199 protein-coding genes and 1 pseudogene (2 of these 200 running past the window's edge) are annotated in these 230,686 nt (G+C 65.6%); 56 read left to right on the forward strand and 144 right to left on the reverse strand.

Features of this window, described 5'->3' with window-relative positions; translation table 11 throughout:
* On the reverse strand, nucleotides 1-876 hold the 5' portion of the coding sequence (gene recA, locus IEX78_RS05700; protein WP_188827721.1) for a recombinase RecA. It extends 162 nt beyond the left edge of the window; 876 of the gene's 1,038 nt are visible here — the first part of the coding sequence; it begins with the start codon at nucleotides 874-876; its stop codon lies off the left edge, out of view.
* A 177-nt stretch (nucleotides 877-1,053) separates the two neighbouring features.
* The gene (locus IEX78_RS05705) at nucleotides 1,054-1,503 is read right to left on the reverse strand and encodes a nuclear transport factor 2 family protein (RefSeq protein WP_188827722.1); all 450 of its coding nucleotides are present in this window, start codon (nucleotides 1,501-1,503) and stop codon (nucleotides 1,054-1,056) included.
* 123 nt (nucleotides 1,504-1,626) lie between these two features.
* Here IEX78_RS05705 and IEX78_RS05710 point away from each other — a divergent pair, with 123 nt between their 5' ends.
* Nucleotides 1,627-2,169 (forward strand): CGNR zinc finger domain-containing protein, encoded by a 543-nt coding sequence (locus IEX78_RS05710; protein WP_188827723.1) that lies wholly within the window; start codon nucleotides 1,627-1,629, stop codon nucleotides 2,167-2,169.
* On the opposite strand, the gene IEX78_RS05715 is transcribed toward IEX78_RS05710, so the two are convergent.
* From IEX78_RS05715 to pgsA, 9 genes are all read right to left on the reverse strand, one after another.
* Nucleotides 2,142-3,335, reverse strand: a complete 1,194-nt coding sequence (locus IEX78_RS05715; protein ID WP_229683728.1) for a tetratricopeptide repeat protein — start codon at nucleotides 3,333-3,335, stop codon at nucleotides 2,142-2,144. The two genes, IEX78_RS05710 and IEX78_RS05715, sit on opposite strands and share 28 nt — an antisense overlap.
* A 4-nt stretch (nucleotides 3,336-3,339) precedes the next feature.
* Entirely contained in the window at nucleotides 3,340-3,531 is a 192-nt protein-coding gene (locus tag IEX78_RS05720) for a DUF3046 domain-containing protein (RefSeq protein WP_188827724.1), read from the reverse strand.
* Between the two features lie 41 nt (nucleotides 3,532-3,572).
* Nucleotides 3,573-4,724: a glycosyltransferase gene (locus IEX78_RS05725; RefSeq protein WP_188827725.1), complete on the reverse strand. Its 1,152-nt coding sequence runs from the start codon at nucleotides 4,722-4,724 to the stop codon at nucleotides 3,573-3,575.
* Between the two features lie 27 nt (nucleotides 4,725-4,751).
* Nucleotides 4,752-4,928: a hypothetical protein gene (locus tag IEX78_RS05730; RefSeq protein ID WP_188827726.1), complete on the reverse strand. Its 177-nt coding sequence runs from the start codon at nucleotides 4,926-4,928 to the stop codon at nucleotides 4,752-4,754.
* A gap of 124 nt (nucleotides 4,929-5,052) precedes the next feature.
* Complete coding sequence (pspM, locus tag IEX78_RS05735; RefSeq protein WP_229683729.1) at nucleotides 5,053-5,898, reverse strand: phage shock envelope stress response protein PspM; 846 nt, start codon at nucleotides 5,896-5,898, stop codon at nucleotides 5,053-5,055.
* Between the two features lie 101 nt (nucleotides 5,899-5,999).
* Nucleotides 6,000-6,824, reverse strand: a complete 825-nt coding sequence (gene pspA / locus IEX78_RS05740) for a phage shock protein PspA (RefSeq protein ID WP_188827727.1) — start codon at nucleotides 6,822-6,824, stop codon at nucleotides 6,000-6,002.
* 136 nt (nucleotides 6,825-6,960) lie between these two features.
* Nucleotides 6,961-7,401 carry a helix-turn-helix domain-containing protein gene (locus IEX78_RS05745; RefSeq protein ID WP_188827728.1) on the reverse strand — a complete coding sequence of 147 codons (441 nt, stop codon included), beginning with the start codon at nucleotides 7,399-7,401 and terminating at the stop codon, nucleotides 6,961-6,963.
* A 90-nt stretch (nucleotides 7,402-7,491) separates the two neighbouring features.
* On the reverse strand, nucleotides 7,492-7,995 hold the full coding sequence (locus tag IEX78_RS05750; RefSeq protein ID WP_188827729.1) for a CinA family protein: 504 nt from the start codon (nucleotides 7,993-7,995) through the stop codon (nucleotides 7,492-7,494).
* Entirely contained in the window at nucleotides 7,992-8,627 is a 636-nt protein-coding gene (pgsA, locus tag IEX78_RS05755; RefSeq protein ID WP_188827730.1) for a CDP-diacylglycerol--glycerol-3-phosphate 3-phosphatidyltransferase, read from the reverse strand. The genes IEX78_RS05750 and pgsA overlap by 4 nt, the downstream gene beginning before the upstream one ends.
* Before the next feature lie 260 nt (nucleotides 8,628-8,887).
* Here pgsA and IEX78_RS05760 point away from each other — a divergent pair, with 260 nt between their 5' ends.
* Together IEX78_RS05760 and IEX78_RS05765 are read left to right on the forward strand one after the other, a co-directional pair.
* On the forward strand, nucleotides 8,888-9,385 hold the full coding sequence (locus tag IEX78_RS05760; protein WP_229683730.1) for an amino-acid N-acetyltransferase: 498 nt from the start codon (nucleotides 8,888-8,890) through the stop codon (nucleotides 9,383-9,385).
* A 16-nt stretch (nucleotides 9,386-9,401) separates the two neighbouring features.
* The gene (locus IEX78_RS05765) at nucleotides 9,402-9,692 is read left to right on the forward strand and encodes a YciI family protein (protein ID WP_188827732.1); all 291 of its coding nucleotides are present in this window, start codon (nucleotides 9,402-9,404) and stop codon (nucleotides 9,690-9,692) included.
* Nucleotides 9,693-9,746: 54 nt separating this feature from the next.
* Here IEX78_RS05765 and IEX78_RS05770 read toward each other — a convergent pair whose 3' ends face one another.
* Nucleotides 9,747-10,724 (reverse strand): TerC family protein, encoded by a 978-nt coding sequence (locus IEX78_RS05770; RefSeq protein ID WP_188827733.1) that lies wholly within the window; start codon nucleotides 10,722-10,724, stop codon nucleotides 9,747-9,749.
* Nucleotides 10,725-10,751: 27 nt separating this feature from the next.
* Complete coding sequence (locus IEX78_RS05775; RefSeq protein WP_188827734.1) at nucleotides 10,752-13,325, reverse strand: DNA translocase FtsK; 2,574 nt, start codon at nucleotides 13,323-13,325, stop codon at nucleotides 10,752-10,754.
* A gap of 266 nt (nucleotides 13,326-13,591) precedes the next feature.
* On the opposite strand from IEX78_RS05775, the gene IEX78_RS05780 reads away from it, so the two are divergent.
* Nucleotides 13,592-13,981, forward strand: coding sequence for a DUF4189 domain-containing protein (locus tag IEX78_RS05780; RefSeq protein ID WP_229683795.1), 390 nt, complete (start codon nucleotides 13,592-13,594; stop codon nucleotides 13,979-13,981).
* Between the two features lie 29 nt (nucleotides 13,982-14,010).
* Nucleotides 14,011-14,562, forward strand: a complete 552-nt coding sequence (locus IEX78_RS05785; protein ID WP_188827736.1) for a WKL family lipoprotein — start codon at nucleotides 14,011-14,013, stop codon at nucleotides 14,560-14,562.
* 57 nt (nucleotides 14,563-14,619) lie between these two features.
* Here the strand turns inward: IEX78_RS05785 and IEX78_RS05790 are convergent, their stop codons facing one another.
* Both IEX78_RS05790 and dapA read right to left on the reverse strand, forming a co-directional pair.
* Nucleotides 14,620-16,734, reverse strand: a complete 2,115-nt coding sequence (locus IEX78_RS05790) for a ribonuclease J (protein ID WP_188827737.1) — start codon at nucleotides 16,732-16,734, stop codon at nucleotides 14,620-14,622.
* Nucleotides 16,731-17,639 carry a 4-hydroxy-tetrahydrodipicolinate synthase gene (dapA, locus tag IEX78_RS05795; protein WP_188827738.1) on the reverse strand — a complete coding sequence of 303 codons (909 nt, stop codon included), beginning with the start codon at nucleotides 17,637-17,639 and terminating at the stop codon, nucleotides 16,731-16,733. Before dapA ends, IEX78_RS05790 begins: the two co-directional genes overlap by 4 nt.
* Nucleotides 17,640-17,789: 150 nt before the next feature.
* On the opposite strand from dapA, the gene IEX78_RS05800 reads away from it, so the two are divergent.
* The gene (locus IEX78_RS05800) at nucleotides 17,790-18,254 is read left to right on the forward strand and encodes a hypothetical protein (RefSeq protein WP_188827739.1); all 465 of its coding nucleotides are present in this window, start codon (nucleotides 17,790-17,792) and stop codon (nucleotides 18,252-18,254) included.
* Nucleotides 18,255-18,277: 23 nt separating this feature from the next.
* Here the strand turns inward: IEX78_RS05800 and IEX78_RS05805 are convergent, their stop codons facing one another.
* From IEX78_RS05805 to IEX78_RS05825, 5 genes are all read right to left on the reverse strand, one after another.
* The gene (locus IEX78_RS05805; RefSeq protein ID WP_188828261.1) at nucleotides 18,278-19,477 is read right to left on the reverse strand and encodes a winged helix-turn-helix domain-containing protein; all 1,200 of its coding nucleotides are present in this window, start codon (nucleotides 19,475-19,477) and stop codon (nucleotides 18,278-18,280) included.
* Nucleotides 19,478-19,513: 36 nt separating this feature from the next.
* Nucleotides 19,514-20,536, reverse strand: coding sequence for a DUF8320 family protein (locus IEX78_RS05810; protein ID WP_188827740.1), 1,023 nt, complete (start codon nucleotides 20,534-20,536; stop codon nucleotides 19,514-19,516).
* On the reverse strand, nucleotides 20,529-21,695 hold the full coding sequence (locus tag IEX78_RS05815; RefSeq protein ID WP_188827741.1) for an ATP-binding protein: 1,167 nt from the start codon (nucleotides 21,693-21,695) through the stop codon (nucleotides 20,529-20,531). Before IEX78_RS05815 ends, IEX78_RS05810 begins: the two co-directional genes overlap by 8 nt.
* Entirely contained in the window at nucleotides 21,692-22,369 is a 678-nt protein-coding gene (locus tag IEX78_RS05820; RefSeq protein ID WP_188827742.1) for a DNA-binding response regulator, read from the reverse strand. The genes IEX78_RS05815 and IEX78_RS05820 overlap by 4 nt, the downstream gene beginning before the upstream one ends.
* A gap of 94 nt (nucleotides 22,370-22,463) precedes the next feature.
* Nucleotides 22,464-22,796, reverse strand: a complete 333-nt coding sequence (locus IEX78_RS05825) for an ArsR/SmtB family transcription factor (RefSeq protein WP_188827743.1) — start codon at nucleotides 22,794-22,796, stop codon at nucleotides 22,464-22,466.
* 91 nt (nucleotides 22,797-22,887) lie between these two features.
* On the opposite strand from IEX78_RS05825, the gene IEX78_RS05830 reads away from it, so the two are divergent.
* Nucleotides 22,888-24,096 carry an MFS transporter gene (locus IEX78_RS05830; protein WP_229683731.1) on the forward strand — a complete coding sequence of 403 codons (1,209 nt, stop codon included), beginning with the start codon at nucleotides 22,888-22,890 and terminating at the stop codon, nucleotides 24,094-24,096.
* A gap of 74 nt (nucleotides 24,097-24,170) precedes the next feature.
* On the opposite strand, the gene IEX78_RS05835 is transcribed toward IEX78_RS05830, so the two are convergent.
* Complete coding sequence (locus IEX78_RS05835) at nucleotides 24,171-24,566, reverse strand: VOC family protein (RefSeq protein WP_188828262.1); 396 nt, start codon at nucleotides 24,564-24,566, stop codon at nucleotides 24,171-24,173.
* 134 nt (nucleotides 24,567-24,700) lie between these two features.
* On the opposite strand from IEX78_RS05835, the gene IEX78_RS05840 reads away from it, so the two are divergent.
* The 4 genes from IEX78_RS05840 to IEX78_RS05855 are packed head-to-tail and all read left to right on the forward strand — an operon-like array spanning nucleotide 24,701 to nucleotide 27,542.
* Nucleotides 24,701-25,807 carry an alcohol dehydrogenase catalytic domain-containing protein gene (locus IEX78_RS05840; protein WP_188827745.1) on the forward strand — a complete coding sequence of 369 codons (1,107 nt, stop codon included), beginning with the start codon at nucleotides 24,701-24,703 and terminating at the stop codon, nucleotides 25,805-25,807.
* 42 nt (nucleotides 25,808-25,849) lie between these two features.
* Entirely contained in the window at nucleotides 25,850-26,596 is a 747-nt protein-coding gene (gene dapB, locus IEX78_RS05845) for a 4-hydroxy-tetrahydrodipicolinate reductase (protein WP_188827746.1), read from the forward strand.
* Nucleotides 26,593-27,084 carry a DUF805 domain-containing protein gene (locus IEX78_RS05850; RefSeq protein WP_188827747.1) on the forward strand — a complete coding sequence of 164 codons (492 nt, stop codon included), beginning with the start codon at nucleotides 26,593-26,595 and terminating at the stop codon, nucleotides 27,082-27,084. Before dapB ends, IEX78_RS05850 begins: the two co-directional genes overlap by 4 nt.
* 8 nt (nucleotides 27,085-27,092) lie before the next feature.
* A complete protein-coding gene (locus IEX78_RS05855; RefSeq protein WP_188827748.1) occupies nucleotides 27,093-27,542 on the forward strand; it encodes a flavodoxin family protein in 450 nt (149 codons plus the stop codon).
* Nucleotide 27,543: 1 nt separating this feature from the next.
* On the opposite strand, the gene IEX78_RS05860 is transcribed toward IEX78_RS05855, so the two are convergent.
* The 5 genes from IEX78_RS05860 to IEX78_RS05880 form a co-directional block, all read right to left on the reverse strand.
* Nucleotides 27,544-28,881 carry a M16 family metallopeptidase gene (locus IEX78_RS05860; protein WP_188827749.1) on the reverse strand — a complete coding sequence of 446 codons (1,338 nt, stop codon included), beginning with the start codon at nucleotides 28,879-28,881 and terminating at the stop codon, nucleotides 27,544-27,546.
* Nucleotides 28,882-28,990: 109 nt separating this feature from the next.
* Nucleotides 28,991-51,436: a non-ribosomal peptide synthetase gene (locus IEX78_RS05865; RefSeq protein ID WP_188827750.1), complete on the reverse strand. Its 22,446-nt coding sequence runs from the start codon at nucleotides 51,434-51,436 to the stop codon at nucleotides 28,991-28,993.
* Nucleotides 51,437-51,944: 508 nt separating this feature from the next.
* Complete coding sequence (locus tag IEX78_RS05870) at nucleotides 51,945-54,227, reverse strand: polyribonucleotide nucleotidyltransferase (RefSeq protein ID WP_188827751.1); 2,283 nt, start codon at nucleotides 54,225-54,227, stop codon at nucleotides 51,945-51,947.
* Between the two features lie 394 nt (nucleotides 54,228-54,621).
* Entirely contained in the window at nucleotides 54,622-54,891 is a 270-nt protein-coding gene (rpsO, locus tag IEX78_RS05875) for a 30S ribosomal protein S15 (RefSeq protein ID WP_188827752.1), read from the reverse strand.
* Nucleotides 54,892-55,024: 133 nt separating this feature from the next.
* Nucleotides 55,025-56,008, reverse strand: a complete 984-nt coding sequence (locus IEX78_RS05880; RefSeq protein WP_188827753.1) for a bifunctional riboflavin kinase/FAD synthetase — start codon at nucleotides 56,006-56,008, stop codon at nucleotides 55,025-55,027.
* A gap of 236 nt (nucleotides 56,009-56,244) precedes the next feature.
* Between IEX78_RS05880 and IEX78_RS05885 the strand changes: the two genes are divergently transcribed.
* Complete coding sequence (locus IEX78_RS05885) at nucleotides 56,245-56,901, forward strand: metal-dependent transcriptional regulator (protein ID WP_188828263.1); 657 nt, start codon at nucleotides 56,245-56,247, stop codon at nucleotides 56,899-56,901.
* Here IEX78_RS05885 and IEX78_RS05890 read toward each other — a convergent pair.
* From IEX78_RS05890 to IEX78_RS05950, 13 genes and pseudogenes are all read right to left on the reverse strand, one after another.
* Nucleotides 56,898-57,752 carry a hypothetical protein gene (locus IEX78_RS05890; protein ID WP_188827754.1) on the reverse strand — a complete coding sequence of 285 codons (855 nt, stop codon included), beginning with the start codon at nucleotides 57,750-57,752 and terminating at the stop codon, nucleotides 56,898-56,900. The genes IEX78_RS05885 and IEX78_RS05890 overlap by 4 nt on opposite strands.
* Before the next feature lie 87 nt (nucleotides 57,753-57,839).
* On the reverse strand, nucleotides 57,840-58,298 hold the full coding sequence (locus IEX78_RS24600; protein WP_308426521.1) for a hypothetical protein: 459 nt from the start codon (nucleotides 58,296-58,298) through the stop codon (nucleotides 57,840-57,842).
* A gap of 78 nt (nucleotides 58,299-58,376) precedes the next feature.
* Nucleotides 58,377-59,063 (reverse strand): annotated as a pseudogene (truB, locus tag IEX78_RS24605) (tRNA pseudouridine(55) synthase TruB); the annotation flags it as partial.
* Nucleotides 59,063-59,779 carry a 4'-phosphopantetheinyl transferase Npt gene (gene npt / locus IEX78_RS05905; RefSeq protein ID WP_188827755.1) on the reverse strand — a complete coding sequence of 239 codons (717 nt, stop codon included), beginning with the start codon at nucleotides 59,777-59,779 and terminating at the stop codon, nucleotides 59,063-59,065. The gene npt and the pseudogene truB, both read right to left, overlap by 1 nt.
* 44 nt (nucleotides 59,780-59,823) lie before the next feature.
* A complete protein-coding gene (locus IEX78_RS05910; RefSeq protein WP_373291539.1) occupies nucleotides 59,824-60,762 on the reverse strand; it encodes a metallophosphoesterase family protein in 939 nt (312 codons plus the stop codon).
* Between the two features lie 52 nt (nucleotides 60,763-60,814).
* On the reverse strand, nucleotides 60,815-61,774 hold the full coding sequence (locus IEX78_RS05915; protein WP_188828264.1) for a TIGR03557 family F420-dependent LLM class oxidoreductase: 960 nt from the start codon (nucleotides 61,772-61,774) through the stop codon (nucleotides 60,815-60,817).
* 514 nt (nucleotides 61,775-62,288) lie between these two features.
* Nucleotides 62,289-63,272 carry a DUF4862 family protein gene (locus IEX78_RS05920; RefSeq protein ID WP_188827757.1) on the reverse strand — a complete coding sequence of 328 codons (984 nt, stop codon included), beginning with the start codon at nucleotides 63,270-63,272 and terminating at the stop codon, nucleotides 62,289-62,291.
* The gene (locus IEX78_RS05925; protein ID WP_188827758.1) at nucleotides 63,269-63,997 is read right to left on the reverse strand and encodes a fumarylacetoacetate hydrolase family protein; all 729 of its coding nucleotides are present in this window, start codon (nucleotides 63,995-63,997) and stop codon (nucleotides 63,269-63,271) included. The genes IEX78_RS05920 and IEX78_RS05925 overlap by 4 nt, the downstream gene beginning before the upstream one ends.
* A 2-nt stretch (nucleotides 63,998-63,999) precedes the next feature.
* Nucleotides 64,000-64,749: an amino acid ABC transporter ATP-binding protein gene (locus IEX78_RS05930; protein WP_188827759.1), complete on the reverse strand. Its 750-nt coding sequence runs from the start codon at nucleotides 64,747-64,749 to the stop codon at nucleotides 64,000-64,002.
* Nucleotides 64,746-65,444, reverse strand: a complete 699-nt coding sequence (locus tag IEX78_RS05935; RefSeq protein WP_188827760.1) for an amino acid ABC transporter permease — start codon at nucleotides 65,442-65,444, stop codon at nucleotides 64,746-64,748. Before IEX78_RS05935 ends, IEX78_RS05930 begins: the two co-directional genes overlap by 4 nt.
* 4 nt (nucleotides 65,445-65,448) lie before the next feature.
* The gene (locus IEX78_RS05940; protein ID WP_188827761.1) at nucleotides 65,449-66,243 is read right to left on the reverse strand and encodes a transporter substrate-binding domain-containing protein; all 795 of its coding nucleotides are present in this window, start codon (nucleotides 66,241-66,243) and stop codon (nucleotides 65,449-65,451) included.
* A 129-nt stretch (nucleotides 66,244-66,372) separates the two neighbouring features.
* Nucleotides 66,373-67,743, reverse strand: a complete 1,371-nt coding sequence (locus IEX78_RS05945; protein ID WP_188827762.1) for an amidase — start codon at nucleotides 67,741-67,743, stop codon at nucleotides 66,373-66,375.
* Nucleotides 67,740-68,384: a GntR family transcriptional regulator gene (locus tag IEX78_RS05950; RefSeq protein WP_188827763.1), complete on the reverse strand. Its 645-nt coding sequence runs from the start codon at nucleotides 68,382-68,384 to the stop codon at nucleotides 67,740-67,742. Before IEX78_RS05950 ends, IEX78_RS05945 begins: the two co-directional genes overlap by 4 nt.
* Before the next feature lie 136 nt (nucleotides 68,385-68,520).
* Between IEX78_RS05950 and IEX78_RS05955 the strand changes: the two genes are divergently transcribed.
* Entirely contained in the window at nucleotides 68,521-69,495 is a 975-nt protein-coding gene (locus tag IEX78_RS05955) for a bile acid:sodium symporter family protein (protein ID WP_188827764.1), read from the forward strand.
* A gap of 146 nt (nucleotides 69,496-69,641) precedes the next feature.
* Here the strand turns inward: IEX78_RS05955 and IEX78_RS05960 are convergent, their stop codons facing one another.
* The gene (locus tag IEX78_RS05960; protein WP_188828265.1) at nucleotides 69,642-70,922 is read right to left on the reverse strand and encodes an MATE family efflux transporter; all 1,281 of its coding nucleotides are present in this window, start codon (nucleotides 70,920-70,922) and stop codon (nucleotides 69,642-69,644) included.
* A 363-nt stretch (nucleotides 70,923-71,285) separates the two neighbouring features.
* Here IEX78_RS05960 and IEX78_RS05965 point away from each other — a divergent pair, with 363 nt between their 5' ends.
* Nucleotides 71,286-72,755, forward strand: coding sequence for an MFS transporter (locus IEX78_RS05965; protein WP_188827765.1), 1,470 nt, complete (start codon nucleotides 71,286-71,288; stop codon nucleotides 72,753-72,755).
* Between the two features lie 201 nt (nucleotides 72,756-72,956).
* Here the strand turns inward: IEX78_RS05965 and IEX78_RS05970 are convergent, their stop codons facing one another.
* From IEX78_RS05970 to rimP, 7 genes are all read right to left on the reverse strand, one after another.
* Nucleotides 72,957-73,961 carry a DHH family phosphoesterase gene (locus tag IEX78_RS05970; RefSeq protein WP_188827766.1) on the reverse strand — a complete coding sequence of 335 codons (1,005 nt, stop codon included), beginning with the start codon at nucleotides 73,959-73,961 and terminating at the stop codon, nucleotides 72,957-72,959.
* An 8-nt stretch (nucleotides 73,962-73,969) separates the two neighbouring features.
* Nucleotides 73,970-74,422 carry a 30S ribosome-binding factor RbfA gene (gene rbfA / locus IEX78_RS05975; protein WP_188827767.1) on the reverse strand — a complete coding sequence of 151 codons (453 nt, stop codon included), beginning with the start codon at nucleotides 74,420-74,422 and terminating at the stop codon, nucleotides 73,970-73,972.
* Nucleotides 74,423-74,439: 17 nt separating this feature from the next.
* Complete coding sequence (locus tag IEX78_RS05980; protein WP_188828266.1) at nucleotides 74,440-74,733, reverse strand: DUF503 domain-containing protein; 294 nt, start codon at nucleotides 74,731-74,733, stop codon at nucleotides 74,440-74,442.
* Between the two features lie 93 nt (nucleotides 74,734-74,826).
* The gene (gene infB / locus IEX78_RS05985; RefSeq protein WP_188827768.1) at nucleotides 74,827-77,898 is read right to left on the reverse strand and encodes a translation initiation factor IF-2; all 3,072 of its coding nucleotides are present in this window, start codon (nucleotides 77,896-77,898) and stop codon (nucleotides 74,827-74,829) included.
* Between the two features lie 108 nt (nucleotides 77,899-78,006).
* Nucleotides 78,007-78,306 (reverse strand): YlxR family protein, encoded by a 300-nt coding sequence (locus IEX78_RS05990; RefSeq protein ID WP_188827769.1) that lies wholly within the window; start codon nucleotides 78,304-78,306, stop codon nucleotides 78,007-78,009.
* 37 nt (nucleotides 78,307-78,343) lie between these two features.
* Nucleotides 78,344-79,369, reverse strand: a complete 1,026-nt coding sequence (nusA, locus tag IEX78_RS05995) for a transcription termination factor NusA (protein ID WP_188827770.1) — start codon at nucleotides 79,367-79,369, stop codon at nucleotides 78,344-78,346.
* Nucleotides 79,366-79,995 carry a ribosome maturation factor RimP gene (rimP, locus tag IEX78_RS06000; protein WP_188827771.1) on the reverse strand — a complete coding sequence of 210 codons (630 nt, stop codon included), beginning with the start codon at nucleotides 79,993-79,995 and terminating at the stop codon, nucleotides 79,366-79,368. Before rimP ends, nusA begins: the two co-directional genes overlap by 4 nt.
* Before the next feature lie 123 nt (nucleotides 79,996-80,118).
* On the opposite strand from rimP, the gene IEX78_RS06005 reads away from it, so the two are divergent.
* Both IEX78_RS06005 and IEX78_RS06010 read left to right on the forward strand, forming a co-directional pair.
* Complete coding sequence (locus tag IEX78_RS06005) at nucleotides 80,119-80,781, forward strand: hypothetical protein (protein ID WP_229683733.1); 663 nt, start codon at nucleotides 80,119-80,121, stop codon at nucleotides 80,779-80,781.
* Complete coding sequence (locus IEX78_RS06010) at nucleotides 80,778-81,209, forward strand: ferritin-like domain-containing protein (protein ID WP_188827772.1); 432 nt, start codon at nucleotides 80,778-80,780, stop codon at nucleotides 81,207-81,209. Before IEX78_RS06005 ends, IEX78_RS06010 begins: the two co-directional genes overlap by 4 nt.
* Before the next feature lie 47 nt (nucleotides 81,210-81,256).
* Here IEX78_RS06010 and IEX78_RS06015 read toward each other — a convergent pair whose 3' ends face one another.
* Together IEX78_RS06015 and IEX78_RS06020 are read right to left on the reverse strand one after the other, a co-directional pair.
* A complete protein-coding gene (locus IEX78_RS06015; protein WP_188827773.1) occupies nucleotides 81,257-83,011 on the reverse strand; it encodes an acyl-CoA dehydrogenase family protein in 1,755 nt (584 codons plus the stop codon).
* A 166-nt stretch (nucleotides 83,012-83,177) separates the two neighbouring features.
* Nucleotides 83,178-84,926 carry a proline--tRNA ligase gene (locus IEX78_RS06020; RefSeq protein WP_188827774.1) on the reverse strand — a complete coding sequence of 583 codons (1,749 nt, stop codon included), beginning with the start codon at nucleotides 84,924-84,926 and terminating at the stop codon, nucleotides 83,178-83,180.
* A gap of 59 nt (nucleotides 84,927-84,985) precedes the next feature.
* Here IEX78_RS06020 and yaaA point away from each other — a divergent pair, with 59 nt between their 5' ends.
* Nucleotides 84,986-85,729: a peroxide stress protein YaaA gene (gene yaaA / locus IEX78_RS06025; protein ID WP_188827775.1), complete on the forward strand. Its 744-nt coding sequence runs from the start codon at nucleotides 84,986-84,988 to the stop codon at nucleotides 85,727-85,729.
* Here the strand turns inward: yaaA and IEX78_RS06030 are convergent.
* Both IEX78_RS06030 and IEX78_RS06035 read right to left on the reverse strand, forming a co-directional pair.
* Entirely contained in the window at nucleotides 85,726-86,928 is a 1,203-nt protein-coding gene (locus IEX78_RS06030; protein WP_373291521.1) for a lipase family protein, read from the reverse strand. The two genes, yaaA and IEX78_RS06030, sit on opposite strands and share 4 nt — an antisense overlap.
* 130 nt (nucleotides 86,929-87,058) lie before the next feature.
* Nucleotides 87,059-87,451, reverse strand: a complete 393-nt coding sequence (locus IEX78_RS06035; protein ID WP_188828269.1) for a VOC family protein — start codon at nucleotides 87,449-87,451, stop codon at nucleotides 87,059-87,061.
* 40 nt (nucleotides 87,452-87,491) lie between these two features.
* Here IEX78_RS06035 and IEX78_RS06040 point away from each other — a divergent pair, with 40 nt between their 5' ends.
* Entirely contained in the window at nucleotides 87,492-87,929 is a 438-nt protein-coding gene (locus IEX78_RS06040; protein ID WP_229683734.1) for a PPOX class F420-dependent oxidoreductase, read from the forward strand.
* Here IEX78_RS06040 and IEX78_RS06045 read toward each other — a convergent pair whose 3' ends face one another.
* Nucleotides 87,930-89,429 carry an APC family permease gene (locus IEX78_RS06045; RefSeq protein ID WP_188827776.1) on the reverse strand — a complete coding sequence of 500 codons (1,500 nt, stop codon included), beginning with the start codon at nucleotides 89,427-89,429 and terminating at the stop codon, nucleotides 87,930-87,932.
* A 148-nt stretch (nucleotides 89,430-89,577) separates the two neighbouring features.
* Nucleotides 89,578-91,206 carry a PucR family transcriptional regulator gene (locus IEX78_RS06050; protein ID WP_188827777.1) on the reverse strand — a complete coding sequence of 543 codons (1,629 nt, stop codon included), beginning with the start codon at nucleotides 91,204-91,206 and terminating at the stop codon, nucleotides 89,578-89,580.
* 110 nt (nucleotides 91,207-91,316) lie between these two features.
* Here IEX78_RS06050 and IEX78_RS06055 point away from each other — a divergent pair, with 110 nt between their 5' ends.
* The 3 genes from IEX78_RS06055 to IEX78_RS06065 are packed head-to-tail and all read left to right on the forward strand — an operon-like array spanning nucleotide 91,317 to nucleotide 95,657.
* Nucleotides 91,317-92,807, forward strand: coding sequence for a CoA-acylating methylmalonate-semialdehyde dehydrogenase (locus IEX78_RS06055; protein ID WP_188827778.1), 1,491 nt, complete (start codon nucleotides 91,317-91,319; stop codon nucleotides 92,805-92,807).
* 17 nt (nucleotides 92,808-92,824) lie between these two features.
* A complete protein-coding gene (locus tag IEX78_RS06060) occupies nucleotides 92,825-94,162 on the forward strand; it encodes an aspartate aminotransferase family protein (RefSeq protein WP_188827779.1) in 1,338 nt (445 codons plus the stop codon).
* 10 nt (nucleotides 94,163-94,172) lie between these two features.
* A complete protein-coding gene (locus IEX78_RS06065; protein ID WP_188827780.1) occupies nucleotides 94,173-95,657 on the forward strand; it encodes a gamma-aminobutyraldehyde dehydrogenase in 1,485 nt (494 codons plus the stop codon).
* Here IEX78_RS06065 and IEX78_RS06070 read toward each other — a convergent pair.
* Both IEX78_RS06070 and cobA read right to left on the reverse strand, forming a co-directional pair.
* Nucleotides 95,654-97,138 carry an MFS transporter gene (locus IEX78_RS06070; RefSeq protein ID WP_188827781.1) on the reverse strand — a complete coding sequence of 495 codons (1,485 nt, stop codon included), beginning with the start codon at nucleotides 97,136-97,138 and terminating at the stop codon, nucleotides 95,654-95,656. The two genes, IEX78_RS06065 and IEX78_RS06070, sit on opposite strands and share 4 nt — an antisense overlap.
* 48 nt (nucleotides 97,139-97,186) lie before the next feature.
* A complete protein-coding gene (gene cobA / locus IEX78_RS06075; protein WP_229683735.1) occupies nucleotides 97,187-98,446 on the reverse strand; it encodes a uroporphyrinogen-III C-methyltransferase in 1,260 nt (419 codons plus the stop codon).
* 134 nt (nucleotides 98,447-98,580) lie between these two features.
* Here cobA and IEX78_RS06080 point away from each other — a divergent pair, with 134 nt between their 5' ends.
* Complete coding sequence (locus tag IEX78_RS06080; RefSeq protein ID WP_188827782.1) at nucleotides 98,581-99,975, forward strand: purine-cytosine permease family protein; 1,395 nt, start codon at nucleotides 98,581-98,583, stop codon at nucleotides 99,973-99,975.
* Here IEX78_RS06080 and IEX78_RS06085 read toward each other — a convergent pair.
* Nucleotides 99,963-101,489 (reverse strand): PucR family transcriptional regulator, encoded by a 1,527-nt coding sequence (locus tag IEX78_RS06085; protein ID WP_188827783.1) that lies wholly within the window; start codon nucleotides 101,487-101,489, stop codon nucleotides 99,963-99,965. The two genes, IEX78_RS06080 and IEX78_RS06085, sit on opposite strands and share 13 nt — an antisense overlap.
* Nucleotides 101,490-101,573: 84 nt before the next feature.
* Between IEX78_RS06085 and IEX78_RS06090 the strand changes: the two genes are divergently transcribed.
* The 5 genes from IEX78_RS06090 to IEX78_RS06110 all read left to right on the forward strand — a co-directional run bounded on the left by IEX78_RS06090 (nucleotide 101,574) and on the right by IEX78_RS06110 (nucleotide 106,408).
* On the forward strand, nucleotides 101,574-102,032 hold the full coding sequence (locus IEX78_RS06090) for a nucleoside deaminase (RefSeq protein ID WP_188827784.1): 459 nt from the start codon (nucleotides 101,574-101,576) through the stop codon (nucleotides 102,030-102,032).
* A complete protein-coding gene (locus tag IEX78_RS06095) occupies nucleotides 102,029-102,985 on the forward strand; it encodes an isopenicillin N synthase family dioxygenase (RefSeq protein WP_188827785.1) in 957 nt (318 codons plus the stop codon). Before IEX78_RS06090 ends, IEX78_RS06095 begins: the two co-directional genes overlap by 4 nt.
* Before the next feature lie 118 nt (nucleotides 102,986-103,103).
* Entirely contained in the window at nucleotides 103,104-104,228 is a 1,125-nt protein-coding gene (locus IEX78_RS06100; RefSeq protein WP_188827786.1) for a phosphotransferase family protein, read from the forward strand.
* Between the two features lie 11 nt (nucleotides 104,229-104,239).
* On the forward strand, nucleotides 104,240-105,349 hold the full coding sequence (locus IEX78_RS06105) for an Rv3169 family protein (protein WP_188827787.1): 1,110 nt from the start codon (nucleotides 104,240-104,242) through the stop codon (nucleotides 105,347-105,349).
* A gap of 345 nt (nucleotides 105,350-105,694) precedes the next feature.
* Entirely contained in the window at nucleotides 105,695-106,408 is a 714-nt protein-coding gene (locus IEX78_RS06110; protein ID WP_188827788.1) for a DUF8020 domain-containing protein, read from the forward strand.
* Nucleotides 106,409-106,496: 88 nt separating this feature from the next.
* Here the strand turns inward: IEX78_RS06110 and IEX78_RS06115 are convergent, their stop codons facing one another.
* The 7 genes from IEX78_RS06115 to mqo all read right to left on the reverse strand — a co-directional run bounded on the left by IEX78_RS06115 (nucleotide 106,497) and on the right by mqo (nucleotide 116,112).
* The gene (locus tag IEX78_RS06115; RefSeq protein ID WP_308426511.1) at nucleotides 106,497-108,095 is read right to left on the reverse strand and encodes a TROVE domain-containing protein; all 1,599 of its coding nucleotides are present in this window, start codon (nucleotides 108,093-108,095) and stop codon (nucleotides 106,497-106,499) included.
* A 361-nt stretch (nucleotides 108,096-108,456) separates the two neighbouring features.
* On the reverse strand, nucleotides 108,457-108,789 hold the full coding sequence (locus IEX78_RS24115) for a cobalamin biosynthesis protein (RefSeq protein ID WP_229683736.1): 333 nt from the start codon (nucleotides 108,787-108,789) through the stop codon (nucleotides 108,457-108,459).
* Between the two features lie 293 nt (nucleotides 108,790-109,082).
* Nucleotides 109,083-110,714, reverse strand: coding sequence for a cobyrinic acid a,c-diamide synthase CobB (locus IEX78_RS06125; protein ID WP_188827790.1), 1,632 nt, complete (start codon nucleotides 110,712-110,714; stop codon nucleotides 109,083-109,085).
* Nucleotides 110,708-111,322: a cob(I)yrinic acid a,c-diamide adenosyltransferase gene (gene cobO, locus IEX78_RS06130; protein WP_188827791.1), complete on the reverse strand. Its 615-nt coding sequence runs from the start codon at nucleotides 111,320-111,322 to the stop codon at nucleotides 110,708-110,710. The genes IEX78_RS06125 and cobO overlap by 7 nt, the downstream gene beginning before the upstream one ends.
* A gap of 391 nt (nucleotides 111,323-111,713) precedes the next feature.
* Nucleotides 111,714-113,960, reverse strand: coding sequence for a VWA domain-containing protein (locus IEX78_RS06135; protein WP_188827792.1), 2,247 nt, complete (start codon nucleotides 113,958-113,960; stop codon nucleotides 111,714-111,716).
* A gap of 206 nt (nucleotides 113,961-114,166) precedes the next feature.
* Nucleotides 114,167-114,667 carry a GNAT family N-acetyltransferase gene (locus IEX78_RS06140; RefSeq protein ID WP_188827793.1) on the reverse strand — a complete coding sequence of 167 codons (501 nt, stop codon included), beginning with the start codon at nucleotides 114,665-114,667 and terminating at the stop codon, nucleotides 114,167-114,169.
* Nucleotides 114,607-116,112: a malate dehydrogenase (quinone) gene (gene mqo, locus IEX78_RS06145; RefSeq protein WP_188827794.1), complete on the reverse strand. Its 1,506-nt coding sequence runs from the start codon at nucleotides 116,110-116,112 to the stop codon at nucleotides 114,607-114,609. The genes IEX78_RS06140 and mqo overlap by 61 nt, the downstream gene beginning before the upstream one ends.
* A gap of 233 nt (nucleotides 116,113-116,345) precedes the next feature.
* Between mqo and IEX78_RS06150 the strand changes: the two genes are divergently transcribed.
* Nucleotides 116,346-117,374, forward strand: a complete 1,029-nt coding sequence (locus IEX78_RS06150; RefSeq protein WP_188827795.1) for an alpha/beta hydrolase — start codon at nucleotides 116,346-116,348, stop codon at nucleotides 117,372-117,374.
* Between the two features lies 1 nt (nucleotide 117,375).
* Here the strand turns inward: IEX78_RS06150 and IEX78_RS06155 are convergent, their stop codons facing one another.
* From IEX78_RS06155 to map, 3 genes are all read right to left on the reverse strand, one after another.
* On the reverse strand, nucleotides 117,376-117,942 hold the full coding sequence (locus IEX78_RS06155; protein WP_188827796.1) for an alpha/beta hydrolase: 567 nt from the start codon (nucleotides 117,940-117,942) through the stop codon (nucleotides 117,376-117,378).
* A 100-nt stretch (nucleotides 117,943-118,042) separates the two neighbouring features.
* On the reverse strand, nucleotides 118,043-119,725 hold the full coding sequence (locus tag IEX78_RS24120) for a cobyric acid synthase (protein ID WP_229683797.1): 1,683 nt from the start codon (nucleotides 119,723-119,725) through the stop codon (nucleotides 118,043-118,045).
* A 536-nt stretch (nucleotides 119,726-120,261) separates the two neighbouring features.
* A complete protein-coding gene (map, locus tag IEX78_RS06165) occupies nucleotides 120,262-121,125 on the reverse strand; it encodes a type I methionyl aminopeptidase (protein ID WP_188827797.1) in 864 nt (287 codons plus the stop codon).
* A gap of 24 nt (nucleotides 121,126-121,149) precedes the next feature.
* Between map and IEX78_RS06170 the strand changes: the two genes are divergently transcribed.
* The 4 genes from IEX78_RS06170 (at nucleotide 121,150) to IEX78_RS06180 (ending at nucleotide 124,375) form a co-directional block, all read left to right on the forward strand.
* Nucleotides 121,150-122,085 (forward strand): LysR family transcriptional regulator, encoded by a 936-nt coding sequence (locus IEX78_RS06170; RefSeq protein ID WP_188827798.1) that lies wholly within the window; start codon nucleotides 121,150-121,152, stop codon nucleotides 122,083-122,085.
* A gap of 68 nt (nucleotides 122,086-122,153) precedes the next feature.
* Nucleotides 122,154-123,545 (forward strand): OFA family MFS transporter, encoded by a 1,392-nt coding sequence (locus IEX78_RS06175; protein ID WP_188827799.1) that lies wholly within the window; start codon nucleotides 122,154-122,156, stop codon nucleotides 123,543-123,545.
* Between the two features lie 23 nt (nucleotides 123,546-123,568).
* On the forward strand, nucleotides 123,569-123,694 hold the full coding sequence (locus IEX78_RS24500) for an MFS transporter small subunit (RefSeq protein WP_268240877.1): 126 nt from the start codon (nucleotides 123,569-123,571) through the stop codon (nucleotides 123,692-123,694).
* Between the two features lie 120 nt (nucleotides 123,695-123,814).
* Nucleotides 123,815-124,375, forward strand: a complete 561-nt coding sequence (locus tag IEX78_RS06180) for a hypothetical protein (RefSeq protein ID WP_188827800.1) — start codon at nucleotides 123,815-123,817, stop codon at nucleotides 124,373-124,375.
* Between the two features lie 15 nt (nucleotides 124,376-124,390).
* Here IEX78_RS06180 and IEX78_RS06185 read toward each other — a convergent pair whose 3' ends face one another.
* Nucleotides 124,391-126,679, reverse strand: coding sequence for an FdhF/YdeP family oxidoreductase (locus IEX78_RS06185; protein ID WP_188827801.1), 2,289 nt, complete (start codon nucleotides 126,677-126,679; stop codon nucleotides 124,391-124,393).
* Nucleotides 126,680-126,850: 171 nt separating this feature from the next.
* Here IEX78_RS06185 and IEX78_RS06190 point away from each other — a divergent pair, with 171 nt between their 5' ends.
* Nucleotides 126,851-127,867 carry a class I fructose-bisphosphate aldolase gene (locus IEX78_RS06190; protein WP_188827802.1) on the forward strand — a complete coding sequence of 339 codons (1,017 nt, stop codon included), beginning with the start codon at nucleotides 126,851-126,853 and terminating at the stop codon, nucleotides 127,865-127,867.
* Between the two features lie 92 nt (nucleotides 127,868-127,959).
* On the opposite strand, the gene tkt is transcribed toward IEX78_RS06190, so the two are convergent.
* Entirely contained in the window at nucleotides 127,960-129,855 is a 1,896-nt protein-coding gene (tkt, locus tag IEX78_RS06195) for a transketolase (RefSeq protein ID WP_188827803.1), read from the reverse strand.
* Nucleotides 129,856-130,001: 146 nt separating this feature from the next.
* Between tkt and IEX78_RS06200 the strand changes: the two genes are divergently transcribed.
* Both IEX78_RS06200 and IEX78_RS06205 read left to right on the forward strand, forming a co-directional pair.
* A complete protein-coding gene (locus IEX78_RS06200) occupies nucleotides 130,002-130,667 on the forward strand; it encodes a response regulator (RefSeq protein WP_188827804.1) in 666 nt (221 codons plus the stop codon).
* A gap of 5 nt (nucleotides 130,668-130,672) precedes the next feature.
* On the forward strand, nucleotides 130,673-131,797 hold the full coding sequence (locus tag IEX78_RS06205; protein WP_229683737.1) for a GAF domain-containing sensor histidine kinase: 1,125 nt from the start codon (nucleotides 130,673-130,675) through the stop codon (nucleotides 131,795-131,797).
* Here IEX78_RS06205 and IEX78_RS06210 read toward each other — a convergent pair.
* On the reverse strand, nucleotides 131,794-132,018 hold the full coding sequence (locus tag IEX78_RS06210; protein ID WP_188827805.1) for a hypothetical protein: 225 nt from the start codon (nucleotides 132,016-132,018) through the stop codon (nucleotides 131,794-131,796). The genes IEX78_RS06205 and IEX78_RS06210 overlap by 4 nt on opposite strands.
* A 157-nt stretch (nucleotides 132,019-132,175) precedes the next feature.
* On the opposite strand from IEX78_RS06210, the gene IEX78_RS06215 reads away from it, so the two are divergent.
* Entirely contained in the window at nucleotides 132,176-133,186 is a 1,011-nt protein-coding gene (locus IEX78_RS06215) for an LLM class flavin-dependent oxidoreductase (RefSeq protein ID WP_188827806.1), read from the forward strand.
* Between the two features lie 3 nt (nucleotides 133,187-133,189).
* On the opposite strand, the gene IEX78_RS06220 is transcribed toward IEX78_RS06215, so the two are convergent.
* Entirely contained in the window at nucleotides 133,190-133,801 is a 612-nt protein-coding gene (locus tag IEX78_RS06220; protein ID WP_188827807.1) for a DUF4126 domain-containing protein, read from the reverse strand.
* Between the two features lie 167 nt (nucleotides 133,802-133,968).
* Between IEX78_RS06220 and IEX78_RS06225 the strand changes: the two genes are divergently transcribed.
* Nucleotides 133,969-134,811 (forward strand): helix-turn-helix transcriptional regulator, encoded by an 843-nt coding sequence (locus IEX78_RS06225; protein WP_188827808.1) that lies wholly within the window; start codon nucleotides 133,969-133,971, stop codon nucleotides 134,809-134,811.
* Between the two features lie 43 nt (nucleotides 134,812-134,854).
* Nucleotides 134,855-135,619 carry an SDR family oxidoreductase gene (locus IEX78_RS06230; protein ID WP_188827809.1) on the forward strand — a complete coding sequence of 255 codons (765 nt, stop codon included), beginning with the start codon at nucleotides 134,855-134,857 and terminating at the stop codon, nucleotides 135,617-135,619.
* Between the two features lie 68 nt (nucleotides 135,620-135,687).
* On the opposite strand, the gene IEX78_RS06235 is transcribed toward IEX78_RS06230, so the two are convergent.
* From IEX78_RS06235 to IEX78_RS06275, 9 genes are all read right to left on the reverse strand, one after another.
* On the reverse strand, nucleotides 135,688-137,115 hold the full coding sequence (locus IEX78_RS06235) for an MFS transporter (RefSeq protein WP_188827810.1): 1,428 nt from the start codon (nucleotides 137,113-137,115) through the stop codon (nucleotides 135,688-135,690).
* A gap of 72 nt (nucleotides 137,116-137,187) precedes the next feature.
* Nucleotides 137,188-137,664 (reverse strand): MarR family winged helix-turn-helix transcriptional regulator, encoded by a 477-nt coding sequence (locus tag IEX78_RS06240; RefSeq protein ID WP_188827811.1) that lies wholly within the window; start codon nucleotides 137,662-137,664, stop codon nucleotides 137,188-137,190.
* A gap of 98 nt (nucleotides 137,665-137,762) precedes the next feature.
* Nucleotides 137,763-138,590 carry an alpha/beta fold hydrolase gene (locus tag IEX78_RS06245; RefSeq protein ID WP_188827812.1) on the reverse strand — a complete coding sequence of 276 codons (828 nt, stop codon included), beginning with the start codon at nucleotides 138,588-138,590 and terminating at the stop codon, nucleotides 137,763-137,765.
* Nucleotides 138,591-138,666: 76 nt separating this feature from the next.
* A complete protein-coding gene (locus IEX78_RS06250; RefSeq protein WP_188827813.1) occupies nucleotides 138,667-139,464 on the reverse strand; it encodes an ABC transporter permease in 798 nt (265 codons plus the stop codon).
* Between the two features lie 2 nt (nucleotides 139,465-139,466).
* A complete protein-coding gene (locus IEX78_RS06255; protein ID WP_188827814.1) occupies nucleotides 139,467-140,348 on the reverse strand; it encodes a 2-aminoethylphosphonate ABC transporter permease subunit in 882 nt (293 codons plus the stop codon).
* A gap of 238 nt (nucleotides 140,349-140,586) precedes the next feature.
* Nucleotides 140,587-141,780 carry an ABC transporter ATP-binding protein gene (locus IEX78_RS06260; RefSeq protein WP_188828274.1) on the reverse strand — a complete coding sequence of 398 codons (1,194 nt, stop codon included), beginning with the start codon at nucleotides 141,778-141,780 and terminating at the stop codon, nucleotides 140,587-140,589.
* Nucleotides 141,781-141,809: 29 nt separating this feature from the next.
* Nucleotides 141,810-142,856, reverse strand: a complete 1,047-nt coding sequence (locus tag IEX78_RS06265) for a 2-aminoethylphosphonate ABC transporter substrate-binding protein (RefSeq protein WP_373291522.1) — start codon at nucleotides 142,854-142,856, stop codon at nucleotides 141,810-141,812.
* A gap of 63 nt (nucleotides 142,857-142,919) precedes the next feature.
* A complete protein-coding gene (locus IEX78_RS06270) occupies nucleotides 142,920-143,609 on the reverse strand; it encodes a phosphonatase-like hydrolase (RefSeq protein ID WP_188827815.1) in 690 nt (229 codons plus the stop codon).
* Between the two features lie 9 nt (nucleotides 143,610-143,618).
* A complete protein-coding gene (locus IEX78_RS06275; RefSeq protein WP_188827816.1) occupies nucleotides 143,619-144,746 on the reverse strand; it encodes a TIGR03364 family FAD-dependent oxidoreductase in 1,128 nt (375 codons plus the stop codon).
* Between the two features lie 97 nt (nucleotides 144,747-144,843).
* On the opposite strand from IEX78_RS06275, the gene IEX78_RS06280 reads away from it, so the two are divergent.
* Entirely contained in the window at nucleotides 144,844-145,557 is a 714-nt protein-coding gene (locus IEX78_RS06280) for a GntR family transcriptional regulator (protein ID WP_188827817.1), read from the forward strand.
* A gap of 5 nt (nucleotides 145,558-145,562) precedes the next feature.
* On the opposite strand, the gene IEX78_RS06285 is transcribed toward IEX78_RS06280, so the two are convergent.
* Nucleotides 145,563-145,922 (reverse strand): DUF4254 domain-containing protein, encoded by a 360-nt coding sequence (locus tag IEX78_RS06285; protein WP_188828276.1) that lies wholly within the window; start codon nucleotides 145,920-145,922, stop codon nucleotides 145,563-145,565.
* A gap of 384 nt (nucleotides 145,923-146,306) precedes the next feature.
* Between IEX78_RS06285 and IEX78_RS06290 the strand changes: the two genes are divergently transcribed.
* Nucleotides 146,307-147,221: a helix-turn-helix domain-containing protein gene (locus IEX78_RS06290; RefSeq protein ID WP_188827818.1), complete on the forward strand. Its 915-nt coding sequence runs from the start codon at nucleotides 146,307-146,309 to the stop codon at nucleotides 147,219-147,221.
* Between the two features lie 53 nt (nucleotides 147,222-147,274).
* On the opposite strand, the gene IEX78_RS06295 is transcribed toward IEX78_RS06290, so the two are convergent.
* Nucleotides 147,275-148,600 carry a TIGR03118 family protein gene (locus tag IEX78_RS06295; protein ID WP_188827819.1) on the reverse strand — a complete coding sequence of 442 codons (1,326 nt, stop codon included), beginning with the start codon at nucleotides 148,598-148,600 and terminating at the stop codon, nucleotides 147,275-147,277.
* Nucleotides 148,601-148,701: 101 nt separating this feature from the next.
* Between IEX78_RS06295 and IEX78_RS06300 the strand changes: the two genes are divergently transcribed.
* Both IEX78_RS06300 and IEX78_RS06305 read left to right on the forward strand, forming a co-directional pair.
* Complete coding sequence (locus tag IEX78_RS06300) at nucleotides 148,702-149,214, forward strand: peroxynitrite isomerase (protein WP_188828277.1); 513 nt, start codon at nucleotides 148,702-148,704, stop codon at nucleotides 149,212-149,214.
* Between the two features lie 165 nt (nucleotides 149,215-149,379).
* Nucleotides 149,380-149,616 (forward strand): hypothetical protein, encoded by a 237-nt coding sequence (locus IEX78_RS06305; RefSeq protein WP_188827820.1) that lies wholly within the window; start codon nucleotides 149,380-149,382, stop codon nucleotides 149,614-149,616.
* Nucleotides 149,617-149,683: 67 nt separating this feature from the next.
* Here the strand turns inward: IEX78_RS06305 and IEX78_RS06310 are convergent, their stop codons facing one another.
* The 4 genes from IEX78_RS06310 to dxr form a co-directional block, all read right to left on the reverse strand.
* Nucleotides 149,684-150,493 carry a GNAT family N-acetyltransferase gene (locus IEX78_RS06310; RefSeq protein WP_373291541.1) on the reverse strand — a complete coding sequence of 270 codons (810 nt, stop codon included), beginning with the start codon at nucleotides 150,491-150,493 and terminating at the stop codon, nucleotides 149,684-149,686.
* Nucleotides 150,494-150,620: 127 nt separating this feature from the next.
* Nucleotides 150,621-151,775: a flavodoxin-dependent (E)-4-hydroxy-3-methylbut-2-enyl-diphosphate synthase gene (gene ispG, locus IEX78_RS06315; RefSeq protein WP_188827822.1), complete on the reverse strand. Its 1,155-nt coding sequence runs from the start codon at nucleotides 151,773-151,775 to the stop codon at nucleotides 150,621-150,623.
* 86 nt (nucleotides 151,776-151,861) lie between these two features.
* The gene (locus IEX78_RS06320; RefSeq protein WP_188827823.1) at nucleotides 151,862-153,061 is read right to left on the reverse strand and encodes a M50 family metallopeptidase; all 1,200 of its coding nucleotides are present in this window, start codon (nucleotides 153,059-153,061) and stop codon (nucleotides 151,862-151,864) included.
* 32 nt (nucleotides 153,062-153,093) lie between these two features.
* The gene (gene dxr, locus IEX78_RS06325) at nucleotides 153,094-154,275 is read right to left on the reverse strand and encodes a 1-deoxy-D-xylulose-5-phosphate reductoisomerase (protein ID WP_229683739.1); all 1,182 of its coding nucleotides are present in this window, start codon (nucleotides 154,273-154,275) and stop codon (nucleotides 153,094-153,096) included.
* Between the two features lie 98 nt (nucleotides 154,276-154,373).
* On the opposite strand from dxr, the gene IEX78_RS06330 reads away from it, so the two are divergent.
* Nucleotides 154,374-154,646, forward strand: coding sequence for a DUF2631 domain-containing protein (locus IEX78_RS06330; protein ID WP_188827824.1), 273 nt, complete (start codon nucleotides 154,374-154,376; stop codon nucleotides 154,644-154,646).
* Nucleotides 154,647-154,702: 56 nt separating this feature from the next.
* On the opposite strand, the gene IEX78_RS06335 is transcribed toward IEX78_RS06330, so the two are convergent.
* The 3 genes from IEX78_RS06335 to IEX78_RS06345 form a co-directional block, all read right to left on the reverse strand.
* Complete coding sequence (locus tag IEX78_RS06335; RefSeq protein WP_188827825.1) at nucleotides 154,703-155,722, reverse strand: LysR family transcriptional regulator; 1,020 nt, start codon at nucleotides 155,720-155,722, stop codon at nucleotides 154,703-154,705.
* 23 nt (nucleotides 155,723-155,745) lie between these two features.
* Entirely contained in the window at nucleotides 155,746-156,918 is a 1,173-nt protein-coding gene (locus tag IEX78_RS06340) for a protein kinase domain-containing protein (RefSeq protein WP_188827826.1), read from the reverse strand.
* A gap of 66 nt (nucleotides 156,919-156,984) precedes the next feature.
* Nucleotides 156,985-157,413 (reverse strand): uL11 family ribosomal protein, encoded by a 429-nt coding sequence (locus IEX78_RS06345; protein ID WP_188827827.1) that lies wholly within the window; start codon nucleotides 157,411-157,413, stop codon nucleotides 156,985-156,987.
* Between the two features lie 85 nt (nucleotides 157,414-157,498).
* On the opposite strand from IEX78_RS06345, the gene IEX78_RS06350 reads away from it, so the two are divergent.
* Nucleotides 157,499-158,302: a transglutaminase-like domain-containing protein gene (locus IEX78_RS06350; RefSeq protein ID WP_188827828.1), complete on the forward strand. Its 804-nt coding sequence runs from the start codon at nucleotides 157,499-157,501 to the stop codon at nucleotides 158,300-158,302.
* Between the two features lie 41 nt (nucleotides 158,303-158,343).
* Here IEX78_RS06350 and IEX78_RS06355 read toward each other — a convergent pair whose 3' ends face one another.
* On the reverse strand, nucleotides 158,344-159,744 hold the full coding sequence (locus tag IEX78_RS06355; protein ID WP_188827829.1) for a hypothetical protein: 1,401 nt from the start codon (nucleotides 159,742-159,744) through the stop codon (nucleotides 158,344-158,346).
* Between the two features lie 58 nt (nucleotides 159,745-159,802).
* Between IEX78_RS06355 and IEX78_RS06360 the strand changes: the two genes are divergently transcribed.
* Nucleotides 159,803-161,536 carry a DUF6461 domain-containing protein gene (locus IEX78_RS06360; protein WP_188827830.1) on the forward strand — a complete coding sequence of 578 codons (1,734 nt, stop codon included), beginning with the start codon at nucleotides 159,803-159,805 and terminating at the stop codon, nucleotides 161,534-161,536.
* A 319-nt stretch (nucleotides 161,537-161,855) separates the two neighbouring features.
* Here IEX78_RS06360 and IEX78_RS06365 read toward each other — a convergent pair whose 3' ends face one another.
* The 3 genes from IEX78_RS06365 to rlmN all read right to left on the reverse strand — a co-directional run bounded on the left by IEX78_RS06365 (nucleotide 161,856) and on the right by rlmN (nucleotide 164,162).
* On the reverse strand, nucleotides 161,856-162,311 hold the full coding sequence (locus tag IEX78_RS06365) for a hypothetical protein (protein WP_188827831.1): 456 nt from the start codon (nucleotides 162,309-162,311) through the stop codon (nucleotides 161,856-161,858).
* A gap of 405 nt (nucleotides 162,312-162,716) precedes the next feature.
* Complete coding sequence (locus tag IEX78_RS24125) at nucleotides 162,717-162,923, reverse strand: hypothetical protein (protein ID WP_268240879.1); 207 nt, start codon at nucleotides 162,921-162,923, stop codon at nucleotides 162,717-162,719.
* A 129-nt stretch (nucleotides 162,924-163,052) separates the two neighbouring features.
* A complete protein-coding gene (gene rlmN, locus IEX78_RS06370) occupies nucleotides 163,053-164,162 on the reverse strand; it encodes a dual-specificity RNA methyltransferase RlmN (protein WP_188827832.1) in 1,110 nt (369 codons plus the stop codon).
* A gap of 62 nt (nucleotides 164,163-164,224) precedes the next feature.
* Between rlmN and IEX78_RS06375 the strand changes: the two genes are divergently transcribed.
* Nucleotides 164,225-164,554 carry a LapA family protein gene (locus tag IEX78_RS06375; RefSeq protein WP_188827833.1) on the forward strand — a complete coding sequence of 110 codons (330 nt, stop codon included), beginning with the start codon at nucleotides 164,225-164,227 and terminating at the stop codon, nucleotides 164,552-164,554.
* Here IEX78_RS06375 and IEX78_RS06380 read toward each other — a convergent pair.
* The 5 genes from IEX78_RS06380 to rpsB all read right to left on the reverse strand — a co-directional run bounded on the left by IEX78_RS06380 (nucleotide 164,551) and on the right by rpsB (nucleotide 168,978).
* Nucleotides 164,551-165,426 carry a phosphatidate cytidylyltransferase gene (locus IEX78_RS06380; protein WP_373291542.1) on the reverse strand — a complete coding sequence of 292 codons (876 nt, stop codon included), beginning with the start codon at nucleotides 165,424-165,426 and terminating at the stop codon, nucleotides 164,551-164,553. The genes IEX78_RS06375 and IEX78_RS06380 overlap by 4 nt on opposite strands.
* A gap of 97 nt (nucleotides 165,427-165,523) precedes the next feature.
* Nucleotides 165,524-166,081: a ribosome recycling factor gene (frr, locus tag IEX78_RS06385; RefSeq protein WP_188827834.1), complete on the reverse strand. Its 558-nt coding sequence runs from the start codon at nucleotides 166,079-166,081 to the stop codon at nucleotides 165,524-165,526.
* Nucleotides 166,082-166,130: 49 nt separating this feature from the next.
* Complete coding sequence (pyrH, locus tag IEX78_RS06390) at nucleotides 166,131-166,859, reverse strand: UMP kinase (RefSeq protein WP_188827835.1); 729 nt, start codon at nucleotides 166,857-166,859, stop codon at nucleotides 166,131-166,133.
* 232 nt (nucleotides 166,860-167,091) lie between these two features.
* On the reverse strand, nucleotides 167,092-167,916 hold the full coding sequence (gene tsf / locus IEX78_RS06395; protein ID WP_188827836.1) for a translation elongation factor Ts: 825 nt from the start codon (nucleotides 167,914-167,916) through the stop codon (nucleotides 167,092-167,094).
* Between the two features lie 165 nt (nucleotides 167,917-168,081).
* Nucleotides 168,082-168,978, reverse strand: a complete 897-nt coding sequence (rpsB, locus tag IEX78_RS06400; protein ID WP_188827837.1) for a 30S ribosomal protein S2 — start codon at nucleotides 168,976-168,978, stop codon at nucleotides 168,082-168,084.
* Between the two features lie 562 nt (nucleotides 168,979-169,540).
* Here rpsB and IEX78_RS06405 point away from each other — a divergent pair.
* Entirely contained in the window at nucleotides 169,541-170,023 is a 483-nt protein-coding gene (locus tag IEX78_RS06405; RefSeq protein WP_188828280.1) for a M23 family metallopeptidase, read from the forward strand.
* 54 nt (nucleotides 170,024-170,077) lie between these two features.
* Nucleotides 170,078-170,593 carry a DUF1990 domain-containing protein gene (locus tag IEX78_RS06410; protein WP_188827838.1) on the forward strand — a complete coding sequence of 172 codons (516 nt, stop codon included), beginning with the start codon at nucleotides 170,078-170,080 and terminating at the stop codon, nucleotides 170,591-170,593.
* Between the two features lie 16 nt (nucleotides 170,594-170,609).
* On the opposite strand, the gene IEX78_RS06415 is transcribed toward IEX78_RS06410, so the two are convergent.
* The 12 genes from IEX78_RS06415 to IEX78_RS06470 all read right to left on the reverse strand — a co-directional run bounded on the left by IEX78_RS06415 (nucleotide 170,610) and on the right by IEX78_RS06470 (nucleotide 182,880).
* Entirely contained in the window at nucleotides 170,610-170,909 is a 300-nt protein-coding gene (locus IEX78_RS06415; protein WP_188827839.1) for a DUF202 domain-containing protein, read from the reverse strand.
* Nucleotides 170,906-171,268, reverse strand: coding sequence for a YidH family protein (locus IEX78_RS06420; protein ID WP_188827840.1), 363 nt, complete (start codon nucleotides 171,266-171,268; stop codon nucleotides 170,906-170,908). Before IEX78_RS06420 ends, IEX78_RS06415 begins: the two co-directional genes overlap by 4 nt.
* A gap of 210 nt (nucleotides 171,269-171,478) precedes the next feature.
* Complete coding sequence (locus IEX78_RS06425) at nucleotides 171,479-172,402, reverse strand: tyrosine recombinase XerC (RefSeq protein ID WP_188827841.1); 924 nt, start codon at nucleotides 172,400-172,402, stop codon at nucleotides 171,479-171,481.
* A gap of 461 nt (nucleotides 172,403-172,863) precedes the next feature.
* A complete protein-coding gene (gene dprA, locus IEX78_RS06430) occupies nucleotides 172,864-173,967 on the reverse strand; it encodes a DNA-processing protein DprA (protein WP_229683799.1) in 1,104 nt (367 codons plus the stop codon).
* A 1,255-nt stretch (nucleotides 173,968-175,222) separates the two neighbouring features.
* The gene (locus IEX78_RS06435) at nucleotides 175,223-176,731 is read right to left on the reverse strand and encodes a YifB family Mg chelatase-like AAA ATPase (protein WP_188827842.1); all 1,509 of its coding nucleotides are present in this window, start codon (nucleotides 176,729-176,731) and stop codon (nucleotides 175,223-175,225) included.
* The gene (locus IEX78_RS06440) at nucleotides 176,731-177,087 is read right to left on the reverse strand and encodes a YraN family protein (RefSeq protein ID WP_188827843.1); all 357 of its coding nucleotides are present in this window, start codon (nucleotides 177,085-177,087) and stop codon (nucleotides 176,731-176,733) included. Before IEX78_RS06440 ends, IEX78_RS06435 begins: the two co-directional genes overlap by 1 nt.
* A gap of 109 nt (nucleotides 177,088-177,196) precedes the next feature.
* On the reverse strand, nucleotides 177,197-177,502 hold the full coding sequence (locus IEX78_RS06445) for a DUF2469 domain-containing protein (RefSeq protein WP_011210678.1): 306 nt from the start codon (nucleotides 177,500-177,502) through the stop codon (nucleotides 177,197-177,199).
* A gap of 46 nt (nucleotides 177,503-177,548) precedes the next feature.
* Nucleotides 177,549-178,253 carry a ribonuclease HII gene (locus tag IEX78_RS06450; RefSeq protein WP_188827844.1) on the reverse strand — a complete coding sequence of 235 codons (705 nt, stop codon included), beginning with the start codon at nucleotides 178,251-178,253 and terminating at the stop codon, nucleotides 177,549-177,551.
* A 1-nt stretch (nucleotide 178,254) separates the two neighbouring features.
* Nucleotides 178,255-179,037, reverse strand: coding sequence for a signal peptidase I (gene lepB / locus IEX78_RS06455; protein WP_373291523.1), 783 nt, complete (start codon nucleotides 179,035-179,037; stop codon nucleotides 178,255-178,257).
* A gap of 84 nt (nucleotides 179,038-179,121) precedes the next feature.
* Nucleotides 179,122-179,463 carry a 50S ribosomal protein L19 gene (gene rplS, locus IEX78_RS06460; RefSeq protein ID WP_188827845.1) on the reverse strand — a complete coding sequence of 114 codons (342 nt, stop codon included), beginning with the start codon at nucleotides 179,461-179,463 and terminating at the stop codon, nucleotides 179,122-179,124.
* Nucleotides 179,464-179,640: 177 nt separating this feature from the next.
* Nucleotides 179,641-180,507 carry a hypothetical protein gene (locus tag IEX78_RS06465; protein ID WP_188827846.1) on the reverse strand — a complete coding sequence of 289 codons (867 nt, stop codon included), beginning with the start codon at nucleotides 180,505-180,507 and terminating at the stop codon, nucleotides 179,641-179,643.
* 21 nt (nucleotides 180,508-180,528) lie between these two features.
* Entirely contained in the window at nucleotides 180,529-182,880 is a 2,352-nt protein-coding gene (locus IEX78_RS06470; RefSeq protein ID WP_188827847.1) for a Tex family protein, read from the reverse strand.
* A gap of 328 nt (nucleotides 182,881-183,208) precedes the next feature.
* Between IEX78_RS06470 and IEX78_RS06475 the strand changes: the two genes are divergently transcribed.
* Nucleotides 183,209-183,577: a VOC family protein gene (locus IEX78_RS06475; protein ID WP_188827848.1), complete on the forward strand. Its 369-nt coding sequence runs from the start codon at nucleotides 183,209-183,211 to the stop codon at nucleotides 183,575-183,577.
* A gap of 1 nt (nucleotide 183,578) precedes the next feature.
* On the opposite strand, the gene trmD is transcribed toward IEX78_RS06475, so the two are convergent.
* From trmD to ftsY, 10 genes are all read right to left on the reverse strand, one after another.
* Nucleotides 183,579-184,274 (reverse strand): tRNA (guanosine(37)-N1)-methyltransferase TrmD, encoded by a 696-nt coding sequence (gene trmD, locus IEX78_RS06480; RefSeq protein WP_188827849.1) that lies wholly within the window; start codon nucleotides 184,272-184,274, stop codon nucleotides 183,579-183,581.
* 3 nt (nucleotides 184,275-184,277) lie between these two features.
* On the reverse strand, nucleotides 184,278-184,802 hold the full coding sequence (gene rimM, locus IEX78_RS06485; RefSeq protein WP_188827850.1) for a ribosome maturation factor RimM: 525 nt from the start codon (nucleotides 184,800-184,802) through the stop codon (nucleotides 184,278-184,280).
* On the reverse strand, nucleotides 184,803-185,045 hold the full coding sequence (locus IEX78_RS06490) for an RNA-binding protein (protein ID WP_019048210.1): 243 nt from the start codon (nucleotides 185,043-185,045) through the stop codon (nucleotides 184,803-184,805).
* Nucleotides 185,045-185,482, reverse strand: a complete 438-nt coding sequence (gene rpsP / locus IEX78_RS06495; protein WP_188827851.1) for a 30S ribosomal protein S16 — start codon at nucleotides 185,480-185,482, stop codon at nucleotides 185,045-185,047. The genes IEX78_RS06490 and rpsP overlap by 1 nt, the downstream gene beginning before the upstream one ends.
* Nucleotides 185,483-185,676: 194 nt before the next feature.
* Nucleotides 185,677-187,239, reverse strand: coding sequence for a signal recognition particle protein (gene ffh, locus IEX78_RS06500; protein ID WP_188827852.1), 1,563 nt, complete (start codon nucleotides 187,237-187,239; stop codon nucleotides 185,677-185,679).
* Between the two features lie 56 nt (nucleotides 187,240-187,295).
* The gene (locus IEX78_RS06505) at nucleotides 187,296-187,610 is read right to left on the reverse strand and encodes a hypothetical protein (protein WP_229683740.1); all 315 of its coding nucleotides are present in this window, start codon (nucleotides 187,608-187,610) and stop codon (nucleotides 187,296-187,298) included.
* Between the two features lie 123 nt (nucleotides 187,611-187,733).
* Complete coding sequence (locus IEX78_RS06510; RefSeq protein ID WP_188827853.1) at nucleotides 187,734-190,172, reverse strand: [protein-PII] uridylyltransferase; 2,439 nt, start codon at nucleotides 190,170-190,172, stop codon at nucleotides 187,734-187,736.
* An 84-nt stretch (nucleotides 190,173-190,256) separates the two neighbouring features.
* The gene (locus tag IEX78_RS06515; protein WP_188828284.1) at nucleotides 190,257-190,595 is read right to left on the reverse strand and encodes a P-II family nitrogen regulator; all 339 of its coding nucleotides are present in this window, start codon (nucleotides 190,593-190,595) and stop codon (nucleotides 190,257-190,259) included.
* A gap of 5 nt (nucleotides 190,596-190,600) precedes the next feature.
* A complete protein-coding gene (locus IEX78_RS06520) occupies nucleotides 190,601-191,899 on the reverse strand; it encodes an ammonium transporter (RefSeq protein WP_188828285.1) in 1,299 nt (432 codons plus the stop codon).
* 342 nt (nucleotides 191,900-192,241) lie between these two features.
* Complete coding sequence (gene ftsY, locus IEX78_RS06525) at nucleotides 192,242-193,834, reverse strand: signal recognition particle-docking protein FtsY (protein ID WP_188827854.1); 1,593 nt, start codon at nucleotides 193,832-193,834, stop codon at nucleotides 192,242-192,244.
* A 133-nt stretch (nucleotides 193,835-193,967) separates the two neighbouring features.
* Between ftsY and IEX78_RS06530 the strand changes: the two genes are divergently transcribed.
* Entirely contained in the window at nucleotides 193,968-194,357 is a 390-nt protein-coding gene (locus IEX78_RS06530) for a DUF2237 family protein (RefSeq protein ID WP_188827855.1), read from the forward strand.
* Here IEX78_RS06530 and smc read toward each other — a convergent pair.
* The 9 genes from smc to IEX78_RS06575 form a co-directional block, all read right to left on the reverse strand.
* Nucleotides 194,354-197,986, reverse strand: a complete 3,633-nt coding sequence (gene smc, locus IEX78_RS06535) for a chromosome segregation protein SMC (protein ID WP_188827856.1) — start codon at nucleotides 197,984-197,986, stop codon at nucleotides 194,354-194,356. The genes IEX78_RS06530 and smc overlap by 4 nt on opposite strands.
* 76 nt (nucleotides 197,987-198,062) lie before the next feature.
* On the reverse strand, nucleotides 198,063-198,542 hold the full coding sequence (locus tag IEX78_RS06540; protein ID WP_188827857.1) for a DUF1707 SHOCT-like domain-containing protein: 480 nt from the start codon (nucleotides 198,540-198,542) through the stop codon (nucleotides 198,063-198,065).
* A 64-nt stretch (nucleotides 198,543-198,606) separates the two neighbouring features.
* Nucleotides 198,607-199,062: a DUF350 domain-containing protein gene (locus IEX78_RS06545; protein ID WP_188827858.1), complete on the reverse strand. Its 456-nt coding sequence runs from the start codon at nucleotides 199,060-199,062 to the stop codon at nucleotides 198,607-198,609.
* A 21-nt stretch (nucleotides 199,063-199,083) separates the two neighbouring features.
* On the reverse strand, nucleotides 199,084-200,247 hold the full coding sequence (locus IEX78_RS06550; protein ID WP_188827859.1) for a glutathionylspermidine synthase family protein: 1,164 nt from the start codon (nucleotides 200,245-200,247) through the stop codon (nucleotides 199,084-199,086).
* Nucleotides 200,247-200,789 carry a hypothetical protein gene (locus tag IEX78_RS06555; protein ID WP_188828286.1) on the reverse strand — a complete coding sequence of 181 codons (543 nt, stop codon included), beginning with the start codon at nucleotides 200,787-200,789 and terminating at the stop codon, nucleotides 200,247-200,249. Before IEX78_RS06555 ends, IEX78_RS06550 begins: the two co-directional genes overlap by 1 nt.
* Nucleotides 200,790-200,900: 111 nt before the next feature.
* A complete protein-coding gene (locus tag IEX78_RS06560; RefSeq protein WP_188827860.1) occupies nucleotides 200,901-201,182 on the reverse strand; it encodes an acylphosphatase in 282 nt (93 codons plus the stop codon).
* Nucleotides 201,179-201,610, reverse strand: coding sequence for an OsmC family protein (locus tag IEX78_RS06565; RefSeq protein WP_188827861.1), 432 nt, complete (start codon nucleotides 201,608-201,610; stop codon nucleotides 201,179-201,181). Before IEX78_RS06565 ends, IEX78_RS06560 begins: the two co-directional genes overlap by 4 nt.
* A 90-nt stretch (nucleotides 201,611-201,700) precedes the next feature.
* Complete coding sequence (locus IEX78_RS06570; protein ID WP_308426512.1) at nucleotides 201,701-202,408, reverse strand: response regulator; 708 nt, start codon at nucleotides 202,406-202,408, stop codon at nucleotides 201,701-201,703.
* Nucleotides 202,398-204,908: an ATP-binding protein gene (locus tag IEX78_RS06575; RefSeq protein WP_188827862.1), complete on the reverse strand. Its 2,511-nt coding sequence runs from the start codon at nucleotides 204,906-204,908 to the stop codon at nucleotides 202,398-202,400. Before IEX78_RS06575 ends, IEX78_RS06570 begins: the two co-directional genes overlap by 11 nt.
* A gap of 224 nt (nucleotides 204,909-205,132) precedes the next feature.
* Between IEX78_RS06575 and IEX78_RS24130 the strand changes: the two genes are divergently transcribed.
* From IEX78_RS24130 to IEX78_RS06595, 4 genes are read left to right on the forward strand one after another with little or no spacing between them, the layout of a single operon-like run.
* The gene (locus IEX78_RS24130; protein ID WP_188828288.1) at nucleotides 205,133-205,219 is read left to right on the forward strand and encodes a potassium-transporting ATPase subunit F; all 87 of its coding nucleotides are present in this window, start codon (nucleotides 205,133-205,135) and stop codon (nucleotides 205,217-205,219) included.
* On the forward strand, nucleotides 205,219-206,889 hold the full coding sequence (gene kdpA, locus IEX78_RS06585; protein WP_188827863.1) for a potassium-transporting ATPase subunit KdpA: 1,671 nt from the start codon (nucleotides 205,219-205,221) through the stop codon (nucleotides 206,887-206,889). The genes IEX78_RS24130 and kdpA overlap by 1 nt, the downstream gene beginning before the upstream one ends.
* A complete protein-coding gene (kdpB, locus tag IEX78_RS06590; RefSeq protein WP_188827864.1) occupies nucleotides 206,889-208,976 on the forward strand; it encodes a potassium-transporting ATPase subunit KdpB in 2,088 nt (695 codons plus the stop codon). The genes kdpA and kdpB overlap by 1 nt, the downstream gene beginning before the upstream one ends.
* 2 nt (nucleotides 208,977-208,978) lie before the next feature.
* A complete protein-coding gene (locus tag IEX78_RS06595; protein ID WP_188827865.1) occupies nucleotides 208,979-209,839 on the forward strand; it encodes a potassium-transporting ATPase subunit C in 861 nt (286 codons plus the stop codon).
* A 191-nt stretch (nucleotides 209,840-210,030) separates the two neighbouring features.
* Here the strand turns inward: IEX78_RS06595 and IEX78_RS06600 are convergent, their stop codons facing one another.
* The 12 genes from IEX78_RS06600 to IEX78_RS06655 all read right to left on the reverse strand — a co-directional run bounded on the left by IEX78_RS06600 (nucleotide 210,031) and on the right by IEX78_RS06655 (nucleotide 222,000).
* A complete protein-coding gene (locus tag IEX78_RS06600) occupies nucleotides 210,031-212,169 on the reverse strand; it encodes an amylo-alpha-1,6-glucosidase (RefSeq protein ID WP_188827866.1) in 2,139 nt (712 codons plus the stop codon).
* On the reverse strand, nucleotides 212,166-213,329 hold the full coding sequence (locus IEX78_RS06605) for a glycosyltransferase family 4 protein (protein WP_188828289.1): 1,164 nt from the start codon (nucleotides 213,327-213,329) through the stop codon (nucleotides 212,166-212,168). The genes IEX78_RS06600 and IEX78_RS06605 overlap by 4 nt, the downstream gene beginning before the upstream one ends.
* A 157-nt stretch (nucleotides 213,330-213,486) precedes the next feature.
* Nucleotides 213,487-214,956, reverse strand: a complete 1,470-nt coding sequence (locus IEX78_RS06610; RefSeq protein ID WP_188827867.1) for a substrate-binding domain-containing protein — start codon at nucleotides 214,954-214,956, stop codon at nucleotides 213,487-213,489.
* A gap of 329 nt (nucleotides 214,957-215,285) precedes the next feature.
* Complete coding sequence (locus tag IEX78_RS06615) at nucleotides 215,286-215,684, reverse strand: hypothetical protein (protein WP_188827868.1); 399 nt, start codon at nucleotides 215,682-215,684, stop codon at nucleotides 215,286-215,288.
* 432 nt (nucleotides 215,685-216,116) lie between these two features.
* Nucleotides 216,117-216,815 carry a hypothetical protein gene (locus IEX78_RS06620; protein WP_188827869.1) on the reverse strand — a complete coding sequence of 233 codons (699 nt, stop codon included), beginning with the start codon at nucleotides 216,813-216,815 and terminating at the stop codon, nucleotides 216,117-216,119.
* 258 nt (nucleotides 216,816-217,073) lie between these two features.
* A complete protein-coding gene (locus IEX78_RS06625) occupies nucleotides 217,074-217,457 on the reverse strand; it encodes a hypothetical protein (protein WP_188827870.1) in 384 nt (127 codons plus the stop codon).
* Nucleotides 217,458-217,576: 119 nt separating this feature from the next.
* Nucleotides 217,577-218,596, reverse strand: coding sequence for a PHP domain-containing protein (locus IEX78_RS06630; RefSeq protein WP_188828290.1), 1,020 nt, complete (start codon nucleotides 218,594-218,596; stop codon nucleotides 217,577-217,579).
* 15 nt (nucleotides 218,597-218,611) lie between these two features.
* The gene (gene mutM / locus IEX78_RS06635; RefSeq protein WP_188827871.1) at nucleotides 218,612-219,481 is read right to left on the reverse strand and encodes a bifunctional DNA-formamidopyrimidine glycosylase/DNA-(apurinic or apyrimidinic site) lyase; all 870 of its coding nucleotides are present in this window, start codon (nucleotides 219,479-219,481) and stop codon (nucleotides 218,612-218,614) included.
* Nucleotides 219,482-219,484: 3 nt separating this feature from the next.
* On the reverse strand, nucleotides 219,485-220,237 hold the full coding sequence (gene rnc / locus IEX78_RS06640) for a ribonuclease III (RefSeq protein WP_188827872.1): 753 nt from the start codon (nucleotides 220,235-220,237) through the stop codon (nucleotides 219,485-219,487).
* Between the two features lie 14 nt (nucleotides 220,238-220,251).
* Complete coding sequence (gene rpmF / locus IEX78_RS06645) at nucleotides 220,252-220,434, reverse strand: 50S ribosomal protein L32 (protein WP_188827873.1); 183 nt, start codon at nucleotides 220,432-220,434, stop codon at nucleotides 220,252-220,254.
* 2 nt (nucleotides 220,435-220,436) lie between these two features.
* Nucleotides 220,437-221,126 carry a YceD family protein gene (locus tag IEX78_RS06650; RefSeq protein ID WP_188827874.1) on the reverse strand — a complete coding sequence of 230 codons (690 nt, stop codon included), beginning with the start codon at nucleotides 221,124-221,126 and terminating at the stop codon, nucleotides 220,437-220,439.
* 82 nt (nucleotides 221,127-221,208) lie between these two features.
* Nucleotides 221,209-222,000, reverse strand: a complete 792-nt coding sequence (locus tag IEX78_RS06655) for a DivIVA domain-containing protein (protein ID WP_188828291.1) — start codon at nucleotides 221,998-222,000, stop codon at nucleotides 221,209-221,211.
* Between the two features lie 229 nt (nucleotides 222,001-222,229).
* Here IEX78_RS06655 and IEX78_RS06660 point away from each other — a divergent pair, with 229 nt between their 5' ends.
* The gene (locus tag IEX78_RS06660) at nucleotides 222,230-222,769 is read left to right on the forward strand and encodes a GtrA family protein (RefSeq protein WP_188827875.1); all 540 of its coding nucleotides are present in this window, start codon (nucleotides 222,230-222,232) and stop codon (nucleotides 222,767-222,769) included.
* Here the strand turns inward: IEX78_RS06660 and coaD are convergent.
* The 3 genes from coaD to IEX78_RS06675 are packed head-to-tail and all read right to left on the reverse strand — an operon-like array spanning nucleotide 222,766 to nucleotide 227,216.
* Nucleotides 222,766-223,254, reverse strand: a complete 489-nt coding sequence (coaD, locus tag IEX78_RS06665) for a pantetheine-phosphate adenylyltransferase (RefSeq protein WP_188827876.1) — start codon at nucleotides 223,252-223,254, stop codon at nucleotides 222,766-222,768. The two genes, IEX78_RS06660 and coaD, sit on opposite strands and share 4 nt — an antisense overlap.
* A 3-nt stretch (nucleotides 223,255-223,257) precedes the next feature.
* Nucleotides 223,258-223,821: a 16S rRNA (guanine(966)-N(2))-methyltransferase RsmD gene (rsmD, locus tag IEX78_RS06670; protein WP_188827877.1), complete on the reverse strand. Its 564-nt coding sequence runs from the start codon at nucleotides 223,819-223,821 to the stop codon at nucleotides 223,258-223,260.
* Nucleotides 223,818-227,216 carry a pyruvate carboxylase gene (locus IEX78_RS06675; RefSeq protein WP_188827878.1) on the reverse strand — a complete coding sequence of 1,133 codons (3,399 nt, stop codon included), beginning with the start codon at nucleotides 227,214-227,216 and terminating at the stop codon, nucleotides 223,818-223,820. Before IEX78_RS06675 ends, rsmD begins: the two co-directional genes overlap by 4 nt.
* A 342-nt stretch (nucleotides 227,217-227,558) precedes the next feature.
* Here IEX78_RS06675 and IEX78_RS06680 point away from each other — a divergent pair, with 342 nt between their 5' ends.
* The gene (locus IEX78_RS06680; RefSeq protein WP_188827879.1) at nucleotides 227,559-228,983 is read left to right on the forward strand and encodes a short-chain fatty acyl-CoA regulator family protein; all 1,425 of its coding nucleotides are present in this window, start codon (nucleotides 227,559-227,561) and stop codon (nucleotides 228,981-228,983) included.
* Here IEX78_RS06680 and recG read toward each other — a convergent pair.
* Nucleotides 228,980-230,686, reverse strand: the 3' portion of a protein-coding gene (recG, locus tag IEX78_RS06685) for an ATP-dependent DNA helicase RecG (protein ID WP_188827880.1). The gene runs 558 nt beyond the window's last position; only the last 1,707 of its 2,265 coding nucleotides appear in the window; its start codon lies beyond the right edge, outside the window; the stop codon is at nucleotides 228,980-228,982. The two genes, IEX78_RS06680 and recG, sit on opposite strands and share 4 nt — an antisense overlap.

Consider the following 230,686-nt stretch of genomic DNA (forward strand, 5'->3'; position numbering starts at 1 on the left):
CCAGGAACCCGACTTGCGAATGAAGCCGTGCTCGACACCCATGTCGATGAGCGAGCCTTCCTTGGAGATGCCGTGGCCGTAGAGAATGTCGAATTCGGCCTGCTTGAACGGCGGGCTGACCTTGTTCTTCACGACCTTCACGCGGGTACGGTTGCCGACCGCGTCGCTGCCGTCCTTGAGCGTTTCAATGCGACGAACGTCGAGGCGCACCGACGCGTAGAACTTGAGCGCCTTACCACCGGTTGTCGTCTCGGGCGAGCCGAACATGACGCCGATCTTCTCGCGCAGCTGGTTGATGAAGATGGCGGTGGTGTTGGAGTTCGACAGTGCGCCGGTCATCTTGCGCAGTGCCTGGCTCATGAGGCGAGCCTGGAGACCAACGTGGCTATCGCCCATTTCGCCTTCGATTTCGGCACGCGGCACGAGCGCGGCGACGGAGTCGATGACGATGATGTCGATGGCACCGGAGCGCACGAGCATGTCGGCGATTTCCAGGGCCTGCTCACCGGTGTCGGGCTGCGAGACGAGCAGCGCGTCGGTGTCGACACCGAGCTTGCGCGCGTAGTCGGGATCGAGCGCGTGTTCGGCGTCGATGAACGCGGCGACGCCACCGGCGGCCTGAGCGTTGGCGACCGCGTGCAGCGCGACGGTGGTTTTACCCGAGGATTCGGGACCATAGATCTCAACGACGCGGCCGCGCGGCAGGCCGCCAATGCCGAGCGCGACATCGAGTGCGATGGAACCGGTGGGAATGACGGCGATGGGCTGACGAGCCTGCTCGCCGAGGCGCATGACCGAGCCCTTGCCGAAGCTCTTTTCCACCTGCGCGAGTGCCAGTTCCAGCGCTTTATCGCGATCGTAGGCCTGCGGTGCCATGGTGTTTTCCCCTCTGGAGGTGGTGTCTTTCGAAGTTGGCGCCCACAGTAGAGGCCGGCACCGACAAGTTCTGTGGCCTCAGCGTAGTCGAACACCTATTCGAGTCAAGCGACGCGCCTGGCAACACGCGCGGCATCGGCGATAACCAGTGTTCCCGCAGGACATTGACGCGGTCAGCTATTGCTGAGGCAACTCCGATTCGTCGCCTTCGGGGCGCGTTCCGAAGATCCGTCGCTCGGATTCGGCGATGCGTACATCGTTGATGCTCGCCTCCCGTCGCGCCATGCGGCCGTCGGCAGCGAATTCCCACTGCTCGTTGCCGTAACTGCGCCACCATTGGCCGGTTTCGTCGTGCCATTCGTACTGAAAGCGCACCGCGATGTGGTTGTCGGTGTAGGCCCACAGCTCTTTCCGGAGTGCGTAACCGTTCTCGACTTTCCATTTGCGCGTGAGGAAGTCGACGATCGCGGCATGGCCGGTGAAGAACTCGTCGCGATTGCGCCAGACCGAATCCGGGGTGTACGCGGCGGCGACCCGTTCGGGATCGCGTGTGTTCCACGCGTTTTCGGCGGCACGCACCTTGACGCGCGCCGAGTCAAGGTCAAAGGGAGGCAGCGGGGGACGCATGAAGATCTCCTCAGATTCACACTCGGAATTCAAACCAGCAAAACCATGTTTACCAGTTAGACAGTAAGCTCGGCAGACACCTTCGTCAACCGGCAAAATCCCGACAGTGGTTAGGAGTTCGCAGTGACCACTCCGACTGATCCGCGCCCCCACACCGGCGAACCACTCGCCATCGACCTGCTCAACACCCGCTGGCAGGGCGACTCCCCCGGCGACCTACTCAGCGACCTCGCTGGCGTGCGACGGTGGCTCGAACTCACCGGCGTCGCCGACGAAGTCCCCGCCGACGACCACACCAGCGAGGCCCTGCTTTCCGCCCGCGAAGCGATCCACACAGCCGTGACCAGCGGCGACGCGACCGCGCTGAATCAACTCCTCGACCTCGGTCGAATTCGCCGCACCCTCGCCGCTAACGGGCCACACGACATCCCGGAAGTCGCTGACCCTGCCAATCTCCCCGGCTGGTTGGCCGCCAACAATCTCCTCGACCTGCTCAACGCCGCCCCGAATCGCATTCGTCAGTGCGCCCACCCCAACTGCGTCCTGTTCTTCTACGACACCTCAAAAAATGGCACGCGACGCTGGCATTCGATGGCGACCTGCGGCAATCGCGCCAAGGCAGCGCGGCACTACGCCGCTCAGCAGAGTTCGTCGAGCAGTCGGTAGTAGTCGAGCAGCCGCTGATCAGGGCGAACGCCGCCGTACTCGGCGTAAAACGCGGTCAGTGCCTGCTCACCTAACGCCGTCAATTCCCGTTCGGCGATGGCGAGGTCGCGCGCCCGATCGGCGACGCCGACGCCCGCGACGTCGACCATCGTGCCGTCGGCGAGCACGTTCTCCGGCGTGAAATCGCCGTGTGCGACAACATGATCGTCCTCGGCTGGCCGCTGGACACGTACCCTGGCGATCACCTGTTCCGGGGTGAGGTCGGCGTGGTCGTCGTCGAAATCGGTGACGTCAACCAGCCCCTCAACCACCCGACGTTGCGCGAGCGGCAGCATCGCGTCAAGCCCACTATCGAACGGACAGTCAGTCAGCGCGTGCAGCCGACGCAAGACGCCGCCCATCGTGGCCCCCACCTGCACGGGATCGTCGAGCTCAGCCAACGACAGTTGCGCGACATGCACCGTGACCAGCACGTCTTCGGCGAATTCGACCACCGACGGCACCGCAACCCCCACCGACGCCAGATAGCGCAAGCGCTGGTATTCGGCGATAGCGCGCGGTCCGCGCACAACCCAATAGTCGCCCGCGCGCGCTGGCCCACTCGACGCCCAAATAGGCGCGGTACCAACCAACCGCGCGACGGAAAGGGGCAGTTCGATCGCCATCTCGTCGAGATGCTCAAGGGCAGCCGTTGTTGACTCGATGAGCTCGGGGTCGCCGTCAGCTACCCGCAACCGCAACGCCTCCCCGAGCAACTGCCGCGCCTCTTCGCGCTGATGCTGTTCAGCAAGTGATTTGCCAAGGTGATGCGCGGCGAACGACACCACATCGGGGTCGTGCGCGCGGCTGGCGTTCAGTGCGCGACGGTAGAGGAGCTCGGCTAACGCGGGCTCGCCTCGGTAGCGGTACACGTCGGCGAGGTTGATCCACACGGTGATGCGGCGGCGAGGCGTGTCGGCGAGGTCGAGCGCCTGATCAAGCTGGTCGAGCGCCTCATCATGGCGGCCAAGCAGCATCAACGCGATCCCGAGGCGACGAAATCCAGCGAAATCGACCGGGTGCGCGGCAGCGACGCGAGCGGCGAGACCAGCGGGGTCGACCGGGATCATCCGCAGTCGCTCATCGAAGCGATACGGCCTGGTCGGCGGGCTCGCCGCGGTGGTCACTCCATCACCATCGGACCCGTGGGACGTCGAATTCCGCGCACAACGCACGCCACACCTCACGCGGGTCGATACCGGCGTCGATCGCCGCCGATCCCGTGCGCCCAAAGGCGGGGATCACGTAGTCGATCAGCATGGAGTCGGCACGCGCGACACCAAACTCGGTGTGCATCAGCTCCTGAAACTCGGTCAATCGCACGCATCCCAAGATACTCGTCCCGGCTTGACTCGTCAGGTTCGCTAGTCGCCGACCGCCGCGTGCAGGATGTCGACCGGATCAGCGACCTCGGCAAGTCCAGCGGCGGCGCTGGCTGCCGCGACCGCGAAGGCCGGGTCGTCAAGAACCGTGCGCACCGCAGCGCCGACGGCTTCGGCGGTCAGTGGCCGGACCAGCACCGAAGCACCGTGTCGCGCTGCTCGATTCGCCAATTCCCACTGGTCACCGCCGCCGGGAATGGTCACGATCGGCACGCCCGCCGCCAGCGACTTCGCGAGCAGACCATGCCCGCCACCACCAACAACGACGGCCGCTTTCGCCAGCAGCGTGTCTTGCCGGCCCAGCCCAGCGGTCGCCCAGCTCGGCAGGTCAACCGGCGGAGTGTCGAGGGTCGACACCGCGACGCGCACGCCCATCCCGGCCAGCCCTTCGAGCACGGTTTCGACCATCGATGCCACGCCCGTTTGCGCGGTCGATGGCGCGACGACGACGAGCGGCGCGTCGCCCGGTGGCAACGGCAGTTCGTCGTCGGTCGGCTCCCACAACAGCGGGCCGACGAGGTGCGTGCGCTCCGGCCAATCCGGTCGGTCGACTTCCAGCGCGGGCAACGTGGCGATCAGCCGCGCCGCCGGACCAGGTTCTTCGGCAGGCAATCCGATGCTGACGCGCGCGTCGGCGCGTTCGCGACCGCCGCGTCGAATGTCGCGTTCAGTCATGGTGCGCAAAATCGAATCCCGCAGGCGACCACGCACACCTTCGCCCGGTGCGAGCCCACTTCCGATGGGCGGCAACGCTTTTGAGGGAAGGTAAAGCGGATGCGGGGACAGCTCGACCCACGGCAACCCGAGTCGCTCGGCCGCCATTCCACCGCCGGCGGTGAGTACGTCGGACACGACAAGGTCGGGCAGCATCGCGCCGATTTCCGGCAGGTTTTCCGTCGCGATGTGGGCGGCGCGGTCGTGAATGCGCGCGCCCGCGTCGGCGTCGTTGTCGGTGGGACGTGGGGCGAGCCCGCGGAGTCGCCGAACGCTGATACCCGCGTCGCGCGCGGCGTCGAGCCAGCGTGGACCGGTAAACAGGACCGGTTCGTCGCCAGCGGCGAGCAATCGCAGCGACAGCGCGATAGCGGGAAACGCATGCCCTGGATCAGGTCCGGCGACAATAGCGACTCGCATGGTGGTCACCCTGCCATACGGTTGCCGTTACTGATCGAGCGGTGCCTTCGCCCCGTTCGAACCCGCGACCGCCTTGTACAGCAGGTAAACGCCCGTTCCGATCGCGGCGATCACCACCAGCGGCAGCACCAACTTGATCACCGCGCCGATCAACCAAATCGCGATGATGCCGACGACGACAATGCCAATGACTTTCCAGACCATGATGACTCCTCGCTAGTGATCCGAACACCTTTGACTCTGCCACTGCGAAGTCGGTAAATCACCAGGTCAGCGCCAATATCCGGGGCAGGTTCAGGGTTCACCCTGACGCCGCGAACACCCACCCTTAGCGCGGACGATCGACCGGCGGCTCGGCCAAATCAGCCAACGCCTGGGCCCAGCCGTCGAGGCGGTCGGCGGCTTCGCGCAGGTCAGCGACGATCCCGTTGAACTGGTAAGCGACGACGGTGTCTTCCGGCACGGCGAGAATCCGCGCGGCAGCGGCGACGAGCTGTTCGTATTCGACAACGCCGGTTTCCAGCCTCGCGACAACGCCCGCGACCGTGGCGGTAAGCGCGGCGACCGTGTCGGGGTTGGCCCGCCCGACGGTGTCGGCGGCCCGTTCCATCGCGACGATGTCGGCGGCAAGCGCGTGCAACGCGGCAGCACCCGAGCGCGCGGTGTCGAGCAGGTCGCGCAACTCGTCTTCGGGCAGGCGACGCCCACGCGCGATCTGGTCGCTGAGGTCATACAGCGCTCGTTCCGCGCGAATCAACCGCTGGATGGGCGCGCGTGCCGCTGACCGCAACGGTGGCGACTTAGGGGCGATAAACGCGGCCTGCGGCAACGGCTGACCACGCGTGCGCAAATACCGGCGCGCGTTCACAGCCGTGCCGGTGACCAGGGCGACCGCGCCGCCACCAATCACGACAACCGCCCACGCTGGCGCGGAAACGACAGCGAGCCCAACAACGCCGACCGTCGTGAGCCCGGAGGCGGTACCAAGCTGAAAGCTGCGTCGCCGCAACCGCCGTCGGCGACGCAACTCCCGTTCGCGCGGGTCGGCCCACTTCCGCACGGCGACAAGCGCTTGCGAACCAACTTCACGCAGCGTCGCGGGAACACCGCCGCTGGCCGCCGCTCGTGAAAGCGCGGCGGGTTCGGCGAAACCGCGTCGTTGCTTTGCGCTCATTGCCGAGTTCCTTTCACGAAAGTGACCGATGGCGCGGACACCACCGGTCGAGCCGGGGTTTCCGCGCCGTCGCGTCGAGCGATATTCGGTTGTGCGTTGTGTTACTGCTGGGCCGCCTGGCCGGGGCCCTTGTTGATCTGCGGCGGTGCGGGTTGCTGCGTGGCCGACGTGGCACCCGCGTTGTCACCGGCGGGCAACGCGTCGCCACGCATGGACGCGCGGATCTGCTCAAGCTTGCTGTGGCCAGCCATCTGAATGCTCGCCTGCTGTACTTCCATCATGCGCCCCTGCACCGTGTTCTGCGCGAGCTCGGCAGAACCAAGGGCATTGGCGTAGCGACGTTCGATCTTGTCGCGCACCGCGTCGAGGCTGGGTGTGCTGCCCGGCGCGGACAGGGTGGAGTCCATCTGCTGCAGCGAGGCCGATACCTGCTCCTGCATCTTGGCCTGCTCAAGCTGCGACAACAGCTTGGTGCGCTCAGCGACCTTCTGCTGCAACATCATCGCGTTCTGCTCGACAGCCTTCTTCGCCTGCGCGGCCGCCTGTAGCGACTGGTCGTGCAGCACCTTGAGGTCTTCGACCGACTGCTCGGCCGTGACGAGCTGAGCGGCGAACGCCTCGGCGGCGTTGGTGTACTGAATCGCCTTCTCCGCGTCGCCCGCGCCCGCGGCCTGGTCGGCCAGCGTGACCGCCTGTCGCGCGTTGGCGTTGAGCTTTTCGACCTCGTCGAGCTGTCGGCTCAGCTTCATCTCCAGCTGACGCTGGTTGCCGATCACCGATGCCGCCTGCTGCGACAGCGCCTGATGCTGGCGCTGCGCCTCCTCGATCGCCTGCTGAATCTGAACCTTCGGATCCGCATGCTCTTCGATCTTGGAGTCGAAGAGGGCCATCAGATACTTCCAGGCCTTCGCGAACGGATTAGCCATCGATTGATCCCGCCTCCATCTGTGCGTCGCGCGTGCGACTGGGGACTTCCAAAACCTTGCACTAACTACGAGAGAGAATCTATCCGCTCTCGCGGGCTATGCGCAGCGCTCCCACTTCGATCGTGGGCTGGGCGCCTCACATTCCCTTCACCAGGACAAGCATTTCCGCACGCGGCGCGGGGATGACGATGCGCGTGTCCTCCGCGATCCCGATCCGCCCCGAGGTGCCCGATGCCGCCGACGCTGATGCCGCGGCCGGGCCCTCAGCGGGTTCGGCGGGCGCTGCTTCGGCCTCTTCACGCGCACTTGGCCCGGTGAGCGCGGGCTCGCGTGGCGCGGAACCGTCGGCGCTCGCCATCAGCGTGCTGACGTCCCACAGCACCCGCGACAGCGGCAGGTCGAGTGCTTCGCAAATGGCGGCGAGCAGCTCCGACGACGCCTCTTTTCGCCCCCGCTCGACTTCGGACAGGTACCCGAGGCTTACGCGCGCCGAGGTTGACACCTCGCGCAGCGTTCGATGCTGGGCCAGACGCGCACGCCGCAGACTGTCCCCGATTGCCTCCCGCAGCAGCGTCATCTCGTTCTCCTCCACCTCGGGTCACCGCCGTAGCGGCGTTACCTCTTTCTGGCACAACGTCGAGCAATCGCCGCTGGTTCCCGAGTACCCCTACTTAGGGTCAGGAATCCGCGTCGGTGTCGCGACGGTCACAGCGGCAAGCAATTCCCGCACCGCCGCCGCGACCGCGCCGGTTCTGATCGTCGCGCGGTCACCGGCCAGTTTCAACCCGATGACGGTGCTTTGTTCAGCCCCTGCCAATCCGAGGTATACCGTCCCGACCGGGTGCCCGTCTTGGGAATCGGGTCCGGCAACCCCGGTAATGCCGATTCCCCAATCGGCACCACACCGCGTGCGCGCGCCCTGGGCGAGCTGCACGGCGGTGGTCGCCGATACCGGTCCATCGGTGGCGAGCACTTCCTCGGATACGCCTGCGAGCTGGTGTTTTAGGTCGGTCGCGTAGACGATCAGCCCGCCGCGCAGCACCGCGCTCGCGCCTGGAACGTCGGCGATCGTGGCGGCGATCAAGCCTGCCGTCAACGATTCAGCGGTCGCGACCGTCTGCGAGGCAGCGATCAACGCGGCGACAAGTTCGACGACGGGCGCGCCGGTCATGCGCGTCGCGCCCGACCACCGGCCACCCACACCCGCGCGGCTTGGCCGACGTAATCCAGGCCCGTGACCACGGTCAATGCCAGCGCCGCGTACATCAACGCCATTCCCGCGGTCGCGAACGCCCCCGACAGCGGCAAAACCAGCAACGCGATGGCGACCGACTGCACGAGCGTCTTAAGTTTGCCGCCGCGACCAGCGGGTATCACTCCACGACGCACAACAATAAGCCGCAGCAGCGTGACGCCAACTTCGCGCCCGCAAATCACCAGCGTGATCCACCAGGGGAGGTCGCCCAGCATCGACAGCCCGATCAGTGCCGCACCGATGAGCGCCTTGTCGGCGATCGGGTCGGCCAATTTGCCGAAATCGGTCACCAAACCGTATTTGCGGGCGAGTTGCCCGTCGAAGCGATCAGTGATCGCGGCGAGCCCGAAAATCGCAGCGGCGACCACCCGCCAGCGAGTCTCGTGACCCCCGTCAACGAACAACGCCCACACGAAAAGCGGGACAAGCACAATGCGCGCGATGGTCAACACATTGGCGATATTGAGCAGGGGAACTCCCGCTTCGGCACGGTCGTGCGAACCCTGCGGGGCTAGCTCACGGTTGATCTCATCGGGCTGCACGCTCATGCCCCACCCTCTCGGCACGCACCGACATAGCGCCGCGCATCTGACTCATCGCGCGCGGTTTGCTCGCACCCGTCGTGCCGCGATGTCCGGTCGTGTTGCCCGGCGCGATGCGGTGAGCGGAACGACAGGATGTGCGGCACACGTTCAGACTATCGGTAACCGGGCCGACTAATGTGCACCCCATGACCTCACGGGGACCACTGGGTGGTTCGACCAGCGACATACAGCCCTCATCGCCGCCGCATGCCAGGGCGCGCGCGATGTCGGATGTCGCTGTGCGACGAGCCCGTACCTCGGATGTCCCGGAAATCAAACGCCTTGTCGATGAGTACGCCGGTCGCATCCTCCTGGAAAAGAATCTCGTCACTCTCTATGAATCGGTGCAGGAATTTTGGGTTGCTGAAGTCGACGGGCGCGTCGTCGGCTGCGGTGCGCTGCACGTGTTGTGGGCCGATTTGGGCGAGATTCGCACTGTCGCGGTCGACCCTGCCGTCAAGGGCCGTGGCGTCGGCGGCATCGTCGTGGAGCGGCTGATCGCGGTCGCGCGCGCGTTGCAGTTGCAGCGGGTGTTCGTGCTGACCTTCGAAACCGACTTCTTCGCCAGGCACGGCTTTATCGAGATCGACGGCACCCCGGTGACGGCCGAGGTGTACGCCGAGATGTGTCGCTCCTACGACACCGGCGTAGCCGAATTCCTCGATCTGAGCTACGTCAAGCCCAACACCCTGGGCAATACCCGCATGTTGCTGACCCTGTAAGGAAAGTTGAGTAGCTGTGCCTATCTTCGCCGTGCATTACACCTACACCGAGGCAACCGCCGCCGATCGACTCGCGAATCGGCCCGAGCATCGCGGCTGGCTCAACGCGCTCGTCGCCGACGGCACCGTGCTGTCGAGCGGCCCCTACCCCGACGGCAGCGGCGCGCTGTTGCTGTTCTCCTTCGACGGTGACGCCGCCGCGCTCGCCGAGTTCCTCGGCAACGACCCGTTCGCCAAGCTCGGCCTCATCGAAGCCGTGCGCGTTGTCGAGTGGCTGCCGGTGATGGGCGCGTTCGCCGCCGAATAGTCCGCCAACAACAAAGCGCGCCCACTTGAGCAAGTGGGCGCGCTTTTTCGATTTCTACGCTTGACGGCCGCGCGTGCGCAGCAAACTCGCGACGGTCGCGACAACGAGAATGCCGATGATCACCCCAAGCGACAGCGGCGTCGAAATCTCGGGCACGGTCACATGCTCGCCCCCGTTGATAAACGGCAACGTGTTCTCGTGCAGCGCGTGCATCACCAACTTCACGCCAATGAACGCGAGAATCGCGGCAAGCCCGTAGGACAGGTAGACGAGCCGGTCAAGCAGGCCGCCGATGAGGAAGAACAGCTGTCGCAGGCCCATCAGCGCGAACGCGTTGGCGGTGAAAACCAGGTATGGCTCGGACGTCAGGCCGTAAATGGCCGGAATCGAGTCGAGCGCGAAAAGCAGATCGGCGAAACCAATCGCGACCAGCGCGAGCAGCAACGGCGTCACCACGCGCTTGCCATCAACGCGGGTGATGAGCTTGTCGCCGTCGTAAGAATCAGTGGTCGGCAGGAATTTCTTGATAAGCACGGTGATCCGACTGTCGACCTGCTGTTCGTGTTCGACCTCGTGGCCGCTCTCGCGCAGCAATTTCACCGCCGTGAAGATCAAAAACGCGCCGAACAGGTAGAACACCCAGCTAAACGCACTGATCGCGGCAGCGCCGACGGCGATGAATGCGCCGCGCATCACCAGCGCGAGCACGATGCCGATGAGCAGCACCTTCTGCTGGTACATCCTCGGCACCGCGAAGCTGGACATGATGATCAAGAAGATGAACAGGTTGTCGACTGAGAGCGCTTTCTCGGTCACAAAGCCCGCGTAGTACTCGCCCGCGTACGTGCCGCCCCACTGCCAGGCGACGTAGCCACCGAACGCGAGCGCGAGCCCGATGTAGACCGCCGACCAGATTCCCGACTCCTTGAACGTCGGTTCGTGCGGCGTTCTGACGTGGGCAAAGAAGTCGAAGACGAACAAGCCGGCGATCACAACGCCGGTGATCACCCATTCGAGCGCGGTTACGTTCATGAGGCCATCATGCCTGAAATGTCCGTTTCACTCGTTAGCGGCTGGGTCCCCTCCACGAATCGACCACAGTAGCCCGTCCAGTTCGTCCGGCTTGATCAACACGTCGCGCGCTTTGGAACCTTCGCTCGGGCCAACGACGCCACGGGTTTCCATCAGGTCCATCAACCGGCCCGCCTTGGCGAACCCGACGCGCAACTTGCGCTGCAACATCGACGTCGACCCGAACTGCGACGTGACAACCAATTCGACGGCCTGCAACAGCACATCCATGTCGTCGCCGATATCGGGATCAACGTCCTTGACCTCGCCCGCCTTGGCGGCGGTGACCCCTTCCTGATACTCCGGCTCGGCCTGGGTCTTGCTGAAGTCGACCACCGCCGCGATCTCCTCATCGGAGATGAACGCGCCCTGCAAGCGAGTCGGTTTGCCCGCGCCCATCGGCAGGAAAAGGCCGTCGCCCATGCCGATGAGCTTTTCCGCGCCGGGCTGATCGAGGATGACGCGCGAGTCGGTGAGCGACGACGTCGCGAACGCCAACCGCGACGGCACGTTGGTCTTGATCAGACCGGTCACCACGTCGACCGACGGTCGCTGCGTCGCCAAAACCAGGTGAATCCCGGCAGCGCGCGCCTTCTGCGTGATGCGCACGATCGCGTCTTCGACGTCGCGCGGCGCGGTCATCATCAGGTCGGCGAGTTCGTCGACGATCGCGAGAATGTAGGGATAGGGCCGGTAGACGCGCTCGCTGCCGAGCGGCGCGGTGATCTGCCCCGACTTCACCTTGCGGTTGAAGTCGTCGATGTGGCGAACCTTGTTGGCCTGCATGTCCTGATATCGCTGTTCCATCTCCTCAACCAGCCACGCCAGCGCGGCGGCGGCCTTCTTCGGCTGAGTGATAATGGGCGTGATCAGGTGCGGAATGCCCTCGTACGGCGTGAGTTCCACCATTTTCGGGTCGATCAAGATCATCCGCACTTCGTCGGGGGTCGCCCGATGCAGCAGCGAAACCAGCATCGAGTTGACGAAGCTGGACTTACCCGAGCCGGTCGAGCCAGCAACAAGCAGGTGCGGCATTTTGGCGAGGTTGGCCGAGACGAATTCGCCTTCGATGTTCTTGCCAAGACCGATGACCAGCGGATGGTGGTCGTTGCGCGTATGCGGCGACTTCAGCACGTCGGCGAGACGCACGAGTTCGCGGTCGGCGTTGGGCACCTCGATGCCGACGGCCGACTTGCCGGGAATGGGCGCGAGCAACCGCACATTCTCGGTCGCGACGGCATAGGCGAGGTTGCGCGCGAGCGCGGTGATTTTCTCGACCTTGACGCCGGGGCCGAGCTCAACCTCGTAACGGGTGACCGTCGGGCCACGCACGAATCCGGTGACGGCAGCGTCGATTTTGAACTGAACGAGCACCTCGGTAATGGCCTCGATCATCGTTTCGTTGGCCGCCGACCGCTTTTTGGGCGGGTCGCCGTCGATGAGCAGGTTCAGCGGCGGCAGCGTGTAGTCGCCATCGACAACGCGATCGGTGACGAATTCTGGTTCCGCGGGCGGTGGCGGCGGTGTTTGGTCGACGGGCGCGACGGTCGGCCGCTTGCGCGCCGGTTTGGGCGCGGGCGCTGGGGCAGGCGCGGCAGCTGGTGCGTCGAAGAGACCGTCCATCGGTTTCGCGTCGCGCAATGGCGGCTCACCGATGTCGTCGGTGTCGAAGTCGAATGCTGGGGTGGCCGAATCGGTTTCGCCCTTGCGTCGACGCCGTGACGGCGTGCGATGCACCGGGAAACCGTCGGCGTCGTAGTCGTCGTATCGGTCGTCGGAATGCTGGTCGTCGCCAAGCCCGAAGTACTCACGCAACCGCGACGGCACCTCACGCACCGTTGTCCCCGTCAGCAGCAAAACACCAAAAACCATGGCTAGCAACAACACTGGCAACGCGAGCCACGGCGTAAGCCCCTGCCCGAGCGGTGCGCCGATGAGCCAACCGGCAGCACCGGCCGCGCGCGCTCGACCTGCCGCGTCGCCCGGCGAGCCTGCGGCCAAATGCCACAACCCAAGCACCGGCAAGACGACAAGCGCGCCGCCTAACACCAAGCGCGGCCGAATTTCTGGATGCGGCTCCGTACGCATCAACACGACAGCGAGCCCGACAAGCAACAGCGGCGCGACCGCCGCTGCCGATCCACCGACCGCACGCACGATGTCTTCGAGCAGCCGCCCGACCGGGCCGCCAGCGCCCAACCACATCGCCGCGGCGATCACGACACTCACCGCGATCAACGCGAGGCCGAAGCCGTCGCGACGGTGCCCCGAATCGAGTTCGCCAGCGCGGCTGAGCGTGCGCGTTGTCGCGCCGACGCCCCGCGCGAGCAACGTCCAGCCGCTGCCGATGCCACGACCAACGACGGCGAGCGGCGCGGTCGATGACGCGCCCGTAGTCCGGCGAACCGGTCGGCGGGCGGCAGGTTTCCGTACCTGAGCAGGTGCCGCGCGCCCCCGCGTCGAGGCGCGCGGAGCCGGTGCCGCGGGTTTGCGCGCGCCACGCGACGCCGTCGATGCCGCCCGCGCGCGCGGCGTCGTTGTGCTACGGGGCTTTGCTGCCATGTCATCAGGCTAACGGTCAACGCCCCACCCAGACCATCGGCAACACTGGCACCAGCCGAGCTGGGCGGTGTTTGCGCAGGTGAGCCGCGTTGCCGACCCACCGACAAACTCTGCGTTTCGCGGTTAACCGCTTGCCGAATCCTTGCCGCGCGCCTACGAGACCTGTTGTGCGGCTAGCGCAATCAACGTTTCGGTCGGTACGTTGACTGCGCTCCATCGGGTCAACGACCCGGCTGCTTACGAAGGGGAAGCAACAAGTGAAGAGAATGTTCACCAGCGCCGCGGTGCTGGTCGCCACCACCGCGGGCCTGTTCGCGGGCAACATCGCGCCCGCTCAGGCGCAGGGCGGCAACTACTACGGCGCGATCGCGGCGAATGTCCGTGCTGGCGTTTATGGCTACGCCCAGGATTACGACAGCTACTCGGCAGCGCGGTCGGCCGCGATCAACGCGTGCGCTGGTGCGGGCGGCGGCGGTGGCTGCGCGGTCAAGGTGTCCTACCGCAACGGATGTGGCGCGATCTCAATCTCGAAGGGCTGGTGGGGTTTTGGTTCCGCGTCGACCCTCCAGGGCGCGAAGCGTGAAGCACTGAATGCCAACCCGGGTGCCGGTGCGTTCATCAAGCACTGGAACTGCACAAGCAACTACTCGCTCTGACCGCGCTCACTCCCAAGGGAAAAACAACCGTGCGTAATCGTTCACTGAAGACCGCGGCGGCCGTGGTGGCCGCTGTCGCCACCCTCGGCCTTGCCGCGTGCAGTTCGACCGACTCGTCGACCGGGACCGAAACCAGCGCCAAGCCCGCTGGTGGCCAGTTCGAAACCGGCGACAAGGCACCGGTCAAGGAAGAGGGCGTCGAGCCTGTCGCCACGCCCGCGCCCAACCTGCCCAAGCCGACCGCTGAGGAGCTCAACGCGCGCCTTAACAAGGCGCTCGCTGGTCTGCTGACTGGCGACGAGAAGAAGACCTACATCGAGGATGCCGACAAGGATCCGATGCTGGTCGACAAGTTCGTTGACGCGGCGAAGAAGAACAACGTCAAGGCGGCGATCACCAATGTGCCCGACGCCAAGGACGGCAAGATCCGCGCCGGTGCCGACGTGACCATCGACGGCAGCCCGGTCAAGGACGCGTTCGTCGACTTCGTCGCCGACGGTGATTCATGGAAGGTGTCACACACGTTCGCGTGCAACATCGTGAAGTCGGCCAAGCTCGATTCGGCCGCCTGCCAGGCGTAACAACCAAAAACGCAGGGCGCCAACGGTTTTCGTTGACGCCCTGCGTTTTTTGCGTTCTTAGACCTCGATGACCGTTGGCACGATCATCGGCTTACGCCGGTAGGTGTCGGCGACCCAACGCCCAACAACCCGACGCACGCCCTGGGCGATGCGGTGCGTATCGGTGACACCTTCGCCCGCCAGTCGCGACAGTTCCGCTTCGACGAGGGGGGTCGCGTCTTTGAGCGCGGCCTTGTCGTCGGAGAAACCGCGCCCGTTGATCTCGGTGCTCACGACCTTGCCCGAATCCGAGTCGATGACGACGGTGATGGAGATGAAGCCACCCTCGCCGAGCATGAGCCGATCCGACAGCGTGGACTCGCCGACATCGCCAACCTGGTTGCCGTCGACGTAAACATGCCCGACCGGCACGCGACCGACGATGGAGGCGATGCCGTCGACAAGGTCGACAACGACGCCGTCCTCAGCGAGCACAACGCGGTCCTCAGGGACACCGGTCGCCACAGCCAGCTTGGCGTTGGCGCGCAGGTGCCGCCATTCGCCGTGGACCGGCATCGCGTTGGTCGGGCGCACCGCGTTGTAGAGGTAGAGCAGCTCGCCCGCCGACGCGTGGCCCGAGACGTGGACCTTGGCGTTCTGCTGGGTGATGACCGTCGCGCCGAGCCGCGCGAGCCCGTTGACCACGGCGAAGACCGAGTTCTCGTTGCCCGGGATGAGCGACGACGCGAGCACGACAAGGTCGTCGGGGCGAATGTTGATCTGCCGGTGCTCGCCTCGCGCCATGCGCGACAGCGCCGACAGCGGCTCGCCCTGGGAGCCCGTTGAGATAAGCACGAGCCGGTTTCCGGGCAGGCTGGCCGCCTGGTCCATGTCGACAACAACGCCCTCGGGCACATTGAGGTAACCCAGTTCCTGGGCGATCTCCATGTTGCGGACCATCGAGCGACCGATGAAGGCAACCTTGCGGTTGTACTTCTGCGCGACGTCGACGACCTGCTGAATGCGGTGCACGTGGCTGGCGAACGACGCGACGATCACGCGGTTGGTTGCCTTGCCGATCACGTTGTCGAGCACGCCGCCGATCTCGCGTTCCGGCGTGACGAAGCCGGGCACTTCGGCGTTGGTCGAGTCGACGAGGAACAGGTCGACACCCTCGTCGCCGAGGCGCGAGAAACCGGCCAAGTCGGTGAGGCGACCGTCGAGCGGCAGCTGGTCGAGCTTGATGTCGCCGGTGTGCAGGACAACACCGGCGCCGGTGCGGATCGCGACAGCGAGCGCATCGGGGATCGAGTGGTTGACCGCGAAGTACTCAAGCTCGAACGGACCGTGCACGGTGGTCTCGCCCTCGGCGACCTCGCGCAGCTTCGGCTGCAACCGGTGTTCGCGCGCCTTCGCCGCGACAAGCGCGAGGGTGAACTTCGCACCGAGCACGGGGATGTCGGGCCGCTCACGCAGCAGGAACGGCACCGCGCCGATGTGGTCTTCGTGACCGTGCGTGAGCACGATGGCTTCGATGTCGTCGAGGCGATCGGCGATGGGACCGAAGTCGGGCAGGATCAGGTCGACACCGGGCTGCTGATCTTCCGGGAACAGCACGCCGACGTCGACAATGAGCAGCTTGCCGTCGTATTCGAAGACGGTCATGTTGCGACCGATCTCGCCGATACCGCCAAGCGCGAAAACGCGAAGGCCGTTCTTCGGCAGCGCGGGCGGCGCGCCGAGCCGATCCTGGGCGGCCTTGGGCGCGTTCTGCTCGCGACCACGATTGCCGCCCTGACGACCACGGTTGCCGCCCTGGTTGGCGTTGCCGCCATTGCCCGGTCGCGTTTCGGTCTCAGTCTTGCCGCCGCCCTGGCCACGGGTGCGCCCGCCGCGGCGTGAGCTCTTCTTCGGCGCGGTCGTCGACGTGCCCGCTGCCGTGCGCTCAGTCGCGATTTCGGTGACCACCTCGGTCTCGCCAGCGAGATCGGCTTCGGCGCCGATCACGGCGATGGGCTCGTCGATCGCCTCCGGAGCTTTGGCGGCCTTTTCGGCGGTTCCGCCCTTAGGCGGGATCACCTTGTCGATCGCGGCCTGCACATTCTCGACCGGGGTCTTTGCCACTGGGGCAGGCGCGCCAGCGGCACGACTAGCCGAGCGGCGACGGGTTTTCCGTGCGACGGGTTCGGTCATGCCGACACCCCCGCGGCTGCCAAATCCGCAGCCAATTGCTCAATCTGTTCAGAGGTAGGCATCAGCTGCGGCAATCGCGGCTCTCCTACGTCAACACCGAGCAAACGCAGTCCTGACTTGCACATCGCCACACCTCCGAGTCGGGTCATGGCCGCATACAGCGGCAGCAGTGTCGCGTTCAGTTCTCGTGCTTTCACGATATCGCCCGCGAGATAAGACTGGTGAAGCTCGCGCAACCGTTCGGGCACGAGATGCCCGATCACACTGATGAAACCGACAGCGCCAACCGACAGCCACGGCAGGTTGAGCCCGTCGTCGCCGGAGTAGAAGTCCAGGCCAGTCGATGCGATCAGATCGGCACCCGTGACCAGGTCGCCCTTGGCGTCCTTCACCGCGACGATGTTGGGCACCTCGGCGAGTCGCCGAATGGTGTCGATCGCGATGGGGACCACCGAGCGCGGCGGAATGTCGTAGAGCGTCACCGGAAGATCAGTTGCTTGCGCGACCGCGGTGAAGTGCTGAATCAGCCCTTCCTGGGTGGGTCGCGAGTAGTACGGGGTTACGACGAGCAACCCGTGCGCGCCCGCGTTTTCGGCGGCGCGTGCCAGTTCGATGGAATGCGCGGTGTCGTAGGTACCAGCGCCCGCGATGACGGTGGCGCGGTCGCCGACGGCGTCGACAACTGCGCGCAGGAGGTCGACCTTCTCAGCCTCAGACGTGGTCGGCGACTCACCGGTGGTGCCCGAGATCGCGAGCAGGTCGACTCCCCGGTCGACCAGACGTGCCGCCAACGCGACGCCAGCATCGACGTCGAGCTTGCCCGCAGCGCTAAAAGGGGAAACCATCGCGACACCGACTGTGCCGGACGCGCGGGGCTGCGTCTGCGTCGATTCACCGTTCGTCATGGTCAGCAAGGCTACCCGGTTACCAAGTGTGCTTCGACACCCTAGCGGCGCGAACGCCGCCCGCGCGTGTTCCTCGTGACGCCACCAATGAGCGCCGATGGCGTCAAACTTTTCCTGGCGTGACATCACCGATGACGTCATACTGATGTCATGAACCTTGACGCGTATACCGCGCGACTTCGTGCCGACATCATCGCCGCAGCGGCGTTGGGCGATGAGAAAACGCAGGCCACCGCCGCGGCGCTGGCCGCCGCGGTCGAAAGCGCGACCCGGCTGACGCTCTTGTCGGCTTTGTCGGAACTGGCCGCCGAAGTGAGTACCGAACTCGGCGACCGAACCGTCACCGTGCGGCTCGACAACACCGACGCCGTGGTGGACGTGCGCAAGAACACGCCCATTGACGACCCGACGGCCGAGCCCGACCCCAGCGTCAACCCGACCTTCGAGGAAATGACCGGCGACATCAGCCGCGTAACCCTGCGGTTGGTCGAGCAACTCAAGGCCAAGGCGGAGGACGCGGCGGCGCAAAACGGACAGTCGCTGAACTCGTGGCTGTCGGGCGCGGTGAGCGGCGCGTTGCGCGACCAGATGCGCGGTGGTGGCAAGGGGTGGTGACCCACCGCGAGTCACGCTGCTAGTCATAGCAACTCGATGAGGTCGCCGCGCTCGCCGATGACGACCTTCTCCAGTTCAAGCCAGTCCGCCATCTCGCGCAACGCCGTGTTCACGGCAGCGGCTGTCGCCGCGTTCGCGTGACCTGGTTCGGCAAACGCGCCAGGCACATTCAGGACCCCCGCCGCGCGGTCGGCCCGAAGGTCAACGCGGCCAACAAGTTGCCCGTCGAGCAGCACAGGGAACACGTAATACCCGTGTACGCGCTTGGCTTCGGGAGTGTAAATCTCAATTCGATAGTGGAAGTCGAAGATTCGCTGGGTACGCGGCCGGAAGAAGATCAGCGGATCGAACGGGCATAGCAGCGCGGTTCCGGAAATCCGTCGTGGCGTCGCGGCTTCCGGGTGCAAATACGCCGGTTCACCCCAGCCGTCGACCTCAACCGGAACCAACTCGCCCGCGTCTACTAGGTCGCGGATCGCTGGCGTTGTTTGTTTGCGGCGCAGCCGGTAGTAATCGCCGAGGTCGGCTTCGGTGGCGATGCCGTGCGCGCGACTGGCTTTGCGCACCAATTCCCGCATCGCCTCGGCCTCGTCGATCACGCGCGCGCGGATGTCGGCGGGGATGACTCGCTCGGTGAGGTCGTAGTGGCGTTGGAAATTCACGCGCGTTCCCGTTGACAGTTCGCCTGCCGCGAACAGTTGTTCGCACAGCAGTTTGGTGTCGCTGAGGTTCCACCAGCTGCCCTTGGGACGCGGTTTGTCGAGTTCAAGGTGACGTTCGATCTCGCCCGCGCTCGCTGGGCCAACCTCCCGGACAACGTCGAGAATGTCGGCACCGAGGGTGGGATTGCGTTCGACCGCGCGCTGCACGTTCGCCCAGCGGCCCTTGCTGTATTCGTCCATCCTGAAGCGCATCAGCGGCCAGTCGGCAATCGGCATGAGCGCTGCCGCGTGGCCCCAATACTCAACGAGCCCACGGCCGGACCCGCGCGGATCGCTCCACGCGATCGTGTCGAGCAGCCCACGGTCGTAGGAGCCAAGCCGGGCGAACACCGGCGCGTAATGGGCGCGCACGACCGCCGACACCGAATCCAGTTGCAGCAGCCGGGTTTTGCTCACGACGTCGAGCACAGCGCGCCGATTGGGCGTGCTGCTTGGACGCTTGCCGAACCCCTGGGCCGCCACCGCGATCTTTCGCGCTGCTGCCGCACTCATCCGCTGCATGTCGATCACCATGCCAGAGGGGTCTGACAAGTTTGCTCAGCTCGAAACTCGCACGGTCCCCGCGGTGTCGATTTCGGTGCGACGGTAGTCGCTCGGGCTCACCGCGAGCACTGTCGCAACCCAGCGTCGGCCGATGGGCAGTACCCGCACGGTGACCGATCCTGATGTGGCCCTTGTCAATTGGTCGACCGCCGCGTCAATTGCCTTGCCGCGCACCCACGCTGGAACGCCGATAAAGCCGCCGTCGTCGAGGAGCGTGACCTCCACTCCCCTCCCACGCGCGCCACGTGCGGCGGCGCTCAGCGCGTCGGTCACCAGTTGTGGGGCGCGGAGCGCGTCGCGGAGTTCGGCTTCGAGCAGTCGGCATTGCTCGCGTTCGGCGTCGCTGAGCTCGACGCCCGCCGCGATGCGCGCGAGGATCGGCCCTGCGGCCTGGTCTAGTCGCGCCAACTGTCGGTCGCGTTCGCCGTTCACCGCCTCAAGCGCGGCCTCGCGCGCCGCACGCTGGTTGGCGTGGCCGCGCAGTTCCCGCAGTGACCGTTGCGTTGGCCGGATGATCGTCATAAATACGGTGACCACCGCGACCGTCGCGACCGGGGTGAGCGCGCGCAGCACCGTTTCGGGCTGCCACGACGAGAAGACGCCAAACAGTCGCAGCACGATCGCGGTCGCGACAACTCCGGCCCACGCCGACGCGACGCGACCGCGTACCACGAGCATCGCGAGCACATACGACGTCGGGTACGCGGTCCACAACTGCGGGGAGAAGCCCGCGCGATTGTTGACAAAGGGCACGGTGAGGCCCATCGCGATCGGGCCAGCACAAACGATGAACGCGGTGACGAGGTAGGGCAGTGGGTCGATCGGAAACACCGTCACCATCAGCGCGGCGGTGCCCATGATGACCAGCGCGACGAGCGCGGGGAAGAACGGAACCAGGTCGAAATTGACCCGCATATACATCAGCACGGTCGCTTCGAAGACGAGCACGAACAGCCAGGCGAGGCCGTCGCCGAGCCCGAGCAGTTCGCGCACGCCGAGCACGTCGCGGTCAACCATGATCGGGCTCCCATCGCAGGGTGACGGTCGTGCCGAGTCCCGGGGTCGACTCGACGATCGCGGCGCCGCCCGCCACGGCGGCCATGCGGCCGATGATGCTGCCCGCGATGCCAAGTCGGTCGGCTGGCACGGTCTCGGGGGCGAAGCCAGCGCCGTCGTCGGAGACGGTGACCTGCACCGATGTCGCGGTGAGCTCGACGGCGACAGCGCGGCGCGCCCGTTGACCAGCGTGCCGCAGGCTGTTGCGCAGGGCTTCGGTGAGGGCGGCGGCGAGCCGTTGCGCGACGTCGATGGGGACGCGCAATGTGGTGTCGGCGAGCGTCGTGCCGACGACCAGGTCGGGGGCGACGTCGGCGGTCGCGTCGCGCAGCAGGGTCACGATCGAGGGTGCGTCGATGGCGAGCACCGCCGGTGCTGCCCTTGACTGTTCGAGCTGTTCGAGGGTGCGTGCGGCCTGGCCGCGCAGCGCGGCGGTCGACTCGGTCGCGCGGGCGGCGGCGAGCAAGGTCGACAGGACCGCGTCGTGAATCAACGCCGCGAAGCGCGCGCTCTCCCGTTCGGTCGCCGCGGCTGCGGCGACGGTCGCGGCTCTGCCTCGTTGTCGCACGCCTTCGCGGTCAACACGGTCGGCGGCCGCGCGGGCGTAGACAACGCACCAGAGGAAGAGGGCGGCGACGCCTAGTGCGCGGGTGATGTCGCCGAAGAGCGAACTTTCCGGTATCACAAAGCAATTCGACGCGCTGGTCGCGACGGCGAGGATCGCGGCGTACCCGGCGGCGAAGCGGACCGACCAGGCGAGGCCAGCCGCCATCGTGCCGAGGACGAGTCCACGGTAGGGCCATGAGGCGATCGAGCCCGCGTGGACGGCGGCGTAGATCGCGGGCGTTGCCACGGTCGCTGCGAGGTAGCAGAGGGCGGCCGCGCCCGCGAAGGGACCAATCGCGGCTGCCGGACCGCGCGCCGACACCGCGACGAGCGGCGCGAACATCACGTACGCGGCGGCGAGTTGGATTTCGGGCCAATGCCCGTCGACGGTGTGTTGGGTGAGGACCGCTGGGAGTTCGAGCACCATCACGATCAGTGCGCCGACGCCGATCGCGACGCCGAGCCTGCGGACGATTTGGTCGGTTGCCGCCCGCGCGAGTTCGTGCTGGATCACCCTCGGTGATTCCGTTCGGGGACGGGGAGCCACCCGTCCTCGACGGCGCGTTTGTACAGGTCGGTTTTGGTCGGCGCGGGTCGGCCCGCATCGGCATATTTCTGGCGAATGCGGCCGAGGTAGTCGTTGACGGTTTGTTCGGAGAGGCCGGTGAGTCGGGCGACGCGCGACGCTTTTTCGCCCGATGCGTAGAGCATGAGTACTTCTTCTTGCCGCGGACTAAGGCCGACTGCCGACAGCTGCGGGTCGCCGTCGATGGCGGCGGCCCAGTCGGTGGTGACTACCTGTTCGCCGGAGGCGGCTTTGCGGACGGCGTCGACGACGGTGGCGACCCCTTCGGACTTCCGAAGTACGCCTAGCACACCGGCTTTCGCGGCAGAGCGAACGAGGAAGGCGTTGTCGGCCCCGGTGAACACGAGCACTTCGATGCCGCGTTCGCGCAGCGCGGTGACGTTGTCGCCGGGCGTTGACCCGTCGGGCAGCCTTAGGTCGAGCACGACAAGATCGAGCCCGTTGCTTGCTTCGGGATGGGCGAGCAGCCCCGCCACGCTGTCGGCAGTGGCAACGAGATCAAGATCAGCTTCAGGCCCGAGCATGGCGGCGAGCCCAATAGCGACCGATTCATGGTCTTCAACGAGCCCAACCCGGGCCACCGACCGTCGTTCGTGGTCCACAGATCTCTCCCGTCACGCTGTGCAGATGGTACAGGTGTACCGCATCACGTGACGGCCTGTTAGCCGGGAGAAGTTGGGGCACGACGACTTTCGCCTACTCTCCCACTGCCTCGTTCGCCGCTCCGACGACCGCGGGGAGTAGCCCTGGTACCGCGCGTTCCAACGCGTCGACTCGCAACCGCTGGTAGGTCTGGCCGTCGATCGTCAGGCGTTCAATCACGCCAGCCTCGCGCAAGATCTTGAAGTGGTGGGTCGCGGTCGACTTGTTGATCACGTCGTAGAGCGCCGAGCAGCGGACCGGGGCGCCCGCGTTGCTCAGGCGGCGAACCATTTCTAGGCGGACCGGGTCGTGCAGTGCGCCGAGGACAGCGGGGAGTTCGGCGACGGGGGCCGACGCCGTCGACAACGCATCGTTAGCCGATGTCATGATTTACCTCACTCTGGGTTCGATAACCATCATACTCGGCGTACCGTTCGATCCGTTCGATGAAGATCAAACTCTGCTGATAGGGGCCCTCGTGGCGACAACAATCGTGGAACCCGAACACCACACGCAACGATGGGCCTACGGCACCGTCCTTGTCGCGACCGGCGTCGCGCTCGGCGTCTCCGGCGCCCCCGCCCCGCTGTACGGCATCTACCAGACCGAATGGCACCTTTCGCCGCTCACGACCACGCTCGTTTTCGCCGTCTACGCCGTCGCGGCGCTGGGCGCGGTGCTCGTTTCGGGGCGCGTTTCCGATGTGGTCGGACGCAAGCCCGTGATGATCGGCGCGTTCGCGACGATGATCGCCGGACTCGCCGCCTTCCTCATCGCCGACTCGGTTGCCATGCTCCTGCTTGCCCGTGCCCTGCACGGCGCCGCCGTCGGCGCGACCGTTGTGGCCGGTGCCGCCGCTCTGCTCGACCTTCGCCCCGAGCGCGGCGCGCGGTCCGGGCAACTCAGCGGCGTCGCGTTCAATGTCGGCATCGCCATTGCTGTGCTCGGCACCGCCGTACTCGCGCAGTACGCGCCAGCACCGTTGCGCACACCGTATGTGGTGATCGCGGTGCTCTGCGTGGCCGCTGCCGCCGCGATTCTTTTCCTCAACGAACCGCACACCGCCCGCACCAAGGCACGCATCCGCATCGCGAAACCCGCTGTCCCCGCCGAAATTCGGGCCGATTTCTGGTTCTCGGCGATCGGCGTGATGGCCGCGTGGTCGGTGCTTGGCGTGCTGCTTTCGCTGTACCCGTCGCTCGCCGCCGCCAAGACTGGCGTGCACAACCTCGTGTTCGGTGGGGCCGTCGTCGCGGGCACCGCGTTGGCGGGCGCGACCGCCCAACTGTTCGCGACGGGCATCCGCGCACGCAAAGCCGCGATCATCGGTGACCTCGGTATGGCCGCCGCGCTTGTCCTGACCTTGCCCGCGCTCGCGACGAAGAACTGGCTTGTCGTGCTCGTCGCGGGCCTGGTTCTTGGCGCGACCTTCGGACTTGGCTTCGGTGGCTCACTGCGCCACCTGTCGGAAGTGGTTCCCGCCGATCGACGTGGCGAAACGATGTCGGCCTATTACCTGCTTGCCTACTCGGCGATGGCACTGCCGACAATTGCCGCGGGTTGGGCCGCGACCGAGTGGGGCCTGACCACGGTGTTCCCCTGGTTCGTCGTGATCGTGGCGCTGGCCTGCATCGGTGCCGCATTGCTTGGTATTCGAGGCGCTCGGGTCGCCGCGAAAATCGCCTAACGAAACCGTGCGCGTGAAAACCCAAGGCCGGTCCCACAATTGGGGCCGGCCTTGGTGCTATTCGCACAGACGGTTTACTCCGGGAAACCACCGTAAGGAACCGTGATCAGTTCCAAAAAGTGCCCATTGGGGTCGAGGAAATAAACCCCTCGACCACCGTCATTGTGATTAATTTCGTTGACGTCATGTTTCTGCGGGTCGGCCCAATGCTCCAGCTTGTAGCGCTGAATCTTGGCGTAAGCCGCATCAAATTCGGCATCAGACACCAGAAACGCGTAGTGCTGTGGCTGAATCTCGGAAATGAACGGCGGCACGTTCGCGAAATCAAACGCGATTCCATGTTCGAGGGCGATCGGAATGAACGGCCCCCATTGCTTTCCTACGTCCAACCCGAGGATATCGGCCCAAAATTCGGCCGTTTCCCGATTATCGCGACATCCGACAATGGTGTGATTGAACTGCACTGACAGGGGATTTCTCCTTGTTCGTGATGGCGCCGACCCTGGGCACGGTACGAGGCGGCCAACAGGAGCACCATCACCGATATCGAGGTTAACGCCAGATCCCCGAATCTGTAAAGGCTCTCGCGGTAAGTTCTTCGATCATGAAGATTCGTGGAGCGGTTCTGGAACGGATCGCCGCACCCGCCCCGTTCGCTGATTCGCGCCCGATCACCATCGGTGAGCTCGACCTTGCCGAGCCTGGCCCGGGCGAACTGCTAGTTCGGATCGAAGCGGCTGGCCTGTGCCATTCGGACCTGTCGGTCATCGACGGCAACCGGGTGCGGCCGGTGCCGATGCTGCTCGGCCATGAGGCGGCCGGGATCGTTGAGCAAGTAGGCGAAGGCGTCGACGACATCACCGCAGGTCAACGCGTTGTCATGACGTTCCTGCCCCGCTGCGGCGAGTGCGCGGGCTGCGCGAGCAACGGCCGCACCCCGTGCGCGCCGGGCAGCGTCGCCAACAACGCGGGCGAACTGCTCGCGGGCGGTCGCCGCCTGGCTCGCGATGGCGAAGAAGTCCACCACCACCTTGGCGTTTCGGGTTTCGCGTCGCACGCGGTCGTCGATCGACGCTCGGTCGTCCCCGTCGACGATGACGTGCCACCCGAAGTCGCCGCTGTCCTCGGCTGCGCGGTCCTCACCGGCGGTGGCGCGCTCCTGAATGCCGCCAAACCACAAACCGGTGACCGCATCATGGTCGTCGGCCTCGGTGGCGTCGGGATGGCGGCCGTCCTTGTCGCCGTGTCGTTGGGACTGGGCGAGGTGATCGCCGTCGATACGGTGCCCGAAAAGCTCGCGCTCGCAAGGGAATTCGGTGCGACCGCCACGTACACCCCGGCCGAGCTAGCCGAGGCGGGCATCGTCGCCGACACCGTCATCGAAGCGGCGGGCAACGTCCGCGCGTTCGAAACCGCCGTTGCCGCGACCGCACCCGGTGGCGTCACGGTGACAGTTGGCCTCCCCGCTCCCGACGCGACCGCGACCATCTCGCCACTCACGCTCGTCGCGCAGGGTCGCACAATCATCGGCTCCTACCTCGGCTCAGCGGTCCCGTCGCGCGACATCCCCGAGTACGTCCGCCGCTGGCGGGCCGGCGAACTCCCCCTCGAACGCCTCGTTTCCGCGCGCATCGGCATCGACAGCATCAACGAAGCATTCGATGACCTGGCCGCCGGGGCCGCGCTGCGGCAGGTGATCGTCTTCGACTGACCACCCGATAGGCTTGGGTCGAGAGCGAAACGAGGAGGCAGGGTGACCATTCGGGTCGGAGTACTTGGAGCACAGGGCAAAGTTGGCCAGGCGATCTGCGCGGCGGTAGAAGCTGCCCCGGACCTCGAACTTGTCGCCCAGGTCGATAAGGGCGACGCGCTGGAAACCTTCACCGAAACCGGCACCCAGGTCGTTGTCGACTTCACCAATCCCGACGTGGTGATGGGCAACCTCAAGTTCCTCATCGACAACGGCATCCACGCTGTCGTCGGCACCACCGGCTTCGATGAGGCTCGTCTCGCCGAGGTGCGCGGCTGGTTGGCGCAGCGTCCTGAGGTCGGCGTGCTGGTCGCGCCCAACTTCGCGATCGGCGCGGTGCTGTCGATGCGCTTCGCCGAGCAGGCGGCCCGCTTCTTCGACTCGGTCGAGGTCATCGAACTGCATCACCCGAACAAGGTCGACGCCCCGTCGGGCACGGCTTACCGCACCGCCGAGATCATCGCGGCAGCCCGTGAACGCGCGGGTGTCGGCCCGAGCCCGGACGCGACGACCATCGAGTTGGAAGGTGCGCGCGGCGGCGACGTCGACGGCGTGCGCGTGCATTCGGTGCGCCTCGCCGGACTGGTCGCGCACCAGGAAGTGCTGTTCGGCACCCAGGGCGAGACGCTCACCATTCGCCACGATTCGATCGACCGCAATTCCTTCGCCCCCGGTGTGCTGTTGGGCGTGCGGCAGATCGCGAACCGTCCCGGCCTCACTGTCGGGCTCGACCCGTTCCTTGACCTGTGAGCGCTGACCAGGCGAAAGATAACGCCAAAGTCCTTCGGACACTTGGCTTGATCGGCTTTCTGCTGGTCGCGATCGTCCTGTATTTCGGCATTCTTGGGTTCTTCGCGATCCAGTTCATCCAGGCCGGTGGCGTCGCGCCGACGGCGATGGGCATCGGCGTGCTGATGTTGATTCCGCTTGGCGCGTGGATCATTTGGGCTAGTTTGCGCGCGGCGTTCGCCCATCAGCACCTGGCGCGACGGATGCATGACGAGGGCCGCGAACTCGACACCTCGCACCTGGAACGTCGGCCGTCGGGTCGCGTCACGCGCGAAGCGGCCGACGGTCTGTTCGCCCAGGTCAAGCAGGAGTGGGAAGCCGACCCGGATAACTGGCGTTCGTCGTATCGACTGGCGAAGGCATACGACATCGCGGGCGACCGCAGTCGTGCGCGCGAAGCGATGAAACGTGCTGTCGCGCTTGAGAAGCTGGAGAGCCAGGAGAACTAGGAGAGCCCATGCCCCGGTTGCTGATTGTGCATCACACGCCGTCGCCGCATTGTCAGGCGATGTTCGAAGCGGTGCTCGCGGGAGCGACCGACCCGGAGATCGAGGGCGTCGATGTGGTCCGCAAGGCCGCGTTGGCCGTCACCGCGACCGACGTCCTCGAAGCCGACGGCTACGTCCTCGGCACCCCAGCCAACCTCGGCTATATGAGCGGCGCGCTGAAACACGCGTTCGACACGATCTATTACCCGTGCCTCGACGCGACGAAGGGCCGCCCCTACGGCCTGTATTTGCACGCGAATGAGGGTGGCGAGGGTGCGGAGAAGGGCGTCGCCGCGATCACGACGGGGCTCGGTTGGGTGAAAGTCGCTGAGTACGTGAGTGTTTCGGGCAAACCAACCAAAGAGCAACTCGAAGCGTGTTGGGAGCTGGGCGCGACAGTCGCCGCCCAGCTCATGTAGCTCACTCCACCAATTTACGCACTGCCGCTGGCAGGTCGCGGGTGCGCTGGTACGGGCCGACTACGCAGGCGCCGAAGGGGCGGGCCAATACCGTCCGTGCCACTTCAGCCACCTCGTCGGAGGTCACCGCGTCGATGCGCGCCAACGTCGCCGACACGCTGCGGTGGTTGCCGTAGCTCAGTTCGCTTCGACCGATGCGGTTCATCCGCGACGCCGAATCCTCAAGTCCCAGAACAAGTCCGCCGCGTAGCGAGCCCTTCGCCCGCTGGCATTCGGCTTCGGTGACCCCGTTCGCCGCGACTTCCTCGAGTACGCCGCGCGCCAAAGACGTTACCTGCGCGAGGTTTTCGGGCTGGCAGCCCAAATACACCGAGAACGCGCCGGTGTCGGCGAAGGTGTCGACACTTGAATACACCGAGTACGCGAGCCCGCGTTCTTCTCGAATGCGTTGGAACAGCCGGGAACTCAGTCCGCCACCGATCACCGTGTTGAGGATCGACAACGGCCAGCGCTGCGACCCCTCATGCCGTCCGAACGCGCGAACACCGAACGCGAGGTGCGCCTGTTCGCCGTCGCGGTTGATGCGCACAAGTCCGGGCGCGCCCTGCTGGCGGAACACCCCTTCGCGCCGAGGCGCGGGTTCGGCGCTCAGGTCAAGGCGGGGTTCGAACGCACGATGCACTAATTCGACGACAAGATCGTGGTCGACGTTGCCCGCGACCGCGACAACCATCCGTTCGGGCCGGTATCGCCGCTGGTGGAAGCCACGCAACTGCGACGCCTGCATGTCTTCGATCGACTCAACACTGCCGATGACCGGCCGACCGATCGGGTGGTTGCCGAACATCGCGGTCATGAACGCGTCGCCGACGAGGTCTTCGGGGTCGTCGTCGCGCATCGCGATCTCTTCGAGCACAACCTGGCGCTCAACGTCGACATCGGCCGCGCGGCACAGCCCGTTCAGCACCACATCGGAAACGACTTCGATCGCGTACGGCAGGTCTTCGTCGATGACGTGGGCGTAGTAGCAGGTCTGTTCCTTGGCGGTGAACGCGTTCAGTTCACCGCCGATCGAGTCCATGCCCTGGGCGATGTCGAGTGCTGAGCGCGTCGGCGTCGCCTTGAACAGCAGGTGTTCGAGGAAGTGCGCGGCGCCCGCGACGGTCGGACCTTCGTCACGTGACCCGACGCCGACCCACACGCCGATCGATGCCGAGCGCACGCCGGGCACGAACTCGGTGACAACGCGCAGGCCGCCGGGCAGCACGGTTCGGCGGACGCCGCCCCCGGGGCTGTGCTGATCTGTGTCGTCGGTGCTGGTAGCGGTGGGCTCAGTCAATTGTGGATTCGTCACCCGATCTCACCGGGACACTGCGTTGACATGGTTTGTCGACCTCTCGAACGGGCGAAGGCGGCGCTGGCAAAAGGCGCGGCGCGTTTGATCGATCCTAGGTGGCGCTCCCGACTTCTTCACTATCGGCCCGGTTGAGGACCGCACCGATGCGCGCGAGCGCGGGTTCCGACGTCATCGCCCAGTGCGTGACCTCGATCGGGTACGCGGTCACGGTCCCGGTGACGGTATCGGTCCAGGTCCGGGCACCGGCGAGACCGGTCGGGTCGTCGGTCGCGGCCGCGAAGTAGACGACGTCGCCGTCGAACTTGTTGGGGACGTAGCCGTCGAGCATGCGCATCGAGTCGACCGCCGCGTCGACGATGCGCTCGATGCGCCCTGCGTCGAGCGCGGCGAGCGGGCCGCCCAGTTCCGCGACGGCGGCGGCGATGCTCGCGACCCCGTCCGCGTCGAAGACGGCGTCGTCGATCCCGTCGATGGTGAGCCCGCCAAGCAGGTCGCCCATTGTCGGCGCCGGCGTGGCCGACGGGCCGTCGCCGTGCCAACTGTCGAGCAAGGTCAGACTTTCGACCGCGAAACCTTGCGCTTGCAGTCGGGTGGCGACGGCGTGCGCGAGCAGGCCGCCAAGCGACCAGCCGAGCAGGTGGTAGGGCCCGTCCGGCTGGACCGAGCGAATGGCCGCGACGTAGATCTCGGCCCATTCCTCGATCGACGTGGGCAGCGGCGCGTCGGCGCTGAGCGCGGGCGACTGCAACCCGTACACCGGACGGTTCGCGTCGAGGTGGCGGGTGAGCCCAGCGAACGACCACGACACCCCGCCGACGGGGTGGATGCAGAACAGCGGCGCGCCCGTGCCCGCGGTGCGCAGCGGGAGGATGACCCCGAACGCGTCGTCGGCCGAGCCGGTGCCCGATTCCAGTCGCGCGACGAGTTCGGCGACCGTCGACTCGGTGAACAGCCAGTTCACCGGCAGCGTCACGCCGAGCGCGGCACCCAACCGCGACGACAAAACGACCGCGTTCAGCGAGTTGCCGCCGAGGTCAAAGAAGTTGTCGTCCAAGCCAATTCGCTCACGATCGAGCACGCGGGCGAATTCGGCGGCGACGATGCGCTCGGTAGTGGTCACCGGCGCGCGGTACACCACCTCACGCAACTGCGGGATCGGCAGCGCCGCGCGGTCGAGCTTGCCCGACGCGTTCACCGGGAACTCGTCGAGAACAAGCGTGACCGCGGGCACGAGGTAGCCGGGCAGTTCGGCGGCGAGCGCGGTGCGGATCGCTGCCGGATCGAGCGAAACACCGTGCGCGGCAACGACATAGCCGACAAGGCGGTCCGCCGATGTGCCAGCGACCACTGCCACAGCGGCGTCGGCAACCCCCGACTGCGCGCGCAACACCGCTTCGACCTCGCCGAGTTCGATGCGCTGACCGTTGAGTTTCACCTGGAGGTCAGCGCGCCCGACGTAGTCAAGTTCGCCTGCGACCCAACGCACTCGGTCGCCAGTGCGGTACAGGCGACGGCCGTTATCGAACGGATCGGCGACGAACCGCTCGGCGGTGAGCGCGGCTTGGCCGATGTAGCCGACGGCAACCTGCTCGCCGCTGACGTACAGCTCGCCGACGACACCGGGCGGCACCGGCCGCAGCAGTCCGTCGAGGACATGCAGGCGCGTGTTGGCGACGGGCGCGCCGATGGGCACTGTCTCGGTGTCGCGATCGCTGACGATATGCGTGCTGACCTGCACCGTCGCCTCGGTCGGCCCGTACAGGTTGATCACGTCAGCGCCGGTAACCGCACGCACGCGCTGTGCGAGGTCGGCCGACAGCGCTTCACCACCGGCGAAGACGCGACGCAAGCTGGCGCGCCGCGCCGCCGGTTCCGCGACATAGGCGGCGAGCAGGGTGGGTGCGAACTGCGCGGTCGTCACGCCACGCGTGGCGATGAGGTCGGCGAGGTAGGTCGGGTCACCGTGACCGCCTGGTCGGGCGAGCACGAGTGAAGCGCCAACCCGCAAGGGCAGCAACAACTCCCAGATCGACGCGTCGAAGGTAACCGGCGTCTTGTGCAGGACCGTGTCGTCGCCGCCGATCCCGAATTTGCCCGCGAACCAAGCCAATTGGTTCACGATCGCGCGATGGGTGACCGCGACGCCCTTCGGCAGGCCCGTTGAACCGGACGTGAAGATCACGTACGCGGTGTGCTCGGGACGCAACGGTTCGATGCGCTCGCCGTCGACGATCGGCCCAGCCGCGTACCCGCCGAGGTCGAGGTCGTCGACGGCAAGAACGTCGACGGCAGTGTCGACCGACAGTTCCCCGGCTTCCGCGAGGGTGGTGAGCACCAACGCGGGACGGGCGAGCCCGAGGATCCGCGCGATGCGCTCAGCAGGCTGATCGGAGTCGACCGGCACGTAGACACCACCGGCGGCGAGCACGGCGTAGACCGCGATGAGCTGGTCAATCGAGCGGCGGGCCGCAACCGCGACCGGAGTGTCGGGCCCAACCCCCCGCCGAATGAGCAGCCGCGCAAGCGAATTCACCCGAATACTGAACTCGCGGTAGGTGAGCGAAGTCTCCTCAGCATTGACCGCGATCGCGGTCGGGGTCGCGGCTACCTGACGATCGAAGGCAGCCGAGAGCACCTCAAGCGAGCGAGCCGTCGACGTGTCGTGCCAAAGCTCCAGCGCGGTACGGTCTTTCGCGGTGAAGAGGTCAACGTCGCCGACTCGGGTAGCCGGAGCAGTGGCGATCGCCGTCAACATCGCCACGTAGCCGCTGATGATGCGGTCAGCCGTCGATGCGTCGAACAGGTCCGTCGCGTACGTCAACGTCACCAACTGACCACCATCGTCGGCGGCCGTCAGCACCAGATCGAGGTCGAAGCGCGCGACCGCGCCCGCCAGGTCGATGCCGCTCACCGTGACGTCGCCAACCGACAGTTCTTGCGTCGTCGCGCCCATGTTCTGGAACGCGAGCATCACCTGGAACAGCGGGGTGTGCGCGGTCGAGCGGACCGGGTCGAGTGCGTCGACGAGCCGCTCGAACGGCAGGTCAGCGTGCTCGAACGCGTTGAGGTCGACCGAGCGTGCCCGCGCCAACAGCTCCGCGAACGAGGCGGTCGGGTCGACACCGAGCCGCAGGACGAGGGTGTTGACGAACATGCCAACCAGCGCGTCGAGCGCGGCGTCACCACGACCGGCAACCGGCGTGCCGATCGCGATGTCGTCACCGCCGGACAGTCGCGCGAGCAACGCGGCAAGCGCGGTATGCGCGACCATGAATTCCGTCGCGTCATGCGCCCGCGACGCCGCACTCACGCGACCCCAAACCTCAGCTGGCACAACCGTTTCCACGACAGCACCGCGCTGCGAAGCGACAGCGGGACGCGGCCGATCGAGCGGCAACTCAAGCACAGCGGGCAGGTCGGCGAGGGCGTCACGCCAGAACGCGGTTTGGCGCGAAACGAGCGATTCGGCGTCGGCCGCGTCGCCCAAAATCTCGCGCTGCCACAGCGTGTAGTCGGCGTACTGCACCGCGAGCGGCGTCCAACTCGGCGCTGTCCCCGCGTGCCGCGCGAAGTACGCCTGCGCGGTGTCGGCGAGCAGCGGACCAGCCGAGAAACCGTCGGAACTGATGTGATGCACGACGACGACAAGCACCACTTCGTCCGGCCCGGTGACCAAGATGCGCACCCGAACGGGCGGCGCGGCGGTGACGTCAAAGCCGCGCGACACCTCAGCGGCGACAAGGCCGGGCAGTGCGACCGGATCAACCGTCTCGACAACCGGGGTCGGGACGATATTCCAAATCGCCTGTGTCCCTTCGCCATCCACCATCGGGTAGGCGGTCCGCAGGACCTCGTGTCGGTCGAGCACGTCGGCAACGGCGGCGGCGAGCGCGGCCGGGTCGACGTCGCTGCCGGTCAGCCGCACCGCGATCGGGATGTTGTAGGCGGCCGATTCGGGGTCGAGTCGGTTGAGCAACCACATGCGCTGCTGCGCTGCCGACAGCGGGATCGGCGCGGGGCGCGGTCCGGCGACGAGCGGACGTCGCCCGCCCGCTCCTGCCGTGCCGGCGAGCGCGGCGGCCAGGTCGGCGACCGTGCTGGTTTCGAACAGCGCGCGCACCGGCACTCGCGTCGCCAACGCGGCACCGAGGCGCGCGGCAACGCGGGTCGCGACGAGCGAGTTGCCGCCTAGTTCGAAGAAGTCGTCGTCGAGACCAACTTCGGCCTGCTCAAGCACTTCGGCGAAGGTGCTCGCGACCGCGATTTCCACCGGGGTCACCGGCGCACGGAACGGTCGACCGACGAATTCCGGTGCGGGAAGGGCCTTTCGGTCGAGCTTGCCCGAGGTGTTGAGCGGGAACTCATCAAGGACAACAACGACTTCGGGAACCATGTACGACGGCAGCACCGTCGCGGCGGCCGCGCGCAGGTCGGCGGGCGCGGGCGACGCACCCGGCACCGGGACCACGTACCCGACGAGCCGGTCGCCGGTCGGGCTCGCGACAACGAGCACCGCGGCGTTGCTGACCGCAGCGTTGCCGCGCAGCGCCGACTCAATGTCGCCAAGTTCGATGCGCTGACCACGGAACTTCACCTGGAAGTCGATGCGGCCGAGGTAGACGAGCACGCCGTCGCGGGTCCAGCGCACGAGGTCGCCCGTGCGGTACATGCGTCCGCCTGGCGTGCCGAGCGGGTTGGCGACGAACCGGTCCGCCGACAGGTCAGGACGGCGCAGGTAGCCGCGCGCGAGCTGGTCGCCAGCGAGGTAGAGCTCACCCGCGACGCCCGGCGCGACCGGCCGCAGCCGCGTGTCGAGCACGTAGACCTGCGTGTTCCACTCCGGCACGCCGATCGGGACGCTCGTGCCGCCGATGCTGGTGTCGTCGCCGGGCCACACCGTCACCGAAACGGCCGCTTCGGTTGGGCCGTAGGTGTTGTAGACGGTCGCGTCCGAGTGCGCGCCGAACGCGGCGACGGTCTCGGGCGTGAGCGCTTCACCGATCGCGAGCACAACGCGCAGGCTGGTGAGCTGTTCGCGCGTCACGTGCCCGGCGAACGTGTCGAGCATCGATGGAACGAAGTCGGTGATCGTAACCTGGTGTGTCGCAATGAGTTCCGCGAGGTATTCGGGGTCGCGGTGCCCGTCGGGGGTGGCGAGCACGATCCGCGCGCCCACCGCGAGCGGCGCGAAGTAACCCCACAGCGACACGTCGAAGGTGACGGCGGTCTTTTGCAGGTAGCTGTCGGCTTCGGTGATCGCGAAGTAGTCATTGAGCCAGGCCAGCTGGTTGCCGATGGCTTCGTGGGTGATCGCGACACCCTTGGGCTTGCCGGTCGAGCCGGAGGTGAACAGCACGTAGGCGAGGTTGTCGCCCCGCAGTGGCGCGACGCGTTCGGCGTCGGTTACCTCAAGCGACGAATACTCCGACAGCGCAAGAGAATCCACCGAGACCGTGCGGAAGTCGCTGGCGGTGAACGCATCGCGATCGGTCGTCAAAACCAGTGCGGGCGTTGCTGTTTCGAGCACCATCGCGATGCGGTCGGCCGGGTGGTCCGGGTCGACCGGCAGGTACGCGCCACCGGCGGCGACGATCGCGTACATCGCGACCACGAGGTCGACGGAGCGACGCATCGCGATCGTGACGATCACATCGGGCCCAACGCCCTCGGCGATCAGCCAGCGCGCGAGCTGGTGCACGCGTGCCGCGAATTCGGCGTAGGTGAGTTCGGTGCCTTCGAAGATCAGCGCGACCGAGTCCGGTCGCAGCGCGACTTGCTCTTCGAAGCGGGCGAGCAGCGGCACGGTGTTGACGACCGGGTACTCGGTGGCGTTCCACTCGACGAGCACCTGCTCGCGTTCGGCGGGCGCGAGGAGTTCGAACGCGTCGAGCGACGTGCGGGGCGCTTCGGCAACCGAGGTGAGCAGTCGTTCGAGGCGTGCGCCGATCGCCCGCGCGGTTTCGACGTCGAACACGTCGCGCGCGAAGGTGAGCACGCCGCCCATGCCGGCGGCCGTTCCGTTGTCGGCGTAGTTGTCGCTGACGATGAGGTGCAGGTCGAACTGCGACTGCTCGTCGGTGGTGTCGAGCGCCGACACCGTGATTCCCGGCAGTTCCAGCTCGGCGCGGTCGAAGTTCTGGAACGAGAAACCGACCTGGAAGAGCGGGTGGCGTGCGGTCGAGCGCGGCGGGTCGAGCACATCGACGAGCCGTTCGAACGGCACGTCGGCGTTGGCGAAGACCGCGAGGTCAGTCGCGCGTTGCCGGGCAAGGAGCTGCTGGAACGATTCGCCGGGCATCAGGCGCGTACGGAACACGAGGGTGTTCACGAACATGCCGATGAGGTTGTCGATGCCCGCTTCTCCACGGCCCGCGACCGGCGTACCGACGGTGATGTCGGCGCTGCCGGAGAGTCGACCGAGCAGCGCGGCGAAGGCGGTATGCACGACCATGAACAGCGTCGCGCCCGATTCCCGCGCGAGTTCGGTGAGCCGCGTGTGGGTGGTCGCGTCGAGTGTGAACGGCACTGTTCCGCCCGCGAGGCCACGGTTCGCTGGCCGCTGCCGGTCGAAGGGCAGCGCGAGTTCGTCTGGGACGCCTGCCAATTCGGTACGCCAGAAGTCGACCTGACGCGCCGACACCGAAGTCGGATCGTTCTCGTCGCCGAGCACCGCGCGCTGCCACAGCGCGTAGTCGGCGTACTGGATCGGCAGCGGCGCCCACTGCGGGGCCGCGCCTTCGCGGCGGGCGAGGTAGGCGGTCATCAGGTCGCCGACGAGCGGCGGAATCGAAGACGCATCAGCGCTGATGTGATGCACGACGAGGGCGAGGACGGCTTCGTCGCCGGTGAGGCGATAAAGAACGACCTGCCACGGCGCGGCGGTGGTGACGTCGAAAGCTGTTGCGGCGAGCGCGGTTACATTCGCGAGGACGTTGACGGGATCGATGTCGCGGACGACAAGCGCGATGCCTGTTTCATCGGTGCTGAGGATCTCCTGCACCGGACCGTCGACGGTTTCGGGGTAGTAGGTGCGCAGGATTTCGTGGCGGGCGACGAGGTCGGTGACGGCGGCCGACAGCGCGTCGACGTCGAGTTCACCGGTGAGGCGCACCGCGATGGGCACGTTGTAGCTCGCCGATTCGGGGTCGAACCGGTTGAGGAACCACAGTCGCTGCTGGGCGGGCGACAGCGGAATTCGCGCTGGCCGCGCCCCCGCGACCAACGGAATGCGTCGGGCGGCGGTGTCGTCGGCGTCGATGCGCGCGGCGAGTTCGGCAACCGATGGCGCTTCGAAGAGCCACGCGAGCGGCACCTGCCGGTTCAGGGCGGCACCAAGTCGGGAGACGACGCGGGTGGCGATGAGCGAGTTGCCGCCGAGTTCGAAGAACCCGTCGTCGGCGCCGACCTGGTCGACACCGAGCACGTCGGCGAAGACGATGGCGACGAGCTGCTCGGATTCGGTTGCGGGATCCCGGAATTCGCGCGTTGTCACCTCGGGTGCGGGGAGTGCGCGCCGATCGAGCTTGCCGGAAGCGTTGACCGGGAACTGGTTGAGAACGACGAAGGCGGTGGGGACCATGTACGCGGGGAGCGCACGCTGGGCGTGGGCGCGGACGTTATCGAGATCGATATCGAGGGTGACGGTCGAGACACCCGGCGCGTCAACAGGTTCGGGCTTACCGCCCTCAGTGTTGGCAGTACCCGCGACGGTGTTGGCAGTAGCTGCATCGCTACCGGCCGCGTCGCGACCGGCGTCAGCCGATGCGGCCAGCGCGCCACGTTCGGCGGCGGTATCGGCAGCCGCAGCGACCCCCTCCGCACTCGTCGCCTCGGAGACACCGGACGGGGCGGTGGGCACGACGTACGCCGCGAGGTAGTCGCCCGTGCCGTCGTCGCGCACCGTCACCACCGCGCGTTCAACCTCTGGCAGCGCCGTCAGCACTGCCTCAATCTCACCCAGTTCGATGCGCAAGCCACGCAGCTTCACCTGGAAGTCGGTGCGGCCCAGGTACTCCAATTCGCCTGTGCGCGTACGGATGACGAGGTCGCCGGTGCGGTACATCCGCTCCCCCGGCTCGCCGAGCGGGTTAGCGACGAAGCGGTCGGCGGTGATGTCGGGGCGCGACAGGTAGCCGCGCGCCAGCTGCACGCCAGCGAGGTACAGCTCGCCCGGCACGCCGACCGGCACCGGACGCAGGCGCGCGTCGAGCACGTGCAGGGCCGTGTTGGCGACGGGCGCGCCGATCGGGACGGTGAGGTTGTCGGCGTCGGTAACCTCGTGGAAGCTCACGTCGACGGCGGCCTCGGTCGGCCCGTACAGGTTGTGTACGGCGACGCCGGGGATCAGGGCGCGCAGTCGTTGCGCGTCGGCGGCGGGCAACGCTTCACCGGAGGCGAACACCTGACGCAACGAAACCGCTTCCGCCGCACGGGGTTCGGCGAGGAAGGCCGCGAGCATCGACGGCACGAAGTGCGCGACACCCACGCGAGCGCGCGCGATGACGTCGGCGAGGTAGGCGGGATCACGATGACCATCCGGTCGCGCGACCACGAGCGTCGCGCCAATCTGCAAGGGCCAGAACAGTTCCCACACCGACACGTCGAATGTGATTGGCGTCTTTTGCAGCACAACGTCATCGCCGGTCAGCTGATAGGCGTCCTGCATCCACACGAGCCGGTTCACGATCGCCGCGTGCGTCACCGCGACACCCTTGGGCTTGCCGGTCGACCCGGAGGTGAACAACACATACGCGAGGTCGGCGGACCGCAGTGGGCGCAGACGCTCGGCATCGGTCACCGGGGTGTCGGCGAAGGTGCTCAGGTCGATGGCCGAAAGGTCGACAACACCAGGGAGCGAAGGGAATTCGGGTCCGGCAAGAACACAGACCGGTCGCGCGGTGTCGAGCACGTGGGCGATGCGGTCGGCCGGGTGGTCGCCGTCAAGCGGCAGGTACGCCGCACCGGCGGCCTGCACCGCGTAGATCGCGACGAGCAGGTCGAACCCACGGCGGAACCCAACGCCAACAACGGTTTCCGCGCCAACCCCCTCGTTGATCAACCAACGGGCAAGGCGCGCAACGCGACCCGCGAAGGCGCGATAGGTGAGCGTCGCCCCTTCGAAGTCGAGCGCGATCGAGTCGGGGGTCCGGGCGGCCTGCGCGGCGAACATCGACACCAGGGTCGCGTTCGGGTCACCGGGCACGAACGTGTTGTTCCAGCGCGCCAATTGGGCGACATCGGCAGCGTCGAGCAGCGACAGATCGCCGATCGGCGCGGTGTCGTCGGCGATCACGGCGGCGAGCAGGCGTGTGAAGCGCGTGCCAAGGTCAGCGACGGTCGTCTCATCGAAGAGGTCGGTCGCGTACCGCAGCCAGCCGCGTATCGCGGGCGCACCGTCGGCGTCGACGATTTCGTTGATGGCAAGCGACAGGTCGAACTGCGTTGTCGTCGCGGGCATCTCGAACTCGGCGACCGTCAGGCCGGGCAGGTCAACGCTGGTGTCTTCGCGATGCTCAAACGCCAACATTACCTGCACGATCGGCGAGTACGCCGTCGATCGCACGGGGTTGAGTTCGTCGACGAGCCGCTCGAAGGGCAGGTCAGCGTTGTCGAAGGCGCGCAGGTCGGCGGCGCGAACCTCGGCGAGCAGGTCGGCGAAGCCCTTCGACGCGTCAACGCCGGTGCGCAGGACCAGGGTGTTGACGAACATGCCAACGAGGTCGTCGAGCGCGGCGTCGGAACGGCCCGCGATCGGGGTCCCGACGGCGATGTCATCGCCAGCACCGCTGCGCGACAGGGTGAGCGCGAACACCGCGTGCACCACCATGAACGGCGAAACCCCGTGGCGGCGGGCAAGTTCCGCGATGCCCGCGACCAGGTCGGCGGGCACGTCGAAGTCGATCGAAGCACCAAGACCGGTGCGCGCAGCCTGTCGTGGGCGGTCGGTCGCCAACTCCAAAACCGGTGCGAGGTCGGCCAATTCGGTACGCCAGTGGTCGAGTTGACGCGCCAGCCGCGACGTCGGGTCGCTCGCGTCGCCGAGCACCTCGTGCTGCCACAGGGTGAAGTCGGGGTACTGCACGGCGAGCGGCGTCCACGACGGCGCGTTGCCGTCGCGGCGCGCGAGGTAGGCGGTGACGAGGTCGCGGGCGAGCGGCCCGGTCGACACGCCATCGGCGGCGATGTGGTGGATCGCGAGAACGATCACATGCTCAGTGGCATCGGCCTCAACGCGACGCAACACCCCGGCACGCAACGGCGGTCGCGCGGCGAGGTCGAAGCCCGCGCCGACGAGCCCGCGCACGGCGTCGACCAGCTCGTTTTCGGTCGCATCGACGATCGTGAGGTCGGGCATCACCTGGTCGACCGGCAGCACAACCTGCACCGGACCGACGGCGTCCTCGGGGTAAACGGTCCGCAGCGCCTCGTGCCGGTCAAGCACGTCACGCAGGGCGGCACGCAGCGCGCCCAGGTCGAGGTCGCCGATGAGCCGCAGCGCGATCGGCAGCGTGTAAACGGCCGAATCGGGGTCAATGCGGTTGAGCAACCACATGCGAGTTTGCGCCAGCGACAACGGGATTCGATCGGGACGCGGTCCCGCGACGAGCGCGGGCAGCGCGTCGGCCGGTTCGCCCGCACGCGCGGCCAGCTCCGCGACCGTCGACGCGTCGAACACGTCGCGGACCTCAAGCGCGCTGCCGAGGGCGGCATTCACGCGGGCGATCAGGCGCATGGCGAGCAGCGAGTTGCCACCGACGGCGAAGAAGTCGTCCGCCGCGCCGACGCGGTCAAGGCTCAGCAGCTCCGAAATGACCCCGGCAACAACGGTTTCCGCGCCGGGTCGCGGCGCGACGTAGGTGCTCGTTGCCGAAAGATCCGGCACAGGAAGGGCTTTGCGGTCGAGCTTGCCCGCCGAGTTGAGCGGAATGGTGTCGAGCACGACGAAGTGCGCGGGCACCATGTACGCGGGGACGCGCGCGGCGACGTGGGCGCGCACATCCGCTTCCGCGACATCGCCACCGATGTACGCGACCAGCGTGTCGCGACCGTCCGGCCCGGTGACCGGCAGCACAACCGCGTGGGTCACTCCGGCCGCGTCGTTCAGCGCCGCCTCGATCTCGCCCAGTTCGATGCGCAACCCGCGAATCTTGACCTGGAAGTCGTTGCGGCCCAGGTAAATAAGCTCGCCAGCGCGGTTGCGGCGCACGAGGTCGCCGGTGCGGTACATGCGGTCGCCAGGGACGCCGAACGGGTCAGCGACGAAGCGGTCGCTCGTCAGGTCAGGGCGACCGAGGTAGCCGCGCGCGAGCTGGTCGCCCGCGAGGTAGAGCTCACCCGCGACGCCCGGTGCGACGGGATGCAGTCGGCTGTCGAGCACGTAGGCACGGGTGTTCCAGCACGGGCGACCGATCGGCATTTCGACCGGGTCGATGGGCGCGGTGACCGCGTGACCGGTCGCGCAAATCGCGGCTTCGGTGGGGCCGTAGGTGTTGTGCACCTCGGCATTGGTCACCTCAAGGACCGCCGCCGCGAGCGCGGGCGGGAGCTCCTCGCCGCCCACATGCAGCATTCGCAGGTCAGCCAGTGCGTCGCCGAGGTCTTCGGCGAGCAGCGCGGCCAACACCGACGGCACGAACTCAACGAACGTGATGCGCTCTTCGCGCAGCACCTGCGCCTGATAGGCGAGGTCGAGGTGGCCGCCCGCGCGCGACAGCACGACCGTCGCGCCAACGAGCGAAGGCGCGAGCAACTCCCCCATCGACACGTCGAACGTCAGCGCGGCACGCTGCAACATGCGGTCGTCGCTGGTGAGTCCGTATTCGCCACAGACCCAAGACAATTCGTTCACCAAGCCACGGTGCGTGACCTGCACGCCCTTCGGCTTACCGGTGGAGCCGGAGGTGAACAGCACGTAGGCGGGCTGCTCGGGGTGCAGCGCGGCGAGGCGTTCGGCGTCGGCGACGGGCGCGCTCGACGCGGGCGTCGCGAGCAGTTGCGCGGCGCTGAAGACCGGCAATCCCGCGCGTGACGATGCGGCGAAGTGCACCGATTCGGTGGTGGCCCGGACCGCGTCGAGGTGGGTCAGCGCGGCAGGGTCGGCGGCGATGAGCAGGCGTGGGCCCGACTGTTCGATGACCGAGTTGATGCGGTCGACCGGTTGCACTGGGTCGATCGGCACGTAGACGCCACCGGCGATGAACACGCCGTGCAGGATCACGAGCAGGTCGATGCCGCGCGGAAGGGCAACGGCGACAGGGATTTCCGGGCCGACACCGCACGCGATGAGCGCGCGGGCGACGCGGTTGCTCGCCGCGGCGAGTTCGCGGTAGGTAAGCTGTTCGCCTTCGCAGCGCACGGCGACGCCATCGGGGTGGCGCTGGGCGGTGGCGTCGAGGAAATGCCCGACCGTTGCGTCCGCGACACCGAGGTTGGCGAGGTAAGCCTGCAAGTCGATGACCGGACCGTTGTTCGCGGTGACCAGCGTTGTCGCCGTTTCTTCGGCAAGCAGCGGCAGTTCGCCGACCGGCAGCCGCGGGTCGGCGACGGCCGCGCTGAGCAGGCGCGCGAGCATATCCGCGAAGCCAGTGACGGTGTCGGCGTCGAAAAGGTCAGTGGCGTAACGAAGTTCGAGGTCGAGACCGGCGGCGTCGCCGTTGGCGGCGTAGGTGTCGACAAAGGTGAAGTCGAGGTCGGTCTCGATCGGCGCGTCGGGCAGGTCGACCGCCGACAGGGTAAGACCGGGCAGTTCGAAGGCGCTCACGCGCTTGTTCTGCAAGGCGAGCGACACCTGGTACAGCGGTGAATACGCTTGCGAGCGAGCGGGATTCAGGGCGTCGACGAGGTATTCGAACGGCACGTCGGCGTGGTCGAAGGCGTCCAGGTCGGTGTCGCGAACCTGGGCGAGCAGGTCGGCGAACGTCTGGTCGGGGGCCACCTCCGCGCGAAGGACGAGGGTGTTGACGAACATGCCGACGAGGTCGTCAAGTTCGCGGTGGCCACGGCCTGCCACCGGGGTGCCGACGGCGATGTCAGTCGCGCCCGCGAGACGGGCGAGCAGCACCGAAAGCGCGGCGTGCAGCACCATGAACGTGCTGGTCCTTGTTGCTTTCGCCAGCTTGTCGATGCCGCGGTGAGTGTCGGCGTCGATGCGGGCCAAGGTGGTCGCGCCTCGGTTCGACGCGACGAGCGGGCGGCGACGGTCAGCGGCAACGGTCAGCGCGTCGGGCAGGCCAGCGAGGCGCTCGGTCCAGTAGGTCAGCTGGTTGGCCAGCGGCGATGTGGTGTCCGCGACGGAGCCAAGGTCGGTGGTCTGCCACAGGGCGTAGTCGGCGTAATGCACTGCGAGCGGCGGCAATTGGGGGTGGTGGCCCGCGTTGCGCGCGGCGTAGGCGGTCACGAGGTCGCGGGTCAGCGGGCCGAGCGACCAGCCGTCGGCGGCGATGTGGTGCACGACGAGAACGAGGACGTGCTCGGTCGGCGCGAGCTTGAGCAGCGCGGCGCGAACGGGGACTTCGGTGGTGATGTCGAAGCCTCGGCTCAGCGCTGCGGCCACCGCGCTCGGCACCTCGTCGATGGTCGTCTCGGCGACGGGCAGGTCGGGGGTGAAGGCATCGGTGACGAGTTGTGTTGCGACGCCGTCGAATTCGGGGTAGATCGTGCGGAGGGTTTCGTGGCGGGCGATCAGGTCGCCGAGCGCGTTGCGGAGCGCGTCGACGTTGAGGTCGCCGGAGAGGCGCATCGCGACCGGGATGAGGTACGCGGTCGACTCGGGTTCGAAGCGCTGCAGGAACCACATGCGCTGCTGGGCGGGCGACAGCGGGATGCGCTCGGGGCGCACGCCGGCGACCGGGCCGCGACGGCTGCCGGTCCCCCGCGCCTGTTCGACGCGAGCCGCGAGACCTTCGACGGTGCTCGCTTCGAACAGCGCTCGCACCGGGACTTTCGCGTCAACCGCGACGCCGATGCGCGCGGCGACCTGGGTGGCGAGTAGAGAGTTGCCGCCAAGTGCGAAGAAGTCGTCGTCGAGGCCAACCTGGTCGATGCCGAGCACGCCTGCGAATGTATTCGCCACGGCGCGTTCGGTTTCCGTTGCCGGTTCGCGGAATTCGGTCGGGGTGAACTCGGGTGCGGGCAGGGCGGCGCGGTCGAGCTTGCCGGAGGCGTTGAGCGGGAACGCGGGCAGGAAAACGTACGCCGACGGGACCATGTACGACGGGAGCGCGGCGGCGACGGCGCCGCTGAGGACGGTCGTTTCCGCTTCGCCAACGACGTAGGCGACGAGCTGGTTGTCGCGCACGAGCACGGCGGCGCGGGTGATGCCTGCGACGCTGAGCAGGGCGGTTTCGATTTCGGCAGGCTCGATGCGCAGACCGCGCAGCTTCACCTGGAAGTCGGTTCGGCCCAGGTAGTGCAGGGCGGTGCCGGTTTCGGTGGCGCGCCAGGCAACGAGGTCGCCGGTGCGGTAGAGGCGTTCGCCGGTCCCCCACGGGCTGGCGACGAAGCGCTCGGCGGTGAGGTCGGGGCGGGCCGCGTAGCCGTCGGCGAGCTGAGCGCCTGCGACGTAGAGCTCACCCGCGACACCATGCGGGACGGGGTGTAGTCGCGAATCAAGCACGTACACACGGGAATTGGCGACAGGCAGGCCGATAGGCGCGGACCCGGTCGACTCGACGACCTCGTGCGTGGTGACCTGGATGGTCGTTTCCGTCGGGCCATAAAGGTTGATGACGGTCGCGCCGGTTTGTGCGCGTACGGCCGCGGCGAGGTCGGCCGACAGCGCTTCACCACCAACGAAGACCTTCGTGAGCGAATCCCCTTGCGGCCCTTCGTTCATCACAGCGGCGAGCACCGATGGCACGTACTGCACGACGGTCACGCCATTGCGCGCTGTCGCTTCCGCGAGGTAGGCGGGATCGGCGTGCCCGTCGGGGGTGGCGATGAGCAGCTGCGCGCCAGCGGTGATGGGCCACACCAGCTCCCAGACCGAGGCGTCGAAGGTGAAGGGTGTCTTCTGGAAGACGACGTCGCCGCCGGTGAGCGGATAGGCACTTTGCAACCACCGCACCTGATTGGCGACGGCGCGATGCGAGACAGCGACCCCCTTGGGCTTACCGGTGGAGCCGGAGGTGAAGAGGATGTAGGCGAGGTGGTCGGGGTGGAGCGGGACTCGCCGATCTTGGTTGGTGATGGGGGCGGTGCTGACGTCGGTGAGGTCGAGCGTGGCGAGGTTGATGGTCGTGCCATCGTGCCCGCGCGCTGCGGCGATGTCGCTGGTCAGGACCGCGATTGGAGTGGTGAGTGCCAGGACGTATTCGGTGCGGTCTGCCGGGTGGTCGGGGTCGACGGGGACGTAGGCCGCGCCGGTGGCGAGGACCGCGTGGATGGCGACGAGTTGGTCTAGGCCGCGACGGACGGCGACGGCGACTGTCGTGCCGGGGGCCGCGCCGAGGGTGATGAGGTGGCGGGCGAGTTGGCTGACCTTGTTAGAGAAGTCCTGGTAGGTCGCACCGGGCGTGGTCGAGTCGGGCGCATCGACGCGGACGGCCACTGCGGTTGGCGTCGCTGCTACCTGCGCGAAAAGCAGGTCGGGCAGTGTCGCCGGGGCGTAGTCGATGGCCGTGTCGTTGTGCGCGACTACCGCGTCGGCGACCTCGGCGGCATCGAGCATCGGGGCGTCGCCCACCGGCTGGGCCGGGTTCGTGAGGGCCGCGGTCAGGAGACGGGTGAAACGGGTCGCGAAGGCGGCGATGGTTGACGCGTCGAAGAGGTCCGTCGCGAAAAGGAAAGCGCCGGAAATACCTGCGGGCGAACCGGATTCGTCGCGCTGTTCGGTCAACGTGAGCTCGAGGTCGAACTTCGCGATACCCGTCGGGAGGTCAAGGCCGTCGACAGCGAGGTTCGGCAGTTCAACGCGGGTGGGCGTCGCCTCGTTCAGCGACAGCATCACCTGGAACAGCGGGTTGCGTGCGGTCGAGCGGACCGGGTCGATGGCGTCGACGAGTCGCTCGAACGGCACGTCGGCGTTGCCGAACGCGGCGATGTCGATGTCGCGGACCCGCGCGAGCAAGTCGGCGAACGACTCAGCCGGGTTGATTTCGGTGCGCAGGACCAGCGTGTTGACGAACATGCCGACGAGGTCGTCGAGCGCGCGGTCACCACGCCCGGCGACCGGGGTGCCAACGGAAATGTCGGTGGTTGCCGACAGGCGCGCGAGCAGCACCGCGAACACCGCATGCGCGGCCATGAACACCGTAACCCCATGTGCGCGAGCGAATTCCGCGAGCGCGGCATGAGTCGATGCGTCCAGCTCAAGCCGGTGCAGACCGCCCTGCCGCGAGGCAAACGCGGGACGCACCCGATCGGTCGGCAACTCAAGCTGTTCGGGCGCACCGGCGAGGGTGTCCCGCCAGTACGCAACCTGCTGTGCCGCAAGCGATTCGGCGTCGCTGTCGTCGCCAAGCACGGCATGCTGCCAGAGCGCGTAGTCGACATACTGCACGTCGAGCGGCGCCCACCCCGGCACGCCCCCGCTCATCCGCGCGGAATAGGCGGTGAGCACGTCGCGAATCAGCGGCCCAAACGAGAACCCATCCCCCGCGATGTGGTGGAGGACGAGCACAAGCACGTATTCGCTTGCGACAGAGCGGGGTTCACCGGACAGACCGGTGGTGTGAACACCACTCAGACCAGCCGCGCCACTCGGGGCCGCGGTCGACTGCGAGGACGCCTGGTCATCGGGAATCTTCGACGCGAAGGTTTCAGCGGTGCCACGAGCGCCGTTATCCAGTTCGCCGCCAACACTTTCCGCGCGCGCGCGCAGGAGGGTGGCGCGGACAGGGAGGTCGTGGGTCAGGTCGAAGCCCGTGGCAACCAACGCGCGCAGCGTGGCTGGTAGGGCTTCCGCGTCCACTACCTGCGGGAGTAGGGCCGGGACCGCGCCTACTGCGGGCAGGATTTCGGCGACCGCGCTGCCCGCGACTTCCGGGTAGCGCGTGCGCAAAACCTCGTGGCGGTCAAGCACGTCGACCAAGGCCGCGTTCAGTGCCGCCACGTCAACGTCGCCGGTCAGACGGACGGCGAGGGGGATATTGTCGGTCGCCGAACCCGGGTCGAAGCGGTTCATGAACCACATGCGCTGCTGCGCGGGCGACAGCGGGAGAACGTCGGCGCGCTCACCGGCGACCAGCGCCGGGCGGCCAATTCCCGTGCCGCGCAACGCCTCCGCCGCAGCGGCCAACGTCGAAACCGTCGCGGTGTCGAACAGTTGGCGCACCGGCACCGCGGTTTCGAGGTCGGTGCTCAGTCGCGCCATGAGCCGCGTCGCCAACAGCGACGTGCCGCCCAGGTCGAAGAAGTTGTCGTCGCGACCAACGCGCTCAACGCCAAGTACCTCGGCGAACGCGGCGGCAACCACCTGCTCCGTCGCGGTTTCGGGCGCGCGGTACACGGCAGCTTCGAACACCGGCGCGGGCAGCGCGGCACGGTCAAGCTTGCCGACCGGCGTCAACGGCACTTCGTCGAGCACGACAACGGCGGCGGGCACCATGTGCGCGGCCAACTGCGCCGCGGCGTGGGCGATGAGGTCGGCGGGGCCAAGCGCGGCACCGTCGACCGGCACCACATACGACACGAGCACGGTCGCACCCGCGTCGGTGGTGTGCCCGACCGTCGCGGCGAAGTCGACAGACGGGTGCTTGCCGAGCACGGCGTCGATCTCAGCGAGTTCGATGCGGAAGCCGCGCACCTTCACCTGAAAATCGTTGCGGCCCAGGTAAACCAGTTCACCCGCACTGTTCCAGCGCACGAGGTCACCGGTGCGGTACATGCGCTCGCCGACCGCGTACGGGTTGGTGACGAACCGCTCAGCGGTGAGCCCCGGGCGACGGTGGTAACCGCGTGCCAACTGCGGACCAGCGACGTACAGTTCGCCAGCAACGCCAACCGGCACCGGCCGCAGCCGCTCATCAAGAACGAACTCGGTCGTTCCTTCAACGGGCGCGCCCAGCGTCACGGCCGAGTCGCCGCGCAGCGGCTCGCTGATGTTGGTGACGATGGTGGTCTCGGTCGGCCCGTACCCGTTACGGAACACGAGACCGGGGATCGCGGTGGTCCAGCGCTGCACAAGTTCGACCGGGCACGCCTCACCACCAACGACGACAACGCGCAGGTCAGGAAGGTTTTCCGGCTGCACGGTCGCGAGCGCGGACGGCGTGATGATCACATGGGTCACCCGCTCCACCCGCAGCAGCTCACCCAGCTCCGCCCCACCGAACACGCCAGCGGGCGCGATCACCATCGTCGACCCCGCCGTCACGGTGAGCAGGAATTCGGCAATGGAGATATCGAAGGAGGGCGACGCGACATGCAGCACGCGGGCATCAGCGGCCGCGCGATACCGCTCGGCCTGCACGGGCAGGTACGCGGAAACGGCACTCTGCGGAATGACGACGCCCTTGGGCAGCCCGGTGGTGCCAGAGGTGTAGATGACGTAGGCGGGGTCGCGTGAGTCGAGGGCACGGGCGGGAACTTGCGCCGAGTCACCTTGTGCGGCAATGCTTGCCACGCGCGCGTCATCGTCTCGACCACCAGCGACCTCGGGGTTCGCGGCGCGAACGGAGTCGTCACCAGCGACTACCTCGTTGAGCAGGCGCCGAGCATCGACGGCTGCCAGCGCAGCACTGTCGATCATGTTGTCGCCCAACACAATCCAGTCGACCATCGCAGGCAACGCATCACGCACATCGTCGACCGTGATGCCGACGACCGCGCCCGAATCGCCAAGCATGTGGCTGATGCGGTCGGCCGGGTACGTCGGGTCGACCGGCAGGAAAGCCGCGCCCGCGCGCAGCACGCCCCACACCGCCGTCACCGACTCCGCCGAACGCGGAATGCTCACGGCGACAACATCACCCGGACCAATACCCCGGGAGGCGAGCTGCGAAGCGAGACGCGACGACGCGAGGTCAAGTTCCCCATAGCTCACCGAGCGACCACGATCCCGCAACGCGACGGCCCTCGGATTGGCGGCTGCTCGCGCGAGAATCTCCGGCAGCGCGGGCGCCGGAACGCTCACCCCACCTGAGCGCGAAGTCAACTCACCGAACTCATCACCGATGAGCAGCGGCAGATCGGCGACAGCCACCGTCGGCGTCGCGGCAATCGCGGCGAGCAGCCCGGTAAAACGACGCACCATCGTCTCGACCGTCGTCGCATCGAAAAGCTCAGTCGCATACGAGAATTCACCAGACAAGCCACGATCATCCGACGATCGCAACGTGACCGACAGATCGAATTTCTCGACGTCGTACGGCAATTCAACGGCAGCGGCGGTAAGCCCCGGCAGTTCGAACGACGTCTGCGGCAGGTTCAGCAGCGACAGCGCGACCTGGAAAAGCGGGTGTCGACCGGCCGAGCGCGGCGGCGCGAGCACCTCAACCAGCCGCTCGAACGGGAGCGTGGTGTGCTCGAACGCGGCGAGGTCACCGGCGCGGACGCGGTCGAGGAACGCGGTGAACGGCTCGGCCGAACGCACGTCGGTGCGCAGGACGGCGGTGTTGACGAACATGCCAATGACGTCGTCGAGCTCGGCGGCACCACGACCGGCGACCGGGCTGCCGATCGCGACATCATCCACGCCGGACAGTCGCGCGATCAGCACCGAAAGCGCGGCGTGCAGCACCATGAACAGCGTCGCACCCCGGTGCGCCGCAACCGATTCCAGCGCGGCAACAAGTTCCGGGGACAGGGCGAAGTCAACGCGCTGACCGTGCAGCGAGGCGTGGGTAGGACGCGGCCGGTCGGTCGGCAGCGACGACTCGTCGGGCAGCCCGGCGAGCGTGTCACGCCAGAACGCGATCTCCTTGCCAGCACGCGAGGTCGCGTCGTCTTCGGCACCGAGCAACTCGCGCTGCCACAGGGTGTAATCGGCGTACTGCACGGGCAGCGCGGCGAAAACGGGTGCTTCCCCGGCGGTGCGCGCGTAGTAGGCGGTCATGGTGTCGCGGACGAGCGGTCCGGCCGACCAGCCATCGCTGGAGATGTGGTGGACGACGAAGACGAGCACATGCTCGTCATCAGCGAGGCGCAGGAGACGCGCGCGCAGCGGCGGGGCAGCGGTGACGTCGAACCCGCCCATGATCTCGCGTTCGAGGACGGACGGAAGTTCTTGCGGCGCAATCGAAATCAGCTCGAGAACACCGCCAAGCGCCTGCACCGCATCGTCAACCGTCAGGACTTCCTGTGTGCCAACCCCCTCGCGCGCGGGGTACACCGTGCGCAACACCTCGTGCCGCGCGAGCAGGTCGACAACCGCCGCACGCAGCGCGTCGGTGTCCAACGCGCCGGTCAACCGCACCGCGATCGGGATGTTGTACGCACCGGTCTCAGTGTCGAAGCGGTTGAGGAACCACATGCGCTGCTGCGCGGGCGACAGCGGAACCACGTCGGGGCGCGGACCAGCGACCAGCGCGGGACGGTCGTCGGCAACACCGCCATCGAGCAGTGCGGCAAGCACCGCGACGGTCGGGTTGTCGAAGAAATCGCGCACGTCAACGGCAACGCCGAACTCCGCGCGCAGGCGGGCGATCGCGCGGGTGGCGATGAGCGAGTTGCCGCCGAGGCGGAAGAAATCGTCGTCAAGGCCGATCTGTTCGCGCCCGAGCAGGTCAGCGAACAGCGCGGCGACGCGAAGCTCAGTAGCGCTTTCCGGCGCGCGGTACTCAGCGGCGATGGCACTGAAGTCGGGCGCGGGCAACGCTTTTCGGTCAAGCTTGCCGCTCGCGTTGATCGGCATCGCGTCAAGCTGCACCAACAGCGACGGCACCATGTATTCCGGCATCACCGACTTCGCGTGCGCGGCGAGTTCCGAAACCTCAAGCGGCGCACCGTCAGTCGTGACGAAGTAGCCGACGAGCATCTCGCCAGCGACCGGCTTGTGCAGCACAACCGCCGCGTTGCCAACGCGCGGATGACTCGCCAGCACCGCCTCGATCTCACCCAGCTCGATCCGCAGCCCGCGCAGCTTCACCTGAAAGTCGGTGCGCCCCAAGTACTCCAGCTCGCCACCGCCAGGAAGCTGGCGAACCAGGTCACCCGTCCGGTACATCCGCTCGCCGAGCAGTCCGTACGGGTTCGCGACGAACCGGTCGGCTGTGAGCCCCGGTCGCGCGACATACCCACGCGCCAACTGCACGCCCGCCAAGTACAGCTCGCCAACCACACCGGCGGGCACTTCATCGAGGTTCTCGTCGAGCACGAGCAGATCGGTGTCGTCGGCGGCGGCACCGATCGGCACGGAAACCTCGTCGGCGGCGGTCACCTCGTGCGCGGTGACGTCGACGGCGGCTTCCGTCGGGCCGTACAGGTTATGCAGGGCCGTTGCCGACAACTGCCGCAAGCGCGCAGCCGTCGCGGCGGGCAGCGCCTCGCCCGAAGCGAACACCATTCGCAGCGACGACAGGTCGGCGGCGACCTCGGCGAGTTCGGCGACAAACGCCGCCAACATCGACGGAACGAAGTGCGTGATGGTGACGCGATGCGCGGCGATCAGCGAGGCGAGGTAGGCCGGGTCACCGTGGCGGCCAGGTTCGGCGACAACGAGTCGCGCGCCAATCTGCAAGGGCCAGAACAACTCCCACACCGAAACGTCGAAGGTGTAGGGCGTCTTCTGCAGGACAACATCGTCGGCCCGCATGCCGTACATACGCTGACGCCAGTCGAGGTTCGCGACGATCGCCGCGTGCGTGACCGCGACACCCTTCGGCCGACCGGTCGAACCGGAGGTGAAGATGACGTAGGCGGTGTTGTCCGCCTGCGCGGTCGGGGCGACCTCGGGCGCGTCGACGGACCAGTCGATGTCGTCGGTGCGCAGCAGCGGCGCGTCGGCCAGGTCGGGGGCGTCGCATTCGCGGGTCACCACGACCACCGGCCGCGCGGTGTCGAGCACGTAGTGCAGCCGCTCAACCGGGTGATCGGGGTCGAGCGGCACGTACGCGCCACCCACACGCACGATCGCGTGCACGGCGACGATCAGCTCAAGCGAACGCCGCATCGCCAACCCGACGAGCGATTCGGGCCCAACACCCAACTCGCGCAGGCGAGCAGCGAGGATGCGCACCCGCGCGTCGAACGCGGCGTAGGTGAGGGTCTGGCCGTCGAACTCCACCGCGACCGCGTCCGGCGACAACGCCGCCTGGTCAAGGAACCGGTCAACGAGCGTGGGCATGCCCGCTACGGCTTCCACCCCAAGCGCGGCCATCGCGTCGGCGGCTAGCTCGCCAATGAGCCGCCCAAACGCGCCTTCCTCAGCTTCGATGGCCGTCGGGAAGATCTCGGCAAGCACCACCTGGACGAGCGTTTCGGCATCGAGCACACCACCGGTGAGTTCCGCGGTCGCGGTCAGGCGAGCGTCGAGGTCGCCGTATGCGAGCGCGACGCCATCGAAGGAAACCGCGATCCGCGCGGGTTCGATCATCGCGACCGTCGCCACCAGCGCTGCCAACTGCTCGATTTCCGCGCGCGCCCCAGTGGTGTTGGACATATCGCAGTGCTGCCTTTCGCAAAATCTTCAAACAACGCCCCGCAGCGGCGGGACAGGGAAACGCGACCGGATGAGGCCTCGATAGGCGAACAAACGCCAGCTACTACCCGGTTATCTCCCGACCTCCATCACCAACTGACGACACCCAACACACGTACGCCCACAGGCAACTGAAGCGTATTCGTTTCGATAATAAACCGGACCAGATTGCGTCAAAATCTCGGTCAGTTGACCACGATTTGCGCGTCCGATTCGGTCGCAGCAACCCGGGGGTTTACCCCGAAACAACCGACGCGCCGACTCCAAAGCTGATGCGCGGCGCGGAGGCGCATGAGCGTGTCGTCGGCGCGGGGAGGCGCTGTGTCGGGCAACACTAGGACAACAAAGGTTGCATCATCGTTGCGTGCCCGTGATGCAGACCACTTTACTGCGTATCGGGCGCGGGAACAAAACGAACAGCGCCCCGGACCAGGTCCGGGGCGCTGCGAGTCTGGCTGACTACCGCTGATTACTCAGCGACGGTCTCGGAAACCTCGACGGCTTCGGCGGGAGCCTCAGCGGCCGCGTCGCCATCTTCGACCGGGACCAGCGAGATCTTGCCTCGGTTGTCGATGTCGGCGATCTCAACGCGCAGCTTGTCGCCCACGTTGACCACGTCTTCAACCTTGGCGACGCGCTTGCCGTTGCCCAGCTTCGAGATGTGGACCAAACCGTCGCGGCCCGGCAGGAGCGAAACGAACGCGCCGAAGGCGGTGGTCTTGACGACCGTGCCGAGGAAGCGCTCGCCGACCTTGGGCAGCTGCGGGTTGGCGATGGCGTTGATCGCGTCGATCGCGGCCTGGGCCGACGGGCCGTCGGTCGCACCGACGAACACGGTGCCGTCATCTTCGATGGAGATGTTGGCGCCGGTGTCCTCGGTGATCTGGTTGATCGTCTTGCCCTTGGGCCCGATGACCTCGCCGATCTTGTCGACCGGGATCTTGATGGCCGTGACGCGCGGGGCGTACGGGCTCATCTCATCCGGGTCGGCGATGGCTTCGGCCATCACGTCGAGGATCGTGGTGCGGGCGTCGTGCGCCTGGTTGAGCGCACCGGCGAGCACCTGCGACGGGATGCCGTCGAGTTTGGTGTCGAGCTGCAGCGCGGTGACGAAGTCGCGCGTTCCGGCGACCTTGAAGTCCATGTCGCCGAACGCGTCTTCGGCGCCAAGGATGTCGGTGAGGGCCACGTAGCGGACCTCATCCTCACCCTTGTCGTTGGTGACGGTGTCGGAAACGAGACCCATCGCGATACCCGCGACCGGCGCCTTCAGCGGCACACCGGCGTTGAGCAGCGACAGCGTGGACGCGCAGACCGAGCCCATCGAGGTAGAACCGTTGGAGCCCAACGCTTCCGAGACCTGACGGATGGCGTACGGGAACTCTTCCTGCGACGGCAGCACCGGAACAAGCGCACGCTCAGCGAGTGCGCCGTGGCCGATTTCGCGACGCTTCGGCGAACCGACGCGACCGGTCTCACCGGTGGAGAACGGCGGGAAGTTGTAATGGTGCATGTAGCGCTTGGTGGTCTCCGGGCCGAGCGAGTCGACCTGCTGAGCCATCTTCACCATGTCGAGGGTGGTGACGCCCATGATCTGGGTCTCGCCACGCTCGAACAACGCCGAACCGTGGGCGCGCGGAATCACGTCGACCTCGGCGGAAAGCTCACGGATGTCGGCAAGACCACGACCGTCGATACGGAAACCGTCGGTCAGAATGCGCTGGCGCACAAGCTTTTTGGTGACCGAGCGGAACGCGGCACCCAGTTCCTTCTCACGACCGGCGAAGTCCTCGCCCAGTCGCGCGAGCACGTCGGCCTTGATCTGGTCGATCTTGGCTTCGCGATCCTGCTTGTCGGCGATCGACAGCGCCTCGTTCAGCTCACGCTTGGCGGTGCCTTCGACAGCCTCGAACACATCGGGGCCGTACGGCGGGAACAGCGGGAATTCCTCGGTGGGCTTCGCGGCGAGCGCGGCGAGGTCGGCCTGGGCGCGCACGAGGCGGGCGATGAACGGCTTGGCCGCTTCCAGACCCTCGGCGACGACAGCCTCGGTCGGCGCGGTGGCGCCGCCTTCGACGAGCGCGATGACCTTCTCGGTGGCCTCGGCTTCGACCATCATGATGGCGACGTCGCCGGTGTCGGTGACGCGGCCAGCGACGACCATGTCGAACGTGGCGTCTTCGAGCTGCTCAACGGTCGGGAACGCGACCCACTGGCTGCCGATCAGCGCGACGCGAACGCCGCCGATCGGGCCGGAGAACGGCAGGCCAGCAAGCTGGGTGGACGCCGACGCCGCGTTGATCGCGACCACGTCGTACAGGTCGGCCGGGTCAAGCGACAGCACGGTGACGACGACCTGGATCTCGTTGCGGAGACCGTCAACGAAGGTGGGACGAAGCGGCCGGTCGATCAGGCGACAGGTAAGGATCGCGTCGGTGGAAGGACGACCTTCGCGACGGAAGAACGAGCCGGGGATGCGACCCGCGGCGTACATGCGCTCTTCAACGTCGACCGTGAGCGGGAAGAAGTCGAAGTGATCCTTGGGGTGCTTACCGGCGGTGGTCGCCGAAAGCAGCATGGTCTCGTCGTCAAGGTAAGCGGCGACCGAGCCTGCGGCCTGCCTGGCGAGACGGCCAGTCTCAAACCGGATGGTGCGGGTGCCGAAGTCACCGTTGTCGATCAGGGCGACCGATTCGAAAACTCCGGGTTCGACCTCAACCGCGGTCGAAGGGCGTTCAGTTGTCTGCGTCATATTTCTCTCTCAACCTCTCGTCTCGTCGGCGCGCTTGGCCTGCCCTCGTAGCGAGGCGTCGCGTACCGACTGTCGTCAGTCGTGGGAGTTCCCGGCCCCGTTCGTCGTGGAGGCGGCCGTCGATTGAAGCCGGGCGGCGAGCACAACTCGCCGCCGCCAGGCCACTACCGAAGACCGACGCCACGCGGGTTGGAACACCCACGGCTGTCACACGTTGTTCGTGTCGGGAACCCGTTGGTCCCCGAAAACACAAATAGCCAACAGCGAGAAGCATACTTCTCGCTGTTGGCTATTAGGTCACGGCCTTAGGTCACGGCTTCGAATAGATCGGGCGAGGCTCATCCCCGCGAGCGCGGGGAGCACGATTACCCGACCGCAGCCGTGCTGGGCCATATTACCGACGCAGGCCGAGGCGCTCGATGAGCGAACGGTAGCGCGCGATGTCATTGGCCTGCAGGTACTTCGACAGGCGACGACGACGACCGATCAGGGCCAGCAGGCCGTGGCGGGTGTGGTGGTCGTGCTTGTGGGTCTTGAGGTGCTCGGTCAGGTCCGAGATCCGCTTCGACAGCAGCGCGATCTGCGCCTCCGGCGAGCCGGTGTCGGTGGGGTGAAGACCGTATTCGGCGAGGATCGCCGACTTCTGCTCAGTGGTCAGGGCCATGTGGCTCGACTCCTTGTTTTTCAGTCCGCGCTCGAAGTGCCGGTTACCCGGAGCGGGCGCCACCGCGGACCGCAGCAAACCCGAAGAGCCACTTTACGCGATTGTGACGCCGTGCCCGAAATCGGGGTCGCGGTTAGGCGCGCTCGGTGGCAGCGTCGGCCTCGGCGAGGATTTCACGCGCTTTCGCCACGTCACGGCCCATTTCTTCGACAAGCTCGTCGACGGAGTCGAACTTGCGCATGCCGCGCACCTGCTCGACGAAGTCGACGGCGACGTGCTCGCCGTACAGGTCGGCGTCGGCGTCGATAACGAAGGCTTCGACCGTGCGCGCCCGACCGGAGAACGTGGGGTTGGTGCCGACCGAGATCGCGGCCATCGCGCGCTTACCCGGCACGACAGTCCCGAGCGCGGGACCGGGGTCGAGGACGGTGAACCAGCCCGCGTACACGCCGTCGGCGGGGATGCCAGCGTGCATCGGCGGGGCGATGTTGGCGGTGGGAAAGCCCAGCTCGCGACCGCGTTTGTCGCCGTGGACGACAACACCTTCGACGCGATGCGGGCGGCCGAGCGCCTCTGCGGCCGCGGCCATGTCGCCCGCGTCGACGCACGCGCGAATATAGGTGGAAGAGAAGGTGACCGCGTGCTCGCCAAGCAGCGTGACGCCGTCGACGGCGAAGCCGAACCGCTCCCCCAGCTCGCGCATGGTGTCGACGGTGCCCGCCGCTTTTTTGCCGAAGGTGAAGTTGTCACCAACGACAACCTCACTCACGTGCAGTCGCTCAACGAGCAGGTCGTCCACGTATTCCGACGGGGTGAGCTTCATAAACTCATGCGTGAACGGCATCACGCAGAACACGTCGATGCCCAGCTCTTCGGCGAGTTCCGCGCGACGGGTGAGCGTGGTGAGCTGGGCGGGATGCGAACCGGGCCGCACGACTTCCATCGGGTGCGGGTCGAACGTCATCAGCACGGCAGGGACGTCTCGTTCCTTCGCCGCCGCGACCGCGCGACTGATGAGTTGCGCGTGCCCGCGATGCACGCCGTCGAACACGCCGATGGTAAGGACGCAGCGTCCCCAATCAGCGGGGACCTCGTCGAGACTTCGCCACCTCTGCACAGAGCGAAGCCTACGCAAAACGCCCCGCGAACAGAATTCCGGCGTGCGCTCCTGACGGCGGGTCTGACCGTGGCACGCCGACGGTGTCCGCTGCCGATGTGTGAATGTTGGCCAGGTCTGCCTAACATTGCAGGGTGCCAGGTAAACGAGACGTCGCCACCCGTCGCGCGCTGACGCAACCCGGTGAGCAGGGCGAACTCGACCCTGCCAACCCCGAAACCAGTGTCGCGCCCGATCTGTCGTCGGTGGCCCAGGACTATTTGAAATGCATTTGGACCGCACAGGAGTGGTCGCAGGAGAAGGTGTCGACGAAGCTGCTCGCCGAGCGGATGGGCGTTTCGGCGTCGACGGTCTCGGAAGCGGTGCGCAAGCTGTCCGACCAGGGTTTGGTTGAGCACGCGCGGTACGGGTCGATCACGTTGACGTCGCAGGGTCGGCGCGCGGCGATCGAGATGGTGCGTCGCCACCGGTTGATCGAGACGTTCCTCGTGAACGAATTAGGTTACGGCTGGGACGAAGTGCACGACGAAGCTGAGATTCTTGAGCACGCGGTGTCGGAGTTGTTGATGTCGCGCATCGACGCGAAACTGGGCCACCCCGACCGCGACCCCCACGGTGACCCGATCCCTTCGGTCGACGGCGACGTCCCGACCCCACCCGCCCGCAAGCTGTCGGATTTCGCGGCGGGCGAGTCGGGTCGAGTGGCTCGTATCTCGGATGCCGACCCGGCGATGCTGCGCTATTTCGACTCGGTAGGCATCGCCTTGGACACGTTGATCACCGTGGAAGAGCGTCGCGATTTCGCGGGCACGATCGCGGTGCGCCTCGCTGCGGCTGACGGCCCAACCGAGTTGGGAACGCTTGCGGCCGAAGCGATTTGGTTGACTGCCTAGCAGTTGCTGAAGTACGTGCGCAGGGCAGGAGGGACTCCCTCGCGCTCGGCTGCCGACCAGCAGATGTCGTGAGGGAAGATCGTGTAGGTCTGCCAGCGGCCGGGGACGCGGGTCACGAGGCGCTGGTTGTCGCCCGGAGTGTCCCAGCGGATCACCGCCCACTTGCCGTCGCACTTATCGATCGTCGCGACCGGGGATGGGTTGACACCGAGTTCCGTCTCGATCGTTGCCTCGTCGCAGACGCCGACCTGGGGTTGCACATCGTTGAACCGCAGTTTCCCGGTCGCGGTGTCGCCTGGATTGACCAGGAAAATCGTGTGCATTCCTTCGGGGACCGGGCTGGTGCCGGGCGGGGCGGTCATGCCGAGGTAGTAGCAGCCGGTTTCGGCGGTGAAGCTCACCTTGCCTTGCATGTTGGTCACGCCGTCGAGGCGCTTGACTTCGGACGTCTCGCCGAGGGGGATGTCGTGAGTCGCGGGATCGCAGGGGCGTTGGAGTGAAAGGCGAACGGAGACACCGGGAACCGGGCTGCCGCCGAGCGTCACGGTGGTGACTTCGATGGTGCCGTTTCCAGCGGGTTTCGTTGTCGGGCCGCTTGGCTGGCCGGGCGCAGCCGGAGGGGACGCGACGGTGGGCGGCACGGACGCGGGCGCACCGGGCACGGGCGGTTGTGCGGGTGTCGCCGCACTGGTGATTACGGGAGTTGTTGCGGCACTGGGTGTTCCGACCGTCGTGGTGCGCGGGGTGCCCGCTTGCGATGACGAGGACGGAGCGTCACCGCCGCCGCACCCGGCGAGAACCGTTGTCGCACAAGCGAGTGCGATGAGCCAGGACTTTCTGAATGCCGTCACGATTCACCCTTCCCGATGACCATACGCAATGGCTATCGGTGGGCGCACCGTGCGTGTTAGGGGTTGCCTAGGCCCCTGAACAGGGACTCAGTCGCCCATCCCCTTGGGTCGCACCAACATGACCGACGCGGCCCGCTTGCCGCTTTCCTGGAGCAACGCGATCGCGCGACCGGTGGGGTCGATCGCGGCGTAGACGCCCTTGATGCCGATGGGGTCTAGCCAGCGGCCCTCGCGGAGGTCAGTGGCCTGGACATCGGTGATGTCGCGGGTCGGGAACGCGGTACTGACGGCCGTATCGATGTCGAGACTCAGCAGCGAGGGTGTTGGCTCAGCGTGCGCGGGGGCGACAGGACTGCTAGCACCTGCCCGCCCGCCAGCTTCGGCGGTCGGACCGCTGTCAGCAGATTCGGGGGTGCCCGTACTACGGGGCGCGGCGTCCACTTCTGGCGTAGCCGAGGCCACCAGCGGGGCGATGGGGCGCGCATCGCTGCCAGCGGATTCCGGGTCACCCGCGTCAAGGAAGGTGGCAGGTCCGGCGGCGTCCACTTCTGGCGTAGCCGGTGCGCTCGGAAGCGCATCGGAGGTTGGGTCCGTTGGGGGCGGGTCCAATACATCGGCGATGGTCGCCAATTCCTCAAGCGTGCGCGCGTGTTCGAGGGTGAACGGGCCGACGCGCGTCCGCCGCAACGCCGTCAAATGGCCGCCGACGCCCAACGCCGCGCCCAAATCGCGAGCTAGCGCGCGAATGTAGGTGCCGGACGAGCAGTCGACCTCCACATCCAAGTCGACGAAGTCGCCCTCGTCGCGCCGGGCCAGCACATCGAAGCGCGACACCGTCACCGGCCGCGCCGCCAACACCACTTCCTCACCAGCACGTGCCCGCGCATACGCCCGCTCGCCATCGATCTTGATCGCGCTCACCGTCGCGGGAACCTGCTGGATATCGCCGGTCAGCTTCGCGATTTCGGCGGCGATCACCTCGTCGGTCACGCGCGCGGCAGACGTGGTCGCGGTGACCTCACCGTCGGCGTCATCGGTCATCGTCGACTGCCCAAGCCGGATCGTCGCCGTGTACGACTTCGTCGTCAAAATCAACTGCCCAAGCAGTTTCGTCGCCCGCTCAACACCGAGCACGAGCACCCCGGTCGCCATCGGGTCCAACGTCCCGGCGTGCCCAACCTTCTTGGTGCGCAACAACTTTCGTCCACGCGCCACCACGTCATGGCTCGTCATGCCCGATTCTTTGTCCACGATCACGAGCCCGCCGAGCTCGTTGACGAGGGGCCGCCGTCGCGGCTGGTTGCGCCCCATCAGCCGTGCGCGATCGCGGTCATGATCAGCCCATCGGCGATCCGCCACCGGCCGTCGAACGAAACCAGCGGTGCGCCACCGTCTTTCGTCGTGCCGGGAATCAACAACTCCGCATGGAACGTGCCCGCGCCCGAATCGGAAGTGGCACTGTCGATCTCAAAGGTGATGTGCGCGTCTTCAAAACCCAACCAGCGCAATGTGAGGGGAAACCACGCCTTGTACGTTGCCTCTTTCGCGCAAAAAAGCAGGCGATCGAGGTGCAGGTCCGACGACGTTGTCGTCAACCACTCACGTTCGGCCGCAAGCGAAACCGAATCGAGCACGCCATCGGGCAGCGGTCCGTGCGGTTCGGCGTCAATGCCAACCGACCGGAACCGCAGCGAGTGCGCCAACGCGGCGGCCCGGTACCCGTCGCAGTGGGTCAAACTCCCGACGATCCCGCGCGGAAACAGCGGCATCCCCCGCTCACCTTTGCCGATCGCGACGGGCGCTTCGCCCAACTCACGCAGGGCTTCGCGCGCGCAGTGCCGGGCACCGATGAAGTCGCGACGCCGCTTCTCGACCGAATTCGCGATCAGGTGTTCCTCGGCCGGGTGCGCGGTGAGCCCATCGGGGTAGGCGAACAGCTCCGCGGCGACGACCCCGGACGGCAGGATCGAGCCCAGTCCCGCCGCGACGTGTGGGGCCGCCGACTGGCCGCCCGGTGAGTTACCCATACGCCAACGAAATCAGTCGACCACGATCGGCGCAAATCCCCAGCTCAGACCCCACGTCGACGCTCAGCTTTGGCCCGCATCTCAGCGGCGGCCGCTTCCATTTCCGGCGTGACCTTGAAGTGGCCGCCCCACTCGTTGAGGTCGCCGTCGGCATAGACCGGTTCGGGCAGGATCTGGCGCAGCAGCGGGTCGGGCATGCCGCGCCGCTTCCATTCGCGCGGATAGCCGAGCGACACCTCTTCGAAGCGCACGCCGTCGTAGTAGGTGGTGCGCGGAATGTGGAGGTGGCCGTAAACCGAGCACACGACGTTGTAGGTGCGATGCCAGTCGGCGGTGCGGTCGGTGCCGCACCACATCGAGAATTCGGGGTAGAACAGGATGTCGGTTGGCTGCCTGACCAGCGGAAAGTGGTTAATCAGCACGACGGGCGCGTCGCCGAGCGCGTCGAGTCGCCGCTTGGTGTACTGAACGCGGGCGTGGCACCAGGCGTCGCGGGTGAGGTACGGATCGGGGGTCAGCAGGAACTCGTCGGTGGCGACGACATTGCGTTCCCGCGCGACCGCGAGCCCTTCGGCCTTCGTCGACGTGCCCGCGGGCAGCCACGAGTAGTCGTACAGGAGGAACATCGGGGCGAGCGTGACCTGCCCGCCGAATGCTTCCGCGCCCGGGCCGGTCCACACGGGGAATGGGTCTTCGGGCGTCACGACGTCGAGGTCGCGGCACAGCGCGACGAGGTAGTCGTAGCGCGCTGCCCCGTGCATCTGCACCGGGTCCTTGGGCGTCGTCCACAGCTCGTGGTTGCCAGGCACCCAGATCACCTTCGCGAACCGCTCACGCAACAACCCGAGCGCCCACCGCACCTCGTCGGCCTTCTCGCCGACGTCGCCCGCGACAATCAGCCAGTCTTCCGGCGAGTCGGCCTGGATGCTCTCAACGACCGGCTTGTTGCCTTGATGCCCGATGTGCACATCACTGACCGCCATCACCTTCGGAATCACGGTTCCAGATTGGCATACCGGCGAAGAGCGGTTGCGATCACGCCAACTTCCGCAGTGCCCCGTCCAGCTCGCTTTGGTAGAAGTCGAAGAACGCGTCCATGTTCGGGCCGACGTTCATCAAGGCGATCCGGTCGTACCCCGCGTCGCGGGCCGTGCGGACCACGTCGACGTAGTCGCTCGGGTCGTTGCCGCAGACCATCGCGGCGCGCATGTCCGAGGCGCGGACGGTGGTCGACGCGGCGGCGAAGTTGGCCGGGTTGGGCAGCTCAGACATCACCTTCCATCCGCCGAGCGCGAAGCGGTTGGTCCTCAGCGCCGCTTCCGCGCCAGCCTCTGGCGTGTCGGCGTAGGCGACGCCGATTTCCAGGTAGCGCGGACCGTCACCGCCGGCATCCTGGTACGCCCGTACCAGGGCGGGGTCGGGTTCGACGGCGAACATCGCGCCGCCCAGTTCCGCGGCGATCTCGGCGGCGCGATGCCCGCCCGCCGCGACCGCGATCACGGGCGGCGTCTCGGGCAAGTCCCACACCCGCGCGTCCGCCAGCGACAGATATTCGCCGTAGTAGCTGCGGTAACCGCCCTGCCACAGCAGCCTGATGATCTCCAACGCCTCACGCAGCATGTGATGCCGAATCGGGGTCGGCGGGAAACCCTCGTCGACGATGTGCTCATTGAGCCGCTCACCAGCGCCGATGCCGAGCGTGAAACGACCGTCGGAGAGGATCGCGGTGGTCGCGGCGGCCTGGGCGATGATGGCGGGGTGGTAGCGGATGATCGGGCACGTCACGCCGGTTGCCAGCCCGATGCGGTCGGTGCGCTCAGCAATCGCGCCGAGCGTGCTCCACGCGAACGGCGAGTGCCCCTGGACGTCGAGCCACGGGTGAAAGTGGTCGCTCATCTCGACGAAATCAAAGCCGACCTGCTCGGCGCGGACGGCCTGACGCACGATGTCTTTCGGGCTGAAAGCCTCAGCGATCAGTTTGAAGCCGATCTGCATGGCGAACCCCTTCGCGGCGCGGCCGAGGACGTCGGCCAACGTTGAGCCTCGGGCGGTGCCGAGCGCGTCAGCAATCGGTGTAGTGACGCGATCCCGGCAGCGCAAGACTAGCCGCTAGCTCGCCGAACCTTCGATACTGAGCCGAAGTCGAGAGGAACCTGTCGGCGCACGGTGACCATTCAGCAACATTGCGGTGGGCTGGACCGAAAGTGATTGCGACGCAGGGCAATTGGACGACGCCGAGCCACGCGGGTGATAGGCGGAAATCCGGCCAGTGGCGAGCGGGGCGGTGTGGTCGACACGGGGGTTGGCCCGGCGCCACCCATTCGAGGGCGTGAGCGGGGCGAATCGACGGGTGACGGGCGCGGCCACCTCGGCGCGGCCGGATATGTCGCGGCGGCCTAGCACCACCAATTCGATGGCGTCAGCAGCGCGAATCGACAGGTGACGGGCGCGCGGCCACCTCGGCGCGCGGGCATAGTCGCGATGGCCCAGCGCCACCCATTCGATGGCGTCAGCAGCATGAATCGACAGGTGACGGGCGCGCGGCCACCTCGGCGCGGGCTTCCAATCGCGCGGCGCGGACCCAGCACAATGTGCGCGCGACCGTCGCGATTCGGGTCGCGACGTCGGCGCCCACGGGGGCCGACACCTTCACGCCCAGAAACGGGACTGACCCTGCGGCGGCCAGTGCCGTGGTTGCCGTTGCCAGGTCCAGTTCGGACGATGGGCAAATCGGGCGTGGTGGGGCGTGGCAGTCGTCCCATGCTGGGCCGTAGGGCGTCGCGATGGGCGAGCAGCCCGACAAAGTGAGGCCCGCGAGCAATCCCGCCGAGCGCACCAACGCGATGTGGCCGAGTACCCCGTCGACCGAGCGCTGTTCCACCATCGACCTGCCCCAATTCAGCAGGATGCCGAAGTCGGTGCCGGTCCGTTCGCGCGCTAAGGCGACCGCCTCCACCTCCGTTTCTAGCGGCAGAAAGCCTTTCACCACCGGCCGCGCGGCCATCGGCGCATCGCAGTGTTCGACAACCAATCGCGCTCCATTCCAATCGAATTCGGCCAGTTCGAGCAGCGACCGAGCGAGTGCTGTCGCACTCGACCCACCCGCGAGCGAGCGCGGAGCCGAATACAGCGTGACCGCGCGAACCACCCGCGCACCCGCCGCGTCGTGACAGCGCCGAACCACATCGGCGACGTGGCCAACACGCTGTACCGCGGCGGCCCGACCCGCGTCGTCGAGCGACGCGAGTCCATTGCGCGCGTCACGTTCGACGTGGTTCATCGTGTCGGGAATCGTGGTGATCACGTAGTCACGGCGCGTGTGCACGCGACGCAACAGCCAGCGCTCGTCACCAGCCGAAAGCGCACCCGCATAGGGGATTTCCAGGCCGCCAACGCCGGGGAGTCTGGTGATCGCGTCGAGGAACCGCCCATGCTGGTCACGGTCGGTCGTCGGCGGCGCCGCGTTGTAGGCGCTAACGATCCAGTTGCTCATTGTGCTTGTCCCACAGTGACTTCGGACTGTGGGCAGCGTTCGGACACCGCTTCGACAACGGGATTGCGCAAGGTGGCGACACCCGGCAGCGTCACTTCGACAATGTCGCCTTCGCCAATTGGTGTGTCAGGTCCGTCGGGGGTGCCGGTCAAGATCAGGTCGCCCGGGTAGAGCGTCATGAACTCCGAACAGAACATCACCAGTTCGGCGGGCGAGAACCACATTCGGTCAATCCTCGCCCGCTGCACCACCTTTCCGTTGACCCGCGTCGTCAACTCACGCTCAGCAAGACCAGGCAGCGCATCAAGGGCGACAACCTCCGGCCCAAGCGGGCAGAACGAGTCGACGCTCTTCCCTCGCGTCGACTGCCCGTCCGCGTCTTGCCAGGCGCGAATCGACACGTCGTTGGCCAGGCACACTCCCGCCAACGCGGCGAGCGCGGCCGATTCCGTGCGCACCGACCGCACCCGCGTGCCGACAACCAACGCCAGCTCCCCCTCACACACCGCGGTGACCGACGCTGGCACGACGATCTGCTCGTCATGCCCGATCACGCTGTTGGCGAACTTCCCGAAGATCAGCGGGATGCGCGCTGGATCACGCGCTGTCTCATCACCATTCGCGCGATAGTTGCGCCCAATGCCGATGAGGCTGCCGGGCAACGTCACTCCCGACGCCAGCACCGCGACCCTGCGCGAATCCGACTGTGGCGGGACAAAATCCACTCTCAATGGCTAAGCCTCGACGCGTACGACTGCAATCGCGGATGCGCGAACACCTCATCAGGCGGACCTTCGGCGACGATCCCACCGTTTTCCATGAAGATCACCCGGTCAGCGACCTCGCGGGCGAATTTCATCTCATGCGTCACGATCATCATCGTCATCCCCGACCGCGCGAGTTCGGTCATCAACTCAAGCACCTCGCCAACCAGTTCGGGGTCGAGCGCCGACGTCGGTTCGTCGAACAAAATCGCCTTCGGTTCCATCATCAGCGCCCGACAAATCGCAACGCGCTGCTGCTGCCCACCCGACAAATCCGCCGGATACGCGTGCGCTTTCTCACCTAGCCCAACCGATTTCAGCTTGGCAAGCGCCGCCGCGACGGCCTCATCGCGCTTACGCCCGTTGACCACGGTCGCGCCCTCAAGCAGGTTGCCCAGCACCGTCCGATGCGGCCACAGATTGAACTGCTGAAACACCATCGCGATCTCGCGCCGCAGCCAGGTGAGCCGGAACTGATCAAGCAGCCCCAGCTTCCCGCGCTTGTTCGGCGTGTATTCGACTGTGCGGCCGCCGATTTCAATGCGCCCACTGTCGGGCACCTCAAGCATGTTGACGCACCTCAACAGCGTGCTCTTGCCCGAACCGCTCGGCCCGATCACCGCGACCACTTCACCGGGCAGCACCTTGAGGCTCAACTCGCGCAACACCACGTTGTCGCTGTAACTCTTTGTCAGCGAGGTAATTTCGATCATGCTGGCGTTCCCAACGTCATCCGTTTCGATGCGGCCGCGCCCATCTTGCGGCCGGTGCGCCGTTCGACGATCACCTGCAAACCCATCAGCAGGCTTGTCATCGCCATGTACAGCACCGCGACAACACCCAGCGTCTCGGTGACGTTGTAGGTCGCGTTGTATGCCTTCTGCCCCTGCAACATCAGGTCAGGCACGGTAATGACCGACACCTGCGCCGATTCCTTGAGCATGATGACGCAGTTGTTGATGTAGGGCGGCGTCATGAGGCGAAGCGCCTCCGGCAGGGTGACCCGCCGAAACTTTTGCAGCGGGTTCATCCCGATCGATTCAGCCGCTTCGAGATGTCCGCGATCAACGGCACTCAAGCCCGCGCGAATGATCTCGGAGAAGAACGACGCCGAGTTCAAACTCATCGCGATCAGACCCGCGGTGAAGGCGTCGAAAGTGAGTCCGAACGGCTGCGTGTAATAGAAGAAGAACAGCGAAAGCATCAGGGGCAGACCACGAAAGAACCACACATACGTCGCGGCGAACGTGCGCAACACGGCAAAGCGTGACAGCCGCGCGAGCGCGAGCAGGTAGCCAAGCAAGCTCGCGCACACGATCGCCGACAACACGATGGTCAACGTGGTCCACGCGCCCTCAAGCAGGAACGGGAGGTACTCGCGGGCGACGGAACCGGGTGCCGAATCCATCGGGTTATGCCTTCGGCAGGTCGATCGGGTGGCCGAACCACTTCTCCTGCAAGCGCTTTAGCGTCCCGTCGGACCACATCGCCGCGATGGCCGCGTCGAACTTCGCCTTGAGTCCGGCCTTGTCTTCCTTGGGCAGGCCGACGCCAGCGGGCATCATCGCGTGAACGTTGCCGACGATCTTGACCTCGCTGCCCTTCGGCGAGTTCTTGACGAAGTCCTCAGCGGCGATGCGGCCAGCGGCGAAGACCTCGACGCGGCCTGCGGCGACGTCGGCGAATCCCTCAGGGGCGCCGGGGTATTCCTTCAACTCGGCATATCCGCCGACCTTCTGGACCACCGTCTGCGTTGCCGAACCGCCGATCACACCGACGTTCAGACCCGAAAGTTGGGTGATGTCTTTGACTTTGGTGTTGTCGGCCTTCACGACCGCCACGGTGCCGTCGGCGAGGTAGGGCTCGGAGAAGGTGATCGACTGCTTGCGCTGGTCGGTCATCGTGAGCCCCGACATCACCGCGTCGAACTTGCCCGCGTTGAGACCAGGCAGGAGGCCTGAGAGCTGCCCGGAGACGAACTCGACGTCGTAACCAGCACGTTTTGCGATCTCGGTGCCCGCTTCAATGTCATAGCCGGTGAGTTTGCCGCCGTCCGAGAACGTGATCGGACGGAAGGTGCCGCTGGTCGCGATCACCAATTTCGGCTTGCCAGAAGCGGATTCGTCAGAGTCACCACATGCGGTGGCGACGAGCGAAAGCACGGCCATTGCGGTGGCCGCGGCCACCTTGTTCTTCCATCGGAACATCAGCTACTCCACATGCATCAGGTGAGTACGAGCAGCACTGAAATTAGGGAGTGCGTATGACGGTCACCGACGTCCTAGATGTCGGATATGTAAAATTGTATTCTGTAGACAGATTGCCGTTGACGCACGCTAACCCGTGCATTGTTCGAGTTCGGCGGCGAAGGCCAGAGCGAGCCAATCCTGTTGTGGCGCAGCGATAATCTGCACCGAGAGCGGCCATCCTTCGCTGCTCAGCCCCACCGGCAACGACACCACTGGCGCGCCGGTAAGCGACACCGCGCGGCACTGAGCCATGAGTTCCCAACCGCCGGAAAGGGTTCCGTCGATGTCGAGCTGACCGTCGGGATCACACGCCGGACCACCCGCGACGGGGAGCAGGACGATGTCGTGGTTGGCGAAAATGCCGAGTGCTTGTCGCTGGATCGTACGAGCGACTGCTTCGGCTTCATAGAGTTCAAAAGTGGTTGCACGGACCGAGTTTTCGATCGTCGCGCGATTCTGTGCGGTGATCAGATGTTCACGGCCGGCGATCGCGGCGAGGTGGTCACGCATCGGGTCCACGTCACGCAGGCGGTTATAAGCCGGGAGGCAGTCGGCGAAGAGCACGCGGTGCTCGGTGACCTGATGTCCGTTGCTAGCCAGCCGGGCAGCGAGGTCAGTGAGGAGCGCGGTCACTTCCTTGCGCACCGGCCCCAACGCGCTGCCGTCGCTCCATGCGATGCGCAACGGTGTGGTGCCTCGTGCTGGGGCGGGCCCCGCGAGGATCTCGAAAACCAGCGCGAGGTCGCGCACGGAACGGGCCAGCGGGCCGATCGTTTGCACCCAACCCTGCATGCCGGTCGGCGCGGAAGCACCGGTCATATCGCCTGCGGCACCGGGCAATTGGCCCTGTTGCGCGAGTCGTCCTGCCGTTGGCCGAAGGGACGTAATGCCAACGCACTGCGCGGGCCACCGCAGCGAGCCGCCGAAGTCGGTGCCGATGCCGAGCGCGCTTACACCCGCTGCCAGCGCGGCCGCTTCGCCGCCACTCGACCCGCCCGGCGAGCGGTCGGGGTAGCGCGGGTTGCCTGTCGTGCCGAGCAGCGGACTCGAGCAGGTGGTGCCAAACGCGAACTCGGGGCAGTTGGTTTTGCCGATCACGATCGCGTCGGCGGCGATGAGCCGCGCGACGACCGGTGCGGTGACGGCGGCGATGTTGTCGGCGAACGCTCGCGAGGCGGCGGTTGCCTTAATGCCGGCGACCGCGATCACGTCCTTCACCGTCATCGGCACCCCGGCCAGCGGGCCTAGCCGCTCCCCTGCGGCGCGTCTGCGGTCGATTTCGGCGGCGTCCTGTTCCGCCCGCGCCCAGTTCTCGGTGACGAGGGCGTTGTGTTTATCGCCTAGGTCGTGCGCGTTCGCGAGGACTTCGGTCGCGGTTCGCGTCCCGTCTTGGACGCTGGCCGCGATGGATGTCGCATCATCGAGCCCGGAATTGAGCTGGGCGAGAACAGAATTCATCGGGTGCGGTTCAGGTAGTCGCGTTCGCCATGTTCGTCGAAGTCCTTGATGATGCGTTCCTTGTCGCCGGAACGGAGGCTCGCGAGCAGGCGTTCGTGGCGTTCACAGCCGCGCGCGAGGTCGCCCGCTGACTTGGCTTCAGTCGCCAAGTTCGCCGCCATCGACACCTGCATTTGCCCCATCAACGCTCGGTAGGAATCGAGGAGCCGACTGTGGCCGGTTGCCGCGACAACGCCAAGGTGAAAGTCGACATTCGCCTGGACAACGCCGGGGTGATCGTTCGCGGCAGCAGCCTCGCGCATCCGATCCATGACCTCGTCGAGCGGGGCGAAGACGGTCGCGTCGTAGTTGGCGACGATCAGGTCGAGCGCGAACAGCTCAAGCGTGCGTCGCAAGCTGTAGATTTCCTCAACGTCGCGGTCGGTCATCTCGACCACCCGATAGCCCCGTCGCGGCGTCTGCTTCAGCAGCCCTTCGCTCTCGAGGATGCGCAGCGCCTCGCGCAGCGGCGGTCGCGAGATCTCCAACTGCTCGGCCAGCGGCGGTTCGTGCACACGCGCGCCGGGTGGCAACTGACCGGTGACGATCAACTGCCGCACATCGGCGGCGGCCATCGCGACAAGGCTCTCCTGAACGACCATGAATTTAGACTACTGTCTACAAAAGTCATCCCGCCATGTCGCGCCAACCTTTACAGGTGATTAACTTAGCTGGGACGCAAATTGTCTACAGTAGACGTTCTTGCTCTGATGAAGGCTGGTGATCACGATCCGTTCTTTGCGAAGTCTGTTCGGGTGGCTCGACCCGTTCGTCGCGCTGCTGCTCGCGACACTGGTCGTCGCCGCGCTCGCGCCGCCCGTCGGTACTTACGCGACGGCGCTCGGCGAGGTGCGCTGGGCGATCATCGCCATCGTCTTTTTCGTGGCGGGGCTGCGGATATCCCCGACCGCAACGTTGAACGGGTTGCGCGACTGGCGGTTACACGGAACCACGCTGGGGCTCACGTTCGTCGCGTTTCCGGTGGTCGCGGGGCTGGTCGCGCTGGCAACCGCACCCCTCGTCGGTACTGAACTCACCACCGGGCTGCTGTTTCTCGGCGCGTTGCCATCGGTGGTGCAGACCTCGGTGACGTTTGTTTCGATGGCACGCGGCAACACCGCGGCTGCCGTGTGCGCGGCGTCGATTTCGAACCTGGCTGGGGTTGTTGTCACGCCGCTGCTCGTGTTGCTGCTGATCGGTTCGTATGCGGGGATCGGGCTTGGCCAGGTTGTCGCGGTGCTGACCCAGATCCTTGTGCCGTTCGCGATTGGTCAGGCGTTGCATGGTCGTCTTGGGGGGTGGGCCGCGCGGCACGCCGTCGCGGTGCGGTGGGTGGATCGCGGTGCGGTGCTGTTGATCGTCTACTCCGCGTTTGGCGCTGCCGTCGCGGGTGGGGTGTGGCAGCGGCTGCCGGTTAGCCAGCTCGTTGTGGTTGGCGTGTGCTGCGCGACGTTGCTCGCTGTCGCGTTGACGGTGAGCTACTTCGGTTCCGGCGCACTGGGATTCGCGCGGGAAGAGCGCGCGGTGATCACGTTTTGCGGGTCGGAGAAGAGCCTCACGACGGGGTTGCCGATGTCGACGATCCTGTTCAGCGCGAGCCTTGCGGGGGTGGTGATTGTGCCGGTGATCATCTATCACCAACTGCAACTCATCGCGTGCTCGCTAATTGCGCGGAAGTTGGGTGATCGGGTGGAGTCGCCGGTGATCGCCTGAGCCGCCGCCCACGCGGCCTCGCAGCGGCGCTCGTCTCCGGCGACTGCCTGACCTGCGGCCCGCGCGGGGTTTCCGCGACGACGCTCGTCAGACGGCTGCCGTGCGGACTGCCATTGACTGCCGCCCATCAGGTTCGCGACCAGTGCTCACACTCCGACGCGCGCCCATCGACCCGAGTACGCACGCCACACCACCGCGACCAAACGGACCAGCATGAAGGCGACCAATCCCGTCCAGATGCCCGCTACTCCCCAGTCGAAAATGAGCGACAACCAGATCAGGGGCAGGAAGCCGCCCAGTGCGGCGATGAGGGTGGTTGTGCGGAGGAACGCCGCGTCACCCGCGCCGAGCAGCACGCCATCCAAGGCGAAGACCGCGCCCGCGACCGGGATCATCGCGACGAAGAACCACCAGATCACGTGGACGCGGTTGAGGACCTGGGCGTCGTCGGTAAACAGCAGCGGGATCGCGTGGTAGCCGAGGGCGAGGATGGCGGCGAGCCCGATCGCGAACATTTCCGACCACTGGGTCACCTGGCGGGCGATCGCCTTGGCCACCTTCGCTTTGCCCGCGCCGAGCGCCGAGCCGACGAGGGTTTGGGCCGCGATGGCGAGCGAGTCCAAGGTGAGCGCGAGGGTGTTCCACAGTTGCAGCACGAGCTGATGTGCGGCGACCGACGCGGCACCAAAGCGCGCGGCCACTGCCGCCGCCGAGAGGAAGCAGGCTTGGAAGCTCAGGCTGCGGACGATGAGGTCGCGGCCGAGGACGAGCTGCGCGCGGATGATCGACGGCTGCGGTTTCAGCGAAACCGGTTCCCGCACAAGGGCATACACGAAGAATCCGCCGCTGATGAGCTGGCCAATCAGGTTCGCCACAGCCGAGCCAACAAGCTCCATGCGCGGCGCGCCGAGCAGCCCGTACACGAGCACGGGACAGAGCACCGCTGAGGTCGCGAGGCCCGCGACCACGTACAGCAACGGTCGCCGCACGTCTTGCACACCGCGCATCCAGCCGTTGCCTGCCATCGAAATCAAGATCAACGGCACGCCGAAGAGTGCGACGCGAACCCAGCGCAGGGCTTCGGCGGCGATGTCGTCGCCGCCAGCGATCGCGGCGCAGAGTGGTCCGGCGAACGCCTGGACGACCGCGACAATCCCGAGCCCAACAACCACCGCCAACCAGGTGGCTTGCACACCCTCGGCGACCGCCCCCGCCCGATCCCCCCTGCCGTGCCGACGCGACGAGCGAGCGGTTGTCCCGTAGGAAAGGAACGTGAGCTGCGTGCTGACCGACCCGAGAATCACCGCCCCGACCGCGAGCCCGGCGAGGGCCAGCACACCGAGTCGCCCGACGATCGCGATGTCAAAGAGCAGGTAGATCGGCTCGGCGAGCAGCGCGCCGAGCGTCGGCACGGCGAGCCCCAGCATCCGCCGAGGCCCAACGTGCGCTTGCACCCCGTTTTCGTTGGTCACGCGTGCCCCCGTCCGCTCTCGCAAGAAACCGATCAAGATCACCAGGCTCTCACGCCACGAAACGTCGAGAAGGAAAATCCCTCAGCGCCTGATGGGCGTGCGTCCAGTATCGCCGTTCGCCGCGTGTCGGGGGCCGACGCGCCGAAGTCCCACATGGTGAGCACGCTCTGATGGCGAAAGCCACTCGCGCGATGCCGCCACAGCAGCGTGGTGATCAACTGTCCAGCTTGACCAACCGCCGCGGAAGCTCGGAATCGGTGGACGCATGCCGCGCGGGTAGCCATACTGGTCGCTCGCCCAACTTGTGATCGGATCCACATGACTTTCCTCAACCGATGGCGCGTCATTATCGCGTTCGCGCTGGTCGGGGCCGCGACTCAGCTGCTGTGGCTCACGTACGCGCCGGTCACGACCGTGGCGGCCGAGCATTTCGGCGTGAGCGAGTCGGCGATCGGGTGGCTCGCGAATATGTTCCCGCTGCTCTATGTGGTGCTCGCGATCCCTGCTGGGCTCGCGCTTGACCGCTGGTTCCGACCGAGTCTGCTCGCGGGCGCGATCCTCACCGCGATCGGCGCTGACCTGCGACTGCTTCACGACAGTTTCGCGGCCATCCTCGCTGGTCAGACCGTCATCGCGGTCGCGCAACCGCTCGTACTTAACGCCATCGTCGGCGTCGCTGGCCGCTACCTCGATGTGAAGGATCGACCAACGGGCATCGCGGTCGGCACAGCGAGCACGTTCGCCGGAATGGCGGCGGCATTCGTGTTGGGCGCGATCTTCCCCAACCCGACCCAACTCACCACGCTCACCGCAATCGGCGCGGTCTTCGCGACCGTCGCGGCCTTCGCCCTCGCTATCGAACTACGCCGCCCCGCACGGGTTGGCGCCGTACTTCCCCACGAAGCCACCTCGCTGGGCAATGCGGCTCCACACGCCACACCCGCGCAACTCAGCGCTCCTAGCAAAGCCTTCCCACTCGACGCACCGGGCGAGGCCTCTCCACTCGCACCCCGCGAAGCCGCGCCGCTCGTATCACCGGACCAAGCGCTCACCACAGCGGTCCAACCCGCCGCGCCGGGCGAGGCCTCTCCACTCGCACCGGGCGAAGCCGCGCCGCTCGACGCACCGGGCGAAGCCGCCCCGCTCGGAGCACCGGGCGAAGCGCTCACCACAGCGGTCCAACCCGCCGCGCCGGGCAGCGCTTCCTCACTCACGACACTCCGCGCGACCCTCGCCGACCCCTACGTGCGCAAGCTCTGCGCCACCGCGTTCTTCCCCTTCGGCGCGTTCGTCGCGCTCGCTACCTTCGGGCAAGCGCTGCTTGAACCTGCGGGCGTGAGTGCGAGTGCCGCGAGCGTGGTGTTGCTTCTCAACGTGCTCGCCGGGGTGATCGGGTGCGCGGTGGTGCCGGTCGTTGTGTTCCGGCGCGACGTCGAGATTAAAGCGATCGTGGCTGGCCTCGCGGCGAGCGCGCTTGCGTGTGTCCTCGTCGCGGCGGTGCCCGGCCTGCTGACAAGCTGCGCGGCGTTCGTGCTGCTCGGCATCGCACTGCTCCCAGCGTTGCCGATCGCGTTGAGCCTGGCTGAACGCCACACCGGCGAAGCCGAGGGCACGGCTGCGGGCCTGATCTGGCTGACGGGCAACCTGGGCGGCCTCCTCGTCGCCGCAGCGACCGGCGCCCTAGTCGACCACCCCGCCGCCGCTTTCACCCTGTGCGGATTAGCCGCAGCTTTAGGCATCCCCTTCGCACTATCCCTGCGCCGCCCACACGCACTCGCCCGCCCCTGACCCGCGACACACACCGCAGCCCGGCGCCCTAACCTGCACCGTCCGCGAGCATGCACGCCAAGCGCCCTCCCCTGGACCACACCTGCCGAGTCGACGTCGACGCGGCGTGCACGGCCCAGCGCCGGGCCCGCGAGCGTGCACGCCAAGTTCCTCCCCTGCCCACAACTCCTGAGTCGCCGTGGCTTCTCTCCCCGCCACAAACTAATTTCCCAGCGCCGCAATCAAATTCGCTACGACCTCGTCCGCCGACCCATACGTCGTGTACCCAGCGGCGAAGCGGTGACCTCCGCCGCCGAACTTGCTCGCCACCGCCGACACATCAACGCCGTCAGCTAAACCAGGTGCTGAATCGCGGGAGCGCAGGGACACCGTCCACCGATCATGTTGCGCGCGAGCCTGTTTGAAGACCGCGGCGATGCCAGCCTCGTGCGTCGTGCGGATCACGTCGATCACGCTTTCCACTTCTTCCGGACCAACCTCATGCGTGTCCGCGGCCCGCACCACCGCGTACACCAGGCCGACTCCCGCTGCTTCGGGGACAACTGTGGCCGTGGAAAGCACCGTCGACAGCATCGGCAACCACGCGAACGGGTGCGTGTCGAGCAGCACGCGGGTGATCTCCCCACCGTCAATTCCGGTGGCCAACAAGCGTTCAGCCAACGCGTGGCTGCCCGGCCGAGCCCAGCGGAACGAGCCCGTGTCGGTGACGAGGCCCGCGAAAAGGCAATGGGCGATGTCGGCGTCGATCGGCTCGCCCCACGCATCGAGCAGGCGGGTAACCAATTCCGTTGTGGAAGCGGCGGATTCGTCGATCAGGTCGACAGTCCCGAAACCCTCGTTGGCCCGATGATGGTCGATCACCAACACCGAAGCGGCCCCGCCAAGGCGATCCGCAAGCGCGCCAAGGCGATTGCGCGCCCCACAGTCGACAACGATCAACAGGTCAACTTCATGCGGCACCCGCGCGGGCGAAACAGCAAACTGCCCGCCTGGCAGCGTACGCAGCGAGGCGGGCAGTTCAGCTGGTTCGGCAAACGACACCGTGACCGGAACACCACGTCGAGAAAACACCAGCGCTAGCGCGAGCGCGCTTCCGAACGTGTCGGCATCGGGCTGCACATGGCACAGCACCGTGACCGAGTTCGCCGACGCGCACAAACCAACAGCGGCGTCGGGCACCTTGTGCTCGACACGTGTTCCGGTCATCGGATCAACTACTCTCCGTCAGCCTCATCATCACGATCGGTCTTGTACGGATCAGCATCGCCCGCGTGCGTCGCGTTCGCGGCCACCTTGGCGACCTCGTCATCAATTTGACGCGCCCGCGCGAGCAACTCTTCCATCTCGCGCGCCACCTCGGGCACCTTATCCAAGGAGAAGGCGAGCGTAGGCGTGAACTTCACACCCGTGCCAGCGCCCACCTTCGATCGCAGGATGCCGCGCGCTTTATCCAAGCCCGCCGCCGCTTCCGCATAATCGGGTTCGGCGTCGATGGTGGGGCCCATGACCGTGTAATACACCGTCGCCTCACGCAGGTCGCCAGTCACCTTCGCATCGGTGACGGTGACGTAGCGCAGTCGCGGATCTTTAATCTCATATTCGATCGCAGTAGCGACGATCGCCGAAATCCGCTTGGCGAGTCGGCGTGCCCTGGCCTGATCAACCATGGGTCTGTCCTCCTCTTCTAGTCTTCGGGTCCGAAGATCCGACGGCGTACTGCCAGCAACTCTATCTCTGGTCGAGCGGCGACGTGCCGCTCGCATTTATCGAGCACCTCATTGAGGTGGCTCGGTTCGGCACTGACCATCACGACGCCGAGCAACGCTCGACGGTGGAGGTCCTGGTCGCCTGCTTCGGCGGCGTTCACGGCGAACCGTTTCGTCAGTTCAGCCAGGATCGGTCGGATTACCGATCGTTTTTCTTTCAGCGAATGAACGTCGCCGAGGAGCAGGTCGAATTCGAGCGCACCGATATACAGCGGTTTCCTCCTGGGAGTGGGGGGTGAGAATACGGCCACACGCCGCACCCGAGCGAAGTCGGATGCGGCGTGTGAAACCGTGCTACGTGAAACCTAGTCGCGCGGCTTTTCCCGGAGCTCGTAGGCCTCGATGATGTCGCCTTCCTTGATGTCTGCGTAGGTGACGGTCATACCGCACTCGAAACCTTCGCGGACCTCGGTGGCGTCGTCCTTCTCCCGCTTGAGCGAGGAGATGGACATCGTCTCGGCGATGACGCGACCGTCGCGGAGCAGGCGCGCCTTGGCGTTGCGCTTGACCGAACCGGACGTGACCATGCAACCGGCGATGTTGCCGATCTTGGACGAACGGAAGATCGCACGGATCTCCGCGCGGCCCAGCTCGACCTCTTCGTAGACCGGCTTGAGCATGCCCTTGAGGGCCTTCTCAATCTCGTCGATGGCCTGGTAGATCACCGAGTAGTACCGGATGTCGACGCCCTCACGGTTGGCAAGCTCAGTGGCCTTGCCTTCCGCGCGAACGTTGAAGCCGATGATGATCGCGTTCGATGCCGACGCCAGGTTGACGTTGGTCTCGGTGACGCCACCGACACCACGGTCGATGACGCGCAGGCGCACCTCGTCGTCGATCTCGATGCCGAGCAGGGCCTCTTCGAGGGCCTCGACGGTACCGGAGTTGTCGCCCTTGAGGATCAGGTTGAGCTCCGAAGTTTCCTTCAGCGCTGCATCGAGATCTTCGAGGCTGATCCGCTTGCGGCTGCGCGCTGCCAGGGCGTTGCGCTTGCGAGCGTTGCGACGATCGGCGATCTGACGGGCGATGCGGTCTTCCTCGACAACGATGAGGTTGTCGCCAGCGCCGGGCACCGACGTGAAGCCGACGACCTGCACCGGGCGCGACGGCGACGCCGCGTGGACGTCTTCGCCGTGCTCGTCGACCATGCGACGGACACGACCGTAAGCGTCGCCCGCCACGATCGAATCACCGACGCGCAGCGTGCCGCGCTGGATGAGCACGGTGGCAACCGGGCCACGGCCACGGTCGAGGTGCGCCTCAATGGCGACACCCTGTGCGTCCATGTCGGGGTTGGCCCGCAGGTCGAGCGAGGCATCCGCGGTCAGCAGCACTGCTTCGAGCAGCGCGTCGATGTTGGTGCCTTCACGCGCGGAGATGTTGACGAACATCGTGTCGCCGCCGTACTCCTCGGTGACAAGACCGTATTCGGTCAGCTGCTGACGGACCTTGTCCGGGTTAGCGCCTTCCTTATCAATCTTGTTGACCGCCACGACAATTGGCACGTCGGCCGCCTGTGCGTGGTTGATCGCCTCGACCGTCTGCGGCATAACGCCGTCGTCGGCAGCGACAACGAGGATCGCGATATCGGTGGCCTTCGCACCACGGGCACGCATGGCGGTGAACGCCTCGTGACCCGGGGTGTCGATGAAGGTGATGAGTCGCTCTTCGTCGTTGAGGTTGGTGAGCACCTGGTAGGCACCGATGTGCTGCGTGATGCCGCCAGCTTCGCCCTCACGGACGTTCGCCTTACGGATCGTGTCGAGCAGTCGGGTCTTACCGTGGTCGACGTGGCCCATGACGGTCACGACCGGCGGACGCTGCTCGAGGTCGTCCTCGCCACCGGCGTCTTCGCCGTAGGTGAGGTCGAACGACGACAACAGTTCGCGGTCTTCGTCTTCGGGGCTGACGACCTGCACGACGTAGTTCATCTCGCCGCCGAGCAGCTCGAGGGTCTCGTCGTTCACCGACTGAGTCGCGGTGACCATTTCGCCAAGGTTGAACAGCGCCTGGACGAGAGCGGCCGGGTTCGCGTCGATCTTCTCAGCGAAGTCCGAAAGCGAAGCGCCACGGGCGAGGCGGATGACCTCACCGTTGCCGCGCGGCAGCCGCACGCCACCGACGGCGGGCGCCTGCATGTTCTCGTATTCAGCGCGCTTCGCCCGCTTCGACTTACGACCACGACGCGGGGCACCACCGGGACGACCGAACGCGCCTGCGGCACCGCCACGGCCACCGGGACCACCGGGACGACCGCCGCCGCCACCGGGACGACCACGGAAGCCACCGGCCGCGGGAGCGCCCGCACCTGCACCAGCGCCACCGGCACCGGGAGCACCGCCACCGCCGCCGCGGTAGCCACCGCCACCGCCGCCACCGGGACGACCGGCACCGGGAGCGCCGCCGGGACGACCGCCGCCACCGGGACGACCACCGGCCGCGGGGCCGGGACGTGCGGAACGCTGCGGCATCGCACCCGGGTTGGGGCGAGGAGGCATCGAGCCGGGGCTAGGACGCGGGCCACCCTGACCGGGTGCGGGACGGGGACCGCCCTGACCGGCTGCGGCGGGACGCTGACCACCCTGGCCCTGACCGGGACGGGGACCGCCCTGGCCGGGAGCCGGACGGGGACCGCCCTGACCCGGCGTGGGGCGAGGACCGCCCTGACCGGGGGTAGGACGCTGACCGCCCTGAGCGGCCGGACGCGGCGCGGGACGCTCGCGATCGGGCGCCGAGCTGAACGGGTTGTTGCCAACACGCGGGGTCTTGGGACCGGGCTTCGGGCCGGGACCTGCCGGACGAGCACCCGGAGCGCCACCAGCGGCGGGCTGACCCGGACGCGCGCCAGCGGCCGGCGTGGCCGGACGCGAAGCACCCGGCATCGGGCGCGGGCCCGGTGCGGTGGGCTTGGTTGCCGGAGCCTGAGCGGCCGGAGCGGCGGGAGCGGCAGGCGCTGCCGGAGCAGGACGCGGTGCCGGGGTGGGACGCGCGTCGGTGGATTCCACCTTGGGCGCGGCCGGGGTTGCCGACGCGGCGGGCGCGACAGGTGCCGCAGGAGCGGCCGGGGCCGCAGGTGCCGGAGTCGGACGCGGGCCGGGACGGGGACCGCCCGGGGTGGGCTTGGCGCCGGTTGCACCCGGACGCGGGGCCGACGACGGGCCGGGACGGGCCGGGCTACCACTGGCAGCCGGCTTCGCATCTGCCGCGGGTGCGGACTTGGATGCGAGGGATTCACGCAGACGACGCGCGACGGGTGCTTCCACCGTCGACGACGCCGACTTCACGAACTCGCCTTGCTCCTTGAGCTTCGCGAGTAGTTCTTTGGACGTGACACCGAGTTCTTTTGCCAACTCGTGCACGCGGGCCTTGCCTGCCACTGCTCTCCTCACTGAGAGGCCGAGCAGCGCCACCGTGTAAGGGGCGGTGGCCCGCACGACCTCGGGTTATCTCCGATGGACGTTCATCGTTGGTGCTTCACGGTGTGCTCATGAGTGCTCGTGCCTGTTCTCGAGGTACTGCGCCAGGGCTGAGATATCCAGATGTCCGGACACTCGTAGGGCTCTGCCGAATGCTCGGCGCCGCTCTGCGGAGCTCAGACAAGCTGAAACGGGGTGCAGCCAGGCACCCCGTCCGGGAAGTCTGCGCCGCGGGTCTGCAACCAGGGCATTGCCCTGTGCCACGATCCGCAACAGATCGGCAGACGGCTCACGCTTACGGCATCCGATACACGTTCGAACGGATTGCGCGGGCCGGTCCGCTGTCCACTCTACCGGTGACCCGGCCATAACGACGAACCCCTCCCCTGCCGAAGTTACGAACATGTCATCCGGCGGTTCCCGAGCGGACAGATTCGCCCGCGTCGCCAGCCGCGTCGCTGCGGATATCGATACGCCAACCGGTCAATCGAGCGGCCAAGCGGGCGTTCTGGCCTTCCTTGCCAATCGCGAGCGAAAGCTGGAAGTCGGGGACGATCACGCGGGCAGCGCGGGCTTCGGGGTCGACGACGGTGACCGAAACCACCTTCGACGGCGACAGCGCGTTGCCGACGAAGGTCGCCGGGTCCTCGTCGAAGTCGATGATGTCGATCTTCTCGCCAGCGAGCTCGCTCATCACGTTGCGCACGCGCTGACCCATCGGGCCGATGCACGCGCCCTTAGCGTTGACGCCGGGCACGGTCGAGCGGACCGCGATCTTGGACCGGTGTCCCGACTCGCGCGCGACGGCGACGATCTCGACCGACCCGTCGGCGATCTCGGGCACCTCAAGCGCGAACAGTCGACGCACCAGGTTGGGGTGGGTGCGCGACAGCTGCACCTGCGGGCCACGCGGGCCGCGCGAGACGCCGTAGACATACGCCTTGATGCGGTCGCCGTGCTCGTAGGTTTCGCCGGGCACCTGCTCGGCGGGCGGGATCAGACCCTCGACGCCGTTGGCTTCGCTGCCGATGCGCACGACGACAACGCCGCGCGCGTTCGCACGGGCGTCGCGCTGGATGACGCCGCCGACGATGTCGCCTTCATGGGTGGCGAACTCGCCGAACGACTTCTCGTTCTCGGCGTCACGCAACCGCTGCAACACGACCTGACGTGCGGTCGTCGCCGCGATACGGCCGAAACCCTCAGGGGTGTCGTCCCATTCGGAGATCAGGTTGCCGTCGGCGTCGAGCTCACGCGCCATCACGCGAACGACACCGGTCTTCTGGTTGATGTCGATGCGCGCGTTGGGCTCGTGGCCTTCGGTGTGCCGGTAGGCGGTGAGCAGCGCCGATTCAATCGCCGAGATCACGGTCTCGATCGAGATGCCCTTATCGGCGACAATCGCCCGCAAGGCTTCGATTTCAATATTCATTCCGCAACCCCTTCGGTGTCGCTGCTGTCACTACTGTCGCTGCTGAGGTCGGCGGGGGTTTCGCCCGGCACAGGTCGGCCGGGGGCGATACCGCCCGCGAGTTCGAGTTCCGCCGCGCCCGGGGTGCTGAACTCGACCTGCACCACCGCGTTGGCGATGCCAGCGAGGGGCACGTGGATGCGATGGGGCTTGACTTTGCCGCCCAAGACGAGCGCGACAGTGTCTTCGGTTTCGCCGAGCGCGCCAACCCGCGCTTCGAACTTGGCTTTGCCTTCGGGGCGATCGGCGTCGGGGTGCAGGGTCACGCGCACCTTGCGGCCCCGTGCGCGGCGCCAGTGGCCCGGCTTGGTCAGGGGCCGGTCGACGCCGGGGGTCGTCACCTCAAGCAGGTAGGCGCTTTCGCCGAAATCGTTTGCGGCGTCGAGGATTTCCGACATGTCGCGACTCAGTTCGGCGATGGTGTCGAGGGGAACGGGACTGTCGCTGTCGACGGTCACTTTCACCCGAACCGGCGCGAGCTCATCTTTGCCAGCGGCCGCGATCGCGACGCCCTCAAGGTCGAATCCCCGGCGTGCGACGAGCTCAGCGACAAGCTGGCTCACCCTTTCCTCGGTCGGCATCGGCATATGGGCGGCTCCTGGTTCAGTTGTGACGCGATCGGAAACTTCTACGCCGAAGGTCTAGCGTAACGCGCTCAGAGAGTGTAAAGGACCGAGCGACGGTCGACGCGCACCGGACAGGTGAGTGTCGTGAAGTTTGTCGCCGTGCGGTGCGCTCGCTTCGCCGCAGAAGCGCCGCCGACCTCGTCGTATTCGCGTATCCGCGTGCGGGGGACGAGAGCGGTGCGCCTCGTCTGGCACGATGGGTCCGTGCCTCTACGCGATCCCGCCCCGCCCGTCATCGGGCGACCGCTCGGTCTCTCGTCGCTGCCACGACGCGGCGCGTTGCGACTTTTCGGCGCGAGCGCGATCGGCGTTCCCGTTGTTGTCGCGTTGAGTGCGTGCGCCGAGGACGACTCGATCCACGCACCGGATCCGCTTGCGGCGCAAGAACTTCGGGCCCGCGCTGATGCCGCCGCCGCCACTGCCGCGATCGCGACGGCACCTCAGTCACAAGCCGCGCTCACCACCATCGCGACCGAACGCACCGCGCACGCTGATGCGCTGCGTGCCGAAATCGAGCGAGTGATTGGCGTCTACGGCGACGGGACAACTCCCGTGCACCGCACCGCGGCACCGTCGCCGACCGAAACCCCAAGCGCGCCACCAACTGTGGCGAGTTTGCGCATGCAGTTGACGGCGTCGGGCCAGCAGGCCGTCGACACCGCGCGCGGCCAAAACGGTTATCGCGCAGCACTTTTGGCGTCGATTAGCGCTTCGTGCGCCACCCAGGCAGGAGTTCTGCTCGCATGACCGACCAGCGAACGGCACTGCAAAACGCCCTCGACGCCGAATACGCCGCCGTTTACGCGTACGGGGTGATCGCCGCGTACGCGAATGCCGACCGGGCCGCGTTGGTGCGCGAGTTCAGCGCGGCGCACCGGGCGCGACGCGACGCGACGATCGAACTGATGGACGTCAAGGGCGCGCCCGAATCGGCTGCCGCCGCGTACGTGCCCCCGTTCCCCGTCGACGACCCGATCCCGGCCGCACACCTGGCCGTCGCGGCCGAAAGCGATTGCGCGACAGCGTGGTACACGGTAGTTGAGCAGGCGGTTGACGAGCCGGTGCGGGTCGCGGCGACGACGGCGCTCACCGAATGCGCGATTCGGCGTGCGCGTTGGCAGAGCATTTTGGGCGTGAACCCGCCGACCGTCGCATTCCCTGGACGCGAGGCGTAGCGCGGGCGCACCCCGGCCGACGCAAGTCGACCGAGGTGCCCGAGCGGCTACGGGCGCATCGCGTATGCGCCGTCGAGTGACTGCACCTGCTCCCACACGCGGGTGAAGCGGTCGGGGTCGGCGACCGGGCTGCGCAGTGCGCCAATTGCCCACTCGCGCTGCGCCTCGGTCACCGAACTCTTGCCGAGCAGTGCGGTGGCGTAGGTGTTGAAGTCGCGGATCTGGAAGTCGAAGATCTGGGCGACGAGGTCGCGGTCCAGGCCGATGAGCTCCGCCTGCTCCAGGATCAGCTGGCCGTACACCACCGTGGAGAACAGGTGGCCGATGGTTAGCATGAAGTCCAAGTCCTTCTGCTGAGCGGCGTCGGGCGCTGCGGTGAGCAACAGCGTGCGCAGCGCTTGGGCCTGCTCGTAGAAGCGCGCGACGTTCGGGATGTCGGTCGCTGCTTCGTACGGGGCGGTCCAGTCGGCGAACTGCACCTTGCTCGCACCGCGCGCGGGGCCCTGTGCCCAGAAGAACTCCTGATCGCCAGCGCCGAGTTCGGTGCCGATTGCCGGGTACTCCTTGGGGTTGAACAGGTAGTTCGGCATGAACTTGAGGATCTGGCCCACGTTCACGTGCACGGTGCCTTCGAGGCGCGGCAGGTGGTTGATGTAGCGCGACGCCTGGGCGAAGTAGGTGTTCTTCTCAAAACCCTTGGCGGCCAACACATCAAGGAGCAGAGTCATCGCGATCTCGCCCTCGGTTGTCACCTTCGACTTGGTCATCGGGTTGAAAAGCAGGTAGCGACGGTCGTCGAGGGAGGCGTTGCGGAAGTAATCGACGGCACGGTCGCTGAACGCCTTCATCGCGATGAGGCGGGCGTAGGCGTCGACGAAGTTGCCGCGCACGTGACCGAAGTCGGTGACCGGGTTGCCGTAGAGGATGCGGTTGTTGGCGTGGGTGATGGCCTCAAACAGCGAGTGCTCGACCATGCCGATGCTGCCGTGGCAGAGGTTGAACTTGCCAACGTTGACGGTGTTGAGCGCGGCCGAAAACGCTTCTGGCCCTTCATGAAGCACGTCGGCGGCGGTGACCGGGTAGTTGTCGAGCTTGAAGTGGCTCACATACATCTGACCGTGGATCACGGATTCGACGAGGTGGTAGTTGTCGTGACGGCTGTCGGCGGCGAACCAGACGTAGCCGTCGGCACCTTCGACGTCGGCGCGTCGCGAGAACACCGAAACCATCGACGCCACGTTGCCGTTGCCGATGTAGTACTTCTCGCCGCTGGCGCGGAACAGGATGCCCGCTTCGGCGTCGGCGCTGCCCGGTTCGGTCGGGGTGAGGATGAGGTCGGTGTTGTAGATGTCGGCGCCGTGGCTTTGCTCCGATAGCGCAAACGCCATGACCTGACCGTCTTCGAGGTCGGCGGCGGCTTTGCGCTTGGCGGTTTCGTTGGCGCTCTGCCAGATCGGGCCGAGGCCAAGGATGGTGACCTGCTCGGCGTACCAGTACGCGAGGCCGTAGAAGCCAAGGATTTCCGACAGCGCCGCGTTGCGGGCGGCGTCCCAGCGCTTGTTCTCATCGCCATCGGCGTAGGCGGCGGGCGTCAGGAACGTCGCGAACAACTTCTCTTTGCCAGCGAAGTCGATGAAGTCCTGGGTCCAGACAGCGGCCCGATCCTCACTCAGCAGCTGCGCTTTACCTTTGGACTCAAAGAACTCAATGGTCGCTTTGAGCAGCCGCCGAGTCTCGGCGTCAAAGTGCTGCGGGTCGTAGGTAGCGGGATTGAGGAGCAGTGGCCGCGTCGAACTTGTCATGGATCAAAACTATCAGCGCCCCGAACCCGCCCGCCCCCATCCACCGTTTTGACCAGCACCTTTGGTTACGTAGCCGTAGGTCCGGCACTGCCCACGCCTCCGTCGCGTGAGCGAAAAAAAATGCCGCACCCCGGTGGGGCACGGCATTTTGTGGACTTCCGGCTCGCTATCCGCGAATCTTCGCGACAACCGTCGCTACCGCGTCGGCGGCCGGGATTTCTTCTGCCTCGCCCGTCGCGCGGTTGCGCAGTTCCACCTTGCCGTCGGCCCAACCCCGGCCGATCACCAAAATCCACGGCATGCCGAGGAGTTCGGCGTCCTTGAACTTCACGCCCGGGGACGCGGTGCGGTCGTCGAACAGCACCTCAAGGCCCTGCTTGTCCAAACCAGCGGCAACCTCTTCCGCGCCTTCGCGTGCCGCCGCGTCCTTGTTCGCGATCACCACGTGCACGTCGAACGGGGCGACCTCAGCGGGCCAGCGCAGGCCCTTTTCGTCGTGGGTCTGCTCGGCGAGCACCGCGACCATGCGCGAAACGCCGATGCCGTACGAACCCATCGTCAGGCGAACGGGCTTGCCGTTCTCGCCGAGTACATCGACGTCGAACGCGTCGGTGTACTTGCGGCCAAGCTGGAAGATGTGGCCGATCTCGATGCCGCGCGCGGAAACAAGCGGGCCAGCGCCGTCGGGCGACAGGTCGCCGTCGCGAACCTCGGCGGCCTCAATGGTGCCGTCGGGGGTGAAATCGCGACCAGCGACCAGCCCAACAACGTGCTTGCCCTCGATGTCGGCACCGGTGATCCATGATGTGCCATCGACAACGCGGGGGTCGACGAGGTAGCGAATCCCGTTGGCCTGCAACGCCTTCGGCCCGATGTAACCCTTCACGAGGAACGGGTTGGCGGCGAAGTCGGCGTCGGTCAGCAACTCAACCTCGGCCGGTTCAACCGACGCACCGAGGCGCTTCTCATCGACCTCACGGTCACCGGGGATGCCGATGCCAAGGATCTCGGTCTTGCCGTCGGGGTGGCGCAACTTCACGATCACGTTCTTGAGCGTGTCGGCGGCAGTCACGCGACGGCCAAGGATGTCGGCACCGTTGGCCCACGCGACGAGCGAAGCGATCGTCGGGGTGTTTTCGGTGTCGTAGACAACGGCGTCGGGCTGCCCGTCGATCGCGATCGGCTCGGGCCGCGCGGTGACGACCGCTTCGACGTTGGCCGCGTACCCGGACTCAACGCAGCGCACATAGGTGTCTTCACCAACGGGGCTCTCGGCGAGGAATTCCTCCGACGCCGACCCACCCATCGCGCCCGACGTCGCGGCGACGATCACGTACTGCACACCAAGCCGATCGAAAATCGCCTGGTAGGCCTTGCGGTGCGTGGCGTAGGAGTCGGCGAGTCCCTCGTCGGTGAGGTCGAAGGAGTACGAATCCTTCATCACGAACTCGCGCCCACGCAGGATGCCAGCGCGGGGACGTTCCTCGTCGCGGTACTTGGTCTGAATCTGGTACAGCGTGACCGGCAGATCCTTGTACGAGTTGTACTCACCCTTCACGGTGAGCGCGAACAGCTCTTCGTGAGTGGGCCCGAGCAGGTAGTCGCCACCCTTGCGGTCCTTGAGCCGGAATAGACCGTCGCCGTATTCGGTCCACCGGTTGGTTGTCTCGTACGGTTCGCGCGGCAGCAGCGCGGGCAGCGAGATCTCCTGCGCGCCGGTCGCGTCCATTTCCTCGCGCACCACGTCTTCGATCTTGCGCAGCGTGCGCAGACCGAGCGGCAACCACGAGTACACGCCGGGGGCGATGCGACGGACGTAGCCGGCGCGCACCAGGAGTTTGTGGCTGGGCACCTCGGCGTCGGCGGGATCGTCACGCAGGGTGCGCAGGAACAGGCGGGAGAGGCGGGTGATCACGAATGCACAGGGTAGTCCCTGGTCGGTAGGGTGCCGCAAGCCATATACCGTTGACGATCGTGCTGGTGCTGCTTCCTCCTTCCGAAACCAAGTCCGACGGCGGCACAGGCGGCCCACTCGACTTAGCTGATTTGGCGATGCCGCAGCTCAGCGCGGTGCGCGACAAGCTGATCACCGAGGTGGTCACCCTCGCGGCAAACCCCACGCAAGCGGCGAAAGTGCTCGCGTTAGGCAAGGGCGCTGACGCGGAAATCGCCCGCGACGCGACCCTGCGCACCTCGCCGACGCGCCCCGCGCTTGAGCGTTACACCGGTGTCCTCTACGACGCGCTCGACGCCGCGTCGTTCACCAAACCGCAGCGGGCGAAGGCGTACGCGCGGCTCGGGATCGGCTCCGCCCTGTTCGGCGCGGTGCGCGCGAGCGACCCGATCCCGGCTTATCGCCTCTCCGGCGGAACGAAACTGCCTGGGCTGCCGACACTTTCGGCCATCTGGCGCGACGTGCTGCCCGACGCGCTCTACGCCGAAGCGGCGGGCGAACTGGTGATCGACCTGCGCTCAGGCACCTACCAGCAGTTAGGTCGGGTACCCGGGGCGATCACCGCGAACGTGCTGACCGAGCACCCCGACGGGTCACGCACCGTGGTGAGCCATTTCAACAAGCATCACAAGGGCCTGCTCGCCCGCGCGTTAGTGCTCACGCGGGCCGAGCCAACCGATATCCGCGCCGTCGCTCGGGTCGCGACCAAAGCGGGACTGCGCACCGAAATCGCCTCCGACACTGAATTGTTGATTATCACTTAGCAATTCGACGGTGCGGGCTGACCGTTGAGTCGCGCGTCAATCCACGTCATCGCCATCGGCAACCCAAGCACTGCCGCCGTGAGGTGGTCGGGCACCGGCGTCTCAAACGTCGTCACCGCCGCGCCAGCTTCGCACCACCGGCGCGTCGTGTCGCGGATCGCGCCGATCGGAATGAGCCCGTCAATCGGCGAATGCCATTCGAAGACAGGCATTTTCGGTGCGCCGTCATACAGCGACAGACTGTTCTCCTCGACCACGGCGCGCGCCTGCTTGTCGGCGATCATCGACGTCGACGCCGCGAATTCGCCGATGCCGTGCCCGGCACCGGTCGACAGAATATCGTTCGTGCACGCGTTGCGAATCGCATCGCGGGCGGCGATGCCCCGCGCGTTCATCTGATCGCTGATCGGGAACCGGTCAGGGTACTCACGTTCCAGCCCGATGCCGGCGGCGAGCGCGAGCCCGAACACCGGATGCGAACCAAAACCCAAGCCTTCCAACATCGCTACGAGATTCATCGGCACGCCACCCATCGCGGCACCGGCGATTTCCACGTCGGGCGCGTAGGTGGGTTGCAACGCGGCGGCCCACGCGGTCGCCATGCCGCCGCCGGAGTAACCAGCCATCGCGACACGCGAACCAGCGACGCGCAATTCGTCGACTTTGCGGATAGCACGCACCCCATCGAGGGTGATCTGGCCGCCCAATTTGGCCGCGCCATAAGCGAAGTTGGGGCCGAGGTGGTCGGGTAGCGCCATCGTCCAGCCGCGTCGCAACGCGACATTCCAGAACACCGACTCGCGCACCATCAGGTTCGGGTCGGCGGTGTAGAGCACCTTCGACACCGAACACTGATTGCCGAGCCCGTTGATGATGTGCTGATACGACAGCACGGGCGCGTCGGGCGCGTGGTTATTCGGTTGCAGCACAGTCGTTGTCGCCGCGATCGGCTTGCCTTCGGAACTGGTTGAGCGGAACCGAATGAGCGTGACGGTGGTGTCGGGGAACGTCGCGAGGGCGGGCATCGGACGCACGGCGAGTACGTCGCCTGGTTGGTAGGACGCGATGTCGGCCGGTTGGGCATAGAACGGGTCGGGATCCGGCTCGGGGTACAGCGGTGCCGCGCTGCCAACCGCGACGGGCAGCATCGTGAGCACGGCCGCTGCCGCGATGAAAGCCCGCATAGGACGCCAGCTCATGAATGTTCCTCCCGATCTTGCGATATCGGGAGCAATACTCGCCGGTAGGCAAACACCTCACGACGGTTTTGTAAACAACTGATATCAAGTCACAAAGAAACGGCAATCCCCTTGTGCATGCCCGCGACTTTCAGGGCTTGACGGGCGCGACCAATTGCAACAGGTTTCCGCACGTGTCGTCGAGCACCGCGGTGACAACCGGTCCCATGACCGTGGGCGGCTGTTGGAACCGCACGCCGAGGATTTCCAACCGGCGGTGTTCTTCCTCGACGTCGTCGACCGCAAGGGACATCACCGGAATACCTTCGGCATACAGCGCGGTTTTGTACGCCTTGGCCGCCGGGTGCTGGTCGGGCTCAAGGAGCAACTGCGTGCCGTTGACGTCGGCGGGCGAGACGACGGTGACCCAGTCGTAAGCACCAAGCGGCACTTTATCTTTCAATACGAAGCCAAGGGTGTCGATATAAAACCCTTCGGCTTTGGCCTGATCGTCGACAAACACGCTGGTAACCCCGATGCGGATCATGCGAGGACAATAACGCGGGGCACCGACACATCTGGGAATGCGCGATGCCGACGTGGTGTTGCCCACGGGCATGACAGAACTCTCCCCGGAGCTCAAGGCCTACCTCGACGAGTCGAACGTCTACGCCGTCGTCGCCACGATTGGCAAAAACGGTCAGCCTCATCAAACGGTGGTGTGGATCAAACGCGACGGCGACGACCTGCTCTATTCAACGACCGTCTCGCGCGCCCAAGCGAAGAATCTCGTGCGTGACCCGCGTATTTCGGTGTTGGTGAACCCGCCGGACCGACCGTTTTTGTACGCGGAGATTGTCGGCACCGCCACGCTGACGCCCGACCCGGAACGGGCTCTGCCCAACGAACTTTCGCTGCGCTACACCGGGTTGCCGTATGCGGAGTTCAACCCGGCTTCGGTCAACGACGCCGATCGCGTGATCGTGCGGATCACGCCAGATCGGGTCCTCGGTCGCCTGTAGTTAGCGCTCGTGCGATTCTTCCAACACCGTCCTGCCTAGCAGCGCGTACCGCTCGGGTGCGCGCTGCTTCAAGTACTGCGCGTAGGCGAAGCCTGCGATCGCGATCACCGCGACGATCCACGGAGTTGCCCGCAGCACAAACGAATCCGCTTCCGCGCCTGCCGCGGTGTCCATGTTGAAGATCAACAACGCGACCACGCCGAGCATCGCGACGCCGCCGATGAGCGGGGCGAGGAACGTCGCGAACCAGTGCCGACTTTCGGGGTGATGGTTGCGGAAGTACACGAGCACCGCGAACGAACAGGTGGCTTGGACAACAAGGATCGCGGCGGTGCCGAGGATCGCGAGCAGCGTGTAGGTGCCCGCGTACGGATCCTTGCCCGCGAGGCCGAACGCGAGCAACAGCAGCCCGGCGAACACCGTCTGGACCAGACCCGCGATGTGCGGCGAGCCGTGGGCGGCGTGCGTGCGACCGATCGTGCGCTTGAGCGCGGGAACGACACCTTCGCGACCGAGTGCGTAGAGGTAGCGCGCCGCGCAGTTGTGGAACGCCATGCCGCACGCGAGCGACCCGGTGACCATCAGCCACTGCATCGCGACAACGGCCCACTGCCCGACGTAGTGCTCGGTCGGGTTGAAGAACAGGTCGGCCGGGCTCGCTGACGACGCGAGCGCCATCGACCCGTCAAGCCCGTTGCCGAGGATCGCCATCCACGAAACGAAAACGTAGAACACGCCGACGCCGAGGACAGCGAGCATGGTCGCCTTCGGGATGATGCGCTTCGGGTCGCGCGACTCTTCGCCATACATCGCCGTCGATTCGAACCCGACCCATGACCAGAACGCGAAGAACAGACCGAGCCCAGCAGAGACACCGGTGAACGCGTTGACCGGATTGATCGGATCAAGCGAAAAGCCATCGGGCCCACCGCCGTTCAGCGCGACTGCGACACCCATCACGGCGAGCACCGCCACTTCGGTGACCAGCAGCACGATGAGAATCTTCTCCGCGACCGCGACACCAAACCACGTGCCGAACGCGTTGATCGCGAGCATCAGGATCGCGAACACCCACCACGGCACGGTGACCCCGAACTGATCACCGACGGTGTTAGTCGCGAAACTGGAGAAAATGCCGATCAGCGAGGGTTCGAACACCATGTACGCGAACGCGGCGAGCACCCCCGCCGACAGCCCGACGCGCCTGCCGAGCCCGTGGGAAATGAAGCCGTAGAACGCGCCGGTCGCGGTGATATGACGCGACATCGCGGTGAAGCCGACCGAGAACACCGCGAGCACGATCATCGCAATGATGAACGCGGCCGGGGTGCCGATCCCGCTGCCCGACGAGACCATGAACGGGACGTTGCCGGTCATCGCGGTGATCGGCGCCGCGGTGGCGACGGCCATGAAAACCACGCCGAGCAGACCGACCGCGTTGGGCTTGAGCCGGGATACTCCGTCGCCCGGCGGCGCGCTAATGGGTGTTGTCGATTCCATCCGAACTCCCTCATCGTTGGTCACTTGACCTGGTGAGGATTGTCGGGTCGCCAATATTGCGCCGACGTGAAACGGGGTTACCGCTAGAGCACAAACATGTGACGTAGGTCTCATCTTTGACAGACCGATGAGCCTCGTCGCCGCCGATTTACAGTTTGTCGGCCCCGGTCAGTTCCCGAATCAGCAACGCGGTGTGCAGCGAGGTGCGCGATTCGCCGTCATCAAGATCAACGGCGAGGATGCGCTCGATGCGCGCGAGCCGGTCATAGAGGGTTGGCCTACTGATCTTGAGGATCCGCGCCAGCTCCGTCTTGTTGCCCGCCAAGTCAAGAAAGCGGCGGAGCGTGCCGGTGAGGTCGGCGGCGTGGCGAATGTCGTAGCGCAACAAGGCGCTTAGCTCCGTTTCGGCGAAACTCTGGACGCCCGGTTCGTCGCGGATCAGCGAGAGCAAACCACGCAGGCGAATGTCCGCGCTGCGGAAGAACATTCGATCGGGACCGCCAGCGAGTGACCGCGCGACCGACGCCACGCTCGCCGCCGCGACCAGCTCACGCGCCGCGTCGAGAAGCGAGTCCGAGTCCGCGCCAACGCCAATCACCGCGCGACGCACGCCGTCGACGCGACGTAGTTCGGCGAGGACGGTCGCGCAGACGCGGTCGAGTTGATCGTCCACATCGCGCCCAGGCGACATCGCCAACACAATCGCAATGCGCTCGGTCCCCCGCTGTTCGGTTGCCGTTGGCGTCGCCAGTTCCGTCGCGCTCAGGGCCGACGCGCTGGCGAGGCCGAGTCCGTGGGTCACGGCGTCGACGATGGCGAGGGAATGCCGTTGGGCCGCAACGGGATCCGACGGAGCGGTCGTTGTTTCGATCTCGACGGCCAGTGGCACGTATCGGGCGCGGCGCGCGAGACCGAGGGCGGCGGCTCGTGCTTGCGCGTCGCGTTCGTTGGTGACGCGACCTTCGATGAGGTCGGCGATGAGCCCTGTTTGGGCGCGACGGTGCAGGCCGAAGCGGTCGGTGTCGATCATCCGATGCAGCGTGAGCGTTTGCGCGGCGCGTTCGAGCACCATCCTCGCGCGCGGGGTGTGGACACGTTCGGAGCGCAGGATCAGGCGGCCCCAGCGTTGGGTGTGTGGCCCGACGGCGACGACGTGATCGCCTTCGGGCAACATCCGCGATCGCGACTCCCAGTTGTCGAGTAGCGACGACGAGCTGGTGTGCCGAGCGGTCGCGGCGAGCACCCGATGGGCGAGGTCTTCCAGGACAACCGACGCGTCAAGCATGCTCGCCGCGGTCCGCACGATTTCGGCGAGCGCGGCCCTTCGCACGCTCAGCTCGGTGAAGGTTTCGTGCACGGTGCGGGCGAATTCGAGTTCGGCGTACTGGTCGGCGACGATCACCCGATGCACCGCTTCGGTGATTTCCACGAAGCGCGTGACACGATGCAGCGCGATCACCGGCAGGCCAAGTTCGCGCGCGGTGTCGGCGACAACCGGTCCCAATTCGCTGACGTAGGAACCTAATTCGACAACAAGTCCGGCAACGCCCGCATCAGCGAGGGAACGCAGGTACCGTTCCCGCGCGGACTCTGGCGCGGCGAGTGCCTGTCCGGTGGTGAGGATCAGTTCCGCCCCGACGAGCACGTTCGCGATGTCGGCCTGGTCGCTGACATGGACCCAGCGCACCGCGCGGTCGAGGTTGACCCCGCTCACGATTTCGGGCTCGCCCGCCTGCACGACCGGGGTCGCTACGACGTCAGCAACGGTGAGGAGCATCGACAGATCGTAATATCAAAGCGCGATTTTCGTACACTTCGTCGGTCGCGCGATAGGTTGGCGTCACGCAAGGTAGAGACACCTATCCCCCTGCGCGAATCGAGGACTCCATGCAGCTGATCGGCCACTGGATCGACGGCAAAGCGGTCACCGGCACTTCCGAGGCCACCGCACCCGTCACCAACCCCGCCAGCGGTGAAGTCACCGGTCAGGTCGCCCTCGCCGACGTGGCCGACACCCGCGCCGCGATCGACGCCGCCGCCATCGCGTTCGCGCAGTGGCGCGACACCTCGCTCACCAAGCGCACGCAGGTGCTTTTCCGATTCCGTGAACTGCTCAATGAGCGCAAGGAAGAACTCGCGGCCGTGATCACCGCCGAGCACGGCAAGGTCGCCGCTGATGCGCTCGGGGAGGTCACGCGCGGGCTTGAGGTTGTCGAATTCGCTTGCGGCATCCCGCATTTGCTCAAGGGATCGTTCACCGAGAACGCGTCGACCGATGTCGACATCTACTCGATCCGGCAGCCGGTCGGGCCGGTCGCGATTATCGCGCCGTTCAACTTCCCCGCGATGGTGCCAATGTGGTTCTTCCCCTTGGCCATTGGCGCGGGCAACACAGTGGTGTTGAAGCCGAGCGAGAAGGACCCGTCGGCGGCGCTGTGGTTGGCGCGGTTGTGGCAGGAGGCCGGGCTGCCCGACGGCGTGTTCAACGTGGTGCAGGGCGACAAGACCGCCGTCGATGAGTTGCTCGACAATCCGGCCATCAAGGCGGTGTCGTTTGTCGGGTCGACGCCGATCGCGAAGTACGTCTACCAGCGTGGCACGGCGGCGGGCAAGCGGGTGCAGGCGCTTGGCGGCGCGAAGAACCACATGGTCGTACTCCCCGACGCCGACCTCGATCTGGCCGCCGATGCCGCCGTCAACGCGGGTTTCGGGTCGGCGGGCGAGCGGTGCATGGCAATCAGCGTTGTTGTCGCCGTTGGCGATATCGCCGACGAATTGGTTGGCAAGATCGCGGACCGGGCGTCGAGCATCGTGACCGGCGTTGGCACGTCCGGCGCGGACATGGGCCCGCTCATCACCCGCGCGCATCGCGATCGTGTCGCCGAATACATCGACGCGGGCGAGGCGGCGGGCGCGACGGTGACCCTCGATGGGCGCGACCTCACCGTCGAAGGCGCGCCGGACGGATTCTGGCTTGGCCCAACGATTCTCGACAACGTCACGCCGGAGATGAGCGTGTACACCGAGGAAATCTTCGGCCCCGTGCTGTCGGTGGTACGCGCCGACACCTATGAGGAGGCCGTCGCGTTGATCAACGCCAACCGCTACGGCAACGGCACCGCGATCTTCACCAACGACGGTGGCGCGGCGCGCCGGTTCCATCACGAGGTGGAGGTCGGGATGGTCGGCATCAACGTGCCTATCCCAGTTCCGATGGCCTACTTCAGTTTTGGCGGATGGAAGAGTTCACTGTTTGGTGACGCACACGCGCACGGCACCGACGGCGTGCAGTTCTTCACCCGCACGAAAGCCATCACAACGCGCTGGCTTGACCCGAGTCATGGTGGACTCGAACTCGGCTTCCCCCAGAACAAGTGACAAGGAGTTCTTCGGTTATGGCACTCTCTCCCGAAGCGGCGCGCGCCTACGAACTCGACCGCAAGCACGTGTTCCACTCCTGGTCGGCGCAGGCCACGCTCACCCCGACCGTCCTCACCAGCGCCGAAGGGTGCTACGTGACCGACGGCGAAGGCAACCGGTTGCTCGACTTCTCGTCGATGCTGGTGAACACCAATATCGGGCATCAGCATCCGAAGGTAGTTGCCGCGATCGCCGAGCAAGCGGCCAAATTGTGCACTGTCGCACCGCATTTCGCCAACGAGGCACGGTCGGAAGCAGCGCGACTGATCGCCGAACGCACCCCGGGCGACCTCGACACCATCTTCTTCACCAACGGTGGCGCCGACGCGATCGAGCACGCGGTGCGAATGGCGCGCCTACACACCGGGCGCTACAAGGTGCTGTCGCGGTACCGGTCCTACCACGGCGGCACCGAGACAGCGGTGAACGTCACCGGCGACCCGCGTCGCTGGGCCAACGATCACGGCAACACGGGCACAGTGCATTTCTTCGGCCCGTTCCTGTATCGGTCGGAGTTCCATTCGGTCGATGAAGCGCAGGAAACCGAACGGGCACTTGCGCATTTGGCACGGACGATTGAGTTGGAAGGGCCGTCGACCATCGCGGCCATCGTCCTGGAATCGGTGCCGGGCACGGCCGGGATCATGGTGCCGACACCCGAATACATGCAGGGCGTACGCGAACTGTGCGACCGGCACGGCATCGTCTTCATTGCCGACGAAGTGATGGCCGGCTTCGGCCGCACCGGAAAGTGGTTCGCCATCGAGCATTTCGATGTGGTCCCGGATCTGATCACCTTCGCCAAGGGCGTCAACTCGGGCTATGTGCCGCTGGGCGGTGTCGCGATTAGCGCGGAAATCGCGGCAACCTTCGCCGATCGGGTATACCCGGGCGGGCTCACGTATTCGGGTCATCCGCTCGCCACCGCCGCCGCTGTCGCGACCATCAACGCGATGGCCGACGAAGGAATTGTCGAGAACGCGGCCGATATTGGCGAGCGGGTACTCGGCCCTGGCCTGCGCGAATTGGCGTCGCGCCACCCCAGCGTGGGCGAGGTACGCGGGCTCGGCATGTTCTGGGCGCTCGAACTCGTGCGTGAGCAGGCGACGAAGGAACCCCTCGCGCCCTATGGCGGAACCAGCCCGGCGATGGGCGAGCTTGTTGCCGCGTGCCGTGCTGGCGGGCTGCTCCCGTTCGTGAATTTCAACCGGCTGCACGCGGTGCCGCCGTGCGTGCTCACTGAGTCGGAGGCGAAGGAGGGGCTTGCCATTTTGGATCAGGCACTCACCGTCGCTGACGCGTACACGAGCTAGGACTTCTCAGATGAAACTGCAGTACATCGATGGTGAGCGGCGCGCTGGAACGGGTGCGCCGCTCACGATTGTCGAACCGGCGACCGGCCTTGAAATCACGTCCGGCACAGCCGCTTCCGCCGCAGACGTCGGGGTGGCTGTCGAAGCTGCCGCGCGGGCCTTTTCCTGCTGGGCGGCGACGACGCCCGTCGAGCGATCGGCGGCATTGTTGCGATGGGCGGACCTGGTTGAAGCGCGCGCCGACGAATTGGCCGCGATGGAAAGTCGCGGCGGTGGCAAACCGATCAAGTTGGCTACCGGGTTCGATATCCCCGGCGTTGTCGACAACATGCGCTTCTTCGCCAGTGCCGCAAGGCAATTGGAAGGTCGAGCCAGCGCCGAGTACTCGGGCGACCACACGTCGTCGATTCGGCGTGAGCCCATCGGCGTGATTGGCTCGATCGCCCCGTGGAACTACCCGTTGCAGATGGCGGCGTGGAAGGTGTTGCCCGCGATCGCCGCGGGAAACACGGTGGTGCTCAAGCCTTCTGAGCTCACGCCGCTCACGTCGCTGGTCTTCGCGGAGCTGGCGGTGGAGGCCGGGATTCCAGCCGGGGTGTTCAACGTGGTCACCGGGTTCGGGGCCGAAGCCGGTGCGGCGCTGGTCGCCCATCCGTCGGTGGCGATGGTGTCGTTCACCGGGTCGACGGCGGTTGGCAAGCAGGTCGCCGCCACTGCTGCGGGTGCCGTGAAGCGGGTGCATTTGGAGCTTGGCGGGAAGGCACCGTTTGTTGTCTTCGATGATGCCGACCTTGACGCCGCCGCCCGTGGCGCTGTCGCTGGTGCGCTCATTAACGCTGGTCAGGACTGCACGGCCGCTACTCGGGCCTACGTTCAACGCCCGCTCTTCGATGAGTTTGTCGCGCGGGCCGCTGAGCTGATGGACGGGGTGCGGATTGGTCCGGTTGACGATCCGGCGACCGATCTCGGGTCGCTTATCTCGCCTGGGCATCGCGATCGCGTTGCCGCGATGGTCGACGCCGCGCGGGCTGCTGGCGCGAAAGTTGTTCGCGGCGGTGCCATTCCACCGGAGTTCGCCAGTTCGGGCGGGTACTACGAACCAACGTTAATTGTTGACGCGCAACAAGATTCGGCCATCGTGCAGCAAGAGGTGTTCGGCCCGGTGCTCGTGTGTCTGCCCTTCGACACCGACGACGAAGCCATCGCTCTCGCCAACGACACCGCGTACGGGTTGGCGGCTTCGGCCTGGTCGCGCGACGTTTTCCGCACCCAACGCGCCGCACGCGAAATCGCCGCGGGTTGCGTGTGGATCAACGACCACATCCCGATCGTGAGCGAGATGCCGCACGGTGGGTTCAAGGCGTCGGGCTTCGGCAAGGACATGTCGATGTACGCGTTCGACGAGTACACCCAGGTGAAGCATGTGATGGCGGAACTCACCGGCGTCGCGGCGAAGCCGTGGCACGAACTGATTATCGGGCCGCCGACCAGTTAAGCGTTCTGCGCTTCTTCCTGCGCGTGCTGCGCCTCGGCCAAGTCGGCCGGGGTGTAGCGCACGGTCAGCGCGACAATCGCCGCGAGCACCGCGATGCCAGCGCAGACCAGCAGCACCGTCGTGTAGCCGCTCGTGAGCGCGTCGAGTTGGGTCGGGTTGAGGTCGGAGACCTTCGCCTTCGTGTCGCCGCCAAGCGACAACGTGCGCGACGCGGCGACGGGGGTCAGCAGGCCGATCGCGATCGGGGTCGCGAGGTTCATGAACATCTGGCCAACGGCCGCGAGTGGGCCGATATCGGCGGGCGGCACGCCAACGAGCACGCACAGCGGCGCGAGCACCATCGCGACGCCAACGCCGAAACCGATCACGATCAGCAGGGGAAGCAGGGTCGTGACGTAGTCGATGTGGCGGTCCAACGTCGAACCGAAAAGCAGCCCGGCGGCAAGCACGAGCGCGGCACCGAACAGCAACCAGCGCGGTGAAATCACCATCGCGGCCTTTGACGCGAGTGCCCCACCGATGCCGATACCAATGGTGAACGGGATGCTCGCGACACCGGCCATGAGCGGGCTGTAGCCAAGCGAGTTTTGCAGCATCTGCGCGACGAAGAACGTCATCGCGCCGAGCACAGCGCCCGCCAGGAAGATCAGCAGGAAGGTGGCGTTGCGGTCGCGGCGGTCGAACAGCGACCACGGCAGCAGCGGGTCAGCTTCCTTGCGTTCGATCAACACGAACGCGACGAGCAGCGCGACACCGAGTGCCAACGACGCAACGATCGCCGGGCTGCCCCACCCCCACGTTGGCCCTTCGGTAGCACCGAAAACGATCAACGCGCACGCGAAGGTGCCGAGGATCGCGCCCTTAATGTCGAGCGGCGCGCGGTGTTGCGCGGTGTCGGCCAGCGCGTAAATCGCGCCCGCGACGATCAGCGCGCCAATCGGCACATTGATCCAGAAAATCCACCGCCACGACAGCTCGGTCAGCATGCCACCAATCACCAGGCCGCTCACCGAGCCGATGCCTGCCATCGAACCCACAACAGCGACAGCCTGATTGCGCGCTTTACCGGGCGCGAAAGTAGTCGCGACCAGCGCGAACGCGGTTGGCGCTGCGATCGCGGCACCCGCGCCTTGGAACGCGCGGGCAATCAACAGCGTGAGTTCGCCTTGCGCCGACCCACACGCGAGCGAGGCGACAGTAAACACCGCGACACCGGTGATCAGCATGCGCTTTCGCCCATACACGTCACCAAGGCGACCGCCAAGCAGCATCAGTCCGGCGAAGGTGAGGCCGTAGGCCGTGACCGTCCACGCGCCACCGGAGCTGCTGAGCCCCATCTCCTCTTGAAGTCGCGGCAGCGCGAAAATCACCACAGTGCCGTCGAGCACCACCATGAACTGCAAGCCGCTGAGGACGAGAATGGCGAGCCCGAAGGCCGACTGCTTCGGGGACTGCTTCGTCGCAGCGGGATTTTCGAGCACGTCGAACACTGTAAACCAGCCCGCGCTTGACGTGACCCGCGCTACAGATCAGCCGGGGTAGGCAACCTGGTCGAGCGTGAATCCAGCCGTCGGGCCGACGACGATAATCGCGGGCGGACGAATCCCTTCGGCCTTGACCGTCTCGGCGACGGTGGCCAGATCGGCGCGGACAACGCGCTGGGTGCGCAGCGTGCCCTCTTGAATCACGACCGCCGGGGTGTCGGCGGGCTTGCCGCCAGCGAGCAGCGCGGCGGCGAACTTGTCGATGCGTTCGACGGCCATCATCAGCACCAACGTGCCACGCAGCTTCGCGAGCGCGTTCCAGTCGACGAGCGAGTCAGGATGATCGGGCGCGACGTGCCCGCTGACGACAACGAATTCGTGCGTCACGCCGCGATGCGTGACGGGGATGCCCGCCGCACTCGGCACCGAGATCGGGCTGGTGATGCCGGGAACCACGGTCACCGGAATGCCTTCGGCCGTAAGCGCTTCCAGCTCCTCGTACCCGCGCCCGAAGACGTACGGGTCGCCGCCCTTGAGCCGGACAACGAACTTGCCCGCTTTCGCGCCTTCGATGAGCGCGAGGTTGATCGCCTCCTGCGCCATCGACCGGCCGTACGGGATCTTCGCGGCGTCGATGACCTCGACGTGCGGCCCGAGTTCGGCGAGCAGTTCCGGCGGGGCGAGCCGGTCGGCGACGACGAGGTCAGCGCGCGCGAGCAGGCGACGGCCGCGCACGGTGATCAAATCGGGGTCGCCGGGACCGCCACCGACAAGCGCGACGCCGGGCGTCATCGGTTCGGAGTCATCAGTGACCGCACCCGACTGCAACGCTTCAAGCAGCCCGTTGCGGACAGCGGCCGAGCGGCGATGTGCGCCCCCGGCGAGCACGCCGAGGGTGAGGCCGTCGTAGCGGGCGGTCGCGGGGGTGACGGCGGTGCCGTCGCGGGCGATGTCGGCGCGCACGCAGAAAATGCGGTTCGCGGTTGCTTCGGCGACGACGGCCGCGTTGGTTTCGGGCTCATCGGTGCAGGCCATCGCGTACCAGGCGTCGGCGAGGTCGCCTTCGGCGTAGGGCCGCAGTTCGACGGTCACCTGCCCGGCCGTCGCCATTCCTTCGACCGCGGGCGTGACGGTTTTGCTGACCACATGCACGTCGGCACCGGAGGCAACGAGCAGTCCGAGCCTGCGCTGTGCGACCGTGCCGCCGCCAACTACGACAACTTTGCGCCCGCGCAGGTCGAGCCCGACGAGGTAGTTCGGGTCGCCGGGCGGCGGGGCAATCGAGGCGTCAGACGTGTGCGGCACAGTTGACCAGCCTAGAGCCTCAGGGGCGATGGTCCGACGTCGCGTCAGTCGCGGACGAACTGTCCAGGCCACCGCAGCGATAGCCCGACATTTTGTCAGTTGTCCGGACTCCAGTCTTGGACGAACGTTCAAGAATGGCTACGACCGAACACCAGCCGGGCTACTCCGATCGCGTGATCGCGGTCGAGCCCGGTGGCAATGAGCACATCCCCGACGACGCGCGGCACGGCACGCCACGACAATTGCTGTGGACCTGGACATCCCCCAATCTGGAATTCGCGACGATCTTCATCGGCGTGCTCTCGGTGACCGCGTTCGGCATGTCCTTCTGGCAAGCCACCCTCGCGCTGGCGCTCGGCATTGGCTTGGGCGCGGGCGCGCATTACGCGCTGTCGGCACGCGGGCCGCTCTATGGTGTGCCGCAAATGGTGTTGGGCCGCTTGGCTTTTGGCTATCGCGGCAACGCGTTGCCCGCCGCTTTCATGTCGGTGATGTGCGGGGTTGGTTGGTTCGCCACTAACAGCGTGTCGGGTGCGTTCGCGTTGAACACGCTCACCGGGTTGCCAAAGGCGCCGTCGCTGATCCTGATCGTGCTCGCGCAAACCGGCTTCGCGGTGGTTGGCCATAATCTCGTGCACGCGTTCGAGCGCTACGCCTTCCCCGTCCTCGCGGTGGTATTCGCGCTGGTGACGGTCGTGATCTTCAGCAAGGCCGACCTGACTGGTGCCGCGCCGAGCGGCGGAGTTGGCGGCGTCGCCGGGTTCCTGCTGACCGTCGGAACGGCGTTTGGTTACGCGGGCGGCTGGAATCCCTACGCGGCGGACTACTCCCGCTATTTGCCCGCGTCGGTGTCGGCGCGTGCGGTGGGCGGCTACGCGGCAACCGGACTTTTCCTTTCCTGCCTGTGGCTTTCGTCGCTTGGCGCTGCGTCGGCGACGATCATCAGCTCGGCGACCGGCAGCCCAACCGATATCTTCACCTCGAACCTGCCGGGCGCGCTCGCGAACTTGACGCTCGTGGCGATTACCGTCGGCGCGATCGCGGCGAACGCGCTCAATGTGTATTCCGGCGCGATGGCGTTTGTGACGATCGGCGTGAAATTGCCCGTGCGAACCCAACGCGCGCTCGTCTCAGCGTTATTCGGTGTTGTCGGTTTCCTCGTCGCCTGGTGGGCGCTGCCGGACGCCGCCGCCGGTTACGAGGCGTTCCTGCTGATCGTCGCGTACTGGATTGGGCCGTGGCTCGGCGTGATGTTCGCTGACCAATACTTGCGGCGCGGCACCGATATTCGACCGCTGCTTTACGCACGCGGTTACCAGAATTGGGCTGGCGTCACCGCTTTTGTTGTCGGCCTTGTTGTTTCGGTGCTGCTGTTCTCGAATCAGGCGAAATTCACCGGCTATCTTGTCCGTGAATTCCCCGCGCTGGGCGACATCACCTTCTTCGTCGGATTCGTTCTCGCTGGCGCGCTGTATTTGATTCTTGGCCGCAAGCAGATCGACGCCGACAAGGCGACTCAGTCGGTCTGATCGGTGAGTCGGTGCGCGGTGAGCGCAAGGAGCAGGGTGCCTGCCAGTTCTGGGCTGGTCGGGTCATAGCCAAGCAGTGCCTTGATGCGGTCGATGCGCTGATAGAGCGACTGGCGACCGATGTGGAGGGCGGCGGCGCACCGGGTTGCGCTGCCGCCGTTACGCAGAAAGTGGTCGAGGGTCGACGTGAGCGCGGTGCCGTGGGCGGCATCCCACGCGATCAGCGGTGCGAGGGTCGAGCGCACGAGGTGCGCGCGTTCGGTCGACGGGATCGCCGCGACAAGCAGGTCGGCGGCCAGTTCGCGGGTGGTGAAGACCGGTTGGCGCAGGCCGTCGCGGCGGCGGCGCACCGCGAGCGCGAGCGCTGACCCGGTCGTGCGAAGCGCGGCGGCCAGCTTGGCGGCGTCGACTCCATCGGGTTCGCCAACGACGATGGTCACGCCATCAATTCGGTTGGCGGCGCGTGCTTTTCGCAAGGCATCGGCGACATCGGTGACCGGATCGGTCGCGGTGTGCTCAATGGCGACGAGGCCGTAGACCGTCGCGTGCACGTCGCCGATGACGGCGGGTCGACCGAGGTCGCGCATGGCGCTGTCGAGCAGTCGCGTTGCGATCCTCGGCTCGGGCGCATCAACCGCGACCGGCACCCACGCCGTACCGCTCGCACCGGCGGCGGCCAACCGGGTCCGCAGGTCGGCGACGCGAATCTGCTTGTCGCCCAATAGGTCCGCGAGCAGTCGCGCGGCAACCCGACGCGGCGCGCCGGTCGGGGTGGCGACCTGAACGAGCGCGGGGGCGAGCGCCTCGGCAGCACGCGCGAGGACCGCGCGGAGAGTCACCGAATCAAGCGGGGAGCCGGGCCCGGCGGTGAGCGTGCCCCACGTGGTGTCCCGCACGCGGATGGTGGCCGTCGCGGTGGCGGAATCGACTGCGGCCCAAGCAGATCGGTCATCGTCGACCCCGTGCGCGGCGACGAGCGCCCCGCTGTTCGCGGTCAAGACCAGTGGGCAGTCGGTCACCGCGCCGACTCGGGCAAGCAATCGCGCTGGACCGTGTCCGGCACCAAGGTCGGCTAGCAGTTCAGCGGTGAGCTGGTCAACGCGCCGCAGCAGCGACACCTCACGCGACACGATCGCGGTGTTGGCCGACCGACACAGTTCGATGAACGGCACGACGGTACGCAACGCGATCAGCGGCAGTCGGGCGCGCGACGCTTCGGCGATCATGTCCGGCGGCACGGTGTCGAAGGTGCGGCCCACCTCGATCGCCACCCCGGCGACGTCACGGGCGGCGATCTCGCGCACATAGTGCCGCCGCGTACCGGCGTCGACGCCAGCAAGGCCGAGCCCAGTCGTGAGCAGCAGTTCGCCACCCGCCAACAGCGGGCTGATCTCGAAGATCTCACTCGAATGCACCCACCCGACCGTGCGGTCCAGGCTCGATCGACCAGCGAGTACCAGCGGGTCAGCGGCACGAAACTGGTCGGCGAGCAGCTCGTTGACGGTAGGCAACATGCGGTCATCCTGTCATCGATGCACCGCTCGGGTGTGGACGAAATGTACGTTGCCGCGCGCACTTGGGCACCGCATCGTTGACCTATGACCAAGCCGGATGAGCTTCTTGACGTGGCCTACGCCGAGGCGGTGCGCGGACTTGCCGAAGGCGGCGTGCCGATCGGCGCTGCCCTCTTCGACGCCGACGGCACCCTGCTCGGCAGTGGCCACAACCGTCGCGTCCAAAACGATGACCCCAGCGTGCACGCCGAAACCGACGCGTTCCGCGCGGCTGGTCGTCGCCGCGACTATCGAGAGACCATCATGGTCACCACGCTGTCGCCGTGCTGGTATTGCAGCGGCCTTGTTCGCCAATTCGGTATTGGCACAGTCATTATCGGCGAATCGCAGACCTTCACCGGCGGCCACGATTGGCTCGCCGAACACGGCGTCAACGTCGTCCTGCTTGACGACGCCCGTTGCGTCGACCTGATGACCACTTTCATCGCCGATCGTCCCGACCTGTGGTTCGAGGACATTGGCTGGACGGGAGAACGCGCATGAGCGAGGCAATCGCGACCATCGACCTCGCCGCGTGGCGCGCGGGCGACGCGGCCGAGGTCGAGCGAGCTGTCGACGAGGGCTTGCAACGAGCTGGCTTTCTGCTCGTGCGCGGGCACGGTGTCGACCCCGAGCTGCCGAAGGCGGTCCGTGCCGCGGCACGCCGATTCTTCGCGCTACCTGATGAGGTGAAGGAAAAGTACGCGGTGACCGTCGGTGGTCGGGGCTGGATCGGACCAGGTAGGGAGGCCAACGGGTACGCCGAAGGCACCGAAACCCCGCCCGATCTGAAGGAAACCTTCGCCGTCGGCGCCGAGACAACCACCGGCGACGCGGCCGTCGATGCCGAGTGGTTCCTGCCGAACGTGTGGCCGAGCGAGGTCACCGAATTGCGCGACCTAATGACCGAATACACCGCCGCCATGCGCGCGGTGTCGGACGAGTTGCTTGCCCTGTTCGCCAGCGCGCTTGGCCTTCCCGCGAACCCGTTCCGCGATTTGGCCGCCCGTCCCACGTGGACCTGCAACATCAACCACTATCCGGCGATGACGGTCACCGGCGCGCCCGAGCCGGGCCAGTTCCGCATCGGTCCGCACACCGATTTCGGCACCGTCACCGTGCTTGACCGCGAACCGGGCGCGGGCGGTCTCCAGGTTTTCACCGAGGCCGAAGGGTGGGCCGACGCACCCTACGACCCCGACGCGCTCACCGTGAATATCGGTGACCTGCTTGCCTATTGGAGTGGGGAACGCTGGCCGTCGGGCCGTCACCGCGTGCTGCCGCCGCACCCGGACGCGCCCGAGGAAGACCTGGTCTCGCTGATCTATTTCTACGAGCTCGACCACGATGCGGTCGTGACCCCGCTCGCCCCGCCGATCGGGGTGGTTGCCCAGGGCCCGCCGGTGGTGTCGGCGGACTTCCTGCGGGTCCGACTCGACGCCATAACCATCGGCTGAGCGGGATCGCCGCATTGTCAACCCTCAATCTCACTCACCGGCAGCGCTCTTACATTCCAGCTTTCGGTGCGGTAGTCCCATAGTGAACGTGTTTCACTTTTGATTGAGGTAGCCGTCTATGACCGATGACCCGGACCTGTCCGCGCGGCATTCGCTGACCGTCACTGAGCGGGATGTTGACGAGCTGGGCGAGCGCTTGGCGACGTGGCTGAGCGCGCGGGTCGGGGCTGAGGCGACGGTCAGCGAGCTGAGCAAGCCGAGCGCTGGCGGGATGTCGAGCACCACCATCCTTTTCGACGCGACCTGGTCGGTCGACGGGGTGCGCGAATCGGGCTCGTTCGTGCTGCGGATGGCTCCCGAAGACGGCTCCTTCCCGATCTTTCAGGCTTACGATCTGCCGTTGCAGTACGCGGTGATGTCGGGGGTCGCGGCGGCGTCCGATGTGCCGGTGCCCGCGCTGCGCTGGCTGGAAACAGACGAATCCGTTTTCGGCAGCCCGTTTTTCGTCATGGACCGAGTCGACGGGCGCGCGCCAACCGACAATCCGCCGTACGTGTTTTTCGGTTGGCTTTTCGACGCCACCGCCACCGAACGCGCCCTTGTCGCCGACGGTGCGGTCGACATGATCGCGCGCATCCACGCGATTGACGATGCGCCGCAACGTTTTCCGGAACTCGACGGCGAAGGCAGCGCGTTGCGTCGTCACTTCGACGCCCAACGCGACTGGTACCGCTGGGCGCTCACCGACGACGGGATCGAGATTCCGCTCATCGAACGCGGGTTCGCGTGGCTGGAAGCAAACTGGCCGACCAATCCCGGCGCGGACGTCTTGAACTGGGGCGATGCCCGTCCCGGCAATATCCTTTACGACGGGTTCACCCCGGTCGCCGTGCTCGATTGGGAGATGGCGGCGCTCGGTCCGCGTGAGCTTGACCTCGGCTGGATCATCTTCATCCACCGCTTCTTCCAGGACATCGCGACCCGTTTCGATCAGCCTGGGCTGCCCGATTACCTGCGGCGCGACGACGTTGTCGCCACCTATGAGCGACTAAGCGGTCACACCGTCGCCAACCTCGACTTCTTCATCATCTACGCGGCCGTGCGCCACGCGATCGTGATGGCTCGCGTGAAGCGACGCATGATTCATTTCGGCGAAGACACCGTGCCCGACGACCTTGACGATTACGTCATGCATCGCGCGAGTTTGTCCGCGTTGCTCGACGGAACGTATGAGTGGGACTGAGGAATTAGGCGATGAACGCGATTATGCCGGTGCCGCTCGATGAATATCCGGTGCATCAAAGTCCGCTTTCGCTGGCCCGGGTAGCGACGAGCGACCGCAATTTCTACGACCGCTACTACTTCAACGCGTTTGACCCCGCCGACGACACGATGCTCGTCACCGGTTTCGGAATTTACCCGAACCTTGGCGTCGTTGACGCGTTCGCGACCGTGCGGCATGGGAATTCGCAACGGAGCGTGCGGTTTTCGGACGCGCTCACCTCGCGTGACCTCACGACGGCCGTCGGCGGGTATCGCATCGAGGTGATCGAGCCGCTGCACAAGTTGCGGGTGGTGTGCGAGCACGACGACCTGTCGTTCGACCTCACCTGGACCGGCGCCTTCCCTGCCGTCCAGGAGCAGCCGCACCTCATCCTGTCGGGGACGCGCCCGATTATCGAAGCGTCGCGGTTCGCCCAATTAGGTTCGTGGGCAGGCACTTTGGCGGTCGACGGGCGCGACTACGTCGTCGATCCGGCGACGTGGACGGGCAGCCGCGACCGTTCGTGGGGCATCCGACCGTCGGGTGAGCCTGAGCCTGCTGGCCGTCCGCCCGAAGGTGGACTCGGCGGGTTTTGGTGGCTTTACGCGCCGCTGCGGTTCGACGACTTCTCGATCGTGGTGATCGTGCAGGAAGAGCCCGACGGCACCCGCACGCTCAACAACGCGGTCCGCATCTTCGGTGACGGTCGCAAGGAACAGCTTGGTTGGCCGCGCATGACCTGGACATATGAGCCAGGCACCCGACACCCCCGCTCGGTGCGGCTGGACATGACCACCCCCGACGGCAAGCCGCTTGAGGTGGAAATCGAGTCCCGACCGGGGATCGCGCTGCATGTGGGTTGCGGTTACGGTCCCGACCCCGATTGGACGCACGGTCGCTGGATGGGCCGCGACTGGTCGCTGTCGAGCGGCTACGACCTCACCGACCCGGCGATCGCCGCGCGAGTTCCGTACGGCGTGATCGACCACATTGGTTTCGCGCGCTGCGGTGACAAACAGGGTTGGGGCCTTTTCGAGCACGCGTCAATGGGTCGTCACGACCCCACAGGTTTCGCTGATTGGGCGGCAGTAGCCCCCTGACGGGGGCGAACGCAGCTAATCTCGGCGAAGAAAACGGCGCTCCCGCGACAACGAGGTCGTGGGAGCGCTTTGTTTTCGCGGGGAGTGCGATCAGGATCACATTTATCGCTATCAAGATCAGCTATAACCGCAGATTACAAGCGTGTAGTTACCAAATAGCGATTGCCGCACAACGGTTTCTACCAATTCGATATCGCTTACCCAAGGATTCGCTTATCGCTTCTCAGCAACCGCTTAGCTAATTCGGTAAATCCGCATTCATGTGTCATTCACATAACGGGTTTTCCATGGTGTCGTTCCCGCTTAACCCACTGCGTGAAACCACCGAAAGATGAACAACCCATCATGAAGCTGAAGAAGTTCGCCGCCGTTTCGGCCATGCTTGTCGCCGCCGTTGGCGTCACCGCAGGAACCGTCAACGCCGCACCCTCGCCCGCCGCCGATTCGGGCGTCGTGAACTACACCGCGAGCGCGAATGAGACCTCGACGATCATCGACACCGACGCTGGTTCGCTGGTCAACGAAGACGGCGTTTTCAAGATCAAGGCTGCCGACGGCACCGTGGTCGCGGGCGCCGACTTGTCGTTCCGCGTCGACGATTTCGTCTTCCCGATCGCCGCCGCGATCACCGGCAACCACGCCGTGCTTACCCCGCAGTTCGACATCACCAAGGCTGTCTACAAGCCCGTCGCGATGCCGTTCCAGGAGTCGGCGCCGTGGAAGACGCCGTACGAGCGTGAGCAGGCCGCGTGGAGCCGCATGACGTCGACCATCAGCGCGGGTGCCACCATCGGCGCGCTCGCCGGTGGCATCGGTGGCGCGGCCGTCGGTTGCGTGCTCGGTGGTATCGCCGGTGCCGGCGTTGCCGCGGCGACCATCGTTGGCCTGTTCGGTCCGTTCCTGCCCGCCGCCGTCGTCGGCTGCATCGGTGGCATGGCGGCCGTCGGCTTCCTCGGCGTGATCGCCGGTCAGCTGTTCGTGACCGCGCCCGTCGCGATCTTCGCGGCCGCGCAGTACTTCACCACGATCAACGAGCCGTTCACCCCGCCGGCGAAGTAAAGCCAAGCGGACCGGAGGGGACACTCCGATGTTCCGCTGACAAGAACCAGCCCGGCCTCTTCCGAGAGACCGGGCTGGTTCTTTTTCTTCACGCCGCGGCGAAGTCCGACAGCAAGGTCGGGACTGCCGCGTCGAAACCGGCGACGTCGAGCATGCCAGCGTCGTCGGGGTCGGCGATGCTGAAGTTCGTCGCGGTCATGCCAACGACAACCAACTTCGCACGCGGGTTGATCGCCTTTCGATACGCCGTGAGCGCCTCGTGCGGCTGGATGCTGCCCGCCCACGTCTCGTTGTCGGTGTAGATCGAGAACACATCGACGTCGATATCGTGCGCGAGGGCGTGCAGGATCGGCAGCGCGCAGTCGGTGCCGCCGAACGGCAGCCCCGACACCGTTCGCAGCACGTCGTCGAGCCGCTGACGTGGGGAGATAGCCAACGGCGACAACCCTTCATCGCTGCGCGACCGCGACGTGAAGCCAACGATCTGGTGCTGCGACTCGGTGCGCGCGGTGACCAACGCGAGCGCGGCCGAAGCCTCACGCGCGGTGATCGCCAACCCGCCGATGGTCTGCGTCATCGACGCCGACACGTCCAACGCCAGCAGGTGCCGCTTGCCGCTCGACGCCACGCTCTCGAACGCCTGATAGAACGCGGCGTCGAGGGCGTCGACCACCGGGGCCGATGGGGTCCAGGTGCTCGATCCCCGCGTCGACCGGCCCGCCGCGTACGTGCGCGCCGCGATCAACGCCGCGACCGGGTGCACCCGCGCCTTACGCAAGCGCGCGGGGTCGATGAGCTGCGCGCATACCTGGCTGGTGCGTGCGTTGAGCGGGTCGAGCAGGCCGAGTCGGGTGAGGCGCGGCAACTGGCGAAGCAGTGCGGTCTGCGGAATGCCGTTGTCCAGCAACGCTTCCCACACGGTCGGGTCGTTGAGCGCCTCGGTCGGCAGCATTTCCCAACTCAGCCGGTGCTGACGAATCAACGCTGGCAGTGCCGTTGTCGGGACGGACTGCGCCTCCTCGAACGCGCCGACGAGCGGCAGGCCCGTGAGCTCCGGCGTGCGACCACAGATCCAGTCGAACAGGCGACCGCGCTCGTCGTCGGTGGTTGCCGGGTGGGCGAGTCGCAGCAGGTCACGGTGGGTCCAGCCTTCGCGCTGCCGGTACTTGAGCACCTGGTAGGCGAGGTCGTCGACCGACTTGGTGAGGTACCAGTCGCCGACGGCCCGGCTCAACCCGCGACCCCACCCACGAAACTGCTTGGCGTAGCCGACGAACAGGAAAAGCTGGGTGCCCGTGCGCGCGACCTTGCTCAGCGCGGCGAGGGCCGCGCGTCGACCGTCGACGTCGCCGACCGAGGCCGCCGCCGCGAGTGCGAACAGCGCCGGGTTCGGGCGCGGGGCGCGACCGGCGGTGGAGATGTCGACGATTTCGCGCACGAGCTGGGCGGTGTTCGACGTGGCGTAGGCGACGATGAATTCGGCGTTCTCCCTGCGAAGTTCGGGTGCGGAAACGTAGAAGCTGCCCGATTCGGTGCCGAGGGTGAGGAAGCGGCGCACGCGGGTTTCCGGCGTGACGGCGAAGGTGAAACCGCCTGCGTTATTGCGGATTTCCGGGGGCGTCGGCGGCTGCTTTTCGCGTGCCTTCATCGCGGCTACTCGCGCGGTGAATCGTGCGAAAATGCTCATCGTCTTCCCCCTTCATTTGCTGACATGTGTGTGGTGTTGGTGAGTGGACGGACATGGGTTTTCGATCGGAGATGAGTGGAAATTGCTCCCCACTCCGACGGAAATTTCTTTCCGCTACAGGAATCGAACCTATGTGCGCCAGATAACCGACCGAATTCGGTCCGTCCACTTCAACCAACGCAGTGACGTGCGAACATGTGGTTTCAACCGGCGTGTAGCGCTCTACCAGACTGAGCTACCAACACCATTGGTGCTGGGCGGGATTCGAACCCGCGACATCTCCAACCAGAGTGGTAACCGGCTGAATTCGGTTCGTGCGTTGCTGCTGAGAAGAACAGTAGAACGGGGTGCGGGATGTGCGCTACTGATTTAATTTCGCCGCTGTGGCGATCACTATGCCGTCAACAATTGCCTTGCGTCGCACGAGGTTTCCCCGACTGGCGAGCAGCGCGGCGGCTTCGGCGACACTGGGCGTGCCCGTTGCCGTTTCCACCGTTGGCGATGGTGTGGGCACGTCAACGGCGGCGAGTTGGCGTGCGGTGAAGGTGACGAGCTCTACGCCGAGATGGTGCGCCACGGGGGTCAGCTCCGTTAGCCGTTGGTCGAGAGTGGCGAGGAGCGCGATGGGTTCGGCGACAGTGGCGGTGATCGCGGAGAGGATGCGGAGGGGTGAGGTTCCGGGCCTAACCCCCACGCCGACAACGATTTTCGTGCCGTGGTCGGCTGGGGAAGGGTGAGCCGTTCTTGAGGGGCACGGTTGGTCGCTCGATGCTTCGGTTGGCGATGAGGGCACCGGTGTCGCCGCGCGCGGTCGCGGTTGGTCGCTCGGCACTTCCACCGACGGGGCCAGCATCGCGGCGCGCGATCGCAGCAGGGTGCTCGGCGCTTCGGCCGGTGTCCCAATTGCCGGGTTTGCCGTGTCGCAAGGGCGATGGGGACCGCTCTCGGCGCGAGGCGGCGGCGAGAAGGAACGCGCCGACGGCTTCGTCATTGGTTGGCGAATCGCTCTGCCGCGCTGACGAATCGGGCGATGGCGGCCGGGTTTCCTGCCGGGTGCGTGTGCAGGTAGGAAGCGTGGACGTTGCCCTGGATCGCACCCTCGGTGACGGAGGCGTCGGTGCGCCAACCCCATGCTGGGGTCGCAGAGCCAGTGTTGGTGAGGCGCGTGCGGTGGAATTCGTGGCCGCGCACTCGACTACCGGCCGCCCACAGGACTGAATCGGCGAGGGCAACGGCGTCGCGGTAGCCGAGGGTCAGGCGGGGGCCGAACTCGGCGTCGGCGTCGATCACGCCCGCCATCGCGTGTCCGTCGAGGGAGCGCGTGAGGTACAGCAGCCCCGCGCATTCGGCGTGAATGGGCAACCCACGCGCGGCCCCTTCGGCGATGGCGATCCGGAGTTTCTCGTTCGCCGACAGCTGCGCGGCATGCTCTTCGGGAAATCCGCCGGGAAGGACCAATCCGGCAGTGCCACTTGGCAATTCGTCGGTGAGGGGATCGAACACGACAATCTCGGCACCGGCCGCAGCGAGCAACTCACGATGTTCGGCATACCCGAAGGTGAACGCGGGACCGCCGGCGATGGCGATGATCGGGAGAGCACCTGCGGGGCGGTGCGGAGCCGGGATCGAGGGCGCTCCGGCGAGTTCACTGCGCGTGCTGAGAGTCGTGTTCTGCTGCGCTGCAGCGTATTCAGATGCGGAACCGGTGCTCCGGTGGGCGGCAGACCCGGCCGTGCGGCTTGTGCTCAGGTTGGTGGCGGCAGAGTCGGCCGCACGACTTGCACCCGGGTCGTTGTCGGCAGACCCGGCCGCACGGTGAGTGCGGGCAGATTCCGCGTAGCTTGCGTCGGTCCGGGTGCCAGCCGTGGCCGTGACCAGCTCAGCCAGCGGGTCCCATGCCGCGCCGTGGACAGCGCCGCCAGCGAGCGCGACGACGGCGGCGAGGTCGACGTGTGTCGCGACCAGTTCCGTCATCGCCGCCACCGCAGCGTCAGCCGCGCGACCATGCTCAACCGCGGGGATCAGTCCCAAATGCCTTGACGGGACGGATAATTCGGCCATGCGTGGCAGCGCGCCAAGGACCGGCAAGCCCACTCGCTCGCACGCCGCACGCAACACCTGCTCGTGGCGTTCGCTGCCAACGCGGTTGAGGATCACGCCGCCGAGGCGCACCGAGGAGTCGAACGTCGCGAAACCGTGCAGCAGCGCGGCCAAACTTTGGGAGTGCCCGCGTGCGTCGACCACCAAAATCACCGGTGCGCCAAGCAAACTCGCGACTTGGGCCGTCGATCCTTCCGCGACGGCGTCGGCACGGTTCGGGTCGATTCGTCCATCGAAGAGTCCCATCACCCCTTCGACGATCGCGATATCGCAGCCCGCGGTGCCATGCTGATACAGCGGGACAACGCGTTCTTCACCGACGAGCACCGGGTCCAAGTTGCGGCCCGGGCGACCAGCAGCGAGCCCGTGGTAACCGGGGTCGATGTAGTCGGGGCCCACCTTGAACGGGGCGACTTCATGCCCGGCGCGGCGCAGCGCCCCAACCAGCCCGGTCGCCAACGTGGTTTTGCCGCTGCCCGACGCGGGCGCGGCGATCACCACAGCGGGAGTACTCACCATTCGATGCCGCGCTGGCCCTTGCGACCGGCGTCCATCGGGTGCTTCACCTTCGTCATCTCGGTCACCAGGTCGGCGGCGTCGATGAGGGCCTGCGGTGCGTCGCGGCCGGTGATCACGACGTGCTGGTTGCCCGGCCGGTCGACGAGGGTTTTCACGACCTCGTCAACGTCGACCCAGCCCCACTTGAGTGGGTAGGTGAACTCGTCGAGCACGTAGAAGCGGTGCTGCTCTTCGCCGATCCGGCGCGCGATTTCCTGCCAGCCAGCGAGCCCGGCGGCAGCGTGGTCTTCCTCGCTGCCGTGTTTGCGCGTCCACGACCAGCCCTCCCCCATCTTGTGCCACTCTACCGCCCCGCCAACCCCGGTCTCGTCATGCAGGGTGCCGAGGGTGCGGAACGCGGCTTCCTCGCCGACCTTCCACTTGGCGCTTTTCACGAACTGGAAAACGGCAACGTCGAACCCTTGGTTCCAGGCACGCAACGCCATCCCGAACGCGGCCGTCGACTTCCCTTTGCCTGGCCCGGTGTGCACCGCGAGCACCGGCTGATTACGCCGCTGCCGCGTGGTAAGCCCATCAGCGGGAACAGTTTCGGGAACGCCTTTGGGCACGTGTACTCCTGAATAGAGGGAACCGCTGCGCTCGCACAACGAACTGTGCGTGATTATTCCAAGCGCGCTTTCCCCCACCCGTAGCGGGACTGGTCGACGCGATTGGCCACAGGCCTCGTGGCAGTCCCGAAGCCGCTATATACATCACGGGGCTTAACCCGCGCCTTGCCACAAGTGGATTACGCAGCACACCCACGACCACGCGAGCGCGGATACCCAGCACCGGTCCGCTGACACCGCACCACATTGGCGCAGTGCCCGCGCATTCTGCCCCGCGAGCCGGACTCACGCGACGCGCGTGCACCCGTCCGGAGTGCGGGAACGGACCACATCGATCCGTCTCACCGGACAACTCCGTCAGCCGCACGTAACGAGCGTCTACCCAGCGCGCTCACGCGGCGCGCGGGCGGCCGTCCGGGGTTCGGGTGCGGACCGCGTCGGCGACCGTTTCGCCCGTCAACTCCGTCAGTTGCACGTAGCGAGCGCGGAGTTCGTTGGCGAATTCGGCCGCCAAACCCAGGCGGACCATGCCGCGTTCGCAGTCGATCACCATTGCCGTGTTGCCGTCGGCGGCTAAGCGGCGGGCTGCGGTGCGGGCGCGGGCCAGTGGGCTTACACCGCCGGTCGCGCGACCGTCGGTGAGCAGCACCAACATGGGGCGGCGGCGGGGGTCGCGGAGGCGTTCGCGGGCGATCACCTCACGTGCCTTCACTAAACCGGCGGCGAGCGGGGTTTTGCCGCCAGTGCGGAGGTCGGCGAGGCGGCGGACGGCGATGTCGACCGAAGAGGTTGGGGGAAGGACCAATTCGGCTTCGCTGCCGCGCACGCTGATCACCGCCACCTTGTCGCGGCGCTGGTATGCGTCGCGCAGGAGCGTCACGATCGCGCCCGTGACGGCGGTGAGGCGGTCGCGCGCGGCCATCGAACCGGACGTGTCGACGACGAAGACGACCAGGTTTCCTTCTCGCCCTTCGCGATACGCGCCGCGCAGGTCTTCGACAGCCAGCGCGAGCGGACCACTCAGGCGACCACGTTCGAATTGCTTTGGGGCAGCGGCGAATACGGTGCCGAGGAGGTGAAGCCCGGTTGTTGGGTCCGCATCCGGGCGGACCACCCGGCCGGACCGAGTGCGCGCGCGTGAGCGGCGGCCAGGGGCTCCCTCACCGATACCGGGTACTTCCCAGCGGGGAAGTCGTGCGAGCGGTGACGCGGAACCTGGTGTGCCAGAGGGCTTTCCGGAGGTAGCGGCATCGTCCGCGCCGCCTTCACCGTCGCCGTCACTGCCAGAACGCTTGCCCGGCCGATCCTGCCGCGCAGACGTCTCGTTCCCATCAGAGTCGGAGCCGTCGACGGAAGGCCCGTCGGCTGACGGACCATCCGCCGACTCGGCGTCGGCATCGCGCCCACCACTGTCGGAGCGGAGCGAGTCATCGTGCGCCCCATCACGATTGGCCTCGTCTCGCGACCCACTATCTCGGTCGGCGTCGCGTTCATTGCCCGCACGATCGTCGGAACCGTTCTGCCCGCCGTTGTCACCCCCGCTGTCCCGCGAACCTGGACCATCAGGCCCAGACGGTCCGTCCCCGCGCTGCCCCCCACCGGGTCCATCATCATCGGGGTCATCATCCGAATCCCCCGCCTCAGCAACAGCATCCGCCGCCGCCTTCATCGCCTCATCCAACTGATCGTCGCTGATCCCCGGCTCGTCGAAGGGGTCACGTCGACGCCGATGCGGCAACGCCAACGAAGCCGCGATTCGCACGTCTTCCTCGGTGACCGCGTCGCGCCCCTGCCACGCGGCATGCGCGGCGGCCGTTCGCGCGACGACCAGGTCGCCACGCATCCCATCCACGTCAAACGCGGCACACAGCGCGGCGATCCGGCGCAGTTCGGAAGTGCTGAGTCGCACTGAACTGAGCCGGTCGCGCGCGTTGAGAATTTGTTCGGCAACGTCACGATCGGCGGCGGCGTATTTACCGGCGAAGGCGGCGGGGTCGGCTTCGTAGGCGAGCCTGCGTCGGACCACCGACATGCGCACGTCGACGTCGCGCGAAGCGACAACGTCGACGGTCAACCCAAACCGGTCAAGCAGCTGCGGACGCAACTCGCCTTCTTCGGGATTCATGGTGCCAACCAGGACAAATCGCGCGGGATGTGAGTGCGAAACCCCGTCGCGTTCGATGTGCACCCGGCCCATTGCAGCCGCGTCGAGCAGCACGTCCACGAGGTGGTCGTGCAGCAAGTTGACCTCATCGACGTAAAGCACGCCATGATGCGCCGCCGCGAGCAGACCAGGCTTGAACGCCTGCTCGCCATCACGCAGGACGCGCTCCAAATCGAGCGAACCGACCACACGGTCTTCGGTCGCGCCCACCGGCAACTCAACAAGTCGCGCGGGCCGCGCACCACTTTCGTCGACCACCGGCGGCAGCAGCTGCGCGAGCGCGCGCACCACGGTCGACTTCGCCGTGCCCTTCTCGCCGCGAACCAGCACGCCGCCGATCCCCGGATGCACCGCGGAAAGGATCAGCGCGAGCTGCAGTCGCTCCTGCCCGACGACAGCCGAGAAGGGAAATCCGGCCTCCTCACTGGGCGTGACGGCAACCTGCGGACCAGCGACATCAGCTAAACCAGGCACGCACTCACCTTACGGCGACGACGACACGCCCAACACGCCGGGTAATCCCACCTGGACACCTGATCACCACGCTCTCATGGCGAACCCTTCTCGCACGTTGCCGCCACCAAAGCGTGCTCACCGCGAGCCATGCCGACCAACCATCAAGATCACCAGGCTCTGAGGGATTTTTCTACTCGACGTTTGTTTACCTGAGAGCCTGGTGATCAATCGTCCAGGTGCGTACCGGCGCGGCGCATCGGCGTGTGCGGGATGCCGACGTCGTCGAATTCTGGGCCGTCCACCACGAAGCCGTACTTTCCGTACATGCCAACCAAATACGACTGCGCGTGCAAATGTGCTGCGCCAGAACCGATTTCGGTCAATGCCGCCTTCATCAAGCGGTCGATGTGCCCCTGTCCGCGCTCCGCCTGCGCCGTGCAAACGCGGCCAATGCGTACCTCATCGGGCTCAGCGAGCAACCGCAACGCGGCGATTACCTCGCCGTCGCGCTCCAACCACAGGTGCTGGGTGTCGGCGAGCAGGTCGAGGCCGTCGGCATCGATGTAATTGCACTCTTGCTCGACAACGAACACCTCGCTGCGCAGTCGAAGCAAAGCGTAAAGCTCGGATACCGAGAGATCGGTACCCGAGCTTTGCCGCAGAATTACGCCTGAACCAGCGATGAGGCTTCCGTCAACGCCAGCGACTTGTTGGTCCAATCCCATACTTCGGAGAATAGCGCCTGGTTCTCCGACAGCTTCTGCCCCAGCGACGGGATGAGCTGCTGCAGCTGCGGCGTCCAGCCCGCGTACTCCTTGGGGAAGCAGCGCTGCATCACGTCGAGCATCGCGGTGACACAGGTCGACGCGCCCGGCGAAGCACCGAGCAGGCCTGCGATGGTGCCGTCTTCGGCCGAGATGACCGCGGTGCCGAACTCAAGCACGCCACCGGCACCCTTGCGACGGATGACCTGCACGCGCTGACCTGCGGTGATGAGTTCCCAGTCGCGGCCGTCGGCCTTGGGCATGAACTCTTCAAGCACGCCGACCTTGCCGTTCTGCGACTTGAGCAGTTCGGTGATGAGGTACTTGGTCAGACCAAGCTCGGTGAGGCCGACGCCGACGAGCGAACCGATGTTGTTCGGCTTGATCGACTTGAACAGGTCGGCGTTGGAGCCGTCTTTGAGGAACTTCGGCGTCCAGCCCGCATACGGGCCGAACAGCAGGCCCTTGCGCCCGTTGATGACGCGGGTGTCGAGGTGCGGCACCGACATCGGCGGCGCGCCAACGGCGGCCTTGCCGTACACCTTGGCGTCGTGGGCTGCGATGAGCTCGGGGTTGGTCGAGCGCAGGAACTGGCCGCTGATCGGGAAGCCGCCGAAGCCCTTCGCTTCCTTGATGCCCGCCTTCTGCAGCAGCGGCAGCGCGCCACCACCTGCACCGACGAAGACGAACTTCGCGTTAATCACGCGCGACTTGTACGTCCGCAGGTTGCGGACGGTGACGTTCCAGCTGCCGTCGGCCTGCTTGCGCAGGTCGCGGACCTCGGTGCCGAACGCGATCTCGCCACCGGACTGACCGATGTAGGCGAGCAGCTGCTTGGTGAGCGAACCGAAGTCGATGTCGGTGCCGCCGTCGGTCCAGTTGAGCGCGATCGGGTCGCTGAAGTCGCGGCCACGAGCCATCAGCGGCAGGCGAGCGGCGAACTCATCGGGGTTGTCGATGTATTCCATGCCGCGGAACAGCGGGTGCGGGGCGAGCGCTTCGTAGCGCTTGCGCAGGTAGTCGACGTTGTCGGCACCGTGCACGAAGCTGACGTGCGGGATGGGGTTGATGAAGGTCGACGGGTTTTCCAGCACGCCGGAGTCGACGGCCGAAGCCCAGAACTGGCGCGACACCTGGAAGCGCTCGTTGATGTCGACGGCCTTGGACACGTCGACCGAGCCGTCGGCGTTGGCCGGGCTGTAGTTGAGCTCGCACAGCGCCGAGTGGCCGGTGCCCGCGTTGTTCCACGGGTCGCTGCTCTCAGCGGCGGCGGCGTCGAGGCGCTCGAACACCGAGATGGACCAGTCGGGCTCTAGCTGACGCAGCAGCGTGCCAAGCGTGGCGCTCATGATGCCAGCGCCGATCAGAACTACATCGGTCTTTTCAATCTTCGCAGCGTTCGGCACGGGTAGATCGACTTCCTTGTCCTTCTCAGCTACCCACCGGCGGGTGAGGTCGCATGGGTGCGGGCGCTCTGGTGTTGCGGCGACTCGCAGGTGATTCGCCGGGAGGTAGGTTACCCGCCGTTCACCTGAAACCAATTGTGCACCTGTAACCCGACGGGGTCAGCAGCTGGACCGCCGAATGTGATGTAAACCAACCAGGCACGGTCTTCGCAGGTCGCGATAGATTGGGCAGTGTGACCAACGATACGTCCGTCCACGCACCGCGCACCGACGCGCAGTGGCAAATCGACCACCTCGGCCCCGATTATCAGCAGCGAACTCTGCCGCTTGGACCTGATCCCGACGGTGAGTCCGGCGATGTCGTCGCCACGCTCGTGAAGTACGCGCCTGCCGATCCCGCGCCGCAAACCGCGCCGACGGTGCTTTATCTGCACGGCTTCACCGATTACTTCTTCCAGGAACACATCGCCGAGCATTTCGCCGCGCGCGGGCACCGCTTCTACGCTCTTGACCTGCGCAAATCCGGCCGGTCACGCCGCGATGGCCAAAGTGGGCACTTCGTGAGCGACCTGGCGCTCTACGACGCCGAACTCAACGAAGCGCTGCGCATCGCACGCGAGGAAACCGGCCAGGACGTGCTGGTCGTCGCGCATTCGACCGGTGGACTTGTCGCGGCGCTGTGGCTTGACCGGCTTGAAGCGGCTGGCGGCAGCGCGGCGGCGGGGATCGCCGGGCTCGTGCTCAACAGCCCGTGGCTTGACCTGCAAGGCCCGTCGTACTACCGCACGGTCGGCACCGCGGTGATCAACGTCCTCGGTCGAGTGCGCCCGTTCGCCGAGCTGCCGACCGGCATCAGCACCTCCTACGGCGACAGCCTGCATCACACGCGGTCGGGTGAGTGGGACTACAACCTCGACTGGAAGCTGCTCGGTGGCGAGAAGGTTCGCCTTGGCTGGTTGCGTGCCGTTCGACGCGGCCAGGCGCGGCTGCACCAGGGACTCAACATCGGCGTGCCCGCGCTCGTGTTGCGTTCGCGCGCAACGAAATTCGCGCGCGAATACAGCCCGGCCGTCGATAGCGCCGACGCGATTCTCGACGTGAAGCAGATTCAAAAGTGGGCAGGCTGCCTCGGCGACCGCATCACCATCGTGCCGATCGACGGTGCGCGCCACGACACGTTCCTCTCGCAAAAACCGGTGCGCGACAACGTCTTCCGCGAATTGGACGCGTGGCTCGACTGGCTCGCCGAGGTGCGCGGCTAATTCACCACAGACTGGTGCGCAGGACGATTTCGGTTGCCAGCTCGTTGTCGGCTTCGGCTGCCACGTTGGCGACATCGAGCGGGACAACCCGAAATTCGCCGTAGACGAAGCGGCCGGACCCGTCGGCTTGGGCGCGGTCGAGGTCGCGGGTCACCAGCATCGTGACCGGCAGTTCCAGCGGCGCGCAGGTTGGGTCGGCGGCGGTGCCGTCGGCGGCGGGGACGGCAGGGTGCGCGTGGTCGGCGATGATGAGCGAAGAGAATCGCCCGAACCGGCCCGAGCACAGCTGCCACGCGAGTTCCGCGCCGCTGCCCTGGGCCGCGACGTTGGCGTACGGCAGGTTGAGTTCGTCGAGGATCGCGTGGACCGCGGCCGGGGTGAGTTCGTCGCCGCCGGGCTCGATCACCACGGTTTGCAGGTCGGATTCGTGCAGGCGCGCGCACACCTTGTCGTACACATCGGCGGGGTCGGCCGCATCGGGTAGCAGCAGCACGTTGTGCCGCGAAGCGGGCCCATCCACCCGCACGTTCCAAGCCTGGTCACCAACCGTGATCCGCCGAGAATTCATTGGGTGATGTTATCGCTGCCACCCACCCCCGCTCCCCGCACTACGCCCGGATCGTGATGGTTGTCGCTGGATGGGGTGAGTGTGGTCGACGTCGCCAGCCTTAGCTGAGGCGGCTGGTGATCGTTGGCAGGGTTGCGGGTGCGCCCGTTGCGATGAGGTACTCCAGGGCCGCGAGGTCGACGTTCGCTTCGATCAGGTCGGCTAGGAGGTCTAGTTGGGCGTCGCGGACTTCCGCCACCGACGTGCTCGGGTGGACAACGAACCCGCCGCGACCTGCCGCTGCCGCGACTTCGGTGAGCCAGGCGCGACGGAACTCGTCGGATTCCATCACGCCATGCACGTGCGTGCCCCAAACCGCTTCGCGCACACTGCCTTCGGGCTCTCCCTCGACCGTGATCCACGCTTTGTCGCCCGACCGCGTGACACGCCCGTGGTGAATTTCGTACCCGCCCAACGGGATTGGCCCCCGCTGACCAGCGACCTGCCGCGCGATCTTCGGGTTCGCGAAGGTGATGTCGAGGTCGAGCAGGCCGAGCCCCGCGATCGTCGACACGCCAGATCCAGCGCTCCGCTCGGCTGGTGTCACGGTGCCACCGCCCATCGCTGACTGAGCTGGTAGCCCATCCACCGCAAGCCCCGACTCGACGGGTCTCGCCGCAGCACGGATGACGCCTGCGCTCGGCACCTCAACGCGGCGACCAGCAGCCGCGTCCGAAGGCACGTACTCAATCCCCTCGTCCGTGATCGTCGCGCCAAGCATTTGGTAGCCGCCGCAGATGCCAAGGATCGGGCGACCCCGCGCCGCACGTTCACGCAGCAACGCGTCAATTCCCTTGCTACGCAACCACTCCAGGTCGGTGACCGTCGACTTCGAGCCAGGGATAACGACCACGTCGGCGTCGAGTTGGTGCGCGCTGTCGGCCCAGCGCACCGACACGCCCGGTTCGCACGCGAGCGCTTCGATGTCGGTCGAGTTGGAGATGCGCGGGAGACGGATCGCGGCGACGGTCAACCACTCGCTGCCGTACGGGCTGGCCGGGCGACCTACCGCGCTGCCCGCGACGGTACCCAGCGAGTCTTCGGCGTCGAGCCACAGGTCTTCGGCGAACGGGAGCACCCCGAGCGTCGGGCGACCGGTGAGCGCCGCCAACTGGTCGATCCCCGGCTGCAACAGCGACACATCGCCGCGAAACTTGTTAATTAGGAACCCCGAAATCAGTTGCTGGTCTTCGGGTTCCAATACCGCGACGGTGCCGAACAGGTGCGCGAGCACTCCCCCACGGTCGATGTCACCAACAACAAGCACCGGCAACGACGCCGCCCGCGCGAGCCCCATGTTCGCGATATCGGTTGGGCGCAAATTGATTTCAGCAGGCGAGCCAGCGCCCTCGCAGATCACCACATCGAATTCAGCACGCAGCGAAGCTAATTCGGCAGCGACCACCTCACGCAGTTCCTGGCGACGCATGAAATAGTCACGCGCCCCGACAGTTCCGATCGCCTGCCCACGCACCACGAGCTGCGACCGGCGATCACTCCCCGGCTTGAGCAGGACCGGATTGAATCGCACGCTCGGCTCAAGCCCACACGCCCGCGCCTGCAACGCTTGTGCCCGCCCAATCTCCCCGCCATCGAGCGTGACCACGGAATTGTTCGACATGTTCTGCGCTTTGAACGGCGCGACCCGCACCCCGCGCCGCGCCAACAACCGGCAAATGCCCGCTACGACAACACTTTTCCCCGCGTCGGAGGTGGTGCCAGCAACAAGTAACGCACCTCGCAAGCCGCTTTCCACCGCCGTCACCCTCGCACCCACAACGACCCCATTGCTCCTAGCGTCAGCCAGCCGGGCGCGACAATGCCCATCCCAGCGTCAGCGCATCTGCCCGGAGGCACCCCCAAATCGCGTTGCCGCAACGATTCCCTTCCCGCCGTCACCCTCGCACCGCCGCACACCACAAAAACCCCACTCCACCCAGCGCACCTAGAGGGAGTCGGCCGGGCGCGACAACCCTCACCCCAGCCTCAGCGCATTCGCCCCAGGGCACCCCCAAATCGCGTTGGCGCAATGATTCCCTTCCCGCCGTCACTCTCGCACCGCCGCACACCACAAAACCCCCACTCCACCCAGCGCACCTAGAGGAAGTCGGCCGGCGACAACCCTCACCCCAGCGTCAGCGCATCTGCCCGGAGGCACCCCACAACGATTCCCTTCCCGTTAACGAATCGTCGCTCGACTCGGTGCTCGCAGGCACCGACGGGTCGCGCACCTACGACCGTGGTTCTGATCGGCGCCCAACCCGCAAAGCGCGCCACCCATCACGGCAGGGTCAGGATTTCCGCGCCCGTCTCCGTGACCACGAGCGTGTGTTCGAACTGCGCCGTCCACTTCCGGTCCTTGGTGACGACGGTCCAGTCGTCTTCCCAAATCTCGTAATCGATACCGCCCAGGTTGATCATGGGCTCGATCGTGAACGTCATGCCCGGCTCGATCACCGACTCGATCGACGGCTGGTCGTAATGCAGGATCACCAGACCGCTGTGGAAGGTTGGCCCAACGCCGTGGCCGGTGAAGTCGCGGACGACGCCATAGCCGAACCGGTTGGCGTACGCCTCGATGACGCGACCGATCACGTTCAACGCGCGACCCGGCTTGACAGCCTTGATCGCCCGGTTCGTTGCCTCTTCGGTGCGCTCGACGAGCAGGCGCACCTCCTCGTCGACATCGCCAGCGAGGAAGGTTTTGTTGGTGTCGCCGTGGACGCCGTGGATGTAGGCGGTGACGTCGATGTTGACGATGTCGCCGTCTTCGATGACGGTCGAGTCGGGGATGCCGTGGCAAATCACCTCGTTGAGCGACGTGCAGCACGACTTCGGGAAGCCCTTGTACCCGAGCGTCGACGGGTAAGCGCCGTGGTCAAGCATGTATTCGTGGGCGATCCGGTCGAGCTCATCGGTGGTGACACCGGGCGCGACGGCCTTGCCCGCCTCTGCCAACGCCTGCGCGGCGATGCGACCGGCGATGCGCATCTTCTCGATGGTCTCCGGGGTCTGCACCCACGGTTCTTTGCCCTCGTTGACCGTGGGCTTCCACGCGTATTCAGGACGCTCGATGGAGCGCGGGACGTCCCGAATCGGCGACATCGTGCCGGGGACGAGCGGTTGACGGGTGCGCACGGACATAAAAGGCAGTGTATCTATGACGACATGCTGCCGCGTCAGATGGAGTACCTGGTCGCTCTCGCGCGCGAAGCGCATTTCGGTCGGGCGGCGCAGGCGTGTCACGTTTCCCAGCCCGCGCTGTCGGCCGGGATCAGCAAGCTCGAAAGCGAACTCCGTGTGCAGATCGTGCAGCGTGGGCAACGGTTTGCCGGGTTCACCGCCGAAGGCGTCGAGGTGCTCGCGTGGGCGCAGCGCATGCTTGCCGAGCAGGACCGCATGCATCAGCAGCTGTCGACGATGCGCGGCGAGCTGACCGGCGTTTTGCGGATCGGTGCCATTCCGACGGCGCTGACGGCTGCGTCGATGGTCACCACGCCAATGCACGAGCGACACCCGATGGTGCGGTTCGCGCTTGACTCGATGTCGTCGCGCGAGATCACTACGCGGCTCAACGATTTCGACCTCGATATCGGCATGACGTATGTCGACGGCGACCCGCTCGGGCGCGTTCGCGTTGTTCCGCTCTATCGCGAGCGGTACCTCTTCCTCACGCCCCGCGACGGCGAATTCGGCAACTACGACACCGTGACCTGGGTCGATGCCGCCCGCGCCCCACTAAGTCTGCTTGGGTCGGTCATGCAGAATCGGCGCATCATCGACGGCTGTTTCGCCGAGGTCGGCGCACATGTTGTGCCGGTGGTAGAGACAGACACAGTGTCGGCCATTTATGCTCATGTGGAATCAATGGGCTTGTCGAGCATCATCCCGCACGCGTGGTTGCATAGTTTCGAAGTGCCGCACGGCGCCCGAATTATCCCGTTGCCGCAGCCGCGCCGCTCGTTCCACGTTGGCCTTGTTCTCGCAGGTCGCGAGCCACAATCAATGCTCGGCACCGCGCTCGTCGACACCGTTGCCGAGCTCGACATCGAAGGCCAGCTAGCACGCGCGGTCGCGATCCGGCTAGAGGAACTCGGCTCATAAAGAGTCATTATCAACTCATCAAATATTCGACTTTGACGTTGATCACATGGCGGCCCTAGCTTTTTCGCATGCCTGCGCTCTCGTTCCTCAACCGGGAACACACCATCGCTCCACTCGGCTACAGCCGATGGCTTATCCCGCCCGCCGCTCTGGCGATTCATCTCTGCATCGGGCAGGTGTATGCGACAAGCGTCTATAAAGACGCACTCGTCAAGCATTTCGATTCCAGCCTGACCGCCATCGGGCTGATCTTCTCGATCGCGATCGTGATGCTTGGCGTTTCCGCCGCGGTTTTCGGGACGTGGGTCGACCGCGTTGGGCCGCGAAAAACCATGTTTACCTCGGCCTGTTGTTGGTCGTCGGGGTTCTTGATCGCGGCAGTTGGCATCGCGACTAACCAGTTGTGGCTCGTCTATTTCGGGTACGGCTTCATCGGCGGCATCGGCCTTGGGCTCGGCTACATTTCGCCAGTCTCGACGCTGATCAAGTGGTTCCCCGATCGGCCGGGTCTGGCGACCGGCATGGCCATCATGGGCTTCGGCGGCGGCGCGATGGTCGCGGCGCCGCTGTCGCGACAGCTGTTGGCGCACTTCGGTGGTGCCGCCGCCGGCGGTGCGGCCGTCACGAAATTGTTTATCACCCTTGGCATCGTGTACTTCCTCGTGATGATGCTCGGCGTCTTCACGGTTCGGGTGCCCGCACCTGGTTGGAAGCCTGACGGTTTCGACCCGGCGAGCGTCGCGGCGAAGCCGTTGGTCACCACCGCCAACGTGTCGGCGGCGAACGCGATCAAGACGCCGCAGTTCTGGCTGTTGTGGATTGTGTTGCTGTGCAACGTGACCGCGGGCATCGGCATTCTCGAACAGGCCGCCGACATGATTCAGGACTTCTTCCGTAACCCCGCTGGGGCGACAACGGTGACCGTGACCGTCGCGGCAGGATTCGTCGGTCTGCTGTCCCTTGCCAATATGGCTGGCCGCTTCGGGTGGTCGAGCGCGTCGGACTACCTTGGCCGCAAACCCACGTACATGATGTACCTGGGCGTCGGCATGGTCGCCTACCTGCTGCTCGCGACGGTCGGCAGCAAGGCGACGGCGATCTTCGTCATTCTGTGTGTGATCATCATTTCGTTCTACGGTGGCGGATTCGCCACTATCCCAGCGTATTTGCGTGACCTGTTCGGCACGTTCCAAGTTGGCGCGATCCACGGCCGACTGCTCACCGCATGGTCAACGGCGGGCGTGCTCGGCCCGCTGATCGTGAACCGGGTGCTCGACGCCCAAGGCGATCCCGGCCACCTCGTCGCGAAGGATTACCGGCCCGCGCTGTTCATCATGGTTGGCGTCTTAGCTGTTGGCTTCGTCGCGAACCTGCTCGTTCGGCCCGTCGCCGCGCGTTGGCATGAGCCGACGCCGGTTGCCGATGCGGCCGACGGCGCGCCCGTTCCCGCGAAAAGCTAAGTGCGACAAGGAAGGCCGAACACATGAGCACATCTGGCACCACCGATTACCGCGCCCGCATCGCGATTTCCTGGCTCGTCGTCGGGATTCCGCTCGGGTATGGGCTCTACAACGCCGTGAAAGCGGCACTGCAACTGTTCACTGGATAGCCGGGAGGCATCAGCGTCGTGATCACTGTGAATGTGCCGCGCGAATCCGCGGTAGCAGATTACCTCCGCCAAGGCGGACAGCGTGGACTACGGCGGGCCTTCGAGCTAGGGGCGACCCGCGTGCGAGCCGAGGTCGAACTCTCGGGGTTGCGCGGGCACGCGGGGACCGGGTTGCCCGCGTCGATTATCTGGCAGACCGTTGCCAGCAGTTCGGCGAGCGACAAATACATCTGTGGGAACGCTGATGCTGGTTCGGCGACCTCAGTCGCGGATCACGGTGTGCTGGAACGGGATCCGTTCCGACTGCTAGAAGGAATGGTGATCGCGGGCTATGCCGTCGGCGCGCACGTCGGTTACCTGTACCTGTGCGCCGAACAGCCCCGCGCTGCCGCGGTAATCAGCGACGCGATCGGCATCGCCCGCGACGAGGGCTGGCTTGGCGACGACATCCTCGAGTCGGGATTCGACTTCGATGTGCAACTGCGCGTGGGTGGCGGCGCGCATATCTGCCGCGAAACACCCACGGAGACAGCCGATTTCGTGCCATCACCGCAGGCGATCACCGAACTCTTCGGTCACCCGACCGTCGTCGACGACATCCCAACTCTGCTGAGTGTGCCGACGGTGCTCGCCGTCGGCGGTAGCGCGTTCGCGCGGGTTGGGCGGGCAGCGGCACAGTGACGCTGCCCGCGCGCACTAGCTCGCCGGTTCCAGTCGAACGATGATGCCCTTCGACGTTGGCGTATTGCTCACGTCGGCGACGCTGTCGAGGGGCACGAGCACGTTCGTTTCCGGGTAATACGCCGCCGCCGAACCCCGGCTCGCCGGGTAGGCGACGGTGGTGAACCGTTCGGCGCGACGCTCGGTGCCGTCGGTCCAGATGCTCACCAGGTCGACGGTGTCGCCGTCGGCGAAACCGCGTTCGGCGAGGTCATCGGGGTTGATGAGCACAACGCGACGGGCGTTGTGAATGCCACGGTAACGGTCGTTGTTGGCGTACGGGATGGTGTTCCACTGGTCGTGTGACCGCAGCGACTGCAACACCAGATACCCGGGCGGCACCTCGATGCCAGCCACTTCGTTGCGGGTGAACTCGGCTTTGCCGCTCGCCGTGTTGTAGATGCCCTCGTTCACCGGGTTCGTCAGCTTCAACCCGCCGGGCTGTTCGACGCGCGTGTTGAAATCCTCAAAACCGGGGACGACGCGGGCGATGCGGTCGCGGATGATGTTGTAGTCGGCTTCGAAGTCCTTCCACGGCATCCCCGGCGTGTACCCGAGCACGCGCTCAGCGAGTCGACTGATGATCGCCACTTCGCTCAGCAGGTGCGGCGAAGCGGGATCAAGGCGACCGCGCGACGCGTGCACTTCGCTCATCGAATCTTCGACGGTGATGAACTGCTCACCCGTGGCCTGGATGTCGCGGTCGCTGCGGCCGAGCGTAGGCAGGATCAGCGCGGTTTCGCCGGTCACGGTGTGCGAGCGATTGAGCTTCGTTGAGATTTGCACCGTGAGCGCGCACTTGCGCAGCGCGGCTTCGGTGACGTCGCTGTCGGGGGTGGCGCGCGCGAAATTGCCTGCGACACCGACGAATACCTTCGCTTTGCCGTCACGCATCGCGCGGATGGAGTCGACAGCGTCGAGGCCGTGATGCGCGGGCGGGGTGAAGTCGAACTCGTTGCCGAGCGCGGTCATGAACGACTCGGGCATGCGTTCCCAGATGCCCATCGTGCGGTCGCCTTGGACGTTGGAGTGACCGCGCACCGGGCACACGCCAGCGCCGGGTCGACCCAAATTGCCCCGCAGGAGAAGGAAATTCACGACTTCGCGGATGGTGGGAACGCCGTGCTTGTGCTGAGTGAGACCCATTGCCCAGCAGACGATGATCTTCTTCGACTTGAGGACTTCGGCGAGCACCTGCTCGATTTCCGCGCGATCCAGTCCAGTCGCGGAAAGTGCTTGCTCCCAGGTTATTTCGCGGATGTGGGCCGCGAAGTCGGCGAAGCCGTTGGTTTGGCTCGCGATGAACTCCTGATCCAAAACCGTTCCGGGAGCGGCGTCTTCGGCTTCGAGCAGCAGTTTGTTGAGCAGACCGAACAGCGCGAGGTCGCCGCCGGGGCGGATCTTGAGGAAGTAGTCGGCGATTTGGGTGCCACGGCCGATCACCCCGCGCGGCTTCTGCGGGTTCTTGAACCGGATCAAGCCGGCCTCGGGAAGCGGGTTGACCGCGACGACTTTGCCGCCGTTGCGCTTAGTTTCCTCCAGCGCCGACAGCATGCGCGGGTGGTTGGTTCCCGGGTTCTGGCCGACGACGAAGACCAGGTCAGCCTCGTAAATGTCGTCGAGCGAGACGCTGCCCTTGCCGATGCCGAGCGTCTCGCTCAACGCCGAGCCGCTCGACTCGTGACACATGTTCGAGCAGTCGGGCAGGTTGTTGGTGCCGTAGGCGCGGGCGAAGAGTTGCAGGAGGAACGCGGCCTCGTTATTGATGCGGCCCGAGGTGTAGAACAGGGCCTCGTCGGGGGAATCGAGGTCCTTGAGTGTGGCGGCGAAGAGGTCGAGTGCTTCGTCCCAGCCAATCGGCTCGTAGTGCGTCGCGCCCGGGCGCTTGACCATCGGCTCGGTCAGGCGGCCCTGTTGGTTGAGCCAGTAGTCGCTTTTGGTGTCGAGTTCGTCGATGGTGTGCGCGGCGAAGAACTCCCTGGTCACGCGGCGACTCGTTGCCTCGTCGTTGATGTGCTTGGCGCCGTTTTCGCAGTACTCATTCATGTGCCGATGCTTGGGATCGGGCCATGCGCAACCGGGGCAATCGATGCCGTTGACCTGGTTGAGGTTGAGCAGGGTGAGCGCGGTGCGCTTGGGCGAGGTTTGCGAGAGTGAGTACTCGATCGCATGCGCGACGGCGGGCACGCCAGCCGCCCACTTCTTTGGCGGCGTTAACGATAGATCGTCTTTCGGATCTACCTCGGGATGATCAATCGACGTCATTGTCCGCATTTCTTGAGAGCTAATTTTTGACCACAGAGTCGCCCCGGTCCAGCCTGATGTCAAAGCGGAAATACCGATTGGTTGATAAGTAAGAATTATCGCCCAGGTCACCGGGGTAATTCCCCCGCGCGGGTGAAGACACCCGAAGCTACAACAGCCACGATCACAGCCATGACCGCGCTACCTGCCGCTCCCCCGCTCGCCAACACCGCAGCCACCCTCACCGCGACTGGTCGGGGCATTCTCGCCGCCGACGAATCCATCGCGACGATGTCTGCGCGATTGAGCGCCGAAGGCGTCACGCCATCGGCCACCTCACGTCGTGACTATCGCGAATTGCTGCTCACCGCACCGGCTTTGGCCGAGTTCGTGAGCGGGATCATCTTGTGCGAGGAGACGTTTCGGCAATCGCTCGCTGATGGGACACCGTTTCCGGTTGCCGCTCGGGCGTTGGGTGTGCTGCCGGGGATCAAGGTCGATGCCGGGACGAGCGTGTTGCCTGGGCAGAACGGGGCGCTCATCACCGAGGGGCTCGATGGGCTGGGTAAGCGGTTGGCGTCCTTCGCCGCAGCTGGCGCCGCGTTTGCGAAATGGCGTGCGGTGATTGATGTTTCGACGACGAGTCGCTACTCGATCGACGCGAACGCTGCCGCACTTGCCCGGTACGCGGCACTGTGCGTTGAGCATGGGATCGTGCCGATCGTCGAGCCGGAAGTGTTGAGCGTTGGCGATCATTCGCTTGCGGCATCGGAGAAGGCGACGCGGCGGGCGCTTGCCGCGTTGTTCTCGGCGCTGGACGAGGCGTCGGTCGAGGTGAGCGCGGTGGTGTTGAAGCCGAACTTCATCACACCGGGCTTAGCTGCCCCGCCAGCGGACGCGCGCTTAGTCGCCGACGTGACGTATTCGGCGCTGCGCGATCATGTTCCGGCGAGCGTCGGCGGGATCGCGTTCCTGTCGGGTGGGCATCCGACGGAACGGGTGTGCGCGTACCTGCGTGAGCTGTCGGCGGTGACGCAGCGGCCGTGGCCGGTCACGTTTTCGTTTGGGCGGGCGCTGGTAAGCGCGGCGTTGCGGACGTGGGCAGGTGAGGTTTCGCTTGTCGCCGACGCGCAGGCGGTACTGGTGGCGAACTGTCGGGCCGCGGCGCTGTCAGTGGCTAAGCCGCAGGGCGATCTGGGCGGGGAGTAAGGGTCGGCATATCTGGCATATTCGTGCACGTTCGCGCGATTGCGGCCGATTCGGCCCAAAACCGCGCGAACGTGCACGCTTTTGCTACGTCGTTAGCCCTGGATACGACGGGCGATCGCTTCGGCGGTGAAGCCAAGGTGGGCAAGCACTTCCGCACCCGGTCCGCTGTGGCCGAATTCGTCTAGGCCGATCGCGAGGTCGACGGTGCCTTCCCAACCTGCTGTCACGCCCGCCTCGATGCTGACGGTGGTGACCGTCGGGTCGGGGGTGAAGCGGGTGCGGTCTTGTGCCGAGGTGACCCGGACGCGGTCGCCGGTTGCGCGCAACAGTTTGGCGACCTCGTGGGCGAGCGCGACTTCTGAGCCGGTCGCGACCAATTCGATGGTGGGGTTGGCGTCGGAACTGCCGATTGTCAGCTGTGGGAGTGACTGGCGACTGAGCACCAAAACTGTTGGGCCGTACGTTCTTTCGAGTGCGGCTTCCCACGCCTGGGCGGTTTCGGCATCATCAGCGGGCCGCACAACCGTGACGTTCGGGATGATGCGCAGGGACTCGATGTGCTCGACCGGCTGATGGGTTGGGCCGTCCTCGCCGACCGCGACCGAGTCGTGGGTGAGCACGTAAATCACCGGTTGACGCATCAATGCCGACAGGCGCAAGGCCGGGCGCAGGTAGTCGGCGAAGACAAGGAAGGTGCTGCCGAACACACGGAAGCCGCCATGCAAGCTGATGCCGTTAAGGATCGCGGCCATGCCGAACTCGCGGATGCCGAAGGCGATCGCGCGGTGACTGAAGTCGTCGCGGGTGATCACTTCGCCGTAGTTGGTACCGGTTGAGCCCGCGAGATCGGCTGAGCCGCCTACTAATTCGGGCATGATCGGGGCGAGCACCTCGAGGCACGCTTGCGATGACTGTCTCGTCGCGCGTGGGGCGGTGCCGATGATGCCGCGCAGGGAGGCTCGCAACCCATCGGGCAGGAGGCGCGCCTGTGCGCGGTGGAAACGGGCGGCCTGAGCTGGGTCTTGATCGGCGAAGCGGGTGAGCCAGCGGACGTGTTCGCGTGCACCTTGAGCGGCGAGGTTGGCGCAGGTTTGCTTGAGCTGTTCGGGCACAGTGAACGGCGGAAGTGTCCAGCCCGCTTGGGTTTTCGCGCGGGTGAGTTGGTCGGATCCCAGCGGTGCGCCGTGTGCTTTCGCGGTGCCAGCCACATCGGGTGCGCCGTGGCCGATCACGGTGCGGACCGCGATCAGGCTTGGGCGGTCGTCTTCTTTTGCTTCGGTAATCGCGGCGTCGATCGCGGCGATGTCGGTGCCGTCGGCGACCGCGACGGTGTGCCAGCCGTAGGCAGCGAAGCGCGCGAGTTGGTCGTCGGCGCATGACCTTTCGACCGCGCCGTCGATGGTGATCTCGTTATCGTCGAAGAGCACGATGAGCCGACCAAGGCCGAGAGTGCCTGCGAGAGAAGCGGCTTCGTGGCTGACGCCTTCCATCAGACAGCCGTCGCCCACGATCGCATACGTGCGGTGGGCGGTGATCTGCGGGAACCGGGCGTTGCTCATGCGTTCGGCGATGGCCATGCCGACCGCCATCGCGAGACCCTGGCCGAGTGGGCCGGTGGTGCACTCGACGCCGGGAGTTTCGCCGAATTCAGGGTGCCCTGGTGTGCGCGAACCTAATTGGCGGAAGGCGCGGAGGTCGGCTTCGGTTACGTCGTAGCCGAACAGGTGCAGCAGGCCGTAAAGCAGCGCTGAACCGTGGCCCGCCGACAGGACGAAGCGGTCGCGGTCGGGCCAGTTGGGGTCGGCTGGGTCGTGGCGTAAATGCCTGCTCCACAGCGTCCACGCCATCGGCGCGGCCCCCATCGGCATGCCGGGGTGCCCCGAATTCGCGGCTTCGACCATGTCGGCGGCGAGGAAGCGCAGGGTGTCGACGGCGAGTTGGTCGGGCAGCTGGTCGACCTCAAGTGCGGCGGATTCGGAGAGCGTCATGGGCGGCCTTTCGCTGGGGTCAGTTCATCGGACCTGATCGCCGCTTGCGGATCTTCCCCCGGACGGGTGGAACGTTGGGTGAGGTGGATTGGCGTTGCGCGCGAATCGCGCTGGCGCGCAAGGGGTCACGCCCTACACTCGGAGGTATGCCGGAGGTCACTCCCCCGCTGCGGCTTGTGCTCGTTGATGATCACGAGATGGTGTTGCGTGGGCTCGATGCGATGCTCGCGCACTTTCCTGACGAGGTCAGCATTGTTGGGCATGCGACTACCGATGCCGAAGCGCGGCGGGTGGTGGCCCGTGAGGTGCCCGATGTGGTGCTCTGCGACGTGCGGTTAGGGAAGACGAGTGGGCTCGACCTGTGTCGCGATCTCACGTCCGCGCAGCCGACGGTGAAGGTTGTCCTGCTCACCGTTTACGACGACGAACACTACCTCTACCAGGCATTACGCGTCGGGGCTTCGGGGTACATCCTCAAGCGCGTCGACGGGCGGGAACTGGTGAATCAACTGCGCAGGGTGCGCGAGGGTGAGACCGTTGTCGATGCCGCGCTCGCTGGTCGCGTTGCGCTGGCGGCGGCTCGGTTAAGCGCCGGACAGTTCTGGTCGGGTGCGCATTTGGGGCTCACGCAGCGCGAGTCGGAGGTGCTTGAACTGCTGGTGTCGGGACATTCGAATCGGGCGGTGGCGAGCAAGCTCGTCGTCAGCGAGGACACGGTGAAGACGCACCTGCGCGGGCTTTATCGCAAGTTGGGTGTTTCCGAGCGGAGCGGGGCGATCGCGGTTGCGTTGCGGGAGGGCCTGTTTCGGTGAATCAGGTGCTCTCTGCCGCGGAACTGTCGGAGATGTTGACCGCTGACGGCGTGCTGCTGTACGCGATCGACGGGCAGGAACTCAGCGTTGTCGACCTGTGGCCGCCGCATCCGTCGGCGGCGTCGCTGCGGTTGCGGGTGGGGTTCGGGGTCACGGGGTTGGTCGCGCGGACGGGGAAACCTGTGCTGCTCGATGCCGATTCACCGCGAAACATCTTGCACCGCAGGCTCTTGCGGCTCGGCTCTGACGAGTCGTGCGCACGGTTGTGCGTGCCGCTGCCGGGTGTCGAGGGCGAAGTGGTTGGGGTGCTTGCCGCGCATCGGCCCGTCGATCGACCGTTCACCGGTGGCGACCTCGATGCGGCGCAGCAACTCGCGGCACTGCTCGGGTTGTCGCACCACGCACATCGGTTGTGGCGCACCGTAAATCGACATCAGACTGAACGGGACCGGCTTGTTGAAGCGGCGATCTCGGCGCAGGAGGCGCAGCGGCGGCGGATCGCCTTCGACCTGCACGATGGGGTCACGACGGCCTTAGCGTCGATGGCGTTTCATCTCTCGGCGGCCGACCTCACGGTCACCGAACTTGCTGAGCGCGAGGCGGATTCGTGGGCGCGCGATGCGCTTGCCCGGGCGCGCGCGGAACTCGCGTCGGCTCGCGCGCTTGCCGACTTCGCCTACAACGAGACACGCGCGGCCATCTCCGGCCTGCACAGTCTGGTGCTTGACGACCTGGGTTTGGTCGCGGCGATCGAGTCGCTTGTCCGGACCGTCACCGGCGACCACCCGACCGTCGAATTCCTTGTTGATCCCACGGCCGAGGTGTCGACCCTGCCCGACCACGCCGCCGCCGCGTTGTACCGCGTGGCGCAGGAGGCGTTGGCGAACGCGCTCAAGCACGCCGACGCCGCACGAATTGTCTTGTCGCTGCATGGGATTGACGATGCCATCGTGCTCGGTTGTTCCGACGACGGCAGCGGCTTCGACCTGGCGGTCACCAGCGATGACGACCGCCAGCACGTGGGTTTGCGGTCGATCGCCGAGCGGTGCGCGCTGATTGGGGCGGCCTTGCGGGTGGAGTCGCTTGTTGGGCGGGGCACGACGCTGTTGGTTGAGCTGCCGCTGCGCTAGGGGTGTTGCGCTTCGGCTGCTGCGTCCGCCCTGCGCGTCGCGGTGCCGTCACCGTTGTGTCGTTGCACCCAGCGCACGAGCACGCCCTGAGCGCCTTGGTACCCGCGTCGGCCTGGCGTCGCACCGAGCGCACCAACGGAGGTGACGACGTAGTGGGCGCCCGCCGTTGGCCCGCTTGGACGTGCGTGGGCAGCGGCTCCCCCGCGTGTGAGCATCAACACGGGAGCACAACCATTTGACCCACTGAGCTGCGGGTTCACGGGCGGCGACTCTGTGGCGGGCTACCCTGGATCGCGACAGCAAGCGGCGTGGAATAAGTGCGGACTACGGTCCGTTTAGCTCGGTATTCGCAGCACACGACCCGAAGGAGCTGCATTCATGGAACTGGGGCTTACCACTTTCGCGGAGATCCGTCCCGCGGGCAACGAGCCGATGCCCACCGCCGCTGAGCGGTTGCGGCAGGTGGTTGACGAGGCCGTGTTGACCGAGGAGGTTGGGCTCGACGTCTACGGCGTCGGCGAACATCACCGCGCCGACTTCGCCGCGTCCGCGCCCGCCGTTGTGCTCGGTGCGATCGCCGCGCGCACCGACCGCATTCAGCTCACCAGCGCGGTCACCGTGCTCAGCTCCGACGACCCCGTCCGCGTCTTCCAGGACTTCGCGACGCTCGACGGGCTGTCGAACGGGCGCGCCGAACTGATGGCAGGGCGCGGGTCGTTCACCGAGTCATTCCCGCTGTTCGGCTACGACCTCACCGACTACGACACGCTGTTCGAGGAAAAACTCGGGCTGCTACTTGAGTTGCGTGAGGAAGACCCGGTCACCTGGTCGGGACGTTTCCGCGCGCCCCTGCACAACGCGACGGTGTACCCGCGCACCGACCACCGTCCGCTGCCGATTTGGATCGCCGTCGGCGGCAATCCGGAGTCGGTCGTGCGCGCTGGGCTGCTTGGGCTGCCGCTGGCGATCGCGATCATCGGCGGCGAGCCCGCACGGTTCAAGCCGCTCGTTGACCTGTATCACCGCGCGGTCGAGGAGGGCGGACACCCGCCGCAGCCGGTCGCGGTGCACGCGCACGGGTTTATCGCGGATACGACCAAGCAGGCCGTCGAGGAGTTTTACCCGTCTTACGCAGCGGCAATGTCGGCGACGGGTCGCGAACGCGGCTGGCCGCCCATGACGCGCGAACACTTCGAACAGTTGCGCAGCCCGGACGGTTCGCTGTATGTGGGCACGCCGGATTACGTGGCCGACAAGATCGCCGCGACCCGCGACATCCTCGGCCTCGACCGTTTCATGCTGCACATCAGCGTCGGCACGATGCCGGTTGACCAGGTGAGTAGCGGGATCGAGTTGCTCGGGACGAAGGTGGCGCCGCAAGTGCGGTGAGTGTTATTCGAGCGCCGGGGTCAGGCGACTGGCCCGGCGTTCCTCGCGTCGTTCGCGGCGGCGACGTAGGTAGCGGCGGATGCGGCTGAAACACAGGTAGACGACGACTAGGCCGATCAGCAGTGCGATGCCAGCGATTGAAGCGGCGAGCACCGGCGCGACCATCGCCAAACCCAGGATCGCACCAACACCGAGGTCTTCCGCGGTACTCATCGCGATATTGGTGATGGGTTCCGGGGAGGTATTGATCGCCATGCGCGTGCCCGCCTTGACGAGGTGGCTGAGCAGCGCGGTCGTCCCGCCGACGGCAGCGGCGAACATCGTGGGCAACGAATCACTTTGCCCCGCAAGCAGACCGGCGACCACGGCCCCCGACGCGGGCCGCACAACGGTGTGCAGCGCGTCCCAGAACGAATCGAGATACGGGATCTTGTCGGCGAAGGCTTCAATCAGAAACAGCACGCCTGCGGCAATAAGCACGTCAGTACGTTGCAGCCCAGGCGGCACCGCATCCGTGAACCCGACACGGCCAAAGAGCCCAAGCAGGAAAACCACCGCATAGGCATTGATCCCGCTGGCCCAGCCCGCGGTGAAGATGAGGGGAAGCACCGACACAGTCGCCAGGATAGGTGGAGGTACCGACAAGTGCGGGTTGGTGATCGTTGGCATGGCCGCCGACTCCCGCACTAATGGTTAGCGCAGTGCGCGTTGGGGGTTACTCGCCCGCCCATGGCCGTCCATCGGGATCATCGCGCTCAGGCGGTCAGCAGTACCGTGGATGCATGAGCAGTACGGCCAGGCGACGGGACGAGTTGCGGGATTTCCTGCGGGCGCGGCGGGCGCGAGTTTTGCCGCAGGACGTGGGGCTTCCCGCTGCCGGTCGACGACGGACACCGGGGCTTCGGCGTGAAGAGGTCGCGATGTTGGCCGGGGTCGGGGTTTCTTGGTACACGTGGCTTGAGCAGGGGCGCGACATTACGGTGTCGGGCGAAGTTCTTGACGCCGTTGCTCGCGTCTTGCGGCTCAGCGAGGTCGAGCGGGCGCATCTCTATGTGCTTGCCGGGCTCAATCCGCCCGTCAGTGCCGGGTCCGCTGTGACGGTGACAGCGGAGATTCGCGCGGTGATCGACGGATGGGATCGAGGGCCTGCCATCGTGCGGGACCGATACTGGAACATCTTGGCGCTCAACGCGACCGCAGAGAACGTGTTCGGTTGCGAGAGCGGCGAACCGCACAACTGCCTCGTCACGTTCTTCACGAATCCGCGCTACCGCGCGCTTCCCGAGTTGTGGGCCGATGCCGCGCCAGGCGTCGTCGCCGCGTACCGCGCAGACGCGGCCCTCGTACCGGACGACAGCGAATTTCACCGGGTGGCGGGTGAACTCGCCGCATTAGAACCTGCGTTCGCCGAACTGTGGGACCGCCACGACGTTGCGGCACCAGCGCAAGCGGTGAACGCGTTGCGTCACCCTGACCTCGGCGACCTCTACTTCGATGCGACGACACTCACGGTCGCCGACCATCCGAACTGGTCAGTAGTGCTCTACAACCCGAAGCCCGGCACTGACTCCGCAGCCAGGCTCGCCGGCCTCGTGTCTCGCCTGGTGGTCACGCACCCCGGATAACCACGCACTGCCTAGTTGTTCGCCGCGAGACCACGCTAAGTACATGACACACAACAGTTCTCGCTTCGACCGCAAGACCGCGCTCATCACTGGCGGAAGCAGCGGAATGGGCATGGCAACCGCGCACCGGCTCATCGCCGAAGGCGCAACGGTCGTGGTGACCGGCCGAGATAAGGTGCGGCTCGACGAGGCGGTCGCCGCTCTCGGCCCAGCCGCACATGGAATCATCAGCGATGCAATGGATCTCGATGCGACCGACCATCTCGCAGCCGCAGTCGCCGACCGTTTCGGACAGCTCGACTTACTATTCGCCAACGCGGGAATCGGCTCGTTCCAACTCATTGACCAGGTTACTGGTCAACTCTTCGACGAAGTGATCGGCAGCAACCTCAAGGCCCCGTTCTTCACTATTCAGAAGACGCTTCCGCTGCTGCGCGACCATTCGTCGATCGTCATCAACGCTTCGTTCGGTCTGCATCTGGGTGTCACTGGGTCCGCTCTGTACTCGGCGAGCAAGGCGGCGGTGCACAACCTAACCCGCAGTCTTGCTGCGGAATTGGCACCGCGACGCATCCGAGTCAACTCGGTTAGCCCCGGCTACATCGAGACCCCCGCGTTCCGTCGGGAAATGTCGGTGGAGGCGAGGCGCGCTGTCGCACCGTTGTCGCCCGCAGGTCGCGTCGGCACTTCCGACGATGTTGCCGCTGCCGTCGCATTCCTCGGTTCGGCGGACGCCGCCTACATCAATGGTCACGATCTTCGCGTTGACGGCGGTCTCACCGCGGTCGCTGCGGGGGCGTTCGAATAGACCCGATCCCGGGCGGCAGGGGTGATTAGCCCACTGCCGCCCGGGTAACAGGTGCCGACAAGTGCGGCTCAAAGGGCGGGGACCGGGTCGCCTAGCGCAACTTCGGTGCGGTTCTGGGTGCGCAGTACGGTCGCGCTGACGACCAGCGCCGCAACAAGTAGTCCTGCCGCCACGGTGAATGCCAGCCGGTATCCGCTGGTCAGCGCCTCAGCGTTGGACGCACCGGCCGCGAGTTCGGTGCCGGTTCGCGCGGCGGCGAGGGTGGAAAGGACCGCTACGCCGATCGCCATGCCGACCTGTTGGGTGGTGTTGAACAGTCCCGATGCCAGGCCGGCGTCGTCGGCGTCGGCACCCGACATGCCAAGTGCGGTGAGGGCGGGCAGCACAAGCCCGCCACCGGCGATTGCGACCATCACCGGCAGGAGGTCGACGATGTAACCGGCGTCGACGGGCAGCCTGGTCAGCCAGGACATTCCTGCCAGCAACAGGGCCAGTCCAGCGATGAGCACGGTGCGCTCACCGAAGCGGGTGATCAGCCGAGCAGAGGCGAACAGCGATACTCCGCCGATGGCGAAAGCAGCAGGCAGCATGGCCAATCCGGTTTGTAAAGCGTTGTAGCCCAACACTTTCTGCAGGTAGAGCGCGACGATGATCTGGAAGGCGAACATGGCTGCGAGAGTGAGCATTTGGACCACATTGGCACCGGACACCGTGCGGGAACGGAAGATTCGCAGCGGCAGCAACGGGTTAGTCGCGGTGGCCTGACGGAGGACGAAAGCGGCGAGCAATGCGGCGGCAAGCGCACCGAGGCCGAGGGTGTGCGGCGAGACCCAGCCGTAGCGTTCCACCTCGACGACGGTGTAAATACCCAGCATCAGACCGGCGGTGACCAGCGCGGCGCCCAGCACGTCGGCACCGGCGGACCAGCCAAGACCGCGGTCGTTGGGCAGTACCTTGATGGCTGCCAACACGGTGAGCGCGCCGATCGGGACATTGATCAGGAAGATCCAGTGCCAGTTCAGCGCGTCAGTGAGCACACCGCCGAGCACCTGCCCGATGGAAGCGCCCGCCGCACCGGTGAAGCTGAAAATGCCGATGGCCGTTGCCCGTTGGCGTGGTTCGGTGAAGATCGTGACCAGGATGCCAAGCACCACCGAGGCGGCGATCGCGCTGCCGACGCCCTGCAGGAAGCGGGCTGCGACGAGCACGGCGGGGGTGGTCGCGACGCCCGCTAACACCGACGCGGCGGTGAAGATGATATTGCCGGTGACGAACATCGTCTTGCGCCCGATCAGGTCACCGAGGCGCCCGGCCAGCAGGAGCAGCCCGCCGAAGGCGATGAGGTAGGCGTTCACGGTCCAGCTCAGACCTGCAGGCGAGAAGCCGAGGTCTTCCTGGATCGCTGGCATGGCGACGGTGACAATGCTGCCGTCGAGGATGGTCATCAGCATCGCTGCCGACAGCACCGCGAGGGCGGTGCGCTGGGACTTCGTCATCGGTCATCTCCTGCTCGTTTCGAACAAGAGGGACACTACTAGATAGTTTCGTAGTAGACAATCTCCAACGGACTATTGCCGGGCGCGACGCGCTGGGGCGGCCTCGACCGCCGTCGCCAAATGGCCGTCGACCAGGTGATTCAGTGCGCGCAGCAGGGATTCGCGCTCCGCCTTCGGCAGCGATCCGAGCGCGTCCCGATGCACACCGTCGACGATTTCGGCGCTGCGGGCGGCGAGTTTCGCGCCCGCTGGCGTCACCGAGATGATGCGCGCGCGACGATCCGTGCTCGACGGCTTGCGTTCAGCCAGACCGGCCTTCTCCAACGCATCAACGGTGACGACCATCGTCGTCTTGTCCATATCGCCGAGCTCCGCGAGCTGCGCCTGCGTGCGTTCCGCCTCAAGCGCGTGCACCAACACGCAATGCATGCGGGCCGTCAGGCCGATGTCAGCCAGCGCCGCCGCCATCTGCGTGCGCAGGACATGGCTGGTGCGGTCGAGCAGGAAAGACAGGTCCGGTTCGTTGCGCGTGGGAGCGAGAGCAGTCATACCGCCCACTATAGTTTCGTCACAGATAATCCACATCCACCCCTTAGTGGCAGGCGTGGACGTGCACCCTTGCAGCTTTCGCGCTAGATGTGTGCCCGCTATCGCGTGTTGCCGGTGTCTGTTGCCGTCCGGGCGACGATGTCGAAGTGTTCTCGAAGGGCCGCCCCAACCTGGGCGGGCGCTTCCAACATGGGGATGTGGCCCACGCCTGGCAACCGCACTTCGCGAATGTGGGGCGGCAGGCGGTCGAGTACTCGATGGACGTGGGGAGCCTGGTTGGGGTAGATGTCGAACTCGGACAGCAGGATCGACGTCGGGGCCCGCACACGGTCGATATCGACGACTAATCCGTCCCTGGCGAACGCCGCGACCGACGGGAGGTAAGTCGGGCAGTTCGCTATCGCGCGCATCATGTTGGTGGCGTCCTCGTTGGCGACCGCCGCGATGTTCCTCGCACTGTTCGCCAGGACCGGTCGTTGGAAACGAGGGTTCGTGGCCGCTCGGTCACCGAGCACACGGGTTGCCAGGGCGAGCCGGTATTGCAGGACGAACTCGACGCCCACCCGAAACGCGTTGTAGTCGAACCGTTTCGTCCCGACACCCGCATTGATGGCGGCTAGGGAGCGGGCGCGCCCGCGACGCTCCAATTCGAAACCAACCTGGCCGCCTAACGAGTTCCCCACGATATGGCAAGTGTCCCAACCGAGTTCGTCGAGGTCGCGCTCGATTCCGTCGGCAATCCCCCGCACGCCAGCGTTTCGCCACGGCAGTCGACGGGCTCCCCAGTGGCCCGGCATCGTCAACGCAACGAGGTCGTAGTCGCCGGACAGTTCGGCTAGAACACCACGCCACACATGGTGAGACAAGGTGAAGCCGTGCAGAAGCAGGACCGGCTCACCGGCGCCTACTCGGACGAACGATGACATTGGCTCCCCCAACCCGATTCACTACTACAGCTGAGTAGTAACAGGCGAGAGCGCGGGATGTCTAGGGCGACGCGGATTAGCGCACTGCCGCTCGGCCCCGTAAGCGGCCCAAAACGACCAAGACCAATAGCGTCACTACCACCAAAACCGTTGTGCCAGCGGCCGCGTCGAAGACTTCTCCTCGGTCCGTCTGGGCGAAAATGCTGACGGGGAGGGTCTTCCATGTTGCCGGGTACACCATGATTGTCGCGCCTAATTCGCCCATTGACAGCGCGATGGCCAAGCCCGCTGCCGCGCCCAAAGCGGGGAGCAGCAAAGGCAGGGTGATCTGGCACAGTACGCGAATTGAGCTGGCGCCCAACGATTCCGCTGCCTGACGGTAGGCCGGATCAAGGCGGTCCAAGGCTGCCGAGACCGCGCTAAAGGCGTACGCCAGTACCAAAACCGTGTGGGCGACGATCACGATCCACTTCGTTCCGCCCAACAAAATGGGGCGCTCGTTGAAAGCGATCAGCACGCCAAGGCCGATCGCCACCGAGGGAACCGCTACCGGCAAATGGAATACCGCGTCGGTCAATTTCCGCAACCAAGCCGGGGCTTCGCGGGAAGCCAATGCCGCCCATGTGCCGAGGACCAAGGAGATCGCGCCCGCGATCAGGGCCGTCTGCAAGCTCACCGACAGGCTCGCCGCCTGCTGGCCCGACAACGCGTTTTCCAGGTTCGCGAAGCCCAGGTTCGACGGGAGCGGACCCGTCCAACTGCCAGCTAGTGCGGCGGCGACCACCGTCGCGATGGGCGCGAGGAAAACCACCGCAACCACAATTGCGAAAACTGTTAGGACTAAAGCCTTTCCGCGTGGAGTCCAGACGAGCATGCTCACGCTCCCTTCGTGCGGGTGAATCGGGCGAAGATCATCCGGTAGGCCAGATACAGCGTGAGTGACAGCAGCACCTGGACGGTCGCGAGTACGGCTGCACCGGGGAGGTCGAACGTCACGATGCCGCGCGTGTAAATCAGGGCGGGCAGCGTGATGACACCCTTCGCTCCGGTGAACAGGACGATGCCAAACTCGTTGAGCGTCAACAGAAGTACGAGACTGCCGCCCGCGGCGAGCGCGGGCCACGCCTCCGGTAGCACAACTTGGCGCAGCACCCGCCACGGTGACGCGCCGAGACTGGCTGCCACGTCGAGTTGTTCGCGTGGCATTTGGGCGAACGCGGCGAGCACCGGTCGCACGACGAACGGGGTGAAGTAGGTGATCTCGGCGAGGATCACGCCGAGCGGGGTGGTGAGGAAGGCGATGACCGGCTGCGTCGCCCCTGTTAGCTCGCTGATCAGCGCGTTCACCGCGCCTGCCGTGCCGTAGAGGAACGTGAACGCGAGCGTGATGAGGAACGACGGCAGGGTCAGGATGGTGTCGATGAGTCGACCGACTACGCCCGAACCGGGGAACGGGACGAACGCGAGCACGATCGCGAGGAACGTGCCGAGGACAAGGCAGCCGAGCGTGGAACAAACCGCGATGGACACGGTCCGCCACAGTGCGTCCCGAAACGCTGCGGACCCGAGTACGGACGACCACACGTCGGTCCCGCGACCGGTTTCGGTGCGCGTTGACTCCGCGAGGACCCGCACAATCGGATACCCGGCGATGCCAAGCACGACGAGGACAGGTGGGAGCGTCCACAGAACGGGCAGCCAAGAACGTTGCGGCCGAACCTCTTTCGGTTCAGCTGGCCGCTCAAGAACCGTCGTCATCGTGACAACCTCCCCGACGCGACGCGCACACAGCTTGAGTCGGCGGCGGCGTGCGCGTCGGTCAACCGATCACCTGGACGCGCGCTGACTACCTCGCGAGCGCCGACTACCTCGCGAGCGCCCACTACCTCGCGTGCGCCGGACTCGCAGCGCAGCCACCCCGCCGAAGCCTGGCGGCGCGATACGGCACTCCCGTTCGTGGTCGTGATTGGACCTGTCAGCACGTCGACTACCGCGCTCACGACGCAACCCCATTCCCAGCGGAAGGCACCACAGGCTGACCCACCGCGTTCGGGATTAGCACTCCCGCCGGATCAGGCAGGACGACCCCGACTATCGCACCAACGTCGCCGGTGAAATGACCAGGCGCGTCAACGGCGAGCACCTCGGGGAGCCCGTCAACAGCAACCTCAACCCGCGTCGACGCTCCCTTCCACACCGCGTTCACCACCGTCGCGCGCAGCGCGTCTTTGTCTCCAACCTTGCCAATCGACACCGTGTGCGGGCGGATGCACAACAACGCCTCGTCGTCGGGCGCCCAATCCGACTGGCCAACACCAGCGCGCGGCGCATGCGCACGCAGCGTGGCCGTCCCTGCCGTCACCAACGCGGCGGTTCCCGTCACGTGATTGACCGTGCAGGCAACCAGGTTCGCGCCACCGAGGAAAGCGGCGGTGAAATCGGTTGGCGGACGCTGCCACAGGTTTTCGGCGGTGTCGATATCGACGAGGCGCGAATCGCGCATCACCGCGATGCGGTCAGCCAACGCCAACGCCTCGGACTGATCATGCGTCACATACAGCATTGCCGTGTCGGGCAACGCTTTTCGTAGTTCTTGTAGCTCGCCGAGCATCGAGTGACGCAACTGCGCGTCCAGCGCGGCGAGCGGTTCGTCGAGCAACAGCACCTTCGGGCGAATCGCCAAAGCGCGCGCGATCGCGACCCGCTGCTGCTGCCCACCCGATAGTTCGCGCGGCAGCCGGTCGCCGTAAGCACCCATGCCAACCATCGCCAACGCCTCGGCGACTCGGACGGTAATCTCGCTGCGCGGCACCCGATGCGACTTCAACCCAAACGCCACGTTCGACCGCACGTTCATGTGCGGGAACAGCGCGTACGACTGCACGACAACGCCAATCCCACGCTTGGCGGGCGACAGATCGGTGACGTCGCGGCCCGCGAGCCGGACCGAACCCGTCGTTGGTCGGACGAAACCGGCAAGCGCTTTGAGCGCGGTCGATTTGCCCGACCCCGACGGACCTAGGAGCGCGACGGTCTCCCCGACGGCGACACGCAGCGTGAAATCAGCAAGCGCCACCGCGGTATCGCGGCCCCTGCCGTAACTGACCCCAACTCGATCGAACACGATCGCGGGCTCATTCGCCGCAACCACAGCGGCGGATTCTCTCGTGCGAAGCACACCGTCGGCCATCATCGAACTCCCTTGCGTCACAGTGACGTTCAGCTACCGGTTGCCTTCTGGTACGCCGCGACGTCGGCGTCCAGGTCGGTGAGCACCTTGTTCCAGTCGACGGCGATCACGTTGATGCCCTTGAGCGTCGCGGCGGGGCCGCCGTCGGCGGGGGCTTTCACGTCCGTGCGCGGCGAGATGGCGAACGCGTCGGGGCCGAGCTTGGACTGCGCGTCGGTCGACAGCAGGAAGCTCATCAGCTTGGTCGCGTCGTCCTTGTGCGGGGCGCCCTTGGCCAGTCCCATCACGTACGGCACCGACACGGTCGAGCGCGTGCCGTCGGCGGCGGCGGGGAAGAACACGTTGAACTTCGACCCCTTCTCCTTCACCGTGGTCAGGTTCATCTGCACGTCACCGTTGGCGATGAGCAGCTCGCCCTTGTCGACCTTGGCCTGCAACTTGCCGGTCGACGACGACGGGCCGACATTGTTGGCCTGCAACGCGGCGAGGTAGTCGAGCGCGCCCTGCTTGCCACGCAACTGCTGCAGCAGCACGAGCACGGCGGTGCCGTCGCCAGCCTGGCCCGGCGTCGAGTACTGCAATTTGCCCTTGAACTGCGGGTCAAGCAGCTTTTCCCACGTCAGGCCAGCAGCGTCGACCGACGGGTTGGCGATGAAGCACAGGTAGTTGTTCGCCAGCGTCACGTACTGACCGTCGGCGTCCTTGTCGGTAGCGGGGATGGCGGCGGTGTCGACACCGGACGGCTGCAACAGCCCCGACTTCTTCGCCTTCTGAATGAACGGCGGCAACGTGACAACGACGTCGGCCTGCGGGTTCGACTGTTCCTTGTCGACACGGTTCACGACCTCGCCGGAACCGGCCTCAACCAGGTTGACCGCGATGCCCGTCTGCTTGGTGAACGCGTCGAACTGGTTCTTGTACCAGCCACCGACACCATCGGCCGAGTACACGGTGACGGTCTTGCCGCCGGTGCTCGCGGCATCGGTGCCGGTGCCACCACAGGCAGCGGTGAACGCGACAGCGGTGACGCCAGCGAGCAGCATCGCGGCCCGGGCGAGGCGCTTGGAAGTACGCACGATGACAACAACTTTCGTTCGTGGAGAAAGGGAATCGCAGGGACGGGGGGACGGACGGAAAGTTCAGGAGTGCGCAAGCACAAGCGCGGGGAACTCGGCGACTGAGGCGAGCACATGCGTCGCGCCCGCTTCGCGCAACTGCTCGGCGTTGTGCGCGCCGGTGAGCGTGCCTGCGACGATGCCAGCGCCCGCGGCGAGACCGGTCGCGATGTCGCTCGTCGTATCGCCAAGTACCGCAACGCGATTCACCGCGTCGGCACCGAGGCGAAGCGCGGCGGTGAGCACCATGTCGGGGAACGGGCGACCGCGACCGGCATCCGACGGCGCGAGCGTGAGGTCGACGAGGTCAGCCCAGCCCAGCGCGCCCAGCAGCTTGTCCTGGGTGCCACGGCTAAAACCGGTGGTCAGCGCGACTTTCACCCCAGCGGCGCGCAGTTCGGCGAAGGCTTCGACGGCACCGGGGATCGGGGCGATCGCGCCCGGCTCATCGATGAGCGCGTCGTAGGCGGCTTCAAAAGCCTTGTTGCCCAACTGCGCTGCGGTTTCGTCGCCGGTCAACGCGCGGAAAACCTCGATCTTCGACTGCCCCATCGTGTCAATGACGTAGTCGATGGCTTTGGCGCGCTCGGGACCGTCAGCGGGGATGCCGACGGCGGTCGCTGCCGCTTCGAACGCGCGAAGAACGAGGCCACCGTCGGCGACGGTCGTGCCCGCCATATCGAGTACGGCGAGCTGAATGGTCTTGCTAGACATGGGGTTTCCTCAGATTCCGAGCAGATCGATGGTTTCTTCGCCGATGGCGGGACCGAGCGTCATGCCGCGACCGCCGGGGCCGGTGACGACCCAGACGTGGTCGTCGGCCTTGACGCGCGTGACGATCGCGTTCGGGTCAAGGCTTTGGCTGTAAACGCCCGCCCAGCGGCGGACGACGCGCGGCAGTTTGCGGCCGAGCAGTTCCTCGGTCACCTCGGTGACGTGGTCGTACGGGGCTTCGTCGACGTCGAAGGTGAACGGCTCGTCGTATTCGTGGGTGTCGCCGATGGTCAGGCCGCCGTGCAGCCGCTGCACGCACAGCAACTGCATCTTGTGTTCGGCGGCGATCGCGGTCTGCGACTGTTCGGCGGCGAGCGAATCTAGTTCTGGCCCAGCGAAACCCGGGTAGTAGCGGAAGCTGTCGGCGTCGGCGATGGCGGTGGTGAGCGGTTCGCCGAGCGGCGCGGTCTGCATCATTTGCAACCGCACGCGACGGACCGGCAGCTCGCCAGCGAGTTCGCGGGTCAGGCCCGAATGGGCGGCGCCTGGGCAGTGAATCACCAGGTCAGCTTCGTGACGGCGACCCTGATCATCGACGACGATCGCGCCAGCGCCGGTGTCGATCACCGAACGCGCTTCGGTTGCCTCGTGGAAGGTGTAGCGGCCGGTCGCCGCCATGTGAGCGCGCAACGCGGGCAGCGCTTGACGCGACTCGACGGCGGCGTCGGTGGTGCAGTGCAGGCCAGCGATGAACTTGCCGCGCAGGGCGGGGTTGACCGCGCGCACTTCGTCGGCGTCGAGCAGGCGGAAGCCGCGCTGGTCGGCGGTAGGACCGGCGGCGGCAGCCTCGGCGACCGCCAGCTCAGCGGGGTTGCGTACCAGCGTCAGCGAACCGGCCGGGCGGAAGCCGACCCCGCTCACGCGACCGCCGATTTCCTCCCACATTTCCCGCGAACGCAGCGTGAGCGGAAGCTCGCCTGGTGCGCGTCCCGACACCCACACCAGACCGAAGTTTCGTACTGTCGCGCCGCGTGCTTCACGTTCACGTTCGAGCTGAATAACGCTGTGGCCCCGCGCAATTGCCGTCCAGGCGTGCGCCGTGCCGAGGATCCCTCCTCCGATGATGACCAATCGCATGGGGACCACTGTGCCCACTGGTCTAGACCGATAGGTGTTAGCCGTGAGAACGATGGGTTAAATTTTGGTATAGACCAATCCGTGTACCCTTGCGGACATGACCTCGACGCGAGTACCCAAGACCTTCCTGGTCCGCACCGAGATCGACATCATCCTCGCCGATCTCGCCGAAGGCGACTCGGTCCCGTCGGAACGGGAGCTGGCGACCCGCTTCGGCGTCGCGCGCGAAACCGTGCGCCAAGCACTGCGAGAACTCTTGGTAGAGGGGCGAATTCGGCGCCAAGGACGCGGAACTGTGGTTTCGCGCCCCAAGCTCACCCAACCGCTTTCGCTGCGCTCCTATACCGAGGGCGCGATCAGTTTCGGTCGCACCCCGGGCCGCATCCTCGTTGCCTGGGAAGACGTCGAGGCCGACGCCGAAACGGCAGCCGACCTCGATGTGCCGCTCCAAACAACGGTGATGCACCTAGAGCGGGTACTGCTCGCCGACGGTGACCGCGTCGGCCTTGAGTCCACTTACCTTCCCCTGCACCGCTTTTCGGCGTTGCGCGGAACCTACGACCCAACCACGTCGCTCTATCGGGCCATCCGCGCCACCGGCGTTGAGCTGGCAGCAGCGCGCGAACGCATCGAGACCGCCCTGGCGACCCCGCGCGAAGCGGCTTTGCTTGAGTGCTCGACCGCACTGCCGATGCTGCTATTGCACCGACGCAGTGTCGATGCCGCTGGCGCACCTATCGAACGGGTGCGCTCGCTTTATCGAGGTGATCGCATCGCCTTTGAAGCGAAGCTCGGCCCCGAAAATCATTGAGCTGGTTATTGTTCGGGCAACCGACGGCGACCACCAGCGACATCGGTAACGAGATCGGTATACCCGTCGACCAATTCCGCTAAGTGATACCAATGCTTATGGGTGTTGTCGCTGCGCGCGCCGTCGACATCAATCGCCTGATTCGCGTCGACCCAGCTGCGCGCCATTCGATCGACAACAGCGCCAAGGCTTTCGGTATGCAAGGAAGCGCCATTGCGGTGCTGCGGCACCTCAGCGACGATCCAGTCGTTGATGTCGTCGACCAACTCAAGGCGACGGCAATCAATCTCAGCGATCAACGCGGCGTCTCGCACCTGATTTCGCCGCTCATGCAGTTCGGCGAGCGCGTGCGCTGACCGCAGCAATTCAAGATCCTGAAAACGCCTGCCCTGAAACGCGCACAACAATTGTGGCGCTGTTGGCAGAACCCCCATCACAGGCGCGCTCATCGCTTTGCCTCGAATTCACCCGACACCCAAGATTTGTGTACCAACATGATTGGCTCTCGATTCGGTTATCCCGGTCATTGTTTGGATTGATCGCAACCAGGCTAACTGGATCATGCTCGCTCACAACAGGAAACGCAAGATTGCGTTGTCACTCCTGCGGTAAAGGAGGGATGACAGAACCGGCGGTAACATGCGAGCGTAAGAGGGCATGACAGGGTGGTTGGATCGATCGCGTGACATGCGAAGGGCTTGGCGCAATAATGCGATTTACCAAGTGCGCCAACAGGCGAAGGGGATTCGATGGCAGGCAAGCCGACACTCACGGTCCGACTACGGCGACTAGCCGCGATGCTTCGCGAACTTCGCGAAGCCGCTGGCCTGAGCAAGGAAGACGTGAGCGCGCGCACCGGCATCAACGTCACAACGCTCTATCGCATCGAGATGGCACAGGCTCGGCCGCAGCGGCGAACGCTCGGCGCGATGCTCGACCTCTACGAGGTGCCGGAGAAAACGCGCGAAGAAGCAATCAGTTTGCTGACTGACGCTTTGAAACCTGGCATGTCGCAACCTTATGAAGGCGCGGTCTCCGAGATCTACGCCAGTTACATCAATTTCGAAGCCGAAGCGCTTTCGGCTCGGCAATACCAAACGTCGACGGTCCCTGGTCTTTTACAGACCTTTCAGTACGCGATCGCCGTCATTGACACATCCATGCCGCGCCTTGACTCCCCCACAATGGAAAACCGCGCGCAAGCACGCATGGATCGCGCCAATAATCTCACCAAAGACGAGCCGCTCGAATTGTGGGTTGTCATGGATGAAGCCGCGATTCGCCGTGTTGTCGGCGGCCCGGCAACGATGGTCGAACAGCTCAACAGACTGCTCGATGACACCAAGCGCAAGAACGTGATCCTGCAGATCCTGCCGTTCGACGCGGGCGCGCACCCTGGCATGGCCGGTTCGTTTACCCTGCTTGACTTCCGCAATCCGGTCGATCCCGAAGTGGTGTACGTCGAGAGCATGTCGCTGCACCATTTGGTTGAGGGACACAGCGAGATTCGCCGATTCGGCGTGATTTTTGATCAGTTGCGCGCGATGGCACTGAGCCCACGCGACTCCGCTCGGCTCATCACCGAGGTGCGCGATGAGCTGCTTGCCGGGTCGGGGCTACCAATGCCGCCCGCTGTCGCTGGACGGCCGCGTAAAACCTCTTGAGTACCAACCACTTTGGCGTGCCGGGCAGCGAAATGCCCGGCACGCCATAGTGATTACTTAGTGCGGAGGCTGCCGAACAGGCCAGCCTTCTCGTCGTCAGGACCGGCGGTGAAGTACAGCGCGTTCGAATCGCCAAGGCTTTCACCGTTACCGAACATCAGGCCCCACAGGCCCGCGATCTCGACCGGCTTCGCGTCCGCGTCACGCACGTAGTCGGTGAAGGTGCCTGTCGTGTCGTCGTAGGCGAGCACGCGGCCGAGGCCACCGAAGTTGCCGATCAGCAGCTTGCCCGAGAGCGCGCCGAAGTTCGACGGCGCGATCGTCACCGCCCACGGCGCGTTCATCCGACCGCCGTCGTTGATGATGCGGACCAGCTTGCCGGTGGCGTCGAACTCAGCGACCTTGCCCTTGTCGGGCTTGCCGTTGGCCTTCTTCTCGGCGTCGGCGTCGAGGGCGTCTTCCTCGGCCTTGTCGAACGCCTTGGCGTCGGCCTCGTCGGGCTTGGTGATCGCGTACGAGACGAAAACGCGGCTGCCGACCGTCGTCACGTTAAACGGGGCGGGATCGCCGGGCTTCGCCTTCTTGCCCTTGTCCGGGTTGGCGGGGTCGATCGGCGCGCCGGTCGCGAAGGGGTTCGCGTAGCCGGTCGTCGCGACGGGCTGCCAGAACTTGTCGAACGTGCGGATCTGCGGGTCGGTGCCGAAATCGGCGGCGAGCAGCTTCTCCCCCGACGGGTCGAGCGCGATGCCGAAGAACGCCATGCCCTGGGCGGAACCGTCGAAGGTGAGGTTCGCGCCGCCGTCGCGACGGATGATCGCGCCTTCGGGGCCCTGTTCGGTCCATCCCGAGATCTTGCCCGAATCGGTGGCGAAGATGAACCGCGACGAACCGGTAAGCGGAACCGGCGTGCCGTCGACGTCGACCCACTGGTCACGCACGACGAACGAGTCGGAGTTCAGCGGCGCGGGGTTGAACGCGACGCCGGTTGTTTTGCCGATGCTCTTGTCCGAGGTGTCGGCGTCGGCGCCGGGGATACCAACGAGCTTGAGCTGATCCTGGCTGAGCTTCTGCAGCTTGGGATCGGCCGATGCGTGCACGTCGCCGAGGAATTGGTAGGACTTGCCGCCCGCGCCAATCCAGAAGTGGCCGCCCGCGCCCTTGGGTCGGTCGGCGATGCCCCACGCGTTGACCATCTCGGGGAAGGTGAACTGTGCGTGGTAGGAATCGTCGGTCGCGGCCAGGTTGGTCTGGCTGTAGCGGTTGCCGTCGACCGGGGTCACGTCATCGGTGTGCTCGGAATTCGAGTTCGAACACGCCGCCGCGACGAGCAGTGCCATTCCGAGCACCGCGCCACGCGCCAACTTCTGCTTCACGTTCATTTCCTTTCGACCCATCACCGTGGCGGTGTTCAGGCAAGGCTCACCTTAGCCTGGTACCGCTGACGGCGTGCCGGGAAGTCGGCGCTAGCGCTCGGTCTAGGCTGACGCACGTGGCCCAACCAGTGAATTTCGCGTCCGTCGAACCGCATCCGAGCGTCGCGGCGCTGGTCCCGCTACTCGGGACATGGCGTGGCATCGGCCACGGCGAATACCCGACGATCGAGCCGTTCGACTATCGCGAGGAGATCGAATTCGGTCACGCTGGTCGACCGTTCTTCACGTATCGGCAGATGACGAAAGGTGCCGACGGTCGGCCGTTGCACGCCGAAACCGGCTACTTGAGGTCGCCTTCGCCTGGTCGCGTCGAGTTGGTGCTCGCCCACCCGACCGGAATCACCGAAATTTGCGAAGGCACGGTCACCGAAACCGTCGACGGGATTCGACTCGAACTGAACTCGTCGACCATCGGGGCGAGCGCGTCAGCGAAACCGGTGACGGCCGTTGGTCGTTCGCTTCACGTCACCGGCGACACCATCGACTACACGCTGCGCATGGCCGCCGTCGGCGAGCCGCTGCAGCATCACCTCTCGGCGACGTTGCAGCGCGTTTCCTGAGCCGCGTTTTATAACCCCTACCAGGGCTAACCCTGTTCGATCGCGATCCGCACACAGGGCAACGATTGCGTTGCGCTCCGTCCGCACGCCTGTTGAGAATCTGCTCCCGCGCCTACCGTGAGTGCATCAGCCGATGGGCAGCCTCGGCGGACAGGGAGACGATTCATGAGGCGTTCTACCTTGCTTTTGACCACTGCGGGAATGATCATCGGCGGCGCTGTCGCCATTGACTCGCTCGAGGGACAGGGACTCGAACCCAGCCCGCGACCGGCCGATTACAGCATCGTGGTGCATCGCCCGGCTACCGAACATCCCCAAGACACGTCGCTTGCGGTGGTGCGCGGGTTGCTCACCACCGACGACACCGTCGCGCGACCGGCGTCACTGTCGACTGGTCGCTGAGTTTTCTGAGTTTGCTGAGTTTCCTGCCAACGCCCAGTCGCTTTCGAGCGGCTGGGCGTTTCGCATGTCAGTCGAGCAGGACCGTGCAGAACGTCGCGACCTGACGGAAGCCGACGCGGCTGTACGCGCGGCGGGCAGGTTGGTTGTAGTCGTTGACGTACAGGCTGGCCGTGCGGCCCGTTGCTACAACGGCATTCGCGATGGTCGCGGTGCCCGCGGTACCCAGGCCCGAACCGCGTCGGTCGGGGTGGACCCAGACGCCTTGGATCTGGCCGGTGCGACGCGAAAGCGAACCGATCTCGGCCTTGAATAGCACTTCGCCGTCTTCGAAACGGGCCCATGCACGACCGGAGTCGATCAGGCTCTTGATGCGCCTGCGGTAGGCGCGACCACCATCGCCCGCGCGGGGGTCGACGCCGACTTCCTCGATGAACATCGCGATCGCGGCACTGAGGTAGCGGTCGAGTTCATCAGGACGCACGCGTCGGACGCGAATGTCGGGGCGCGCCCGCGCGACGTCGGCGAGGGCGAGCAGCGGCTGTTCAGCGCGTAATTCGCGTGCAGGTCCCCATTCGGGGCGAAGCAGTTCCCACAGCGGCAGCGCGAGTTCCTGTCGGCCGACGACCGACGAGCACAACCGCGGCCACCGACCAGCGCGCTCAGCGAACGCGCGGATGGCGGCGACGTCACCACGCAGCGGGACCAGGTTGGCGCCGGAAAAGCACAGCGAATCGTCGGGGCCGCCGCGCGACCACAATTCGCCCATACCCGCCCGAGTGCTGATGCCGAATTCCTGAATGCGTGCGGCGACCATGCAGCAGGCAATGGGATCGGCATCGAGCACACGAAGAACTTCGCCCAGGTCCTTGTTTGGCACCGGGCGCGCGGGAACGGATTTGGACCGTCGCGTCGGCTCTAGCAGACTCCGCACAAGGCCCAGACTGCCATGAAAGCTGGCGTGGCGGTATGGGTCGCGAGAATTCGACGCCCGACCGTGGCCTGCGCTAACTCACGATGACCGACGGTTCGCTGCCCGGCTGTTCGCCCATTTCCTCGGCGATGCGCATGGCCTCTTCGATGAGCGTCTCGACGATCTGGGCTTCGGGCACGGTCTTGATGACTTCACCCTTGACGAAGATCTGCCCCTTGCCGTTGCCGGACGCGACGCCAAGGTCGGCTTCCCGCGCCTCACCTGGGCCGTTCACGACACAACCCATGACAGCGACACGCAACGGGACCTCAAGGCCGTCGAGGCCAGCGGCGACGGCGTCGGCGAGGGTGTAAACGTCGACCTGGGCGCGCCCGCACGACGGGCACGACACGATTTCCAGCTTGCGCGGACGCAGGTTCAGCGATTGCAGGATTTGTGTACCGACCTTGATTTCCTCGGCGGGCGGCGCGGACAACGAGACGCGGATGGTGTCGCCAATGCCTTCGGCAAGCAGCGCGCCGAACGCGACGGCCGACTTGATCGTGCCCTGAAACGCCGGGCCAGCTTCGGTGACACCGAGGTGCAGCGGGTAGTCGCTTTGGGCAGCGAGCTGGCGATACGCCTCGACCATCACGACGGGATCGTTGTGCTTCACCGAGATTTTGATGTCGCCGAAGCCGTGCTCCTCGAAGAGGCTTGCCTCCCAAAGTGCCGATTCGACAAGCGCTTCCGGCGTTGCTTTGCCGTACTTTTCGAGCATCCGCTTGTCGAGCGAACCGGCGTTGACCCCGATGCGAATCGGAATGCCCGCTGCCGCAGCAGCTTTCGCGACTTCACCGACGCGGCCGTCGAATTCCTTGATGTTGCCCGGGTTTACGCGCACCGCGGCGCAACCCGCGTCGATCGCGGCGAAAATGTAGCGCGGCTGGAAGTGGATGTCGGCGATCACCGGGATCTGCGACTTCTTCGCGATGGTGGCGAGCGCGTCGGCGTCTTCCTGACGCGGACACGCGACGCGCACGATGTCGCAGCCAGACGCGGTGAGCTCGGCGATCTGCTGCAACGTCGCGTTGATGTCGTGGGTTTTGGTCGTCGTCATCGACTGCACCGAAATCGGGTAGTCGCTGCCAACCCCGACGCCGCCGACCATGAGCTGCCGCGTTTTGCGCCGAGGTGCGAGCACGGCAGCGGGCGCGGCGGGCATCCCCAATCCGATGGTGCTGGTCACGGTCATGGCCTCATTTCGTGTTGACTCCGAGCTTAGTCCCAGGCGCACCCACCGCGACCGTGGACTGGCAAGGTTTGCGAAGCGCCTTATTTCAAGGTGATCGGGTTCACGATGTCGGCGGCGAGCGTCAACAGCATGAACGCGCCGCCGATGACCACGGCCACGTACGTGACCGGCAGCAACTTCAAGTAGTCGACCGGGCCAGCGGGGACCTTGCCCATCCAGCCGCGCACGGTGTCGCGCGCCTTCTCATACAGCACGACCGCGATGTGGCCGCCGTCCAACGGCAGCAGCGGGAGCAGGTTGAACGCGCCGAGGAAGAAGTTCAGGCTCGCGAGCACCATGATGAACACGCCCCACAGGCCGCGTTCGGCGGTCTCGCCGCCGATGCGACTCGCGCCGTAGACGCTGACGGGCGTTTCTGGGTCGCGTTCGCCGCCGGTGACCGCGGTCCACAGCGCGCCGACCTTCTGCGGCATCTTCGCCAGCGACTTCACCGTTTCGATGAAGAAATCGCCGGTGAAGACGGCCGTCGCTGGAATCGCGGCGACCACGCCGTACTTCTGCGGCTCGGCGAAATCGGGGCCGACGCCAACAGCGCTCACCTCGCGTGGCGCTTCGCCCGCCTTCGCATACCGGGTGGTCCGTTCAGGCGTGACGGTGACCGACATGGTCTTGCCACCGCGTTCGACGGTGTAGGCGAACGGGCCGGTCTGCTTCTGCGTTTCCGCCTGGAACTGCGCCCAGGTGGTGACGGGCACGCCGTTGACGGCCTTGACCACGTCGCCACGCTGGAGTCCGGCGCGCTGCGCGGGTCCTTCGCCAGCGCACGGCACGAGGGTCTTGTCGGGCTTTTCCTGCGCGACGCAGCCGAACGAGCCGATCGAGGTTGCCGCTGGCTGCTCAAGCTGCGGCAGCCCCCATCCAACGGCGAGGATCACGAGCAGGATGAACCCGAGCGCGAAGTTCATCGCGATACCGCCGAACATCACGACCAGGCGTTTCCACGTGGACTGCCGGTACATGGCCCGTTCGACTTCCTCGGGTTCGAGTTCGTCGAGCGCGGTCATGCCCGCGATATCGCAGAATCCGCCGAGCGGCAGCGCCTTGAGCCCGTATTCGGTTTCCCCACGTCGGAACGAGAAAATCTTGGGCCCGAAACCGATGAAGTAGCGCCGCACTTTCATGCCGGTTGCCTGGGCTGCCCACATGTGCCCGCACTCGTGGAGGGCGATTGAAATTGTGATTCCCAGGGCGAACAGCGCGAACCCCAGCGCAAATACCATGTGTGCTCTGTCTCCTCGGCGGCAGCGCCGCGTCAGGCCGTGAAGCTCGCGGCCGCGAATTCCCGTGCCCAGCGATCGGCCGCCAGGACGTCGTCCAGGGTATCTGGTTCGTCGCGCCACTGGTCGGCTGCCGCAAGGGTCCGTTCAATTATGGCGACGATGCCGGGGAAGGTGATCTTGCCGTCGAGGAAGGCGCTGACGGCGACTTCGTTGGCGGCGTTGTAGATCGCGGTCATGCTGCCGCCCGCTTCACCAGCCGCGCGGGCAAGGGTGATCGCGGGGAAAACCGCGTCGTCGACGGGTTCGAAGGTCCAGGTTGACGCGGTGGTGAAGTCGCAGGACCTCGCCGCGCCAGGGATGCGGTCGGGCCAGCCGAGCGCCAGCGCGATCGGCAGGCGCATGTCGGGTGGGCTCGCCTGGGCGAGCGTCGACCCGTCGGTAAACGTCACCATCGAATGCACGATCGACTGCGGGTGCACGGTCACGTCAATGCGGTCATAGGGAATACCGAAAAGCAGATGCGTCTCGATCAGTTCCAGACCCTTATTCACCAGCGACGCCGAATTGAGCGTGTTCATCGGGCCCATCGACCAGGTCGGGTGGGTTTTCGCTTCGTCGGGGTTCACCGATTCGAGCATCTCGGTTGTCCACCCGCGAAAGGGTCCGCCGGACGCGGTGAGGACAAGTCGCGCGACCTCGTCGGGGCTCCCGCCTCTAAGGCACTGCGCGAGGGCCGAGTGCTCGGAGTCGACCGGGACGATCTGGCCGGGTGCCGCCGCCCGCGTGACTAGCGACCCGCCCGCGACGAGCGATTCCTTGTTCGCGAGGGCGAGTCGCGTGCCGGATTCGAGCGTGGCGAGGGTGGGTTCGAGGCCGAGCGAGCCGACGAGCGCGTTGAGCACGACGTCGGCTTCGGTGCGGCGAACCAATTCGGTGACCGCGCCTGGGCCAGCGAGGTCGATGTTCAGCGCCGCCCCTGCGGTTGGCTCGGCCACCGCGACATTGCGCGTGCCCGTCGCCGCCATTTGCTCGCCTAATAGCTGCGGGTTGCCGCCGCGCGCCGCCAAACCGACGACCTCGAAGCGGTCGGGATTGGCGGCGATCACCTCTAACGCCTGCGTGCCAATCGAGCCTGTACTGCCCAAGAGCAGCACCTTCACCCGGTCGGCTGGGGACGAGTCAGCGTGCGCTGCACGCGGTGCGGGGACGGACACGGCCCCATTGTGGCAGGGCTGCTGGCTACGACGGACGGTCGTATGCCACGATATGGGCAGTCTTTCCTTTGATGAAACTCAAGCCCTAAGGAGCGATCGTGGCAGCCACGGACCTCGAACCAGCCAAGACCGAGCGCGCCGTCGCCACCAGCAAGGTCGACCCCGCCGAAGTTCCTTCCGCCGAATGGGGTTGGAGTGGTGAGTCGCGCCGCACCGCCCAGGTCGCGGGTTGGATCGTGGTTGTCGCGCTGCTGGCCATGACCATCGGTAACCACCAGGGCCATGTCGAAGACATCTTCCTCATCGGCTTCGCGGGCATTATCGCACTGATCCTCGTGGTCGATTCGCTCACGCACCGGATCCCGAAGTAGGTTTTAGTACCGAAAAGCCGCCGCCCTAGTTAGTTCGGGCGGCGGCTTTTCGCGTACTAGCGTCCTCGACGTCCGCCCGACTTGCGTGCACTGCCGGAAGCGCCGCGCGAATTCGCTTGTCGCCCAGGCTGTTTCGCGCCACCCTTGGCCGACGGCGCGGGCTTCTTCTTCGGGGCCTGCTTCTGTTTCGCCGCTGGCTTCGACTCCCGCGCGGGCTCTGCGGCGACGCCGCGCGAACTATTCGCCGACCGTCCACGCACGATGCCGACGAACTCCTCGCGCAATTCCGAATCGTCGCTGTCGACCGGCCATGCCAGCGCGATTTCGGTGAAGTCGGTGTCGCTGATCGGGCGATAGACCAGGTCGCGACGGTGATGCAGGCGCGCGATCGACTGCGGCACGATCGCCGCACCGCCAACCGCGGCGACCATCGCGAGCGCGTCGACGGCGGTGTCGAGTTCGGTTGTGTCCTGGACGATTTCGTCAGCTAGGTCGGCCGGGGTGAGCGCATCGAGGAGCGACAGCTCGTCTTCCTTGCGCACCACCGCGACCGGTGTTTCACTCCACAGCGGAATCGCGTGCAGGACATCGCGATTGATGGGCAGGCGGACGAAGCAGACGTCGACGCGGCCGTCGACCAGCGCCTGCTGCTGCTCGGCTTGCGGGATGCCGACCACCTCAAGCGGCACGTCAGGCAGTCGGTCAGCCCAGATTCGGGCCCACTTTGACACCGTGACACCGTCAACGAAACCCACCCGGAAACCCGGTTCGGTTTCGGGCTTTTGTTCGCGCTCAGCCTGTTCGGCGGCGCGAATGACCTCGCGCGCCCAGTCGAGCAGCGCTCGCCCTTCGTCGGTGAGTTGCGTCGGCGACGCGCCAGGCACGAACAGGTGCGTGCCCAACTCGGCTTCCAACTCGATCGTTGTCGCGCTCAGCGCCTGGCGCGGAATGTGCAGCGCCTTGGCAGCGCGGGCGAAATGCAACTCCTCGGCGACGGCGACAAAGCGGCGCAAGCGGGTCAGGTCGATCTGCTCGGCCACGCTGACATCGAACTCGCGGTTCTCGAAGTCACTCATTCGGACAAGAATATGCCCACCCGCTAAGACGCCAGCATCGCGATGAGCGCCGCGAGCAAACCAACCGCGAGCAACAGGCCGACATACAGCGCGATGGCCGCACCCCAGTTGGTGCGACGTTGCGGGACAACCGGGCGCGGTGGCGGCGCGAACTGCTGCACCGGGATCGGCTGGCCGGTGCGTTGAGGGGCTACCCAGGCCGGTTGACTTGGCTGCACCCGTTGCTGAGGTTGTGGTGCGCGTTGCGGAACCACAGGCGGGCGGAACGGCGTTGGATGCTGCGGCGTCGACGGCCTAACCGGCTGGACCGGCGGGGTCGCGATCACATGCGCGCCGGACGTAGGTCGAACGATCGGCCGCGCGCCCGTGCTGGTCCGCATCGCCCGTTGCGTGGCCTCAACGAATTCGCCGCAGGTGTCGAACCGGTCAGCTGGCCGCTTGGCCAGCGCGCGATTCATCACCGCGTCCAAGGCGGGCGATAGTCCGCCACGCCGAGGGCTGATCGGTGGCGGCGGCGATTGGAGGTGGCCGGTGATGACGGCGGCCGGGCTCGGCGCTTCATAGGGGGCAGCGCCGGTGAGCAGCGAGTACAGGGTGCAGGCGAGGGAATACTGGTCGGCCCGATGGTCAAGCGGCGCGCCGGTGAGCTGCTCGGGCGCGGCATAGGCCAGGGTGGCGGTGAAGGAACCGGTTTCGGTGAGATGACCCGAGTCGTCGCGCAGGCGGGCGATGCCAAAGTCGGTGAGGTACACGCGTTCCTGGCTATCGGAACGGGCGAGCAGGATGTTGGCCGGTTTCACGTCGCGGTGCAGCACGCCAGCGCGATGCGCGTAGTCGAGCGCGGCGGCGGTCTCACCGATGATCTGCACCGCACGGTCTGGTGGCAGGGTTTGCGGATTGAGCATCGACGCGTCGACACCGTCGACGTATTGCATGCTGATCCACAGTTGGTCGCCTTCGAGGCCGCGATCGAAAACCGTGACGATATTCGGGTGATCGAGTTGGGCGACGAGATCGGCTTCGCGCTCGAAGCGCGCGCGGATCTCACTGTCGGAGAACAACTCCTGATTGAGCACCTTCAACGCCGTCCACCTGGGCAGTCGGGGGTGCCGGGCAAGGTAGACCGAGCCCATTCCGCCGCGCCCGAGTAACCGATCGATGGTGTACCCGGCGAACACCGTCCCGTCAGAAACCACTGACGACCTCCGAATCCCGCTTATCACCCCGACGCGCAGGACCCTACCAAATCGGTATGACAGAAATCAGTCGACGATGCGCACACCCATCGAGCGCGCGGTGCCAGCGACAATGCGCATCGCGGCTTCGATGTCGACAGTGTTGAGGTCAGGCAGCTTGCGTTGGGCGATCTTGCGCAGTTGGTCGCGGGTAAGGACACCGACTTCTTTTCGACCTGGTGTGCCCTTCGGAATGCCCGCTGCCTTGCGGATCAGTGACGCGGTCGGCGGGGTTTTCAGGCGCATCGTCCAGCGTTTGCGCGCGTCAATAGTAATGACAGCGGGGATGATCTCGCCGCGATGTTGTGCGGTGACGGTGTCGTAGTGCTTTTTCACTTCGAACGGTTTGATGCCGGTCGCGCCGAGCATCTTGCCCAAGATCATCAGCGAGCCATTGCCCGCCTCAAGTTCGAGTGTGATTGTGTGCGTTGGTTTTCCGGCTGTGTCGCGCGCCATACCCAACCATCGCCGACCAGTGCGTCGAACCGGTCCCGCCGTGATAACTCCTGCGCATCAACGTTTTTGGTGCGACCCTTACCCCGTGAAACGGGATGTCTCAGCACAGTTGACCGTGGCGGTACACGCCGATTCGCTACTGCAATTACAGATCGCGGTCGCGCCGCAGCAGGGACTGAGCATCACCGAGAAGCTCACGTGTCAGCTTGATGGTGAATTGCTCACGCCGCGTGAGATTTTCGGTCCGAACGGGACCCGGATGCATGTGCTTGACGCTCACGCGGGGACGCTTGTTGTCGATTACCAGGCGACCATCGTTGGGAACGCGCTTTTCGAGCGAGGGTCCGATTACGAGCTCGCGCTGTACCGTCGGCCGAGTCGGTATGCGGAATCGGATAAGTTGCTTGGCTTCGCCGCGGCCGAATTCGGTTACGGGATAGCCGATCCCGGCGTACCCGCCCGGGTTGCCGCTTACGTTGGTCGTCGCATCTCCTACGTCGCTGGGACGAGCGCGCCGATCGACGGGGCAGTGGAAACGCTGCTGTCGGGCACAGGCGTGTGCCGCGACTTCTCCCACTTGGTCGTTGCGTTGTTGCGCGCGGTTGGGGTACCGGCCCGCGTGGCCGCCGTTTACGCGCCGGGCTGCGTACCAATGGACTTTCACGCGGTCGCCGAAGCATACGTCGACGGCCGTTGGCACACGTTAGACCCAACCTGCTTGGCCCCGCGCAGCACGATGGTGCGCATCGCGACGGGCCGAGACGCCGCCGACATCGCCTTTTTGGACAACCTTGGCGGCGACATCACACTTTTGGAGATGTCGGTAGACGCGCAGGTCGACGGACTACTCCCCTACGACGACAATGTGACGCCGATTAGCTTGTGGTGATGGGGGGTTGCGTGCCCGCAAACGCCGCATTGCTGTTCGCCTTAGTTTGTGGTGCGCGGTGAGTTCCCAGCGCGGACAGCGACTAGAAACGCGCACGTCACGATGACAAGCAGGGCCGCGAGTAACCCCACCCACGAATAGTGGGGCGCCGCTCCGGACTCAACGGCGTAGGCGGTCCAACCGAAATCACCTGATCCGCCTTGGTCTGTAATGGCAAACCCAAGGGTTACGTGCGCTGCCGTTGGGCCGTAGTAGTCAGCGATCCGCGGCACCGGCGGCGCGAACCAGGTGGCGAGAACGCGGCTGGCAAGTAGTCCGAATGCCACGAACGTCGGCAGACTGATCAGCAATATCGGTGTCGTTGGGAAGCTCGCCGCAACGGCGAATCCCACAGCGAACAACACCGCTCCACACGCCGCGACCTGACCACCGGACAACAGCTGCGCGACGCCATAACTCAATACCGCCGCCGCACACAACCCGACGGCGACAAGCGGGCGACTCCATCGCCTTCCGCAATAGCCACCGAGAGCAAGCACAGCAGCGGCACCTAGAAACCCCGCCCGACTCGGCTCGTGCCCCCACAGGACATTTTTCGGTTCAATCGTTGCTGCCGATACGACGCTCAGGGCCGCGGCCGCCGCGCTCCAACTTGCCACCGAAATGCCGGAGTGGGTCGGCAACAGTCGGCAGAGGACCGCCACGAAGGCAGCGACGACAAGCGCCAATAGGATCGTTATCCACCCAAGGGCGCTGGTCGTTGAGGCCCAGTCCAGCTGGTCACTCAATCGCAGGGCAACACCGATCGCGAGCGGGATTGCCGCGCTCACCGCGACGAGCCTAGGCGATGCGTCGAACTCAACGTCAGCACGCGAGAACGCCGATCCCGCGACGGCAATGGCGAGCGCCGTCGCCAACGCGATGCTGGTAAACGCGACGCCATCGGGGATGAACGGACCATCCACGTAGTTAATGAGTCGTCCCGCGTCAGACCCAAGCAGCTCATCGAACCGGCGACCCAACACCAATCCGATGACGATGGACAGCCCGAACCAGACCCGACTGCGCGGCAGTGCGACGGCAGGAACGATCAGCAGCCCGACGCCAACACCGGCCGCGATCGGCAACTCATTCCATTCGCGCGGTGCTGGCAACGCCGACAGCCCACCGAGCACTGCGAAACCGAACAGCCCGGCGATCGATGCGGATCGAAAACGAAGGCACCGCCAACGCAGCAGACACATTGCCAGGATCGCGGTGAGGACCCCGATCCCGACGACTGTCATTGGTCCAGTCGCGAACAGCGCGGACCCGGCGGAGTAGCTAGCTGATTGCGTTGGTGGCACATGCTCGATGAGGTAACCAGCCGAGAAGCCGACCAGCGTCCCCGTCACCGCCGCGACGACTGCGGAAGGGTTTACTCGCAAGCTCGCGGAACGCATTGCCCAGAATATGCCAGACGGAAACTTCTGGCATGAGCACTACCCGTACATTCGGACGATGACGGAAATTCCGGGTGCGCTCATCGACCAGCTTTCACCTGCCGTAATCGAAGCAATGCGGGCAGTGCGGCCACGAATCCCGCCCTCGCCCGCGGCGACGCTCGGGCAACTGAGGGCGACCGGCCACGAATACGCAGCGCAGGCCGTCGCCGAGCGCGGTGTCAGCGCGGAGCTCTCAATGCTGGGCCAGTGTTTGCCGGAACGTATACTCGGCGCTCTTGAGTTGCTCGTCGCCGACCTTGCCGTGCCAGCAGCGCCGAATGTTGTCGCGTTACTGCCGAAGCCCCAGGACGACCGAGCGGTCATGTTCAGTTACATAGCGGGTGGCAGTGAGATAACCAGCGCGGTCGATAGATTGATGCGATTGCGCCCGGGCGCGGTTGAGCTGGTTAGCGCGATGACCGCCCGGTTCAGCGAGCATCCCGACGTTGTCACACAACTGCGTTCCACCCAAACGTCCGGCCGATCGCTCGACGAGGCTGGGGTCGCGGCCGAACATGGCGGGGCGTACCTGGCCTTAGGAGTCGCCGTAGCTGCGATCGTATTGCGGTCACTCGGCGAGTGCGACGACCCGACGAGAGTAATCGGCGCTGGCCTTATCGCGGCTTGCCCACTGCTTCGCGAAGCGCCGATGCCCGCTGCTTATGCTGCCGCGCACCTCGCCAAAGTCCGCGAGCAGTACCTGTACCCGCGCTATTCGTCAGGCACCGTACGCGCCATTGATCACCAATTTGCGCTGACAGAGACTGAGTTTCTCGCGACCGCCGATTTCAGTGAGAACGGCCTGGTCGCCGTTGTTCCCGGCGGAATCGCAGTACGAACCGGAAGGCCTGATGGCATCGTCTCGGTGCGTGTCGTGGTCTTCGACAAACCACCAGTCGATATTGAGTCGGTCCACTGGGACGAGGTGGTCGAAGTCTCGTGGACCGCGGATCGCGGCCTCGCTTCGGTCATCGGCGCGATTCCGTCGCCAGGTCACGGCGGTTTTGGGTCGATGGACGAGCAAACGCCACCGTGGGCTGGAACCTACCGTGTTCGGGTGCACGCGACTGGCCGCGACGATGCCCACGGCCAGGAGTCCTACCAACTCACGGTCTGGCAGGCACCGCTGGCCGAAACACAAGTGCACAAACGCACGGATCGGCTCGGTCACCTCTTGCGAGGCGAAGCTGAGCCTGTGCCCGTTGCTAACCCGGAAGACGCGTATCGATGGGTCGAGCAATCGGCGATTAGCGAAGCCGCGACGATCACCCTGGTGGCAATCAGTGATCTCGACACCGTTCTTCGGGCATTCGGTGCCGACCCCGCGCTGCCGCAGAAGATCGATGCGCTTGAGGAGCGTGCGATGAGCGGTGGCGACCCGTGGGTCACCGTTGTTCCGCTCAACAACGCGGTCTTGGCGGTTGAGGACAACGGTTTTCGAGGCAGCCAGATGCCCGAACTGGAGGCGTTATCGCGGGGAACGCGTGTGGCATCGCTGTTTTGGAACGTCAACGGGGTTACGCAACTGTCCTTCGCGACAGAGGGTCGAGTTATCGCCGCGTTTGAGCTCGGCGAGCCGCAGCACGACCCCGCGCTTGGACCGGTCCTGTCTGGGCTGGATTTCGATGACTACCGTCACCGGATCGCCAAGGGACTTGTCGCACTTGAGCGGTTCACGGGCGTCGCGTTTGGCAAAAGCGATTTCGCTCGAATGGGTGCTACTGGAGTTGGATTTGCCATCCCAAGCTAGACCGGCTGCGAATTACCTTGGCGCACAGTCGGTTGGTGGGGAACCGACTGTGCTCACCCTCGACAGCACTTGCGCGGCGCGAGTCAGCCTCTCACCGGTAGCGCGACCGTACTGAAGCGGATGAGGTCGACTTTTCCAATGCCGTTACCCGTTACCCCGACTAGGCCCTGGCAGGCATGCTCGTCAGAGAAGAAGCGCCGCGTCGATCAGTGGGCTCTCGCTTGCTTCGACCTCCGAGCGTTCGATGGAGACAGTGGTCAGCGACGATCGCCAGGGTAACCACACCCGCCGACACGTTCGCCAGCCCGCCTCGCGGTCGTCAGCAGTGGCACGCGAGGGGGATCAGTAGATGGTCTGGATAGGTCAGCACCGTGCTTCGGAAGGTCCACCAGTCGTTGCGGCTGTATTGGTCTACCGGGTGATAAGCGGCGTCAGGGGTGAAGTAGCCGTGTGGCGTGGGGAAGAACCTTTCGTCGATGGCCACGTCAGCGATTCTGCGGGCCTCGTTGCGGTCGTATTCGAGGAAGGGCGGCTCCGGGAAGGGCATGTCCGGCGGAAGTTCGCCTAAGCGATCGCGCCAGAGTAGCCCGCGCGCCCAATGACATCCGATCGCGATGCTGTCGTAGCATGGCGCACCATCGCGGCGCTCCTCCCTGGGGAGGTTCTGGAATGCTTTGTCTAAGAACGCTTCCCAGTCATATGAACCGGGCGTCACAATCGCGAACGCGAGACAGTACATGCGAGGATCGTAGGCATCGCTAGCAAGTTGCGACAAGCGCAAACTGTAGATGGGCGTCTACAAAAAGTGCTGGTCACGCTGCCGAAGCTGGCCCTCCGCCGCCAATCGCCCACGGGCGGCGGCGACCCCTTGCCACGCATATCCCGCACCATGCACGCGCCGCCCTGCGCGACCGCACGGCGCGCGAATTCGCGTTCGTCCGGCTTCGGGCTGGCGTCCCACTCGCTGCCGACACAGCGAACAACTGCTACCCGGCCGCTATCAACGACTGCACCAGATCTTCGGCTTGGGCGTCATCACAAACCGCAGCAGCGATGTCGATATCTGCCGTGAATCGTGGGTTCGATCGGGCCGACACCGCGAACCCTCCAACGATTGACCACTGACATCCGCGCTGATCAAGATCGGAAGCAGCCTTCCGGAGCGCAGCCTCGAGCGGATTCATGCAAACCTGGCCGACGGTCGGCCTCGCCCTCCGCCGAGCGGCTCATACGGTCGCGACAGTAACCACTCGTCAATCGCTGAATCGATCACCGACTCGTCCGCGTCCGGATGCTTACGACGAAGTCGAGCGCGCTGCATTCCCAAGCCGAACTCGAACATACCGACCGCAAGCCGGAGCCGATCCGCAGGTGAGTCGTCATCCATACACCAAACCTACCGTCGGCGTCGGCCCCACCCTGACCATCCGCAACCGCGATGACGACGTCCCGCCCCGGTACCTCGGTCCAACTCGGCTTCCGGAGCCATCAACATCGCTGGACGCCACAGGTGAACTCAGCCTTCTGCTGCCAACTGCCCGCACGCCGCCGCGATCTCCTGACCACGCGTGTCACGCACAGTGCACGACACACCCTGCGCGATCACCCGCCGAACAAACTCGCGCTCAACAGGTTTCGGGCTCGCATCCCACTCACTACCCGGCGTCGGATTCAACGGAATCAAGTTCACATGCACCAACGGACCCAACGCCTGATGCAGCTTCTTACCCAAAAGGTCTGCCCGCCAAGGCTGGTCATTCACATCACGAATCAACGCGTACTCAATCGACACCCGACGACCCGACTTATCCGCGTAATAACGCGCCGCGTCGAGAACCTCATCCACCGACCAACGGTTATTCACCGGAACCAACGTGTCACGCAATTCATCGTCAGGCGTATGCAGCGACACCGCCAGACGCACCGACATATCCTCGTCAGCCAACTTCCGGATCGCTGGCGCCAAACCAACGGTCGACACCGTCACCGAACGCTGCGAAATCCCAAGACCATCCGGCGCGGGCGACGTAATACGACGAACCGCGTTCACCACCCGCTTGTAATTCGCGAGCGGCTCACCCATGCCCATGAACACGATGTTGGACAGGCGACCCGGACCACCGTGCACCTCACCGTCGCGCAAGGACGCGGCGGCGGCGCGCACCTGGTCGACAATCTCGGCGGTCGACAGGTTGCGCGTGAGGCCCGCCTGGCCAGTCGCGCAGAACGGGCACGCCATCCCACAACCCGCCTGGCTCGAAATGCACAGCGTATTGCGGTCGGGGTAGCGCATGAGCACGCTTTCCAGCAGCGTCCCGTCGTGGGCGCGCCACAGCGTCTTGCGGGTGTCGCCCTCGTCGCACGCGATGTGGCGAACCACCGAAAGCAGCGGCGGGAACAATGCGTCGCCGACCTTCTCGCGCACGTCAGCGGGCAGGTCGGTCATCAGCGCGGGATCAGCTTGGAGGCGACCGTAATACTGGCGAGCCACCTGGTCGGCACGGAACTTGGGCAAACCAAGCTCCTGCACCGCCACTTTGCGCTCGTCTGAATCGAGATCTGCGAGGTGTCGCGGCGGCATGCCACGGCGGGGAGCGTCGAAGACGAGCGGAACGGAGGTGGCCATAGTTTGACCATGTTACCGAGAAGATGCGTGCACTGTTCATAGCCATCGGCCATGATCGAAGGATGACTACCAATGCCGAGTCTGGGCCCAATGGTGAAATCCCAGAGCCGCCGCTTCCCGCTGGCACCCCGGCACCCGCGCCAGCGGTCCCGAACACACGGACCGGTTACGCCTGGATTGGCCTGCTCATTGCCGCGATTATCGGCATCGTGCTGCTGATTTTCATCCTGCAAAACCTTGAGCAAGCCCAGGTCGACGTGCTGTTCTGGAACTTCTCGATGCCGCTCGGCATCACGGTGCTGCTCTCGGTGATCGGCGGCGCGCTAGTGATGGGACTGGTCGGCGGCGCGCGCATGTTGCAAATGCGCCACGCCGCGAAGAAGTCGCGCTAGAGCAGCGCGCTCAGCACCAACCACGAAACGAACGCCGACGGCAGCATCGAGTCGAGCCGGTCCATGATGCCGCCGTGGCCGGGCAGCAACGTGCCCATGTCTTTGATGCCCAATTCGCGTTTGACCTGCGACTCAATCAGGTCGCCCAACGTCGCGACGACAACCAGGCCAACGCCAAGCACGACGCCGATCATCGAATTGGCTTCCAGCAACAACGTGACGGTCAGCAACCCGCCGATCACGCTGAACACGAGCGAACCGCAGAAGCCTTCCCACGACTTCTTCGGGCTGATCGCGGGCACCATCGGATGTTTGCCGAACAGCACGCCAGCCACGTAACCGCCGACGTCCGAGCACACAACCAAGATCATGAAGGTGAGGACGCGCAGGTTGCCGTCGGGTTCGAGGAGTAGCAGCGTCGCGAAGGACGCGAGCAGCGGAATCCACGTCAGCGTAAAGAGCGCGATCGCGGTGTCACGCAGGAAGTTTTTCGGTGCGGTCGTGAGTCCGTGGTCGAAAAGGCGCCACACCATAATCACCAGCGCGGTCGCCGCGAACGCACCGAGTACGCCGTCCGCGCCGAACGGCCAGCCAAGCCAAAACACCGCCTGACCGCCGACAAGCAACGGAATACGCGGCACAAGCACGTCGGCTTCACGCAGGCGCTTCGTGACTTCCCACGTCGCGACCGCGACAGCGACGCCGACGACACCGATGAAAACCTTCGGAACGAACAGCAAAATCGCGATCAGCGACAGGCCGAGCCCAAGACCAACCGCCAACGCGGCAGGCAAATTACGGCCCGCGCGCGAAGTAGGCGGCTTGCCGTTGTTTTTGTCGCCAACCGCGGCCTCGATGTCGTCGGACCCGATCTCGGGTGCCGCGCCGGCAGCGTCTTCAGCCACGATTGTCCCGTCGCTCAACTCGTCGTTCCGTTCATCCCCCGCACGAGCGGGACTACCCGCGGTCTTAGACCTCGAGCAGTTCGGCTTCCTTGTGCTTGACCAGCTCGTCGATCTGGCCCACGTACTTCGCGGTGGTCTTGTCGAGTTCCTTTTCGGCGCGCCCGACCTCGTCCTCGCCCGCTTCGCCGTCCTTCTGGATGCGGCTGAGCTCGTCCATCGCCTTGCGGCGGACGTTGCGGATGGAGACCTTCGCGTCTTCGCCCTTGCCCTTGGCCATCTTGACCATGTCGCGGCGGCGTTCCTCGGTGAGCTGCGGGACAGTGATGCGCAGGATGTCACCGTTGTTAGTGGGGTTGACGCCCAAATCCGAGTTACGGATAGCGTTTTCGATCGGGCCAAGCTGGCTCTGCTCGTAAGGCTTGATCACGACCATGCGCGGCTCCGGCACCGTGATGCTGGAGATTTGGGTGATCGGGGTGAGCGAGCCGTAGTACTCAACCAGCACACGAGCGAACATGCCCGGGTTGGCGCGGCCGGTGCGGATGGTGCCCAGGTCGTCCTTGGCTACCGCGACGGCCTTGTCCATCTTCTCCTCGGCGTCGAAGAGCGCTTCATCAATCACGACCGATTCCTCCACAGCGTCGTCATCGTCATCTTCCGCGGATGCGGTGTCAGGACCGAACCAGGGTGCCGATGGGTTCACCGGCGACCGCGCGGGCGATATTGCCCTCAGTCAACAAATTGAACACCAGCATCGGCATCTGGTTGTCCATGCAGAGACTAAAGGCCGTCGCATCGGCGACCTTGAGACCCTTTTCGATCACTTCTTTGTGCGTGATCTCGGTGAACATACTGGCGTTCTCGTCAATGCGCGGGTCAGCGTCGTACACACCGTCGACCGCCTTGGCCATTAGCACCACTTCGGCGCCGATTTCCAGCGCACGCTGGGCGGCGGTGGTGTCGGTGGAGAAGTAGGGCATGCCCATGCCAGCGCCGAAGATGACGACGCGACCCTTTTCCAGGTGGCGCTTCGCGCGCAGCGGAAGGTAGGGCTCGGCGACCTGGCCCATCGTGATGGCGGTCTGCACGCGCGTGTCGATGCCCTCTTGCTGCAGAAAGTCTTGCAGCGCAAGGCTATTCATCACGGTGCCGAGCATGCCCATGTAGTCCGAGCGCGCGCGTTCCATACCGCGCTCCTCCAACTCGGCACCGCGGAAGAAGTTGCCGCCGCCAATCACGACAGCCACCTGAACGCCAGTTTCGACGATTTCGGCGATCTGCTGCGCGACGGTCTGCACCACGTCCGGGTCGAGGCCAACGCCCCCGCCACCGAACATCTCCCCACCCAGCTTGAGCAGCACCCGGTTGTATCCAGGGCGGTCGTTACCCGGGTCGGTCATGGGTGATGGTCTCCTTCGGCTGCGAACGGGTGGGAGCGCGACTGCGGCAGGAAATCGGCGCGCAGTGCAGGGCAGAGCGGCATCCATCCTGCCTTATGCGGTTGCGGGAGCGGTAGCAGACCCCCTCCCGCGCGGCGGTTGACGCCCGCCGTCAACGCTGATTCGCGACGTCAACAGCGAGCAAAACGGGCCCCCGTGCGAAGTGCACGAGGGCCCGTTTACGCGGGTGCGACTAGGACTGGCCGACCTCGAAGCGCGCGAAACGCTTCAGGGTGACGCCAGCCTCGTCAAGAAGGGCCTTGACGGTCTTCTTCGAGTCGGTAACGGCGGCCTGCTCAAGCAGCACGACGTCCTTGAAGAAGCCGTTGACGCGGCCTTCGGTGATCTTCGGCAGGGCGGCCTCAGGCTTGCCCTCTTCGCGAGCGGTCTGCTCGGCGATGCGACGCTCGGCCTCGACCAGGTCGGCGGGGACCTCTTCGCGCGAAACGTACTTGGCCTTGAGCGCGGCAACCTGCATGCCAGCGGCACGAGCGGCCTCGGCAGCGGCGTCGCCTTCGCCTTCGTACTCGATGAGCACGCCGACGGCGGGCGGCAGGTCCGAAGCACGCTTGTGCAGGTAGGTGGCGACCGGGCCGTCGAAGGAAACGACGCGACGCAGTTCGAGCTTCTCGCCGATCTTGGCGGCAAGCGCCTGCACGGCCTCGTCGACGGTGCTGTTGTCGAGCTTGAGCGCCTTCAGGGCGTCGAGATCGGCGGGCTTGGCGGCAGCGGCGGCGGTAACGATCGCCTCGGCCAGCTCCTGGAACTCCGCGTTCTTGGCGACGAAGTCGGTCTCGGAGTTGATCTCGACCATGACGCCATCGCGAGCGATGACCAGACCCTCGGCGGTGGCGCGCTCGGCGCGCTTGCCAACGTCCTTGGCACCCTTGATGCGCAGCACCTCAACGGCCTTGTCGAAATCGCCGTCCGACTCGGCCAGCGCGTTCTTGCAGTCCATCATGCCGGAGCCGGTGAGCTCACGGAGTCGCTTCACGTCAGCGGCGGTGTAGTTCGCCATGGGGGCGCGCCCTCTCTGTGTCTGTGGCGGGCTAACGCCCGCGGGTTGTCGGCCGTTTCCGGTGCATCTCGGTCGGCCCTACAAGTTTTTCTGACTTAGCCCACCTTGCCGACCACACCTGAATACAGATGGGTCGGCAAGGTGAACAGTGAGCTAGCGATCGGCTCAGAAGTCGGCCGGAGTCGGCTCTTCCTTAGCGGCGTCCGCGACAACCTCGCCACCAGCGGTGGGGGCGACGGTGGCGTCGGCCTCGGCGGCAGTCGCCTCAGCCTCGGTGACCGCGTTGGGGGCAGCCTGCGCGAGCAGCTCCTGCTCCCACTCGGGGAGGGGCTCGCCTGCGCCAGCCTCAGGCTTCACATCGCCGGAAGCACGGCCCGCGCGAGCCTGCACGCCCTCGGCCACGGCCGAAGCCACAACCTTGGTGAGCAGAGCGGCCGAACGGATCGCGTCGTCGTTACCCGGGATCGGGTAGTCGACCAGGTCGGGGTCGCAGTTGGTATCCAGGATCGCGATGACCGGGATGTTCAGCTTGCGCGCCTCGCCGACGGCGATGTGCTCCTTGTTGGTGTCAACGACCCAGATGGCCGAAGGAACCTTGGCCATGTCGCGGATACCGCCGAGGGTGCGGTCGAGCTTGGTCATCTCACGCGTGAGCATGAGGATTTCCTTCTTGGTGCGACCCTCGAAGCCACCGGTCTGCTCCATCGCCTCGAGTTCTTTGAGGCGCTGAAGGCGCTTGTGCACGGTGGAGAAGTTGGTGAGCATGCCACCGAGCCAACGCTGGTTGACGTAAGGCATTCCGACGCGAGTGGCCTCGGAAGCGATCGACTCCTGCGCCTGCTTCTTGGTGCCGACGAAGAGAACGGTGCCGCCGTGGGCAACGGTCTCCTTGACGAACTCGTAGGCCTTGTCGATGTAGGTCAGCGTCTGCTGCAAATCGATGATGTAGATGCCGTTGCGGTCGGTGAAGATGAACCGCTTCATCTTCGGGTTCCACCGACGAGTCTGGTGGCCGAAGTGCGCGCCGCTGTCAAGCAGCTGCTTCATAGTTACGACAGGCATAGCCCTCGTATCCTTCTTTCGTTGCCGGTTGCCGCGGTAGATCGGTGATCAGCCGCCCTGGCGCCACCGAAATCCCCGGCTCGGTCACATGGACCGAGACCAGCCGACGATTTCACTGTTCCTTACCGAACGCTCGGCCTTAACGGCTGGCAGAAGCGGCGAGAGACATGCACGGGTGGCGCGCGAAGTCGGTTTGCGTGGGTGCTCAACGAGCCATCCCGGCACAAACCGCGATATCAGTCTACGCGCAGGGCTTCCGAGGCCGAAATCGCCCCCGCGCGAAAGCCCAGGAAAACGCGTTTGAAGTGCGCGTTATCCACAATTGAGAAAGTTATCCACAAATGTAATTTTTTGGCGTTTGGACCCCTGCGGCGGCCGCACAGTTGACGGCATGACCGAGTACGCGAGGCAAACCACCCTGATCGGCCAGTGGCCCATCGCCCTGCCGCCGCCGCCCGTTCGCACCGGGCGGCACACCGCCAAAGCCCGTCGTGAGCTAGCCGCGTTGCGTCGCGCTCGTCGCAAACGCCTTGCTGGCGCGTTGGCGGTGTTTTTCGCCGTTATGGTCGGCACCACTGTCACCGGTGCGGGACCAGCGGTCGGTGTCGCGACGGGCGCGTACACGTGGCCGCTACAACCGCGACCTGCCGTTGAGCGGCGCTTCGACCGACCTGAGCACGACTGGCTGCCCGGGCATCGTGGTGTCGACCTAGCTGGCAGCGAAGGACAGCGCGTGCATTCCGCTGGCGCGGGCATCGTCGTTTTCGCGGGCGAAGTGGCGGATAAACCGGTGGTGTCTGTCGACCACGAGGGCGGAATACGCACTACGTACGAGCCGGTGAAGGCCACGGTCCGCGTGGGACAGCGGGTCGCGCGCGGGGCGGTTATTGGGTCGCTAGTGAGTGGGCACGCCGGTTGTCCTGCTGCTGCGTGCTTGCACTGGGGTGCGCGGCGCGACCAAGGCGCGCATAGTCGGCGCGAGTATCTCGATCCGCTCGGACTACTGCACGAGGTGCCATTGCGCTTGAAACCGGTGCTGGCATGAGTTCTTCCTCGCAGCCAAGGACGCATCGCGGTCGCGTGGGTGGACAATCGGGACATGCCCGATGCCGATGCGCCGTTCACCTATCCCGACGTCGGAGCTACCCGCGCGACGCCATTTCCCCAGGGCTATCACCAGTTTCGCGAACGGAAGCTGATTGGGCACGGGCGCGACCTGTTCGACCGAGCGGCAGCGCACATCCTGAGCTTCGGCATTCACAAAGGAGTGGGCTTCCTTCCGCGAACCGAAACGCGAATCGCGTTGCAGGGCACCGAGATCACCGTTCGTATTTCCGTTGGGCCGTTCGGCGTCGACGCGCCTTGTCGAGTGGTGTACGTGATCGACGAACCCAATCGTGCGGGGTTCGCGTACGGCACGTTGCCGGGGCACCCAGAGATCGGCGAGGAACTGTTCGCGGTGGAGTATGAACCGGATAGTGGCGCGGTTTATGGGGTCATAGCGGCGTTTTCGCGGCCTGGCGCTTGGTACGTGCGCGCGGCTGGGCCAATTGCTCGAGCGGCGCAGCGGTTGGCGGCGCGGTGGTATCTGTCGACGTTGCCGACGGGGAGTTGAGTGCACACGGCTGGCGCTACAGCTGGAGCACGCGGATCAGCGCGACGACGATCAAGGCCGCGACCATCGTCGTCACCGCTGCCACCGGCTTTGTGCTGGCGGTTGAGCTGCCGTGCGCGATGGCCTGGGCGCGCCACCAACCGAGACCGGTCAAGCCAAAGGCCGTGAACGCGGCTGCCAGCGGAAGTACGCCGGTGCCGTTGGGTTGGCGGAGTGCGGCGTCGAGGAAAAGGAGGGCACATCCTGCGGCACCGAGTCCGGTTCGTCGCCACGCGAGGGCGGTTCGTTCGCGCGCGAGGGTGTCGGCGGCGGTCACGACAGCAGCATCGCGAAGCACGCCAAGGCCGCGATGAGCGCCACGCCAGCCGACAGCAGCGGAACGAGCGCGGTGCCGGGAAGGGGTTCACCCGCTCGCATAGCGGCGCGAATGCGTCGCCAGTGGAGGAACGCGCCGACGGCGACGACCAGTGCGAGCAGCAGGCACGCTGTCGCGATCGGGCCTGCGAAACCGCCGAGCCGCGATGGCTGCACCACCGTGTGTACGGCAACGCCACCCGCGAGCAAGCCGAGCGCGGTGCGCACCCACGCGAGGAAGGTGCGTTCGTTGGCGAGGGTGAACCGGTAGTCCACCTCATCGTCGTCACCTGTTGGCATGGCCTCTGCTGGGACCGTCATCGTCTACACCTCATGCGCATGCGATCCATCCTGACGGTGCGCGGTGTGGACCAGCGCCGCGACCCACCGGTCTCACCCTCGGTCGCTGACTAGGCGACGCCGGTGGCCCGCGCACGGGCGCGCAGGTGCTCGCTCACGAAACACCGACATGCCCTGCTGGCGCTACCGTCCTCACCTGCCCCTCGTCCTGCGCAGAGCAGTTCTCCCGCCTCAGGCGCGGGGATGGGCCTGTTCGTGTACTCGGCGTAGGCGTTCCGCTGACACGTGCGTGTACAGCTGGGTGGTTGCCATGCTCGCGTGGCCCAGTAGTTCTTGCACAACGCGCAGATCGGCGCCGCCTTCTAGTAGGTGAGTCGCTGCGGTGTGGCGTAGGCCGTGTGGGCTCACGTCGCCGCCGGGGGCGGTCGATGTGACCTCGTGGACGACGGTGCGCGCTTGCCGTTGATCGAGGCGGGCACCCTTTGCACCCAGGAATAGCGCGCGACCCGACCGTTCGTTCACCAGCGATGGTCGACCAACGCGGAGCCAGGCGGTTAGCGCCTCGTCGGCGGGTCGACCGAACGGGACTGACCGCTCTTTGTTGCCCTTGCCTAGGACGCGCACCAGCTGACGTTCGCGATCGAGGTCGTCGAGGTCGAGGCCGCACAGTTCGCTGACGCGAATTCCCGTGGCGTAGAGCAACTCCACAATGAGTCGATCACGCAGCGCCATCGGGTCCTGTTGTGCCGCGCCGGATTCCGCCGCGTCGAGCGCGATCTCCGCCTGTTTGCGTGCGAGCACGGTAGGCAATGTGCGGTGTGCTTTGGGCGCGGCGAGGCGCAGCCCTGGGTCGACGGCGAGGCGGCCAGTTTCGGTGAGCCACGCGGTGAAGGTCCGCGCTGCCGATGCGCGGCGGGCCAGCGTGGAGCGCGCGACATCGTCGTCGACGAGTCGCGCCAACCAGCCACGCAACAGCGCGAGGTCGATCTCACCAACGGACCCTTCTGGAGAACACCCATAGAAGTGGGTCAGCAGATTTCGCACGTCGCCGAGGTAGGCCCGCACGGTGTGCTCAGACCGATTCCGCCCGAGCCGCAAATGCCGCCCAAATTCCGTGAGGAGCGCGGTGAGGTCGTCGGGCAGCAACTCATCCATCCCCCCACCGTGACGCCCCCCGCCCTTGACCGCAACCTTCCGCGCCGATCGCCCACCCCCGACGCCCGGCGTCACCCTGGTCACCCGCCGATCAGACGGCTCGATCCTGGGGCGAAGCACCAATCCCAGGTCGGGCAACCACAAGCTCAAACGGCTACACAGCGCTACAGAGTGCCGGAACCGTTTGCTTAAGCGATCGGCATGCACGAGGTCATGGACGCGACCTCCCGCCTTTGCGGCTCACCGCGCACCGCACAAAGCTCGCACCGAAACCGGACCGTCTCACGGAGGCGCGGGGACATGGGCAACCAAGTCCCCGCTCACGTTGACGGTAACCATGAAGAAACTCCGCCGGCGAGTGCCCCTACGGCAGGCTCACGCACGGAACCATCGCGCGGCTTCGAGCCCCCGGCACCAGTCACACTGTCGTGCAGCATGATTGGTCGGCTCACAGCTGTCCATCACGTCGCCGCCCGCGACGTCACTCTGAACCATCCTTCCGAATCGCAGCCAACCAGTCCGCGTAGTTCTAAGCCCGGGAGTACCGCGCGGACTGTTGCCAGGTCGAGGCCCGTCTGGTCTGCCAAAGCGCGCGGTAGGCGGGAGCCGATTGCGGGGAGGGCCGCGTACACGTCTGCCTCCGCACCTCGCAGCTGGTCGGCTGCGTCGGGGCGCATCGGGTCGCCGCCCGGCATGCGCAACGGGCCTACCTCGTCGATGACGTCTTCGGCGCGGGTCACCAGGACTGTCTCCGATTCGCGCAACATGCGGTGACAACCAACCGACGCCGCCGACGTGACAGGCCCCGGTACCGCCATTGCCGGTCGGCCCAACCGTCGCGCCCATTTCACCGTATTGCGCGCCCCGCTACGCAAGCCCGCTTCGACAACGACGACACCGTCACCCAGCGTGGCGATCAAGCGATTGCGCGCAAGGAAACGGTGCTTCTGCGCGCCGACACCTGGCGGGTATTCGCTTAATACAAGGCCGGTTTCGGCGATCGCGGCCAAAAGTCGCTCGTGTTGCGCGGGGTACGGCCGATCGATTCCGCACGCGAGCACCGCGACCGTCGGGCCGCCGACCGCCAACGCCGCGCGGTGTGCGGCCGCGTCGATGCCAAATGCCGCGCCCGACACGATGGTCCACCCTCTGCTCGCTAAATCCGCCGACATCTCCCCGGCGACCTGATTGCCATACCCGGTGCTGCATCGCGAACCAACAACGGCGACAGCACGTTCCGATGCTTGCTGCAACGACAGCGTCCCACGAGCCCAGAGCACTAGCGGAACGGCCGCGTCGCGGTCGCGTTCGGCATCGAGCTGACTGAGTGCGAGCATCCGCCAGCTCGGCCACTCGTCATCGTCAGGCGTAATGACACGCCCACCCATCGCCGTGATGCACGCCAAATCGGCTGCGGCGGAATCAGATCCGCGACGCGCGGCGGTTGGCCCGCGCAACGCGTCGGGCAGTTCGTGCTCACGCACCGCCCGCGCCGCCTCACAAACTCCAACCGACTCAATGAGCGCCGACAGTGCCGCACACGGCCCCTCGACCACCCGCGACAAATAAACCCACGCAAGCCGCCGCGCATCCGCCTCTCCACGGCCCGCACCGGCCTGCCCTTCCCTCGTCGAAACCGCACCCTCCCCCGCGTCGGGCGACCCCGCATGCCCGACCTGGCCGGCGCAAACCGCACTGACGCCCGCACCGGGCACCCCCGAAATCTCGGCCTCGCCTGCTGAAGCCACTCTCTCGCCTGCGCCGCGTGTCCCTGCGTCCCCAACTTCACCCGCTGAAACAACTCTCGTGCGGGCACTGGGCTGTTCCGAACCCTCGACCTCGCCCACCGAAGCCATTCTCGCCCCCGCACCGCGCATCACCACGCCCCCGACTTCGCCCACCGACGCCACATTCGCGCCCACACCGAACGGTCCCGAACCCCCGACCTCGCCTACCGACGCCACATCCGCGCCCACGCCGGGCGGTCCCGACCCCTCGACCTCGCCCACCGACGCCACTCTCGCGCCCGCGCCGACCATCCCCAAGTTCCCGACTTCGCCCGCCGAAGCAGCCCTCACGCCCGCAGCGAGAACGCCCAAGTCCCCACGAACCTCGCCTGTCGGAACGGCACTCGCACCGAGCGTCCCCGAGCCCCCGACCTGCCCCGTCGAGGCGACTGCGGCGCCGAAACCGGGCTGCTCATCTCCCGCCACGCCGCCTATCACCGCACACCGCCCATCGCAGGCCGACCCCGCCCGCACGAAGCTACCGACGCGAACCGCCTCCACCCATTCCCTCCGGCAGCAGGCCGCCTTCGCCAGCCCACTTGCGATCCCAGCCCGGAGGTCCGGTCAATGCGCGCCCTGACCACACGGCGAGGCGTAGTGACGCTCGCTCGCTCGCCTCGCAACCACGCGGGTCCGGCTGGGAACCTTCCGCCACGTCGACTTCCCTTCGACAGCCGAGGTCCCAGCACCCTCCATTCCGTGACCACCACGTCGCTTCGCTTTCCTGCTAATCCCCGTTCAGAACCCAACGCCCCACGTTCCCCTGCCGCGTTCGTAGTTCGAAGCACCGACAAGCACCGCCCTGCCCGCGACGGTCCTGACGCCTTCGGTTGATCCTCTCCGAGCAACCGACGACCGACGCGACCCACAACCCCCACCAACACACGCTCCGCCATCACCCACTCCCCACGTTCCGCCGGCTCCCCAGTACGAAACTGCGCCAAGCACACCCCTCCGAACGCCTTCGGTTGCTCCCCTCCGAGCAACCGACGATCCGCACAGCCCGCAAACCCCAAGAGCACACGCTCCCCCATCACTGCGCCCCTCTCTGTCGAAAATTCAACGCCGACAACACATCCTGTGCGCTGGGCAAATCTCCTCCGCGCAAATCGCATACCGTCCACGCAACCCGCACCGCGCGGTCAGCGCCGCGGGCCGACATTCGTCCCGAGCGCAACGCCGTCTCAATCGGGGCCACCGATTCCGCTGGGAGCCGAATGCGTTGGCGCAGAACGTGACCCGGCACCTCCGCGTTGGTTGACCACCCGTCGCTTCGCCACCGCTCAACCGCCCGCTGACGCGCCTGCGCAACACGCTCAGCCACCGCGGCACTGCCCTCGGCCTCGGTTTCGGCGAAAGCCGCACCCGTGTGACCGTGCATGCGCACCCAAATGTCGATGCGGTCCAACAGTGGCCCCGACAACTTGCCCAAATATCGGCGACGAGCCAGCGGCGCGCAGATGCAATCGACATCACGCGCGGGCGCGCACGGGCACGGGTTCGCCGCCAACACCAGTTGAAACCGCGCAGGAAAACGCGCGACGCCATCGCGACGGGCGATGCGTACTTCGCCTTCCTCCAATGGAGTACGCAGTGCCTCAAGCACTTTCGTGCCCAACTCAGCGCACTCGTCCAAAAATAAGACCCCGCGATGCGCCCGACTGACCGCGCCGGGCCGCGCCATCGGCGACCCGCCGCCGATCATCGCGGTGACCGACGCCGAATGATGTGGCGCGACAAACGGTGCCGTCGTCATCAACGGCTGTTCTGCCGACAGCGTGCCCGCCAACGAGTGAATCGCGGTGACTTCCAACGCCTCGTTCTCAGTGAGCGGCGGTAGCAAACCCGGAAGGCGTTGCGCCAGCATCGTTTTGCCGATACCAGGCGGCCCAGTCAACAACAGGTGGTGGCCGCCCGCAGCCGCGACCTCAAGTGCCCAGCGCGCCTCGTCTTGGCCAACCACGTCGCTGAGATCACCGCACGGCACCACCGCCCCCGCGACGACCCGATCCGGCTCAAGCAACGAACCTTCACCGCGCAACCACGCGACAACCGCGCGCAGTCCGGTAGCGCCAAGCACCTCAACGCCCTCGACCAACGCAGCCTCGGCGACCGCGTCAGCAGGAACGACAACCGCTGGAACGCCCGCATTGCGCGCCGCGATCACCGCGGGCAGGATCCCCTTGACCCGCCGAACCCGCCCGTCGAGCGCCAGTTCGCCAAGCATCACCGTCTTGCTCAGCCGCTCCCCCGGCACGGCCCCGGATGCGTCAAGCACCGCGACGGCAAGCGCAAGGTCATACACGCTGCCCAGCTTGGGCAACGTCGCCGGCGACAAAGCGAGAATCACCCGCCCATCCGGCCACTTCTCGCCAATATTGGCCACCGCCGATCGCACCCGATTGCGCGACTCCTGCAACGCCGCGTCGGGTAGCCCAACGAGGTTGACCGACGGCAGTCCCTGCCCAATATCGGCCTCGATCTCGACCAACTGCCCATCGACGCCCGCGACGGCCACCGACAACGCCCGCCCGAGCGCCATCAGAACGCCGCCGGCAAGTGGTCGATCTTCGGCTTCGAACCAGGTGGCACGAGCACCGAGATCACGTCGAAGCGAATGCGGCGATACGGCCCGCCCTGCTCGGAAAGCCACAGCAACGCGAGCTGGCGTATTCGCCGTTGCTTCGCGTACGTGACGGCCTCGGCTGGCGTGCCGAAACCTAGCCCCGACCGCGTCTTCACCTCGACGAACGCCGTGATGCCAGGGTCTTGCACGATCAGGTCGAGTTCGCCGTAGCGGCACCGCCAATTGCGGGCCACGATTTCCATCCCCGCATCGCGCAGAAACTGCGCGGCGAGCTGCTCTCCGTAGGCGCCCAGCGCTTGTTTGTCAGTCACCCGCACAGCGTGCGACTACCAACTCAGATCAAGATCACCGCGACCTGGGAAAACAAAAAGTCTGTGGATAACTTTGAGCCTGTGGATAACTTCGCAGACTCAGCCCACATCACTCCGGAAGTCGCAGATCCGGCTTCTCAAGTTCCTCGATATTGACGTCTTTGAAAGTAATTACGCGAACGTGCTTGACGAACCGTGCGGGCCGGTACATGTCCCACACCCAGGCATCGCTCATGCGTACTTCGAAATACACTTCGCCGTCCGCGTTCTGCGGACGCAACTCCACCGAATTGGCCAGGTAGAAGCGGCGTTCGGTCTCCACCACGTACGAAAACTGGCCGACGATGTCCTTGTACTCGCGGTACAACGACAACTCCATCTCGGTTTCGTACTTCTCGAGATCCTCAGCACTCATCGGGTGGGACATCCTCCTGCTAGCAGCGCCGACTTCATTAGCAACATCATCGCGCATGGGCCCCGGTGGTAGCCACTCGGCTACCACCAGTCACTAATAGCTCACGCACATTGCGCCATGACCGGCGGTGTTGGGCGCTTGGTCCAAGCTCGCGCAACGCGGTTGTGTGTTCGGGCGTGTTGTAGCCCTTGTGGGCAGCGAAACCGTATCCGGGCAGCTCAGCGTCGAGTTCGACCATCATCCGATCACGGGTGACCTTCGCCAAAATGCTGGCTGCCGCGATACAGGCGGCCGTTGCGTCGCCACCGATCACCGGCAGCGACGGCGCGGCGAGACCAGGCACCTTGAAACCGTCGGTGAGCACGTATCCGGGCGTCGCGTCGAGACCCGCGACAGCACGCCGCATGCCTTCGATATTGGCGACGTGGATGCCGATCGCGTCGATCTCCCACGCCGGGACAACGACAACGCTCCACGCCATCGCAAGCCGCTGAATCACCGGAAACAGTTCTTCCCGAACCGGTTCGGTGAGCTTCTTCGAATCGTCGAGGCCGGCCAGCTTGTCGTAGGACTTGGGCGCGAGCAAACACGCCGCGACAACAAGCGGGCCAGCGCACGGACCGCGACCAGCCTCGTCGACCCCGGCAACCGGCCCAAGGCCACCACGGATCAGCGCGGCCTCAAGCGTGCGCAAGCCGTTCGCCTTGCGCATCACCATGCGCGGCGGCCACGCGGATCGTTCAGCTGCCATGTCAGTTCGTTTGCGGGTCCTGTGACCGGACGGGCCCGATGCGGGTCGGCGGCCAAATCTTGAATACGGTCTTGCCACGCACGTTGTCGACCGGGACGGTGCCCTGGAGATCGTCGCTGACGTGGGCGCGCGAGTCAGCCGACTCGTTGCGGTTGTCGCCCATGACCCACAAGTTGCCCTCGGGCACCTTGACCGGGCCAAATACGCGACCGGCCGGGTACACCGCGTTAGGGCGATCGGTGAACCACGGGTAGTCCTTCTTGATGTAGGGCTCGTTCAGTGGCTTACCGTCGACCATGACGCGCCCCTGCTGGTCGCAGCACTGCACGGTCTGGCCACCGACGGCGATCACGCGCTTGACGAGGTCGTTCTCATCGGGCGGAACGAGGCCGAAGTAGGAAAGGAAGTTCTGCACCCCACGCACGACGGTGTTGTCCGAGCGCACCGACTGGTAGTGGCCGTTCCACGATTCAGGGCCAACGAAAACGACGACGTCGCCCGGCTCCGGGTCCCCGAAGTAGTAACTGATCTTCTCGACGTAGATGCGGTCGCCGATGAGCAGTGTGTTTTCCATCGACTGCGACGGGATCACATACGGGCGACCAACAAAGGTCACCATCAACGCGGCGATGACGGCCGCGATCACGATCAGAATCGGCAGTTCCTGCCAGAATGGTCGCTGCTTTTTAGCCGAGCCCTTGCCGCGCTTACGGCTGTTACGTCCGGGCTTGTTGCCCTCGTCGTCCGAATCGGACACCGACACCGACCCACTTTCGTCTGCCACGCCGAACAGAGTAGCCCGGCATCATGACCGAAGTCTGATGCCGGGCTATTGCTGGAAATCGCTAGCGGTAAAGCTAAGCCGTGATCAGCGCTTTTCCTTGATCTTGGCAGCCTTGCCACGCAGGTCGCGCAGGTAGTACAGCTTGGCGCGACGCACGTCACCGCGGGTCACAACCTCGATGTGGTCGATGTTGGGGGTGTGCACCGGGAAGGTGCGCTCCACGCCGACGCCGAACGACACCTTGCGGACGGTGAAGGTCTCACCGATGCCGCCGCCCTGACGTCGGATAACGACGCCCTTGAAGACCTGGATGCGCTCCTTCGAGCCTTCGATGACCTTCACGTGCACGTTCAGGGTGTCGCCGGGACGGAAGTTCGGGACATCGCTGCGCAGCGACTTCTCATCGACGAAGTCAAGGGTGTTCATGGTGGTCCATCCTTTTCGGATTCATTGCGCGAACAGAGGAACCTAGCGGCGTGCGGGATTCCGCGCGCTCGACCGGTTCGTGCTCAGAACAGGAAGGTGCTCTCGAACTCACAAGCTGTCGAAAGGCAACCGCTACATTGTGCCAGAACGGCAACCCAACGTTGAAATCGGGGCTGCTCAGCCGGGGTGATCGGCCCGTTTGCGTGGCAGATGCAGGGTCGGCGGTGGCGCGGGCGGTGCGGCGACCACTTTACGCCGCAGTACCGCTTCGGCCGCCGTCCGTGCGTGTTCGACGTCGGGTTTGCCTGCGATGAGGTCTTGGACGAAGATCTTCGCGCGAATGACTGGCCGCCGATAACGGCGTTCGCGTGCGATGGCCCGTGCCATGGTTTTGGGCCGCCCGCCGTAGCGCCACCGAGCCCAGGGCGCGCCCGGTCGACTGAGCCGGAACGCGCCAACGACCAGCAGCGGCGCGAAGAACAGGCCGAAGAGACCCGTCCAAATCTTGCCTTTGAGAATCACGACGGCCGCGAGCGCGAGGTTGAGCGCGGCGCTCGCGACAACGCCGATGCGCACCCAGGTCCCGGCCTCGCGCAGGTCGTCGTAGTCGAGCAGCAAGCCCGGTTGCACGCCAAGAAGCAGCAGCCCGGTGACCGCGATCGCGACGAACACCGCGTCGACCGACGTGCGCCCCTGCTCTTCCCAATACACGTCGCGCAGATAGAAAATGAGCGCGAACTCGTCGAGCACAAGCGCGGCCCCGATCCCGAACACGGCGGCGAGCGCGCTCGACGTGACGACATTCGGTTCCTGCGCGGTCGCGATGAGCCCGATCCCGGACACCAGCACCGCGATCACTCCGAACACCATGTGGTGCACGTGGGTATCACCGGCTTTGACGTTGCCCGGCCACCAGCGCACCTGGGCGCGGATAAGCCGCACGCTGACCCGGATCACCACGAAGCCGACGATGAACCCGAGCAAGAAACACAGCAGCGGCAGGCGGCCGTGCGCGATCACATCGTCTTCGAGCCACCGTCGCATGCCGCCCGCCCTGTCTGTCGGTTATTTGCTCCCGAACCCCGCGCGACGCAACGCGTCGGCCATCGACCCGCTTGCCGCGGGCTTGTTCTGACCTCCGCTTCGGTTCTGCTGCGCGCCGCCACCACGGTTCTGCCGAGGAGCAGGACCCCGACCGCCACGCGCGCCCCCTCGATTGTCCGCCTGTGCTGGCTTGCCCGGTTCATCATCGAGCCGCAGCGACAGTCCAATGCGCTGACGTGCGACGTCGACCTCAAGGACCTTGACCTTCACCACGTCGCCGGACTTCACCACTTCACGCGGATCCTTGACGAACGAGTGCGACAGCGCGGAAACATGCACGAGCCCGTCTTGATGCACACCGACGTCGACGAACGCACCAAACGCCGCGACGTTGGTGACAACGCCTTCCAACACCATGCCGGGCTTCAGGTCGCCGACCTTTTCGATGCCCGCGGCGAACGACGCGGTCTTGAACTCAGGACGCGGGTCGCGACCGGGCTTTTCCAATTCGGCGATGATGTCGCTGACGGTGGGCACACCGAATTTCTCGTCGGTGAAGTCGGCGGGTCGCAGCGCGCGCAACGCGCTTGTGTTGCCGATGATCTCCGCGATCGGGCGACCAGTCTTTTCCAAAATGCGCCGGACGACCGGGTACGCCTCGGGGTGCACGGCCGAGGTGTCGAGCGGATCGGCACCGCCGCGAATCCGCAAGAAGCCTGCGCACTGTTCGAACGCCTTCGGCCCAAGGCGCGGCACGGTAAGCAGCGCCTTGCGACTTTCGAACGGTCCGTTCTGATCTCGGTGCGCCACAATGCTTTCCGCGACCGACGTCGACACACCCGAAACGCGCGCGAGCAGCGGAACCGACGCGGTATTGACGTCGACGCCGACCGCGTTCACCGCGTCTTCCACCACCGCACCGAGCGACCGCGCCAACAGCGTCTCGGAAACGTCGTGCTGATACTGGCCAACGCCAATGGACTTCGGGTCGATCTTCACCAGCTCAGCGAGCGGATCTTGCAGACGCCGCGCGATCGACACCGCGCCACGCAACGACACATCCATGTCGGGCAGTTCGGCCGACGCGTACGCCGACGCCGAGTACACCGACGCGCCCGCTTCGGAAACGACGATCTTGGTTGGCTTGTTCTCGGGGATGCGCGCGATGAGTTCGGTTGCGAGAGCATCAGTTTCGCGCGAAGCGGTGCCGTTGCCGATGGCGATCAAGTCGACATTGAACCGGGCGACAAGCGCGGCCAACACGGCAAGCGACTTCTCGGTCTGGCCCTGCGGCTTGTGCGGGTAAATGACCTCGGTCGCGACCGCCTTGCCTGTCGCGTCAACGACAGCAACCTTGACGCCAGTGCGGTAGCCCGGGTCGAGGCCCATCGTGGTGCGGGTGCCAGCGGGCGCGGCGAGCAGCAGGTCGCGCAGGTTGGCCGCGAACACGTCGACAGCGTCGCGCTCGGCGGACTGACGCAGCCGCATGCGGGTATCGATGCCGAGCGAAACAAGCAGCTTGGTGCGCCAAGCCCACCGGACGGTGTCGAGCAACCACGAATCGGCAGGTCGACCCTGGTCGGCGATGCCAAACGCCCGCGCGATCCGGCCCTCGTAGACGGTACGTTCGCCGCGCGCGGGCTCATCGACATCGGGCGCGAGGTTGAGGGTGAGCACCTCTTCCTTCTCGCCACGCAACATCGCGAGAATGCGGTGCGACGGCAGCTTCGCGAACGGCTCAGAGAACTCGAAGTAGTCGGCGAACTTCGCGCCCGCCTCTTCCTTGCCCGCACGCACGGTGGAGCTGAGCTGGCCGCGCGACCACATCATCTCGCGCAGTTCGCCAACCAGGTCGGCGTCTTCGGCGAACCGTTCGACCAAGATCGCGCGGGCACCTTCGAGCTGCTCAGCGGTGTAGCTGGCCGGGTCGGTTGTCGGGTCGGTGATCAGCGCGTCGGCGACGGGCTCGTGCCCGGCCTCACGCGCGATCTGCGCCTTCGTGCGCCGCTTTGGCTTATACGGCAGGTAGATGTCTTCGAGGCGCGCCTTGGTTTCGGCGAGCATGAGCTGTTGATGCAGCGCCGGGTCGAGCTTGTCCTGGCTGCGAATGGATTCGATGATCGCGCTACGACGCTCGTCGAGTTCACGCAGGTAGCCGAGGCGTTCTTCAAGCTGACGCAACTGCGCGTCGTCGAGGCCGTCGGTGACTTCCTTGCGGTAACGGGCGATAAAGGGAACCGTTGACCCGCCATCGAGGAGTTCAACGGCGGCGCGGACTTGGGCTTCCCGCACCCCCAATTCGTCGGCGATCCGCCGCCCCACCGAAGCGAGGGCGTGGAGGGTCGTGTGCTCAGTCTCGGGCGCTGTCGTCACAGCCGCAGAGACTACCGCGCCGGTCTGACACAAATCCGATCCCCGGGTCAGCGGGCGGATTCGAGGTGAAATCAGTCACGAATCACCAAGGCGCGCATAAGTACTGACCAGACGGCGACCCCGAGGACGAATCACCAAGGGCCACCCCACCTTCGGAATCAAAGCAGGCCACCGAATACCGACGTGAGATCACCGAAGGTACCGACCGTTCCGATTGAAAGAGAAATCTTCACCCCGAATGACCCGTGCTGAAGGACCTCGAAGCGTACCCAAAAGTGTTGGAACTAAAACAAACTCGCGAACAAGACTGGCCGGTAGCGTTGCTCAGATGACGGAGCCTTTTCAAGTAGCCGGCCTCGCCCTTGAGTGTGATGACCCGGAAACTCTCGCCCGCTTCTACCTCGGCCTGCTCGGCGGGCGGGTGTTGTGGAACGACCCAGCCAGCGTCGGTATTCGCATTCCGTCCGGGTTGACCGTCGCGTTGCAGTACGTGCCCGACTATGAAGCGCCGACCTGGCCACAAGCCGCGTCCGTGCAACTCAATCTCGCCGCCGACGCCGACCTTGCGCTGTGCGAACAGCACGCGCTGGCGATTGGCGCGAAACCCGCTCCCGCACAACCCGATCCGCGTTGGCGCGTGCTACTCGACCCCGCTGGGCACCCGTTCAGCATCACCACGCGCGTGGTTGTCGGCTGAATTAGGGCAGCAGATCCGGGCGACGTTCCCGCGTGCGCTCAAGCGACTGTTCATGACGCCACGCGGCAACTTTCGCATGATCGCCCGACAGCAGAATCGGCGGCACGTCGAGTCCTCGCCACGACACCGGTCGGGTGTAGCTCGGACCTTCGAGCAGGCCAAGCCCGTCTTCGGCGGCGATGGAGAACGAATCTTCTTGGTGGGAAAGCTGATTGCCGAGCACGCCGGGAATCAGGCGCACCACGGCTTCGGTCATCACGAGCACGGCGGCCTCGCCACCGATGAGCACGTAGTCGCCGATGCTGACTTCCTCAACGCGAACGCGACGGGCGGCGTCGTCGAAAACGCGCTGGTCAATGCCCTCATAGCGACCGCACGCGAAGACCAGATGCTTCTCATTCGCCCAGCGTCGCGCGGTTTCTTGCGTGAACGGCTTGCCCGCGGGCGTGGGCACAACGAGCAGCGCGTCGTCGGGGCACACCGCGTCGAGCGCGGGCCCCCACACCGTGGGCTTCATGACCATGCCGGGACCGCCGCCGTAAGGCGAATCGTCGACCGACTTGTGCACGTCGTGGGTCCACTCGCGTAAATCGTGGACCCCGACGCTGAGCAAACCTTTGTCAATCGCCTTGCCTAGCAACGCCGTTCGCAGCGGTTCCAGGTATTCCGGGAAGATCGTGACGACATCGAGTTGCACGAATTACTCCGGATCGAGCAGGCCCTCAGGCGGGGTGATGACCACCAAACCATCGGCGAGCGACACAGTCGGCACGATGGCGGTGACAAAGGGAATGAGAATCTCGCGACCATCATCGGCCGCTTTCACCGCGAGCAATTCGCCAGCGGCCGAGTGCAGCACTTCGCTGACCTTGCCGATAAGCGTGCCGTCGGTGAGTTCGACGCGCAGACCCTCAAGTTCGTGGTCGTAGTACGCGTCATCGTCGTCGGATGGGGGCAGCGCGTCGGAGTCAACGACGAAGAGCATGCCGCGCAACGCATCGGCGGCAGTGCGGTCGTTGATGCCGTCGACGAACACCAAAAGCCGGCCCGAGTGCTCTCGGGCCGACTTCACGGTGTAGTCGCGAGTCGCCTTGTCTTTGGGCATCTTGCCGTGCAGCACGACACCGGGAGCGAACCGGACGTCCGGTTCGTCGGTGCGTACGTCAACGACCAGTTCGCCGCGCACCCCGTGCGACTTGGCGACTCGACCTACGACGAGTTCCATCTAGGCGTCGGTGTCGACCACGTCGACCCGGATGCCCCGGCCGCCGATACCGGCGACGAGGGTGCGCAGCGCGGTCGCGGTACGACCGCCACGACCAATCACCTTGCCCAGGTCTTCAGGATGGACATGCACCTCGACGGTGCGCCCGCGACGGCCGGTGATCAGCTCGACGCGGACGTCATCAGGGTTGGCGACGATGCCGCGAACGAGGTGTTCAACGGCATCGGCAACAACAGCCGTCATTACTCGGCAGCCTCGGCGGCGGGCGCCTCTTCGGCAGCCTCTTCCTTCTTAGCGGCCTTCTTCTTCGGCGTAACAGCCTCGGCGACCGGCTCGTTGTCGGCAGCGGCAAGCGCGGCGTTGAAAAGGTCGAGCTTGGACGGCTTCGGGGCCTTGACCTTCAGGGTGCCCTCGGCGCCGGGGAGGCCCTTGAACTTCTGCCAGTCACCGGTGATCTCAAGCAGACGCTGAACCGACTCGGTGGGCTGGGCGCCAACGCCGAGCCAGTACTGCACGCGCTCGGAATCGATCTCGATGAGCGAGGGCTCTTCCTTCGGGTGGTACTTGCCGACCGACTCGATGGCGCGGCCATCACGACGGGTGCGGGCGTCGGCGATGACGACGCGGTACTGGGGGTTGCGGATCTTACCCAGGCGGGTGAGCTTGATGCGAACAGCCATGCTGGTCTGCCTCTTTCAATAGTTTTGGTCACCACGCGATGCGGCGACCCGCACGGTTTGCGGGTCCGGTTTCGCGTTTGGAGTGCGTGACCGCCGCGCGGTACGTAACCGGAGACGGGCTGACACGTGCCCTTATCGAATGACAAGGACGGTGGTTCATTCTGCCAGACAGCTAACCTCTGGCAGAAATCGCCCTACTTCTTGGGGAACTTCAGCTGCGAAAGGTCGATGCCTTCGAGACCGGGGGGAAGCTGGTCGAGTCCGGGCGGCATCTGCGACAGGTCCATGCCCGGCGGCAAGCCCGGCATGCCAGCGGGCATGCCAGGGAAACCACCGCGCACCTTCGGCGGCGTCGGGCCACGGCCGCCCTTCTTGCCCTTCTTGCCCTTGCGCGCGTTCGCCTTGCGCGCGCCCGGCAGGCCCATGCTGCGGCCCATCGCGGTCATCATCTTCTTCGCTTCGAAGAACCGGTCGACGAGCTGGTTGACGTCCGAAACCTGCACGCCCGAACCGTTGGCGATACGCAGACGACGCGACGCGTTGATGATCTTCGGGTTGGCCCGCTCGGCCGGGGTCATGCCACGAATGATGGCTTGGACGCGGTCGAGCTGCTTGTCGTCGATCTGCGAGATCGCGTCCTTCATCTGGCCAGCGCCCGGCAGCATGCCGAGCAGGTTGCCGATGGGACCGAGCTTGCGGATCGCGAGCATCTGGTCGAGGAAGTCCTCAAGCGTGAGCTCGCCGCTACCGATCTTGCGGGCGGCTTCCTCAGCCTGCTGCGCGTCGTAGACCTTTTCGGCCTGCTCGATCAGGGTGAGGATGTCGCCCATGCCGAGGATGCGGTCGGCCATGCGGTCGGGGTGGAAGACGTCGAAGTCTTCGAGCTTCTCGCCGGTCGACGCGAACATGATGGGCGCGCCGGTGACCTGACGCACCGAAAGCGCGGCACCACCGCGCGCGTCGCCGTCGAGCTTGGTGAGCACAACGCCGGTGAAACCAACGCCGTCGCGGAACGCTTCGGCGGTGCTGACCGCGTCCTGACCGATCATCGCGTCGAGGACGAACAGCGTCTCGTCGGGGTTGACCGCGTCGCGAATGCCAGCGGCCTGGCTCATCAGCTCGGCGTCGATACCGAGGCGGCCAGCGGTGTCGACGATGACAACGTCGTATTGGCGCTGCTTGGCCTCTTCAATACCGGCCGCCGCGACCGCGACCGGGTCGGCTGCCGAAATGCCGAGCGGGTTGTCGCCGCCACCGATCGACGTGCCGCCGTGCGGTGCGAAAACGGGAACGCCAGCGCGTTCACCGACGACCTGCAGCTGGGTGACCGCGCCGGGACGCTGGAGGTCACACGCGACGAGCAACGGCTGATGCCCCTGGTCACGCAGCCATTTCGCGAGCTTGCCCGCGAGCGTGGTCTTACCCGCACCCTGCAAACCAGCGAGCATGATGACCGTGGGCGGGTTCTTCGCGAGGTTGAGCCGGCGCGTCTCGCCACCGAGGATCGTGATGAGTTCTTCGTTGACGATCTTGACGACCTGCTGGGCCGGGTTGATCGCCCCCGAAACAGTCTCGGCCTTGGCGCGTTCCTTGATGTTGCCGATGAAGCCGCGCACCACGGGCAGCGCGACGTCGGCCTCAAGCAGGGCAAGACGGATCTCGCGCGCGGTGGCATCGATGTCGGCCGGTGACAGACGCCCCTTACCGCGCAGATCCTGCAAAGCACCGGTAAGCCGGTCGGAAAGGGATTCGAACACCGATCGCGCTCCTGAATGGAAGGGGGACGTCTATTTCCCTCCCAGGGTAATCGAGATTATTCCCAGTGCCGCACGTGCGGTGGTGTGCCGCGGCGAAGCTCGTGATTCTCGATGTTGACCAGGTAAATCGCTTCACGCCCGGTAAGGCCGACCTCACGCGCGAGAGTTTCGATGCGGTCCCACTCCGACCACTCCGTATCAGCGCCGTGGTGGGCGCTCGACGCGATCGTCATCGCCGCCAGCGCCTGCGCGCCAGTAAGGGTGCGACCGGGCAACCACGAAACCACCCACAAATCACCCCCGACACACCGTGCGATGTGCGCGGTTGCGTCGCTGGTCATCATTGACGCGGAAACGACTTCGATAGCCACAGATCAGCTCCCCTCATTCGAGTGACAGCCGGACCTTTGGGATGCTATAGGGCCATTGTCGACCTTTCGGGCTGCTGAAACACAACACGGGCAACCTGATAGCAATCTGTGTCCTAGCGCACTTCACTCGTCGAACGGTTCGGGCTTCGGCGGCGGTGGCGCGGGACGCGGAATCACTTCCCGCACAGCGGATTCGATGCGTTCGCGCTGGTGCGGACTGTCGCCATCGACGAGGTCGAGGCAAAACGCGTCGACAACCGCCGCGCCCATCGTCACGATCTTGGCCCAGCGCACATTCGCGCCGACACCAGCGAAAGCGCCAGCGAGGCGGTTCAGCAAACCAATTCGATCCTCGGCACGCAGTTCGAGGATCACCTGACCTGGCGTTGACGTGGTCGAGAAGATCATGCGCGGTTCAGCGCGCGCGTACTGACCGGGCCCTGGCCCGACCGCTTCGGCTTCGCGTTTGGCCAGCACGTTCGCGAGATTCAGCGCGCCCGACGACGCGCGAATGAGTTCTTCGCGCAGCAGGCCAGCGTCGGGCGGGTCGCCGAATTTCGGGGTCACGACAAAGGAGTTGATCGCCGAATCGCCAACACTGCCCAGCGAAGCCGACAGCACGCGCAACGAATGCAGCGCGAGCACGCCAGCGGCGTCGGCGAGCAGGCCAGGTTCGTCGGGCGCGATCACGGTGACGATGAAATTGTGCTTGCCCTCACCAGGCGTGAGCGTGACGTGCACGCCTCCTGCCTGCGCTTTCTCGACCAGCTCGGGGTCGATCGGCTCGGGCTGCGGCAGCGGATCGCCCGCCATGACGAGCTTGCAGCGACGAACGAGGTCGCCGATGAGGGAGGCTTTCCAGTCGCCCCAGACGCCGGGACCGGTGGCGAGCGAGTCGGCTTCGGCGAGCGCGTGCAGCAATTCGAGGAGGCCGACGTCGCCTTCCAGCGCGTCAACGACGTGCGCGACGGTTGCCGGGTCGGCGAGGTCGCGACGGGTCGCGGTGTCAGGCAGCAGCAGATGGTGTCGGACGATCGCGGTGAGCGTGCGAATATCCGACGGCCACAGCCCGAGTCGACGGCCGATATGCGTTGCTAGTTCCGCGCCGACGACACTGTGGTCGCCAGCGCGGCCCTTGCCGATGTCGTGCAGCAGCGCGCCGAGCGCGAGCAGGTCGGGTCGGGCGACGCGGGTGCTGAGCCCACTCGCGTACGCGACGGTTTCCATGAGGTGCCGGTCGACGGTCCAGGTGTGTACCGCGTCGCGCGGGGGTAGGTCGCGGACGGCACCCCACTCGGGAAAGAGCCTGCCCCACAAGCCCGTTCGATCAAGCGCCTCGACCGCGTCGATAGCTCCGCGACCGGAACCGAGCAGGACAAGCAGATCGTTGAGCGCGTCTTTGGGCCACGGCTCGCGCAGTTCGGGGGCGTCTTCGGATAGTCGATTCAGCGTGGTCGCCGACATCGGCAGTCCGGTTTGTGCCGACGCGGACGCGACGCGCAAGATCAGTCCCGGATCACGTTGTGGCCGTGCGTCTCTCGCAAGCACGACCTCACCCGAATGCTCGACAACCCCTTCGTCGAGCGGGCGTCGCACCGGCATGCGACGGAGTCGCGCGAGTCCGCGACGCGGTAGCGCGTTGGCCGCGGTGCGCACCCCAACATCGACCGAGTAACTCACCGTCCGGGCCGAATCACTCAGTGTCCGAGCGAGATCGAAGCGGTCACCGATCCGCAGCGCCGCGCCAATCTCGTCGGCGTCCTGGGCACGTAGTTGGTCGCGTGCCCGGCCAGCGACGCGGTGCAGTTCGGTACGAACGTCCAACAATCGCCGATGTGCTTGGCGCAGACCACCTCCCGGCACATCAGGACCGAGACCGGGCATCGCGTCGGTGAGTTGGGCGATGGCGAGGGCGTCGAGCAGCTGGATGTCGCGCAGACCGCCACGACCGTTCTTGAGGTCGGGCTCGGCGCGATGGGCGATCTGGCCGCTGCGCTGCCAGCGCTGCTGGGTCTGGGTGACGAGGTCGTCGAAGCGGGTCCGGATGCCGGTTCGCCATTCGCGACGAACACCGCCGATAAGCAAATTGCTCAGTTCAACATCGCCAACGATGTGGCGAGCTTCCAACATGCCGAGCCCAGCGACGAGGTCGTCGGCGGCAACGCGCAGCGCCTGCGGGACAGTGCGCACGCTGTGGTCGAGTTTGATGTGAGCGTCCCAGAGCGGATACCACAGTTGATCAGCGACTTCGGCGACCACCGCCGGGTCGATGTCGTCATGCAGCAGGACCAGATCAAGATCGGAATACGGCAGCATCTCCCGGCGACCGAGTCCGCCAACCGCGACAAGCGAGAGTCCGCTGTCGGCGGTGATGCCGAGTTCGTTGCCTTTGCTGGTGAGCCACAGTTCGAACAGGTCAACTAACGCCGCCCGCAAGGCTTCTGGGTCAAGGCGTGATGTGCGCGCCCCGTCGAGCAGTTGCGCGCGGGCTTTGACCAAGTCAGCCGCGCCATTGTGTTGGACTCCACCGTTTCCTGCTGCCACGACCCACCACCCATTCATGCGCCACGGCCCCGCCCCCTCCGGTTCGACCGGACGGAGCGGGGCCGCGGGTTTGATCAACTGTTGTGCGTTGACGCCTTCGAATTACAGTGCGTCGCCGCCACGTTCGCCGGTGCGCACCCGAATGATGGTGTCAACCGGGGTGACCCAAACCTTGCCATCACCGATCTTGCCGGTGCGTGCGGCCTCGACGATCACCTCGACGACCTTCTCCACCGACGCGTCGTCGACAACAACCTCGACGCGCACCTTCGGAACGAAATCAACCGAGTACTCAGCACCGCGGTAAACCTCGGTGTGGCCCTTCTGACGACCATAGCCCTGGACTTCACTGACGGTCATGCCCAGCACGCCTGCCTGTTCAAGCCCGGTCTTCACGTCTTCGAGCGTGAACGGTTTGACGATTGCCGTGATCAGTTTCATGTTCGTCATGCCTCCTTGACGAGCGAGCGTGCCGTGCCACCCACAGCAGCGAAATCGTAAGCGGTTTCCGCGTGCTCGGACTCATCCAGGCCCGCCGACTCGGATTCATCGCTGGCGCGCAGGCCAATCGTGAACTTAATTGCGAACGCGATGATGGCCGTGGCGATCAGCGAGTAGCCAAGAACGGCGAAGGCACCGATGGCCTGCAGCTTCAACTGCTCGATATCACCACCGTAGAACAGACCCTTGACGGCTGCGGGCGCTTCGTCAGTAGCGACGAGGCCGATCATCAGGGTGCCGACCAGACCACCGACGAGGTGGACGCCGACGACGTCGAGCGAATCATCGAAACCAAAGCGGAACTTCAGGCCGACGGCCAGCGCGCAAAGCACACCGGAGACGATGCCGATAGCGAGGGCACCGATGATGTTGACCGAGGAACACGCGGGGGTGATAGCGACCAGACCGGCGACGATGCCCGAAGCGGCACCGAGCGAGGTGGCGTGACCGTCGCGGATCTTCTCGACCGCGAGCCAGGCGAGCATCGCGGCAGCGGTGGCGATGGTCGTCGTGAGGAAGGTGGCACCCGCGACACCGTTGGCGGCAAGCGCCGAACCGGCGTTGAAGCCGTACCAGCCGAACCACAGCAGACCGGCACCGAGCATCACGAACGGCAGGTTGTGCGGACGGAACGGCGTCTTCGGCCAGCCCTTGCGCTTGCCGAGGATGATCGCGAGCACCAGACCGGCAGCGCCAGCGTTGATGTGGACGGCAGTACCACCGGCGAAGTCAATCGCCTTGAGGTTGTTGGCGATCCAGCCACCGTTCTCGGCGGTGTAGCCGCTGAAAGCGAAGACCCAGTGCGCGACGGGGAAGTAAACGACGGTGGCCCAGATTCCGGCAAAGACGAGCCAAGCACCGAACTTCATGCGGTCAGCGACCGCGCCCGAGATGAGTGCGACAGTGATGATGGCGAACATCAGCTGGAAGGCAACGAACACCGAGAGCGGGATCGTGCCAAACAGCGGGACGGCCGCCGCGGTCGCGGGGTCGGTGGTCGCGAGGTACTGACCGCCGAAGACGCCCTTCAAACCGAAGTACTGGAGCGGGTCACCGATCAGGTGGGCTTTGTCCTCGCCGAAGGCGACGGAGAAGCCATAGAGACACCAGAGGATGGTGATTAGACCCATCGCCGAGATGCTCATCATGATCATGTTCAGGACGTTCTTGCCGCGGACCATGCCGCCGTAGAAGAACGCCAAACCCGGCGTCATCAACAACACGAGTGCGGCCGAAGCCAGCATCCATGCGGTGTCACCGGTGTTTGGATCACCGATTACGGGAAATGCCACCTTGTCTTCCTCCTCATCTCGGGCCCAGCCGATTACGGCAAAAGGACCTGCACAGAAGGGTCGCTACTCGGTGTTTCATCCGTTGAGCTGAGGTGTTTCACCTGAGTGAACGGATATCGGAGTTGTGTTGCTTTGGTGTTTCGCGATTCACACCGAACGGTTTGGGCTCACCGTGAGGCTAGTACGTCCGTGCGGGAATTCGCCTCGCCCGCGCCGGGAAATTCCCAGGTGAGACGACACTGCCCGGTTCCGTTATCAACGGAACCGGGCAGTGTCGGCAGGGGAACGGGGTGGTTACGAGCCGCCGAGCAGTGCATCGACGAACGCGGCCACTTCAAAGGGCGCGAGGTGGTCGGCGCCTTCGCCGAGGCCAACCAACTTCACCGGCACACCGAGCTCGTGCTGCACCTGGAAGACGATGCCGCCCTTGGCGGTGCCGTCGAGCTTGGTGAGCACGACGCCGGTGATGTCGACGACGTCGGCGAACACCCGCGCCTGCATCAGCCCGTTTTGCCCGACGGTCGCGTCGAGGACGAGCAGCACCTCGTCGACCTTGGCCTTCTTCTCGACAACGCGCTTGACCTTGCCAAGCTCGTCCATCAGGCCGGTCTTGGTGTGCAGACGGCCAGCGGTGTCGATGAGGACGACGTCGACGCCTTCGTCGATGCCAGCGGAGACGGCGTCGAACGCGACAGCGGCCGGGTCAGCGGCCTCTTTGCCGCGCACGGTGTCGGCGCCGACGCGCTCGCCCCAGGTTTGCAACTGGTCGGCGGCGGCGGCACGGAAGGTGTCGGCCGCGCCGAGTAGCACGCGACGACCGTCAGCGACGAGCACGCGCGCGAGCTTGCCAGTGGTTGTTGTCTTGCCGGTGCCGTTGACGCCGACGACGAGCAGAACCGCAGGTCGATCGCCGTGCGGCAGGGCGTGGATCGACCGGTCAAGCTCAGGTCGCAACGCTTCGATCAGCACGTCACGCAAAGCCGCGCGGGCCTGTTCGGGAGTGCGGACGTTGCGCGACGCCAGTTCCTCGCGGAGTCGGTCGACGATGGCCGCGGTGCTCGCGGTGCCAATGTCGGCGAGAACGAGGGTGTCTTCGATTTCTTCCCAAGAATCTTCGTCGAGGTCGCCGCCGCCAAGCAGGCCGAGCAGACTCTTGCCGATGGCGTTCTCGGAGCGGGCGAGCTTGCCGCGCAGGCGTTCTAGTCGGCCAGCGGTCGGCTCGATTTCCTCGATCGCGGGCCGCGCCGCTTCTTCGCTGACCGGCTCCTCAGCGATGACGATTTCGTCGACCGTCGTGCCCGCGCCCGTGGTGACCGTGTCAACGACATCGACGACCTTGACGTCATCGGCGGTAGTGGTCTCGGTGACCTCAACGATCTCAACGCGACCGGGCTCTACATCGACAACGGTCTCGGTGACCGTCTGCTCGGTCTCGACCAGCTCGGGGACCGCAGGAGCTTCCGGCGTCTCAACAACCTCAGGTACCTCAACTACCTCAGGCGCCTCAACAACCTCGGTGACCTCATCAACGGTCTCCGGCAGCGGCACCTCGGTGTACCCACGCCGCGTCGAATCGCGCGGCACCGCGGCGTCGTCGCCAACGTGCGGCTGGCCCTCGGTGTCGGTCCGCACCCCCGGCGTCGGCGGCTTAGGTGGTTCCGGCCGCGGCAAAGTGGTTGCGCCGCCACCACCTTGGCCCGCGCCACCTTGGCTGAAGTTGAACCCGCCGGATGCGGCGTAACCGCCGGACCGGTCGGTCAGCTCCTTCTCCGGCGTAGGTGCCGTCAGGGAGATCTGGCGCCGTTTGTACAGGACAAAACCCGCGACGAGCGCCACCACCAGCACGGCGGCGATCGCGGCGATCAGGATCCACGCTTGCGAACTCACCCGGCCGAGTCTATTCGGGTGGCCGCTTGGGGCGGGTCGGCGGCTCGTCTCGGCGGGTCAGCGCGGCGGGTTGAAACAACAGAGATTTGTTGTCCTGCGGAACTTCTGGCGTGTGACCCATAGGATCGGGCGAGTGACCGATCGAAACGTGCTTGGGGGGCCGCTTGATGAGTGCGGCGCCGATCCTCTCACGGGCTTCTACCGCGACGGGTGCTGCAGCACCGGCCCGGAGGATCTCGGCAGCCACACCGTGTGCACCGTTGTTACGGCGGAATTCCTGGAACATCAGGCGTCCATCGGCAACGACCTCAGCACCCCGCGCCCTGAAAACCAATTCCCCGGGTTGCAGCCGGGCGACCGCTGGTGTGTTGTCGCCGTCCGTTGGCTACACGCGCATGAAGACGGCGTCGCATCGCCGGTGGTGCTCGCCGCAACGCATGAGAACGCCCTTGAGGTGATCTCGATGGACGTGCTGCGCAAGTACGCCGTCGACGTGCCCGACGACGTCAGCGACCTGCTCTAACCCGCCCCGACGGCAGCGGCTTCGGCCGGCGCCGGCGTTTCCGCGCGGGTGAGGCGCTGCGAGATCACCTGGGTGATGCCGTCGCCGCGCATACTCACGCCGTAGAGCGCGTCGGCGACCTCCATCGTCGGCTTCTGGTGGGTGATCACGATCAACTGGCTCTTCTCGCGCAGTTGTTCGAAAAGCCCGATGAGGCGACGCAGGTTCGTGTCGTCGAGCGCGGCTTCCACCTCGTCCATCACATAGAACGGGGAAGGTCGCGCACGGAAGATCGCGACAAGCAGCGCGACAGCCGTCAGCGACTTCTCTCCACCGGACAGCAGCGACAGGCGCTTCACCTTCTTGCCCGGCGGTCGCGCTTCGACCTCAATGCCGGTGGTGAGCATGTCCGACGGGTCGGTGAGTACGAGTCGACCTTCGCCGCCGGGGAATAGCTTGCCGAACACCCCGACGAATTCGCGCTCGACGTCGGCGTATGCCTCGGTGAAGACCTGCAAGATGCGCGCGTCGACTTCGGCGACCACGTCGAGTAGGTCTTTGCGCGCGTTCTTCACGTCTTCGAGTTGCGTCGAGAGGAAGCTGTAGCGCTCTTCCAGCGCCGCGAATTCCTCAAGCGCGAGCGGGTTGACCTTGCCGAGCGTGGCGAGGTCTTTTTCGGCCCGCTTCGCGCGGCGTTCTTGTGACGCGCGATCGAAGGGCATCGGCTGCGGCGCAGTGACCGATTCGCCGCGCTCCTTGGCTTCCTCGTACTCGCGCAGCTCCAATTCCGTTGGCGGAAGCGGAACTTCGGGACCGTATTCGGCGATCAGGTCGCTCAACGCGATGCCGAACTGCTCGGCAATGGTGGTCTCAACCTGCTCAATGCGAAGGGCCGCTTGGGCTTTCGCGACCTCGTCGCGGTGAACGGCGTCGGTGAGCTGGGCAAGTTGGGCATTCAGCGCACGGGCGCGTTCCTTCAACGCGTCGAGCCCGGCAGCGCATTCGGTGCGCTTGCGGACGAGGTCGTCGCGACGCGAAACCGCCTGGGCGACAACCCGTTCCAGCTCAAGCGCGATCGCCCTGCCCGATTCCGCGACAGCGGCGGCAACAGCGGCCGCTTGCTTTCGCGCTGCCTGCGCACGCTCAGCGCGTGCTCGCGTCTCCCGTTCGGCACGCGCCGCCCGACGCAACGAATCCGCCTTGCCCCGAACACCTTCCGCGCGCGACTCCGCCGTGCGCACAGCGAGACGGGCTTCCATTTCCATCGTGCGGGCTTCGGCGAGCGCGGCGGCGGCCTCTTCACGCGCTCGACCCGCTGACTCGGTAGCGCCGGAACCAAAGCTGTCGTCGGCGTCGCCGTGTTCGATCTCGGCGTTGCGCAAGCGGTCTTCGAGCTCGGCGAGCGAGGTGAGCGCGTCGTCGCGTGACCGTTCTGCGACGCCACGCTGCGCGGTAAGCCGCTCCACCTCTCGCTGCGCGGTGCGCGCGCCCTGCCCAACGCGGGCGAGTCGGTCGTAGATCGCAAGCAGTGCCTGATCGGACTCATGCAACGCCATCAACGCCTGGTCAGCGGCGTCTTTGCGGTCGGCCTGTTCAGCGAGCGCGCCAGCGAGCGACGCCTCCAACTCTTCGGCCCTACGCTGCGCGGCAGCCAATTCACTTGTCGCCGTATCGATTTCGGCCTGAATCTCGAGCTGGCTCGGCATCCGTTCGGACCCGCCGACCAACCATCCGGTACCAGCGAGGTCGCCTTCGCGCGTGACCACCCGCAGTTCCGGTCGCAGCGCGACGAGCGCGGTAGCGGCGGCGACATCGTCGACAACGGCAACGCCCGCGGTGAGCGCGGCGAGGGCAGGGGCAACCGCATCGTTGCCAGCAACCACATCCGCTAACCACCGTGCGCCCGTTGGCAATTCGGGTCGCGCGGCCTGCGTTCGCCCGTCGGTCGCGAAGACGAAAGCAACCCGACCACCGTCGCCGCCACGGAGTTCACGCACGGCGGCGTCCGCGTCGGCGGCGGTGTTGGCGGTAATCGCGTCGGCCAGCGGCCCGAGCAGCGCGGCGACGGCCGCCTCGAACCCGGCGTCCACCCGCAGCAGCGACGACAGCCGCTGCCCCAGCCCGGCAACGCCATGCTCAACGAGCCACGCCGCACCGTCTTTGCGCGCGAGGTTCATGCCAAGCGCCTCGATCCGCGCGCCAAGCGAGGCGACCCGCTTGCTCGCGTCGCGGTCGGCTTCGCGCAGTTCGCGCACGCGTTCGTCGGCGAGTTCGAGTGCGGCGACGGCATGCTCATGCTGCGTATCGAGCCCCTGCTCGCCCTCGTCGAGTTCGTCGAGTTCGGTTTGCACCGTGTCGTATTCGCGCTGAGCGGCAGCGCCGCGTTCGCGTGTCTCTTCGATCGACGTTGACAGGCGCGCGATGTCGGCGTCGAACGACGTTGCCTTGTGCCGCAGCGTGTCGACCTGGCCCGACAGGCGAACCAGGCCCTCACGCCGGTCGGCGATCGCCCGCACCGCGGCCAGATGCGCCTGCTCGGCGGCCTTAGCGGCGTACTCACGCTCGGCGAGGGATTCCCGCGCGATCTCTAACGTCTCGGCGGCCATCTCGACTGCTTCGCGCAGTTCGAGTTCTTCTTCCTCAACGCGGTCGGCTTCGGCTTCAAGCTGGTCGGGGTCGCGACCGGCGTTGACCGGCGCTTCGCTGTGGAGGTGGCGCGCGCGATCGGCCGCAATGCGAATGGTCGCGTTGGTTCGCTCGGTGAGCGCCGACAGCTGGAACCACGTTTGACCTGCGGCTTCGGCGGCGGGATTGAGCCGGGAAAGCTCGAACTCCTGTTGCGCGAGCGCGGCGTTGGCGGCATCGAGTTCGCTTTGCACGGTGATCTGCTGCTCGCGGGCGTATGCCTCTTTGCTGAGCTGCGATTCGAGTTCGGTGCGGCGCGTGACCAGGTCGTCGGCGGCGAGGCGCAACCGCGCGTCGCGCAGGTCGGCCTGCACGGTCTGTGCGCGGCGCGCGACCTCAGCCTGACGACTCAACGGTTTGAGCTGCCTGCGCAGTTCGGTGGTCAGGTCGGTGAGGCGCGCGAGGTTGGCCTGCATCGCGTCGAGCTTGCGTACCGCTTTTTCCTTGCGGCGACGATGCTTGAGCACGCCAGCGGCTTCTTCAACGAACGCGCGACGGTCTTCCGGGCGCGATTCGAGGATGGCCGAAAGTTGACCCTGCCCAACGATGACGTGCATTTCGCGACCAATGCCGCTGTCGGACAACAACTCCTGCACGTCCATGAGACGACAGCTGCTGCCGTTGATCTCATATTCGCTAGCTCCATCGCGGAACACGCGACGGGTGATCGACACCTCGGAGTAGTCGATGGGCAGCGCGCCGTCGGAGTTGTCGATGGTGAGCGTGACTTCGGCGCGACCGAGCGGCGCGCGCCCAGCCGTTCCGGCGAAGATGACGTCCTGCATCTTGCCGCCCCGCAACGCTTTAGCACCCTGCTCGCCCATGACCCAGGTGAGCGCGTCGACCACGTTGGATTTGCCCGACCCATTCGGCCCAACAACGCAGGTAATGCCCGGTTCGAAGCGCAACGTGGTCGCGGACGCGAAGGACTTGAACCCCTTCAACGTCAGGCTTTTCAGGTGCACGACCATTGACCTTTCTGCGCGCGAGCAACCATGCTAACCCGCGCCACCGACACACTTTGGTGTCGGACCAGATTCGTCAGTCCCGCTTGCGCGGTGGATGCGGGTCGATGTGGTGCGCCTGCTTTTGTAGCTGCTTCAAGTGGGTCGCGGTTCCTGGTGCCGCTTCCCAGCCTGTGACCACGCGAAACAGCAGCACGGCACCCCACGGCCCGATCACCCACATCGGCCAGAAGTAGGTGAGTTCGCCGACGCTCAGCGAAACGAGTCCCCAGATCACGAGCACGATCAAACTCACGCCGAGCCAGCTGCCCGCCTCGATGCGCTGCCAGACCGGGATGCGTTTCACCGGCTTCGGCGGCGCGGGCGGCTCAACGAGTGCGGGCAGGTCAGCGAGGACAACCGCGAGTTCGTCGCGGGTGGTCGTCGCATACACCTTGTCGACCCGTAGCTCGTATTCGGCCAGGTCAAGGCGACCATCAGCCAGGTGGGTGCCCAGCTGCGCGACGATCGCGTTGCGTTCGGCGTCAGACGCCCGCGTGCCCGGGGTGATGTCCATGCAAACTAGCGTCCACCCTCCATTGTGCAATGTCAATGGTGATCGACGCCCTCGCTACGAAGCGCTACAAGATCGCGAACGCGACGACGAGCCCAAGCGCGAAGTGCGCCGCGGCGACAAGCAGCACGTCGGGCGTGAACTTGTCTTCGTGCAGGACCGCGCCGATATCAATACCGGTCGCGAGCTCGATCACGCGCACCGAAATGACCTGGGCGACAATGCCAACCAAGCCGTACACCAGCGCGGCGATGAGCCCCTGCCACAGCTTGCCGCTACCGCCGACGGCGAAGATCGCGAGCACAACGATGAACGCCATGCTGATCATGCCCGCGGCCGACACGATGATCGCGTTGGGCTTGCGCGCGACTACCAGCGTGCGCAGCTTGCCCGGCGTCGTCAGATCGATCGCGTAAAACCCAACGAGCATCAGCACGAGCCCGATGACGGCGTAGAGCAGGATGGCCCCAACGCCTTCGCCAAGCACGCTCCAATAACCCGATTCCAGGGCAAGGGCGGTCATCGTGTTCCTTTCGGTAAGAACTCAGTCAACAATCCGGTGCGGCACGAACGCGGCACCGTCGTCGGTAATCAACCCCGCGGTTTCGCGAATGCCAAGGCCAGCGGCGGTATCGCCGACCATCCACGCACCAAGCACCGGCCGCATTCCGTCGAATTCGGGCAGTGGGTCAAGCAATTGGTACACATAGCCTTCGGCGCCGTAGACGCCGCCCGTCGCGGTTTCCATGCCAGCGCCGACGATGGTCATGTTCGCGCCTTCGCGTCCCAGCTTGGGCTTGCGCACGTATTCGGTGAGCTCATGCGGGTTGTCGAGGTAGGCGGGCAACAGGTTGGGGTGGCCGGGATACATTTCCCACAGGATCGCCAGAATGGCCTTGTTGCTCAGCAACGTGGTCCAGAGCGGTTCGATCCACGTTGTCGCGGGCAGTGAGCCAACGACGCGCTTGCCGAAGTCGTCGTCGAGAATCCATTCCCACGGGTAGAGCTTGAAAATGGCTTCGATCGGCGAGTCGGCGAGGTCGACGAAGCGGTTCAGTTCGGTGTCGAAGCCAACTTCTTCGATCGGCAGCGCGACGGTGTCGAAGCCCGCTTCAGCCGCGCATTCCTGCATGTAGGCGGTGGTGACGTTGTCCTCGCCGGTTTGATCGGCACCCGACCAGGTGAAGTGCAGTTCGTTGCCCGGCAGCACCCCGCGCAGCGACGCCCATCTCTCGACAAGCTTCTCGTGCAGCGAATTCCATTGGTCCCCACCGGAATACACTTCTTGGAGCCAATGCCACTGAATGATGGCCGCTTCCAGCAGCGAAGTCGGCGTATCCGCGTTGTACTCAAGCAGTTTCGCTGGCCGACGTGCGTCGTAGCGCAAATCGAAGCGGCCGTAGATGTAAGGGTCAGTGCGACGCCATGATTCGGCGATCGGGGCCCAACTCCATTCGGGCAGACCGAAATCGGCGAAACGCTCGGTGAGCACGACGTGTTCGGCCGCGTGCAGACACATCGAATGCAGCAGTTCAACGTCGGCTTCGAGCGCGAGGATCTCGTCCATCGAGAACTCGTAGTGGATCGACTCGTCCCAGTACGGACGCGGCTGACCGCTCGCGTCGCGCCCAGGGACCCCGTACACGAGCCCCTGCTTCTCGACGATCTGCTGCCAACTCGGTCGCGGTGTGCTTCTGGCCCTGCGCATTACGAACCACTACTCCCGCCCGATGACTTGCTGCCGAGACCGCCGCGCTGGACGGTGGTTCCGCTCTTTGTTGTGATCGTCGCGTTGCTCGGTTTGACCGTCGACCCGCCCGTCGGCGGCTTGCCGATCGTCGGCGTGCCGCCGTAGTAGTAGCGATACTGCGGCCACCCAAGCAGCAGCAGCCCAGCGCCCGAACCGTGGTTTCCTGAGTCGTTGACGAAGTTCCGCTTGCCGTCGCCGCAGTAACTGTCATCAACGACGATCTCGTTGCCGTTCTGGTCGTACTGCACGCATGATGCGGTGACCTGGTCCGGCGCGGTGATCGCCCGGTAGGCGAGGTAGCCGCCGCCGACCAAAGCGGCGACGCCAACAATGGCGACGCCTCCGATCATCACCCGTTTGCGCGTCCGCTTCTTCGCGGCTTCGGCCTCAGCGGCTGCGCGTTCAGCCTCAGCAGCCTGTTTGCGCGCTTTGTCGCGGGCGCGTGCTTCGCCGACGCTCGGTGGGCGCGGCTGCGTGACACCGGGCTCTTGTCGCTCAATGCGACCAGGTTGTGCACCAAAGTTATTGGGCTGCACCGGATTTCCAGGCTGGCCGCCCGGTATTGGCTCGTTAGGGTTCATTGCGTTCCCCCCGTGACCCCGCAAACTCCACTACCGCTCCTCGAATCCGGTGAGATCGCCCCGCGCGGGCTCCCAGTTCGCGACAACCAGGTCAACGTAACCAGGTGTCCCGCCGGACCGTAGCAGCTCAAGTAATTTCTCGCACGCGCTTCGGGTGCCCTCGGCGACCACATGCACGCGGCCGTCGGCCTGGTTGCGCGCGTAGCCGACGAGGCCCAATTCCAGTGCGCGCGAACGCGTCCACCAGCGAAAACCGACGCCCTGGACCTGTCCGTGCACCCACGCGCTCAGTCGAACGCGGTCGTCGCTCATGCGTCGATGCTGAAGCTCAGGTTCACCTTCGTACCCGCCTTGAGCGTGCGCCCGACGGTGCAGACCTTGTCGACCGCGCGTTGCACGGTCACGAGTAGGCGTTCGCGCGCGGCTTCGTCGAGTTCGGAGAGGTCGAGTTCGAGCACCTCGTCGAGCTGCGGATAGACCTCGTTCTCGCGGTCGGCGTCGCCGGAGACGCGAATAACCGCGTCGAAGTCGTCGCCGAGGCGACGCGAAAGCGGCAGGTCGGAGCTGAGTCCGGTGCACGCGGCGAGCGCGATCTTGAGCAGCTCACCCGGGGTGAATGCGCCTTCGACGCCCGCCGACGCGATGAGCACCTCGGCTCCGCGCGTGCTGCGTCCGGTGTAGGCGCGGGTGCCGGTGCGCTCGACCCACAGTTCGGTGGTCTGGTTGTTCTGCTCAGCCATGACGTTGATCCTGCCATTGCACTAGGGAACGGGTTCACGCCACCTAACGTCGCTGTCGATCCAGACATTCCGACCACGTGAGCGCCGACACTAGACCTGAAACCGATAGCCCATTCCCGCCTCGGTGAGCAGGTGCCGGGGGCTGGCGGGGTCGTCTTCCAGTTTGCGGCGTAATTGCGCGAGGTAGACGCGAAGATAATGCGTTTCGGTCGCATACGCCGGACCCCACACTTCCCGCAGTAACTCCTTGCGCCCCACCAGTTTTCCGCGATGACGAACCAGCATTTCGAGCATGGCCCATTCCGTTGGGGTCAGGTGGACACGTTCGCCGCGTTTGGTGACCGTCTTGGCGACGAGGTCGACGGTAAAGGAATCGGTGACGACAACCGGGTCGCCGCTCGCGCTGTCGGCGGCGGTCGCGCCGCGTCGCACGGCCGCGCGCACGCGAGCGAGCAGCTCGTCCATGCCGAACGGTTTCGTCACGTAATCGTCGGCACCCGCGTCGAGCGCTTCGACTTTGTCGGCCGAATCCGTGCGCGCGGAAAGCACGATCACCGGAATGTCCGACCACCCGCGCAGCCCGGCAAGCACGTCGACGCCGTCGATATCGGGCAGGCCAAGGTCGAGGATCACGACGTCAGGATGCTTTTCCGCAGCGACTCTCAACGCGGCAGCACCCGTTCCCGCCGTGCACACCTCGTACCCGCGAACGGACAGATTAATGCGAAGCGCCCGTACGATCTGCGGTTCGTCGTCGACGACGAGCACGCGAATCGGCGCGGTCTCGTTAGTAGGCACCTCCGACCTCCTTCGGTGGAGCTGGCAGTTCCATCACGACCGTCAGCCCGCCGCCGGGCGTTGGTTCGGCCGCGACCGTCCCGCCCATCGCCTCGACGAATCCACGAACGACGGAAAGCCCAAGTCCCACCCCGGTTGTGTTGTCGTTGTCGCCCATGCGCTGAAAGGGTTCGAACAGGTGATCCTCCGCTCCAGCAGGGACGCCCGGCCCGGTGTCGCTGATCGCGATCACTACGCGGTCCTCGGTTTGTTCGGCCGTGATCCGCACCGGCGTCGCCGTCCCCGAATAGCGCAACGCGTTGTCGATCAGGTTCGCGAGAACGCGTTCCAACAGCCCGGCATCCGCCCAGGCAGCGACATCGACCGCGCCCGACACGTCGACCCGCGACATGGCAGCGCGGCGCAGCCCGCGCGCGCCCATGCCGACACTGACCAGCGCTTCATGGATCGCCTCGTCCACGTACACCGGCCGCATGCGCGGCGTCACAACCCCGGCTGCCAACCGCGATGAGTCGAGCAGATTGCCGACGAGTGCCGTGAGCTGGTCGACCGACTGCTCGACGGCTTCCAGCAGCTCAGCGGTGTCTTCGGCCGAAAACTCGACGTCGTCGCTCCGCAAACTCGACACCGCGGCCTTCGCTCCCGCCAGTGGTGTCCGCAGATCGTGACTCACCGCCGACAGCAACGCGCGCCGCAGCTTGTCGGCTTCCAACAGTGCGGCCGCCGCGCTGGCTTCCTGAGTGAGCCGACTTTGCCGCACCAGGCCAGCGGCCTGATTCGCGACGGCGGTGAGGACGGGCCGCTCGCGCGGATCGAGCAGCGGGCCCGCGAGCAACAAGGTGCTAGTCGAGTCGCCCGCGTCGATGACGGTTTGCGCGTCGGGGTCGCGACGTGGCGGGTCGATACCAACGGCAGCGACAACCTCGTCGCCGCACCGCATGCTCACCGCGCGCTGTCGATACGTATCCCGCACTTGCTCAAGCAGATTCGGCAGATCAGCACCGTGCAGCACGGAGCCCGCGAAGAGCGTGAGCAGCTCGGCTTCGCGAGAAGCCTTGCGCGCCTGCGCTGTTCGCTTCGCGGCGACGTCAACGAGTGCGGCGACCGCGACCGCGACAATCAACAGCACAACGACGGTGACGAAGTTATCGGGCTCGGCGATCGTGAGGCTGTAGCGCGGCGCGGTGAAAAACCAGTTCAGCAACAACCCGGAAAGCAGCGCCGACATCGCGGCGGGCAACACGCCACCAAGCAACGCGACCGCGACAACACCAACAACGAAGATCGCGCTCAGCCCACCGAGTTGCAGCCAGCCGTCGAAAACCGCCCAGCACAGCACGCTCACCGCAAGCGGCACAACCAGTGCGGCAACCCACGCAAGGAGAGGGTTACGCGGTCGAAACGGATTGCGCCGCAAGCCTTTATTGGCTTCCTCATGAGTGACCATGTGCACGTCGATCTTGCCCGAGCGTTGCACAACCGCCGAACCGATGCCCTCGTCGAGCATGCGCGCCCAGCGCGAACGCCGCGACGTGCCGAGCACAAGCTGCGTCGCGTTCACCTCACGCGCGAACGTCAGCAGCGCGTCAGGCACGTCGTCACCGGTCACGGTGTGCAGCGACGCCCCCAAGCTCGCCGCGAGTTCACGCAATCGCGCCATCCGTCGCACGGAGACGCCGACGAGCCCGTCGCCGCGAATCACATGCACCACAACAAGATCGGCGCTCGACTTCGACGCGATCCGACTCGCCCGCCGCACCACCGTCTCCGATTCGGCACCGCCGGTCACCGCGACGACAACGCGTTCGCGCGCTTCCCACAGCTCGGTGATCTGGTGGTCGGCGCGATATTTGGCAAGCGCGGCGTCGACCTGGTCGGCCAGCCACAGCAGCGCGAGTTCACGCAGCGCGGTCAGGTTGCCTGGTCGGAAGTAGTTGCGCAGCGCGGCGTCGACTTTGTCGGCGGCGTAAACGTTGCCATGCGAGAGCCTGCGCCGCAGCGCTTCGGGCGTGAGGTCGACGAGTTCAACCTGGTCAGCGCCACGCACGATCGCATCTGGCACGGTTTCGCGCTGCTGAATGCCGGTGATCTGGGCGACGACGTCGTTGAGGCTTTCCAAATGCTGGACGTTGACGGTGGAGATGACGTCGATCCCAGCAGCGAGCAGTTGCTCGACGTCTTGCCACCGCTTTTCGTTTCCGCTGCCCGGCACGTTGGTGTGGGCGAGTTCGTCGATGAGCACGACCGACGGTCGGCGAGCGAGCACAGCGGCAACGTCGAGTTCGGGCAGTTCAGTGTCGCGGTAGCGCACGGTTTTGCCCGGAATCACTTCTAGCCCGGCGAGCAGTGCTGCCGTTTTGCTACGCCCGTGCGTCTCGACAACACCAACAACAACGTCCCTACCTCGACTGATGCGTCGATGGGCCTCGTCAAGCATGGCGTAGGTCTTTCCCACGCCAGGGGCGGCGCCGAGATAGATCCGCAGTTGTCCGCGTTTCACCCACTCATCATGCGTGGCGCGCTGTCAACAATCCGCAAAGGCCGGGCGGCTAGGCGCTAAGGAACCGTAAGGATCGGACTTCAAGTCGTTTTTCGGACCTTTACTCAACCTCGCCGCCTCACTTCGGGGCGCAAGGAGGTCTGGATGTCTGTCGTGGTGTTCGCGGTGCTCACCGTGGCTGTCTTCGCGCTGCTCGGGGCGCTCGTCCGAGGGGTGGAGCGACTGTGATCGCGAATCTGGTCGCGCTCGCGCTGGCCGTTGGGGTCGCGCTGTTTTTGATCGCCGCCCTGCTGTTTCCGGAGAGGTTCTAGTGAACTCGACTACCGCCGGGGTCGCGTTCGTCGCGACCCTGGTTCTCGCCCTCGCCCTGGTACACGTTCCACTCGGCGACTACATGTATCGCGTCTACCGCAGTCCGAAGCACTCGCGTGTCGAGCGGCTGATTTACCGGGCGATCGGTGCCAATCCGGATGTCGAGCAGAACTGGGCAACCTATGCCCGCAGCGTGCTCGCGTTTTCCGTGATCGGCATTCTCGGCCTGTTCGGTTTCCAACTGGTCCAGGGCGCGCTGCCGCTGCACCTGCACGACCCCGCGACCGAGATGACGCCCGCGCTGGCATGGAACACCGCGGTCAGCTTCGCCACCAACACCAACTGGCAGAACTATTCGGGCGAATCGACCCAGGGGCACCTGGTGCAGATGGCTGGGCTGACGGTGCAGAACTTCGTTTCGGCTGCCGTTGGCATGGCCGTCGCGGTCGCGCTCGTGCGCGGGTTCGCCCGACGCGACACCAGCGACCTCGGCAACTTCTGGGTCGACCTCGTGCGCGGCACGCTGCGCATCCTGTTGCCGCTTGCCTTCGTTGCCGCGATCGTCTTAGTTGCCTGCGGCGTCGTGCAGAACTTCGCGCTGAATGACACCGTCGCGCAAACCCTGAGCGGGACAACGCAAGTCATTCCTGGCGGTCCCGTTGCCAGTCAGGAAGCGATCAAACTTCTCGGCACGAACGGCGGTGGTTTCTACAACGCCAACTCCGCGCACCCGTTCGAAAACCCGACCGCGTTGACCAACTGGGTCGAGATTTTCCTGCTGCTCGTTATCGCGTTCTCGCTGCCACGCACGTTCGGCCGACTGGTCGGCAATGTGAAGCAGGGCTATGCGATTGTCGCGGTGATGAGCATTCTCGCCCTCGCCAGCGTCGCGCTCACGAACCTGTTCCAACTTCAGCACCACGGGACGGTCCCCACGGCACTGGGCGCGGCGATGGAAGGTGTCGAAACCCGTTTCGGCGTCGCGGATTCCGCCACTTTCGCGGCCTCGACCACGCTCACCTCGACCGGCGCGGTGAACTCGTTCCACGACTCGTACACCAGCTTCGGCGGCATGATGACGATGGTCAACATGCAGCTCGGCGAAATCGCGCCGGGCGGAACAGGTTCGGGCCTTTACGGCATGCTCATCCTCGCGGTGCTCACCGTGTTCATCGCCGGCCTCATGGTTGGGCGCACACCCGAATATCTCGGCAAGAAGATTACGCCGCGCGAAATCAAGTTCGCCGCAAGCTATTTCCTCGTCAGTCCGCTCGTTGTGTTGGTCGGCACCGCGATCGCGATGTCACTGCCCGGCGAACGCGCGAGCATGCTCAACGGCGGCCCGCACGGACTGTCGGAAGTGCTCTACGCGTTCACCTCGGCAGCCAATAACAACGGTTCCGCCTTCGCGGGCCTGGCAGGCAACACCGACTGGTACAACACCGCGCTAGGTCTCGCGATGGTTTTCGGCCGGTTCGTGCCCATCATCTTCGTGCTCGCGCTCGCTGGTTCGCTGGCCCGGCAGGGCAAAACGCCGGAATCGATCGGCACGCTGCCCACGCATCGACCGCAGTTCGTCGGCCTCGTCATCGGGGTGACGCTGATTTTGGTCGCGCTCACCTTCCTGCCCGCGCTCGCGCTCGGACCGCTTGCCGAAGGAATCCACTGATGTCTGCACTGTTAGACCCCAAACTCATGCTCGCGTCTCTGCCCGATGCGCTGCGCAAGCTCGATCCGCGCACGCTGTGGCGCAATCCGGTGATGCTCATCGTGGAAATCGGCGCTGCTTTCGCGACCGTGCTCGCGGTGGCGTCGTCCAGCTTCTTCGCGTGGGCGATCGTCGGATGGCTTTGGCTCACTGTGGTTTTCGCCAATCTCGCCGAAGCCGTCGCCGAAGGACGCGGCAAGGCGCAAGCCGACACGTTGCGGCGCGCGAAAACCGACACCGTCGCGCGCAGGCTCCACGACTGGGCACCCGGCGGACCGCTCCTCGAAAATGCTGTTGCCGCAACGGAACTGCATCGCGGCGACGTGGTGATCGTCGATGCGGGCCAGGTGGTCCCCGGCGACGGTGACGTGATCGAAGGCATCGCTTCGGTTGACGAGTCGGCCATCACTGGCGAATCCGCGCCCGTCATCCGCGAATCCGGCGGCGACCGTTGCGCGGTCACCGGCGGCACGACCGTCCTGTCGGACCGGGTGATCGTCCGCATCACCGCCGAGCCGGGCGCGAGCTTCATCGACAAGATGATCGCCCTCGTTGAAGGGGCGCGTCGACAGAAGACGCCGAACGAGGTCGCGCTCAACATCCTGCTCGCGGCGCTGACGATCATCTTCGTTTTCGCCGTCGCGACCTTGCAACCGCTCGCGATCTTCTCGAAAGCAAACAATCCCGGCGTGCCAGACACGTTGGCGCTCAACACAAATGGCATTAGCGGCATCGTTCTTGTCGCGCTGCTCGTGTGCCTGATCCCAACAACGATTGGCGCGCTGCTTTCAGCCATCGGCATCGCGGGCATGGACCGCCTCGTACAACGCAACGTCCTCGCGATGTCGGGGCGGGCGGTCGAAGCGGCAGGCGACGTGAACACGCTGCTCCTCGACAAGACCGGCACCATCACGCTAGGCAACCGGCAGGCCACCGCGTTCGTGCCGATGCCCGGCATTCTTGACGACGAACTCGCCGACGCCGCGCACCTGTCGAGCATTGCCGACGAGACGCCCGAGGGTCGCTCGATCGTGGTGCTCGCCAAGGACGTGTTCCACAAGCGCGAACGACCCGACGGCGAACTTGACGGCGCGACCTGGGTCGAGTTCACCGCGCAAACGCGCATGTCGGGCGTCGACCTGCGGACGGGTTACCAGCTGCGCAAGGGGGCGGCTGGTGCGGTGACCGAATGGGTACGGGCACAAGGGGGTTCGATCCCGGAAGCGGCAGCGGCGATCGTCGACGGGATTTCCGCGTCAGGCGGCACCCCGCTCGCCGTTGGTGAGGTCAACGCCGACGGCGGTGCGCGCCTTCTCGGCGTGATCGCGTTGGAAGACGTCGTGAAGTCGGGCATGCGCGAACGCTTCGACCAGATGCGTCGCATGGGTATCCGCACGGTGATGATTACCGGCGACAACCCGCTCACCGCGAAGGCCATCGCCGAACAGGCAGGCGTCGACGACTTCCTCGCCGAAGCGACGCCCGAAGACAAACTCGACCTGATCCGTAAGGAACAGGCTGGCGGCCGACTCGTCGCGATGACCGGCGACGGCACCAACGACGCGCCCGCCCTCGCCCAAGCCGACGTTGGTGTCGCGATGAACACCGGCACGTCGGCTGCCAAAGAGGCAGGCAATATGGTCGATCTTGACTCGGACCCAACGAAACTCATCGACATTGTCGAAATCGGCAAGCAGTTGTTGATCACCCGAGGCGCGTTGACCACGTTTTCGATCGCCAACGACATCGCGAAGTACTTCGCGATCATCCCCGCGCTCTTCGTTGCCCTGTTCCCCGGTCTCGACGCGCTCAACATCATGCGGCTCGCCAGTCCTCAGTCGGCGATTCTGTCGGCGGTGATCTTCAACGCGCTGGTGATCGTCGCGCTGATTCCGCTTGCGCTGCGTGGTGTCGGCTACCGCGCGACGAACGCGTCAGCGCTGCTCAGTCGCAACCTGCTGATCTACGGGCTCGGCGGCATCATCGCGCCGTTTGTCGGGATCAAACTCATCGATCTGCTCGTCCAACTTCTCCCCGGAATGGCGTGACCATGCGACTTTCTGTTTGGCTTCGGCAACACCTCGCGGCGTTTCGCGCACTGGTCGTCCTCACGGCTATCGCTGGAATCTGCTATCCACTAACGATTTTCGCGATTGGCCAGCTGCCTTTCGTGTCAGCTAAGGCAGGCGGATCGCTCATCGAGCGCGACGGTCGGGTGGTTGGGAGCAGTCTGATCGGGCAGTCGTTCACCGACGCTCACGGCAACCCGCTTGCCGGGTACTTCCAGTCCCGTCCCTCTGCTGCCGATTACGACGGGTTAGCTAGTGGCGCAAGCAATTTGGGTCCGGAAGACATCATCGACACCCCCGCGCGTAAGAGTCTGCTGACGCAGGTGTGTGCGCGTGATCGCGACATCGCCGACCGTGAGCGGGTCGCTGGTGGCCGCCCGTTCTGCACGAAAGATGGTGTGGGCGCGGTCCTTTCGGTGCTTGGCCCGCGTGGTGCTGACGGCGAGGTCGCGCACCCTACCCAGGTTGTCAGCGTCAACCAGGTATGTCCCGCGACGCCGTTCGTCGCGACTTACCGTGGGGTGCGGGTCGACTGCGCGCAGCCTGATGGAGATTACGCGGCCGGTCGCATCACCCCGATCCTCGGTGACGCGCCCGCGCATCCAACGATCCCCGCCGATGCGGTCACGGCGAGCGGCAGTGGTTTGGACCCGCACATTTCACCGGAGTACGCGGCTCTTCAGGTGGCGCGCGTTGCGCGTGAGCGTGGAGTATCCGCCGACGAGGTGCGGAGTTTCGTCGCGGCGCACACGACCGGCCGCACCCTGGGCTTCCTGGGCGAACCAACGGTCAATGTGGTGGAGCTGAACCTGGCGCTCGACGAGGAATTCCCAGTCAGGTAGGGGGAAGCGGACCAGCCACATTTCGGGCCGCGACCCCGCCAACAGCGGCTGCGGCTGGCCCCCAGCACCGTGCGTGCCGCGACCGCGACTCCCGGTCGTCCCCAGCACCGTGCGTGCCAGGGCAACCGCGAGGGCATCACGCGAAAGGCACGGACCCGCACATGGGACCGTGCCTTTCAGCGCGCCAACGTTTACTCCGTGATCAATTCCCACCCCTCGGGCAACCCGTTCGTCGTGACCTCTCCCCCGCACACAACGAGGTCGATCGTCACGTCTTCGCCCAGTCGGAACTCCGACATGCGCACGCAGCCCCACTCGGGTGGCACCCGAGGCGACAATGTGAGCGTGCGGTTCGGGACGTCGGGGTTCAAGCCGAGGAACGAACGAACCAACAGCAGCGGTGCCGCGCTCGCCCATGCCTGCGGTGAGCATGACGTGGGATACGGCACCGGCGCGGGGAACCGCGACCGCTGGAAACCGCAGAACAATTCCGGTAGTCGACCGTCGAAAGCGGCTGCGGCGTCAAGCAATCCACCGGACAGCTTCGTCGCCAATTCGACCGCGCCCGGGACATGGCTGTAGCGCATGAGGCCCGCGACAGCGATCGCCGTATCGTGCGGCCACACCGAACCACTGTGGTAACTCATCGGGTTGTACGCGCCCATATCCGAAGCGAGCGTGCGCAACCCGAAGCCCGAATCCATTTCCGCGCGTGCGAGATTGCGGATCAGGATCTCCGCGTGCTCGTCGGTGGCGATGCCCGACCACAGGGCGTGCGCCGCGTTGCTGGTGAGCGCGTCGACCTGACGTTTGTTGGCGTCGAGCGCGATCGCGTACCACCCGCACTGCGGTAGCCAAAACTGTTCAGCGAACTTGGTGCGCAGCTCAGCCGCGCGTTCGCGCATCCGCACCGCGACCGCCGGTTCGTCGAACGCATCAGCCAATTCAGCCCGCGCGAGATACGCCGCGTACACGTATCCCTGCACTTCACACAGCGCGATCGGCGCGTGCGCGAGGTTGCCTTCGGCGTCGTTGATGCCGTCGAAACTGTCTTTCCAACCCTGGTTGATCAACCCGCGATCGGTGGCGCGAACGTATTCGACGAACCCGTCATCGTCGCGGTCGCCGAAGTCGGTGATCCAGCTGATCGCGGCATCGGCGGCGGGCAGCAGGGCCGCGATCGCGGATGGCTCCGCACCCCAGCGCAGACACTCGGCAAGCAGCATCACGAAAAGCGGGGTGGCATCGACAGTTCCGTAGTAGATCTGCCCGCCGAGCACCTGGCCGACCGCGGGTCCGCGCCGCATTTCGTGCATGATGCGGCCCGGTTCTTCTTCAACAAGCGGGTCGACTGTCTGGCCCTGCAACTCCGCCAACTGCTGCAAAGTGCCGAGCGCGAGGTCGGTTTCCAGCGGAAGCGACATCCACGCCGTGAGCAGGGAATCGCGCCCGAACAGCGTCATGAACCAGGGCGCGCCCGCAGCGACGAACGGTCTGCCCGTGCCGGTGTCGGTGTGGATTTGCAGTGCGCCCAAATCACTTTCGCTGCGTTGCAACACCCGGTTGAGCAGGGCTGAGTCGGCGGTGATGTCGGTTGCCGTTGCCCGCCACGCCTGAATTTTGCGCACCGGCTCGCTTGCCCGATACCGCTCGCCCGGGGTGCCTTCCATGCGCGGCCGTTGCGCGGCACCGGCCGGTTGCGCGGTGATTTCGGTCTGCCAGCGACCACCCGCTGGCACAACAACGCGCCAAATCATGGTGCCGGGCAACACCATTGGCTCGACCGTTGAGGTGAGCGCGAGCCCCCGCGACAGGTCGGCGCGGTCGTGCAGGAGCAGTTCGCCGTCGGAGGTGGTCATCTCCGCGCGACGGCCGCCCATCCGGCCTTCCTTCACCGAGAACAGGTCGACAAAATCAGCGTCAACATGCAGCTCAAGCACCACCGCGGTGGCTTCGCGGCTCATGTTTTCGAGCGTGATCAGCTCGTGCATGCCGTCGGCAACCAGCCGGTCGCGGACAACAAGCAACGTGCTGTCGGCCCGGCCCTGCTGCGGTGGGCGCCGCAACACGAACCGGGCCGCGAACGCCTCGGGACTGAGCACCGACAGCGCCTCAGGCCGTTTGCCGTCGATCAGCAATTCCCAACGCGAGATAACTCGCGCGTCTCGGAAGAACAAACCTTGCGGTTTACCTGGCTCAATATCACCAAGTCGGTCGGACAGGCAGAACGTGCCGCCTTCTACCAGAGTGACGGTGCCGCCCGCGCCGCCGAGCGCGGCAGGTTCACCGGCATTGAGCGGATTGGGCGGTGAGACGCTGTCTAGGCTCATGCGCGCCCGCTGCTCGCCGCCCCGACGGGCACGGGGATTCCGAAGGGCGGGTACCCAACGCGCTCGCGCGCCAAAATGCGCCGATACACCTGCTCGTATCCGCGACCGAGTACGTCGGCACCGAAGTTGGCTTCCACATGCGCGCGGCACGCGGCAGGGTCGTAATGCGCGACTTCGGCAAGCGCCGCGGGCAATTCGCTCGGATCATCGCAAATGCGCGCGGTGACACCTTCGACGAGGACTTCCTCGACCGCACCGCCACGCAACGCGACAACCGGCGTTCCGCAGACCATCGCTTCGATCATGACCATGCCGAAAGGCTCCTCCCAGCGAATGGGGAACAGCAGCGCACGTGCTCCGGAGAGCAGTTTACGCTTGGCGGCCGCGTCGGCGAGGCCGAAAACGTGATCGTTCTCCGTGAGGCGCGGGCGCACATACTCTTCGAAATACGCCTTTTCCGGCGGCTCTGAGCACTTGCCAGCGAGGACAAGCGGGATCCCAGCCTCGTGCGCCGCGTCGAGCGCGAGGTGCGGGCCTTTGTCGAAGCTGAAGCGACCGAGAAACAGCGCGTAGTCCTGCTTTTCGGTTTGGAACGGCCACATATCGGGTCGTAGCGCGTTGTGCACGCGACCGACCCACTTCAAATCGGGAGCCAGTTCGCGCTGCCGGTCGCTGATCGCGACGAGCGAGCACTCCTGCCCCAATTCCTTGTAGTAGCGGTAGCAGTCGTCCTGCACCGGACCGTGCACAGTGACCACCGTCGGCAAGCCGAGGTTCGCGTACGCGGGCGCGTTGAGCGGGCCAGCGAACGTGTGGTCGTGTACTAGATCGATGCCGTCGGTTTCGGCGAGCTGCTCGATCGCCCGACGCACTCGGAGCGCGTGAACGACTTCGGGGAACGGATCGCCAAGGCGCTCGGGCTGAATGCGGTCCCATAGGGGAACGAAATCGGCCTTCGTGCCGGGCTCGCCCGCACCGAAGAGGGTGACGTGGTGACCGCGCTCGCAGAGCGAATCAACCAGGTCGGCGACAACGGCTTCCACACCGCCATACGCCTTGGGTGGCACATCGAAATACGGTGGAACAACCATCGCGATCCGCAGTGGTTCACCGTTATCGAGGGAAAACAACTCCGATGCGGTGAACCCGGTCGGCGTCATTGCCGACATGTCTGCACTCATGACCATCCTTCCAGGAGGCTAAGAGCAAGGGCCGTTACGGAAAGTACCCCGCTACCAGGCAGTAAACCAGCGTGTTGCCGGAATCGTTGTCCGGCGATTCGCCTATTTCACCGAATATTTGGCACGAATCGCCGCTCTACGGCGTACAGACGTCGGGTTGAGGGAGCTCAACGCAGGCAATGTCGCCAAACTGTTCGACAATAAGTTTGCCCTTGCCGCGCCGGAGGTACTCGATAAATTGAGCGGCCAGCGAATCACCGGCGACCGTTCCATTCGTGTACGCGTTTTCCACTGCGGTAAACGGATACCGGCGCGCGCGAATATCTCCTGAGGTCGGATTCGCGCCGTCAATCGTGATCGGCACCAGGCCCGCGGCCACCGCCGAAGTCTCCACATATCCGATGGATCCGGGCATGCGCGCTACGTAGGTGCTCACGTTCTCGGTGTCGTCTACCTCGCACTGTTGAGCGCCAGCGGGGATGCCCGCGCAGCTTGTGTAGCGGAACACCTTGCGATTCTCTTCGAGTAACTGCGCTTCCATCACCCTACGCGTACCGGAGTCGGCCTTGCGGTCAACGAGCACAATCGGCGCATCAACACCCCCGACTTGGTTCCAGTTCCGTACGTTGCCGCGATAGATGTCGCGGATCTGCTGAACCGAAAGGTCGTGCACGCCAACGTCTTTGTGCGCGACGAGGGTGAAGGACGACAGAGCGACGGGCGTTTCCTTGAGAGTGGGGAAGTTCACCCCTTTGCTCCCGTCACCGATCGCGACCATCGAGGCGTTGGTGCCCGCTTCGGCGAGTTTGGTGAGCCCGTTTTCGGTGCTGGAGAACTGGAACGTGAAATGTGCTGCGGTGCAGGTGTTTTCGTAGGCTTGCGCGGCCTTTTTAATCATGGGAGCCATCGCGGTTGAGCCGACGATGGTGAGATCGCCTGCGGCGCAGTCGCGTGGGGGTGGGTCGGGTTGCAGGACCGCGAACAGGAGCTGAGCGAGGACGACTAGGGCGAGGAAGCTCGCGAGCCCGACCAGGACTGGGTCACGGCGGGAACCGCTATTGGTCGGCTGTAGTTCGGCCCCGCCAACCAAGCTGCCGCTCACACCGACGACGTTGGTGCCGTTCGGATCGGCAGGGTCGGGCTTGGGCCCTTTCAGCGCGATGAGCACCTTGTAGTGTTCCCCGCGCCCCAGCCGTTCCTTGGGCAACCGAATAATGGCGCTTCCGTCGCCGTTGGTGGCGGCGATACCCGTCAGCGCCGGGGACAGGGCTTCGACAGAAGTGCCTTCGCGCGTGACTCTTTCGGTCACCGCGGCCGCCACAACCGTATGTTCGGGGAAGACCAGCGCTGGGCCGCCGTTGTCGGGATAGTGCTCATCCTCAATAGCCGTGTGGCGGATGTTCTCGATGCGCACGAGCATGAGCCCGTCCGGCGGGTCACCAGCTCCACCTAGCGCCGCGAGGGTGCTCGATGGTGTGTTCATCTGCACCCGATAACCAAGCTGTCGGTGTTCGCCGAACACGAACTGACGTAGGAACGCCGCGACAGCAACGACGAGACCGACCGCCGAAATCGCAATGTCCCACGGGAACTCCCCCACGCCCATGCCTCACCCCCACTATCGACATTGATCTTGCGTCGATATTTATCAGACCCCACCGACAAGTCCGTGCGAGCGGGCAAGTGTTAGAACAACATTCACCCGCCGTCTCCCCCTGTCGCCCTGAGGGTCTGCGTGTCGCGAACCCTGTAGTGAGGTGCGGCAGCGATTTACCGCGCTTCTTGCGGCAATTAATGACCAGTTAATCGCACTTTATCTACCTTGACGAAGGCCGCGGGGCTCACCCGTCTCAGGTGGCCAGGGCTCGCCAAGGTGCAGGATCGATGTCGAGCAGTACCGCAAGCGGCGACCGGTTGCTGGTCTGGACGACGTCCCTAAAAATCATGAAAGCGGCCCGCAGCTTCGTCATAGCCCGCGACCCCAGACTCCGCCAGGAAGGTGCGGAGGGCACTCTCGCTCCGCCGCCTTAATTCAACGATGTGCTGTAGGTCGGTGGCCATCGAAGGATATCCCCACACGGCAGTTAGAACATTCTCTGGCCTTCGCGTGAACAGCCAACTCTCAGGCAGACGCGGATCCGCGATCTCAAATAGCTGGATGGGGTACCACTTCGGCCAGCCCTGTTCGTCGACGACCAGCACTGTGAGGAGCCGACCCATCAACGCCATCGATCGGACCGAGTAGACGCCTCTCTGTGCAAGCGGGTATTGGTATCCAGGCGGGAACTTGTCAGGCTCCTCCGGGGTCGGGTCCGCCGCAAAGACCACCTTCATCTAAATACCTCTTTCAAATGATTCCGTCTGCACTGAGGGCAGTTGGCGCTCATACTCGACCACCTTTGGGTAACATATATCCCGTCAGCGTGGGCCGCTCGCCATGAATGAGGATTCGGTCCGCGGCGAAGTCTGTGACTGGCGATTGGGCCATTTATGGGGGGCAACTACCCGCGACATCCGCTGGCACTGAAGCCCGCTGCCGCCCCCGGGAGCGGCGGCAGAGTATTGGAATGGCGGGGTAGAAATGGTAGCTGTTGATTTAACAGTTCGCGAGGCAATCCGTTTGCTCAGGTCTATACAGCGAAAACTGGTATCGGCCGTCGGCCCGGTTGTCGGTCATGGTCTAGGGACCATCGTTCGGGAATGAATGGGTTGGGAATGTAGGTAACGGGCAGTGCTCAGCCGACCTTCCCGCACGGCTAGCGCGCCTCAGTCGTTACTGAAGTCCTCACCTGGCTCCGACCTAAGCTCGGCCCGCATGTGCCACATGCTCGATGCCAGTCTCTCTAGATCTTGCGCGCAGGCACCACCACGGTAATTATGAATGAATTCTAGAATGTGATCGTCGGGAATCAGGTCGCTCCGGTAGGCAAACGCCAATTCTTCCAGTGCCGAATACGCCGAATACAGTCCGTGCTTCCGGGACCAGTCCCACATTTCGTGCGTATCAGGAGCAATTACGGCCAGAATCCCAGCGCCCCGTTCACCGAAACACCCCCACAGGCCCGACGTCGCGGTAATGGCGATTTTGGTCGAAAGAAATTGAAAGAACCCTATTCCTTCGCTCCCCGCCACACGGTCAGATTGCATCATCCGCCTGTAGTCGTCCGGTCCCGAGCGCACGTCCAGTTTGAAAGCAGGATAGCAATCTGCAGCCCGGAATGAGTCGCCCAGACAGTGGGAAACCTCTGAGACGTACACAGCCGCATCTCCGTGCAATTCAGCAAGCGAAGAAAGTGCGGGCCAAAACTCCGAAGAAATACTTAGCCCGTATCGAGTAAAGTAAGTACGCCTGGAAGGATGCTTGAAAACCTGCGACGGGAAACTTCTCTCCACATGGAAGAAGTCATTCACCATCGTCGACACTCGAGCTAATTCACGACGCTCACTGATAAAGGTCTCGCTCATTCCTATCCTTTGGCCAAATAGTGCCAACTACGGCTGGAGCTTCACCAGCAGCGTGAAGTCGGTTGCGACGACCATACCGAATTATGCGCAGCCAACCCAGTCCAATAGTCGGCGAATGAGCTCGTTGAGGCTGGAGACATCGGTGGCCTCATGACGTTTCGATATCCGTGTCGGGCCCACGAACGTCGACCAGTTGCAGGTGTAGCACATCGAAGTGCCACAACAGTAGCTGGCCACCGCGACTCAACCAAAGCTGCACTATCCCTCCCCGCAGGCACCCCTCGGCAATGTCCGACCGATCCTCCTGTAAACGCCGCGCATCCCTGGATTTAATAGCGCACGAGAATAGTTCTGCTCTATCCAACCAAACTTCACTGCGACAAAGCGGTTCACCGCGGCGGAAAATTCGGGGAAACCTGTTACCGCGACCTGACCCACATAGCTAGCCGAAACAGTCAAACGATCTCTGACTCTAATAAATCGAAGAACGTCATCTGATTCGGGCGAGAGCAGTTCATGCTGGTCTTGATGCTCAAGGCGCTGTACGGCATGGCAAAGCCCCACACACCAATGGATAAGTGTCATCCAGCCGAATCTTGTACTAAAGTCGCGTCCCTCGATCACCAGCACCACGTCGCCCATAAATGCCCCCTGCACCAGGTCCGGCTCATAAACAGACGTTAGGTCGTCATCCAGCTCAATCCGTCAACCTGAACTCGGATAACCTTTGATATCGAAATCAAGCTCAATCATCCGGGGCGCTAATCTCGTGTTTCCCGAGTCCATTCCAACAACCGCTCAACCTCCCACGTGTCGATCACCCGCTCGGCGACCACCCCGTGCGCCAAAGCCCGCTCGCACCCGTATCCCTGCCAGGCTAGCTGGCCCGGGGCGTGGGCGTCGGTGTCGATACTGAAATAGCAATCCATTTCGACGGCAAGGTCGATCAAACGGCCTGGGGGGTCGCGTCTTTCGGGGCGGGAGTTAATCTCGACCGCTGTTGAGAAGCGGCGGCATGCCTCCAAAACCACCTCGGCGTCGAAACTCGATTCCGGGCGCGTTCCTCGTGAACCCTCAACCAAACGGCCCGTCATGTGGCCAAGGATGTCGACGTTGGGGTTCGCTACCGCGTACACCATTCGTTTCGTCATCGTCTCGCTGTCCGCGCGCAGTTTCGAATGCACGCTCGCAACCACGATGTCGAGCTGTTCCAGCAGGTCAGCGTCCTGGTCCAGCGTGCCGTCGTCGAGAATGTCGACTTCGATTCCAGTGAGAATGCGGAAGGGCGCGAGTTCGGCGTTCAATTCAGCGACCACATCAAGTTGGCGCAATAATCGGTCGCGCGAAAGACCGTTCGCCACGGTCAAGCGTGGCGAATGATCGGTCAACGCGCAATACTCGTGGCCAAGCATCGCCGCCGTTCGCATCATTTCCTCGATCGGACTTCCGCCGTCCGACCAATTCGAATGTGTATGCAAATCCCCGCGCAGCACACCGCGCAACGCATCACCAGCAGGAGCGATAGCCGTTGCCGCAGAACGCAATTCGACCAAATAGTCGGGAACCGCGCCAGCTACGGCCTGCTCAATTACCGCAGCCGTCTTAGGCCCGATCCCGGCCAACGAACGCCACGAACATGCCTGCGTGTGCGATAAAAGCTCAGCATCAGAAAGCCCCTGCACAATGTCAGCGGCCTTCCGATACGCCTTCACCCGATGCGTTTCCGCCCGACCCCGCTCAAGCCAAAACCCAATTTCCCGAAGCGCCGCAACAGGATCCAGGCTTGGCATCGCGAATCAGCTCCTCGCCCTACCGCGCGGCCTCGGCTGACAAACCGGGCACGAAAACGACGACCGGTTCATGAATTGTTCGCGCACCAACGGGGTCCCGCACCGGTCGCACGGTTCGTTCTCCCTGCCATATGCCGCGAGCGACCGCGAGAAATAGCCAGCGTCCCCGTTCACATCGACGTAGAGGGCGTCGAAGGAAGTGCCACCAACCGCTAACGCTTCGCTCATCACGGCGGTGACGTCGGCGAGCAGTGCGCGAATAACCGGCCGCGAAAGGTTGGCGGCAATGCGCGTGCCATGCAACCGCGCACGCCACAGCGCCTCGTCGGCATAAATGTTGCCAATTCCCGAAACCACGGTCTGATCGAGCAAAACCCGTTTAATCTCAGTGCGTTTCGCGCGAATCGCGTCGACAACAGCGTCGACGTCGAACAGTGGATCGAGTGGGTCGCGCGCGATATGGGCCACCGAATCCGGCACCGACGTGCCGTCAACGTCAACCAATTCGCCGAGCGCCCACCCACCGAACGTGCGCTGATCAACAAACCGCAACTCGACCCCATCGCCGAGTCCAGCACGAATATGCGCGTGCTTTTCCACCGGCGAATCGCTGGGCCGCACCAGCATTTGCCCGCTCATCCCAAGGTGCACGATGAGCGCGGTGTCCGGCTCATCGAACGTGAGCCACAGATACTTGCCGCGCCGCCGCGCGCTGTCGATCCGCAACCCGGCCAACCGACCGGCAAGGTCAGCGGCCCCTTCGAGATGACGCCGCACCGAACGCGGATGCGTGACGGTGACGGCGTCAATGGAACGACCAACCGCGTGCTCGGCGAGCCCCCGCCGCACTACCTCAACTTCGGGCAGCTCGGGCACGAGTCAGGCTTCGGATGAGTCGGAATCAGCGGGAGCTTCGGAATCGGCAGCCAACTTGCGGTACGCGGCACCGGCCGCCTTCTGCTCGGCTTCCTTCTTGGACCGGCCAACACCCTGGCCGTAGCCGTCGCCCGCGATAACCGCGGTGGCGGTGAATTCTTTGTTGTGATCGGGGCCCGTCGAGGTGATCTCGTAATTGGGCACACCAAGACCGCGCTCGGCGGTGAGTTCTTGCAGGCTGGTTTTGTAGTCGAGCCCGGCACCCATGCGGGGACCGCGATCGAGCAACTCAGCGAACAGTCGAAGCACAACTTCGCGCGCGACGTCGATGCCGTGCTCAAGGTGCACAGCACCAAGCAGCGACTCCATGCCGTCGGCAAGAATGCTTGGCTTGTTGCGGCCGCCGGTGAGCTCTTCGCCCTTACCGAGCAGCAAATGGGGACCGAGACCAGCTTCACCGAGACCGCGAGCGACTTCGGCGAGCGCGTGCATGTTCACCACGCTGGCGCGCAGCTTCGCGAGTTCACCCTCGGACTTCTCCGGGTGCTCGGTGTAGAGGCGTTCGGTGATGGAAAGGCCGAGCACCGAGTCCCCGAGGAATTCGAGGCGCTCGTTGGTCGGCAGGCCGCCGTTCTCGTACGCGTACGACCGGTGCGTCAGCGCTAGGCGCAGCAGCTCCGGTCGTACGTCGACACCGAGGGCGGTGAGCAGGTCGGTGTGATCCACCGACCCAGCTTCTTCGTCTTTGACGGTCACGTCGTTAAGACAGATCAGACAGCAGAGGTGACCTGGCGGCCCTTGTAGGTGCCGCAGCTCGGGCACGCGATGTGCGGGAGGGTCTTCTCACCGCAAGCGCGGTTCGGGCAGGTGACCAGCGTGGGGGCGCTAGCCTTCCACTGGCTGCGACGGGCATGAGTGTTGGAACGCGACATCCGGCGCTTGGGAACAGCCACGGCTACTTCTCCTCTAGGTTTTCGCTGCGCGACTCAGCATCGTCGGATGCTGAAGCAGCGGGGTGGTTCGGATTGGTGGAACCCTCAGCGGGGTCGCCGGTACCAGGCGCATCGGAGCCGAAGCTCGCCAATTTCGCCCAGCGAGGGTCCAGTATCTCATGCCCGTGATCAGAACCCGCAATCGCCATCCGCACCCCACACTCCGGGCAGAGCCCAGCGCAGTCGGGAGTGCAGAGCGGCTGGAGCGGAAGCTCAAGCCCAATGGCGTCGAGGATCACCGGTTCGAGGTCGATCAGGTCATCGACCATCCGATAGGCCTCGTCGTCGGTGGTTGTTTGCTCGGTGGTGCTGTCGGGATACGCGAACAGCTCCGTGAGATGGATATCAACGTGATCGGTGAACGGTTCGAGGCAGCGCGAGCACTCCCCCGCCGTCGGGCCCGATGCCGTGCCGGTGACCAGCACGCCTTCGGAAACCGCCTGCAACTGCAGGTCAAGCTCCACCTCGGCGTTAGCCGGGATGGCGATCAGGTCGAGACCCAAGCGCTCGTGCTCGGTGGCCGTGCGATGCAGCTCCCGCATAGTGCCAGGCCTGCGGCCGAAACTGCGGACATCCAGCACAAAACCCGCGTCGGACACTGGACCGTTGTTGGTCGAGCGCTGACGCGATGGTGAACCGGAACCGGCGGACATCACTGACTCACTTCATTCGAGGGATCGTGGGCAACCAGTCAACAGTACGCAAACCAGCGCGCGATCTCAAAACGCGCTCGGTTTAGCGACGGTGTTCGGCCGCGTATTCGCGCGAATCCGGGTAGTCGGGGTATTCCGGCTGGCCAGCGGCCCGCATCTGCTGCCGTCCGCGCGTGATCGTGCGACGGGTTGAGTTGAGCGTTTCCTCGACTTGCGCGAGTCGGCTACCGAATTCGGCCATGTGCTCGTCGACGTAGGCGTCGCATTCGGCGCGCACGCGGTCGGCTTCGGCTTGCGCTTCGTCGACGAGGCGCGCTGCTTCGGCGTGCGAGACGCGAACGACCTCAGTTTGGGCGACCAAGCGGGCCTGCTCGGCTTCGCCGTCGGCGATCGCGCGGGCGTACGACGCCTTGCCGGCCTCAATCGCCCGATCGGCGTCGATACGCGCGCGACCGGTGAGTTCGTCGTATTCGGCGTTGCCGTCGGCGATGATCTGGTCGGCTTCGGCTTGTGCCGCGGTGACGAGCCGGTCGGCGTGCGCGGTCGCTTCGGCGACCATGCGGTCGGCGTGAGCCTTGGCTTCGGAAAGGATGCGGTCGGCTTCGGCGCGCGAACCTTCGAGCGTGGCGCGTGCCTTCTCATTCGCCGACGTGACGGTTGCCTCAGCCCCGCTACGTGCGTCGCCGACGATCTTGTCGCGGTGATCGAGGACGTCCTGGGCGTCGTCGAGTTCGCCCGGTAGCGCGTCGCGCACGTCGTCGAGCAACTCAAGGACATCGCCGCGCGGGACAATGCAGCTGCGCGTTGGCGGAATGCCGCGCGCCTCCTCCACGATGGCGACCAATTCGTCGAGCGCTTCGAATACGCGATACATGCTCACTACCCTCCTGCTGCCTCACGGCGAAAACGCGCGCCGTCACCAAGTGTGCCCTTCGTCACCCACTCTGCCGAACGACGGGCCGGTGTGTCGCCAGAGTGTCTCGCATCCCACAAAAAAAGAAGTGGAGTACCGCCCTCCGCTTCGGCTACCATCGGTAGGCACGACATCGTGGTCGGCCAGACATACGCGAGTGTGTTTGTCGCTGGAGGAGTTCGGAGTCGCCATGACTTTGTTAGATATGCCGAGATCACCGTCGGCCCCTCTCGCGAACGCGTTCAACGCATGGACCGGCCCGTTTCCCGTCATCGCTCCGCTCCCCGCAATCGCTCCGCCCCGCAGAACCACTCCGGCCGACCCGAACCGCGTCCTCACCTATTTGCGTGCCGACAGCGCGTTCCCGCAGCTCATCCGCTTCGCCCTCGTTGGCGGGACCAGCAATATCGCCTACGTTCTGCTGTTTTTCGCGATCGGTGGCATTGGCCCGCTTGTCGCGAATGTTGTTGGGTCGCTTGTGAGCACGGTGATCGCGAACGAACTGCATCGCCAACTCACCTTCCACGCCGCCGACCGCGTTGGCTGGTTTACCGCCCAATGGGAAGGCGGCGGACTCGCGCTGATCGGCTTGATCGTGACGACCGCTGGGCTCGCCGGGCTCGACCTTTACGCGCCAAGCCTCGGCAACAGCGCCCAAGCGTTAGCCGTGCTCGCGATTACCGCGGTGGTAGGGGGCTTACGCTTTCTCGCCCTCCGGGGACTGTTCTAGCCCTGTTTGCGTTCGGCGATGCGGTCGAGCAACGCCTTGTGGACGGCGGGCGGGAGCATGTCGCTTACGTCGCCGCCGTAGGCAGCGACTTCCTTGACCAGTGAGCTAGACAGGAAGCTCAGCGACGGGTTGGTCGCGATGAAGAACGTGTCGACGCCAGCGAGCTTGTGGTTCATCTGCGCCATTTGCAGTTCGTAACCGAAATCGCCAGCGTCACGCAGACCCTTGACGATCGCGCCGACGTTTTCCTGCTTCGCGAAATCGACAAGCAGGCCCTGCCATGACGCGACACGCACGTTGGGCAGATCCGCGACCGACTCGCGCAACAGCTCCATCCGCTCATCGACGGTGAACATGCCCTGCTTCTTCGGGTTCACCATCACCGTGATGATGACCTCGTCGAATTGCGCTGCGGCGCGGGCGAATACGTCGATGTGACCGTTGGTCACCGGGTCAAACGAACCTGGGCACAGTGCGGCAGCCATGCGTCAGACGCTAGCACCGTAGGTGGCGAGCTCGATTCGCGTCTCCCCGTACTTGCGTGGCTTGAGCGCGGAATACCCTGCGGGCCAAACGATTTCGGGCGAACGGACCGAACGCTCGACGATCACGAGCGCGTCGTCGGCGAGCCAGTTGTTGGTGGCGAGCGCGGCGAGGTCGCTGATGACGGTTTCGGTGTCGACGTCATAGGGCGGGTCGGAGAAGACAAGGTCGATGTCGCCGCTGCCCGACTGAGCGAGCACGGTCCCGACGGGCGCGACCCGAATTTGCGCGCCCGGCAGCCCGAGCTCGGCGATATTCGCGCGAACGACACCAGCCGCCGTGCGGTCCGACTCGACCAGCAACACCGATTCCGCGCCGCGCGACAGTGCCTCAAGGCCGAGTGCGCCCGAGCCCGCGTACAGGTCGAGTACGCGAGCGCCGTCGAGGCCAAAGCGCGCGTCGATGGTGCTGAACAGCGCCTCACGCACTCGATCGGACGTGGGTCGCGTACCGGCGGGCGGCACCTTCAAGCGCCGCCCGCCCGCTACGCCCGCGACGATGCGCGTCATTCGGAATCGCGCGTGACCAACTCGACGAGCAGGTCACCGCCCTCAACCTGGGCCACCTTCGCCGTTGCGATCCGGCCGACAACGCCAGCGCGCGGGGCGGTGATCGCCGCTTCCATTTTCATGGCCTCAATTGTGCCAATGGTGTCGCCCGCGCTGATCTCGTCACCCTCCGAAACCGCGACGGTGACCACACCTGCGAACGGTGCCGCGATGTGACCGGGGTTGGTTTTGTCGGCCTTCTCTGCGGCAGGGACCTCGGAGGCGACCGAACGGTCACGCACCGCGACCGGCCGCAATTGGCCGTTCATGATGGCCATGACCGTGCGCATGCCCTTTTCGTCCGGCTCGGAAATCGCTTCGAGCCCGATGAGCAGCGTGACGCCCTTCTCCAACTGCACGCGGTGTTCCTCACCGCGACGCAGCCCGTAGAAGAACTGGTTTTCCGACAGGCCGGTCGTGTCGCCGTACTTGTCGCGATGCGCTTCGAACTCCGCCGTCGGGCCGGGGAAGAGCAGGCGGTTGAGCGTGGCGCGGGTTTGATGCGACGTGCCGTTGAGCCCGTCTTCGTCGGCCTGGGTCAGCGGGACCACCGGCTTGGGCTCGGCCCGGCCCGCCAGCGCGCGCGTGCGGAACGGTTCGGGCCAACCACCGGCCGGGGTGCCAAGCTCGCCACGCAGGAACCCGACGACCGAGTCAGGCAGGTCGTAGCGGCCAGGGTCGGCGGCGAAGTCGTCGACGCTGACGCCCGCGCCAACGAGTGCGAGCGCGAGGTCACCAACGACCTTCGACGACGGCGTGACCTTGATCAGGCGACCAAGCAGCCGGTCGGCGGCGGCGTAGCGCGCCTCAACCTCTTCGAACCGGTCACCGAGACCGAGCGCGATCGCCTGCTGACGCAGGTTCGACAGCTGACCGCCGGGGATCTCGTGGGTGTACACGCGACCGGTCGGCGCGGGCAGACCCGACTCGAACGGCGCGTAGACCTTGCGCAGCGCCTCCCAATACGGTTCAAGGTCACAGACATTCGCGAGATTGAGGCCGGTGTCGCGGTCGGTGTGTGCGGTGGCGGCGACGATCGCCGACAGCGCGGGCTGAGACGTCGTGCCCGCCATCGCGGCCGACGCACCGTCGACGGCATCGGCACCGGCCTGCCATGCGGCGAGGTAAGTCGCGAGCTGGCCGCCCGGGGTGTCATGGGTGTGGACATGGACGGGCAGGTCGAAGTTACTGCGAAGGGCCGTAACGAGTTTCGCGGCGGCCGGTGCGCGCAGCAGCCCGGCCATGTCCTTGATCGCGAGCACGTGCGCGCCCGCATCGACGATCTGTTCGGCGAGCTTGAGGTAGTAGTCGAGCGTGTAGAGCGACTCGTCGGGGTTCATCAGGTCGCCGGTGTAGGACAGCGCGACTTCGGCGATGGCCGTTCCGGTTTCGCGCACCGCGTCGATGGCTGGGCGCATCTGGTCGACGTTGTTGAGCGCGTCGAAGATCCGGAAGATGTCGATACCGGTCGCGGTAGCTTCGGAAACGAAAGCGCGCGTGACCTTTTCGGGGTACGGCGTGTAGCCGACGGTGTTGCGCCCACGCAGCAGCATCTGCAAACAGATGTTCGGCACCGCTTCCCGCAACGCGGCGAGGCGCTCCCACGGGTCCTCATGCAAAAAGCGAAGGGCCACATCGTAAGTGGCGCCGCCCCACGCTTCGATCGACAGCAGTTCGGGGGTCAGGCGCGCGACATGCCCTGCGACACCGAGCAACCCGGTGGTGCGCACGCGAGTGGCGAGCAGCGACTGGTGCGCGTCGCGGAAGGTGGTGTCGGTGACGCCGAGCGCCTTCTGCTCACGCAACGCACGCGCGAAACCCTCAGGGCCAAGCGCTAATAGACGCTGACGCGACCCGTCCGGCGGCGGCAGCGTGAGGTCGATCTTGGGCAGCTTGTCGGCCGGGTACACCTTCGTCGGACGTTCGCCGTTGGGCTTGTTGACGGTGACGTCGGCGAGATAGGTGAGGATTTTGGTGCCACGGTCCGCCGAACCACGCGAGGTGAGCAGTTCGGGACGTTCGTCGATGAAGCTCGTCGTCACGCGACCCGCTTGGAAATCGGAGTCGTCGAGCACCGAAAGCAAGAACGGGATGTTGGTCGTGACGCCACGAATGCGGAACTCGGCAAGCGCGCGACGGGCGCGGGCGGCGGCCGCGGGCAGGTCGCGACCACGGCAGGTGAGCTTGACCAGCATCGAGTCGAAGTACGCGCCGATCTCCGCGCCCAGGTTCGCGCCGCCGTCGAGGCGGATGCCAGCGCCGCCGGGCGTGCGATAAGCGGTGATGCGGCCGGTGTCGGGGCGGAAGCCGTTGGCCGGGTCTTCGGTAGTGATGCGGCACTGCAACGCGGCACCACGAATGCTCACCGTTTCCTGGCTCAAGCCAAGGTCAGCGAGGGTTTCGCCAGCCGCGATACGCAGCTGCGCCTGCACGAGGTCGACGTCGGTGATTTCCTCGGTGACGGTGTGTTCGACCTGGATGCGCGGGTTCATCTCGATGAAGACGTGCTTGCCACGCTCGTCGAGCAGAAACTCGACGGTGCCCGCGTTGGAGTAGCCGATCTGGCGGGCGAACGCGACGGCGTCGGCGCAGATGCGATCGCGCAGCTCGGGATCGAGGTTGGGCGCGGGCGCGAGTTCGATGACCTTCTGATGACGACGTTGCAGCGAACAGTCGCGTTCGAACAGGTGCATGACGTTGCCGTGCTGGTCAGCGAGGATCTGCACCTCGATGTGGCGCGGGTTGACAACGGCCTGCTCAAGGAACACCGTCGGGTCGCCGAAGGCCGACTCGGCCTCACGCGATGCGGCCTCGATCGACTCGCGCAACAGCTCCGGGGTTTCCACCCGCCGCATGCCACGACCACCACCGCCAGCGACGGCTTTCACGAAGACCGGGAAGTCGAATTCGGTTGCGGCACTGAGCAAGTAGTCGACATCGGCCGACGGTTCGCTCGACTTGAGCACCGGCAGACCCGCCTCGCGCGCGGCGGCGATGGCGGTTGCCTTATTGCCCGCCATCTCAAGCACGTGCGCCGACGGGCCGATGAACGTGATGCCCGCTTCCTCGCACGCGGCGGCGAGGTCGGGGTTCTCGGACAGGAAGCCATAGCCCGGGTAGATCGCGTCGGCACCCGCGCTCTTCGCGGCGTCGATGATCGCGTCGATCGACAGATACGCGCGAACCGGGTGGCCCTTCTCGCCGATCTGATACGACTCGGCGGCCTTGAGCCGGTGCACCGAATTGCGGTCCTCATGTGGGAAAACCGCGACCGTCCCGATGCCGAGTTCGTAGGCGGCACGGAAGGCACGGATGGCGATCTCGCCGCGATTGGCGACCAAGACTTTCGAGAACATTCGACCACGGTACCCGGCGGATAATCATCACAGCCACCGCCTGCGACCTGGGAAGTTGCGTTCACGAAGCTGTCACATGAGCGGGCTCGTCGATCGTCGCCACGGGAGGCTTTTTACCGGGCGGCGAGCGTTGGCGATCGCGTGGCAACAGTTTCGTTTCCCGGTCGTGACCTGTGCGAACGGTCTCGCACGGGAACCGACCACTCGGTTCTGTCATTTGGTCACACTTCGCACATTACGCACCAGTAGTCCCAGGTTGAATCCCTTGCGAGAGCGGACAACTGCGAAGCCAATCGAACTTTTCAGCGAACATTGCGAACTAAGCGCGTTAAGATCTTCGGCGTGCGGAAGATGTACGCGGGGGCCAGGCTACGCAGGCTGCGCGAAGAGCGCCGAATGACTCAAGCTGCCCTGGCAAAGTCACTTGATCTGTCGCCCAGCTATCTCAACCAACTTGAGCGCGATCAGCGGCCGCTCACGATTCCTGTTCTGCTCAAACTGAATTCAACGTTCGACCTCGATGTGCAGTTCTTCGCTGCCGACTCCGACGCGCGGTTGGTTTCGGATTTGCATGAGGTGCTCGTTGAAGCGGCGGGCGGCGGCGACACCGCGCCCATCACCGAAGTCGAGGAATTGGCAACGCGGCTGCCGGAAGTCGCGCGGATCGTGATCGCGATGCACCGCCGCCTGCGCGCGGCAAGCGACCAACTCGACCTGCTTTCCTCTCGCGTCGACGCGCCCGGCGGCGTGCCGGGCACCCCGATGCCCTACGACGACGTTCGCGACTTCTTCTACGATCACCGCAATCACATCGCGACCCTCGATCATGCCGCTGAGCAGCTGTTTGAGGAAAGTGGACTGTCGATTGGTTCGCTCGACCGACAGTTGGCGCGCATCGCCGAGGAACGCGCTGGCGTCACGGTGCTTGTTCGCGGCGACGGTGCCGATCCGAGCATTCCGAAACGCCACTACGACCCCGAGACGCGCACGCTCACCCTCGCTCGTCGACTGCGGCCGGGACAGCGCGCGTTCCAGATCGCGACCACACTCGCGCTGTTGCTGTACAGCCGCGAAATCGACAACGTCCTCGCGGAATCCCGTGCGCTGGTTGGGGAATCGCGCACGCTCGCGCGCGTCGGGTTGGCCAACTACTTCGCTGGCGCGCTGATCTTGCCGTATGGCCGGTTCCTGCGGTCGGCCGAGGAATTGCGCTACGACGTCGACCTGCTCGCGCTGCGGTTCGAAGTGGGTTTCGAAACGGTGTGCCATCGGCTCAGCACGTTGCAGCGGCAAGGTCAGCGTGGGGTTCCGTTCTTCTTGATCCGCACCGACCGGGCGGGCAACATCTCCAAACGCCAGTCGGCGACGGCGTTTCATTTCTCGCGGGTTGGCGGCAGTTGCCCGCTGTGGGTGCCGCATCAGGCGTTCGACAATCCCGGGCGCATCCACACGCAGATTTCGGAGATGTCGGACGGTCGACGCTATCTGTGGATCGCGAGGACAACGCCGACTACCGCGCAGGGGTACGGCACCGCGGGCAAGGACTTCGTGATCGCGCTCGGGTGCGACATCGAATACGCCGACAAACTCGTCTACTCCCACGGCCTGCAACTCGACGACCCGCATTCGGTCGTTCCGATTGGGGCCGGGTGCAAGGTGTGCGAGCGACCAGCGTGCCCACAGCGTGCGTTTCCGCAGATCGGGCGACCGTTGGCGCTGGTTGAGCACACGAGTACGGACCTGCCGTACCCGCGCTTGGTTCGCTAGCTTTTCGCGAGGTATTCCAGGCGTTGACCGTCGACGGCGGCGGTGACCATCGTCGCCAAGCCGGGGTGGTTCACCAGGCCGGGGTCGTCGGCCACGATCTCGCGCGCCAATTCCTGTGCGGCAGTGATGACTTCGAGGTCGTCGAGCAGCGAGAGCAGGCGTAGCGAACGCGCGGTGCCCGACTGTGCTGAGCCGAGGACGTCGCCTTCGCGGCGCTGACGCAGGTCGAGCACCGACAGTTCGAACCCGTCGGTTGTTGCCGCGACCGCGTCGAGTCGGGCCATCGCGGTGCCGCCCGGCGACATGTCGGTGATGAGCAGGCACAGGCCGGGGTGTTTGCCGCGCCCAATGCGACCGCGCAGCTGGTGCAGCTGGCTCACGCCGAAGCGGTCGGCGTCGACGATGGCCATGACGGTCGCGTTGGGGACGTCGACGCCAACCTCAACGACGGTGGTGCAGACGAGCACGTCGATGTCACCGTCGTTGAATTGCCGCATCACCTGGTCTTTTTCGTCGGTGTGGAGGCGGCCGTGTAGGAGTCCGACGCGGACGTCTTTGAGCGGGCCTGCTTTGAGCGCTTCGTAAAGGTCGACGGCCGCAGCGGTATTGGGCGCTTCCTTTTCTTCGGCCTTCTTCTTGCCCTTCGCCGGTGGCGCGTCGGGGTCTTCGCCGATGCGCGAGCACACGACGTATGCCTGCCTGCCCTGGCCAACTTCTTCGACGATGCGTTCCCACGCACGATCCACCCATGCTGGATGTAGTTTGCGTGGAACAACTTTCGACGTGATGGGGCTTCGGCCGCGCGGAAGTTGGGTCAGGGTAGAGGTTTCCAAGTCGCCGAGGGTAGTCATGGCGATGGTGCGTGGAATCGGGGTCGCGGTCATCACGAGCAGGTGCGGCGAGACGCCTTCTTTTGCCTTGGCGCGCAAAGCATCTCGCTGCTCGACGCCGAAGCGGTGCTGTTCGTCGACGATCACCGCGCCCAAATCGAAGAACTCGACATTGTCTTGAATCAGGGCGTGCGTGCCGATGACGATGCCCGCGTCGCCAGTGACGGCGTCGAGCAGCGCGGCTTTGCGTGCGCTCGCCGACATCGAACCGGTAAGGAGAACGAGTTTGGTCGCGCGGTCGTCGGCACCGAGTTCACCGGCTTTGCCGAGGTCGCCGAGCATGGTTTTCAGCGACCGAAAGTGCTGCGCGGCAAGCACTTCGGTTGGCGCGAGCAACGCGCACTGACGGCCGGAGTCGACCACTTGCAGCATCGCGTTCAGCGCGACGATGGTTTTGCCTGAGCCGACCTCGCCTTGCAGGAGGCGGTGCATCGGCCGGGTGCGCGAGAGGTCGTCGGAGATTTCGCCGAGCACCTGTTGCTGGCCTTCGGTGAGTTCGAACGGGAGCTGTTCGGCGAAGGCGGCGGCGATGCCGTCGGGGCGCGGCGGGCACGCGGGGGCGGTGCGGCCTTCGATTTCGTGGCGGCGTTCGGCGAGGACAAGCTGCAAAGCGAGTGCTTCATCGAAGCGCAGGCGGTCGCGTGCTTTGTCGATGTCGGCCTTGTGTTCGGGCAGGTGGATCAGGCGAAGGGCGTCGGTGACGTCGATCATGCCGCGCTCTTCGCGCAGGTCAGCGGGGAGCGGGTCGTCGATGGGGTCGAGTTGGTCGAGCACCTGACGCACGCAGGCGAGCAGGTCCCAGCTCTGCACCTT

This window comes from Nocardia camponoti (assembly GCF_014646135.1).
Classification (GTDB): domain Bacteria; phylum Actinomycetota; class Actinomycetes; order Mycobacteriales; family Mycobacteriaceae; genus Nocardia; species Nocardia camponoti.

Bases quoted from the DNA above. Each gene is read 5' to 3' on its own strand.
- IEX78_RS05705 (WP_188827722.1), bottom strand. From the start codon at position 1,503: ATGCGTCCCCCGCTGCCTCCCTTTGACCTTGACTCGGCGCGCGTCAAG.
- IEX78_RS05725 (WP_188827725.1), bottom strand. From the start codon at position 4,724: ATGCGAGTCGCTATTGTCGCCGGACCTGATCCAGGGCATGCGTTTCCC.
- IEX78_RS05730 (WP_188827726.1), bottom strand. From the start codon at position 4,928: ATGGTCTGGAAAGTCATTGGCATTGTCGTCGTCGGCATCATCGCGATT.
- pspM (WP_229683729.1), bottom strand. From the start codon at position 5,898: ATGAGCGCAAAGCAACGACGCGGTTTCGCCGAACCCGCCGCGCTTTCA.
- pspA (WP_188827727.1), bottom strand. From the start codon at position 6,824: ATGGCTAATCCGTTCGCGAAGGCCTGGAAGTATCTGATGGCCCTCTTC.
- IEX78_RS05745 (WP_188827728.1), bottom strand. From the start codon at position 7,401: ATGACGCTGCTGCGGGAGGCAATCGGGGACAGTCTGCGGCGTGCGCGT.
- IEX78_RS05750 (WP_188827729.1), bottom strand. From the start codon at position 7,995: ATGACCGGCGCGCCCGTCGTCGAACTTGTCGCCGCGTTGATCGCTGCC.
- pgsA (WP_188827730.1), bottom strand. From the start codon at position 8,627: ATGAGCGTGCAGCCCGATGAGATCAACCGTGAGCTAGCCCCGCAGGGT.
- IEX78_RS05760 (WP_229683730.1), top strand. From the start codon at position 8,888: ATGTCGGATGTCGCTGTGCGACGAGCCCGTACCTCGGATGTCCCGGAA.
- IEX78_RS05770 (WP_188827733.1), bottom strand. From the start codon at position 10,724: ATGAACGTAACCGCGCTCGAATGGGTGATCACCGGCGTTGTGATCGCC.
- IEX78_RS05775 (WP_188827734.1), bottom strand. From the start codon at position 13,325: ATGGCAGCAAAGCCCCGTAGCACAACGACGCCGCGCGCGCGGGCGGCA.
- IEX78_RS05780 (WP_229683795.1), top strand. From the start codon at position 13,592: ATGTTCACCAGCGCCGCGGTGCTGGTCGCCACCACCGCGGGCCTGTTC.
- IEX78_RS05790 (WP_188827737.1), bottom strand. From the start codon at position 16,734: ATGACCGAACCCGTCGCACGGAAAACCCGTCGCCGCTCGGCTAGTCGT.
- dapA (WP_188827738.1), bottom strand. From the start codon at position 17,639: ATGACGAACGGTGAATCGACGCAGACGCAGCCCCGCGCGTCCGGCACA.
- IEX78_RS05800 (WP_188827739.1), top strand. From the start codon at position 17,790: ATGAACCTTGACGCGTATACCGCGCGACTTCGTGCCGACATCATCGCC.
- IEX78_RS05805 (WP_188828261.1), bottom strand. From the start codon at position 19,477: ATGCAGCGGATGAGTGCGGCAGCAGCGCGAAAGATCGCGGTGGCGGCC.
- IEX78_RS05810 (WP_188827740.1), bottom strand. From the start codon at position 20,536: ATGGTTGACCGCGACGTGCTCGGCGTGCGCGAACTGCTCGGGCTCGGC.
- IEX78_RS05825 (WP_188827743.1), bottom strand. From the start codon at position 22,796: ATGACATCGGCTAACGATGCGTTGTCGACGGCGTCGGCCCCCGTCGCC.
- IEX78_RS05840 (WP_188827745.1), top strand. From the start codon at position 24,701: ATGAAGATTCGTGGAGCGGTTCTGGAACGGATCGCCGCACCCGCCCCG.
- IEX78_RS05855 (WP_188827748.1), top strand. From the start codon at position 27,093: ATGCCCCGGTTGCTGATTGTGCATCACACGCCGTCGCCGCATTGTCAG.
- IEX78_RS05865 (WP_188827750.1), bottom strand. From the start codon at position 51,436: ATGTCCAACACCACTGGGGCGCGCGCGGAAATCGAGCAGTTGGCAGCG.
- IEX78_RS05870 (WP_188827751.1), bottom strand. From the start codon at position 54,227: ATGACGCAGACAACTGAACGCCCTTCGACCGCGGTTGAGGTCGAACCC.
- rpsO (WP_188827752.1), bottom strand. From the start codon at position 54,891: ATGGCCCTGACCACTGAGCAGAAGTCGGCGATCCTCGCCGAATACGGT.
- npt (WP_188827755.1), bottom strand. From the start codon at position 59,779: ATGGGTAACTCACCGGGCGGCCAGTCGGCGGCCCCACACGTCGCGGCG.
- IEX78_RS05910 (WP_373291539.1), bottom strand. From the start codon at position 60,762: ATGGCGGTCAGTGATGTGCACATCGGGCATCAAGGCAACAAGCCGGTC.
- IEX78_RS05915 (WP_188828264.1), bottom strand. From the start codon at position 61,774: ATGCAGATCGGCTTCAAACTGATCGCTGAGGCTTTCAGCCCGAAAGAC.
- IEX78_RS05920 (WP_188827757.1), bottom strand. From the start codon at position 63,272: ATGAGCAACTGGATCGTTAGCGCCTACAACGCGGCGCCGCCGACGACC.
- IEX78_RS05930 (WP_188827759.1), bottom strand. From the start codon at position 64,749: ATGATCGAAATTACCTCGCTGACAAAGAGTTACAGCGACAACGTGGTG.
- IEX78_RS05935 (WP_188827760.1), bottom strand. From the start codon at position 65,444: ATGGATTCGGCACCCGGTTCCGTCGCCCGCGAGTACCTCCCGTTCCTG.
- IEX78_RS05940 (WP_188827761.1), bottom strand. From the start codon at position 66,243: ATGTTCCGATGGAAGAACAAGGTGGCCGCGGCCACCGCAATGGCCGTG.
- IEX78_RS05945 (WP_188827762.1), bottom strand. From the start codon at position 67,743: ATGAATTCTGTTCTCGCCCAGCTCAATTCCGGGCTCGATGATGCGACA.
- IEX78_RS05950 (WP_188827763.1), bottom strand. From the start codon at position 68,384: ATGGTCGTTCAGGAGAGCCTTGTCGCGATGGCCGCCGCCGATGTGCGG.
- IEX78_RS05960 (WP_188828265.1), bottom strand. From the start codon at position 70,922: ATGCTGGGGCTCGCCGTGCCGACGCTCGGCGCGCTGCTCGCCGAGCCG.
- IEX78_RS05965 (WP_188827765.1), top strand. From the start codon at position 71,286: ATGACTTTCCTCAACCGATGGCGCGTCATTATCGCGTTCGCGCTGGTC.
- IEX78_RS05970 (WP_188827766.1), bottom strand. From the start codon at position 73,961: ATGACCGGAACACGTGTCGAGCACAAGGTGCCCGACGCCGCTGTTGGT.
- rbfA (WP_188827767.1), bottom strand. From the start codon at position 74,422: ATGGTTGATCAGGCCAGGGCACGCCGACTCGCCAAGCGGATTTCGGCG.
- IEX78_RS05990 (WP_188827769.1), bottom strand. From the start codon at position 78,306: ATGGCCGGGTCACCGGTAGAGTGGACAGCGGACCGGCCCGCGCAATCC.
- nusA (WP_188827770.1), bottom strand. From the start codon at position 79,369: ATGAATATTGAAATCGAAGCCTTGCGGGCGATTGTCGCCGATAAGGGC.
- rimP (WP_188827771.1), bottom strand. From the start codon at position 79,995: ATGCCGATGCCGACCGAGGAAAGGGTGAGCCAGCTTGTCGCTGAGCTC.
- IEX78_RS06010 (WP_188827772.1), top strand. From the start codon at position 80,778: ATGACCGACCAGCGAACGGCACTGCAAAACGCCCTCGACGCCGAATAC.
- IEX78_RS06015 (WP_188827773.1), bottom strand. From the start codon at position 83,011: ATGACAAGTTCGACGCGGCCACTGCTCCTCAATCCCGCTACCTACGAC.
- IEX78_RS06030 (WP_373291521.1), bottom strand. From the start codon at position 86,928: ATGAGCTGGCGTCCTATGCGGGCTTTCATCGCGGCAGCGGCCGTGCTC.
- IEX78_RS06040 (WP_229683734.1), top strand. From the start codon at position 87,492: ATGCGCGATGCCGACGTGGTGTTGCCCACGGGCATGACAGAACTCTCC.
- IEX78_RS06045 (WP_188827776.1), bottom strand. From the start codon at position 89,429: ATGGAATCGACAACACCCATTAGCGCGCCGCCGGGCGACGGAGTATCC.
- IEX78_RS06050 (WP_188827777.1), bottom strand. From the start codon at position 91,206: ATGCTCCTCACCGTTGCTGACGTCGTAGCGACCCCGGTCGTGCAGGCG.
- IEX78_RS06055 (WP_188827778.1), top strand. From the start codon at position 91,317: ATGCAGCTGATCGGCCACTGGATCGACGGCAAAGCGGTCACCGGCACT.
- IEX78_RS06060 (WP_188827779.1), top strand. From the start codon at position 92,825: ATGGCACTCTCTCCCGAAGCGGCGCGCGCCTACGAACTCGACCGCAAG.
- IEX78_RS06065 (WP_188827780.1), top strand. From the start codon at position 94,173: ATGAAACTGCAGTACATCGATGGTGAGCGGCGCGCTGGAACGGGTGCG.
- IEX78_RS06080 (WP_188827782.1), top strand. From the start codon at position 98,581: ATGGCTACGACCGAACACCAGCCGGGCTACTCCGATCGCGTGATCGCG.
- IEX78_RS06085 (WP_188827783.1), bottom strand. From the start codon at position 101,489: ATGTTGCCTACCGTCAACGAGCTGCTCGCCGACCAGTTTCGTGCCGCT.
- IEX78_RS06090 (WP_188827784.1), top strand. From the start codon at position 101,574: ATGACCAAGCCGGATGAGCTTCTTGACGTGGCCTACGCCGAGGCGGTG.
- IEX78_RS06095 (WP_188827785.1), top strand. From the start codon at position 102,029: ATGAGCGAGGCAATCGCGACCATCGACCTCGCCGCGTGGCGCGCGGGC.
- IEX78_RS06100 (WP_188827786.1), top strand. From the start codon at position 103,104: ATGACCGATGACCCGGACCTGTCCGCGCGGCATTCGCTGACCGTCACT.
- IEX78_RS06105 (WP_188827787.1), top strand. From the start codon at position 104,240: ATGAACGCGATTATGCCGGTGCCGCTCGATGAATATCCGGTGCATCAA.
- IEX78_RS06110 (WP_188827788.1), top strand. From the start codon at position 105,695: ATGAAGCTGAAGAAGTTCGCCGCCGTTTCGGCCATGCTTGTCGCCGCC.
- IEX78_RS06115 (WP_308426511.1), bottom strand. From the start codon at position 108,095: ATGAGCATTTTCGCACGATTCACCGCGCGAGTAGCCGCGATGAAGGCA.
- IEX78_RS06125 (WP_188827790.1), bottom strand. From the start codon at position 110,714: ATGGTGAGTACTCCCGCTGTGGTGATCGCCGCGCCCGCGTCGGGCAGC.
- IEX78_RS06140 (WP_188827793.1), bottom strand. From the start codon at position 114,667: ATGGGATTGGACCAACAAGTCGCTGGCGTTGACGGAAGCCTCATCGCT.
- IEX78_RS06155 (WP_188827796.1), bottom strand. From the start codon at position 117,942: ATGAATTCTCGGCGGATCACGGTTGGTGACCAGGCTTGGAACGTGCGG.
- map (WP_188827797.1), bottom strand. From the start codon at position 121,125: ATGTCCGTGCGCACCCGTCAACCGCTCGTCCCCGGCACGATGTCGCCG.
- IEX78_RS06170 (WP_188827798.1), top strand. From the start codon at position 121,150: ATGCTGCCGCGTCAGATGGAGTACCTGGTCGCTCTCGCGCGCGAAGCG.
- IEX78_RS06175 (WP_188827799.1), top strand. From the start codon at position 122,154: ATGCCTGCGCTCTCGTTCCTCAACCGGGAACACACCATCGCTCCACTC.
- IEX78_RS24500 (WP_268240877.1), top strand. From the start codon at position 123,569: ATGAGCACATCTGGCACCACCGATTACCGCGCCCGCATCGCGATTTCC.
- IEX78_RS06185 (WP_188827801.1), bottom strand. From the start codon at position 126,679: ATGACGTCGATTGATCATCCCGAGGTAGATCCGAAAGACGATCTATCG.
- IEX78_RS06190 (WP_188827802.1), top strand. From the start codon at position 126,851: ATGACCGCGCTACCTGCCGCTCCCCCGCTCGCCAACACCGCAGCCACC.
- tkt (WP_188827803.1), bottom strand. From the start codon at position 129,855: ATGACGCTCTCCGAATCCGCCGCACTTGAGGTCGACCAGCTGCCCGAC.
- IEX78_RS06200 (WP_188827804.1), top strand. From the start codon at position 130,002: ATGCCGGAGGTCACTCCCCCGCTGCGGCTTGTGCTCGTTGATGATCAC.
- IEX78_RS06215 (WP_188827806.1), top strand. From the start codon at position 132,176: ATGGAACTGGGGCTTACCACTTTCGCGGAGATCCGTCCCGCGGGCAAC.
- IEX78_RS06225 (WP_188827808.1), top strand. From the start codon at position 133,969: ATGAGCAGTACGGCCAGGCGACGGGACGAGTTGCGGGATTTCCTGCGG.
- IEX78_RS06230 (WP_188827809.1), top strand. From the start codon at position 134,855: ATGACACACAACAGTTCTCGCTTCGACCGCAAGACCGCGCTCATCACT.
- IEX78_RS06235 (WP_188827810.1), bottom strand. From the start codon at position 137,115: ATGACGAAGTCCCAGCGCACCGCCCTCGCGGTGCTGTCGGCAGCGATG.
- IEX78_RS06240 (WP_188827811.1), bottom strand. From the start codon at position 137,664: ATGACTGCTCTCGCTCCCACGCGCAACGAACCGGACCTGTCTTTCCTG.
- IEX78_RS06245 (WP_188827812.1), bottom strand. From the start codon at position 138,590: ATGTCATCGTTCGTCCGAGTAGGCGCCGGTGAGCCGGTCCTGCTTCTG.
- IEX78_RS06250 (WP_188827813.1), bottom strand. From the start codon at position 139,464: ATGCTCGTCTGGACTCCACGCGGAAAGGCTTTAGTCCTAACAGTTTTC.
- IEX78_RS06255 (WP_188827814.1), bottom strand. From the start codon at position 140,348: ATGACGACGGTTCTTGAGCGGCCAGCTGAACCGAAAGAGGTTCGGCCG.
- IEX78_RS06260 (WP_188828274.1), bottom strand. From the start codon at position 141,780: ATGGCCGACGGTGTGCTTCGCACGAGAGAATCCGCCGCTGTGGTTGCG.
- IEX78_RS06270 (WP_188827815.1), bottom strand. From the start codon at position 143,609: ATGTCTAGCAAGACCATTCAGCTCGCCGTACTCGATATGGCGGGCACG.
- IEX78_RS06275 (WP_188827816.1), bottom strand. From the start codon at position 144,746: ATGCGATTGGTCATCATCGGAGGAGGGATCCTCGGCACGGCGCACGCC.
- IEX78_RS06280 (WP_188827817.1), top strand. From the start codon at position 144,844: ATGACCTCGACGCGAGTACCCAAGACCTTCCTGGTCCGCACCGAGATC.
- IEX78_RS06290 (WP_188827818.1), top strand. From the start codon at position 146,307: ATGGCAGGCAAGCCGACACTCACGGTCCGACTACGGCGACTAGCCGCG.
- IEX78_RS06295 (WP_188827819.1), bottom strand. From the start codon at position 148,600: ATGAACGTGAAGCAGAAGTTGGCGCGTGGCGCGGTGCTCGGAATGGCA.
- IEX78_RS06305 (WP_188827820.1), top strand. From the start codon at position 149,380: ATGAGGCGTTCTACCTTGCTTTTGACCACTGCGGGAATGATCATCGGC.
- IEX78_RS06320 (WP_188827823.1), bottom strand. From the start codon at position 153,061: ATGGTATTTGCGCTGGGGTTCGCGCTGTTCGCCCTGGGAATCACAATT.
- IEX78_RS06335 (WP_188827825.1), bottom strand. From the start codon at position 155,722: ATGAGTGACTTCGAGAACCGCGAGTTCGATGTCAGCGTGGCCGAGCAG.
- IEX78_RS06345 (WP_188827827.1), bottom strand. From the start codon at position 157,413: ATGGCGCGCGACACAGCCGGAAAACCAACGCACACAATCACACTCGAA.
- IEX78_RS06355 (WP_188827829.1), bottom strand. From the start codon at position 159,744: ATGCGTTCCGCGAGCTTGCGAGTAAACCCTTCCGCAGTCGTCGCGGCG.
- IEX78_RS06360 (WP_188827830.1), top strand. From the start codon at position 159,803: ATGACGGAAATTCCGGGTGCGCTCATCGACCAGCTTTCACCTGCCGTA.
- IEX78_RS24125 (WP_268240879.1), bottom strand. From the start codon at position 162,923: ATGGATGACGACTCACCTGCGGATCGGCTCCGGCTTGCGGTCGGTATG.
- rlmN (WP_188827832.1), bottom strand. From the start codon at position 164,162: ATGGCCACCTCCGTTCCGCTCGTCTTCGACGCTCCCCGCCGTGGCATG.
- IEX78_RS06375 (WP_188827833.1), top strand. From the start codon at position 164,225: ATGACTACCAATGCCGAGTCTGGGCCCAATGGTGAAATCCCAGAGCCG.
- pyrH (WP_188827835.1), bottom strand. From the start codon at position 166,859: ATGACCGACCCGGGTAACGACCGCCCTGGATACAACCGGGTGCTGCTC.
- tsf (WP_188827836.1), bottom strand. From the start codon at position 167,916: ATGGCGAACTACACCGCCGCTGACGTGAAGCGACTCCGTGAGCTCACC.
- rpsB (WP_188827837.1), bottom strand. From the start codon at position 168,978: ATGCCTGTCGTAACTATGAAGCAGCTGCTTGACAGCGGCGCGCACTTC.
- IEX78_RS06405 (WP_188828280.1), top strand. From the start codon at position 169,541: ATGGTCGGCACCACTGTCACCGGTGCGGGACCAGCGGTCGGTGTCGCG.
- IEX78_RS06410 (WP_188827838.1), top strand. From the start codon at position 170,078: ATGCCCGATGCCGATGCGCCGTTCACCTATCCCGACGTCGGAGCTACC.
- IEX78_RS06420 (WP_188827840.1), bottom strand. From the start codon at position 171,268: ATGACGGTCCCAGCAGAGGCCATGCCAACAGGTGACGACGATGAGGTG.
- IEX78_RS06425 (WP_188827841.1), bottom strand. From the start codon at position 172,402: ATGGATGAGTTGCTGCCCGACGACCTCACCGCGCTCCTCACGGAATTT.
- IEX78_RS06435 (WP_188827842.1), bottom strand. From the start codon at position 176,731: ATGGCGCTCGGGCGGGCGTTGTCGGTGGCCGTCGCGGGCGTCGATGGG.
- IEX78_RS06445 (WP_011210678.1), bottom strand. From the start codon at position 177,502: ATGAGTGCTGAGGATCTCGAGAAGTACGAAACCGAGATGGAGTTGTCG.
- IEX78_RS06450 (WP_188827844.1), bottom strand. From the start codon at position 178,253: ATGGCAGCTGAACGATCCGCGTGGCCGCCGCGCATGGTGATGCGCAAG.
- rplS (WP_188827845.1), bottom strand. From the start codon at position 179,463: ATGAACACCCTTGACTTCGTCGATGAGAAGTCGCTGCGCAGCGATGTC.
- IEX78_RS06465 (WP_188827846.1), bottom strand. From the start codon at position 180,507: ATGCGACGGTGGCTCGAAGACGATGTGATCGCGCACGGCCGCCTGCCG.
- IEX78_RS06475 (WP_188827848.1), top strand. From the start codon at position 183,209: ATGACGGAGCCTTTTCAAGTAGCCGGCCTCGCCCTTGAGTGTGATGAC.
- rimM (WP_188827850.1), bottom strand. From the start codon at position 184,802: ATGGAACTCGTCGTAGGTCGAGTCGCCAAGTCGCACGGGGTGCGCGGC.
- IEX78_RS06490 (WP_019048210.1), bottom strand. From the start codon at position 185,045: ATGACGGCTGTTGTTGCCGATGCCGTTGAACACCTCGTTCGCGGCATC.
- rpsP (WP_188827851.1), bottom strand. From the start codon at position 185,482: ATGGCTGTTCGCATCAAGCTCACCCGCCTGGGTAAGATCCGCAACCCC.
- IEX78_RS06510 (WP_188827853.1), bottom strand. From the start codon at position 190,172: ATGAATGGGTGGTGGGTCGTGGCAGCAGGAAACGGTGGAGTCCAACAC.
- IEX78_RS06515 (WP_188828284.1), bottom strand. From the start codon at position 190,595: ATGAAACTGATCACGGCAATCGTCAAACCGTTCACGCTCGAAGACGTG.
- IEX78_RS06520 (WP_188828285.1), bottom strand. From the start codon at position 191,899: ATGCTGGCTTCGGCCGCACTCGTGTTGTTGATGACGCCGGGTTTGGCG.
- IEX78_RS06540 (WP_188827857.1), bottom strand. From the start codon at position 198,542: ATGGACATCACCCCGGGCACGCGGGCGTCTGACGCCGAACGCAACGCG.
- IEX78_RS06545 (WP_188827858.1), bottom strand. From the start codon at position 199,062: ATGACCGCCCTTGCCCTGGAATCGGGTTATTGGAGCGTGCTTGGCGAA.
- IEX78_RS06550 (WP_188827859.1), bottom strand. From the start codon at position 200,247: ATGCGCAGGGCCAGAAGCACACCGCGACCGAGTTGGCAGCAGATCGTC.
- IEX78_RS06560 (WP_188827860.1), bottom strand. From the start codon at position 201,182: ATGAGCGACGACCGCGTTCGACTGAGCGCGTGGGTGCACGGACAGGTC.
- IEX78_RS06565 (WP_188827861.1), bottom strand. From the start codon at position 201,610: ATGGCTGAGCAGAACAACCAGACCACCGAACTGTGGGTCGAGCGCACC.
- kdpB (WP_188827864.1), top strand. From the start codon at position 206,889: ATGTCTGCACTGTTAGACCCCAAACTCATGCTCGCGTCTCTGCCCGAT.
- IEX78_RS06595 (WP_188827865.1), top strand. From the start codon at position 208,979: ATGCGACTTTCTGTTTGGCTTCGGCAACACCTCGCGGCGTTTCGCGCA.
- IEX78_RS06600 (WP_188827866.1), bottom strand. From the start codon at position 212,169: ATGAGCCTAGACAGCGTCTCACCGCCCAATCCGCTCAATGCCGGTGAA.
- IEX78_RS06605 (WP_188828289.1), bottom strand. From the start codon at position 213,329: ATGACGCCGACCGGGTTCACCGCATCGGAGTTGTTTTCCCTCGATAAC.
- IEX78_RS06610 (WP_188827867.1), bottom strand. From the start codon at position 214,956: ATGGGCGTGGGGGAGTTCCCGTGGGACATTGCGATTTCGGCGGTCGGT.
- IEX78_RS06615 (WP_188827868.1), bottom strand. From the start codon at position 215,684: ATGAAGGTGGTCTTTGCGGCGGACCCGACCCCGGAGGAGCCTGACAAG.
- IEX78_RS06620 (WP_188827869.1), bottom strand. From the start codon at position 216,815: ATGAGCGAGACCTTTATCAGTGAGCGTCGTGAATTAGCTCGAGTGTCG.
- IEX78_RS06625 (WP_188827870.1), bottom strand. From the start codon at position 217,457: ATGGGCGACGTGGTGCTGGTGATCGAGGGACGCGACTTTAGTACAAGA.
- IEX78_RS06650 (WP_188827874.1), bottom strand. From the start codon at position 221,126: ATGTCCGCCGGTTCCGGTTCACCATCGCGTCAGCGCTCGACCAACAAC.
- IEX78_RS06655 (WP_188828291.1), bottom strand. From the start codon at position 222,000: ATGTATCGCGTATTCGAAGCGCTCGACGAATTGGTCGCCATCGTGGAG.
- IEX78_RS06660 (WP_188827875.1), top strand. From the start codon at position 222,230: ATGACTTTGTTAGATATGCCGAGATCACCGTCGGCCCCTCTCGCGAAC.
- coaD (WP_188827876.1), bottom strand. From the start codon at position 223,254: ATGGCTGCCGCACTGTGCCCAGGTTCGTTTGACCCGGTGACCAACGGT.
- rsmD (WP_188827877.1), bottom strand. From the start codon at position 223,821: ATGACGCGCATCGTCGCGGGCGTAGCGGGCGGGCGGCGCTTGAAGGTG.
- IEX78_RS06675 (WP_188827878.1), bottom strand. From the start codon at position 227,216: ATGTTCTCGAAAGTCTTGGTCGCCAATCGCGGCGAGATCGCCATCCGT.